At 65.5% G+C, this 177,203-nt stretch carries 159 protein-coding genes, 1 tRNA gene and 1 other RNA gene (1 of these 161 cut by a window edge); 82 read left to right on the plus strand and 79 right to left on the minus strand.

Annotated elements, in window-relative coordinates:
• The 6 genes from BMX43_RS11730 to BMX43_RS11755 form a co-directional block, all read right to left on the minus strand.
• A protein-coding gene (locus BMX43_RS11730) for a GGDEF domain-containing protein (protein ID WP_245749464.1) crosses the window boundary here: on the minus strand, positions 1-657 show its 5' portion. It extends 351 nt beyond the left edge of the window; the window shows 657 of its 1,008 coding nt (coding positions 1-657); the start codon lies at positions 655-657; its stop codon lies beyond the left edge, outside the window.
• Between the two features lie 2 nt (positions 658-659).
• The gene (locus tag BMX43_RS11735) at positions 660-1,256 is read right to left on the minus strand and encodes a heme NO-binding domain-containing protein (protein ID WP_091301576.1); all 597 of its coding nucleotides are present in this window, start codon (positions 1,254-1,256) and stop codon (positions 660-662) included.
• A 68-nt stretch (positions 1,257-1,324) separates the two neighbouring features.
• The gene (locus tag BMX43_RS11740) at positions 1,325-3,055 is read right to left on the minus strand and encodes a DUF4153 domain-containing protein (RefSeq protein WP_091301578.1); all 1,731 of its coding nucleotides are present in this window, start codon (positions 3,053-3,055) and stop codon (positions 1,325-1,327) included.
• An 80-nt stretch (positions 3,056-3,135) separates the two neighbouring features.
• Positions 3,136-4,704 carry a trimethylamine methyltransferase family protein gene (locus BMX43_RS11745; RefSeq protein ID WP_091301579.1) on the minus strand — a complete coding sequence of 523 codons (1,569 nt, stop codon included), beginning with the start codon at positions 4,702-4,704 and terminating at the stop codon, positions 3,136-3,138.
• A gap of 107 nt (positions 4,705-4,811) precedes the next feature.
• Positions 4,812-5,507 carry an HAD family hydrolase gene (locus tag BMX43_RS11750; RefSeq protein ID WP_091301581.1) on the minus strand — a complete coding sequence of 232 codons (696 nt, stop codon included), beginning with the start codon at positions 5,505-5,507 and terminating at the stop codon, positions 4,812-4,814.
• 68 nt (positions 5,508-5,575) lie between these two features.
• The gene (locus tag BMX43_RS11755) at positions 5,576-5,857 is read right to left on the minus strand and encodes a DUF3572 domain-containing protein (RefSeq protein WP_091301583.1); all 282 of its coding nucleotides are present in this window, start codon (positions 5,855-5,857) and stop codon (positions 5,576-5,578) included.
• Between the two features lie 130 nt (positions 5,858-5,987).
• Between BMX43_RS11755 and BMX43_RS11760 the strand changes: the two genes are divergently transcribed.
• Positions 5,988-7,385, plus strand: a complete 1,398-nt coding sequence (locus tag BMX43_RS11760; protein WP_091301585.1) for a diguanylate cyclase — start codon at positions 5,988-5,990, stop codon at positions 7,383-7,385.
• A gap of 4 nt (positions 7,386-7,389) precedes the next feature.
• Here the strand turns inward: BMX43_RS11760 and BMX43_RS11765 are convergent, their stop codons facing one another.
• The 4 genes from BMX43_RS11765 to BMX43_RS11780 form a co-directional block, all read right to left on the minus strand.
• Complete coding sequence (locus BMX43_RS11765; protein WP_091301587.1) at positions 7,390-7,875, minus strand: periplasmic heavy metal sensor; 486 nt, start codon at positions 7,873-7,875, stop codon at positions 7,390-7,392.
• Between the two features lie 3 nt (positions 7,876-7,878).
• Positions 7,879-8,241, minus strand: a complete 363-nt coding sequence (locus tag BMX43_RS11770) for a hypothetical protein (protein ID WP_091301589.1) — start codon at positions 8,239-8,241, stop codon at positions 7,879-7,881.
• A gap of 22 nt (positions 8,242-8,263) precedes the next feature.
• On the minus strand, positions 8,264-8,869 hold the full coding sequence (locus BMX43_RS11775) for an RNA polymerase sigma factor (protein WP_091301591.1): 606 nt from the start codon (positions 8,867-8,869) through the stop codon (positions 8,264-8,266).
• Between the two features lie 118 nt (positions 8,870-8,987).
• Positions 8,988-9,629, minus strand: a complete 642-nt coding sequence (locus BMX43_RS11780) for an EF-hand domain-containing protein (protein ID WP_217643959.1) — start codon at positions 9,627-9,629, stop codon at positions 8,988-8,990.
• Between the two features lie 216 nt (positions 9,630-9,845).
• On the opposite strand from BMX43_RS11780, the gene BMX43_RS11785 reads away from it, so the two are divergent.
• The gene (locus tag BMX43_RS11785; RefSeq protein WP_091301863.1) at positions 9,846-10,235 is read left to right on the plus strand and encodes a DUF983 domain-containing protein; all 390 of its coding nucleotides are present in this window, start codon (positions 9,846-9,848) and stop codon (positions 10,233-10,235) included.
• Positions 10,213-10,893: an NUDIX hydrolase gene (locus BMX43_RS11790; RefSeq protein ID WP_091301594.1), complete on the plus strand. Its 681-nt coding sequence runs from the start codon at positions 10,213-10,215 to the stop codon at positions 10,891-10,893. Before BMX43_RS11785 ends, BMX43_RS11790 begins: the two co-directional genes overlap by 23 nt.
• Here BMX43_RS11790 and BMX43_RS11795 read toward each other — a convergent pair.
• A complete protein-coding gene (locus tag BMX43_RS11795) occupies positions 10,880-11,782 on the minus strand; it encodes a fatty acid desaturase (RefSeq protein ID WP_091301596.1) in 903 nt (300 codons plus the stop codon). The genes BMX43_RS11790 and BMX43_RS11795 overlap by 14 nt on opposite strands.
• Before the next feature lie 109 nt (positions 11,783-11,891).
• Between BMX43_RS11795 and BMX43_RS11800 the strand changes: the two genes are divergently transcribed.
• Positions 11,892-12,746, plus strand: a complete 855-nt coding sequence (locus BMX43_RS11800; RefSeq protein WP_091301598.1) for a helix-turn-helix domain-containing protein — start codon at positions 11,892-11,894, stop codon at positions 12,744-12,746.
• Here BMX43_RS11800 and BMX43_RS11805 read toward each other — a convergent pair.
• The 3 genes from BMX43_RS11805 to BMX43_RS11815 form a co-directional block, all read right to left on the minus strand.
• Positions 12,734-13,252: a lipocalin family protein gene (locus tag BMX43_RS11805; protein WP_091301599.1), complete on the minus strand. Its 519-nt coding sequence runs from the start codon at positions 13,250-13,252 to the stop codon at positions 12,734-12,736. The two genes, BMX43_RS11800 and BMX43_RS11805, sit on opposite strands and share 13 nt — an antisense overlap.
• Positions 13,240-13,776 carry a hypothetical protein gene (locus tag BMX43_RS11810; protein ID WP_091301602.1) on the minus strand — a complete coding sequence of 179 codons (537 nt, stop codon included), beginning with the start codon at positions 13,774-13,776 and terminating at the stop codon, positions 13,240-13,242. The genes BMX43_RS11805 and BMX43_RS11810 overlap by 13 nt, the downstream gene beginning before the upstream one ends.
• 75 nt (positions 13,777-13,851) lie before the next feature.
• The gene (locus BMX43_RS11815; RefSeq protein ID WP_091301604.1) at positions 13,852-14,886 is read right to left on the minus strand and encodes an aldo/keto reductase; all 1,035 of its coding nucleotides are present in this window, start codon (positions 14,884-14,886) and stop codon (positions 13,852-13,854) included.
• Between the two features lie 147 nt (positions 14,887-15,033).
• Between BMX43_RS11815 and BMX43_RS11820 the strand changes: the two genes are divergently transcribed.
• The 3 genes from BMX43_RS11820 (at position 15,034) to BMX43_RS11830 (ending at position 19,331) form a co-directional block, all read left to right on the plus strand.
• Positions 15,034-15,786, plus strand: coding sequence for an SDR family NAD(P)-dependent oxidoreductase (locus tag BMX43_RS11820; RefSeq protein ID WP_091301605.1), 753 nt, complete (start codon positions 15,034-15,036; stop codon positions 15,784-15,786).
• 67 nt (positions 15,787-15,853) lie between these two features.
• On the plus strand, positions 15,854-17,572 hold the full coding sequence (gene metG / locus BMX43_RS11825) for a methionine--tRNA ligase (protein WP_091301607.1): 1,719 nt from the start codon (positions 15,854-15,856) through the stop codon (positions 17,570-17,572).
• A 361-nt stretch (positions 17,573-17,933) separates the two neighbouring features.
• Positions 17,934-19,331, plus strand: coding sequence for a DEAD/DEAH box helicase (locus BMX43_RS11830; protein ID WP_091301609.1), 1,398 nt, complete (start codon positions 17,934-17,936; stop codon positions 19,329-19,331).
• Positions 19,332-19,404: 73 nt separating this feature from the next.
• On the opposite strand, the gene BMX43_RS11835 is transcribed toward BMX43_RS11830, so the two are convergent.
• Positions 19,405-19,860: a hypothetical protein gene (locus BMX43_RS11835; protein ID WP_091301611.1), complete on the minus strand. Its 456-nt coding sequence runs from the start codon at positions 19,858-19,860 to the stop codon at positions 19,405-19,407.
• Positions 19,861-20,225: 365 nt separating this feature from the next.
• Here BMX43_RS11835 and BMX43_RS11840 point away from each other — a divergent pair, with 365 nt between their 5' ends.
• Positions 20,226-20,804: a thymidine kinase gene (locus BMX43_RS11840; protein WP_091301613.1), complete on the plus strand. Its 579-nt coding sequence runs from the start codon at positions 20,226-20,228 to the stop codon at positions 20,802-20,804.
• Positions 20,805-20,905: 101 nt separating this feature from the next.
• Here BMX43_RS11840 and BMX43_RS11845 read toward each other — a convergent pair whose 3' ends face one another.
• The gene (locus tag BMX43_RS11845) at positions 20,906-21,826 is read right to left on the minus strand and encodes a DMT family transporter (protein ID WP_091301615.1); all 921 of its coding nucleotides are present in this window, start codon (positions 21,824-21,826) and stop codon (positions 20,906-20,908) included.
• A gap of 99 nt (positions 21,827-21,925) precedes the next feature.
• On the opposite strand from BMX43_RS11845, the gene BMX43_RS11850 reads away from it, so the two are divergent.
• The 3 genes from BMX43_RS11850 (at position 21,926) to BMX43_RS11860 (ending at position 25,160) form a co-directional block, all read left to right on the plus strand.
• The gene (locus BMX43_RS11850) at positions 21,926-23,563 is read left to right on the plus strand and encodes an AMP-binding protein (protein ID WP_091301617.1); all 1,638 of its coding nucleotides are present in this window, start codon (positions 21,926-21,928) and stop codon (positions 23,561-23,563) included.
• Positions 23,560-24,054, plus strand: a complete 495-nt coding sequence (locus tag BMX43_RS11855) for a GNAT family N-acetyltransferase (RefSeq protein WP_091301619.1) — start codon at positions 23,560-23,562, stop codon at positions 24,052-24,054. Before BMX43_RS11850 ends, BMX43_RS11855 begins: the two co-directional genes overlap by 4 nt.
• 80 nt (positions 24,055-24,134) lie before the next feature.
• Positions 24,135-25,160 (plus strand): hypothetical protein, encoded by a 1,026-nt coding sequence (locus BMX43_RS11860; RefSeq protein WP_091301620.1) that lies wholly within the window; start codon positions 24,135-24,137, stop codon positions 25,158-25,160.
• 73 nt (positions 25,161-25,233) lie between these two features.
• Here BMX43_RS11860 and BMX43_RS11865 read toward each other — a convergent pair whose 3' ends face one another.
• From BMX43_RS11865 to BMX43_RS11890, 6 genes are all read right to left on the minus strand, one after another.
• A complete protein-coding gene (locus tag BMX43_RS11865) occupies positions 25,234-26,424 on the minus strand; it encodes an SPOR domain-containing protein (protein WP_175482101.1) in 1,191 nt (396 codons plus the stop codon).
• A gap of 191 nt (positions 26,425-26,615) precedes the next feature.
• Positions 26,616-27,260, minus strand: a complete 645-nt coding sequence (gene upp, locus BMX43_RS11870) for a uracil phosphoribosyltransferase (RefSeq protein WP_091301625.1) — start codon at positions 27,258-27,260, stop codon at positions 26,616-26,618.
• Positions 27,257-28,246, minus strand: a complete 990-nt coding sequence (locus BMX43_RS11875; protein ID WP_091301627.1) for an adenosine deaminase — start codon at positions 28,244-28,246, stop codon at positions 27,257-27,259. The genes upp and BMX43_RS11875 overlap by 4 nt, the downstream gene beginning before the upstream one ends.
• A complete protein-coding gene (locus BMX43_RS11880) occupies positions 28,243-29,439 on the minus strand; it encodes a phosphopentomutase (protein WP_091301629.1) in 1,197 nt (398 codons plus the stop codon). The genes BMX43_RS11875 and BMX43_RS11880 overlap by 4 nt, the downstream gene beginning before the upstream one ends.
• Positions 29,439-30,749, minus strand: a complete 1,311-nt coding sequence (locus BMX43_RS11885) for a thymidine phosphorylase (protein ID WP_091301631.1) — start codon at positions 30,747-30,749, stop codon at positions 29,439-29,441. The genes BMX43_RS11880 and BMX43_RS11885 overlap by 1 nt, the downstream gene beginning before the upstream one ends.
• Positions 30,746-31,138, minus strand: coding sequence for a cytidine deaminase (locus BMX43_RS11890; protein WP_091301633.1), 393 nt, complete (start codon positions 31,136-31,138; stop codon positions 30,746-30,748). Before BMX43_RS11890 ends, BMX43_RS11885 begins: the two co-directional genes overlap by 4 nt.
• 250 nt (positions 31,139-31,388) lie before the next feature.
• Between BMX43_RS11890 and BMX43_RS11895 the strand changes: the two genes are divergently transcribed.
• A complete protein-coding gene (locus BMX43_RS11895) occupies positions 31,389-33,668 on the plus strand; it encodes an NADP-dependent malic enzyme (protein WP_091301635.1) in 2,280 nt (759 codons plus the stop codon).
• A gap of 283 nt (positions 33,669-33,951) precedes the next feature.
• The gene (prpE, locus tag BMX43_RS11900) at positions 33,952-35,856 is read left to right on the plus strand and encodes a propionate-CoA ligase PrpE (protein WP_091301637.1); all 1,905 of its coding nucleotides are present in this window, start codon (positions 33,952-33,954) and stop codon (positions 35,854-35,856) included.
• Between the two features lie 90 nt (positions 35,857-35,946).
• Here prpE and BMX43_RS11905 read toward each other — a convergent pair whose 3' ends face one another.
• Positions 35,947-36,702, minus strand: coding sequence for an NAD kinase (locus tag BMX43_RS11905; protein WP_091301639.1), 756 nt, complete (start codon positions 36,700-36,702; stop codon positions 35,947-35,949).
• Between the two features lie 208 nt (positions 36,703-36,910).
• Between BMX43_RS11905 and glyA the strand changes: the two genes are divergently transcribed.
• The gene (gene glyA / locus BMX43_RS11910; protein ID WP_091301641.1) at positions 36,911-38,203 is read left to right on the plus strand and encodes a serine hydroxymethyltransferase; all 1,293 of its coding nucleotides are present in this window, start codon (positions 36,911-36,913) and stop codon (positions 38,201-38,203) included.
• Positions 38,204-38,304: 101 nt separating this feature from the next.
• Here glyA and BMX43_RS11915 read toward each other — a convergent pair whose 3' ends face one another.
• On the minus strand, positions 38,305-38,652 hold the full coding sequence (locus tag BMX43_RS11915) for a hypothetical protein (RefSeq protein WP_245749458.1): 348 nt from the start codon (positions 38,650-38,652) through the stop codon (positions 38,305-38,307).
• A 120-nt stretch (positions 38,653-38,772) separates the two neighbouring features.
• Here BMX43_RS11915 and BMX43_RS11920 point away from each other — a divergent pair, with 120 nt between their 5' ends.
• A complete protein-coding gene (locus BMX43_RS11920; protein WP_091301645.1) occupies positions 38,773-39,546 on the plus strand; it encodes an alpha/beta fold hydrolase in 774 nt (257 codons plus the stop codon).
• Between the two features lie 3 nt (positions 39,547-39,549).
• On the opposite strand, the gene BMX43_RS11925 is transcribed toward BMX43_RS11920, so the two are convergent.
• Entirely contained in the window at positions 39,550-40,038 is a 489-nt protein-coding gene (locus tag BMX43_RS11925; RefSeq protein WP_091301647.1) for a cytochrome b, read from the minus strand.
• An 8-nt stretch (positions 40,039-40,046) separates the two neighbouring features.
• Complete coding sequence (locus tag BMX43_RS11930; RefSeq protein WP_091301649.1) at positions 40,047-40,223, minus strand: CTP synthetase; 177 nt, start codon at positions 40,221-40,223, stop codon at positions 40,047-40,049.
• A 211-nt stretch (positions 40,224-40,434) separates the two neighbouring features.
• On the opposite strand from BMX43_RS11930, the gene menC reads away from it, so the two are divergent.
• Genes menC through BMX43_RS11945 form a run of 3 tightly spaced genes read left to right on the plus strand, consistent with a single transcriptional unit; the run spans position 40,435 to position 43,531 of the window.
• On the plus strand, positions 40,435-41,544 hold the full coding sequence (menC, locus tag BMX43_RS11935; RefSeq protein WP_245749459.1) for an o-succinylbenzoate synthase: 1,110 nt from the start codon (positions 40,435-40,437) through the stop codon (positions 41,542-41,544).
• Positions 41,541-42,257, plus strand: a complete 717-nt coding sequence (locus tag BMX43_RS11940) for a GNAT family N-acetyltransferase (RefSeq protein WP_091301653.1) — start codon at positions 41,541-41,543, stop codon at positions 42,255-42,257. The genes menC and BMX43_RS11940 overlap by 4 nt, the downstream gene beginning before the upstream one ends.
• On the plus strand, positions 42,257-43,531 hold the full coding sequence (locus BMX43_RS11945) for a glycerate kinase type-2 family protein (RefSeq protein ID WP_091301865.1): 1,275 nt from the start codon (positions 42,257-42,259) through the stop codon (positions 43,529-43,531). Before BMX43_RS11940 ends, BMX43_RS11945 begins: the two co-directional genes overlap by 1 nt.
• Before the next feature lie 7 nt (positions 43,532-43,538).
• On the opposite strand, the gene BMX43_RS11950 is transcribed toward BMX43_RS11945, so the two are convergent.
• Positions 43,539-44,528: an AraC family transcriptional regulator gene (locus BMX43_RS11950; RefSeq protein ID WP_091301654.1), complete on the minus strand. Its 990-nt coding sequence runs from the start codon at positions 44,526-44,528 to the stop codon at positions 43,539-43,541.
• Between the two features lie 129 nt (positions 44,529-44,657).
• Between BMX43_RS11950 and BMX43_RS11955 the strand changes: the two genes are divergently transcribed.
• The 5 genes from BMX43_RS11955 to BMX43_RS11975 all read left to right on the plus strand — a co-directional run bounded on the left by BMX43_RS11955 (position 44,658) and on the right by BMX43_RS11975 (position 49,415).
• Positions 44,658-45,425: a 3-hydroxyacyl-CoA dehydrogenase gene (locus tag BMX43_RS11955; RefSeq protein ID WP_091301655.1), complete on the plus strand. Its 768-nt coding sequence runs from the start codon at positions 44,658-44,660 to the stop codon at positions 45,423-45,425.
• A gap of 17 nt (positions 45,426-45,442) precedes the next feature.
• Positions 45,443-46,642 (plus strand): acetyl-CoA C-acyltransferase, encoded by a 1,200-nt coding sequence (locus BMX43_RS11960; protein WP_091301656.1) that lies wholly within the window; start codon positions 45,443-45,445, stop codon positions 46,640-46,642.
• Positions 46,642-47,769 (plus strand): acyl-CoA dehydrogenase family protein, encoded by a 1,128-nt coding sequence (locus tag BMX43_RS11965; protein ID WP_091301867.1) that lies wholly within the window; start codon positions 46,642-46,644, stop codon positions 47,767-47,769. Before BMX43_RS11960 ends, BMX43_RS11965 begins: the two co-directional genes overlap by 1 nt.
• A 10-nt stretch (positions 47,770-47,779) precedes the next feature.
• Complete coding sequence (locus BMX43_RS11970) at positions 47,780-48,931, plus strand: CaiB/BaiF CoA transferase family protein (RefSeq protein WP_091301658.1); 1,152 nt, start codon at positions 47,780-47,782, stop codon at positions 48,929-48,931.
• A gap of 76 nt (positions 48,932-49,007) precedes the next feature.
• Positions 49,008-49,415, plus strand: a complete 408-nt coding sequence (locus BMX43_RS11975) for a group III truncated hemoglobin (protein WP_091301660.1) — start codon at positions 49,008-49,010, stop codon at positions 49,413-49,415.
• On the opposite strand, the gene BMX43_RS11980 is transcribed toward BMX43_RS11975, so the two are convergent.
• The 3 genes from BMX43_RS11980 to BMX43_RS11990 all read right to left on the minus strand — a co-directional run bounded on the left by BMX43_RS11980 (position 49,389) and on the right by BMX43_RS11990 (position 54,630).
• The gene (locus BMX43_RS11980; RefSeq protein WP_091301662.1) at positions 49,389-52,127 is read right to left on the minus strand and encodes a DUF2339 domain-containing protein; all 2,739 of its coding nucleotides are present in this window, start codon (positions 52,125-52,127) and stop codon (positions 49,389-49,391) included. The two genes, BMX43_RS11975 and BMX43_RS11980, sit on opposite strands and share 27 nt — an antisense overlap.
• 86 nt (positions 52,128-52,213) lie before the next feature.
• Positions 52,214-53,224, minus strand: coding sequence for a YcjF family protein (locus BMX43_RS11985; protein ID WP_091301664.1), 1,011 nt, complete (start codon positions 53,222-53,224; stop codon positions 52,214-52,216).
• Positions 53,221-54,630, minus strand: coding sequence for a YcjX family GTP-binding protein (locus BMX43_RS11990; RefSeq protein WP_245749460.1), 1,410 nt, complete (start codon positions 54,628-54,630; stop codon positions 53,221-53,223). The genes BMX43_RS11985 and BMX43_RS11990 overlap by 4 nt, the downstream gene beginning before the upstream one ends.
• A 115-nt stretch (positions 54,631-54,745) precedes the next feature.
• On the opposite strand from BMX43_RS11990, the gene truA reads away from it, so the two are divergent.
• Positions 54,746-55,513, plus strand: coding sequence for a tRNA pseudouridine(38-40) synthase TruA (gene truA, locus BMX43_RS11995; RefSeq protein WP_091301666.1), 768 nt, complete (start codon positions 54,746-54,748; stop codon positions 55,511-55,513).
• Between the two features lie 68 nt (positions 55,514-55,581).
• Positions 55,582-55,872 carry a hypothetical protein gene (locus BMX43_RS12000; protein ID WP_091301668.1) on the plus strand — a complete coding sequence of 97 codons (291 nt, stop codon included), beginning with the start codon at positions 55,582-55,584 and terminating at the stop codon, positions 55,870-55,872.
• A 31-nt stretch (positions 55,873-55,903) separates the two neighbouring features.
• On the opposite strand, the gene BMX43_RS12005 is transcribed toward BMX43_RS12000, so the two are convergent.
• From BMX43_RS12005 to BMX43_RS12025, 5 genes are all read right to left on the minus strand, one after another.
• Positions 55,904-56,293, minus strand: coding sequence for a response regulator transcription factor (locus BMX43_RS12005; protein WP_091301670.1), 390 nt, complete (start codon positions 56,291-56,293; stop codon positions 55,904-55,906).
• A gap of 137 nt (positions 56,294-56,430) precedes the next feature.
• Entirely contained in the window at positions 56,431-58,221 is a 1,791-nt protein-coding gene (locus tag BMX43_RS12010) for an MFS transporter (RefSeq protein ID WP_217643960.1), read from the minus strand.
• A 195-nt stretch (positions 58,222-58,416) separates the two neighbouring features.
• Positions 58,417-59,103 (minus strand): adenylate kinase, encoded by a 687-nt coding sequence (locus BMX43_RS12015; protein ID WP_091301673.1) that lies wholly within the window; start codon positions 59,101-59,103, stop codon positions 58,417-58,419.
• A 5-nt stretch (positions 59,104-59,108) separates the two neighbouring features.
• The gene (gene acs / locus BMX43_RS12020) at positions 59,109-61,076 is read right to left on the minus strand and encodes an acetate--CoA ligase (protein ID WP_091301675.1); all 1,968 of its coding nucleotides are present in this window, start codon (positions 61,074-61,076) and stop codon (positions 59,109-59,111) included.
• 323 nt (positions 61,077-61,399) lie between these two features.
• Positions 61,400-63,064, minus strand: coding sequence for a SulP family inorganic anion transporter (locus BMX43_RS12025; RefSeq protein WP_091301676.1), 1,665 nt, complete (start codon positions 63,062-63,064; stop codon positions 61,400-61,402).
• Positions 63,065-63,141: 77 nt separating this feature from the next.
• Between BMX43_RS12025 and BMX43_RS12030 the strand changes: the two genes are divergently transcribed.
• On the plus strand, positions 63,142-63,642 hold the full coding sequence (locus BMX43_RS12030) for a pyridoxamine 5'-phosphate oxidase family protein (RefSeq protein WP_091301678.1): 501 nt from the start codon (positions 63,142-63,144) through the stop codon (positions 63,640-63,642).
• Positions 63,643-63,676: 34 nt separating this feature from the next.
• Here BMX43_RS12030 and BMX43_RS12035 read toward each other — a convergent pair whose 3' ends face one another.
• On the minus strand, positions 63,677-65,962 hold the full coding sequence (locus tag BMX43_RS12035; protein ID WP_091301680.1) for a glycosyl hydrolase family 28-related protein: 2,286 nt from the start codon (positions 65,960-65,962) through the stop codon (positions 63,677-63,679).
• Positions 65,963-66,184: 222 nt separating this feature from the next.
• On the opposite strand from BMX43_RS12035, the gene BMX43_RS12040 reads away from it, so the two are divergent.
• The gene (locus BMX43_RS12040; RefSeq protein WP_091301682.1) at positions 66,185-67,060 is read left to right on the plus strand and encodes a CHAD domain-containing protein; all 876 of its coding nucleotides are present in this window, start codon (positions 66,185-66,187) and stop codon (positions 67,058-67,060) included.
• Positions 67,061-67,135: 75 nt separating this feature from the next.
• Here BMX43_RS12040 and BMX43_RS12045 read toward each other — a convergent pair whose 3' ends face one another.
• Positions 67,136-68,728, minus strand: a complete 1,593-nt coding sequence (locus BMX43_RS12045; protein WP_091301871.1) for a lysine--tRNA ligase — start codon at positions 68,726-68,728, stop codon at positions 67,136-67,138.
• A gap of 138 nt (positions 68,729-68,866) precedes the next feature.
• Here BMX43_RS12045 and BMX43_RS12050 point away from each other — a divergent pair, with 138 nt between their 5' ends.
• Positions 68,867-69,289, plus strand: a complete 423-nt coding sequence (locus tag BMX43_RS12050; protein ID WP_091301684.1) for a tellurite resistance TerB family protein — start codon at positions 68,867-68,869, stop codon at positions 69,287-69,289.
• A 4-nt stretch (positions 69,290-69,293) separates the two neighbouring features.
• Here the strand turns inward: BMX43_RS12050 and dacB are convergent, their stop codons facing one another.
• Positions 69,294-70,757 (minus strand): D-alanyl-D-alanine carboxypeptidase/D-alanyl-D-alanine endopeptidase, encoded by a 1,464-nt coding sequence (dacB, locus tag BMX43_RS12055; protein WP_091301685.1) that lies wholly within the window; start codon positions 70,755-70,757, stop codon positions 69,294-69,296.
• A 95-nt stretch (positions 70,758-70,852) separates the two neighbouring features.
• Entirely contained in the window at positions 70,853-71,479 is a 627-nt protein-coding gene (locus BMX43_RS12060) for a nicotinate-nucleotide adenylyltransferase (protein ID WP_091301687.1), read from the minus strand.
• A gap of 223 nt (positions 71,480-71,702) precedes the next feature.
• Here BMX43_RS12060 and ettA point away from each other — a divergent pair, with 223 nt between their 5' ends.
• The gene (ettA, locus tag BMX43_RS12065; RefSeq protein ID WP_091301689.1) at positions 71,703-73,358 is read left to right on the plus strand and encodes an energy-dependent translational throttle protein EttA; all 1,656 of its coding nucleotides are present in this window, start codon (positions 71,703-71,705) and stop codon (positions 73,356-73,358) included.
• Between the two features lie 54 nt (positions 73,359-73,412).
• Here ettA and BMX43_RS12070 read toward each other — a convergent pair whose 3' ends face one another.
• A complete protein-coding gene (locus BMX43_RS12070; RefSeq protein ID WP_091301691.1) occupies positions 73,413-74,384 on the minus strand; it encodes a glycosyltransferase family 8 protein in 972 nt (323 codons plus the stop codon).
• A 241-nt stretch (positions 74,385-74,625) separates the two neighbouring features.
• Between BMX43_RS12070 and lepA the strand changes: the two genes are divergently transcribed.
• The 5 genes from lepA to BMX43_RS12090 all read left to right on the plus strand — a co-directional run bounded on the left by lepA (position 74,626) and on the right by BMX43_RS12090 (position 80,081).
• The gene (gene lepA, locus BMX43_RS12075; protein WP_091301693.1) at positions 74,626-76,425 is read left to right on the plus strand and encodes a translation elongation factor 4; all 1,800 of its coding nucleotides are present in this window, start codon (positions 74,626-74,628) and stop codon (positions 76,423-76,425) included.
• A gap of 64 nt (positions 76,426-76,489) precedes the next feature.
• Positions 76,490-77,236, plus strand: coding sequence for a hypothetical protein (locus tag BMX43_RS19520; protein WP_139201577.1), 747 nt, complete (start codon positions 76,490-76,492; stop codon positions 77,234-77,236).
• A gap of 263 nt (positions 77,237-77,499) precedes the next feature.
• Positions 77,500-78,297, plus strand: a complete 798-nt coding sequence (locus tag BMX43_RS12080) for a lytic murein transglycosylase (protein WP_281243128.1) — start codon at positions 77,500-77,502, stop codon at positions 78,295-78,297.
• 59 nt (positions 78,298-78,356) lie between these two features.
• A tRNA-Glu gene (locus tag BMX43_RS12085) sits at positions 78,357-78,431 on the plus strand.
• Positions 78,432-78,668: 237 nt separating this feature from the next.
• Positions 78,669-80,081 (plus strand): FAD-binding oxidoreductase, encoded by a 1,413-nt coding sequence (locus tag BMX43_RS12090; RefSeq protein WP_091301697.1) that lies wholly within the window; start codon positions 78,669-78,671, stop codon positions 80,079-80,081.
• A 133-nt stretch (positions 80,082-80,214) separates the two neighbouring features.
• On the opposite strand, the gene BMX43_RS12095 is transcribed toward BMX43_RS12090, so the two are convergent.
• The 3 genes from BMX43_RS12095 to BMX43_RS12105 all read right to left on the minus strand — a co-directional run bounded on the left by BMX43_RS12095 (position 80,215) and on the right by BMX43_RS12105 (position 83,396).
• The gene (locus tag BMX43_RS12095) at positions 80,215-80,895 is read right to left on the minus strand and encodes a fumarylacetoacetate hydrolase family protein (protein WP_091301699.1); all 681 of its coding nucleotides are present in this window, start codon (positions 80,893-80,895) and stop codon (positions 80,215-80,217) included.
• Positions 80,896-80,957: 62 nt separating this feature from the next.
• Positions 80,958-82,478 (minus strand): D-alanyl-D-alanine carboxypeptidase family protein, encoded by a 1,521-nt coding sequence (locus tag BMX43_RS12100; RefSeq protein WP_091301701.1) that lies wholly within the window; start codon positions 82,476-82,478, stop codon positions 80,958-80,960.
• Between the two features lie 216 nt (positions 82,479-82,694).
• On the minus strand, positions 82,695-83,396 hold the full coding sequence (locus tag BMX43_RS12105) for an HAD family hydrolase (protein WP_091301873.1): 702 nt from the start codon (positions 83,394-83,396) through the stop codon (positions 82,695-82,697).
• Between the two features lie 150 nt (positions 83,397-83,546).
• Here BMX43_RS12105 and clpS point away from each other — a divergent pair, with 150 nt between their 5' ends.
• The 3 genes from clpS to BMX43_RS12120 are packed head-to-tail and all read left to right on the plus strand — an operon-like array spanning position 83,547 to position 85,721.
• On the plus strand, positions 83,547-83,867 hold the full coding sequence (clpS, locus tag BMX43_RS12110; protein ID WP_175482103.1) for an ATP-dependent Clp protease adapter ClpS: 321 nt from the start codon (positions 83,547-83,549) through the stop codon (positions 83,865-83,867).
• Positions 83,868-83,909: 42 nt separating this feature from the next.
• Positions 83,910-84,896: a class I SAM-dependent methyltransferase gene (locus BMX43_RS12115; RefSeq protein ID WP_091301705.1), complete on the plus strand. Its 987-nt coding sequence runs from the start codon at positions 83,910-83,912 to the stop codon at positions 84,894-84,896.
• An 18-nt stretch (positions 84,897-84,914) separates the two neighbouring features.
• Positions 84,915-85,721, plus strand: a complete 807-nt coding sequence (locus BMX43_RS12120; protein ID WP_091301707.1) for an SDR family NAD(P)-dependent oxidoreductase — start codon at positions 84,915-84,917, stop codon at positions 85,719-85,721.
• A 2-nt stretch (positions 85,722-85,723) separates the two neighbouring features.
• Here the strand turns inward: BMX43_RS12120 and BMX43_RS12125 are convergent, their stop codons facing one another.
• Entirely contained in the window at positions 85,724-86,128 is a 405-nt protein-coding gene (locus BMX43_RS12125) for a hypothetical protein (protein WP_091301709.1), read from the minus strand.
• 100 nt (positions 86,129-86,228) lie between these two features.
• On the opposite strand from BMX43_RS12125, the gene hemF reads away from it, so the two are divergent.
• Positions 86,229-87,089 carry an oxygen-dependent coproporphyrinogen oxidase gene (gene hemF / locus BMX43_RS12130; protein WP_091301711.1) on the plus strand — a complete coding sequence of 287 codons (861 nt, stop codon included), beginning with the start codon at positions 86,229-86,231 and terminating at the stop codon, positions 87,087-87,089.
• A gap of 94 nt (positions 87,090-87,183) precedes the next feature.
• Positions 87,184-87,528 carry a hypothetical protein gene (locus tag BMX43_RS12135; protein ID WP_091301713.1) on the plus strand — a complete coding sequence of 115 codons (345 nt, stop codon included), beginning with the start codon at positions 87,184-87,186 and terminating at the stop codon, positions 87,526-87,528.
• Between the two features lie 3 nt (positions 87,529-87,531).
• Here BMX43_RS12135 and BMX43_RS12140 read toward each other — a convergent pair whose 3' ends face one another.
• On the minus strand, positions 87,532-88,734 hold the full coding sequence (locus BMX43_RS12140; protein ID WP_091301875.1) for an aminotransferase-like domain-containing protein: 1,203 nt from the start codon (positions 88,732-88,734) through the stop codon (positions 87,532-87,534).
• Between the two features lie 78 nt (positions 88,735-88,812).
• Positions 88,813-89,850: a uroporphyrinogen decarboxylase gene (gene hemE / locus BMX43_RS12145; RefSeq protein WP_091301715.1), complete on the minus strand. Its 1,038-nt coding sequence runs from the start codon at positions 89,848-89,850 to the stop codon at positions 88,813-88,815.
• 301 nt (positions 89,851-90,151) lie between these two features.
• Here hemE and hemC point away from each other — a divergent pair, with 301 nt between their 5' ends.
• A complete protein-coding gene (hemC, locus tag BMX43_RS12150) occupies positions 90,152-91,096 on the plus strand; it encodes a hydroxymethylbilane synthase (protein ID WP_091301717.1) in 945 nt (314 codons plus the stop codon).
• A gap of 177 nt (positions 91,097-91,273) precedes the next feature.
• Here the strand turns inward: hemC and ccoS are convergent, their stop codons facing one another.
• From ccoS to ccoG, 4 genes are read right to left on the minus strand one after another with little or no spacing between them, the layout of a single operon-like run.
• Positions 91,274-91,432, minus strand: a complete 159-nt coding sequence (gene ccoS, locus BMX43_RS12155; protein WP_091301719.1) for a cbb3-type cytochrome oxidase assembly protein CcoS — start codon at positions 91,430-91,432, stop codon at positions 91,274-91,276.
• A 2-nt stretch (positions 91,433-91,434) separates the two neighbouring features.
• A complete protein-coding gene (locus BMX43_RS12160) occupies positions 91,435-93,675 on the minus strand; it encodes a heavy metal translocating P-type ATPase (RefSeq protein ID WP_091301721.1) in 2,241 nt (746 codons plus the stop codon).
• 3 nt (positions 93,676-93,678) lie between these two features.
• Positions 93,679-94,134 (minus strand): FixH family protein, encoded by a 456-nt coding sequence (locus tag BMX43_RS12165; protein ID WP_091301723.1) that lies wholly within the window; start codon positions 94,132-94,134, stop codon positions 93,679-93,681.
• Positions 94,135-94,137: 3 nt separating this feature from the next.
• Positions 94,138-95,583: a cytochrome c oxidase accessory protein CcoG gene (ccoG, locus tag BMX43_RS12170; protein WP_091301725.1), complete on the minus strand. Its 1,446-nt coding sequence runs from the start codon at positions 95,581-95,583 to the stop codon at positions 94,138-94,140.
• 270 nt (positions 95,584-95,853) lie between these two features.
• Here ccoG and BMX43_RS12175 point away from each other — a divergent pair, with 270 nt between their 5' ends.
• Complete coding sequence (locus BMX43_RS12175; protein ID WP_091301727.1) at positions 95,854-96,540, plus strand: DUF2270 domain-containing protein; 687 nt, start codon at positions 95,854-95,856, stop codon at positions 96,538-96,540.
• A gap of 131 nt (positions 96,541-96,671) precedes the next feature.
• Here the strand turns inward: BMX43_RS12175 and BMX43_RS12180 are convergent, their stop codons facing one another.
• Complete coding sequence (locus BMX43_RS12180) at positions 96,672-97,559, minus strand: LysR family transcriptional regulator (protein WP_091301729.1); 888 nt, start codon at positions 97,557-97,559, stop codon at positions 96,672-96,674.
• 99 nt (positions 97,560-97,658) lie between these two features.
• On the opposite strand from BMX43_RS12180, the gene BMX43_RS19825 reads away from it, so the two are divergent.
• Positions 97,659-97,808 (plus strand): hypothetical protein, encoded by a 150-nt coding sequence (locus BMX43_RS19825; protein ID WP_175482104.1) that lies wholly within the window; start codon positions 97,659-97,661, stop codon positions 97,806-97,808.
• A 70-nt stretch (positions 97,809-97,878) separates the two neighbouring features.
• Here the strand turns inward: BMX43_RS19825 and ccoP are convergent, their stop codons facing one another.
• The 4 genes from ccoP to ccoN are packed head-to-tail and all read right to left on the minus strand — an operon-like array spanning position 97,879 to position 101,322.
• Positions 97,879-98,763, minus strand: a complete 885-nt coding sequence (ccoP, locus tag BMX43_RS12185) for a cytochrome-c oxidase, cbb3-type subunit III (protein WP_091301731.1) — start codon at positions 98,761-98,763, stop codon at positions 97,879-97,881.
• A 3-nt stretch (positions 98,764-98,766) separates the two neighbouring features.
• Positions 98,767-98,973, minus strand: coding sequence for a cbb3-type cytochrome c oxidase subunit 3 (locus tag BMX43_RS12190; RefSeq protein ID WP_091301733.1), 207 nt, complete (start codon positions 98,971-98,973; stop codon positions 98,767-98,769).
• A 10-nt stretch (positions 98,974-98,983) separates the two neighbouring features.
• Positions 98,984-99,709, minus strand: coding sequence for a cytochrome-c oxidase, cbb3-type subunit II (gene ccoO / locus BMX43_RS12195; protein ID WP_091301735.1), 726 nt, complete (start codon positions 99,707-99,709; stop codon positions 98,984-98,986).
• 14 nt (positions 99,710-99,723) lie between these two features.
• The gene (gene ccoN / locus BMX43_RS12200; RefSeq protein WP_091301737.1) at positions 99,724-101,322 is read right to left on the minus strand and encodes a cytochrome-c oxidase, cbb3-type subunit I; all 1,599 of its coding nucleotides are present in this window, start codon (positions 101,320-101,322) and stop codon (positions 99,724-99,726) included.
• A 204-nt stretch (positions 101,323-101,526) separates the two neighbouring features.
• Here ccoN and BMX43_RS12205 point away from each other — a divergent pair, with 204 nt between their 5' ends.
• Complete coding sequence (locus BMX43_RS12205; RefSeq protein WP_091301739.1) at positions 101,527-102,369, plus strand: universal stress protein; 843 nt, start codon at positions 101,527-101,529, stop codon at positions 102,367-102,369.
• A 205-nt stretch (positions 102,370-102,574) separates the two neighbouring features.
• Here BMX43_RS12205 and fnrL read toward each other — a convergent pair whose 3' ends face one another.
• A complete protein-coding gene (gene fnrL / locus BMX43_RS12210; RefSeq protein ID WP_091301741.1) occupies positions 102,575-103,321 on the minus strand; it encodes a transcriptional regulator FnrL in 747 nt (248 codons plus the stop codon).
• Positions 103,322-103,381: 60 nt separating this feature from the next.
• On the opposite strand from fnrL, the gene hemN reads away from it, so the two are divergent.
• Positions 103,382-104,737, plus strand: a complete 1,356-nt coding sequence (gene hemN, locus BMX43_RS12215) for an oxygen-independent coproporphyrinogen III oxidase (RefSeq protein ID WP_091301743.1) — start codon at positions 103,382-103,384, stop codon at positions 104,735-104,737.
• Positions 104,738-104,827: 90 nt separating this feature from the next.
• Here the strand turns inward: hemN and BMX43_RS12220 are convergent, their stop codons facing one another.
• The 6 genes from BMX43_RS12220 to BMX43_RS12245 form a co-directional block, all read right to left on the minus strand.
• Positions 104,828-106,057, minus strand: coding sequence for a glycosyltransferase family 4 protein (locus tag BMX43_RS12220; protein ID WP_091301745.1), 1,230 nt, complete (start codon positions 106,055-106,057; stop codon positions 104,828-104,830).
• Positions 106,058-106,067: 10 nt separating this feature from the next.
• Positions 106,068-107,651, minus strand: coding sequence for an ABC transporter ATP-binding protein (locus BMX43_RS12225; protein WP_091301747.1), 1,584 nt, complete (start codon positions 107,649-107,651; stop codon positions 106,068-106,070).
• The gene (locus tag BMX43_RS12230; RefSeq protein WP_091301749.1) at positions 107,648-108,754 is read right to left on the minus strand and encodes an ABC transporter permease; all 1,107 of its coding nucleotides are present in this window, start codon (positions 108,752-108,754) and stop codon (positions 107,648-107,650) included. The genes BMX43_RS12225 and BMX43_RS12230 overlap by 4 nt, the downstream gene beginning before the upstream one ends.
• Positions 108,755-108,757: 3 nt before the next feature.
• Positions 108,758-109,924 (minus strand): microcin C ABC transporter permease YejB, encoded by a 1,167-nt coding sequence (locus tag BMX43_RS12235; protein WP_091301751.1) that lies wholly within the window; start codon positions 109,922-109,924, stop codon positions 108,758-108,760.
• Positions 109,925-109,940: 16 nt separating this feature from the next.
• Positions 109,941-111,854 (minus strand): extracellular solute-binding protein, encoded by a 1,914-nt coding sequence (locus BMX43_RS12240; protein WP_091301753.1) that lies wholly within the window; start codon positions 111,852-111,854, stop codon positions 109,941-109,943.
• Between the two features lie 167 nt (positions 111,855-112,021).
• On the minus strand, positions 112,022-112,537 hold the full coding sequence (locus BMX43_RS12245) for a c-type cytochrome (protein ID WP_091301755.1): 516 nt from the start codon (positions 112,535-112,537) through the stop codon (positions 112,022-112,024).
• A gap of 121 nt (positions 112,538-112,658) precedes the next feature.
• Here BMX43_RS12245 and BMX43_RS12250 point away from each other — a divergent pair, with 121 nt between their 5' ends.
• Positions 112,659-113,492 carry a prephenate dehydratase gene (locus BMX43_RS12250; protein WP_091301877.1) on the plus strand — a complete coding sequence of 278 codons (834 nt, stop codon included), beginning with the start codon at positions 112,659-112,661 and terminating at the stop codon, positions 113,490-113,492.
• Between the two features lie 44 nt (positions 113,493-113,536).
• Here BMX43_RS12250 and BMX43_RS12255 read toward each other — a convergent pair whose 3' ends face one another.
• Together BMX43_RS12255 and nudC are read right to left on the minus strand one after the other, a co-directional pair.
• On the minus strand, positions 113,537-114,010 hold the full coding sequence (locus BMX43_RS12255; RefSeq protein ID WP_091301757.1) for an SRPBCC family protein: 474 nt from the start codon (positions 114,008-114,010) through the stop codon (positions 113,537-113,539).
• Between the two features lie 57 nt (positions 114,011-114,067).
• On the minus strand, positions 114,068-115,024 hold the full coding sequence (nudC, locus tag BMX43_RS12260) for an NAD(+) diphosphatase (protein ID WP_091301759.1): 957 nt from the start codon (positions 115,022-115,024) through the stop codon (positions 114,068-114,070).
• Positions 115,025-115,275: 251 nt separating this feature from the next.
• On the opposite strand from nudC, the gene BMX43_RS12265 reads away from it, so the two are divergent.
• The 4 genes from BMX43_RS12265 (at position 115,276) to ffs (ending at position 118,970) form a co-directional block, all read left to right on the plus strand.
• Positions 115,276-117,156: a bifunctional 2',3'-cyclic-nucleotide 2'-phosphodiesterase/3'-nucleotidase gene (locus tag BMX43_RS12265; protein WP_245749462.1), complete on the plus strand. Its 1,881-nt coding sequence runs from the start codon at positions 115,276-115,278 to the stop codon at positions 117,154-117,156.
• Between the two features lie 38 nt (positions 117,157-117,194).
• A complete protein-coding gene (locus BMX43_RS12270) occupies positions 117,195-117,821 on the plus strand; it encodes an HAD family hydrolase (RefSeq protein ID WP_139201578.1) in 627 nt (208 codons plus the stop codon).
• Positions 117,821-118,765 carry an alpha/beta hydrolase gene (locus BMX43_RS12275; protein WP_091301764.1) on the plus strand — a complete coding sequence of 315 codons (945 nt, stop codon included), beginning with the start codon at positions 117,821-117,823 and terminating at the stop codon, positions 118,763-118,765. The genes BMX43_RS12270 and BMX43_RS12275 overlap by 1 nt, the downstream gene beginning before the upstream one ends.
• Before the next feature lie 108 nt (positions 118,766-118,873).
• An RNA gene (gene ffs / locus BMX43_RS12280) (signal recognition particle sRNA small type) lies at positions 118,874-118,970 on the plus strand.
• A gap of 308 nt (positions 118,971-119,278) precedes the next feature.
• On the opposite strand, the gene BMX43_RS12285 is transcribed toward ffs, so the two are convergent.
• Positions 119,279-120,082, minus strand: a complete 804-nt coding sequence (locus tag BMX43_RS12285) for a c-type cytochrome (protein WP_091301767.1) — start codon at positions 120,080-120,082, stop codon at positions 119,279-119,281.
• A 277-nt stretch (positions 120,083-120,359) separates the two neighbouring features.
• Between BMX43_RS12285 and BMX43_RS12290 the strand changes: the two genes are divergently transcribed.
• On the plus strand, positions 120,360-120,947 hold the full coding sequence (locus BMX43_RS12290) for a helix-turn-helix transcriptional regulator (RefSeq protein WP_091301769.1): 588 nt from the start codon (positions 120,360-120,362) through the stop codon (positions 120,945-120,947).
• 37 nt (positions 120,948-120,984) lie between these two features.
• Here BMX43_RS12290 and rsgA read toward each other — a convergent pair whose 3' ends face one another.
• The 5 genes from rsgA to BMX43_RS12315 all read right to left on the minus strand — a co-directional run bounded on the left by rsgA (position 120,985) and on the right by BMX43_RS12315 (position 126,834).
• The gene (rsgA, locus tag BMX43_RS12295) at positions 120,985-122,019 is read right to left on the minus strand and encodes a ribosome small subunit-dependent GTPase A (RefSeq protein WP_091301771.1); all 1,035 of its coding nucleotides are present in this window, start codon (positions 122,017-122,019) and stop codon (positions 120,985-120,987) included.
• A gap of 99 nt (positions 122,020-122,118) precedes the next feature.
• Positions 122,119-123,054 carry a LysR substrate-binding domain-containing protein gene (locus tag BMX43_RS12300; protein ID WP_091301773.1) on the minus strand — a complete coding sequence of 312 codons (936 nt, stop codon included), beginning with the start codon at positions 123,052-123,054 and terminating at the stop codon, positions 122,119-122,121.
• Positions 123,055-123,061: 7 nt separating this feature from the next.
• Positions 123,062-124,408, minus strand: a complete 1,347-nt coding sequence (locus BMX43_RS12305; RefSeq protein ID WP_091301774.1) for an NAD(P)/FAD-dependent oxidoreductase — start codon at positions 124,406-124,408, stop codon at positions 123,062-123,064.
• Positions 124,409-124,415: 7 nt separating this feature from the next.
• Positions 124,416-125,915, minus strand: coding sequence for an aldehyde dehydrogenase (locus tag BMX43_RS12310; protein ID WP_091301777.1), 1,500 nt, complete (start codon positions 125,913-125,915; stop codon positions 124,416-124,418).
• A gap of 1 nt (position 125,916) precedes the next feature.
• Complete coding sequence (locus BMX43_RS12315; protein WP_091301779.1) at positions 125,917-126,834, minus strand: dihydrodipicolinate synthase family protein; 918 nt, start codon at positions 126,832-126,834, stop codon at positions 125,917-125,919.
• Positions 126,835-127,198: 364 nt separating this feature from the next.
• Here BMX43_RS12315 and BMX43_RS12320 point away from each other — a divergent pair, with 364 nt between their 5' ends.
• Positions 127,199-127,552: a cupin domain-containing protein gene (locus tag BMX43_RS12320; protein WP_091301782.1), complete on the plus strand. Its 354-nt coding sequence runs from the start codon at positions 127,199-127,201 to the stop codon at positions 127,550-127,552.
• 46 nt (positions 127,553-127,598) lie between these two features.
• On the opposite strand, the gene argE is transcribed toward BMX43_RS12320, so the two are convergent.
• On the minus strand, positions 127,599-128,792 hold the full coding sequence (argE, locus tag BMX43_RS12325; RefSeq protein ID WP_245749463.1) for an acetylornithine deacetylase: 1,194 nt from the start codon (positions 128,790-128,792) through the stop codon (positions 127,599-127,601).
• An 82-nt stretch (positions 128,793-128,874) separates the two neighbouring features.
• Here argE and BMX43_RS12330 point away from each other — a divergent pair, with 82 nt between their 5' ends.
• The 7 genes from BMX43_RS12330 (at position 128,875) to BMX43_RS12360 (ending at position 138,478) form a co-directional block, all read left to right on the plus strand.
• Positions 128,875-129,330 (plus strand): GNAT family N-acetyltransferase, encoded by a 456-nt coding sequence (locus BMX43_RS12330; protein WP_091301784.1) that lies wholly within the window; start codon positions 128,875-128,877, stop codon positions 129,328-129,330.
• 88 nt (positions 129,331-129,418) lie between these two features.
• Positions 129,419-131,455, plus strand: a complete 2,037-nt coding sequence (locus BMX43_RS12335) for a hydantoinase/oxoprolinase family protein (RefSeq protein ID WP_091301786.1) — start codon at positions 129,419-129,421, stop codon at positions 131,453-131,455.
• Position 131,456: 1 nt separating this feature from the next.
• Complete coding sequence (locus tag BMX43_RS12340) at positions 131,457-133,403, plus strand: hydantoinase B/oxoprolinase family protein (protein ID WP_091301788.1); 1,947 nt, start codon at positions 131,457-131,459, stop codon at positions 133,401-133,403.
• A gap of 38 nt (positions 133,404-133,441) precedes the next feature.
• Positions 133,442-134,305, plus strand: a complete 864-nt coding sequence (locus BMX43_RS12345; protein WP_091301790.1) for a LysR family transcriptional regulator — start codon at positions 133,442-133,444, stop codon at positions 134,303-134,305.
• Between the two features lie 184 nt (positions 134,306-134,489).
• Entirely contained in the window at positions 134,490-135,953 is a 1,464-nt protein-coding gene (locus tag BMX43_RS12350) for an aldehyde dehydrogenase family protein (RefSeq protein ID WP_091301792.1), read from the plus strand.
• A gap of 7 nt (positions 135,954-135,960) precedes the next feature.
• Complete coding sequence (locus tag BMX43_RS12355; RefSeq protein ID WP_091301794.1) at positions 135,961-136,992, plus strand: tartrate dehydrogenase; 1,032 nt, start codon at positions 135,961-135,963, stop codon at positions 136,990-136,992.
• A 10-nt stretch (positions 136,993-137,002) separates the two neighbouring features.
• On the plus strand, positions 137,003-138,478 hold the full coding sequence (locus BMX43_RS12360) for an NAD-dependent succinate-semialdehyde dehydrogenase (protein ID WP_425431803.1): 1,476 nt from the start codon (positions 137,003-137,005) through the stop codon (positions 138,476-138,478).
• A gap of 81 nt (positions 138,479-138,559) precedes the next feature.
• On the opposite strand, the gene BMX43_RS12365 is transcribed toward BMX43_RS12360, so the two are convergent.
• A complete protein-coding gene (locus BMX43_RS12365) occupies positions 138,560-139,837 on the minus strand; it encodes an NAD(P)/FAD-dependent oxidoreductase (RefSeq protein WP_091301796.1) in 1,278 nt (425 codons plus the stop codon).
• Between the two features lie 12 nt (positions 139,838-139,849).
• The gene (locus BMX43_RS12370) at positions 139,850-140,518 is read right to left on the minus strand and encodes a haloacid dehalogenase type II (protein WP_091301798.1); all 669 of its coding nucleotides are present in this window, start codon (positions 140,516-140,518) and stop codon (positions 139,850-139,852) included.
• A 327-nt stretch (positions 140,519-140,845) separates the two neighbouring features.
• Between BMX43_RS12370 and BMX43_RS12375 the strand changes: the two genes are divergently transcribed.
• The 8 genes from BMX43_RS12375 to BMX43_RS12410 all read left to right on the plus strand — a co-directional run bounded on the left by BMX43_RS12375 (position 140,846) and on the right by BMX43_RS12410 (position 150,137).
• Positions 140,846-141,673, plus strand: a complete 828-nt coding sequence (locus BMX43_RS12375) for a GNAT family N-acetyltransferase (RefSeq protein ID WP_091301801.1) — start codon at positions 140,846-140,848, stop codon at positions 141,671-141,673.
• Positions 141,674-141,693: 20 nt separating this feature from the next.
• Entirely contained in the window at positions 141,694-143,070 is a 1,377-nt protein-coding gene (locus BMX43_RS12380; protein ID WP_091301803.1) for an aspartate aminotransferase family protein, read from the plus strand.
• A complete protein-coding gene (locus BMX43_RS12385; protein WP_091301805.1) occupies positions 143,070-143,984 on the plus strand; it encodes a 2-hydroxyacid dehydrogenase in 915 nt (304 codons plus the stop codon). The genes BMX43_RS12380 and BMX43_RS12385 overlap by 1 nt, the downstream gene beginning before the upstream one ends.
• Before the next feature lie 228 nt (positions 143,985-144,212).
• Positions 144,213-144,929 (plus strand): HAD-IA family hydrolase, encoded by a 717-nt coding sequence (locus BMX43_RS12390; RefSeq protein ID WP_091301807.1) that lies wholly within the window; start codon positions 144,213-144,215, stop codon positions 144,927-144,929.
• A gap of 72 nt (positions 144,930-145,001) precedes the next feature.
• Positions 145,002-146,615, plus strand: coding sequence for an ABC transporter substrate-binding protein (locus tag BMX43_RS12395; RefSeq protein WP_091301809.1), 1,614 nt, complete (start codon positions 145,002-145,004; stop codon positions 146,613-146,615).
• Positions 146,616-146,680: 65 nt separating this feature from the next.
• Complete coding sequence (locus BMX43_RS12400) at positions 146,681-147,634, plus strand: ABC transporter permease (protein ID WP_091301811.1); 954 nt, start codon at positions 146,681-146,683, stop codon at positions 147,632-147,634.
• Complete coding sequence (locus tag BMX43_RS12405) at positions 147,634-148,491, plus strand: ABC transporter permease (protein WP_091301813.1); 858 nt, start codon at positions 147,634-147,636, stop codon at positions 148,489-148,491. The genes BMX43_RS12400 and BMX43_RS12405 overlap by 1 nt, the downstream gene beginning before the upstream one ends.
• Entirely contained in the window at positions 148,491-150,137 is a 1,647-nt protein-coding gene (locus BMX43_RS12410) for an ABC transporter ATP-binding protein (protein WP_091301884.1), read from the plus strand. Before BMX43_RS12405 ends, BMX43_RS12410 begins: the two co-directional genes overlap by 1 nt.
• 6 nt (positions 150,138-150,143) lie before the next feature.
• Here BMX43_RS12410 and BMX43_RS12415 read toward each other — a convergent pair whose 3' ends face one another.
• Complete coding sequence (locus BMX43_RS12415; protein ID WP_091301887.1) at positions 150,144-150,620, minus strand: Lrp/AsnC family transcriptional regulator; 477 nt, start codon at positions 150,618-150,620, stop codon at positions 150,144-150,146.
• A gap of 233 nt (positions 150,621-150,853) precedes the next feature.
• On the opposite strand from BMX43_RS12415, the gene BMX43_RS12420 reads away from it, so the two are divergent.
• Together BMX43_RS12420 and BMX43_RS12425 are read left to right on the plus strand one after the other, a co-directional pair.
• The gene (locus tag BMX43_RS12420) at positions 150,854-152,173 is read left to right on the plus strand and encodes an NAD(P)/FAD-dependent oxidoreductase (RefSeq protein WP_091301815.1); all 1,320 of its coding nucleotides are present in this window, start codon (positions 150,854-150,856) and stop codon (positions 152,171-152,173) included.
• Between the two features lie 22 nt (positions 152,174-152,195).
• Entirely contained in the window at positions 152,196-153,524 is a 1,329-nt protein-coding gene (locus BMX43_RS12425) for an NAD(P)/FAD-dependent oxidoreductase (RefSeq protein WP_091301817.1), read from the plus strand.
• Positions 153,525-153,533: 9 nt separating this feature from the next.
• Here the strand turns inward: BMX43_RS12425 and BMX43_RS12430 are convergent, their stop codons facing one another.
• On the minus strand, positions 153,534-154,400 hold the full coding sequence (locus BMX43_RS12430; protein ID WP_217643961.1) for a GNAT family N-acetyltransferase: 867 nt from the start codon (positions 154,398-154,400) through the stop codon (positions 153,534-153,536).
• Positions 154,401-154,699: 299 nt separating this feature from the next.
• Here BMX43_RS12430 and BMX43_RS12435 point away from each other — a divergent pair, with 299 nt between their 5' ends.
• From BMX43_RS12435 to BMX43_RS12445, 3 genes are all read left to right on the plus strand, one after another.
• Positions 154,700-154,993, plus strand: coding sequence for a hypothetical protein (locus tag BMX43_RS12435; RefSeq protein WP_091301819.1), 294 nt, complete (start codon positions 154,700-154,702; stop codon positions 154,991-154,993).
• 130 nt (positions 154,994-155,123) lie between these two features.
• Entirely contained in the window at positions 155,124-156,122 is a 999-nt protein-coding gene (locus tag BMX43_RS12440) for a permease (protein WP_091301821.1), read from the plus strand.
• Between the two features lie 11 nt (positions 156,123-156,133).
• Positions 156,134-156,361: a thioredoxin family protein gene (locus tag BMX43_RS12445; RefSeq protein ID WP_091301823.1), complete on the plus strand. Its 228-nt coding sequence runs from the start codon at positions 156,134-156,136 to the stop codon at positions 156,359-156,361.
• 78 nt (positions 156,362-156,439) lie between these two features.
• Here BMX43_RS12445 and BMX43_RS12450 read toward each other — a convergent pair whose 3' ends face one another.
• Together BMX43_RS12450 and BMX43_RS12455 are read right to left on the minus strand one after the other, a co-directional pair.
• Positions 156,440-157,477 (minus strand): zinc-dependent alcohol dehydrogenase family protein, encoded by a 1,038-nt coding sequence (locus BMX43_RS12450; RefSeq protein ID WP_091301825.1) that lies wholly within the window; start codon positions 157,475-157,477, stop codon positions 156,440-156,442.
• Between the two features lie 102 nt (positions 157,478-157,579).
• Entirely contained in the window at positions 157,580-159,346 is a 1,767-nt protein-coding gene (locus tag BMX43_RS12455) for a sigma-54-dependent Fis family transcriptional regulator (protein ID WP_091301827.1), read from the minus strand.
• Positions 159,347-159,704: 358 nt separating this feature from the next.
• Between BMX43_RS12455 and BMX43_RS12460 the strand changes: the two genes are divergently transcribed.
• The 5 genes from BMX43_RS12460 (at position 159,705) to BMX43_RS12480 (ending at position 167,459) form a co-directional block, all read left to right on the plus strand.
• Positions 159,705-161,639, plus strand: a complete 1,935-nt coding sequence (locus BMX43_RS12460; protein ID WP_091301829.1) for a hydantoinase/oxoprolinase family protein — start codon at positions 159,705-159,707, stop codon at positions 161,637-161,639.
• Between the two features lie 3 nt (positions 161,640-161,642).
• Positions 161,643-162,041: an acetone carboxylase subunit gamma gene (locus BMX43_RS12465; protein WP_175482105.1), complete on the plus strand. Its 399-nt coding sequence runs from the start codon at positions 161,643-161,645 to the stop codon at positions 162,039-162,041.
• Positions 162,042-162,144: 103 nt separating this feature from the next.
• Positions 162,145-164,301 carry a hydantoinase/oxoprolinase family protein gene (locus BMX43_RS12470; protein WP_091301831.1) on the plus strand — a complete coding sequence of 719 codons (2,157 nt, stop codon included), beginning with the start codon at positions 162,145-162,147 and terminating at the stop codon, positions 164,299-164,301.
• A 66-nt stretch (positions 164,302-164,367) separates the two neighbouring features.
• Positions 164,368-166,638 (plus strand): hydantoinase B/oxoprolinase family protein, encoded by a 2,271-nt coding sequence (locus BMX43_RS12475; RefSeq protein WP_091301833.1) that lies wholly within the window; start codon positions 164,368-164,370, stop codon positions 166,636-166,638.
• On the plus strand, positions 166,635-167,459 hold the full coding sequence (locus BMX43_RS12480; protein ID WP_091301835.1) for a hypothetical protein: 825 nt from the start codon (positions 166,635-166,637) through the stop codon (positions 167,457-167,459). The genes BMX43_RS12475 and BMX43_RS12480 overlap by 4 nt, the downstream gene beginning before the upstream one ends.
• A 29-nt stretch (positions 167,460-167,488) precedes the next feature.
• Here BMX43_RS12480 and BMX43_RS12485 read toward each other — a convergent pair whose 3' ends face one another.
• Positions 167,489-169,495: a sigma-54-dependent Fis family transcriptional regulator gene (locus BMX43_RS12485; protein ID WP_091301837.1), complete on the minus strand. Its 2,007-nt coding sequence runs from the start codon at positions 169,493-169,495 to the stop codon at positions 167,489-167,491.
• 448 nt (positions 169,496-169,943) lie between these two features.
• On the opposite strand from BMX43_RS12485, the gene BMX43_RS12490 reads away from it, so the two are divergent.
• Positions 169,944-171,176, plus strand: a complete 1,233-nt coding sequence (locus BMX43_RS12490) for a CobW family GTP-binding protein (protein WP_091301839.1) — start codon at positions 169,944-169,946, stop codon at positions 171,174-171,176.
• A 6-nt stretch (positions 171,177-171,182) separates the two neighbouring features.
• On the opposite strand, the gene BMX43_RS12495 is transcribed toward BMX43_RS12490, so the two are convergent.
• A complete protein-coding gene (locus tag BMX43_RS12495) occupies positions 171,183-171,788 on the minus strand; it encodes a LuxR family transcriptional regulator (RefSeq protein WP_217643962.1) in 606 nt (201 codons plus the stop codon).
• Positions 171,789-171,871: 83 nt separating this feature from the next.
• On the opposite strand from BMX43_RS12495, the gene BMX43_RS12500 reads away from it, so the two are divergent.
• The 5 genes from BMX43_RS12500 to BMX43_RS12520 all read left to right on the plus strand — a co-directional run.
• Positions 171,872-173,038 carry a thiolase domain-containing protein gene (locus BMX43_RS12500; protein ID WP_091301893.1) on the plus strand — a complete coding sequence of 389 codons (1,167 nt, stop codon included), beginning with the start codon at positions 171,872-171,874 and terminating at the stop codon, positions 173,036-173,038.
• Positions 173,039-173,064: 26 nt separating this feature from the next.
• Positions 173,065-174,567 (plus strand): class I adenylate-forming enzyme family protein, encoded by a 1,503-nt coding sequence (locus BMX43_RS12505; RefSeq protein WP_091301842.1) that lies wholly within the window; start codon positions 173,065-173,067, stop codon positions 174,565-174,567.
• Entirely contained in the window at positions 174,567-175,853 is a 1,287-nt protein-coding gene (locus BMX43_RS12510) for an RNA polymerase factor sigma-54 (protein WP_091301844.1), read from the plus strand. Before BMX43_RS12505 ends, BMX43_RS12510 begins: the two co-directional genes overlap by 1 nt.
• A gap of 23 nt (positions 175,854-175,876) precedes the next feature.
• Positions 175,877-176,584, plus strand: coding sequence for a CoA transferase subunit A (locus BMX43_RS12515; protein WP_091301846.1), 708 nt, complete (start codon positions 175,877-175,879; stop codon positions 176,582-176,584).
• A gap of 35 nt (positions 176,585-176,619) precedes the next feature.
• The coding region (locus BMX43_RS12520; RefSeq protein ID WP_091300242.1) for a 3-oxoacid CoA-transferase subunit B at positions 176,620-177,203 on the plus strand (584 nt) is incomplete at its 3' end.

Consider the following 177,203-nt stretch of genomic DNA (forward strand, 5'->3'; position numbering starts at 1 on the left):
GTCACCTGCGGCATGGCCCAGCGTGTCGTTCACCGCCTTGAAGAAATCGAGATCGAGATGCATTAGGGCAAAGCTGCCACCTCCATGCAAGGCGCGCTGCAACGCGAGATCCAGCGCACGGCGATTGCGCAGGCCGGTCAGCGTGTCGGTCAGTGCCTGTTCTTCTGCCGCGACCTTTGCCCCATGCAGGCGCAGGTTGAGGTCTTTCAGTTCCTGCATCACGGCCGATTTCGCCTCGACGACATATAGCAGTTCGATGGCCAGATCGGTCGGGGCGAAATCCGCATCGGTCAGGTCGTGCTCGCCCACGGCATCAATCAGGCCAATGCCGAATGACAGGTTCAGCACCATCCCTTGATTGCCAGCCAACGGTAGCGCCACCCCACGCAATCCGGTCGTCGGCAAATCCCGCGCGATCAGATAGATGCGCTGCCCAACCCGGGATCGCAAACTTGCCATACCCGTCAATCCAGAGGGGCGGCGTAGATCGAAAAGGGCAAAGAAATCGGCGCCAGGCAACGACCGCTGGCCGAACAGCTTCTGCATTGTCTGGCCACAGGCGATGATCCGCCCCGCCGGATCCAGCACGACATGCATGGGCATCAGCACGCCGAGCGCTGCGCTTTCCAGACAGACGGGGGGCACGCGGCGTTCCATCGTCAACCGACAGCCACCGCGCTGCGCGCAAGATCAAAGCGCCGCCCTTCACTGAACGCGGTTTCGGCAAGGATGATGGCAACAACCTCACCCCCTTCACAAAGTCCGCGATGTTCGACAAGGCTCAATACGCCATAGTCATCCGCCATGGCCCGCAACAGGCCCACTAAGACATGGCCGATCCCGGCCAGCGGCGAGCGACAGATCAGCGCAAATTCGGTCGGCGAATGATCGACCACTTCGAACACCGGCAGGTCGATATCCGGCAAGGCCAGCCGGGCACGACCCGGCAAATCCTCCAGAGAGTGCAGAAAATCGGCATAGGTAACCCCGCCAAAGCGCAACAGGCGGCGCACCGCCTGCGCATTACGATGCGACACAAGATAGGTGCCCAGATCCTCCAGCACAGAATCGCGCGAGCGGTTCAGCAAACGAGCGGCGGCGTCGATCACTGCATCGGTGAGGGTGGCATCATAGGTCAGCATGGTTTCGAAACTGTCGAACCCTAACCCCGCCTCACGGGCCGTTGCCGCCCAGATCGCAGCGCCATAGGTATCGCGCAGGAAGCACTGGATTGACCTGTTGATAAGACCGTGCATCGGAAAGCCCCTATGATTCCTGCATAGCCTAGGGGCTGAGCCTTAATAAAATCCTTAAGCGCCTCGCATCAGGGATGCAGCGCAAGATCGACGCCCTGCACCCGAAGCGCCTTCATCTCTACGGGTTCAAGCTGCGGCGGATCGGCGGCCTGCGCAGCCTGCATCCAGGCGATAGCCGCCTTGCCTTGCGGCAGCGATGCCGCCAACTCCGAAACCGACACCCGGGTCAGCCCTGCTTCGCCCTGCACGAACCCTTCGGCCTCCAGAAGATCCACCTCGTCACGCAGGATAACCACAGCCTCCTGCCCCGCGCGCCAAGGCCACAGATCGGCCACCAGCATCACGCAGCCCGGCGCGCCGTCCGGCATCTTGCGGCGGCAATGGTCAAGCCAGGTTTCCACCTCCTGTGGCCAGAGCGTGGCCAGAATTTCGTCCCGCACCGCTGTTGCCGTGCGTGGACGCAGGGGGATCAGCGCCGCAAGATCAGCCAGTTGGTTGGTGCTGACAGGCGTGGCTTCAGGCTGCCCACGCATCGCAAGGCGGTCTGCCAGCGGCTTTTGACCCGGATCCTTTGCAATAGCCTCAAGACGCGCAAGTACGGCTTCCCCAGCCTTGCCCCATTCCGCGAACGCATCAAGATCCAGTTGATCGGCAGGGATTTTTCCCGTCTCAAACCGGGTGATCTGGCTACGGGCGGCGATGCGCAGAGGGTCCAGCACCGGGGTCAGCAGCAGGGCGGCGGCCCCCATCAGCGCCAGCGCCATCCAGATATTGCCCTGCCGTATCCGCCGCTCCCAGCCCCGTCCCCGAAGAACAGCAGCGCCATAGACAAGACCGTAACCCAGACCGAGCACAGCCACCACTGCGGCGAAAACACGATCCGGCGTCCATCCATATTCCGCAACGCGCAACCAGACAGCCCAGGCTCCCAGCACAGCCGGGGCAATCACCAGCAAGGCCAGCATCTGGGCCGAACGCAGAATCACTGTACTGCGGCTTTGTTCCGCCGGCGATTGATCCAGCGCAGCGGTGACCAGCGTTGCGGCCATGGCAGCGATGGTCAGAAGCGTCACCGCCGCAGACAGGCTGGAAAACACACCGCTCAGCCCTTGCACCGGCAGAACCAGCAGGAAGAGCAACACCACGATCAACACCGCAGGCAACAAAAGCCGCAGCAGCCGCAACACGAGATAGGGCGAGACGACATCCGGCAACTCGTCCACCACCGCGATGCCAAGGCCCAGCACCGCGCCGGTGATGACCCATGCCAGCGGGGCAGAGGTGATCAGATTGCCCACAGGCTCCAGCCCGACCATGGACAGCAACAGATCAGACAGCAGGATCACCAACCAGACCACGCCAACGAACAGCCAGGCGGCGGCATAGCGCACAACGATCGTCCAAGCCTCGGTGAACAGCAACCGATAGTCACGCCAACTGCTGCGCTGCGCCGCGACAAGGAAAGGCAAGGGCACAAAGACAAGTACCAGAGCGGCGAGGATCGGGATCGGACTGTCGAACAGGTCGGTCGGCGCCTCGAACCGCTGGCTGGCCAGCAGCAGCAGCCCGGCCACCCCCAGCGCCACCAGCAACGCCGAAAGCGCCGCGCGTTTCAACGTCAATGGCCCAGCAATGCCCAGCAATGCCGTGAAAAACGTCAGTGCCCCCGCCGTCAGGCCCAGAGCCGCCTTGCCGCTCAGTATGTCACTGTCCAGCGCATGGGCCAGCCCGTAGAAAGACAGGCCCGCCGCCGCCCCGGTCAGCGCCATCGTGAACCGCTGCCGCATCTGTGCGTCCATGCGCCTTCTCCTTGCAGATCCTGCCTGCAAGTTAGCCGCTTGACCCGAGGGGGGCCAGAGGCAGATCGGCGCGCGGTTGGTCAGAAATCCGTCGGTGCCCCGCCCTCTTGCTTGCGGCGGGCGACAAAGCGGGTCAGGTCTTCCAGATGGTCACCATTGATCGGCGGCGCCTCGAATTCCGTGAGGATCTGCTTGTAAAGCCGGTGCGCGCGTTCCGATGTCCAGACCGCGCCATCCTGATGCCAGGCCTCGTAATTGCGCCAGTCGCTGACGAAGGGCGCGTAGAAGGCGGTGGAATAGCGGTCTTGCGTGTGCTGGCAGCCGAAGTAATGGCCGCCGGGGCCGACTTCCTTGATCGCATCAAAGGCCAGATCGTCATCGGCGGTGGCAAAGGTCTGTGCCTCGAAATACCGCTGGATCATCTGCAGCACTTCGCAATCCATCACGAATTTTTCGGGGCTGGCGATCAGCCCGCCCTCCAGCCAGCCAGCCGCGTGATACACCATATTTGTGCCCGACTGCACTGCCGCCCAAAGCGAATTGGAGGTTTCCCACATGGATTGCCCATCAGGCACATTGGCCGCGCAAACACCCGAGGACCGCAGCGGCACGCCGTAAAAGCGCACCAACTGCCCGGTCATCTGCGTAGCCCGCATATATTCCGGCGTGCCGAAGGCAGGCGCACCTGATTTCATATCGACGTTGGAGGTGAAGGTGCCAATCGCCACCGGGCAACCCGGCTTGATATATTGCAGCAGCGCAATGGCCGACAGCGCCTCGGCCAGGCTGAGCGCCACAGCACCTGCCATGGTCACCGGCGCCATGGCACCCGCCAGCGTGAAGGGCGTGACCACAACAGGCTGGCCACGCCGGGCCAGACGCATCGCCCCGTCCAGCATCGGGTAATCATGTTTCAGCGGGCTGACCGAGTTGATGTTGGTATACATGCGCGGCTGCGCCTCAAATTCCGCATGGCTGAGACCACCGGCAAGACGCGTCATCTCCATCACGTCTTCCACCCGCTCGGCCCCAAGCGAATAGGCGTGCACCACCTTGTCGGTCAGTGTCAGCTTTTCGAACAGGCAATCCAGATGCCGAACGCTGGGATGGATGTCGATCGGCTCCACCGGATAGCCGCCCGCAACGTGGATGCAGTTGAAATACTGCGTCAGCTTCATGAATTCCTTGAACGTCTCAAAATCGCCGGACCGTTTGCCGCGCTCCAGATCCCAGGCGTTTGGCGGGGACGAGACGTTCACGAAAACCATGTGGTTGCCACCCAGAATGATTTCGCGCTCCGGGTTGCGGGGGGTGATGGTAAAACTTGCTGGTGCATGGCCCAGCATCTCCATCACGAAAGCCTCGTCCATCTTCACATTGGTGCCCGAAACCTTGCAGCCCGCCTGTTTCAGGATCGTGCAGGCCTCGGGGTTCAGCATCTCGATGCCGATCTCCTGCAGGATGCGCATGGCAGTGCGATGGATGCGCTGCACACCTTCGGCATCCAGCGGTTCCACCGGCTTGTCGGGGTTCACCGGGATGCGCCACGGCATCTGGCTGATGGCGGCGGCGCCCGACCGTGCCTTATTGCCGGCATGGCCGCCCGAACGTGAACCGGCGCGGCGTTTGCTGGCTTGATCATCGCTCATGCTGTCTCTCCGGTCCTTGGGCAGGCTGGGCCTGAGGATGGCGGAAAGCAGATTGTTACGCAGACAATACCCGCGACGCGCCCATGTCGTTTTCAGGCATTCACGCCTCAGGCGGGCACGAAAGCATCCAGCCAGTCCGGCAGGGCGCCGATATCGGGCAGCACGACATCGGCGTGGGGCGCCAGCTCGTCGCGCGTGGCGATCCCGGTCAGCACCGCGATGCAGATCATGCCCGCCGCGCGCCCGGCCTCCATATCGTGGCGACTGTCGCCGATCATCGCCACCCGGCCCGGCATCAGCCCGGTCAACCGCGCAAAAGCCGCAAGCTGCCCCGGTGCCGGCTTGCCTCCGAAGCCCGAATCATAGCCCGCCACGAAATCGAACAGCTCCAGCACGCCATGATTGCGCAGATGCGCCCGTGCCGGGGCCTCGGTGTCATTGGTGGCCAGCCCGATCTTCAGCCCGCGGGCTTGCAACCGCTGGAACAGCGGCAGCAGCGGCACGGCTTCTGCCATGGCGGCGCCAACCGCCAGCGCATTCATCCGGGCCACCAGCGGTTCTTTCGCCATGCCGGGCAGCAGCGGCAAAAGATCATCGGCGATTTCCGGGGCGGTGCAGCCGATCACAGGGCTTTCAGCGCCAAAATCGTCCCGGTCCAGATCGAAATGGATCGCCTCGGCCAGCATCCGTCGATGCGCTTCGTTCGTCGCCAGCTCATCCAGCAAATGATGCACCCAGCGCGCCCAACTGCGTCGGAAATCGAACAGCGTGCCATCCTTGTCGAAAATCAGTCCCTGGATCATGCCATCATCCCCTGTTCGCGCGGCGGGCAGGATAGGCCTTCACACGGGCTTGGCAAGGGGCGCCCGGTTCAGGTCCAGTGTGGCCCGGCGCCGCCGGGCAGCAACAGGCGCGCCTGCATCGGCACCTCGTAGCGCAGCCCCTGTGCATCGCAGAACCCCATCACCATACTGTCATCGGTCAATAGGAAATCGAGCACGGCCCCCAGAAATTCCGCCTCGGCGGCAAGGGTCGGCAAATCCCCCGGCGCGGCCCCGGTCGCGCCGAGGAATTGCGGAAGCAACTCTTCTTGCCCCAGCAGCCAGCCCAAAGCCTGCAAGGCCAAGGTTTCGGCGTTTTCCCGCTTATTCATCTGTGCTGTCCCAATATCGCTGTATCTTCCGCACTTCCTGGCGGGAAGCTTAACGGATGGAAAGCATTTCTTAACCAAATCGGGTCATGCTGCACAGGAACAGGAGAACACAACTCGGGCGGAAAAGGGTATGGTCGGAAAGATCCTCATCGTGGATGATGTGGCGACCAACCGCATCGTGCTCAAGGTCAAACTGGGTGAGGCCTGCTATCAGGCGCTGCTTGCGGCGGATGGGAAAAGCTGCCTTGCACTGGCGGCGGAAGAGCGGCCTGACCTGATCCTGCTGGACCTCTCGCTGACAGGGCGCTTGCAGGGCCTGACCGCACTCGACACCCTGACCGCGCTGCGGGCCTCGCCACGGACAGCGGATATTCCCGTTCTCGCCCTTGGCAGCGCCGACCAGTCGGGCCTCGGCCTCGCCGCTCTGCGGGGCGGTGCAGACGACGTTATGACGAAACCGCTGCCCGACGCCCTGCTGATGGCCCGCATCCGCAACCTGTTGCGCAGCCGGGAAACACGGGCCGAACTGGGCGAACGTGGGGCCACGCTGCGTGAGATCGGGCTGGCGGAGGCGGCAGCACCGTTCGTGACTCCCGGCACAGTAGCCTTGGTGGCCGATCGACCCGAAGTCGCGCTCAGGTGGCGCTCGCAACTCTGCCCCAGCCTGCAAGACCAACTCGTGCCACTGTCACGCAGCGAAGCACTGGCCGAGACCCGTTCGGGGCCGGGGCCAGATGTTTTCCTGATCGACTCAGGGCTGGGCGGCCCCGGCGGCGGGCTGCGGCTGATGTCGGAATTACGGTCACACCCGGCGACGCGCCATGCGGCAATCTTGTTGCTGCAAACAGCCCCCTCACCGCAGGAACAGGCCATGGCTTATGACATGGGCGCCAACGACGTTCAGCCTGCGGACGTAGACCCTCAGGCGCTTGGCCTGCGCCTGACCCGCCTGATGGCACACAAGCGCGAGGCAGACCAACTGCGCAATGCGGTGCATGACGGCCTGCGCCTTGCGGTGATCGACCCGCTGACCGGCCTTTACAACCGACGCTATGCCCTGCCGCGGCTCAGCGCGATCGCCGAACGGACGTACGCCGGGGCCGGGTCTTTCGCGGTGATGGTCATAGACCTCGATCTGTTCAAAAACGTGAATGACCGCTGGGGCCATGCTGCAGGCGATGCCGTCCTTGTAGAAATCGCCCATCGGCTGACCGACAATCTGCGCGGTTCGGATCTGGTGGCACGGCTGGGCGGGGAAGAGTTTCTGGTGGCCTTGCCCGATGTAAGCCTGATCGAAGCGCGCGCCACAGCAGAGCGGCTGTGCCGGATGGTACAGGGCAAGCCGGTGCTGCTGCCGGATGGCACAAAGGTGCGGGTGACCGTCTCGATCGGTCTAACCGTGGGTCATCAGAGCGACATGGGCCATTTCGACGCCGTTGCCTCGTTGGTTGACCGGGCGGATCAGGCGCTGCTGGCGGCCAAGGCGGGTGGACGCAATCAGGTAATCCTCAGCCGCAATGCGGCCTGACCTCTCAGCGGTCGTCGCGGTGGCGCAGCAGGCTACGCTCCAGCCGGTCGGCAAAGGCGGCACGGTCTTGCGGGCTCATCGCAACGAAACGATCACGCATTAGAGCCTGCCCCATGGCAATTCGGGCCTCGATACGTACACTTTGCCGGGCCATGGCGGCATCCAGGGCGGCGGGATCGAAGGGTGTGGCGCGCAATGCCGCCAGTACAAGATCCAGATCGCCGCGCATCTCGGCGCGTTTAGCCTGCAGATCCGGGGTGCGCCGCAGAAAATCGCTGCGCAGTGCCGCGCGATCCGCATCGCTCAGCGCTTCGGTAAAGGCGCCGAAACCCAGGTCGCGCACAAGATCATGGCGCGGCGGCGGCCCCTTGAGGATCATCCCCCCTACCCCGCCAAGCACCAAAAGATTGAGCGCGAGCGAGGCAACGAGAAGGATCCGCATCCCCCGCGGGAAGCGGGCTTTTGGCGTCTGAAAAGTGGTGTCATCCATCGCTCAACCCTCTGACAGCCAGCCGTCGAGGCTGGGGATCAGTTCAACCGTTTCCAGCGTGGTGTCCGGCGACCAGAGCGCTCCGGTCACCTCTGACAGGATCGGCGGCTGGATCACCCCGATCATGAAGCCAGCGACGGCCGCCGATGCAAGCCCGGCCAAAGCTGTCGAACCACCAAGCAGCCCGCCCAGCCAGGCCCAGGGCCTGCGCGGCGCCGGGTGAAGGGCGCGGGAGGGCTGTACAACAGCGCGATCATCCTGCGCGGCATAGGCATCCTCCAGCACCCGCGCGAGCAGAGCGGAGGAGGCAGAGGCTGTCCGCCCCCGTGCTTCGGCGAAAAGCTCATCCATGTCCTGCGGCGTCATTTCACACCTCCAGCGGGGCGGCTCATGGCTCTGCCCCCTCATCTTCATATCCCAGCGCGGCACGTTGTCCGGCCAAGGCTGCGGCAAGGGCCCGCTTGCCCCGCGCCGTCAAACTTTCCACCGCCTCGATCCCGATGCCCATAATGGCGGCGATCTCGGGGTTGGGTAGCCCTTCGATATGGCGCAACACGACCGCCTGTCGCTGCCGATCCGGCAACTGTGCCAACCCGGCCTCCAGTGCCGCCATGCGATCCCGCTCCAGCATCCAGGCCAGAGCCCCGGGCGCCGTATCGGCCACCTCTGGCGCATCGTCCAGCGCCGCAGCGGGGCGCCGCATCCGGGCGCGCTGGCGGTCGGTCACGAGATTGGTGACCACGCGAAACAGCCAGGTGGTTACCTGCGCCTCGCCGCTGCGCCAGTCGGGCGCAATGCGCCAAAGCCGCAGCAACGCCTCTTGCGCCACATCCTCAGCCTCGCCCCTGTCGCCCAGCAACCGCGCCGCATAGCCCAGAACCCGCGGAGTCAGACGCAGCGTCAACGCACGCGCCGCCGCACGATCCCCGACAGCATAGCGCGCGAGGAGCGTTTCGTCTGACAGATCAGCAAGGTCATCAAGCGGCATGGACATCCTGAAAGAGCATTATCCCCGATTGGCGCCCCCGGCAAATGCGCAATCCGCTGGGGACGGCTGCACGTTTGCCGGGGACTGCGGACGCCTTTGCAGGCACCCGCTGTTCCGGTCGGGATCAGTTGTTGTCGCAACCGCCCTGCATCATGCCGGCGCCGTTGCCCATCTTCTGGCCCATGCCCTGACCCATCATGCCATGACCATCACCCATGCCGTGGCCCTTTTCAGACCCGCGGCCTTCGCCCTTACCCATCATTTGCTGCCCCATCCGATTCTGCGCCGCATCGAATTCGGCCCGGCTGACAGCGCCATCCCCGTCGGCATCCATCCGCTCAATCCCCCGCATGTTGCCTGCTGGCATTGCGAGAAGTTCGGCGGCGCTCAGCGCCTTGTCGCCATCGGCATCCATGGCCGCGATCATGTGATCGGCCCGCGCCGTGGCGCGCGCCTCGGCACCCTTCATCTGCATGGCAACCAGTTCATCGGCGCTGATCTTGCCATCGGCATTGGAGTCCAGCCCTTCGATCCGGGCCTTGCGCTGTGCCCCGAATTCCTCCGTGGTCACCTTGCCGTCCTTGTCGGCATCCAGCGCGTCGAAGTCAAAACCCGGTCCGGGGCCAACGCCGCCGCCCATCGGGCCACAATCCATTCCCATCATGCCGGTGCCGTCGCGCATCCGGTCCGCCAAGGCAGCTGACCCCACAGCGCCCAGCGTCAGGGTTGAAAGAGCAAGCACATATACGAGGGTGCGTTTTTGCATTGTCAGTCTCCAGTGTTCCAACGGCACGCCTCTGCATGGCGCCGTTATCCTGAAAACGCCCGCTGACGAACATTCCGTCGGCGAATTGCCATTTGTCCGAGCAAACGCTATCACCTCCGCGTGAAATGCGACTTTCCGGCGCATGTTATCCGCAGCCCTTCCCTCGTGATCCGGCTTGCCCTATCTTGATGCCCTTGCCGGAACGAGGAACCCGCGATGACCCAGACCGGACCGCTTGAAGATGACCGCCCGCTTCGTCCCGCGCTGCTGCGCGGCTGGCGGCGTCGCTGCCCGAATTGCGGGTCCGGACCATTGCTGCGCGGGTATCTGAAGGTGCGTGAAAGCTGCCCCGTCTGCGGCGAGGCGCTGCATCATCAGCGCGCCGATGACGGGCCGGCCTATATGACGATCCTGATCGTGGGCCATATCGTCGGGCCAATGGTGCTGTGGGCTTTCGTCAAATGGCGACCGGATCCTCTGGTGCTGACCGCCGTGTTTTCCGTGGCAACAGTGGCGCTGTCGCTCTGGTTGCTGCCCCGGCTGAAGGGGGCCTTTGTCGCCTTGCAATGGTCGCGCCGGATGCATGGGTTCGGCGCCGGTGAGTGACCTGCCCATCCGCCACGCCGCAACGGTGATCCTGACTCGCACAGGTGACAGCGGGCCTGAGGTCTTGATGGGCCAGCGCGGCGCCAGCGCCGCCTTCATGCCCTCGAAATACGTCTTTCCCGGTGGGGCGGTGGATACAACCGATGCCGATGTGCCGCTGGCCACCCCGCTGGACCCACTCGCAGCACGCATGTTGCAGGCCGCACCCGGCCCCCACGCCCTTGCCATCGCCGCCATCCGCGAGTTGTGGGAGGAAACCGGCCTCGCCCTTGGCCAGCCAGGCCCATGGCCCAGCCCTGTTCCCGAAGGCTGGGAAGGCTTTGCCGCCCGAGGATTATGCCCCAGCGCCGAAGGGTTGCGCTTCGTGTTCCGCGCCATCACCCCGCCTGGTCGCCCCCGCCGCTTTGATGCGCGGTTCTTTCTGGCCGATGCAGCGCAGGTGGCGGGCGACGCCGCCGATTTCTCGGCCGCCTGTGACGAGCTTTCGCACCTGCACTGGATCGCGCTGACCGAAGTGCGCCGCCTCGATCTGCCGTTCATCACCGAAGTCGTGCTGTCGGAAGTCTCGCTGCTTCTTGGTGGGGGCGATCAGCCGGGTGTGCCGTTTTTCGACAATTCCGGCACCACCCCCACCTTCCGCCGCATCACCGACGTTTGACCGGCCAGACCGGATGCGGCACCGGATCTTTTGCGCGCAACAGGTGGCGCCGAAAGATCTCGGCATAACTGCGATAGACGTAATGGTCATTTCGGCGCTGAAACTCGGCCCGATGCGCGCGGTAGAGCGCGGGCAGATCATACCACGGCACTTTCGGATGCGCATGATGCACGACATGCAGGTTGTTGTGCAGAAACAGCAGCGCCAGCGGCCCGCGATCCTCGACAATCGCGGTGCGCGCGCGCGGGGCCAGATGGGCGCGGTGTTCCAGATAGGTACGGATCTTCAGCACCGCATGTGCCAGATAGCTGGCCGCCAGATATTCCCCCCCCGACATCGGCGCCCACCAAAGCCAGCCGATCACCAGCGCCAGCCCCACCCCATGCAGCAGCCAGTCCCGGATCACCGCCCGATTGCCCTGCGCGATCAGCCCCGCCTCGGTCTTCAGCCACAGCACATTCCCCAGGATCGGCCCGATCACCATGCGCCCCAACAAGGTATTGTTGGCCATCAGCAGCCGCTGAAACCAGCGCGGCTGCCGCGCCCAGACCGCCGGGTCCATGTAATTCGACTCGGGGTCGTCATAGGGGTCCGTCAGGATCGGGTCGTGGTGATGGGCCAGATGGGTGTCTCGAAAGCGGCGATAGGGCACCGTCAGGCACAGCGCCGGAAACACCGCCGCCTCGTTCAGCCATGCCTTGCGGAACGGGTGGCCGTGCAAGGCTTCGTGCTGCAGCGAAGAAAACTGCACGATGGCCAGCGCAGTCAGTATGATGCCCAGCACTGGCGACACATGTAGTGCCGCTGTCGTGCCCAAGGCCCAGATCCCATAGGTTGCGATCAGAAGGCAGAGTGTGATCCATTCGATGGCGGGCAAGGGGCGGCGCATTGTGATCTTCCGAAGTTTTTTCCTCGATAGCACCAAGCCGCATCAGTTAGAATTCCCAGAATACGCATCGGAAAATCACTTTTGATGCGCTTTATCACAAGGCGTGACAATGATCGACAAACGTGCCCGCGCCAACCTGTTCCGCAGCCGCCTGGCCGAGGCCATGACCCAACGCCACATGACACAAAGCGCGTTGGCCCGTGCCACGGGGGCGGATCGCTCCACCATCTCGCAATTGTTGGCCGAGGGCACGCGGTTGCCCAATGCGCAACTGGCGGCGGATTGTGCGCAGGCGCTGGGGATCAGTGCCGACTGGCTGCTGGGCCTGACCGGGCGCCCCGAGCCGGTGGCCGATTTGCTGGCCACACAACTGACGATGACTGAAGCCCCGCGCGCGCTGTTCGACGAGGCGATCTTCGGCTGGCATCAGGAGGCGGCGGGGTACAAGATCCGCCATGTTCCGGCCAGCCTGCCCGACATGTTGAAAACCCGCGCGATGGTCGAATGGGAGTATCGCCCGCAACTGGGCCGCACTGCCGAACAGGCCTTTGGCGCGTTCGAGGATCAGCTGGACTGGATGCGCGGCGCCCGTTCGGATTATGAAATCGCCCTGCCCCTGCACGAGTTGGAGGCCTTCGCCACCGCTACCGGCTATTATGCGGGCCTGCCTGCCGAAACCCGGCTGGGCCAGATTGCCCGGCTGGAGGGGCTGGCTGACCAGCTTTACCCCGCGCTGCGCATCTATTTGTTCGACGCGCGCCGCGTGTTTTCTGCCCCGGTCACCGTGTTCGGCCCGCTGCTGGCGGTGGTATATCTGGGCCGCCATTACATCGCCTTCCGCGACAGCGCACGGGTAGAGGCAATCACCGCCCATTTCGACTGGCTGGTGCGCGAGGCAGCACTTGGCGCGCGGGAGTTCGGCAGCCATCTTCGCGGCTTGCGCGACAGGATTCAGAACAGCTGAAGCCGGCTCAGATCATAGCCGTTCCAATCGAGGATCGCGCGCGCGGCGCGCAGCCGGTCAGGCGGCAGGGCGCCACCCCGGTTGAGGATGAAACCCATCTCGCCCGTCGGTGTGCCAATGACCAGCGTGCGGTCATCCACATCGGCCCACAACACCCACCACGGCTGACCGATGCCATTGGCCTCGGCGCCCATCGGCACCATGCGGCCCGGCCCGGCCAGTTGTGCATGCCCCCGGAAGCGCTGCGGGGCGCCATTCAGACACAGCGCAGCCTCCAACGGGATCGTGCCAGCCGAAGGTGCGCCGAACTGCACCTGCCCCGACGCACAACCGCCTGGCTCGGCGGCGAAGGCTGCAACCTGCTGCCACCCTCCGGTCAGCCGGGCCGGATCCAGCACGGCATTGGAGTAAATCTGTGCGGATCGGTCGCGAAAGCTGGTGCGGCGGTCAGGTTCTTTCGCGCAGGCGGCCAGCAGGACAAGCGCCAGAACAATCAGTCGATACATAGGGTCACCTGCCGTCCATCGGCCTGAAGGATGTCATTGCAGCCAAACAGCGGGCGCACCGGCGCGCAACTGCGGGACCGGGCGAGGCAAAGCCCCTCGCAATCGCTTTGCTTGCGACAGGATTTCCCGGCGTCGCGGGTGCGGAACACGCAAGTCCGTGCCTGCCCCCCCCCCGCCGAGGCCCAAGAGCCGCCTTTGGCCTCACAGGCCAGTTGCGAGTCGGATTTGGGGGCCACAGGCGGCACGGAGGGGGCGAGTTGTGCCGGTGCGGCGCCCGGTTTGGCGGGTGGCGGCGTTTCCGCCTTGGGCTTTTCAGGGTTGGCTGTCTGTGCGACAACCGGGGCTCCGGTGAGCGGCGTGGTTTTACCCGGTGTGATCGGCGTCACTGTGATCGCCCCGCCCGAAATCGCGCCCTGCGCAGCGGTTAGCCCCGTATGAGGTGCGCTTTGCCCATCCGCCCAAGGCAGCGCCAGTTCGCAGCCCGCCAATCCCAACAACATCAGCAGTGCAATCGCCTTGCGCATCCGGCCCTGTCTCCGCCCTGTCCTGATCCTTCGCTGTCAGATGCCATCATCCGGCCCCCCGGCGCAAGTCACGCTTCAGAATGGCGCCGGATGGGCCCGGTGCAGCGCGTCGATCCGGGCCAGAACCTCGTCCGGCAGGGCAAGCTCTGCCGCCGCGATATTGGTCTTCAATTGCGCCATGGTGGTGGCGCCGATGATCGGGATCACCGGGAAAGGCCGCGCCCGCGTAAAAGCCAGCGCCATCTGGCAGGGGTCCAGCCCATATTCCAGTGCCAGCCCGATATAGGCTGATACGGCCGGAAAAACCCCGGCCGTCACCCGCCCGCCCAGTTCGGGGTTGCGCGCGCGCCGCGTGCCTTCGGGCACCACATCGCCCGCGTATTTTCCCGAAATCAGCCCCGTCGCCAGTGGCGAATAAGCCAGCAGCGGCATGTCCTCCATGGCTGAAAACTCGGCCCAGTCGGTATCAAACCAACGGCAGAGCAGCGAATATTCGTTCTGCACCGTGGCCATGCGCGGCAGCAGGTGCTCGTCCGCCAGCTGCAGCCATTGCGCCGCGCCCCAGACGGTTTCGTTCGACAGGCCGATGGCGCGGATCTTGCCCGCCTGCAGCGCCACCTCGGCGGCGCGGAGGATCTCCTCCATGCTGGCTAGTGCCTCGGCCCGGCCGGACGACGGCTTGTAGCCCCAGTTCTGGCGGAAATGATACGAGCCACGATTGGGCCAGTGGATCTGATACAGGTCGATGTAATCCGTCTTCAGCCGTGCCAGCGACGCATCCAGCGCCACCGTAAAACTCTCGGCCGTGATCGGCGCGCCGGGGCGGATGATCTGGCCCTTGCCGGCCACCTTGGACGCCAGCACCACCCGGTCGCGCCCGCCCTTGGCAAACCAGCTGCCGATGATCGCCTCGGTATCGCCCACCGTTTCGGCACTGACCGGGTTCACCGGATACATTTCTGCCGTGTCCCAGAACGTCACACCGTGATCGAGCGCATAGTCCATCTGCTCATGAGCCTCGGCTTCGGTGTTCTGGGTGCCCCAGGTCATCGTGCCAAGGCAATATTCGGAAACGGTCAGGCCCGAACGGCCCAGCGGAAGCTGTTTCATGCGAAAACTCCTGTTTGACCCAGAGCCTAGCGACCAGACGGGCGATGACAAGGGCTGACACTTGCGCCGCCCGTGCTTGATACAGGTCATGGCAGGCGCCGCCCCGCACTGCCAAATTTCAGGTGCAAACGGGAACAGGAGGCGGATATGCAAATTTCATTCGCAGGGAAGACCGCGCTGGTCACTGGCGCAGGGTCCGGGATTGGCGAGGCGATCGCCCTTGCCCTTGGACACGCGGGCGCCTTGGTTATCGTGGCAGATATCGACGTGCACAAGGCGGTCGAAGTGGCCGACCGGATCGTGGCTGCCAACGGGCAGGCGCAGCCCGGTGCAGGCGATGTATCGGACCCGGAGGTGGTGCAGCGCTTGGTGGCAGAGGCCTTGGCCGCAGGCGGCAAGCTGGATCTTCTGGTGAACAACGCCGGTATCAGCGGGCCACTGGTGCCGCTGGGCGAATACCCGCTGGACGGCTGGCGTCATGTGATGGGCGTAAATCTTGACGCGGTGTTTTACGGCCTGCGTTTTGCCATCCCCGAGATGCTGAAGACCGGCGGTGGCGCCATCGTCAACATGGCCTCGATCCTCGGCTCGGTCGGCCTTGCCAATGCCGGGGCTTATGTTGCGGCGAAACACGCCCTGCTGGGGCTGACCAAAACCGCCGCGCTGGAATATGCCGGCCGGAACATCCGGGTGAATGCCATCGGCCCCGGCTTCATCGACACCCCGTTGCTGGACAATCTGCCCCCTGGCGCGAAAGAGGCGCTGATTGCCGCGCATCCCGTAGGGCGGCTGGGTGTGGCAGAGGATGTCGCGGCACTGACGCTGTTCCTGCTGTCGGATCAGGCGCGGTTCATCAATGGCTCTTACCACCTCACCGATGGCGGCTACTGCGCGCAGTAGACCAAAGCCTCTTTCACCTGCCCCTCTCCGGCGCTAAACAGCCACGGCACGGCAGAGGGACAGGCGCATGGCACGGATTCTTATCACTTCGGCGATCCCCTATATCAACGGGATCAAGCATCTCGGAAACCTTGTCGGCTCTCAGCTTCCGGCTGATCTGTTTGCCCGTTACAACCGTGCCCGCGGCAACGAGGTGATGTTCATCTGCGCCACCGACGAACACGGCACCCCCGCCGAACTGGCCGCCGCCAAGGCGGGCAAGCAGGTGGAGCAATACTGCGCCGAAATGCACGAGGTTCAGGCCGAAATCGCGCGCGGCTTCCGGCTGTCCTTCGATCATTTCGGCCGGTCGTCCAGCCAGCGCAACCATCGGCTGACCCAGCATTTCGCGGGCAAACTGGCGGAAAACGGGCTGATCGCGGAAGTGTCGGAAAAGCAGGTCTATTCCATCGACGATGGCCGCTTTCTGCCCGACCGTTACATCACCGGCACCTGCCCGAATTGCGGCTACGAGGCCGCGCGTGGTGACCAGTGCGAAAACTGCACCAAGCAGCTTGACCCGACCGACCTGATCAACCCGCGCTCGTCGATCTCCGGCTCCACCAACCTTGAGGTGCGGGAGACCAAGCACCTGTATCTGAAGCAGCGCGCCTTGCGCGACAAGCTGGAGGCCTGGATCGACAGCAAGACCGACTGGCCGATCCTGACCACCTCGATCGCCAAGAAATGGCTGAACGATGGCGACGGCTTGCAGGATCGCGGCATCACCCGCGATCTGTATTGGGGCATCCCGGTGAAGAAGGGCGATGCGCCCTGGCCGGGGATGGAAGGAAAGGTCTTCTACGTCTGGTTCGATGCGCCCATCGAATATATCGCGGGCACCGCCGAATGGGCCGATGCCCATGGCAAACAGGATGCCGACTGGGAACGCTGGTGGCGCACCGACAAGGGTGCGGAGGATGTGACCTATTACCAGTTCATGGGCAAGGACAACGTGCCCTTCCACACCCTGTCCTTCCCCGCCACCATCCTAGGGTCGGGCGAGCCGTGGAAGATGGTCGATTACCTCAAGTCCTTCAACTACCTGAATTATGACGGCGGCCAGTTCTCCACCAGCCAGGGCCGTGGCGTGTTCATGGATCAGGCGTTGAGCATCCTGCCCGCCGATTACTGGCGCTGGTGGTTGCTGAGCCATGCGCCAGAAAGCGCCGATAGCGAATTCACCTGGGAGAATTTTCAGGCTTCGGTGAACAAGGATCTGGCCGATGTGCTGGGCAATCTTGTGAGCCGGGTGACCAAGTTCGCCAAGTCGAAATTCGGCGATGTGATTCCGGCAGGCGGCACTTTCGGCCCGCAGGAAACCGCGCTGATCGCCGATCTGGCCGCGCGCATCCGCGATTACGAAGGCTACATGGCCGCGATGGAGGTGCGCAAGGCGGCCTCGGAATTGCGGGCGATCTGGGTGATCGGCAACGAATATCTGCAATCTGCGGCGCCGTGGTCGGTGGTGAAGACCGACCCGGAACAGGCGCAGGCGATGATCCGGCTCAGCCTCAACTTGATCCGCGTCTATGCGATCCTGTCGCAGCCCTTCATCCCCGATGCCGCGCAGGCGATGATGGCCGCCATGGGCTCCAACGACTGGGGCTGGCCCGAGGATGTCAGCGCCGCGATGCGCACCCTGCCTGCAGGCCATGCCTTCACCGTGCCGGAAAACCTGTTCCGCAAAATCACCGATGAAGAGCGTGCCGACTGGCAGCAGAAATTCTCGGGTGTGCGGGCTTAACCGGCAAACCCAAACATGCCCGGATCGCCGCCCACCGCGGCGATCAGCGCCATCACATGCGCAAAACCTGCGTGAAGGCCCAAGCGGTGACAAGCGCGATCCAACGCGACGTAACAGCTACCCGGCCCGCCAGATATTTCTCTTGACTTTGCAGGTAAAAGCCCCCATTTGCCCCTCAACCGACGTCCCGTGCCGCGTGAGCACCATATGAGGGCGCGGGGACAGGTTCCCACCATCACGCAGGGGTTCCGCGGTGCCGACGGCACTCGGGAATCCGTTCCGAGGGCGAGGCGTCACCGCCCCCTCCTTCCGCCACAACGGCGGTTGCAGGCAGGCCGTTGGCCTGTCGGAAAGTTATGCTATGACGACCTTCGCTGACCTCGGCCTTTCGCCGAAAATCCTTTCCGCGCTGGAAAAAACCAATTTCACCGCGCCCACCCCGATTCAGGTTCAGGCCATTCCGCATGTGATGGAAGGGCGCGACCTGATGGGCCTCGCCCAGACCGGCACCGGCAAGACTGCCGCCTTTGGCCTGCCGCTGCTGCACCGCCTGCTGGACATCGGTCATCCGCCGGGACCGCGCAACGTGCGTGCGCTGGTTCTGGCGCCGACGCGCGAACTGGTGACGCAGATCCACGACAACTTCATGGTGTTCACCAAGGGCACCGCCGTCAAGCTGACCATGGTTGTCGGCGGTGCCTCGATCCACAAACAGTCGGAACGGCTGGCGAAAGGCACCGATGTGCTGATCGCCACGCCGGGCCGGTTGATCGACCTGCTGGAACGCGGCGATGTGAGCCTTGAGAAATGCGGCTATCTGGTGCTGGACGAGGCTGACCACATGCTGGACATGGGCTTCATCCATGCCCTGCGTCGCATCGCCAAACATATCCCGCTGAAGCGCCAGACCCTGCTGTTCTCGGCCACCATGCCGAAGGACATTGAGGAAATCGCCGACGCCTATCTGCGCAACCCGGTGCGCGTGCAGGTCGCCCCGCCCGGCAAGCCGGTCGAAAAGATCGTGCAGGGCGTGCATTACATCCCGCAGGGCGACAAGGCCCGCCTGCTGGAAACCTACATGAAAAAGCACCCGGGCGAGCCTGCCATCGTGTTCGGCCGCACCAAGCACGGGTCGGAAAAGCTGATGAAGCTGCTGGTCAGCTGGGGCTTCAACGCAGGCTCGATCCACGGCAACAAAAGCCAGAGCCAGCGGGATCGCACCCTGACCGAGTTCCGCACTGGCGCGCTGGATGTGCTGGTGGCCACTGACGTTGCCGCGCGCGGCATCGACATTCCGGGCGTGAAGCACATCTACAACTATGACATGCCGAACGTGCCGGAAAACTATGTCCACCGCATCGGCCGCACCGCGCGCGCCGGGGCCGAGGGCACGGCGGTCGCCTTCTGCGCCCCTGCCGAGATGGACGAACTGCAAGCGGTTGAGAAACTGCTGAAAAAGCCGATCCCGGTTCTGGGCGGTGCGCCTTGGGCCATGGATGTCGTCAAAGCGGCGGCGAAACCCGGCCAGAACCGCGGTCGCCCGCAGGGGGCCCGCCCGCAAGGCGCCAAGCCGGCGAGCGCCAAACCTGCCAGCGCAAAACCCTTCGCAGCCAAGCCGCAAGGCGCAAAGCCGCAGGGGGGCAAGCCGCAAGGCGCCGCCGCGCAGGCCGCGCGTGGCAATGCCGGAACTGGTGGCTTTGGTGCACCGAAAAAGCCGCAGGCCAACCGTCGACCGATGGCACGCACGGCCCAAGCCTGAACGAATGCCGGTATCCGCCCCGCGAGCAGGGCGGATACCATGGTCCCCGCCCTGCGCCCGGCGCAGGGCGGGGTCAGCCCTCCGCCTCTTCTTCGAGGTTAAGCTTCATGTCCAGCAACACCTGCTGGATTGCCAGCGTCTCTCGCAGCAGGCGCTTGGCTTCGTTGACCGAGATCTTTCCGTCACCGATTGCCTGATTGTATTCCGCCATCAACATGCCAAAGCGCTGCGCCAGCGTCACCACATCGGCGTTGATGCCGCCAGACTGCGCGTTGCGCCGCTCACCGTCATAGCTCAGCGTGATGCCGCGTAGATCTGCCAGTGCCGCCGTAATATGCGGAAACCGCGCCGCCGCTTCCAGCTCGGCCACCACATCAATTGGCATGAAGCGGTCACCATGCTCGTCCTGATCCGAATAGTAGCGACCAATGGTCGCCTTGGATTTTCCCGTCAAGGCGCAAGCGGCCTCGATCCCGACATCCTTGACCAGCGTTTCAGTGTGTTTCTTCAGATAAGTGGCAATGGACATCCCGCAACCCTGCACATCCCAGCCCTGCACCGGGGGAAAACCGTCTTTATTTTCCCATTAATAGCCTGTCAGGACTTTGTCATTCATAATCCAGTTCCGGGCAACCGGGACCTTAACGAGTGGTCGGCGCCCCAAGCGCCGGATCTGGGTGGGGGGTCCGCCGTATCTTGGCCAAACTGCGGTACCAACCGTGGGAACAGTGCTGCGGTGGGCCCGTCACCCGCAAACGGGCATGGCCAGCTGTGCCTCGCGTCCGAAGGGGCAAAACGGTAATGAGTAGTGACGCGTAAATTCTGTGCCGATATGTACGAGTCTGCGCAGCCCCGCTTGTGAAAAGCGGGGCTTTTGCGTTATCGCGGGGCATCATGGCCAAGCTCTATTTCCACTACTCGACAATGAACGCGGGCAAATCGACAGCCCTGCTGCAAGCTTCGCACAATTACCGCGAAGGCGGGATGCAGACCTTTCTGATCACCGCCCAGCTTGACACGCGCGCAGGCGAAGGACGCATCGCCAGCCGGATCGGTATCGGCGATGCTGCGGATACTTTCGCACCCGATGAAGACCTGTTCGCAAAGTTGCAGGCGCGGATAGCAAAAGGGCCGGTGGCCTGTGTCTTCATCGACGAGGCGCAATTCCTGACCAAAGCGCAGGTGTGGCAACTGGCCCGCGCGGTGGATGATCTGGGCGTGCCGGTGATGTGTTACGGGCTGCGCGTGGATTTTCAGGGCAACCTGTTCCCCGGCTCCGCCGCCCTTCTGGCTTGGGCCGACGAGATGCGCGAGGTGCGCACGATCTGTAACTGCGGGCGCAAGGCGACCATGGTCATCCGGCGCGGCCCCGACGGGCGCGCCTTGCGCGAAGGCGAACAGTTGCAGATCGGCGGGAACGAAACCTATGTCAGTCTGTGCCGCCGCCACTGGCGCGCGGCGGTCGGTGATTGATCCCCCGCCACGCGCCCCGCAGGGCGGCAGTCAGACTGCGCGTATTTTGGCCAGGATAAGAGTCTGGCCGTTCGCGGGGGCGTCCAAACGGCGCGTCGGGGTCAGCCCTGCTGCCGCGCGCGCAGCGCGATCATCGTGCCCGCAGCGGCGATCAGTAGCATGCCGAATGCCGCGACCGGGGTCAGATGTTCACCCCACAGCAACCAGCCCCACAGCGCCGAAGCGGGTAGAATCACATATTCAAAGACCGAAACGCGGCTGGCATCTGCCAGTTGGTAAGCCTTGATCATCATCCCCACCCCCAGCAACGAACCTGCCGCCTGCACGAAAGTCCAGAAATAGAAGCGGCTGGAGGCCAAGACCGGGCCGCGCTCCACAAAGCCTGCAGCCCCCTCAACCGCGTCTTGCGGGACAAGGCTGAACAAAAGCATCCCGATCACGCCAAGAATGCCAAGCGCGGCGAAAAAGCCGCCCAGAAGGGTTTCGGCGCTTTCCTCGGGGCACCATTCGCGGGTGGCAATATTACCCAGCGCGTAAAGCGCCCCGGCCAGCACCGGCAGCACGGCGGCAATGCTGGCCGCCCCCATCGCCTCGGGGCCGAGCACCAGCACCACGCCGACGAACCCCACCGCAACCGCCGCAATGCGCACCGGGCCGATGGGGTGGCCATAGGCGAAGCGCGAGATCAGCAGCACGAAGATCGGCGCAGTGAACAGCCCTGCCGCGACCTGTGCCACCGGCAGAAAGGCCAGTGCCCCGAAATAGATCAGCATCGCAACGCCATGGATGGCCGAACGCGCGACCACAGCCCGCAGATTGACCGGGCGCAACCGCAGCCGGAACGGCCGCATCAGCACCAGCAGGACGCCCCAGGCCATGACCGATCGCGTGGCGTGAAACTGCCAAAGCCCGCCCTCTGCCGCGATCACCCGCACAAAATTGTCGGTGAAGCCGATCACCATGGCATAGACCATCACCATCGCGGCGGCGGTGAGGGTGCGGTCCTGTGTCATCGGGGTCATGCGCAATTTCCTTTCGCGTGGCCCTTTTCAATCACCCGATCCCGCCGCAAACTGCGCGCCGGAAAGCGACATGTTTCGCTGCAATTCGGAGGGGATGGGATGGGGTGGCTTGTTGACGAAACCGGACTTGAGAAGAACAGGGCGAATTTTGAACCCCTGTCACCACTGTCGCATCTAAGGCGCGCCGCCGATATCCATGCCGACCGGACAGCGCTGGTGTGGAAGGGCATACGGCGCAGCTATGCCGATTATGCGCAGCGGGTCAGCCAGTTGGCCTCGGCGCTGGTGGGGCGCGGTATTGCACCCGGCGATGTGGTGGCGACGCTGCTGCCCAATATCCCGCAACAGGCCGAGGCGCATTTCGGCGTGCCCGCCTGTGGCGCGGTGATCAACACCATCAACACCCGTCTGGATGCCGATACGGTCGGCTATATCTTCGGCCATGCCGGGGCGAAGATCGTGCTGGTCGATACAGCCCTGATCTCGTTGGCAGAGGCGGCGATCAAAAAGATGCAGGGCCCGGCGCCGCAAATCGTCGAGGTGGCCGACCGCGAAGCGGGTTTCAGCCCGACTGGTCACTATCTGGAATATGAAGAACTGATGGCCGAGGGCGACCCGTCTTTCGACTGGATCCTGCCGCAGGACGAATGGGAAAGCCTGGCGATCAACTACACTTCGGGCACGACGGGGCGGCCCAAGGGTGTCGTCTCGCATCATCGTGGTGCCTATCTGGCAACGATGGCCAATGTGATCGCCTGGCGGATGCAGTTGTTCCCGGTCTATCTGACCATCGTGCCAATGTTCCACTGCAACGCCTGGTGCCACCCCTGGATGATTCCGATGATGGGCGGCACTGTGGTCTGCTGTCGCGACATCACGGCCAAGGCGATTTATGAGTCCATAGCCGACGAAGGGGTGACGCATTTCGGCGGCGCACCCATCGTGCTCAACACCCTGATCAACGCGAAAGACGAAGATCGCCGCAGCTTTGACCATGTGGTCGAGGTGTTCACCGCAGGCGCCCCGCCGCCCGCCGCCACGCTTGCCGCGATCGAGCCGTTGGGTTTCAACGTCACACAGGTTTACGGCCTGACCGAAACCTACGGCCCGTCCACCGAATGCCTGTGGAAACCCGAATGGGAGGGCAAGACCGGCGAGGATCGTGCGGCCTACAAGGCCCGCACCGGCGTGGCCATGGTCGCGCTGGAGGGGGCAGAGGTGCATGACACCCATGGTCAGCCCGTCGCCCGCGACGCGGCGCATCTGGGCGAAATCTCTTTGCGCGGCAATATGGTGATGAAGGGCTACTACAAGAACCCCGAAGCCACCGCCGAAGCGTTCAAGGGCGGCTGGTTCCGGTCCGGTGACATCGCGTTCCAGCACCCGGATGGCTATATCAAGATCACCGACCGCGCGAAGGACATCATCATTTCGGGCGGCGAGAATGTGTCCTCGGTCGAGGTGGAGGGCGCGTTGATGCACCATCCCGCCGTCAGCCTCTGTGCTGTGGTAGCCAAGCCGGACGAGAAATGGGGCGAAGTGCCCTGCGCCTTTGTCGAGCTGAAACCCGGTGCCGAGGCGACGGAGGATGAGCTGATCAAGTTCTGCCGTGCCCGTCTGGCAGGTTTCGCCACGCCCAAGGCAGTGGTGTTCTGCGATCTGCCCAAGACCTCGACCGGCAAGATCCAGAAATTCGAGCTGCGCGCCGTGGCCAAGCTGATGGCGCAGCAAGGATGACCCTGCGCGCAGAAACGCCGCAGGACGCGGCGGAAATCTCGGCGCTGACCAGCGCCGCCTTTGCCACGGAGGCCCATGCCAGCGGCACCGAGGCACAGATTGTGGAGCGGCTGCGCAAGGCTGATGCGCTGCTGCTGTCCATCGTCTGCGAGGAGGGCGGGCGGCTGGTCGGCCATATCGCCGCCTCGCCAGTGCTTGTCGGCGGGCAGCCGGGCTGGGCCGGGATCGGCCCGCTTTCCGTCTTGCCCGATCTGCAACGCAGCGGGATCGGCTCTGCCCTGATGACAGAGGCGCTGCGCCAGTTGCGAGCGCTGGGACAGGGCGGCGTCGTGCTGGTGGGCGATCCGGGCTATTACACTCGCTTCGGTTTTGTGGCCGATCCGGCGTTGCATGTGCGCGGCATACCAGCGGAATATGTGCTGTCACAACCCTTTGCCTCCCGGCGTTCCGGTGGGATCCGTTTTCATCCCGCCTTCGGTCTGGAAGGATAAGGGCCTTCCGGCGCGGGATGCGGTTGTGACCCCGATTCAGACAGGCTAAGCTTTCTGAAACGTGGCAAAAAAGGCCCTCAATGCGCAGCACGGCGCTGAAGAAATATCAGAAGCTGGAAAGCTCGGGTCTCTGGCGAGAGGCACCGGAACTGCAGCGCCGTGAGGTGGTTGTGGCCTTTGGCGAAGCATCGCTGACACTGTCTGATCCGCGCACCGAAACCGCACTGTCCCACTGGTCGCTTCCCGCCGTGGAACGGATCAATCCGGGTGAATTGCCCGCACTTTACGCCCCCGGACGCCAGGCGCTGGAAACGCTGGAACTGGAAGACCCCACGATGATCGCCGCGCTGGAAACCGTGCGCAGCGCCGTGGCGTCAGAGCGGCCTAAGCCGGGACGGCTGCGCGGGCAGTTGCTGTTGGGGGGCACTTTGCTGGTGGTGTTGCTGGCGGCGGCCTTCCTGCCAGGGGCACTGATCGAACATACGGCGACCATGGTACCCGCGGCAATGCGTCAGAACATCGGTCAGGTGGCGCTGAACGATCTGTCACGCGTGACAGGCGCCCCCTGCGCCGATCCCTCCGGGCAGGCGGCGTTGGACCGGCTGGCGATACGGCTGTTCGGCGAAGATCCGCCACAATTGCGCGTGCTGCCAGATGGCGCGGCGCTGGCCATGCATCTGCCCGGGCGCATCATCACGCTCAACCGCAGCCTGATCGAGCAAGAGAATGGGCCAGAGGTCGCCTCGGGCTTCGCACTGGCCGAGGCGGCGCGCGCGGCGGCCAGTGATCCGCTGGTGCCCCTATTGCGCCACGCCGGATTGCGGGCAACCTTCACCCTGCTGACCACCGGCCAACTGGACCCTGCGGCGATCGAAGGCTACGGCGCAGAATTGCTGTTGCAGCGCCCACTGACCCTTGCCGCCGAACCGCTGCTGGACCAGTTCGAGGCTGCAGGCGTGCCCGCGACCCCTTACGCCCGTGCGCTGGACCCGACAGGCGAAGCAACTCTGGCCCTGATCGAGGCGGATCCTTTCGCCAAAGGAACCCCTGGCCCCATTCTCGCAGATGGTGACTGGATCAGCCTTCAGGCAATCTGCGCGGAGTAAAGCCCCCCGGCAGGCAAGCTACCGGAGAATCAAGGTCCAGACTGCTCTGTGCGACCTGAAATTGGCTCGGGGCTTAACGCAGGAAGGCATCCCCGAACCCGGCAGAACGGGCAGCGCGCAGCGCAGCCTGAGCCTGTGAAGCATCCGCAAACGGGCCTGCCAGCACGATCTGTACCGGCTTTCCGCCCTGCTTCGCGCGCGCCGTTCCGGTCGGCAGACCTGCGGCGCGCAAACGTGCCCGCGCGCCATCTGCATTGGCGGGAACACCAAAGCTGCCAACCTGCACATAAATCTTGCCGCCCACTGCTGCGGCGGCCGCCTTGGGTTCGGAATGGGTTGAGATTTGCACCATCGGGCGCGGGGTCTTGGTGGAAATGACGACACGCTGGCCCGGCACAACCTGCTGCACCACCAGTTGAGCCGGAACTTCACGCGTCCAGACACGATCCTGCTCGCCCTGCCCTGTCACGGTGCCCTGCCCGCGATACGGATTCAGCCGGTCATCCTTCCAGGCAAGCTTGTAGCCTTTGGGCACGACAACCTCGGTCAGTTGCGCCTCGGGGGCGGGGGCGTAGGTGACAGCCGCCCCGCCCGCCACGCGCACAGGGGCAGCCCGCACAACAGCAGGTGCAGGCACAGAGGGCGCCTCTGCGCTGCGCCGCACAGCCTGCCCAGCCGGAGGATAAAGACCCGCACCGACGCGGGCACCTTCGCCCATTGCAACCGTTCCGTAGATCGGCGCGCGCACACCGTTCAGCGTGCCGTCGCCGCGCGTACACAAAACCGCAGTGCCCCCGTTCGACAGCGCCACCACTTTCGGCACCGGCGCGCTTTTGAAACAGCCGATCTTGCCGGCACCGATCTGCATCGGAACGAACACCGGATCGACGGGGCGCGGCGCAGCCGTATTCATCACCACCGCACGAGGTTGCGCCTGTGGCTGCACAACAGGGGCAGGCAAGGCGCGGGTAGAATAGCTGCTGTCGGCCGACATCACGGCCGCAGGAGGAGCCACGCGAATCTTTGGCGGGGTTTTCAGGCTGGCAACCGTGTCGATGGGTTTGCCCACCGCAGGGCTCGGGGCGGGTTGCGGGGCTTGGGCAACCACAGCAGGTGGGGCAACCTGCACCGGCTTGGCCATGGCCTGAAGGGTCGGCGGATAGCCGCACAGCGCCTTGCGGTTCGAGCTGACGCGCGGCACCCATGTCGTGCGCCCGCTCAGCCCCGCGCGCAGGAAAACACAGCCGCGGCTATCCACATACATTTGCCCCTTGAAGCCGGCGGGGGGAAGCTCGGCAGGACCACCGATCTGCGCCACCGTTTGCGCTTGCGCAACAGTTACCCCAGCGACGGCCGCGAAAACGGCAGCAGTGACAATCCTGCGAAACATATCTTCACCCCAAGTGCTTGAGCGAATCATGCGGCAGGATTGTCGCTGAGTAAAGAGGTAATCCCTTATTTAGTGCCGAACATGCGGTCCCCCGCATCTCCTAGCCCGGGGACAATATATCCATGGTCATTGAGGTGCGAATCCAACGAGGCCGTGACAATCGGCACGTCGGGATGCGCCTCTTTCATGCGCTGCACCCCTTCCGGTGCCGCCAGAAGGCACAGGAAGCGGATATTCTTTGCCCCCGATTGTTTCAACAGATCAATCGCCGCCGCACTGGAATTGCCGGTGGCCAGCATCGGGTCCACCACGATGCACATCCGCTCTTCAAGCTGATCCGGCACCTTGTAATAGTATTGGACCGGCTGCAGCGTTTCCGGGTCGCGATACAATCCGACAAAGCCCACCCGTGCTGCCGGGATCAGTTCCAGAATACCATCGAGCAGCCCGTTGCCCGCCCGCAGGATCGAGATCAGCGCCAGTTTCTTGCCGTCGATGCAGGGGGCATCCATCGGCTCCAGCGGCGTGTCGATCCGCGTGGTGGTCATCGGCAATTCGCGCGTCACCTCATAGGCCAGCAGCAGGCTGATTTCGCGCAGCAGCCGCCGGAACCCTGCGGTCGAGGTTTCCTTGTCGCGCATGATCGACAGCTTGTGCTGCACCAGCGGATGATTGACGATAGTCAGATGCGGCAGCGGTGCAGCGGTCATTGGGCAGTCTCCAGTTTCTTGGCAAGGGCTTGGCGGGTGTCAGCATCGCAAAAGGCGGCCTCCAGCGCGGTCCGGTTGAGCGTGGCGAACACGCCATCATCCCACTCGAACGCGTCGTGCAGCCGGTCCCATTCGCGGGCCATGGTGGTGTGGAAGAACGGCGGGTCATCGGTTGAAACCGTCACCTTCACGCCGCGATCATACAACTGGCCGATCGGGTGGCTGCGCCAGTCCGGGTAAAGGCCAAGTGCGATGTTGGAGCCGGGGCAAACCTCCAGCACGGTGCCGCGTTCCGCCAGTTCATCGACCAGCGCCAGGTCTTCGATGGCGCGCACCCCGTGCCCGATGCGCGTAGGGTTCAGCGCCTTGAGCGTGGCGCGAATATGCTCCGGCCCGCGCCATTCACCTGCATGGGCGGTGATGCCCAGCCCCGCCTCGCGGGCACAATCGAAGGCCCACAGAAAATCCTCGGGCTCGCAAACCTTCTCGTCGCCCGCAATGCCAAAGCCGGTGACGAAACGCCCGGCGGTTTCCGCCGCACAGCGCGCGGCCTCTTTCGCCTTGTCCGGGCCGAAATGGCGGATCGGGGTGACGATGGCGCGCAGGGTAATGCCAAGTTCAGCCTCGGCCTGTGCCGCCGCATCCTCGATGGCGGCCAGATAATCGCGCCATGCCACCAGATCGCGCCCGCCGCAAAAATCGGGGCTAAGGAAAGTTTCCGCATAGATCACGCCACTTGCGGCGCATTCTTCCAGCACGGCCAGCGTCAGGCGATGGTAATCCATCGGGCTTTGCAGCACCGAGGTCGCCGCCTCGTACACCTTCAGGAAATGCCAGAAGTCACGATAGGTGTAATGCCCCCGCTCGTCGAAAATGCCCGAGATGTCGACTTTCCTTTCCTGCGACAGCCCGCGAATGAAGGCGGGCGGCGCGGCCCCTTCCAGATGCAGATGCAGTTCCAGTTTCGGATGGGATTTCAGGCTCATAGGAAGCTCCGCCCCGGGCCTTGCGCCGGAATGTCCAGATGCGCGGCCAGACTGGTGGCCACATCGGTGAAGGCGCAAAGCCCGATCTCTCCCGCGCCCTTTCCTGCAATCAACACCGGCACCCGTTCGCGCGTGTGTTCGGTGCCGGGGAAGGTGGGATCGTTGCCATGATCGGCTGTAAACAGCGCCAGATCGCCCGGTTGCAGCCGCGCCAGAAACGCCCCGGCGCGCGCATCGAACCGTTCCAGCGCGCGGGCATAGCCCGACACGTCGCGCCGGTGGCCATACAGGCTGTCAAACTCGACGAAGTTCGCAAAGGTCAAGGAACCGGGCTCTGCCTCAGCCACAAGCCGGTCCAGATGATCGAAAAGTGCAGCGTCATCCTTGCCCTTGTGCAGACGAGAGATCCCCCGATGCGAGAAGATGTCACCGATCTTGCCAATGGCATGGGTCACACGCCCCGCCCCGGCGGCCCAATCCAGCAGGGTCGGCGCCGGGGGGGCGATGGCAAAATCGCGTCGGTTGGCGGTGCGGGCAAAACTGCCCGGCGCCCCCACGAAGGGCCGCGCGATCACCCGCCCGACCTTCATCGCATGAAGGCTGGGCGCCAGCGCCTGACACAGCGCAATCAACCGCTCCAGCCCGAAGGCCTCTTCATGCGCGGCGATCTGAAACACGCTGTCGGCCGAGGTGTAGCAGATCGGCCAGCCCGTGCGCAGATGCTCCGCCCCGAGCCGGTCGATGATCGCCGTGCCGCTGGCATGGCAATTGCCCAGAATGCCATCCGTCCCCGCAAGGGCGCAGACCCGCGCGACCAGATCGGGCGGGAAAGCAGGCTGCGTATCGGGGAAATAGGTCCAGTCCCATGGCACCGGCACGCCCGCCAGTTCCCAATGCCCAGATGGCGTATCCTTGCCCGGCGACACCTCGCTCGCCGCCCCCCAAAATCCGCGCGGTACCGCCGTCAGCCCCGGCACCTCGGCACCGCTGGCCAGACGGCACGCCGCCCCCAGCCCCAGCGCATCCAGATGCGGCAGCCGCAACGGGCCGCTGCGCCCGACCTCGGCCCGCCCCGCCGCACATGCGGCGGCGATATGGCCAAGCGTATTCGACCCCGCATCGCCAAAAGCGGCCGCATCCGGCGCACCGCCGATACCCACACTATCCATCACGATCAGAAAGGCGCGCGCCATCAGCCGATCCTTTTCCAGACCAGAGGCGGCTCTTCCGGGCAGATCTCGGCCAGTTCATAGGCCGCCACAACCGCCTGCGCGGCGGCATCGGCATCGGCTTCGCTGGCGGCATGGATGATGGCCAGCGGCACGCCCCGGTGCATTTCCTCGCCCAGCCCCGCCAGATCGGACAGGCCAACGGACGGGTTTACCCGGTCTCCGTCGCGCAACCGCCCGCCCCCCAGATGCACCACCGCCTGCCCCAGCGCAAAGCCGTCAATGGCAGAGACAAAGCCGTCCCGCGGCGCCAGCACTTCGCGCATCACCGGGGCCGAGGGCAGCCGGTCCGGCCAACGATCCACGAAATCCGCAGGCCCGCCCTGCGCGGCGACCATCCGCCCGAAATATTCGGCAGCCGCCCCGCTTTCCAGCGCCCGCTCGATCCGCGCCACCCCATCCAGCGCATCATCGGCCAGCCCACCCAGCGCCAAAGCCTCGCCACCCAGCGCCGCCGTCAGATCCCACAGCGCCGCATTGACCGACGTGCCGGTCAACGTCTCCATCACCTCGATCACCTCCAGCGCATTGCCCGCCGCCGTGGCCAGCGGCTGCGACATGTCGGTGATCAGCGCCGCCGTCATGCAGCCCGCCCCCTGCGCCGTCTTGACCAGCGCGCGCGCCAGGGCCTCGGCCTGATCCATCGTGCGCATGAAGGCGCCCGAGCCCATCTTCACATCCAGCACCAGCGCCTCCAGCCCCGCCGCCAGCTTTTTCGACAGAATGGAGGCGGTGATCAGGTCAATGCTTTCCACCGTCGAAGTCACATCGCGGATCGCGTAAAGCCGCCGATCGGCTGGGGCGATTTCGGCACTGGCGGCCACGATGGCGCAGCGGATATCCGTGATCTGCTGGCGCAACTGGTCTTCGCTCAGCGCGGTGTGAAAGCCGGGAATGGCCTCCAGCTTGTCGAGCGTGCCGCCGGTATGGCCCAGCCCCCGCCCCGAGATCATCGGCACATAGGCACCGCAGGCCGCCAGCGCCGGGGCCAGCATCAACGAGATGCAGTCGCCGATCCCCCCGGTGGAGTGTTTGTCCAGCACCGGGCCAGGCATGTCCCATTCCAGCACCTTGCCGGAATCGCGCATCCCCTCGGTCAACGCCACGCGCCCGGCTTCGCCGAGGCCCTTCAACACGACAGCCATGGCAAAGGCCCCGGCCTGCGCATCGGTCACAGCGCCAGAGGCCAGACCAGCCGCGAACCAGCGCAGTTCCTCCACCGACGGGCGGCCCCCATCGCGCAGCTTGGCGATGATTGTGCGAGCGTCGGTCATGTGCGTTCCATGTGGGCCGCCGAGAAGACACCGGGTAACAGCTCTGCCACCGTCATGGTCAGCGCCTTGCCATCCGTGGTGCAAAGCGTGACCTGCACGTCCTGCGCCGCGAATTCAGCAAGTTTCTGGCGGCAGCCACCACAGGGCGGCACCGGCGACGGGCTGTCGGCGATCACGCAAACCTCTGCGATCCGCGTTTCGCCCGCTGCAACCATGGCGGCAATGGCACCGGCTTCGGCGCAGGTGCCTTCGGGATAGGCGACGTTTTCGACATTGCAGCCGGAATAGACGGCGCCCGAGGCCGTACGGATCGCCGCCCCGACCTTGAAACGCGAATAGGGCGCGTAAGCGTTCTCACGAACCTTGGTAGCAGCGTCAAGCAAGGGCATCGGCAACACTCCGGGGATTTGACCAGTCAGTCGGGATTGTGCGGCAGGCCAAGGCGATCTGCAAGCGCCGCCCTTGCAACCAGAGCATCCCCGCCCTGCGCAACGTATCCGCCATTGTGTGCGAGGCCGCGTTGGCGCTAACTGTCACGGGGCGGAGGATCAGCAGCCTGTTGAAACAGCCGTTGGCGCAATCAGTCTTGCGTCAATCAAAAAGTAGTTTAAGGGTAAACCAAATTTCCCGGAGGGCCCGATGGAAGAGGCACGGCACGACAACGCGCGCCAGGCGGCGCTGGACTATCACCAGTTTCCCAAGCCCGGGAAGCTTGAAATCCGCGCGACCAAGCCGCTGGCCAACGGCCGCGACCTGAGCCGCGCCTACAGCCCTGGCGTGGCCGAGGCCTGCCTGGAGATCAAGGCGGATCCGGCCACGGCAAGCCTTTACACCGCACGCGCGAACCTCGTCGCGGTCGTCACCAACGGTACGGCGGTTCTGGGGCTGGGCAATATCGGCGCGCTGGCCTCCAAGCCGGTGATGGAGGGCAAGGCGGTTCTGTTCAAGAAATTCGCCAATATCGACTGTTTCGACATCGAGCTGAACGAGCCAGACCCCTACAAACTGGCCGACATCGTCTGCGCGCTGGAGCCGACCTTTGGGGCGATCAACCTTGAAGACATCAAGGCGCCGGATTGCTTTATCGTGGAAAAGCTGTGCCGCGAGCGGATGAACATCCCGGTCTTCCACGATGACCAGCACGGCACCGCCATCGTGGTGGGCGCTGCGGCGACCAATGCGCTGCATGTAGCCGGCAAGCGGTTCGACGAGATCAAGATCGTGTCCACCGGCGGTGGTGCTGCAGGCATCGCCTGCCTGAACATGCTGCTGAAACTGGGCGTGAAGCGCGAGAATGTCTGGCTCTGCGACATCCACGGTCTGGTTTACGAAGGCCGTGAACAGGATATGAACCCGCAGAAGGCCGCCTATGCCCAGCCTTCTGACAAGCGCATGCTGGCCGAGGTGATTGACGGCGCCGATCTGTTCCTTGGCCTGTCCGGCCCGGGTGTGCTGACGCCCGAAATGGTGGCCCGCATGGCGCCCAACCCCATCGTCTTTGCGCTGGCCAACCCGACGCCAGAAATCCTGCCCGACGAGGTGCGCAGGGTGGCGCCCGGCGCGATCATCGCCACAGGCCGCAGCGATTTTCCCAATCAGGTCAACAACGTCCTGTGTTTTCCCTTCATCTTCCGGGGCGCGCTGGATGTGGGGGCAACCCAGATCAATGACGAGATGCAGATCGCCTGCATCGACGGCATTGCGGCCTTGGCCCGCGCCACCACCAGCGCCGAGGCCGCCGCCGCCTATCGTGGCGAAACGCTCAGCTTCGGGCCCGATTACCTGATCCCCAAGCCCTTCGACCCGCGCCTGATCGGCGTTGTCGCCTCTGCCGTGGCCAAGGCCGCGATGGAAACCGGCGTCGCCACCCGCCCGATCAGCGATCTGGACGCCTACCGCGAACGGCTCAACGGCTCGGTGTTCAAATCGGCACTGATCATGCGCCCGGTGTTCGAAGCTGCACGCAAGGCCACACGCCGCATCATCTTTGCCGAGGGCGAAGATGAACGGGTGCTGCGCGCCGCGAATGCAATGCTGGAAGAAACCACCGACAAGCCGATCCTGATCGGGCGCCCCGATGTCATCGCCACACGCTGCGAACGCGCTGGCCTGCCGATCCGCCCCGAACGGGATTTCGAGATCGTGAACCCGGCAAGCGACGCCCGCTATCGCGATTACTGGGGCAGCTACCACGAGTTGATGGCCCGCCGTGGCGTGACACCCGATATTGCCCGCGCGATCCTGCGCACCAACAGCACCGCGATTGCGGCCATTGCCGTGCATCGCGGCGATGCCGACAGCATGATCTGCGGCGCCTTCGGGCAGTATCTGTGGCACCTGAACTATGTGACGCAGGTTCTGGCGCGGGACGGGCTCAGCCCCCATGGCGCGCTGAGCCTGATGATCATGGAAGACGGGCCGCTGTTCATCGCCGACACGCAGGTCAACCCGGTGCCCACCCCCGAACAGATCGCGGCCACCACGCTGGGCGCGGTGCGGCACGCCCGCCGCTTTGGCGTGGTGCCAAAGGTCGCGCTGTGTTCGCATTCCAACTTTGGCAATCTGGAATCCGACTCCGGGCGCCGGATGCGCGCCGCGATGGACCTGCTGGATGCCGAGACGCGCAGCTTCGTCTACGAAGGCGAAATGAGCATCGACGCCGCGCTCGACCCCGAGTTGCGCGCCCGCATCTTCCCCGGCTCACGGCTCGACAAACCCGCCAACATCCTGATCTTCGCCTATTCCGATGCGGCCAATGCGGCGCGCAACATGTTGCGGATGAAGGCGGGCGGGCTGGAGGTTGGGCCGATCCTGATGGGCATGGGCAACAAGGCCCATATCGTCACGCCCTCGATCACCTCGCGCGGACTGCTGAACATCTCGGCCCTCGCCGGGACACCGGTCGCACATTACGGCTGAACGCGCCCGAGAATCACCTGAAAGGCACCGCTGCGGCGGTGCCTTTTGCATTGCGGTGGAATCATTCCTGCCATGTGGCCCCTGCAAAGCAGGTCATCTTTGCAAACCCCGCCTTGCCGCAAGTATTTTATGGCATTTCCGTACAGTTTGCAAAAATTTGCGGGCAGACTTCCGCCAAATCTGCAAATATTTTCCTGCCCATCCGCTCCGCTATCGGTAACAGCGTTGCGCGAAGCCCCCCCGCTCGCGTAACAAATGCGCAATACCGAGGAGGAGGCATACAATGGCATACCGTGGCGCCTATGCAGAGATCTATGACGGCTGGAAGGCCGATCCCGAAGGTTTCTGGCTGAAAGCGGCAGGCGGGATCGACTGGGTGAAACCCCCGACCCGCGCGCTGAACGCCGACAACGCACCGCTTTACGAATGGTTCACCGATGCCGAGGTCAATGCCTGCTGGAACGCGGTAGACCGCCATGTTCTGGCCGGGCGCGGCGATCAACTGGCCATCATCCATGACAGCCCGGTTACCCATACCAAGCATGGCATCACATACAAGGAACTGCTGGACCGCGTTTCCAGCCTTGCCGGGGCGCTGAAAGCCAAGGGGATCGAAAAGGGCGACCGCGTCATCATCTACATGCCGATGGTCCCCGAGGCACTGGAGGCGATGCTGGCCTGTGCCCGTCTTGGCGCCATCCACTCGGTGGTGTTCGGCGGTTTTGCCGCGAACGAACTGGCAGTGCGGATCGACGACTGCAAGCCCAAGGCGATCATCGCCGCCTCCTGCGGGATCGAGCCGAACCGCGTCGTCCATTACAAGCCACTGCTGGATGGGGCTATCGAACTGTCTGCGCACAAGCCCGATTTCTGCGTGATCTTCCAGCGCGAACAAGAGGTTGCCAAGCTGATCGAAGGGCGCGATGTCGCCTGGCACACCTTCCAGTTCGGCGTTGAACCTGCGGATTGCGTGCCGGTTTCGGGCGATCACCCTGCCTATATCCTGTATACATCGGGCACCACCGGCGCCCCCAAAGGCGTGGTGCGCCCGACGGCAGGCCATCTGGTGGCACTGAACTGGTCCATGCGGGCAATTTACAACGTCGGTGTGGGCGACGTGTTCTGGGCTGCCTCGGATGTGGGTTGGGTCGTGGGCCACAGCTACATCACCTATGGGCCGCTGATCGCGGGCTGCACCACCATCGTGTTCGAGGGCAAGCCGGTGGGCACCCCCGATGCCGGCACCTTCTGGCGGGTGATTGCCGAGCATAAGGTGAAAAGCTTCTTCACCGCGCCGACTGCCCTGCGCGCCATCAAGCGCGACGACCCGGAAGGCAAACTGATCGAGGATTACAATCTGAAGGGTCTGCAGGCGCTGTATCTCGCCGGTGAACGTGCCGACCCCGACACCATCCAATGGGCACAGCGCCATCTGCAAGTGCCCGTGATCGACCACTGGTGGCAGACCGAAACCGGCTGGGCCATCGCGGCCAACCCGCTGGGGATCGAGGAACTGCCGGTGAAGATCGGCTCTCCCTCGGTCGCCATGCCGGGCTATGACGTGCAGGTGCTGGACGAAGGCGGTCACCCGGTTTCCGCCGGTACACTGGGGGCCATTGCGATCAAGCTGCCGCTGCCCCCCGGCACGCTGCCGACCCTGTGGAACGCCGATGAGCGGTTCAAGAAAAGCTATCTCACGCATTTCCCCGGCTATTACGAGACGGGCGACGCGGGCTATATGGACGAAGATGGCTATCTCTACATCATGGCACGCACCGATGACGTGATCAACGTCGCCGGTCACAGGCTCAGCACCGGCGCGATGGAAGAGGTTCTGGCGGGCCACAAGGACGTCGCCGAATGTGCCGTGATCGGCGTTTCGGATACGCTCAAGGGTCAGTCGCCCCTCGGTTTCCTCTGCCTTAACAAAGGCGCGGATCGCGATCCCGCCGATGTGGTGAAGGAATGTGTCACCCTGATGCGCGAAAAGATCGGCCCTGTGGCGGATTTCAAGCGCGCCATCGTGGTAGATCGCCTGCCGAAAACCCGTTCAGGCAAGATCCTGCGTGGCACCATGGTCAAGATCGCTGATGGCGAAGACTACAAGATGCCCGCCACGATCGACGATCCGGCGATCCTCGACGAGATCCGCGTGGCGCTGCAAAGCCTCGGCCTCGCCAAAGCCTGACAAGTTTAGATGCGCGTCCCCAGCGCGCATCCCTGCGCCTCCGTCGGTTTGACCGACGGGGGCGTTTTTTCATCCGCGCCCCGCCCGGATTTACATGAATTGCTCATGCGTCAGCCGTTCTTCCAGCCCATGGCCGGGATCGAACAGGATACGATGACGCACCGCAGGCTCTGACCGGATTTCAACGCTCAGCACATCGCGGAACGACCGGCTGTCGGCATCGGCCATGACCGGGCGCTTCGCCGCCTCCAGCACTTCGAACCGCACCACCGCCCCCATCGGCAACAAGGCCCCCCGCCAGCGGCGCGGGCGAAAGGCCGCCATCGCCGTCAAGGCCAGAACCTGCGAGCCGATCGGCAGAATCGGCCCATGCGCCGAATAGTTGTAAGCCGTCGATCCCGCAGGGGTGCAGAGCAACGCGCCATCGCAGACCAGTTCGGGCATCCGCTCGCGCCCATCCACCAGAATGCGCAGCTTCGCGGCCTGCGGCCCGGCGCGCAGCAGGCTGACCTCGTTGATCGCCAACGCGCGATATTCCCGCCCCGAGGCGGTGACGGCATGCATGGCCAGCGGGTTGATCACCTCTTCCTCGGCGACAGCAAGGCGGGCCACCAGCCCCTCTTCAGCATAGGAATTCATCAGAAAGCCGATGGTGCCGCAATTCATGCCGTAAACCGGCAGCCCCAGGCTCTGCGTCTCGTGCAGCGTCTGCAGCATGAACCCGTCGCCGCCCAAAGCCACGATCACATCCGCCTTGGCCAGCGGGGCATCGCCATAGCGTTCGGTGAGTGCGGCATAGGCGGCCTGTGCCGCGGGGGCATTGCTGGCCCGGAAGCCGATGCGCATGGGCCCTGTCCTTCGCTGTTCTTCGGCGTCAGTCTTGCGGCCCGAACCGGGCAAACTCAACCCCCAGCCCCGGCGGAACGTGAAAAAGTTTCCGATAGGCGACGCGGGTTTCGCGCAAATCGGGCCTTGCGTCGTTTTCTGCCCTTCCCTGTCGCAAGACGCATGGTCTAAAAGGCCGCGAACCCGCCCTTCCCTTCTGGAGACGCCCATGAGTGCCAGCCGCGACCCCGGTTTCTTCACCGAAACCCTCGCCACCCGTGACCCCGAACTGTTCGGCTCGATCACCTCGGAACTTGGCCGTCAACGCCACGAGATCGAACTGATCGCTTCGGAAAACATCGTCTCGCGCGCCGTGATGGAAGCGCAGGGGTCGGTGATGACCAACAAGTACGCCGAAGGCTATCCGGGCAAGCGCTACTATGGTGGCTGCGAGTTCGTGGACGTGGCGGAAAACCTTGCCATTTCGCGCGCCTGCCAGATGTTCGGCTGCTCTTTTGCCAACGTCCAGCCCAACTCCGGGTCGCAGGCCAACCAGGGCGTGTTCCAGGCGCTGATCAAGCCCGGCGACACCATTCTGGGCATGAACCTCGCCTCGGGCGGTCACCTGACCCATGGCGCAGCTCCGAACCAGTCGGGCAAATGGTTCAACGCCATCCAGTATGGCGTGCGCCAGCAGGATAACCTGATCGACTATGATCAGGTCGAAGCCCTTGCCATCGAACACCAGCCCAAGCTGATCATCGCGGGCGGTTCGGCGATTCCGCGCCAGATCGACTTTGCCAAGTTCCGCGCGATTGCCGACAAGGTGGGCGCTTACCTGATGGTGGACATGGCGCATTTCGCAGGCCTCGTGGCTGGCGGGCAGCATCCCTCGCCCTTCCCCTATGCCGATGTGGCGACCACCACGACGCATAAAACCCTGCGCGGCCCGCGTGGTGGCATGATCCTGACCAACAACGAAGAGATCGCCAAGAAGGTCAACTCGGCCATCTTCCCGGGCATCCAGGGCGGGCCGCTGATGCATGTGATCGCCGCCAAGGCCGTGGCCTTCGGCGAGGCGCTGCGCCCCGAATTCAAGGCCTACGCCGCGCAAGTGGTGGCCAATGCCCAGGCGCTGGCAGATCAGCTGATGAAGGGCGGGCTGGACATCGTGACCGGCGGCACCGACACCCATGTCATGCTGGTGGACCTGCGCCCGAAAAACGTGAAGGGCAATGCCACCGAAAAGGCTCTGGGCCGCGCCAACATCACCTGCAACAAGAACGGCATCCCGTTCGACCCGGAAAAGCCCACCGTCACCTCGGGCGTCCGTCTGGGCACCCCGGCAGGCACCACCCGCGGCTTCGGTGAGGCAGAGTTCCGCCAGATCGCCGACTGGATCGTCGAAGTGGTGGACGGTCTGGCCGCCAATGGCGAAGAGGGCAATGGCGAGGTTGAAGCCGCCGTCCGTGCCAAGGTCGAGGCGCTGTGCGAAAAGTTCCCGATCTACCCGACGCTGTGAGCCGGGCATTCTGACGACAAAGGCCCCGGAACAACCGGGGCCTTTTGCTTTGGCGGGCAGAGTTTTCTGCGAAAACTCTGCTCCCACCCCAGACGGAACGCTCAGATCAACCCGCGCCAGCGCATCACCAGAAACGCCCCGCCGGCCACCACGATCAGGGCAAAGGCGATCCGCGCGAGGGTGGATTGCACCAGCAGCAAACGGCGGCTGCCAGACCCGAGCGGGCCGAGATAGCGCAGACAAACGTCATAGGCCTCGGCCACCCGCGACTCGTCGATCTGCAGCAGCAACTTCGGATTCTGCGACATATGCGCCGCCTCGGCCAAAGCCTGCGCCGCAGCGCGCACCTTGCGCGGCAGTTTGCCACCGCCGCGTTTCAGCTTGTCGGCCAGCCCGGTGCCGCGCACGCGCAGGCGTTCTTCCATCAGGCCCGCAACGCGGTCTGCCATCTGTTGTATGGTGATTGCACCCATTGCCTGCCCGCCCGTTATTTTCCGGCAGACTACGCGTGCCCCCGGCCACGTTCAACACCTCTGGCGATTGCGGCGCCGGGCGTTTACATCTTTGCCATGCTGACCACGATCCGCCACCCCGCCCTCACCGCCTCTGCCCTGCCGCCCTTGCTGATCGTGCACGGGCTGTATGGGTCGGCGCGCAACTGGAACGTGATCGCCAAGCGCATGTCGGAACAGCGGGATGTGCTGGCCGTGGATATGCGCAACCATGGCGAAAGCCCGTGGTTTCCGACCCATTCCTACCCCGACATGGCCGCCGATCTCGCCGAGGTGATCCGCGCCCATGGCGGGCTGGCGGATGTCATGGGGCATTCGATGGGGGGCAAGGCGTCGATGATGCTGGCGCTGACCGAGCCTGCGCTGCTGCGCCGCCTTGTCGTGGCCGATATCGCGCCGGTGGCCTATGACCACGACCAGACGCAATATATCACCGCGATGCGGGCGATGGACCTGACCCACCTGTCCACCCGCGCCGAGGCGGATCGCAGGCTGGCCGCAACTGTGCCCGAGGCACCGTTACGCGCCTTTTTTCTACAATCGCTGGATCTGAAAGCCGAAGGCGGGCCGCGCTGGCGGCTGAACCTCGATGTGTTGCAGGCGGAAATGCCGAAGATCGTCGGCTGGCCCGCCCCCCAAGGGCAGTTTAACGGGCCGACCCTGTTTCTGGCTGGCAGCGAAAGCACTTATATCCGCCCGGAATACCGCGCGCGGATCCGACCGCTGTTTCCCAACGCCCGCTTTGCCAAACTGCCGGGCGCAGGGCATTGGCTACATGCCGACAAACCCCGCGAGTTTGAGCAGACGCTGCGGATCTTCCTCGACACCTGACCTTCAGTCGAGCGGGCGCTTCATCCGCATCAACAGGCCGTCCTTCAGCCAGATCTGATGATACAGCGCCGCCGCGACATGCAGGCCCACAAGAACCAGCAACAGGGTCGTCAGCACCTCGTGCACCTCGGCCATTGCCTCGATGCCACCAAACCACGCAACCCCACCAGTGATCGGCAGGACCACCATCAGCGCGTAAAGCCCGATATGCGTAAGATTTGCCACCAAACGCTGCAACGGCGGGTCGCCTACGGGCAGATCGGGCACACCCCGACCGAAGCGCAGAGCCAACCGCCATGCGGCCATAAGCAGCACGGCAACACCGCCCACCACATGCGCCAGAATCAGCGGATCAAAGGCAAAAGCCTCACCCCCCTCGACGGCGCGCCACGCCGCGCTGATCCCGTCTTCCAGCAAGAACTGGGCGGCAATCACCCCTGCCGCCAACCAATGCAGCGCGATCTGACCACGCGAATAGCCTTTCGGGGACATTCCGCGCCTCACTCGATCTGCTTCGCGACGAACCAGCTGACAGGTACTGCCGCAACGAACCCGATTGCGGCGGCGATCAGGATCGGTTGAAGCGTGTCTTGCCCCATGGTCAGCGCGGCGACGATCCCGACCCCCATCAAGCTGGTGGAAGCCATCGAGAAGATAATCAGCATCAGGCGGGTCATTATGCAACCTCATGGGGATATGCGCGTCCCTCTTGTGCACATTATCAACAGCACACAGCCCCGCATTGATCCGGATCAAACCGGCATCGAAAATGCGACTTCTCGCTGAACGCTGGCGATCTGCCTGATGAAGCGGCCATTCCGCCATCCGCACTTGACCGGATGCCGCGCCTCTCCGACAGTCCGCCGCACCCAAATGCACAGGATTGCCATGCCCCTACGGATTGACAGCGCCGAGCTTCGCCTTGTCCGGCTACCGCTCGTCACGCCCTTCACCATTTCCACCGGCACGATGACCGAAAAGCTGTTCCCGCTGCTGACGCTGCGCGCCGAAGGGCTGGAAGGCCATGCCGAAGGGGTGATGGACCCGCTGCCCGATTATCTGGGGGAATCGCTGCCCGGGTCGCTGGCCCTGCTGCGCGAGGTGTTGATCCCGGCGGTTCTGGGCAAACCGCTGGCCAACCCACAGGCGCTGGCGCCGGTTCTGGCGCCGTGGCGCGGGCATCGCATGGCGCTGGCCACGCTGGAAATGGCAGTCTGGGATCTGTGGGCCAAATCGCTGGGCCTGCCGCTGTGGTCGGTGCTGGGCGGCAACGGGCAGGCGGTGGAGGTGGGGGTGTCACTGGGCATCACCCCGCTGGACGAAACGCTGCGCCGGGTGGAAAGCCATCTCGCGCAGGGCTATCGCCGCATCAAGCTGAAGGTGAAACCGGGCCATGATCTGGCCATCGTGGCCGCGGTCCGGCAGGCCTTTCCACAGGCGCATCTGACGGTCGATGCAAATTCCTGCTATTCGCTGGCCGATACGGCGCTGTTGAAGCGGATGGATGCCTTTGATCTTGACTATATCGAACAACCGCTAGCCTGGAACGATATTCACGACCATGCAACGTTGCAAACCCGCATCGCCACGCCGATCTGTCTGGATGAAAGCATCCAGACAGCACAGGATTGCCGCAAGGCGCTACAGACCGATGCGGCGCGGGTGATCAACATCAAGGTCGGGCGCTCTGGCGGGTATATGGAAAGCCTGCGCATCCATGACCTGTGCGCCACGTTCAACGTGCCGGTCTGGTGCGGCGGGATGCTGGAAAGCGGGGTGGGCCGGGCGCATAACATCCACCTCTCCACCCTGCCGAACTTCACCAAACCGGGCGATGTCTCCTCGGCCAGCCGCTACTTCACCCGCGACATCACGGAACAGCAGTTGGAAACCGCCGCAGGTCGGATGCCAGTGCCCGAAGGTGAAGGGATCGGTGTCACGCTGGATCGCGGCTTCCTCGCCACCGTCTCCGACGTGCCCGAGGTGTTCCGGGCATGAGAGACATCCTGTTCCGTGACCTGTCCGGCATGGCAGAGTTTTCCGAGGCAGAGGCGCTGCAGCGTGCCGTCTGGGGCGAAGGCGACAAGGAAGACCCCGCCGACCTGATGATGGTGGTTCAGCATGAAGGCGGGCTGGCGGCAGGCGCGTTTCGCAACGGGCAGATGCTGGGCTATGTCTTCGCCTTCCCGACCGCCACACCGGGCGTGCAACATTCACACCGGCTGGCCGTGCGGGCCGAAGCGCGCGGGCTGGGGCTGGGGCTGCGGCTGAAATGGTATCAGCGCGACTGGTGCCTTGCGCGCGGTATTTCGCATGTTCGCTGGACCTATGATCCGCTGCGTCTGGCCAATGCCAGCCTGAACATCCACCGCCTTGGTGCCGAGGCGAACCACTATCTGCCCGATTACTATGGCGCGATGGAAGGGATCAACAAGGGTGCCCCTTCGGATCGGCTGATGGCGGACTGGTGGCTGAACAGCCCGCGCGTCGCGGCCTGCGCCGCCGGAAACACGCTTCCGGCTGATCCGGTGGAAACGCTTGAAATTCCAGAGGACTTCGGCGCCCTGCTGCAAGACGACCCGCATCTGGCCCATGCCTTGCGTCTGCACAGCCGTGCGGTGCTGCAGGCCGCCTTTGCGCGCGGGCTGAAGATTGCGGGCTTCGATCCGACAAAGCGCAGCTATCTGCTCTGCCCCGCCGACCCTGCATGATGCCGCAGGATAACGCACAGCCCCTGCTGCGTCGGCTGTTCCACCAGGCTGTGGCGGCGGCCGATCCGATGCGGATCGTGGCCGCCCATCTTCCGCCACGGCCTGCGGGGCGGGTGCTGGTGGTGGGCGCAGGTAAGGCCAGCGCCCGCATGGCCGAGGCGGTCGAGGCCGCATGGGGCCCCTGCGAAGGTCTTGTGATCACACGCTACGGCCATGCCCGCCCCTGCCGGGGGATCGCGATCGTCGAGGCTGCGCATCCGGTGCCCGATACGGCGGGCGAGGTTGCCACCCGGCGCCTGCTGGGCCTGCTGGCAGGCCTGAAGGCCGAGGATTTCGTGCTGGTGCTGATCTCGGGCGGGGCCTCTGCGTTGCTGGTTGCCCCCGTCGAAGGGGTGACGCTGGCCGAAAAACAGGCGGTCAATGCCGCGCTGCTGGCCTCTGGCGCGCCGATCGACCGGATGAACACCCTGCGCAAGCATCTGAGCCGGGTGAAGGGCGGGCAACTGGCTGCGGCAGCCTTCCCGGCCCGGGTGTTGTGCCTGATGATTTCAGATGTGCCGGGCGACGATCCGGCCTTCATCGGGTCCGGCCCAACGGTGGCCGATGCCTCTACCCCGGCCGAGGCGCAAGACGTGCTGGCCCATTGGAATCTGCAGGTGCCCGCCTCGGTTCACGCCGCGCTGGCGCGCCCGTCCGGTGTGATCGCCCCCGGCGACCCACGGCTGGCGCGGGTGGAAAACCGCATCATCGCCGCCCCCGCACAATCGCTGGCCGCCGCGGCCGAAGTGGCGCGCGCTGCGGGCTGCACAGTGCATCTGCTGGGCGACGCGCTGGAGGGCGAGGCGCGCGAAGTGGCCGCCGCGCAGGCCGCCGAGGCGCAACGGATCGCCGCGAGCCTGCGGCCACAGGAGGCCCCGGTGCTGCTGCTGTCCGGCGGGGAACTGACGGTCACGCGGCGCGGCACCGGCATTGGTGGGCCGAACGCAGAATTCTGCCTTGCCCTTGCGATGGCCCTGCAAGGCGCGCCGGGCATCCATGCGCTGGCCTGCGACACCGACGGCGTGGACGGCGCAGCCGAGGTGGCAGGGGCAGTGATCGGCCCCGACACCCTGCCCCGCGCCAAAGCACAAGGCCTTGATCCTGCAGCAACTCTTGCCGCAAACGATGCCCACAGTTTTTTCGCGGCGCTGGGGGATCAGGTGATCACTGGGCCGACGCTGACCAATGTGAACGACTTTCGCGCGATCCTGATCCTGCCCCCTGCCAAGCCCTGACCCACGCTTAGGCCGGGGCGGCATCTCGGAAGGCACCGGGGCTTTGCCCGGTCCATTTGCGAAAGGCCCGGTGAAAGGCGCTTGGCTCGCTGAAGCCCAGAGCGCCCGCAATATCGGCCACGCTGCGCGTCGTGCCGCGCAACATCTCTTGCGCCAGCCCGCTGCGGATCTCGTCGCGGATCGCGGCGAAACTTTGCCCCTCGGCGCGCAGACGCCGCCGCAGCGTGGCGGGGGACAGGCGCATCTGCACCGCCAGACTGTCGAAACCCGGCCAATCCGCCGGGGGCAGCGCCCTGAGCTGCGCATGAAGCCGCGCCGACAGGCCCTGATCGTGACGATAGCGCACCAGAATATTGGCGGGCGCCCCGCGCAGGAACTGCCGCAGCGCCGGTTCCGAACGGATCGTCGGCAAAGCAAGATAGCGCGCATCGAAAGCCAGACGGCTTTGCGGTTGGCTGAAATGCACCGGCGCCCCGAAGAACTGGTGATAATCGGCGCGGTGTTCAGGTGCCGGGCAGGAAAAATCAATCCGCCGCAACGGGATACGCCGCCCGACCAGCCAGCAGGCCAGCCCCATCAGGATCAGCCAATAAGTGCGATAGGCAAAGGCGCTGCGCGGGGTGCCCCGGTCGGTCAGCACGATCTCGGCCAGTCCCTCGCGCAGTTCCAGCGCGCCGGACGGATCGTCCAGCACGACACGCAGAAAGCGCAGCGCCCGGCGCAAGGCGCGCTCCAGCGTGCCTGCGTGCAGCACGGCGTGGCAGAGCAGGGTAAAGCTGCCCGGACGCATCGGGCGGGCGCCAAGGCCGAAGAATTCATCCTGCGCCGCCCGCGCCATGGCATGCCACAACTGCCCATATTGCGCGCTGGTGACGGGTTCCGTTGGCACGCCCGCCAGTCCCGCCTCGGCCAGCAGGGGGGCCGCGGCAATGCCCTGTTCGCGCATGCAGGCCAGCGCATCCGCGACAAAGCCGGGCGAGATCATCCGCCGTTCCATCCCCCGCCCCGCTTATGGTAAAACCGATCACGCAATTAGACCTGCAATGTCATTGTTTGCAACACGCGCCCCGCTACAGTCGCCGCAAATCCGCCGGGGGGGAGCCCGGCGGAACAGGAGGATCAGCGAATGGACATCAAGGACCGGGTGTTTCTTGTCACCGGGGCGGGCTCGGGGCTGGGCGCCGCTGTCGCGCGGATGGTGGTGGATCAGGGTGGCAAGGTGGTGCTGCTGGATGTGAACACTGCGGCGGGCGATGCGGTGGCACAAGATCTGGGGGAAGCGGCGCGTTTCATCACCACAGATGTGACCAGCGCCACCGAGGCCGAGGCGGCCATCGACACGGCGCTGGATCATTTTGGGCGGATCGACGGGTTGGTGAATTGTGCGGGGGTGGCGCCGGGGGAGAAGATCGTGGGGCGCGAGGGGCCGCATCGGTTGGACACATTCGCGCGGACGGTCTCGATCAACCTGATCGGCACCTTCAACATGCTGCGTCTGGCCGCCGATGCCATGTCGCGGCAAGAGGCCGGGCCGGGGGGCGAGCGGGGCGTGATTGTCAACACTGCGTCCATCGCGGCGTTTGACGGGCAGATCGGGCAGGCCGCCTATGCCGCCTCGAAAGGCGGGGTCGCGGCGCTGACCCTGCCCGCCGCGCGCGAGCTTTCTCGCTTTGGAATCAGGGTGGTAACCATCGCACCGGGGATCTTCGAGACGCCGATGATGAAGGGCCTGCCGCAAGAGGTGCAGGACAGTCTGGGCGCCGGGGTGCCGTTTCCGCCGCGGTTGGGCCAGCCCGCCGAATATGCGGCGCTGGTGCGCCATATCGTGGAAAACCAGATGTTGAACGGCGAAGTGATCCGGCTGGACGGCGCGCTGCGCATGGCCCCGCGCTGAGATCAGGGAGAGCAGATATGACCGAAGATTCCGCCAAAGATCCGATTGTCATCACCGGCACCGCCCGTACACCGATGGGCGGCTTTCAAGGCACCCTTTGTGCCGCGAATTCCAGCGCTTTGGGCGCTGCCGCCATCCGCGCCGCCGTGGCAGGGGCCGGGTTGGCGCCCGAGGCGGTGGAGGAGATTCTGATGGGTTGCGTGCTGCCTGCCGGTCAGGGGCAGGCCCCGGCGCGGCAGGCGGCGCTTGGCGCCGGGTTGCCGCTGGGCGCCGGGGCCACGACGATCAACAAGATGTGCGGATCGGGGATGAAGGCCGCGATGCTGGCGCATGACCTGATCCTTGCGGGCAGCGCCGGAATCGTTGTGGCGGGCGGGATGGAGAGCATGTCGAACGCCCCCTATCTGCTGCCCAAGGCGCGGGGCGGCTATCGGATGGGGCATGGGCAGGTGCTGGACCACATGTTCCTCGACGGGCTGGAAGACGCCTATGACAAGGGCCGCCTGATGGGCACCTTTGCCGAAGATTGTGCCGAAGCCTATCAGTTCAGCCGCGATGCGCAGGATGCCTATGCGATGACCTCGCTCAGCCGGGCGCAGGCGGCGATTGCCGGGGGGCGGTTTGTGGCAGAGATCGCGCCGGTCACCGTGGCGGCGGGTCGGGGCACCACGGTTGTCAGCATTGACGAACAGCCCGGCAATGCCCGGCCCGACAAGATCCCCACCCTGCGCCCGGCCTTCCGCGAAGGCGGCACGGTGACGGCGGCCAATTCATCGTCCATCTCGGACGGGGCGGCGGCGCTGGTGCTGATGCGCCGGTCCGAGGCAGAGCGGCGCGGGCTGACGCCGCGCGCGGTGCTGGTGGCCCATGCCACCCATGCCGACAAGCCCAACCTGTTCCCCACCGCCCCCATCGGCGCGATGCGCAAGCTGGCGGCGAAAACCGGCTGGGCGCTGGCCGATGTGGATCTGTTCGAGGTGAACGAAGCCTTTGCCGTGGTGGCCATGGCGGCGATGCGCGATCTGGATCTGCCGCATGACAAGGTGAACGTCCATGGCGGCGCTTGCGCGTTGGGCCACCCCATCGGCGCCTCGGGGGCGCGGGTGCTGGTGACGCTGCTGGCGGCGCTGGAAACCTATGGGCTGCGGCGCGGCATGGCCTCGCTGTGCATCGGCGGCGGCGAGGCGACCGCCGTTGCCATTGAAAGGATCGCATGATGCTGCTGACCGAAACGCAGGACCAGATCCGCGACATGGCCCGCGCCTTTGCCCGCGACCGGCTGGCGCCGGGGGCGGCGCAGCGGGATGCCGATCACGCCTTTCCCCGCGCCGAACTGGCGGAGATGGGGGCGCTTGGCCTGATGGGGATGCTGGTGCCCGAAGCCTATGGCGGGGCCGATACCGGCACCGTAGCCTATGCGCTGGCGCTGGAGGAGATCGCGGCGGCGGATGGGGCCTGTTCGACCATCCTGTCCGTCCATTCCTCGGTCGGCTGTGTGCCGATCCTGCGCTTTGGCAGCGAGGAGCAGAAGCAGCGCTTTCTGCCGCGCATGGCGGCGGGGGAATGGATCGGCGGCTTTGCCCTGACCGAACCGCAGGCCGGATCGGACGCCTCGGCGCTGAAAACCCGGGCGCGGCGGGATGGGGATGATTATGTGATTGACGGGGCGAAGCAATTCATCACCTCGGGTCAGAATGGCAATGTGGTGATCCTGTTTGCCGTCACCGATCCTGCAGCGGGCAAGAAGGGCATTTCGGCCTTCATCGTGCCGACCGATACGCCGGGTTACGAAGTGGTTTCGGTGGAGCGCAAGCTGGGCCAGCACAGTTCGGACACCTGCGCGCTGGCCTTCAACGGGATGCGGGTGCCCGCAGCCAACCGGCTGGGCGCCGAGGGCGACGGCTATCGCATCGCGCTGGCCAATCTGGAGGGCGGGCGCATCGGCATCGCGGCGCAGGCCATCGGCATGGCGCGCGCCGCCTACGAGGCCGCACTGGCCTATGCGCGCGAACGCGTCACCTTTGGCAAGCCGATCATCGAGCATCAGGCGGTGGCGTTCCGGCTGGCGGATATGGCGACGCAGATCGCGGTGGCCCGGCAGATGATGCTGCACGCCGCCACCCTGCGCGAGGCGGGCCAGCCCTGCCTGACCGAAGCCTCGATGGCGAAACTGTTCGCGTCGGAAATGGCCGAGGCGGTGTGTTCGGCGGCGATCCAGATCCATGGCGGCTATGGCTATCTGGCCGATTACCCGGTGGAGCGGATTTACCGCGACGTGCGGGTCTGCCAGATCTACGAGGGCACCAGCGATGTGCAGCGCCTTGTCATCGCGCGCAATCTGTGAGGGGCCAAAGATGACCGGCGCCCTTGCAGGCTTGCGCTTTGTCGAACTGGCCGGGCTTGGCCCTGCCCCTTTCGCCGCGATGATGCTGGCCGACCATGGGGCCGAGGTGATCCGCATCCATCCGCTGCGCCCCCGGCGCGGGATCCCGTCGATCGACACCGCCGCCGATGTGCTGGCGCGGGGGCGGGCGTCGATTGCCGTCGATCTGAAATCGACCGAGGGCAAGGCGCTGGTGCTGGATCTGGTGGCGGGGGCGGATGGGCTGATCGAAGGGTTTCGGCCGGGGGTGACCGAGCGGCTGGGGCTGGGCCCGCAGGACTGTCTGGCGCGCAACCCGCGGCTGGCTTACGGGCGGATGACCGGCTGGGGGCAGGACGGGCCGCTGGCTGACCGGGCCGGGCATGACCTGAACTATATCGCGCTGACCGGGGTGTTGCTGGCCACCGGGCCGGTGGATCGGCCGGTGCCGCCGCTGAACCTGCTGGGCGATTTCGGCGGGGGTGGCATGGTGCTGGCCTTCGGGATGCTGGCCGCCGTGCTGTCGGCCAAGGCGACCGGGCGGGGCCAGATCGTCGATGCGGCGATGACCGACGGGGCGGCGCTGCTGAGCACGATGATCCACGGGTTTCGGGCGGCGGGGGCGTGGAAGACGGCGCGCGAGCGCAATCTGCTGGATGGCGGGGCGTATTTCTATGGGCTGTACCGCTGTGCCGACGGGCGCTTTGTGGCGGTGGGGGCGATCGAGCCGCAGTTCCATGCGCTGCTGCTGCAGGGGCTGGGGCTGGACGCGGCAGGGTTCGATCAGGCGGACGAGCTGCGCTGGCTGGATGCCCGCAAGCGGATTGCGGCGGTGTTTGCCAGCCAGCCGCGCGCGCATTGGCAGTGGGTGTTCGAGGGCACGGATGCCTGCGTGACCCCGGTGCTGGATTGGGACGAGGCGCCGGACCATACGCATAACCGCGCCCGCGGCACGTTCATCGAGGTGGCGGGCGTGGTGCAGCCCGCCCCTGCCCCGCGGTTCAGCCAGACCCCCGCAGCGCCGCCCGGCCCGCCGCACCTGCCGCTGGCGGGGGCCGAGGCCTGTCTGGCGCGCTGGTCCATCGCGGCGGAGCGGATTGCGGATTTGCAGCAAAGGGGCGTGGTGCAGCATTGGGCGGAGTGAGGGGGCGCGACACTCGGCCCGCTTGCAAATACCGTGCGACAGGCCGATCAAGCAGGCCTTGCACCCGGAGCCTGCCATGACCGCCTTCCCGCCGCGCTTTTTCGTTACGCCCGACCAGATCGACGCCCAGGTGGCCGCCTTTTATGCGGCGGTGCGGGGGCATCCGGTGCTGGGGCCGGTGTTTGCCGGGCATGTGACGGATTGGCCCGCACATGAGGCGAAAATCGGCCGCTTCTGGCGCAATGCGATCCTGCGCGAAGGGGTTTATGACGGCTCGCCCATGTTGGCGCATCGGCAGGCGGGGGATGTGCGGGCCGAGCATTTTCCGATCTGGCTCGATCTGTTCGACGAGACGCTGCGCCGCACCCTGCCCGAGGATGCTGCGAGCGCCTGGTCGCATATGGCGCATCGCATCGGGCGGGCGCTGCGCATGGGGGTGGAGGAGGCGCGCCGCCCGTCAGGTGCCGCCCCCGCGCTGTTCTGACACCGCGCCTTTTGCCCAGCGGTTCAGCCAGGCCAGCGCCGCCAGCGACAGGCCCAACCCGGCAAAGCTGAGCACGCGGGTCAGCCCGGTCAGCCCCGAGGCATCCCACAGGAACACCTTTGCAACGGTCAGTGCGATCACCGCCATGGCGATGCGCTGCAACCCGTGCGACCGCCGCGCCAAGGCCTGCCACAGCAGGGCCGCGCCGGTGACCAGCAGCGCGAGGGTGTAGCTATACAGCTCGCCCTGCAGCACATCGGGCGCGCCCAGCCACGGCCCCCACCAGATATGGCGGATCGCCAGTGCGGCATAGAGCACAACCAGCGCCGTGCCGAGGCCAAGGAAGAGGCGGGCCAGCAGCCGGGGCAGCGCCAGTTTCCACGCCGCCGCGATCAGCACCAGCCCCGGCAGCCCATAGGCCAGCGCCAGCGAGTTCAGCAGCACCGGCCCCAGCACCAGATCGGTGGTGCTTTCCGGCCCCCAGGCGAACAGCGGGTTCATCGGCCCGACGGCCAGCGCGAAGGCCCCCGCCGCCAGCAGCCCGGCAAATCCGGCCAGCACCAGCCGGAACCGGCGCAGCACACCGCCAAGGCTGGCGCGGTGCAGTTGCGTCAACATCAGAATCAGCCAGGGCAAGGCGTTCAGCACGATGCCCCAGTGGCTCAGGCTCCAATCCGGGTCGGTGGAGGTGTTTTCGGGGATCAGCAGCCGTGACAGCAAGGCATTGGCGGTCAGCGCGGCAAAGGCAAAGCCCGCGCTTTCGGCCACGCCGTTCGCCACCACCCGCCCCGGTGGCAGCAGGCGCCGCGCGGCGAAGGCGGCCAGCGTGCTGCCGCCATAGGCCAGAACCACCGGCGCCAGCGGTGCCTGCAACGCCCAGTCCAGGCCGGGATCGGCGATCAGCCGGTAAGAGATCACCGCCATGCCCGCCTGCAGGAACCAGCCCATTTCCTGCAGGTTGAAGCGCCGGTCCAGCCCTGCCGCCACCAGCACCAGCACCGCCAGCGCCAGTGTCAGCGCGGCGGCCGAGGTCAGCAGGAACAGCGCCAGCGCGATCAGCGACAGGGCCGACAGCGTGGCCCAGGCGCTGCGCCGCCCCGGCGCGCCGTCGGCGCGGGCAAAGGCCAGCGCCAGCCCGACCATCAGCGCCGCCAGCGCAAGGACGTGCAGCGCCCAAGGATAGAGACCCAGCACCAGCGCGGGTTGCCAGATCAGCTCCAGCTCCAGCACCGCCAGCGGGGCGACAAGGATCGCGCCCAAGGCCAGCGGCAGCGCGAAGGCGCCGCCTTTCAGCGACCGCAGCGCGGCGGCGCCGGTCAGCAGCGTGGCCAGCCCCAGCAGGAGCGTCACGGTCAAGGGCGGCGCGGTTTCCGGCGGGCGCAGCAGGATGGCGGCATCGCGGAACTGCCAGACCAGATCTTCGGCCAGTGCCAGCTTGGCGAGGAAACCCAGCGCGGGCAGCAGGGCCAGATCGGCCAGCCCTTCGGCCTTTGACGCCCAGATCAGCAGCGCCAGCCCCAGACCGGCCAGCAGGGCAAAGCCCAGCATCGCCTCGCCCGTGGCGACGGGGGCCAGCGCCAGACCCACCACGCCCGCCAGCATCGTGCCCCCCGCCAGACGCACCGGGAAAACGGGCCAGATGCCAGACCGCTGCCACAGGGCCAGCAGGGTGCACGGCCCCTCGTGCTCCGGGATCAGGCGCAGCGGCGGCAGGACAATCGCCAACAGCGGCAGCGCCGCCAGTGTCAGCAGCCACCCCGCCTCAGATGCGCCCAGCGGCACCATCAGGGCGGGACCGACAAAGCCCAGCAGCAGCGCCAGAACCGAGACCCAGGCCCAGCGGCGGATCGCATCCACCGCCAGCCCGGCGGCGGCGACCAGCAGGTAATAGCCGTGCAGCCAATCGGGGGCGCTGCTGTCGCCCCCCACCAGAAACGGCGTCAGCCCGGCGCCGACAAGGCCGATCGCCACCAGAAACGGCCCATGCCGCCAGCCCAGCAATACCGCGCCCGCCGCCGTGGCCAGCAGCCCGGCAAAGGTCAGCCCCGGCCCATAGAGCGCATACATCAGCCGCCCGGCCACGATGCCCGCAAAGATCGCCACGATCCCGGCCCCGCTGAACACCGAGGGCAGATAGGCCGTCGCCTTGTCGGGCGTATCGCCCCAGCGTCGCCGCACCCATTCGCCAAAGGCGATGAGCGCCGCGCCGAACAGGATCGCCAGCGCGACCCGCGCCGGGGGCGGCAGCAAGCCGCGTTCCACCCCGTATTGCACGAAGAACACCCCGGCCAGCGCCAGCGACAGGGCCGAGACGACATAGACCCAGTTGTCGCGCAGCCAGCCCAGCAAGGCAACGATGCGGTCGCCGCGCAGCACCAGCGGCTGGTTCTGATCGGGGATGGGTGGGGGCTGGGGCGTCTCGGCGGGGGTGGGTGCTTCGCGCAGCGCCCGGTCCCAGGGGGAGGCGGCGGGGGTGGATTCCGGAAGGACGGGCGGGGCAGTTTCGACGGTGGCAGGCGCCCCGGTGGGCAGGGGGGCGGCGGGCAGGATTGTGGTGGGCAAGGTTGCGGCTGGCGCCGTGGCCAGCGCGGCGAGTTGCGTCTCCAACAGCGCGACCCGCGCGCGGAGGCGGTTGTGCCCGACCCAGAGCAGCACCACACCAATCGGTGCCACGATGACAACCAGACCCAGCAGAATCAGCAGTGCTTCCATGGCCTATGCCCCTGAAATTCCTGCCCCGATCTTGCCCGAGAAGGCCACCCCTGAACAGCCGGGACGTGTGGTTCAGGACGTGGGGCTCAGGATTGGGGGCTGCGATCCACCAGCCCGGCCAGCGCGCGGCTGACGAGGTTGGTGACCTTGGGGCGCGGCAAAGCCTCGAACGGCAGGGGGCGGCACAGTTCCATCGCGGCCAGCCCGACCCGGGCGGTCAGGGCGCCGTTCACCACGCCCTCGCCAAAGCGGCGGGACAGTTTCGACAGCACGCCGCCACCGGCAACCGAATGGATCAGGTCATCGGTCAGCGCCACGGCGCCGGTGGCCACCAGATAGGTGAACACCCGCCGCAACAGCCCCCAACTGGCAAAGCCGCCAGACCGCCCGCCATAGATTTCGGCGATGCGGCGGATCATGCGCAGATTGGCGAACAGCGCTGTCGCCACATCGGCCAGCGCCAGCGGCACCAGCGCCGTCACCACCGCCACCTGCCGCGCAGCCGCCTCGATCTCGCGCCGGGCGCGGGTGTCGAGATCGGCCAGCACTTCGCGTTCGGTCAGATCCAGCAGCGCATCGGCGTCGAACAGCTCGGCCCGTCGCGCGGCAAGCACGCGCAGGCCCGGGGCCGCCTCGGGGCGCGGGGCGTAGACGGCGGCGACGCCTTCGGAAATCCGCCGCGCCTCAGCCAGATCGGCGCTGGCGCGGGCGGTGATGGCGCGGTGGCGCAGCGTATCCAGCCGGGCCAGCCGCAGATAAGCGCCCCATTCGCGCAAGGCGAGGATCAGCGCCAGCCCGACGGCGACCACGGTCAGCGCCAGCGCGATACTGCCCAGCAGCGGGTTGCGGGTGAACAGCCCGGCCACGAAATCATAGGCCACCACCGACAGGGTGAAGGTGAACAGCGCACCAAAGGCCCAAAGCGCCGCCCGCAGCAGGGGCGAGGGTTTGGCCCGCGCCACCCGCGCCGCAGCGATCATCGCGCGGCCCTCGGGAGTTTCATCCGGCACGGGTGGGGCGGCGGCGGGATCGGCGCCCGCCTCTTCGCCCAGTTCGATCAGCAGCGGCGCGCGCAGGGGGGTTGGGTCATCGGTCACAGCCGGTCTCCGATCAGGAATTCGGCGGCGCGGTCCAGCCTGATATGCGGCGGCCCTTCGCCGGGTTTCAGCGCCATGCGGGCCGGGGCAAAGCTCATCAGTGCGAAATCGGCATCCAGCCAGCGCGCCGCCCCCTGCCGGGCGGGCGACAGCAGCCGTGACGGATCGGCGGGCAATTCACCCGGATACATCGCCGCCTGCTTGCCGGTGGACAGCAGGCGACCGCGCACGACATCCAGCATCTGCCCGTCACGCTCTACCCGGTCTTCCACCGTGGCGCGCAGGCCCGCGAGCGACAGCGCCGCCACCTCAGCGCCCGAAAACGCGGCGCGGTCGCGCGCCTCGCGGACCAGCGCCTCGGTGATCGCGGTCAGGGCGGCGTGCTGGCTGTGGTGCAGGTGATCGGCCTTGGTGGCGGCGAACAGCACCTTTTCCACCCGCTTGCCCAGCAGGATTTCGGTGAGGAAGCCATTGCGCCCGGGGCGGAAGGCCATGAGGATTTCGGCCATGGTCTGGCGCAGATCCTCCAGCGCCTGCGGCCCGGCATGGATGGCGCCCAGCACATCGACCAGCACCACCTGCCGGTCGATCCGGGCGAAATGGTCGCGGAAGAACGGCTTCACCACCTTGGCCTTATAGGCCTCGTAGCGCCGTTCCATCTCGTGCCAGAGGCTGTTGCGCGGGGTGCTGGCGGGCATTGGCAGAGGGGCGAAGGTCAAGACCGGGCTGCCCGCAAGCTCGCCCGGCAGCAGAAACCGGCCCGGCGTGCAATCGGACCAGCCTGCCGCGCGGGCCGCGTGCAGATAGGCGGTGAACGCCCCGGCCAGCATCTGCGCGCGCGGCTCGTCCAGCCGCAGCGAGCCGTCCTCGGCGCGGGCGATGGCCAGAAACTCGGCGCCTTCCGGCCGTTTGGCCATACGGGCCAAGCTGTCTTCGGCCCAGTCCGCATAGGATTTATCCAGCAGTGCCAGATCGAGCAGCCATTCGCCGGGGTAATCGACAATATCCAGATGCACGGTCTGCGTGCCCATCAGCCCGGACAACAGGCCGGTGGGCCGGACCCGGAACGACAGCCGCAGTTCCGACACGGCGCGCGTGCTGTCGGGCCAATGCGGCGCGTCGCCGGTCAGCGCGGCCAGATGGCCTTCGACATCGAAACGCGGCACGGTGTCATCGGGCTGGGGTTGCAGATAGGCGGCCTCGATCCGGCCTGCAGCGGAAAGCTGCGGCATCCGCCCGCGATCCAGCAGATTGGCGACCAGCCCGGTGATGAACACGGTCTTGCCCGCCCGCGACAGGCCGGTGACGCCAAGGCGCACCACCGTATCGGCAAAAGGCGCGCTGGCGGTGGATACCAGCCCTTCGAGACTGCGGCCCAGCCTGTCGGTGAAATCGCTGATCGCCAAGGCGTTTCCTTTCGTTACAGGCCCAAGATAGGCAGGGCGGCCCGCAGTTTACAGGGGGAGTTTGCGGGGTTCTGCAGCGGTGGACAGGGCGCTTCGGCTGCGCTAACCGAAGGGGATGCCCAGATATGCTTTGAAAATCGAATATGACGGCGGCCCGTTTGCGGGTTGGCAGCGGCAGGCGCAGGGTCAGGCCTCGGTGCAGGGCGCGGTGGAGGCGGCGCTGGCCAAGCTGGAGCCGGGGGCACATACCATCGCGGCGGCGGGGCGCACCGATGCCGGGGTGCATGCCACCGGGCAGGTGGCGACCTGCGATCTGGCGCGGGACTGGGAACCGTTCCGCCTGTCGGAGGCGTTGAATTTTCACCTTAAGCCCGCCCCGGTGGCGATCTTGCAGGCGGTGCGGGTGGCCGATGACTTTCACGCCCGGTTTTCGGCGGTGGAGCGGCGCTATACCTTCCGGCTGGTGCAGCGGCGGGCGCCGGTGACGCATGACAAGGGGCTGGTCTGGCAGGTGCTGAACCCGCTGGACGGGGCAGCGATGCGCGCCGGGGCGGCGCATCTGGTGGGGCATCACGATTTCACCACCTTCCGATCCTCGATCTGTCAGGCGGCCTCGCCGGTGAAGACGCTGGACGAGATCACGGTGGAGGAGATGCGCTACCCCGGAGGGACGGAGTTCCGCTTTCATCTGCGGGCGCGCAGTTTCCTGCACAATCAGGTCCGCTCCATCGTTGGCACGCTGGAGCGGGTGGGGGCAGGATCCTGGGCGCCCGAAGCGGTGAAGGACGCACTGGAGGCGCGGGCGCGGGCGGCCTGCGGCCCGGTCTGCCCGCCGCAGGGGCTTTACCTGACCGGGGTCGGCTATCCGGCGGACCCTTTCTGATCCCGCCCGGACTGGACCGGGGCGCCGCGACCGCGTAAGACAAAGCTGCACCGGAGGAGGAGCCCGCCATGACGATGACAGACCTTGCGCCCGTGGTCGCAGCCCAGCTGATGGACCCGTTTCGCATCGCGCTGATCCTCGGGCTGATCTACACCGCACAACGCAATGCCGCGGTGACCGGCTGGATTGTGCCTTTGCTGGCGGGGGTGGTGTTCGTGGCGGTGATCGCGCCGGCCACGGCGGTGAAAGTGGCGGGCACGCCCTTCATGGTGCAGGTGGCCACCGGGCTGGTGGCCAATACCATCATTCTGGGGATCGCGCTGGGGCTTTGGGCGATTTACCGGCGCGTGAAGGGCTGAGCAGGCCTTCACGCCTCGGGGCCGTTTCGCGTCAGGCCCGAGGCTCCAGCAGGCGGCGCACCTCGTTGCGCAACTCGCGCAGCTCAAACGGTTTGGTGATGAAACCGTCGGCCCCCACAGCCATGCCTCTTTGCCGTTCATTCGCGGCGCCGCGGGCGGTCATCATCAGGATTTTCACATCCGACAGCCCCGGATCGCGCCGCACATCGGCGCAGATGTCGTAGCCTGACACTTCGGGCAGCATCACATCCAGCAGCACCAGATCGGGATGGGTCGCGCGGATGCGCCCCAGCGCCTCTCCGCCATTGGCGATCCGGTCTGGCTCGTAGCCTTCGCGCATCATCAGGTAGTTCAGGGCGGTCGCGATATTGTCCTCGTCTTCCACCACGAGTACGCGGTGCCTGCGGGTCAGCAAGGTCATGCGGGCCTCCCCTCCAGCAATCCTCTGCGGTCGAAGAAGGCGGCGGCGCGCGTCGCCTCGTTCCACGGCAGTCGGCAGGCAGGTCGAGAGGGTGGCACGGCCGGGGCAAGATACCCCGGCCGGTCCGTCTGCGCGGATCAGTTATCCGCGAAGATGTCTTTCTTGTGGGTGCCGCCGGGCACGAGGATCGCACCGATCACCACGGTCGCACCGGCGATCACGATCGCATACCACAGGCCCGCATAGATGTTGCCGGACTGGGCCGAGATGGCGAAGGCGGTTGCGGGCAGCAGGCCACCGAACCAGCCGTTGCCGATGTGGTAAGGCAGAGACAGGCCGGAGTAGCGGATCCGGGTCGGGAACAGTTCGACCAGCATCGCGGCGATCGGGCCGTAAACCATCGTCACCAGCAGGATGAGGTAGGTCAGCGTCAGCACGACTTTGATCTTCTGCGCGGTGAAGATGTCGAAGAAGTTCGCGGCCTTGGCCACCGTCGGGTTGTTGTCGGCCACCAGCGGGTAGTTGGCCGCCAGAAGCGCGTCGTTCACGGCTTTCTCGAAGGTCGCCTTGGCCGCTTTCACTTCGTCCGCCGACAGCGTGCCCGCATCATAGGACGGGATCACGGTGTCACCGATCTTGACTTCGGCGATGGTGCCAGCCGGGGCCGGGATCGTTTCATAGTTCACCGAGGACTTGGCAAGCAGGGCCTTGGTGATGTCGCAGGACGAGGTGAACTTGGCAACACCGGTCGGGTTGAACTGGAACGAGCAGGTTTCCGGGTCGGCGGTCACAGAGACCTTGATCTGGTGTGCGGCATGCAGGGCCGGGTTGGCGGTGGCGGTCAGGAACTGGAACACCGGCTGGAAGGTCAGCGCGCCGATGAGGCAGCCCGCCAGGATGATCGGCTTGCGGCCGATCTTGTCGGACAGCGACCCGAAGAACAGGAAGCCGCCGGTGCCGAGGATCAGCGACCATGCCACGAAGACGTTGGCCGAGAAGCTGTCCACCTTCACGATGTTCTGGATGAAGAACAGCGCGTAGAACTGGCCCGAGTACCACACCACGGCTTGACCGGCGACGAGACCGAACAGGGCGATCAGCGCGATCTTGGCGTTTTTCCACTGGCCGAAAGCTTCTTTCAGCGGAGCTTTCGAGGTGGAGCCTTCTTCCTTCATCTTCTTGAAGGCCGGCGATTCATGCATCTGCAGACGGATATAGAGCGAGGTCAGCAGCAGGAACAGCGAGCCGAGGAACGGGATGCGCCAGCCCCACAGGTCGAAGGCCTTGATCATCTTGGGCGTGCCGTCGGCGTTCATCACCGCAGCGCCAGCCGCGTCGAGCACGGCGGTCGGTTCCCAGTTGCCGTTCACATAGCCCTGCACCATCAGGATCACGACGAGCGACAGCAGAAGGCCGAGCGTTGCCGTGGTCTGGATGAAGGCGGTGAAGTAGCCGCGCTGGTTGGCCGGCGCGTGTTCGGCCACATAGACCGCAGCACCACCATATTCGCCGCCGAGCGCCAGGCCCTGTGCCATGCGCAGCGCGATCAGGATGATCGGCGCGGCCACGCCCCAGGAGTTGTAGGAGGGCAGCAGACCCACGAGGAAGGTCGAGGCGCCCATGATCAGGATGGTGGCCAGGAAGGTGTACTTCCGGCCGATCAGGTCGCCCATGGCGCCGAACACCAGAGCGCCGAACGGGCGCACGATGAAACCGGCCGCGAAGGCGAGCAGGGCGAACACGTTGCGCGTTGCTTCCGGGAAGGCCGTGAAGAACTGCGCGCCGATGATCGTGGCGAGCGAGCCGTAGAGGTAGAAGTCATACCACTCGAAGATCGTCCCTGCGGAAGAAGCAAGAATAACCTTCTTCTCCTCCGAGGTCATGGGACGTGAGCGAACCGCTTTCACGTCCGTTGTGTTCATTGCCATCTGGCGTCCTCCATGTTTGTTCCGGCGCTGCGTCCGGTCCCCGATTTGAGCACACAATCCCCAGCCCCTACCGAGGCAAGCCCTCGGGGAGTCGTTCGGAGGGAAACCCTCTGTGTGGATCGTCTGCGCGCCACGCTGTCACGCGGCGCCTCCCCTTCACCCCGCCCGAACCTCTCCCCCGGGCGGGGACTCCCCTCAAGCCGATACGCGCTTGACGATACGGGCCAGTGTCTGACGGATGTCGGCAATCGCCCCCATCGCGTCGATCTTCTCCAGCACGCCCTTGCCATCGTAATAAGCGATCAGCGGCGCCGTCTGGGCGTGATAGGCATTCAGCCGCTCGCGCACCGTCTCGGCATTGTCGTCAGCCCGGCGCTTGAACTCCGTGCCGCCACATTTGTCGCAAGTGCCCGCGTGGGCGGGCCGCTTGAATTCGTCGTGATAGCCTTCGCCGCATTTGGCGCAGGTGTAACGGCCCGACACGCGGCCCACCATCGCCTCGTCATCCACTTCAAGGCTGATCGCGGCGGTTACCTTCTGGCCGTTTCCGGCCAGAAGCGTATCAAGTGCGGCAGCCTGCCCCGCCGTGCGGGGGAAACCGTCGAGGATGATGCCTTTGGCAACATCCGGCTCGGCCATGCGGTCCTTCAGGATCGCCAGCACGATGTCATCCGACACGAGCTGCCCGGCCTCCATCACCGCTTTGGCCTTCTTTCCGGCCTCGGTGCCCGCAGCCACGGCTGCGCGCAGCAGATCGCCGGTGGAAAGCTGAACCAGCCCAAAGTCTTCTTCCAGCATCCGGGCCTGTGTGCCCTTCCCGGCGCCCGGAGGCCCGAGAAGGATCAGAACGGCGGGGGTGGTGAGAGTGGTCGCGTCGGTCATCAGGCTCAGCCCCGGTTCATGCGGTTTTCGATAAGCTCGTCAACCACGCTCGGGTCAGCCAGCGTCGAGATGTCGCCCAGCGCGCCAAAGTCGTTCTCGGCGATCTTGCGCAGGATGCGGCGCATGATCTTGCCCGAACGGGTTTTCGGCAGACCCGGCGCCCATTGGATCAGATCGGGCGATGCAATCGGGCCGATCTCGGTGCGGACCCATTTCACCAGATCCTTGCGCAGATCCTCTGACGGCTCTTCGCCGTTCATCAGGGTAACATAGGCGTAGATGCCCTGCCCCTTGATGTCATGCGGATAGCCGACCACGGCAGCCTCGGCCACTTTGGCATGGGCGACGAGCGCTGATTCAACTTCGGCGGTGCCCATGCGGTGACCCGAGACGTTGATCACGTCATCGACGCGGCCGGTGATCCAGTAATAGCCGTCACGGTCGCGGCGGCAGCCGTCGCCGGTGAAGTAGTAGCCACGATACTGGGCGAAATAGGCTTCCTGGAAGCGGTCATGGTCGCCCCAGAGCGTGCGCATCTGCCCCGGCCAGCTGTCCGAGATGCACAGCACGCCTTCCGCCTCGGTTTCGTCCTGACGCTTGGCATTCGCCGGGTCCAGAATGACCGGCTTGACCCCGAAGAACGGCGTGGTGGCCGAGCCCGGCTTGGTGGGCGTGGCGCCCGGCAGCGGGGTGATCATGTGGCCGCCGGTTTCGGTCTGCCAGAAGGTATCGACGATCGGGCAGCGGCTTTTGCCGACATGCTTGTCATACCAGACCCAGGCTTCGGGGTTGATGGGTTCGCCCACCGAGCCCAGAACGCGCAGTTTGGACAGATCGTATTTCTCGACCCATTCCGCGCCCATGCCCATCAGGGACCGGATCGCGGTGGGGGCGGTGTAGAACTGCGTCACGCCATGCTTTTCGCAGACTTCCCAGAACCGGCCCGCATCCGGGTAGGTCGGCACGCCTTCGAACATGATGGTGGTCGCGCCATTGGCCAGCGGGCCATAGACGATATAGCTGTGCCCGGTGACCCAACCCACATCCGCGGTGCACCAGAACACGTCGCCATCCTGATAGTCGAACGTGTATTGATGCGTCATCGCGGCGTAGACGAGATAGCCGCCGGTGGTATGCACCACGCCCTTCGGCTTGCCGGTGGAGCCGGAGGTGTACAGGATGAACAGCGGATCTTCGGCATTCATCGGGCGCGGCGGGCATTCCGGCGACACCATGTCCATCATGGCCAGAACGTCCACATCGCGGCCCTGCACCCAGCTGATCTGGTCGCCGGTGTGCTTGACCACAAGGCAGCGCACCTTGTCGGAGCAGTGCAGCAGGGCAGCGTCGGTATTCGCCTTCAGCGGCGTGCGGCGGCCACCGCGCGGCGCGGTGTCGGCGGTGATCACCAGCTTGGCGCCGCAATCATTGATCCGGTTGGCCAGCGCGTCGGGCGAGAAACCGGCGAAAACGATGGAATGGATGGCACCGATCCGGGCGCAGGCCAGCATGGCATAGGCGGCTTCCGGGATCATCGGCAGATAGATCACCACGCGGTCACCGCGCATCACGCCCTGCGACAGCAGGACGTTGGCCATGCGGTTCACTTTTTCGGACAGCGTCTTGTAGGTGATGTGCAGCGCGGGGGTTTTCGGATCATCGGGTTCGAAGATGATCGCGGTCTGCAGCGCCCGGTCCTTCAGGTGGCGGTCGATGCAGTTCACCGAGGCGTTCAGCACGCCGTCTTCGAACCACTTGATCGAGACCTTGCCGAAGGTGAAATCGGTGTTTTTCACCTTGGTATAGGGCTTGATCCAGTCAAGGCGCTGGCCTTCGCGGCCCCAGAAGGCATCGGGGTCATTGATCGATTCCGAATACATGGCGCGGTATTTGGCCATGTCGGCATGGGTTTTGCCAAAATCGGCAGGCACCTCACGCACATCGGGCGCAAGTTCGGTGGATTGCTGGTTCATAGGTCTCTCCCCCTCAGCGAATTCTGAGCGCCCCGCATCTGATATGCGCGGCAGTCCGTCCCTGCCATCACTGTAAACGAAGTACACAAAAAAGCGTAACCCTTTTTTCTTATTGATTTTTTCTGTAAATAGTTGACCGATATTGCGACCGTTATGTAAATTTTCCGCGTGATCGCGTAAATTTGACATGGATTTTCAAGGTGGTAGGTCTTCACATTGCGCACAAGATCCCGGCACCGCGCCCACGCCGCGCTTTCTTTGCAGTCGCAGCATGATTTCACGCAGCGTCACCTCACCCCGGAAACCCGCCGCAGGCGATTCGTTCAGGACTGATTCGCCGCCCTGGACACGGAGGTGGCGAGCATCTCGCGTACGGCCTCCACATCCGGCAGATAGTGCACCCGAGGCTCGCGCAACCCCTGCGCCAACAGGACGCGGCGCAGCTCTGCCGTGGTGCCGGTGAACCAGAGCTGCCCCCCCATCCGCGCCACCTTGCGCGCCAGCAGATCGAAGCTGTGCGCACCAGAACTGTCGATCAGCGGCACGGCGGTAAAATCGACGACAAAGGCGCGCGGGCGGTCGGCGATGCGTTCCAGCGCGCCGCCAAGCTGGGCCGCGGCGCCAAAGAAGAACGGGCCGGACAGCCGGTAGACCACCAGATCGCCCTGATGCGGATCGGTCGGGTGTTCTTCTGCCGGGCGCACCATCGCGGCATCGGACATGCGCTTGATGAACACGATCCCGCCCAGCGCGAAGCCCACCACGATGCCTTCGGACAGATCGCGGAACACCACAAGCAGGAAGGTGGCCAGCACCACCACCGCATCCGCGCGCGAACTGCGGATCAGCGCCCAAAGCTCGTGCCGTTCGGCCATGTTCCAGGCGACGGCGGCCAGCAGCCCGGCCAGTGCCGCCAGCGGGATATAGGCGGCCAGCGGGGCGGCGATCAGCAAGAACAGCAGCAGGAACAGCGCGTGCAGCATCCCCGACACCGGCCCATGCGAGCCTGCGCGCACATTGGTTGCCGTGCGCGCGATGGTGCCGGTGACGCAGAACCCGCCGAACAGCCCCGCGCCGATATTGGCGATGCCCTGCGCCACCAGTTCGGCGTTGGAGCGGTGCTGCCGCCCGCTCATCCCATCCGCCACCACGGCGGACAGCAGCGACTCGATGGCGCCCAGCAGGGTAAAGCTGGCGGCCCAGGGCAGCGCGTCCAGCAGCGCCTGCGCATCCAGCGGCGGCAGGGCGGGCAGCGGCAGCACGCGCGGCAGCGCCCCGAAGCGGGTGCCGATGGTTTCAACCGGCAGGCCAAGGGCGGCAATCAGGCTCATCGCCGCCACCGCGATCAGCATCCCCGGCCAGCGGGGTGCGAAACGCTTCACCGCCTCGATCACCGCAATGGTGCCAAGGCTGATCGCCACCGCCGCTGGCGTGATGGTATCCGCCGCCGCCGCCAGCGCGCGCAGCTTTTCAACCAGCGGGCCGGGTTCGGGCGCGGCAAGGGTCAGGCCCAGCAGATCCTTGATCTGGCTGGCGAAAATGATCACCGCGATGCCCGAGGTAAAGGCAACTGTGACCGGATAGGGGATGTAACGGATATAGCTGCCCAGCCGCAGCGCACCGACCGCGATCAGCATCAGACCCGACAGAAGAGTGGCCAGAATCAGCCCCTCGATGCCGATCTGGGCGACACAGGCCGAGACAAGAACGATGAAGGCACCCGCTGGCCCCCCGATCTGATAGCGCGAGCCGCCCAGCATCGACACCAGAAACCCGCCGACGATCGCGGTGAACAGGCCACGCTCTGGCCCGACACCCGAGGCGATGGCAATAGCCATCGACAACGGCAGCGCCACGATGGCCACCGTCAGCCCCGCAATCGCGTCCTGTTGCAGGGCACGCGGGCCATAGCCTTCGCGCAGAACCGTCACGAGTTTCGGCAGAAACGGGCTTGCAGCTGCGTCGTCGCGGGGGGTTGTATGAGACATGCGGCGCCTGTAGCGATTATTGTTATTGCCGCCAGCAAACGCCTGCGCCCCTGCCCTGTCAACCGCCGCGAGGCCGCATGACCACCCGCCCAGACCCCGTTCAACCCGCCGATGCCGAAGCGCTGACCCTGGCGCGCGATCTGCTGCAGTCCGCGCGCCATGCTGCATTGGCGGTGATCGACCCCGAAACCGGCACGCCCGGCATCAGCCGCATCGCCTTTGGCCTTGATCCGCAGGGCTGCCCGCTGACGCTTGTATCCGCGCTGGCCGCACATCGCGCCGCCTTGGCCGCGCAGCCCGCTGCGGCGGTGATGGTGGGCGAGCCGGGGGAAAAGGGCGATCCGCTGACCCATCCGCGCCTGATGATCCGCGTCATGGCTGAATTTGTGGACCGCAGCGCGCCGGATCATGCGGCGATCCGCGACCATTGGCTGACCGATCATCCGAAGGCCAAGCTTTACGTCGATTTCGCCGATTTCAGCTTTGTGCGGCTGCGCCCGGTTTCGGCGCTGCTGAATGGCGGCTTTGCCCGGGCTTACCGGCTGTCGCCCGAAGATCTGGTCCCTGCGCCAAACTGAAACGGGCGCCTTTGGGGGCGCCCGTTCCAGCCACTTACGCCGGGGTATCGGATCGCAGGGTTACCTGCACCTTGCCCTTCAGCGGCTCTGGCCATTTCAGGGAGATTTTGTCCTCACCAGCGCCCTGCGCCACCTCGGCATAGGGCGTGGCATAGGTCACCGCATTGCCATTGTTGCGCAGCGGCCCCTCGGCCACGACCGAGGCCACCGTCAGCGCCTGCCCGCCGAAGGGCAGATAGGCGCCGCCATCCACCGTCCAGGTTGCCGCCGTGCTACTTTGGTTGTGCTCCAGCGTCAGCGGATTCATGGTGATCTGGGTGACACCGTTGAACGTGTTGCCGTCAAACACCACGTTGCGCGCGCGGCTGTGATCCAGACCCGCCTGCGAGGTATCCACCTTCTCCACCCGATCAATCGAGGTGTTGACGGTGCGGAACACATTGCCGGTGACCGACAACCCGTTAATGAAATGCCCCGGCCCGCGCGGCTTGATCACCAGCCAGCGGAAGGCGGGCGCCACATCGTTGACTGTGAAGATGCCGCCCGTCACCGTCAGAGCGCCGAAGCTGAATTCGCCATCGAATCCCGGCTCGGGGTCATGTTCATTCGTCCATTCGATCCAGCAATTGTCGATGTAATTGCCGGTGAAGATGGTTTTGCAGTTGGTGTTGGTGATCACCACCCCCGCCTGCCGCAACCCGTCGGTCTGATCATCGCCCTGAAAGAAGTGGTTGCCGATGAACATGTTGCCATTGCCCCCCATCACTGCGAAATGCGCGAAACGCACCACACGGTTGTCGCGCAGCTTCAGGTCGTTGGCGTTGGAATTCATGGCGATGGTCGTGCGGTTCTGCGCGGGCAGCTCCTGCTCGTTCGACAGGAACTGACACTGATCAACGATCATCCCCTGACAGCCAGAGCCTATCGAGGTGATGCCGCGATCCTTCGGCCCCGAGAAGACGCAATCTGCGATGCGGAAGGTCAACCCCGAGGTCGGCAGCAGGATCGCGCTGGCCCGGCCCGCGCAGTTGAAGTCGAGATCGGTCAGCTCGAACCGCGCCAGATAGTCGAAGCCCGAGAAGTCGAGCATGTATTTGTAGCGCCGGAACGTGAAGGTGCGCGTGCCCGCCGCCGCCCAGAGCGGCGCGCTCAACGTTACGGTGCCTGCACCGACATTCTTGGCGCGCACATAAACCTCGCGCCCGACCCCGGTGCCGCTGACCCGCGACCCGACCGGGATATTGGCGACATTGGCGACATTGGTGAGCGTGGTCGCGTTGTTGGTGCTGTAGGAGGCAATCGAGGTCACCTCGATGGTGTCCCAGGCCGCCGAATTGCCGGCATTGATCTGACCATTGGTCAGCACCCGGCGGCTTGACAGGCTGGTCAGACCAGACAGCGCGGCCACGTCAATCGGTGCCGAAAGCTGCACACTGCGGCCCGACAGGTCGAACACCACATGATCGGTGAAATAGAACAGCGTCTGCAGGCCGCGACGGAACCCCTCCAGCTCGCCACCAAAAGCGGCGGCATAGGTGTTCAGGTCATAGTTGCGCGTGCAGGTCAGCCGGGCGCCTGCGGGCATCGACACAGTGCCTTCAAACCGCACCGCATTGTCGAAGGTGAAACTGGAGGCGAGCCGATAGGTGCCATCCGACACCAGCACCGTGCGCCCGTTGGCCGCATCGTCCGCCGCCGCAAAAGCCGCACTGTCATCGGTCGAGCCATTGCCCAAGGCGCCATAGTCACGCACATCGACCACATCCAGCATCTTGCGGTGAAAAACCTCGGTCACATCCTCGATCACCAGATCGTCGATGCGCACCACCCCGCCATTCGCCCCGGTCAGATCCAGCCCGAAATGGCCATAGACCGGCTCGATCCCCCAGACCATATCCACACCCTGCCGGTTGCCCGACCCGATGATCGCGCTCACCGTCACCACCTGCCCATAGCTGGTCAGCGGGGTGGATGGCCCGGTCAGCGGCACGCTGACCGCCGCGCCATTGGCGCGCGCCGCGTAGGCGGCGATGCGCACAGACGGCAGGCTGCCCGCCACCGCCTTGATCCGCGCGGTGACCCGCAGATACAGGCCCGGCCGGATCGGCGTTTGCCCCATGTAACGCAGCCGCTGGGTGCTGTCGGTCTTCTGCAGTTCCAGACAGCCGCCGAAATCCTGATCGGCGGGCACCAGCGCCGCATTGGGCTGGCCCGCATAGGTGGCCGATCCCGGTGTGCCATCTGCGCGCGACCATTGCCCCAACCCCGCCGAAAACGGCGGCGGCATCAGCACCAGACCATCGGTAATCGCCATGTTCATCTGTGGGTTCCTCGCCTCGTTGCACCGTCGGCGCATCACGCGCCTTGTGCCCAGACGAGTAGCAACGCAAGATTAAGGCCTTCCCGGCCCGGCGCGCGCTGCCTTGCCCCGCCGCGCAACACCTTACGCGGGGGGCATGTGTCACATCGGCGTCATGGAACCGTTACGCATAAGGTATAGTGGGTCACGCGATCCCGGCAAGCCCGCCACACCGGAGCCCCCATGTCCTACCGTTTCGAGCTGCGCGATGTCTCCCTTACCGAGTCGCTGCGCCGCATCGCCCGCGCCGAACTCGCGCCCATCACCACCCATCTTGGCCAGCCCGATCTGGCGCCCGCCACGGTGCATGACATCCGCAAACGGGTAAAGAAAACCCGGGCACTGCTGCGGCTGGTGCGGCAGGGGATGCGGGATGTGCAGGCGGGCGAAAATGTGATCCTGCGCGATGCGGCGCGGGCGCTGGCCGGTCAGCGCGACGGCGCCGTGCGGCTGGCCACCTTCGACCGGCTGATGGCGGGTGAATCCGGCGCGGCCACCCTTGCGCTGCGCGCCCATCTTGCGGCCGAGGCGGCGATGCCCGCCCCGCCGCCGCCCGATCTGCACGCCGTCTTTGCCGATCTGGCGCTGCGGCTGGAAAGCTGGCAGGTCGAAGGCGGTGAGCGGCGCATCCTTGCCGCAGGCCTTGCCGAAACCCGCGCCCGTGCGCGCGAGGCGATGCGCACCGCCCGCGATGCCCCCACCGACGAGGCGCTGCATGACTGGCGCAAACGCGCCAAGGATCACTGGTATCAGGCCCGCCTGTTCGCCCCGGTCTGGCCCGAGATGATGCGCCCCGTGGTGACCGAGGCCGACCGTCTGGGCGAGGCGCTTGGCGATCACCATGATCTGGCGGTGCTGCTGGCCCATGTGGCCGCCCTGCCCGAGGATGTCGCCCGCCCCGAGGCGCGCGAGCTTCTGGCCGCTGCCGTGCGTGACGCCCAGACCGCCATCGAATCCTCGGCCTTCGCGCTTGGCGCCCGGCTGTTCGCGGGCAACCCCGAGGAAATGGCCGATCTCTGGCTCAAATGGTGGAAGATCTGGCGCGCCCAGATCGGCTGACGTTGCCAACCCGGCGCAACGCCTCCCCTCCCCCTGCAGGGGGAGGGTCAGAGAGGGGGTTTTGCCCCCTGAACGTCAGGAGACCAGTTCGCCCGCCAGCGCCCGGTCGATCAGCGCAATGGTTTCCGTCGCGCCATAAAGGGCGATGAACCCGCCGAAGCGCGGGCCGTCAGACGCGCCCAGCAGTACCTCATACAGGGCCTTGAACCAGTCGCGCAGCGGCTCGAACCCGTGATCCTTGCCGACGGCGAAGACCATGGATTGCAGCGCCTCGTCGTCCAGCCCGCCATCCCAGACCGCCAGCCGCGCCCGCAGATCCTCGATCGCCGCGCGCTCCATGTCGGAGGGCAGGCGGAAGCTGCGGGTCGGCGCGATTCTGTCGGCGAAATAGCGCACTGCAAAGCCCGCCGCCGCGTCCAGATCCGGGTTCGCCTCGGGCGAGGCATCGGGTGCATAGCGCTTGATGAAGCCCCACAGCCCCTTGGCATCCTTGGCCCCGGCCACCGAAGCAAGGTTGAGCAGCATCGAGAACGGCACCACCATATGGCTGGCCGGCGGGTTGCCGCCATGGATGTGCCAGACCGGGTTGTTCACCTGCTGATCCACATCCTGCGTCGGATAGGCGCGCAATTGCTGGTGATATTCATCCACCGCGCGCGGGATCACGTCGAAATGCATCCGCTTGGCCGTTTTCGGCTTCTGATACATGAAATAGCTCAGGCTTTCGGCGGAGGCATAGGTCAGCCATTCGTCGATGGTCAGCCCGTTGCCCTTGGATTTGGAGATTTTCTGGCCAGTTTCATCCAGGAACAGCTCGTAGGTCATATGCTCCGGCTTCCGCCCGCCCAGCACTTCGCAGATCCCGTCATAGATCGGCGTGTTGGTCGAATGGTCCTTGCCATACATCTCGAAATCGACACCCAGCGCGGCCCAGCGCGCGCCGAAATCAGGCTTCCATTGCAGCTTCACATGGCCGCCCGTCACCGGCAGCGTCCATTCCCGCCCGTCTTCGTCGTCAAAGGTGATGGTGTGGTTCACCGGATCGACGTTCTTCATCGGCACATACAGCACCCGCCCGGTTTCCGGGTGGATCGGCAGGAAGCAGCTATAGGTCTGCTGGCGCTCCTCGCGCAGCGATTTCAGCATGATCGCCATGATCGCGTCATAACGCTCGGTCGCCAGTTTCAGCGTGTCGTCGAACTGGCCGGAACGATAGAACTCGGTCGCCGAGATGAATTCGTATTCAAAGCCGAACGTATCCAGAAACCGGCGCAGCATGGCGTTGTTGTGGTGGCCGAAGCTGGCATATTCGCCAAACGGATCCGGCACCGAGGTCAGCGGCTTCTGGATATTGGCGTGCAGCATGTCCTGGTTCGGCACGTTTTCCGGCACCTTGCGCATGCCGTCCACATCATCCGAGAAACAGATCAGCCGCGTCGGAATGTCGCTGATCACCTCGAACGCGCGGCGGATCATCGTGGTGCGCGCCACTTCGCCGAAGGTGCCGATATGCGGCAACCCGCTGGGGCCATAGCCGGTTTCAAACAGCACATAGCCCTTTTCCGGCGCCTTCTTTTCATAGCGTTTGAGGATGCGGCGGGCCTCTTCGAAGGGCCAGGCTTTCGATTTCATTGCGGCGTCACGGAGCGAAGGGCTCGGGGCAGACATCGGCGCATCCTCAGGCATCATCGCGGGCCCCATGCCCGCCGAACCTCCGTCTCCTATTGCCGCCCCCTGCCCGCGTCAATATTCTAAGGGACCGCAGACCGCGTGACACCCGCCCTGCAATACCAAAGGAATGGACCCGTGCCCGACAGTCTCCCCTCTCTGACCCCGCAAGACGCGCTGGTGGCCGTGATGATCGCCGTCTCCGCCTCGGACGAGAACATGCGCACGGCAGAACTGGTCGCCATTCAGCGCACCGTCAACCATATGCCGATCTTCGCCGCCTATGATCTGGACCGCATGCGCCAGATCGCCCAGACGATCTTCGACCTGTTCGAGGAAGAAGACGGGCTGGATGCGCTGTTCGGCCTGATCCGCGACGGGCTGCCGGAGCGGCTGTATGAAACCGCCTATGCGCTGGCCTGCGATGTCGCCGCCGCCGATGGCACGCTACGCGAGATCGAGCTGCGCATGCTGGAGGAAATCCGCGACGAGCTGGCCATCGACCGGCTGCACGCAGCCGCCATCGAATGGGGCGCCCGGGTGCGCCACCTGACGCTGTAAGCGGTCAGGCGTAAAGCCCGGCCCAGCGCTCGATCAGTTGCGCCTGCAAATTGCGGGCGCGCTTCACCCAAGCCTCGCCGCCCGGCGGGCGTTCCCGCTCCACCTCTGCCAGCGCCGCGCGGCGCGGCACATCGGCGGACAGGATGGCGAAGGCCAGCCTGCGCCCGCCCGGCGGCAGGATATAGCCCGCCAGCGCCGAGGTGAAATTCAGCGTGCCGGTCTTGGCCACCACCTGCACCGGATGGCCGGGCTGCTTCTTGCCCTTGGCATCGCGCATCCCGTGGTTTTTCAGCAAACCCGGCAACGCGCTGTCGCGCAGGCCCACCAGCAGCCGCACCAGATCCCCCGCGCTGACCCGGGCCGCGCCGCCCAGCCCCGAATGGTCCACCACATGCGCCCCCAGCCCGTGGCGCAGCCGCGCCCATTCCTGCATCGCCCGGGCAGAGCCGCGCAGGCTGGCCGCCTGCGAGGCGTGCAGCCCGCTGACCTCGGCGGTCAGATTGGTGGAATGGAACAGCATGTCGCGCAGAATGGACTCCAGCGCCGGGCTGTCATGGCGGGCGAGTTCCGCCCCCACCGGCGCGGTCTCGGCCAGGATCGGGGCGGGCAGCGCAAGGCCCTGCGCGGCGCACAGCGTCTGGAACACCTCGCCCGCATATAGCCAGGGATGGCGCACCGGCAGCCAGCGCCCGCCGCCCTTGCCCATCGCCTCGTCGGCCACCGTCCAAAGCTCGGCATCCGCCCGGCCTTCGTAGGTGAACACCGGCAGCGACCGCCGCGCAACCTTGACCCGCGCCATGCGCACCGGCGGCACAAAGCGTTCGGCCCGGGCATCCATGCTCAGCGCCCAGTCCTTGCCTGCGCGCTTCCATTCAAAATACACGCGGTTGAAATTGAGGTTCAGCCCGCCCACCGCCGGGTTGTAGCCCACAAAATCCGGTTGTTCGGCGTCGATCCGCTCCAACGCGGGCAGCGCCCCGGTCCAGACCAGATAGCGCCCGGTCACACCCTTTACCCCGCGCGCCTGCAGCGCCGCCGCCAGATCGCCCAGCATGTCGGTGTCCAGCACCGGATCGCCGCCGCCTGCCAGCACCAGATCGCCCTGCACCACGCCACCGACCAACGGCCCCGTTGCCAGAACCCGCGTGGCAAAGCGATGCCCCGGCCCCAGCCGGTCCAGCGCGAAGCCCGCCGTCAGCACCTTCATCACGCTGGCGGGGGGCAAGGCCACATCCGGCGCAACGGCTTCCAGCACCTCGCCCGTCTCGGCATCGGCCAGCACGAAGCCCACCGCCCCGCCCAGCTTTGCCGCCGCGACCAACGGTTCTGCCCCGCCCACTGCAGGGAGGGCGGCAGCGCCCGCGCCCCGCCGCCGTGGCAAAGGCGAAGTGGCAGGCGCCTCGGCCCCCGCAGGCAGCGAAACCCCTGCCAACAGCCCCGCCAGAACCCAGCGCCGCGTCACCGTCATGACAGACTCACCCTTTGACCTTCATCTTGGCGAAAATATCCTCGGGGGGGAACGGGCGAAAGCCCGTTCGGGGGGCAGACAGCCCCCCTGCCCGTTCACCGCCGCGTGACCACCGGGCCGCGCTGCCCCCATTCGCCCCGCGCCCGGATCGCACTGGACGACAGCGCCTTCATCGGCATGTCGGCAAAGGCCCAGGCGGGGGCCGTCCGCCAGCCCAGCCGCCCCGCCGCCCCCTGCGACAGCTGATCCCCGGCATAGATCCGCGCCGCCCGCCCCATGCGCGCCCGCAGGCCCGATCCGGGCCGGGCCAGCACGCCCACCGGCACATGGTCCAGAATCCATTCCCAGCGATCCCAGCGGTGGAACTGCGCCAGATTGTCGGCCCCCATCAGCCAGACGAAGCGCACCCCCGGATAGCGCGCCTGCAGCCCCTTCAGCGTGGCGGCAGTGAAGCGCGTGCCCATCCGCGCCTCCAGATCGGTGATCTTCACCCGCGGATGCCGCATGATGCCGCGCGCCTGTGCCAGCCGCACCGCCATCGGCGCGGGCTGACGCGCCTTCAGCGGATTGCCCGGACTGACCAGCCACCAGACCTGATCCAGCCCGAACCGCCGCATCGCCTCCAGCGTGATATGCACATGGCCTTCATGCGCCGGATCAAACGACCCACCCAGAAGCCCGATCACCATGCCACGCGATGCCATCGGAAAGCCCTGCCGCATCACATCATCCCGCTCAGACCTGCGTGCCATACCCCGCGCAAGCCGCCGCCACAGGGGCAGCCGGGGCAGCGCAAAGGCACGGGGTCGCAGGTGTCATCGGGCAGTCCGTCGGGTCCAGGCCGCAGCAAACAGGCAATCTGTCCGACATCCCACCCCCACGTTGCCCTTGTCCAGCACTTTCGTTACAAGACGCGCCAACCGCACACACGCCCGAGGGAAGATCATGGCCAGCTATCAATACGTCTATCACATGGATGGCGTCTCCAAGACCTATCCGGGTGGCAAGAAATGCTTTGAAAATATCCAGCTGAACTTCCTGCCCGGGGTGAAGATCGGGGTCGTCGGCGTGAACGGCGCCGGGAAATCCACCCTGCTGAAGATCATGGCCGGCATCGACAAGGATTTCAAAGGCGAGGCCTGGGCCGCCAAGGGCGCCAAGGTCGGCTATCTGGCGCAGGAACCGCAACTGGACCCGACGCTGGATGTGAAGGGCAACGTGATGCTTGGCGTGGCCGAACAGCAGGCCGTGCTGGACCGTTACAACGAACTCGCCATGAACTATTCGGACGAGACCGCCGACGAGATGGCCCAGTTGCAGGACCGGATCGACGCCGAAAACCTGTGGGAGTTGGAGGCGACCGTCGGCGTCGCGATGGACGCGCTGCGCTGCCCGCCCGATGATGCCGATGTGGAAACCCTGTCGGGCGGCGAACGCCGCCGCGTGGCGCTGTGCAAGCTGCTGCTGGAAAAGCCCGACATGCTGCTGCTGGACGAACCGACCAACCACCTCGACGCCGAATCCATCGCCTGGCTGCAAAAGCACCTGATCGCCTACAAGGGCACCATCCTGATCGTCACCCACGACCGCTATTTCCTGGACGACATCACCGGCTGGATCCTGGAACTGGATCGCGGCCGCGGCATCCCCTACGAGGGCAACTACTCCGCCTGGCTGGACCAGAAGGCCAAGCGGATGCAGCAGGAAGCCCGCGAAGACAAATCCAAGCAGAAGGCGCTGGAAAAGGAACTGGAATGGATCCGGTCTGGCGCCAAGGCCCGGCAGGCCAAGGGCAAGGCCCGGATCGCGCGCTACAACGAAATGGCGGGGCAGACCGTCATGGAACGCGCCACCACCGCGCAGATCATCATCCCCAACGGCGAGCGTCTGGGCAACAAGGTGATCGAGGTCGAAGGCCTGAAGAAGCACATGGGCGACAAGCTGCTGATCGAGAACCTGTCGTTCACCATCCCGCCGGGGGCGATCGTCGGGGTGATCGGGCCGAACGGCGCCGGGAAATCGACGCTGTTCAAGATGATCACCGGGCAGGAAAAGCCCGATGAGGGCACCATCACCCTGGGCAATACCGTGCATCTGGCCTATGTGGACCAGTCGCGCGATGCGCTGGACCCGAACAAGAACGTCTGGGAAGAAATCTCGGGCGGGTCGGAAATCATCCAGTTGGGTGACATGCAGATGAACAGCCGCGTCTATACCGGCGCGTTCAACTTCAAGGGCACCGACCAGCAGAAGAAAGTGGGCCTGCTGTCGGGCGGCGAACGCAACCGCGTGCACATGGCGAAACTGCTGCGCTCGGGGGGCAACGTGCTGCTGCTCGACGAACCGACCAACGATCTGGACGTGGAAACCCTGCAGGCGCTGGAATCCGCGATCGAGGATTTCGCGGGCTGCGCCATCATCATCAGCCACGACCGCTTCTTCCTCGACCGGCTGTGCACGCATATGCTTGCCTTTGAAGGTGACGCGCATGTGGAATGGTTTGAAGGCAACTTCGCGGCCTACGAGGAAGACAAGATCCGTCGCCTTGGCCCGGATGCGCTTGAACCCAAGCGGGTCAAGTACAAGCGGTTTTCGCGATAAGCGACAGGAAGGGGGCCAACCGGCCCCCTTTGCTTTTGCGCCGGCCTGAACCGCTCAGGCTTGCGCCTTGGGCCATCCGATGCGGCGGTGCAGACGGGTGCAATTGCGCGACAGGGCCTGCCGCAACAGCAGGCGCAGCGTTTCCGGCAGCGCGACCAACGGGTTTTGCCAGCCCAGCCGCAATGCCTCGGCCTGCCATGCGGCGGCAAGCTTGCCGGTATAGGCGCGCTGCCAAGGCTTGGCGACGGTAAAATGGCAGATGCCGCGCAGGGCCCGCATCGCGGCCGCGTCTGCCGCACCCTGGCTTGGCGGCGCCAGACGCGGCACGATACCGAGATTGGAGATCTGGATGTTCCAGCGCGGGTCAAGTTGCCCCCACCGCGCTGCAACCGCGATGTTCAGCGCATCCTGATCAGGGAAGCTGAGCGTCTGGCTGTGGTGATCCAGAAAGGCGAAGGCACGCTCTGATACAGCTTCGGCACGCCAGACGGGCAGATTGATCAGCAGCACGCCCGAATTGAAATACAGGCAATCGTCAGACTGGCCCCGTTCGGCCAAGGCCTTGCGCAACGCGCGCCCGTGTGATCCGTCAGAAAAATTCTGCACTGCCCAAAGCGGCAATCCGGCCATGTCGAAATCCCACAGCGGCGCCAGATCGTCGGTGACAAGGATGTCACTGTCAAGATACAGCACCCGCTGCTGATGGGCGCCGACAAACTCCGGGGTCAGCAGGCGCAGATAGGATGAGGGCGAATAGATCCCGCTGTTGAGCCCGGCCAGCCGCTCCATCGACGGGGTAACAAAGAGGATTGTCGCCTTCGGATGGGCACGTCGCAGGGTGGCGACGATCCGGTCCCTGTTCTGATTGCCCAGCCCGCCATCCGCGATGATCACCTCGACCGCACGATCACGGTTCAGGTGGCGCAGCGCGGAATGCAGGGTCACCGCCAGCGGCAGGGCATAGGTGGCATCTGCGCCTGCTACGAGGCACAGCGGTTCGGGCGGGGCGACGGTGGGTCTGATCATGGAAAGCGGCCTCTGTCTGGCGTGGCGGGTGCTTTGCCGCGTCGCCAAGAAGGTAACCCGGGTGGATGGCACCACAATGGCGAAATCACGGCGTCGGCGCGGTTTGCGCGGCCCTGCGCCGACGCCGCCCCTTCCCCAAAGGCGCCGCGCCGTCTAGAAGCGGGCGGAACCGGCAGACGCCACCACGCTCTGCTGCGAAACCCATTGCCTTAAGGCCAAATCGCGCTCATATCACCGCACCATGACCCAGCTCGATCTCATCCGCAATTTCTCCATCGTGGCGCATATCGACCACGGTAAATCCACGCTTGCCGACCGGCTCATCCAGATGACCGGGACGGTGGCCGACCGTGACATGAAGGCGCAGATGCTCGACTCGATGGATATCGAGCGGGAGCGCGGCATCACGATCAAGGCCAACACCGTGCGGATCGAATATCCGGCGAAGGATGGCAAGACCTACATCCTGAACCTGATCGACACGCCCGGCCATGTGGACTTCGCTTATGAGGTCAGCCGCTCGATGCGCGCCGTGGAAGGCTCGCTTCTGGTGGTGGACGCCTCGCAGGGGGTCGAAGCGCAGACGCTGGCCAATGTGTATCAGGCGATTGATGCCGGGCATGACATCGTGCCGGTGCTGAACAAGATTGACCTGCCTGCCGCCGAACCCGACCGGGTGAAGGCGCAGATCGAGGATGTGATCGGCATCGACGCCTCGGACGCGATTCCGATTTCGGCGAAATCGGGGCTGGGCATCGCGGATGTGCTGGAAGCCATCGTGACCCGCCTGCCGCCGCCGAAGGGCGACCGGGACGCGCCGCTGAAAGCCATGCTGGTGGACAGCTGGTATGACGCCTATCTGGGCGTGGTCGTGATGATCCGCGTGATGGACGGGGTGATCCGCAAGGGCGACCGCGTGCGCATGATGCAGACCAATGCGGTTTACGGCATCGACAAGCTGGCAGTGCTGAAACCGCAGATGGTGGATATTGCCGAACTTGGCCCGGGCGAGATCGGCATTTTCACCGCCTCGATCAAGCAGGTGCGCGATACGCGGGTGGGTGACACGATCACGCATGAGCGCAAGGGCTGCGAGACCGCCCTGCCCGGCTTCAAACCCGCGCAGCCGGTGGTGTTCTGCGGCTTGTTCCCGGTGGATGCCAATGATTTCGAACCGCTGCGCGATGCGATCGAAAAGCTGGCACTGAACGACGCCTCGTTCAGCTATGAGATGGAAACCTCGGCCGCGCTTGGCTTCGGCTTCCGCTGCGGCTTCCTTGGCCTGCTGCATCTTGAGGTGATCCGCGACCGGCTGGAACGCGAATATGATCTGGACCTGATCACCACCGCGCCGTCCGTGGTGTTCAAGCTGCATATGAAGGATGGCGAGGTGCGCGACCTGCACAACCCCGCCGACATGCCCGATCTGACCTATATCGACCATATCGAAGAGCCGCGCATCAAGGCCACGATCATGGTGCCCGACGAATATCTGGGCGATATCCTGAAACTGTGCCAGGATCGCCGGGGGATTCAGCTCGACCTGTCTTATGCCGGTAGCCGCGCGATGGTGGTCTATGACCTGCCGCTGGCCGAAGTGGTGTTCGATTTCTACGACCGGCTGAAATCGGTGACCAAGGGCTATGCCAGCTTCGACTATACGATCTCGGAATACCGCGAGGATTTCCTGGTGAAGATGTCGATCCTGGTGAACGAAGAGCCGGTGGACGCGCTGTCGATGATGGTGCACCGCGACCGCGCCGAAGCCCGGGGCCGCGCGATGGTGGAAAAGCTGAAAGAGCTGATCCCGCGTCACATGTTCAAGATCCCGATTCAGGCCGCCATCGGCGCCCGCGTGATTGCCCGCGAAACGCTGAGCGCGATGCGCAAGGACGTGACGGCCAAATGCTATGGCGGCGACGCCACCCGGAAGAAGAAGCTGCTGGAGAAGCAGAAGGCCGGGAAGAAGCGGATGCGCCAGTTCGGCAAGGTGGAGATTCCGCAGGAAGCGTTTATTTCGGCGTTGAAGATGGATAGTTGAGGGGATGGGCGCATTCTTAATGAAGTCGTGCCAACACGACCATCATATAAGCAGAAGTGATTACTTGCGATTTGGTACGCTTGATTACTTCAGAAATTGCGCGCATTATGAAATTGGAGACCGGTCTGAAGCTGAGCTTTCGACTCGCTTGATCGTAGACACACACACTAAATATCCCGCACAAGCCTTGCAAAGACTCTGGAAGGGAGCTATTGCCTTTGGCAATGGCAATCAGGCATTAGGATTAACTCGAGATTTTGGTTTCCAAATCAATTATATCGATTCTGGACCCATTCGCAACGGAAGCGTGACTTTTAAAAAGTGTGACGCATTGTATCAAACGCAAGGCTCTGATGCATATATTTTTTGCATGACTCGCGTTGAAGCTGCCAACTGCCCGCCACTCCTTGGTTACCCTGATCAATGGAAGATGCCCCTTTCAAAAGTAAAGAAATTTGCACAAATCGCAGAGTCTTACTTTAATGAGTCTTTTAGATTAAACCCAACACCATTCATACCAGAGGGGGAGTCCAAGGCCCTGTATGACGGCGCGGCATTTAAAGTTGCGTATGGCGACATTAAATACAGGAACCGCTTCATTGAACTTAGAAACCCAAGCGTTAAAGCTGTCTGTGACTTTGCCAGAGATATAGTGAATTCCGATCTAATCAAACCCATAGATTACTCGCACCAAAGAGAGTTTAGATATTGCCTGCGGCTTATAAAAAATTGCAGGATACTACCTTTGAATCGCAACAAAGATTATATGGACTTACCAGCCGATCTATTTAGAACGACAGCCCTCATTTAAGTTATCGCAACCCTGATGCCGCACACCACTCTTTGCGGTGCGATCTATTTTATGAACATCACGCACGAGTTTGAGCAGCACGTAGAATGAGATGCGACTCGCCAAAATCTTGCGATGTTGGTGGAGCATTGACTTACTGCTCGGTATGAGCGGACGGCAGTGTCCCCCACCGCATCGTGACCCGCTCCCCCCTTCCCCCCGCTTGCGTCACACCGGAATCCCCTTAGACTGCCGCTCAAACAGTCACAGGAGCTTTTCAAGTGATCCTTTTCAAGGCGGCCGCTGCGGCCCTTGCCCTGCCCTTCCTCGCCGTCACGGCACAGGCCGCCCCCTGCAGCGATACAGGCGGGAATTACGAAGCGTGGAAGCCCGTCATGGCGCAAGAGGCGCAGGCGGCAGGCGTGGGGCAGCGCGGGATTGCGGCGCTGATGGGCTCGTCCTATGCCCAGCGGACGATTGCGGCGGACCGCAACCAGAAAAGCTTCAAGTATACGCTCGACAAGTTCCTGCAGGTGCGCGGCGCCGATACCATCGTGGCGCAGGGGCGCAAGCGCAAGGCGCAGAACCCGAACCTCTATGCCGGGCTGGAGGCGCGCTATGGCGTGCCCGCCGGCGTGCTGCTGGCGATCCACGGGATGGAAACGGCCTTCGGCGGCTTCATGGGCGACAGCAATGTCGTCAGCTCCATCGCCACGCTGGCCTATGACTGCCGCCGGTCGGACTATTTCACCCCGCATCTGATTGCCGCGCTGATGCTGGTGGATCAGGGGGTCATCACGGCGGCCAGTGTGGGCGCCAAGCACGGCGAGGTGGGGCATACGCAGTTCCTGCCGGGCAATGTGCTGCGCTATGGCGTGGATGGCGACGGCGACGGGCGGGTGGATCTGACGAAACAGGCCGATGCGCTGGCCTCGACCGCGAATTTCTTTGCGCAGAAGGGCTGGCAACCGGGCCAAGGCTATCAGCCGGGTGAGCCGAATTACCCGGTGCTGCAAGAGTGGAATGCAGCCACAGTCTACCAGCAGGCGATTGCCCTGATGGGCGCGAAAATCGACCGCTGATCTGCGTTTTCCCTCTTGCGCAGCCCGGGCGGCTGACATATCCAGCCGCCACTGACTGTGGCCCGTTCGTCTATCGGTTAGGACACCAGGTTTTCAACCTGGGAAGAGGGGTTCGACTCCCCTACGGGCTGCCACCTTGCTCCTTGCAAGCCACTGCTATTCGACAAGTTTCCCCACATTTACACACAACCCGGCAAAATCGGTGATCAGGCTTGCCAGCCAAGCGGACCGGCTGCCATACCCCTTTGAACGGCGTGCCGTCTCGCTGTAATATCCGCCTGCCCGGCGCCTCTTGACGCCGGATCGAAAGCGATCCCCCAATGTGCCGCGCCCGCTTCGACAAGGCCTGTTGCCCGGACCGGAGGAATGTCATGTCCCAAGACCTGCTTGCCGCCCTGACCGAGTTGCTCGGCCCCGCCCATGTGCTGACCGGCGCCGACCGCGCCGCCTATCTGCCCGACTGGACAGGCCATTACACCGCCGACCCGCTGGCCGTTCTGCGCCCCGCCGATACGGCGCAGATCGCGGCCACGGTGAAACTCGCCGCCGCGCATGGCGTGCCGGTCGTCCCCGTGTCAGGCCGCACCGGGCTGGTGGGCGGGGCGATGACCCAAGGCGGGCTGATGCTGTCGGTCGAGCGGCTGAACCGCATCCGCGACATCCGCCCCGCTGCCCGGGTGGCGGTGGTGGAGGCGGGGGTCATCCTCTCCTCCCTGCACGACGCGGCCGAGGCGGCAGACCTGTCTTTCCCGCTCTGGTTCGGGGCACGCGGCTCGGCGATGATCGGCGGCGCGCTGTCCACCAATGCGGGCGGGTCGAACGTGCTGCGCTATGGCTCCACCCGCGCGCTGTGTCTGGGGCTGGAGGTTGTACTGGCCGATGGCCGGGTGCTGGATCTGATGAGCGCGCTGCACAAGGACAATTCCGGCTATGATCTGAAAGACCTGTTCATCGGCGCCGAGGGCACGCTGGGCATCATCACCGCCGCGGTGGTGAAACTGGTGCCCCGCCCGCGCGCTTATGCGACCGCCACGCTGGCCGCGCGCAGCCTGCCGGATGCGCTGACCCTGCTCAACCGCCTGCAAAGCGCTTCGGGCGGCATGGTGGAGGCGTTCGAGTTCATGCCCGACACCTATATGCGCCGCCTGACCGAGGCCCGCCCGGATGTGGGCGAACCCTTCGCCACGCGCCATGCGGTCAATATCCTTGTCGAACTGGGCGCCACCGCGCCGCGCGATGCCACCCCTGGCCCGGACGGTGCCATCCCCCTCACCACCCTGCTGGAAGACACGCTGGCGCAGATGATGGAAGAGGGCCTGATCCTTGAGGCGCAGGTCGCACAATCCGAAAGCCAGCGCCGCGCCATGTGGCAACGCCGTGAACTGGCCGCCGAGATCACCTTTGCCCGCAGCCCGGTCATCGACACCGATGTGGCGCTGCCGCTGGATGCCGTGGCGCCGTTCCTCGAGGCGTTCCATGCCCGTCTGCCCGGTCTTGACCCGCAGGCGGAAACCCTGTCGGTGGCGCATCTGGGCGATGGCAATATCCACCTCTCCATCTTCCCCGGCTCCGATGATGCTGCCCATGCCGACCGGATCGTCGCGGCGGTGGAGGAGGAGGTGCAGCGTCTGGGCGGCACCTTCTCGGCGGAACATGGGGTGGGCTTGTCGAAGAAACCTTCGATGGCGCGGCGCAAGAACCCGGTCGCCCTTGCTGTCATGGCACAGATCAAGCAGGCGCTGGACCCGCAAAACCTGATGAACCCCGGCAAGATCCTGTCCTGAGGCCTTCTTCTTTGCCCAAATACCCAAATCCCGCCCGCACCGTCGCGCGCGGCCCGGGATCGCGCCGCCGGCGCCGCATACCATGGCAATGCCTTTGCGGGGGGCTCGATGCCCCCGGCAAAGGCGCCTCGTTTCAGGTCACGATCACGGCGGCGGGGGGCAAGCCATCAATCTCCACCCCGCAGGTTTCGCCCCGCAGGATGAGGCCAACGCCTGCGGGCGTGCCGGTCATCACCAGATCGCCGGGCGCCAGGGTCACCAGTCGCGACAGCGCGGCGATGATGGCCGCCACCGGCCAGATCATCGTCGCCAGCGGCGCCTGCTGGCGCAGCGCATCGCCCACCCGGCAGCGGATCTCGCCTTGCGGCACCGCAGCGCCGGGGCGGATCGCCCCCACCACCGCCGACGCGTCAAAACCCTTTGCCATGTCCCAAGGGCGCCGGGCCGCCTTGGCCGCCGCCTGCAGATCGCGGCGGGTCAGGTCATTGCCCGCCGCATAGCCGAATACATGATCCAGCGCCGCGGCCTCAGCAATCTCGGCACCGCCGGTGCCGATGGCGATCACCAGTTCCGCCTCGTGATGCAGGTCCGCCGTGGCGGGCGGATAGGCGATCACCGCGCCGTGCTGCACCAGCGCATCGGCGGGTTTGGTGAAGAAGAACGGCGGTTCGGCCTGCGGATCGCCGCCCATTTCCCGCGCATGTTCGGCATAGTTGCGTCCGACGCAGAAGATGCGCCGCACCGGGAACCGCGCCTCCGTGCCCAGAACAGGCAGGCTGGGTCGCGGGGCGGGGGCAAAGATGTAGTCCGTCATATGAAAACCTCCGGTTCAGGCTACCCTGACCGGAGGTCATGCGCGGCGCAAGGGCGTGGCGCTTACGGCCCGATGGTGAAGCACTGGGTGCCGCGGGCCTGCAGGCGGCGACAGGCCAGATCGGCCTGATCCTGGCTCAGCCCGAAGAAATTCGCGTCATAGCCACGGCTGGTCTGCACCACCTTGCGCAGCCCCTCGTTCAGGGTGGCGCTTTCCGACAGCATGGTCTTCATCAGCGCCCGTTCCGCCGCATTGCGATTGGCATAGCGCCCGATATTGACCCCCCAATGCCGCCCGCCTGCCGTGGAAATGCGGGTCACCACCTCGGGCGCGGTCGGCACCGGCTCGGCTTCGGCCACAGCCACCGCATCGGCGGGTGTGGCGGTATGGATCACCGTGGGCACATGTTCCGGTTCTGCCGCAGGCAGCGCGACAGGCGCCGGGGCCGCAGAGGCGGCCAGCGACATCACGCTTTCCTCTGCCACCGCCGCCGCTTTCGGCGCGGGGGCAGAGCTGGCAACCTGCGTCGCAATCATTTCGGCCAGCGGATCGGCGCCGGTGTTCGACACGGCCACCTGCACCGCTTCGACCACGGGGGCGACGGTGGCCCCCTCCGGGCGGGCGCGGGGCCGCAGCGATTTCGCGACGGAACCCGCAACACGCAGCGTTTTGGCGCCAACGGCACCTGCCTCCCCGGCCCCCGCTTCAGGCGCGGCGGTCGGCGCGACAGCGGCGATCAGCTCGGGTTCGGCGGGTTCTTCCGCCATTACCGGCGGGGCGGGCTGTTTGGTCTTGGTGCCGGGTTTCACCGAGGCGAAGCCCAGATCCAGCAATTCCGCCACCTTGGCATTGCGCTGCGCGGTGGAGGTGCCGCCGAACACGGTGGCAATGATGCGCACGCCCTTCCGTTCCGCTGAAGCCGTCAGGTTGAAGCCTGCCGCATTGGTGAAGCCGGTCTTGATACCGTCGGCGCCCTTGTACATGTCAAGGAACTTGCGGTTGGTCGAGGCCACGTCGGCCACTCCGGCATCGGTTTCACGGCGTGAGAAGATGTTGTAATACTGCGGAAAATCGTAGAACAGCCGCCGTCCCAGCGTAGACATGTCACGCGCGGTGGACATGTGACCCTTGCGGGTCAGTCCATTGGCATTCTCGAAAGTCGAATTTTTCATGCCAATGGATTTCGCGGTGCGGGTCATCCGCTTGGCAAAATTCGCCTCGGACCCGCCGATGGCCTCGCCGATGGCGGTTGCCGCATCATTGGCCGATTTGATCGCCGCCGCGCGAATCAGGTGGCGCAACGCGATCTTCTGCCCCGGTTTCAGACCCAGCCGCGAGGGCGGTTCTGCCGCAGCATGTTTCGACACGGTGACCATGGTATCCAGGCTGATCTCGCCCCGCTCAATCGCCTGAAAGGCGATGTACAGCGTCATCATCTTGGTCAGCGAGGCCGGATGCAGCCGCGTATCGGCGTTCTTTTCATAGATTGTCTCGCCGGTGCGGGCATCCATGACATAGGCTGCATAGGGTGCCGCCTCCGAGGAGGCCGGGGCCAGACAGGCCACCACCACGAGGGCGACCATGAGCGTAAAACTGCGGATATGCTGCACAAGACGCGAAGACACGTCGCTTCCCCTTGCCTTGATGTTTCTGCCTCGACCAAGCCCTCGTATCGGGGCCTTTCCAAAACGCTAACACAGGGGGGCCAAGGCGAAAACCCCTAAATTTCAGGCATACTTACGGCGTGTTCTTCGCGCATCGCGCATGATGTGGTGGCGACCTGCCCCTGCCCCACCACATCATGGGGAAATCTGCGCCAGAAGCGCCGAAAGCCCCGCCAGATCCGGCAGCGCGAAGAACCGCGCATGGCCCTGCGGCGGGTCGGCCCGTTCCAGGGCCCAGGTGAGCGTATGGGGCACATGCACCCCGAACCCGCCGGTGGCGAGCACCGGCAGCACATCGGATTTCAGCGAATTGCCGATCATCATCGCACGTTCCGGCGCCACGCCATGGCGGGCGAACAGCCGCGCGTAAACCTCGGGCGTCTTGTCCGACACGATTTCGACCCCGTGGAACAGATCGCCCAAGCCCGATTGCGCCAGTTTGCGCTCCTGATCCAGCAGGTCACCCTTGGTGATCAGCACCACGCGATGCGCCTCGGCGGCGCGTTCGACCGCCGCGCGGGCATGGGGCAGCAGTTCGATCGGATGCGCCAGCATCTCGCGCCCGGCGGCGACCAGTTCGGCGATCACCGCAGCGGGCACGCGGCCTTCCGTCACCTCGATCGCGGTTTCGATCATCGACAGCACGAAGCCCTTCACGCCAAAACCGTAAGCGCCGATATTGCGCCGCTCTGCTGCCAGAAGCCGCTCATGCAGGTGGTCGGGTTCGGCGAAATCGGCCAGCAGCGTCTCGAACCGCTGCTGGGTCAGGCGAAAGAACGCCTCGTTCTGCCAGAGTGTGTCATCGGCATCGAAGCCGATCAGGGAAAGCGTGGTCATGCCCGCAATCTTGCCGCGCCGCGCCCGCGCCGCAAGCAAAAAGCCGCCCCCCTTTCCTCGCAGCCACTTTGCGCTATAATTCGCCTTCTGACTGTAACCGATTCCACCTGAACCTACCGGAGCGCCGCATTGCCCCTTCGCCCAGTCCTCATGTCCGACGATGGCAATGGGAACGGATCGGACCCCACGATCCTGACAAAGACGCGTACCCGCTCGCAGCGGCCGCCGCTCTACAAGGTCATGCTGCTGAACGACGATTATACGCCGATGGAATTCGTCGTGCATATTCTGGAACGGTTTTTCGGCCTCAACCACGCGCAAGCGTTCGAGATCATGCTCACCGTGCACAAGAAGGGGCTGGCCGTCGTCGGCGTGTTCTCCTTCGAGGTGGCGGAAACCAAAGTTGCGCAAGTCATGGATTTTGCCCGTCGGCATCAGCACCCGCTGCAATGCACGATGGAAAAGGAATGACCCGCGCCTGACGAGAGAGGAAAGGGCCCGCAAGGGCCGCTCATGCGTTCCACCCGCCTTGACCTTGCGCTGCATACCGGCGCCGTCACCCTGCCCGACAGCGGCAGCCTTGTCATTTTCCGTCCGCGCGCGGGCGATGATCTGTCAGCCTTGCCGAAGGAGCGGCTGCTGATCGTGACCGGCTTCAAACCCGATTTCGACCATTTCGCTGCGCGCGGCTATCGCTGTGCCACGGCGCCTGAGGCCGGGCATACCGGCGCGCTGGTCTGTCTGCCGCGTGCCAAGGCCGAAGCGCGGGCGCTGCTGGCCGCAGCCTGTGCCGCCCTGCCCCCCGGCGCGCCGGTGATTGTAGACGGGCAAAAGACCGACGGGGTGGATTCGCTTTACAAGGAATTGCGCGGCATCGTCGCGGTCAGTGACTCGCTGACCAAGGCGCATGGCCGCATCTTCACCTTCCCCGCCGGGCCGGAACTGGCCGGTTGGGCGGGGGCACCGCAACAGATTGAAGGCGGTTTCGTCACCGCGCCGGGCGTGTTTTCCGCCGATGGGCCGGACCGGGGTTCGGCGCTGCTGGCCGGGGTGCTGCCCGCAAAGCTGCCGTCGCGAGTGGTGGATCTGGGGGCGGGTTGGGGTTTCCTGTCCCACCACATCTTGCAGCGTGAGGGTGTGAAGGAGCTGCATCTGGTGGAGGCCGAGGCCGCCGCGCTGGATTGCGCGCGGATCAACATCACCGATCCGCGCGCCCATTTCCATTGGGCCGATGCCACCACATGGCAGGTGCCGCATCTGGCGGGGGCCGTGGTCTGCAACCCGCCGTTCCACACCACGCGCGACGCTGATCCGATGCTGGGGGCGGCCTTTCTGAAAGCGGCGGCGAAGATGCTGGCGCCGGATGGCACGCTGTGGCTGGTTGCCAATCGCCACCTGCCCTATGACCCGGTGCTGAAAGCCACCTTCCGCGAGATCGAGGATGTGGGGGGCGACAATGCCTTCCGCCTGATCCGCGCCAGCTATCCCATGCGCCGCTGAGGCAGAAAAGGGTTTCCCATGTCGCTTTCCATTCAGGGCAAGACCGCCATCGTCACCGGTGCCGCCAATGGCATCGGGCTCGCCATTGCGCGTCATTTCGTGGACAAGGGGGCGAATGTGATGTTCGCCGATATGGACGAGCCCCGGCTGGTCGCCGAAGTGGGCGAAGAGGCGCGGGCCGAGGGGCCGGTGCGGATGTTCGCGGGCGATCTGCGGCAGAAACTGGCGATCACCAACCTGCTGTCGGCCACCATCGACGCATTCGAGCGCGTGGATATTCTGGTCAATGCCAGTCGCCAGATCGCGCTGTCAGACCCGCTGTGCATTGATGCGGATGCGGTGGAAGAGATGCTGCAGCAGAACCTGATGTGCAGCCTGCGGCTGAGCCAGCTGACGGCCAAGCGCATGATTTCACAGGCCGAACGCGGCGGCGGCGCGGGGTCTGCGGGGGCGATCATCAACCTGTCGTCGATCGCCGCCACCCGGACGCGGGCCGATCTTCTGGGCTATTCCATCGCCTGTGCGGCGCTGGATCAGATGACGCGATCCATGGCGGTGGCGCTGGCGCCCAAGGGGATCCGGGTGAATGCCGTCAGCTTTGGCAGCGTGCTGAGCGCCAGCCTGCAGGCGCAGTTGAAAGAGGCGCCGGGGCACCGCGAGACCATCATCGCGGGCACGCCGCTGGGCCGGATCGCGGCGGCGACGGAACTGGTGGAGACGGTGCAATACCTCGCCTCCGACGCCGCGTCCTTCATGACGGGGCAGATTGTCACACTGGATGGCGGGCGCAGCCTGCTGGATGTGGTCAGCGCACCAAGCCACTGATCTTATTCAGGGAATTGCGTCTTGCACTGGGCAACCGCCGGGCTGGCCGCCCGGATCAGCGCGGCGCGCCTGTCGCGCAACTGCGCCAGTTTCACGGCCTCGGCGCCCAGATCTATCGCGACGGGGCGGGTTCGGGTCACCGGCTCGCGTTCCCAGCACATATGCGGCGGCAGCGGCTTGTGCCCCTTGGCCGGCAGGGACGGCTGCAGGGGCTGGCGGTGGCAGATCTGCCAGTCCAGCTCGTAAGCGGTATATTCTTCAAGGGCATAGCCGCGGGCCAGATTGCCTTCGGCCTCTGCGATCAGGGTTTCGACCACGCGCTGGTCGCGGGTGACCTTGGCGATGCATTGTTCCTGCGGCGTGCCGCAGGCGGCGAGAAAGGGCAGCAGCAGGATAAGGCGTTTCATGGAATCGCTCCGATTTTCCGGCACTTATGCCGGGTCAAAGCCATTCTGGCACCGGACGGGCGAAGTTGCTAGAAGGAAGCAGCAACAGAAGGGCCCGACCATGACCGAGGATTTCGACCCGCAGAAAACCCGCGCCGCCGCATGGTTCCGCAGCCTGCGCGACGAGATCGTGGCGGCGTTCGAGGGGCTGGAAACCGGCTTTGGCGGCGCCAATCCGGGCCGGTTCGAGGTGACGCCGACCACCCGCGAAAGTGGCGGCGGCGGGCTGATGAGCGTGATGCGCGGCGGTCAAGTGTTTGAAAAGGTTGGGGTCAATATCTCTACCGTGTTCGGCACGCTGGGGGATCGGGCGCAAAAGGCGATGGCGGCGCGTGGGGTGCCGGGCATGGCGGACGACCCGCGCTTCTGGGCCAGCGGCATCAGCCTTGTGGCCCATATGCAGAACCCGCATACCCCGGCGGTGCATATGAACACCCGGATGTTCTGGACGCCGCATGCCTGGTGGTTCGGCGGCGGCGCTGATCTGAACCCCTGCATCGAATATGCCGAGGATACCGCACATTTCCACGCCGCGCTGCAAGCGGCATGTGACGCGCATGACCCTGATTACTATGGAAAATTCAAGGCTTGGGCTGACGAGTATTTCTTCGTGCCGCATCGCGGGCGGGCGCGGGGCGTGGGCGGGATTTTCTACGACGACCTCAATACCGGCGATTGGGACGCCGATTTCGTCTTTACCCAGGATGTGGGCCGCGCCTTCCTGAAGGCCTTTCTGCCGGTGACCGAACGCCGCCTTGGCACGCCCGCGACCGAAGACGACCGCGAGGTGCAGTTGCGCCATCGCGGGCTCTATGCCGAATACAATCTGGTCTATGACCGGGGCACCAAATTCGGGCTGGAGACCGGGCACAATGCCGAGGCCGTGCTGATGAGCCTGCCGCCCGTGGCGAAGTGGTATTGAACCAAAACCGGGGCCAAAAAACGGGGGTGACAGGCGTGCACCGGGGCGGCACCCCCTGTACACCCCCTGTGCTGCCTTTTTTCAGGAGGGACGGATGAGCGATCTGGTGGTGAAGGCGGCCTATGCGACGGTTGCCGAGGAAGACGGCGCGCGGTTCGTCGGCTTTGTCGATGCGCGGGATGCGGGCTATGCGCTGTTCCGCCAACCGCTGGCGGGCGGGCCGGTGTGGTTCGAGGTGAACGACGAAGACTTCGGCGCCGAGGATGCGGTGGCGGCGGCGCAGGTCGGGCCGGGCGGGCTGGAGATCACGCTGCGCCCCGGCGTCGCCGGGCGCTTTGCCTATGCGCAAAGCGTGGCGGTGCGGCTGAAGAATTGCGATGGCGCCGAGTTTGCGCTCGACGCCCTGAGTGCGATGCTGGGGCCGGTGTTGAAGCGCTGAGGGTCAGCGCAGCAACCGGCCCAGCCGCTTGATGCCCTCGTCAATCGCGGCCTCGTCGGCGCAGGAGAAGCTGAGCCGCAGGGTATTGCCGTTCGATCCATCGGCAAAGAAGGCGCGGCCCGGCACGAAGGCCACCCGCTCGGTCGCCAGAGACCGGGCGAGCAGGTCGGCGGCATCCATGCCTTCGGGCAGGGTCAGCCAGACGAACATGCCACCTTCCGGCTGCGTCCAGCGCACGCCGTCGGGCATTTCGCGCGCCAGCGCCGCCAGCATGTGATCGCGCCGGGCGCTGTAGACCTCGCGCAGTTTGGCGACATGGGCATCGAACCCGGCGCGGGCGACCTTTTCGGTGACGATCTGGTTGGTGGTGGCGGAATGCAGGTCGGCGGCCTGTTTCATCAGCACGAGGCGCGAGATCACCTCTTTGGCGCCGCAGATCCAGCCGACGCGCAGGCCGGGGGCGAGGGATTTCGAGAACGATCCGCAATAGAGCGTGCGGCACGCCTCGATATTGCCCTTGCGGGCGATTTCCAGCGCGAGGATCGGCGGGATCGCTTCGCCATCGAAACGCAGGGTCTGATAGGCGGCATCCTCGATCACCGCGATGTCGAGCTGTTCGGCCAGATCCAGCACCGCTTCCCGCGCGGCGCGGGCCAATGTTTCGCCTGTGGGATTGGCGAAATCGACCGAGAGATAGGCGAACTTCACCCGGCCCCCGGCGGCGGCGGCAGCCTCGGCAAAGCTGTCGGCGCTGCGGTTGCCCAGGGGATCAAGCCGGTCATAGCGCGGCTCATAGGCGTTGAAGGCGCCCAGCGCGCCCAGATAGGTGGGCCAGCCGACCAGCGCGGTATCATTGGGCGACAGCATCAGCTTGCCCAGATAATCCAGCGCCTGCTGCGAGCCGGAGGTGATGAGGATGTTGTCGGCGCCGCAGGGAATGCCGATCTTGCCCATTTCCTCGGCGATCCAGTCGCGCAGCGGGCGATAGCCTTCGGACACAGAATATTGCAGCGCGGCCGCCGCCTGCCCATCGGCCAGCGCTTCGGCAAAGGCATCGCGGAACGCCTGCACCGGAAACAGCGCCGGGTCGGGGATGCCGCCCGCGAAAGAGATGATGTCCGGCTGATCGAGCAGCTTCAGCAGCTCCCGGATCTCTGACGCCTTCATGCGCGTGTTGCGCGTGGCGAGCACTTCTGTCCACTGCATCCCCAGCCCCTCCTGTCGGCCAAATCGCGCCAGACCCTGCATCCGGACGCGATTTAAGTCAACAGGCCTGACCTGATTTCAGGGGCGGCTGGCGCGCACCGTCTCGATCATCAGCGTCACGTTTTCGGGATCGGCATCGGGGGTGATGCCATGGCCGAGGTTGAAGATATGCGGGCCGCCGCGGAACGCCTCGACCACGGCGCGGGTTTCGCGCACCAGCGCCTCGCCGCCGGTGACCATGTGATGGGGAGCAAGGTTGCCCTGCACGCAGCCATCGACCTGCACATGCGCTGCCGCCCAGGCGGGGCTGACCGAGTTGTCAATCGCCACGCAATCGGCGCCGGTGGCCTTGGCGAAACCGATATAGCCTTGCCCCGCCTCGCGCGGGAAGGCGATGATCGGCAGGCCGGGGTGGCGGGCCTTGAGTTCGGCGATGATGCGGGCGGTGGGTTTCACCGCGAAATCGGTGAAATCCTCGCCCTTCAGGCTGCCCGCCCAACTGTCGAACAGCTTCACCACCTCGGCCCCGGCTTTCACCTGTTCCGACAGATAGTCGATGGTCGCCTCGGTGATCAGGTCGATCAGCGCGGCAAAGGTGGCGCGGTCGGCGGCCTTGAGCGCATGGGCCGGGCCCTGATCCTTGGTGCCGCGCCCGGCAATCATGTAGGTGGCAACGGTCCACGGCGCGCCGGCAAAGCCGATCAGCGTGGTCTCGCGCGGCAGGTCGCGCGCCAGCAGGCGGACGGTTTCATAGATCGGCGCCAGCCGGTCATGGATCGCGGTGGCGGGTTTCAGCGCGGCCAGATCGGCGGGGCTGGTGATGGTGGACAGGCGCGGGCCCTCGCCGGTTTCGAACCACAGATCGGCGCCCAGCGCCTGGCAGATCAGCAGGATATCGGCAAACAGGATCGCCGCGTCAAAGCCATAGCGGCGGATCGGCTGCAACGTGACCTCGGCCGCCAGTTCGGAATTGTAGCACAGCGACAGGAAATCCCCGGCCTGCGCCCGGGTGGCGCGGTATTCCGGCAGATAGCGCCCGGCCTGACGCATCATCCAGATCGGCGGGGTCGGCAGGGTTTCGCCCTTGAGCGCGCGGAGGATCAGTTTGTCGGTCATGGGCGTCCCTTTCCAGTTGCCCCTGACTTGACCGGAGCGCGCGATAAGTCAAGCGCGGCAGGGTGTCGCCGCGCCCGGCCCGCCCCCCGGGGGCTTTGCCCCGCCAACCAGCGGTTCTTGAACCGATGGCGAACCGCAGGCTGACCCCCAGGACAGTTTCAAACAGAAAATGGCAGGCGCCTTTTTGCATTTTCTGTTCTGAAATATCCTGGGGGAGTCGGGCCGCAGGCCCGGCGGGGGCAAAGCCCCCTGCGACGCCTGACCCGTTGCAAGGCGGGCCGGGCTTGGCTAAGCACGTCGCATGACCCATGCCCTTCCCTCCCCCGCTGAACCGCTCAAGATCGGCACCCGAGGCTCGCCTCTGGCGCTGGCGCAGGCCTACGAGACCCGCAGCCGCCTGCGCGCGGCCTTCGATCTGCCGGACGCGGCGTTCGAGATCGTGGTGATCAAGACCACCGGCGACCGCGTGCTGGACCGGCCGCTGAAAGAGATCGGCGGCAAGGGGCTGTTCACCAAAGAGATCGAAGAGGCGCTGGGGGCGGGCGCCATCGACATCGCGGTGCATTCGATGAAGGACATGCCGGTGGCGCAGCCGGACGGCCTGCTGCTGGATTGCTATCTGCCGCGCGAGGATGTGCGCGATGCCTTCGTCTCGCCCGGGGTGGCGCGGCTGGCGGATCTGCCGCAGGGCGCGGTGGTTGGCTCGTCCAGCCTGCGGCGGCGGGCGCAACTGGCGCATCGGCGCCCGGACCTGCGGCTGGTGGAGTTTCGCGGCAATGTGCAGACGCGGATGAAAAAGCTGGAGGACGGCGTGGCGGTGGCGACCTTCCTTGCCATGGCCGGGCTGAACCGGCTGGGCATGGCGGCGGTGGCGCGGTCGGCCATCGCGCCGGAGGAGATGCTGCCCGCCGTGGCGCAGGGCGCCATCGGGATCGAACGGCGCGCGGCGGATGGGCGGGCGGCGATGCTGCTGGCGGCGATCCATGACGGGCCGACCGGGCATCGGCTGGCGGCAGAGCGCGCCTATCTGGCGGCGCTGGACGGATCGTGCGAGACGCCGATTGCCGGGCTGGCGGTGCTGGAGGGCGATGCGATCTGGCTGCGCGGCGAGATCCTGCGCCCCGACGGGTCCGAAGTGATTGCGGGCGAGGCGCGCGGCGCGATTGCCGACGCGGCCGATCTGGGCCGCGATCTGGCGGCACGGCTGCTGGCACAGGCGCCCAAAGGGTTTTTCGACTGGCGTTAAGGCAAGGCAGGGGGCTTTCTGCCCCCTCTTGGCCTTTGGCCAATTCACCCCCGAGGATATTTAGAAACAGAAAATGTAGAAAAGGCGCGCGTCCGCTATATTTTCTGTATCTAAATATCCTCGGGGGGAGCGCCGCAGGCGCGTGGGGGGCAGACAGCCCCCCGGCGACGGGTCGGTTCAGGGCTTCGGCTTGTCGTCGTAATCGGTGGTCAGGATGCGGTTGGCATCGCCCTGCGGATCGTCGAACTGGCCCTTTTTCAGCGCCCAGAAGAAGGCCACGAGGCCGACGCCGCCCAGAAACAGCGAAACCGGGATGAGGATGGTCAGGATTTCCATGACTATTTCAGCCGCAGCGCGTTCAGCGAGACGCTGATCGAGGAGAGCGACATGGCCAGCGCGGCGGCCAGCGGTGTGGCCATGCCTGCCAGCGCCAAGGGCACGGCGACCACGTTATAGGCGGCGGACATGGCGAAATTCTCCTTGATGCGGCGGGTCGATTGCGTGGCGATGCGCAGGGCGTCGGCGATCGGGGCCATATCCTGCCCCAGCAGCACGATGTCAGAGGCGGTGCGCGCCGCGTCCAGCGCCGAGGCGGGCGAGATCGAGACATGTGCCCCGGCCAGTGCCGCGGTGTCGTTCAGCCCGTCGCCCACCATCAGCACACGGCGGCCCTGCGCCGAGAGATCGGCGACCAGCGCGGCCTTTTCGGCGGGCAGCGCGCCTGCCGTCCAGTCGGCAATCCCCAGACGCGTGGCGAGATCAGCCACCGCCCCTTCGGTATCGCCCGAGATCAGCCGCACCTGCTTGCCCTGCTTTTGCAGCGCGGTCACCAGATCGGCGGCGCCGGGGCGCAGGCGGTCGGTGAAGGTGAAGGCGCGGGGTTTGCCCTCACCGAGGCAAAGATAGGTGGCGGTGACCGCCAGCGGGTCGGCCTTGCACCAACCGGCGCGGCCCAGCCGCACGGTCTGGCCGCGCCAGACGCCTTCGACCCCGTATCCCGGCACTTCGCGCAGATCGGTGACCGGGGCGGGGTGCAGGCCTGCGGCGCGGGCGCCTTGTGACAGCGCCATGGCCAGTGGATGCGACGAGGCGGCGGCCAAGGCCATGGCGACCTCGGCGGCCTGCCTTGGGTGGGCGGCGAGGTTGGTCAGTTCGGGCGTGCCCAGCGTCAGGGTGCCGGTCTTGTCGAACACCACGGTGTCCACCTCGGCCAGACGTTCCAGCGCGGTGCCGTGCTTGATCAGCAGGCCCTTGCGGAACAGGCGGCCCGAGGCGGCGGTGACAACGGCAGGCACCGCGAGGCCAAGGGCGCAGGGGCAGGTGATGATCAGCACTGCCGCCGAAATGTTGATGGCAAAGCGCAGGTCGCCGCCGGTTTTCCACATCCAGAAGCCAAAGGCGCTGAACGACAGGATATGCACCAAGGGCGAGTAAAGCCGTGCCGCGCGTTCGGCGAGACTGGTGTAGCGGGTCTTGGCGCTTTCGGCGATGGCGACCAGATCGGCCATGCGATGCAGGCTCGAATCGCGCCCGGCGGCGGTGACGCGCAGGGTCAGCGGGCCGGTGAGGTTCACCTCGCCCGCGCTGACGGGGGTATCTGGCCCGGCCCAGGCGGGCAGGCTTTCGCCGGTGAGCAGCGAGCGGTCAATCTCCGAAGTGCCGTCAGTCACGATGCCGTCCACCGGCATCCGCCCGCCGGGGCGGACGCGCACCAGATCGCCCACGGCGAGTTCGGAAATCGGCACCACGGTTTCTTCTCCGTCGCGCAGCAGGGTGGCGCGCGGCACCTCCAGCGCGGCGAGTTCTTCGGCGGCAGAACGGGCGACGGCGCGGGTGCGGTGATCGAGATAGCGGCCCGCCAGAAGGAAGAAGCTGAGCATCACCGCTGCGTCGAAATAGGCGTGATGGCCGGAATTCATCGTCTCATACAGCGAGATCGACGAGGCGAGGATCAGCGCCAGCGAGATCGGCACATCCATGCCCAGCCGACCCACGCGCAGCGAGGCCCAGGCGGATTTGAAGAAGGGTTGCCCGGCAAAGACCACGGTCGGCAAGGCGATGGCGCCGGAAATCCAGTGGAACAGATCGCGCGTCGCGTCCCCTGCCCCGGACCAGACGGCAACCGAGAGCAGCATGACGTTCATCATCGAAAACCCGGCAACGCCCAGCCGCATCAGCAGGTCGCGGCCCTGCTTGTCGGTTTCGGTGGCGGACAGCAGACCTGCGTCCAGTTCATACGCCTCATACCCCACGCCTTTCAGCGCGTCGATCAGGGTGGCGGCTTCGACCGTCGGATCGGCCTCGACCGAGACGCGCTTCATCGTCAGGTTGACACGGGCCGAGCGGACGCCGGGCAGCCGCGCCAACCCGGATTCGACGGTGGAGATACAGGCGGCGCAATGGGCGGCGGGGATCGAGAGCATGAGGCGTGCCTCATGCGGGGCAGAGAGTTCGGCCAGCCGTTCGGCCGAAGGCGCCACGGCGCAGGCCGGGCAGGCCGAGGGTCCGACATGGCCGTAATCAACCGCCGCTTCGGGGAAGGGTTGCGGGGACAGGGGCAGACGCTCGGCCACGGACATGGGTCAGCCCTTCACGAACAGATCAAGGCGCTGCTGGAACAGCGTGCCGTCTTCGGCGCGGGCGGTGACATGCAGCATCCATTTGCCGGGCGCCAGTTGTACCGGCGCGGTATAGACCCCGGCCTCGCGCACGAATTGCGGCGTGCGGTCATCCGACGCCTCGGTGCTGCGCCCGACCAGAACCGACAGATCGCGGACGGCGACGGGTTGGCCCGCAGCATCGGTGAAGGCAAGTTGCAGCCCGGTTTGCGGTGCGTAATCGGGGCGCAGCGTCCAGCCCAATGCCTCTTGCGCCTTACGCTCCTTGTCGAAGGTTTGCGAGGCGACGTAGGAATTTGCCACCTCCAGCCCCGGAAAGGTGCTGATGGCCTTGTAGGCCATCAGAACATTCACTGCGATGATGATTGCAAAGGCCCCGGTCGTGAAGACAAGCACCTTGCGGCCGGTGATTTCGCCCATGGTTCAGTCGCCTTTCCCGTTGAACACGGTGTCATGGTGGACCCGTGTCGCGCCATTGTCATCCGCCACCCAAAGCCGGATCCCGGTGCGGTCTTCTTTCGCGGCATGGCTGTCGGCCGGAGCCTCCAGATAGACGCGGGTCGAGAGGGTTTCGTTGGCCGGCACGCTGATCACGTTATCATCGCTGTCTTCGATGCGCAGCGCCAGATCGGGGGTGCCGTGATCGTCTTCGGCGGTGACGGTGATCTTGAAATCGCGCGCCTCGCCCAGCTTGTTGCGCAGCCGGATGTCATAGGTGTTGCGGATCGAGCCGTCGGACAGGGTGACGAACAGCGGGTTGCGGATCGGCGTCACGTTGATGTCGATGTCAGAGCGCATGAACAGCGCCACGACCAGCGCGATGCCCACCCCGGCCCAGAGCGTGGTGTACAGGATGGTGCGCGGGCGGAAGACGTGTTTCCACACCGATTTCGGTGCCTTGCCGGCCCGTTCGGCGGTCTCATCGGTCAGCGCCATATAGCCGATCAGGTCGCGCGGGCGGCCGATCTTGTCCATCGTGTCGTTGCAGGCGTCGATGCACAGCCCGCAGGTGATGCAGGCGAGTTGCTGGCCGTTGCGGATGTCGATGCCCATCGGGCAGACATTGACGCAGGCCATGCAATCAATGCAGTCGCCCTGCCCTTCGGCCACCTGCCCCTTGTGCAGCTTGCCGCGCGGCTCGCCCCGCCATTCACGATAGCCGATGGTCAGCGTGTCTTCGTCCATCATCGCGGCCTGAATGCGCGGCCAGGGGCAGGCATAGATGCAGACCTGTTCGCGGAAGAAGCCGCCGAACAGGAAGGTGGTCGCGGTCAGCACGCCGATGGTGGTGTAGGCGATGGGATGGGCATTGCCGGTCAGCAGGTCGCGCAGCAGCGCAGGGGCATCGGTGAAGTAGAACACCCAGGCGCCGCCGGTGGCCGCGCCGATCAGCAGCCAGAGCGCCCATTTCACCATCCGTTTGCGGAACTTCTCGAAATCCCATTTCTGGCGGTGCAGGCGCAGACGGGCGTTGCGGTCGCCCTCGACCCAGCGTTCGACCAGAATCATCAGATCGGTCCACACCGTTTGCGGGCAGGCATAGCCGCACCAGACCCGGCCTGCGGCAGAGGTGAACAGGAACAGACCAAGCCCCGCCATGATCAGCAGGCCCGCCACGAAGTAGAACTCGTGCGGCCAGATCTCGATCATGAAGAAGAAGAAGCGCCGGTTGGCCATGTCGATCAGCACCGCCTGATCGGGCAGGGCCGGGCCGCGATCCCAGCGAATCCAGGGGGCGAGGTAGTAGACCCCCAGCATCAGGGCCATGAGCCACCATTTGAGCGTGCGGAACGCCCCCTTCACCCGACGGGGGAAGATGGGTTCGCGCGCGGCGTAAAGCGAGTGGGGTTCGGTATCTGGGCTTGTCACGGATGGACTCCGGCTGGCGAATTCTAATTCACATGTCTGGGGCTGGTATCGGGCTTGAGCGGGGCCCGCGCCTTGACCTGCATCAAAATCGCATCCCCGATACACCTAAGCGATGCGGCATATCGCGCGACAGGACAGAGGACCGGTGCGACCTGCGCCCGATCATACAGGAAACGGTGAAAAAAGTCGCATCCGGGCTTTGACCGGGGGCAATGCGGCTGACATCCTGCGGGGAAAGGCCGCAGCAGACGGCCGGATCAGGGAGGGGACATGACCGACAAGCGCAAATCCTGCGCCGCCGAGGAATTCAGCGCCGCTGAAATCGGGGCGCTGGCGCATCTTTACCGGGGCGAGGTCTATCGTTCGACCGTGTGGCGCACCCGGCTGGACACCACGACCAACTGGTCGGTGGTCACGCTGGGGGTGGCGCTGTCGATCACCTACAGCTCTGCCGGGGCCTCGCCCTTGCCGCTGGTGCTGGTGGGGGTGCTGATCCTGTTCTTTCTGGCGCTGGAAGCCCGGCGCTATCGCTATTTCAACGTCTGGCGGGCGCGGTCGCGCTGGATCGAGACGCATTTCTATGTGCCGATGCTGATCGACGGCGATCTGCACACCGAAGACGACTGGCAGCGCGTGCTGGCCGAGGATTACAGCAAGCCGCAATACCATGTCAGCTATATGGTGGCGGTGGCGCGGCGGGTGCGCAGCAATTACATGTGGATCCTGTTGATCCAGTCGCTGGCCTATTGTGGCAAGCTGATGGTGCATCCGGTGCCGGTGGCCAGTCTGGATGATTTCGTGACGCGGGCGGACATCGGGCCGATCCCGGGCGAGGTGATTCTGGCGCTGGGGGCGGTGTATATTGTGACCTGGGCCGGGCTGGCGATCTGGGTCACGCGCAAGGATGCGCAGCGCAGCCGCATTCGCGGTGGCGGGCGCGGATCGTCGATGGGGTAAGGGGGGGAAAGGAAGGCATCGCCGCCCCCAGGAAACGCGCGAACAGGATGGGGCAGCGATGCCTTGTGTCCCGGTTTGGGCCTGGACCTCTTGTTTATGGCGGCAGGGGCGGGGCTGCGCCTTGACCTGAATCAAGTGGCGCGCTTTCCCCCTGCGGCAGCCTGACGCAGCAGCCACTGGCAGAAGGCCCGCAGCGCCGGGCGCAGCGGGCCGGGGCGGGTGACCATGAAATAGCCCTCGCGGTCCTGATCCTGTTGCAAGAGGCGCAGGCGGCCTGCGGCCAGATCGGCCTCGACAAAGGCGCGGGCGATCACCGCCACCCCCTGCCCGTCGCGCGCGGCATCCAGCATCAGGTTGCCGGGCAGCGACACCATGCCGACGCCATGGCGCCGGGTCAGGCCATGCGCCTCCAGAAAGGCGGTGGCCTCGGTGGTGCCCAGTTCCTGCAACCACGGCAGGCTGGCCAGATGCGCCACATCCAGCGGCGCGCCGGGCGGCACCAGCGACGGTGCGGCGACGATGGCGATGGGGGTGCTGAGCAGCAGCACCGCCTCCAGCCCCGGCCAGTCGCCATTGCCATAGCGCAGGGCGATGTCGGCCTCGCGCCCGATCTCGCGCAGGTCCGAGGCCGGGTCGATCATCAGGTCGATGCCGGGGTGGCGGGCGCGGAAATCCGGCAGGCGCGGCATCAGCCAGCCCGAGGCGAAGGCGGGCGTGGTGGTGATGCGCAGCGGGCGGGTTTCATCGGCGCCGGTCAGTTCGGCCAGCGTGGCGGCGATCTGGCCAAAGCCCGCCTCCAGCACCTCGGCCAGACGGCGGCCATCGGCGGTCAGGGTCAGGCGCCGGCCACCGCGATCCACCAGCGACAGGCCCAGATGCGCCTCCAGCGTGCGGATCTGCTGGCCGATCGCGGCATGGGTGACGCCGATCCGCGCCCCGGCCTGTTCCAGCGAGGCGGCGGCGGCGAAGGCCGAAAAAGCGCGCAGCGCCGAAAGCGGGGGAAAGCCGCGCCAGTCCATCCTGAAACCTGTGCTTACATGAGGCAAGAATCGCTGAGTCGCAGGTTGCGCCGATTTGCGCGATATTCAAGGCATGAAGTGAGATTGAAGGAGACTGTCATGTTAGGGATTATTGCACAAAGCCTGCTGGTTGCCGCACGGCTGCATCCGCAGCAGGAGCGCGAGCGGATTGTGGAGCAGCGGCGGCAGGAAGAGGAAAACCTGTGGCGCGAACGGCATGGCGCGCAGGCCGATCCGCGCGGGCGCTGAGCGTGGCGGGCACAGAAAAAGGCCCCCGGATGGTCCGGGGGCCTTTCGTGTTTTCAGGGTCGGCTGCGGCTTACTCGCCGCCGCCCAGACCGTGGACATAAACCGCCACGGCGCGGATCTGGTCTTCCGACAGGCGGGCGTTCCAGTTCGGCATCACGCCGAACCGCGCCTTGGTGACGGTTTCGGTGATCGTCGCCCGGTCGCCACCATAGAGCCAGACCGCATCGGTCAGCTTCGGTGCGCCCTGCGCCCGATCGCCCGAGCCGTCTTCCATATGGCAGGCGGCGCAGTTGTCGGTGAACACCGTGGCCCCCGCCGCCGCCAGCGTGGCGTCATGCTCTTGCCCCGAGATCTGCAGGACATATTCGACCACTTCGCCGATCTGCGCCGGTTCCAGCAGCCCGTCGGTGCCGAAGGCCGGCATCTGCGAGTAGCGGGCGTCGGCATCGGTGGTGTTGCGAATCCCGTGGGTGATCGTGGTGTGGATCGCCTCGATATCGCCGCCCCAGAGCCAGTCATCGTCCAGCAGGTTCGGATAGCCGCCCGCCTGACCCGCCGCCCCTGCCCCATGGCACTGGGCGCAGAAGGTCTTGAACGTGGCCGCCCCTGCCGATTTGGCATAGCCGTCCAGTTCCGGGTCTGCGGTGATCTGCGTCAGGTCGGTGGCGACGAGTTTGGCCTTCATCGGGCCATTCGCATCGTCGAACCGCTTGATTTCGGCTGCCACGGCCAGACGGGTGTCGCCTGCAACCTCGGTGCCCCACAGGCCTTGCGTCGCCGAAGAGACCAGCGGCCAGGCCGGGTAGAAGAAGGTGTAGCCGATCCCCCAGATGATGCAGAGATAGAAGGTATACAGCCACCAGCGCGGCATCGGGTTGTCATATTCCCGGATGCCATCCCACTCGTGACCCGTGGTCGGAACTTCACCCGGCTTTTTCACTTGCTTGGCGCACATGGTTTACGCCTCCTTGATTTTGCGGCTGGCCGATCCCGCAACGTCGGGCGCGGGGCGCTTTTCGTTGCGGAAGATCGAGGTGGCGGCTTCTTCCTGAACCTTGCGGCTGCCGGGGCGGAAGGCATAAAGCACAACCCCCACGAACAGCGCCGTCATCAGGATCAGCATCCAGCTATCGGCAAAGTGGCGCAGGAAAGAATAGGTATCCATTGCCCCCTCCTTAACGGTTCGGGTCGGGAATGAAGGTCGAGAAATCGACCATCGTGCCCAGCACCTGAAGGTAGGAAATCAGCGCATCCATTTCGGTCAGCGCGGGCTGGCCGTCAAAGTTGCGCACCTGCGCCTTGGGATAGCGGGCCAGCAGGCCCTCGGTATCGGCATTCGGATCGGCCTGAGCGGCGAAATCTTCGGCGGCAGAGGCCATCATCTCGTCGCTGTAGGGCACGCCGACCAGACGGTTGGCCCCCATCGAATCGCCGATATAGCGGGCGTCGATTTCGTTATCCATCAGGAAGGCATATTTCGGCATCACCGATTCCGGCACCACGGACTGCGGGCTGATCAGGTGCTGAACATGCCATTCATCCGAATAGCGACCGCCCAGACGGGCCAGATCCGGCCCGGTGCGTTTGGACCCCCACTGGAACGGGTGGTCATACATCGATTCCGCCGCCAGCGAGTAATGGCCATAGCGTTCGACCTCGTCCCGCATCGGACGGATCATCTGGCTGTGGCAGACATAGCAGCCTTCACGGATGTAGATTTCGCGCCCGGCGAGTTCGAGCGGGCTGTAGGGGCGGACCCCTTCAACCTTCTCGATGGTGTTTTCGAGATAGAACAGCGGCACGATCTGCACCAGACCGCCGATGGTCACCACCAGAAAGGAGAGGACCAGCAGCAGCGTGGCATGGGTTTCGATTGCCTTGTGTTTGTCGAGGAAAGCCATTGTTTTCCCTCCTCTCATTCAGCCGGGACAGCCGAACCGGCGGAAACCTTGGCAGGTTGCGCGCGGACGGTCATCCACAGGTTGTAGCACATGATCAATGCGCCGGTGAGGAACATCACGCCACCCAGACCACGCACCACATACATCGGGAACTTGGCGGCCACGGTATCGGCGAAGGCGTTCACGAGGAAGCCGTTGGCATCCACTTCACGCCACATCAGGCCTTCCATGATGCCGGTCACCCACATCGACGAGGCGTAGAGCACGATGCCGATGGTGGCGAGCCAGAAGTGCCAGGACACCAGCTTCAGCGAGTAAAGGCCATCGCGGTTCCACAGGCGCGGCGTCAGGAAATACAGCGCGCCGAAGGTGATCATGCCGTTCCAGCCAAGCGCGCCGGAGTGGACGTGACCGATGGTCCAGTCGGTATAGTGGCTCAGCGAGTTCACCGCCTTGATCGACATCATCGGGCCTTCGAAGGTGGACATGCCGTAGAAGCCGACCGACACCACCATCATGCGGATGACCGGATCGGTGCGCAGCTTGTCCCAGGCGCCCGAAAGCGTCATCAGACCGTTGATCATGCCACCCCAGGAGGGCATCCACAGCATGATCGAGAACACCATGCCCAGCGTCGAAGCCCATTCCGGCAGCGCGGTATAGTGCAGGTGGTGCGGACCGGCCCAGATATACAGGAAGATCAGCGCCCAGAAGTGGATGATCGACAGCTTGTAGCTGAACACCGGGCGTTCGGCCTGTTTCGGCACGAAGTAGTACATCATGCCCAGGAAGCCGGCGGTCAGGAAGAAGCCCACGGCGTTGTGGCCATACCACCATTGCGTCATCGCATCCTGCACGCCCGAGAACAGCGAGACGGATTTCGACGAGAACACGCTGACCGGAATCGCGAGGTTGTTCACAAGGTGCAGCATCGCCACGGTGACGATCATCGACAGCAGGAACCAGTTCGCCACATAGATATGCGGCTCTTTGCGCATGATCAGCGTGCCGAGGAAGGTCAGCAGGAAGGCCACCCAGACCACGGTGATCCAGATGTCGATATACCAGACGGTTTCGGCATATTCCTTGCCCTGTGTGCCACCCAGCACATAGGAGGTTGCGGCGAGCACGATCATCAGCTGCCAGCCCCAGAACACGAACCAGCCCAGACCACCGCCCCAGAGCCGCGTTGCGCAGGTGCGCTGCACGATGTGGAAGGCCGACATGATCAGCGCATTGCCCCCGAAGGCGAAGATCACCGCCGAGGTATGCAGCGGACGCAGGCGCCCGAAGTTCAGGATGCCTTCGACGCCGGGAATGTTCAGCGACGGGAAGGCGAGCTGGAAGGCGATCACCACCCCCACGAGGAAACCGACAACGCCCCAGAAGGCCGTTGCGATCACGCCGGCGCGCACGACGCCGTCGTTATATTCAGCGGTAGAGGCTTTCGCCGGTTCATCCGTGTGGCGGAGCACCCAAAGAAAGGTGATGCCAGCCGCAAGCATGACGACGATTGCGTTCACCATATAGGCCAGATCATGCGCGTAATTGGCGGCGATCGCGGCACAGACCGCAATCACGCCAAGCACGATCAACTTAACGTAATCCCACATTTTGCGTCCCTTCGTCCTGGCCTGATGCGACTCGTGAGAGAGCCGCTCAGGCGCTTTTTGACAGTCTCGCTTTCGCAGAAGCGTGGCCCGGTGGCCTTGATCCATGTCAAGCAATGGGACGCCGGGAATTGATCGAGGTCAATGCGGCAAGTTGAGCCGCAGAGATATGTTTGCGCTATACTCAAAGCAGCGGAGGATTCTGCCATGGCTTACAAGACGCTGAGCACTGTCGTCACTTCGGCCGCCGAGGCCGCCGCCACCGTCGCGGCGGCGGGGCGGCTTGCGGTCGCCCTGGATGCGCATCTTGATATTCTGGCACTGGGCATCGACCGGACCCAGGTCGGCTATTCCTATGTCGGGGGCAGCGGGGTGCTGCTGCAGGTCGCCATGGAACGCGCCGAAGAGGAAGCCCGCGAGACCGAGGCTGCCGTGCGCGCCGCCGCTGCGGAGCAGCCCTTCGATCTGCGCTGGAGCGTGGAGGGCGCGGTAAGCCAGATCGGCGCCCTGACCGAACTGGTGGCGCGCCGGGCGCGCTTTGCCGATCTGGTGGTGCTGCCCAAACCCTATGGCAAGGGCCGAAGCACCGAGGCCGAGGCCGTGGTGGAAGCCGCGATGTTCGAGGGGCAGACGCCGGTTCTGGTGCTGCCCGGCACCGAGGCCCCTGCCCTGCCCAGCCGCATTGTCATCGGCTGGAACCAGAGCCGCGAGGCGATGGTGGCGGTGCGCGCCGCCCTGCCCTTCCTGCAGGCGGCGCAGATGGTCAATATCGCGGTGATCGACCCGCCGCAGCACGGGCCGGAACGCTCGGACCCCGGCGGGATGCTGTGCCAGATGCTGGTGCGCCACGGGGTGAAGGCCGAAGTATCGGTGCTGGCCCGGTCGATGCCGCGCATTTCCGACGTGCTGGCGCGGCATATGCGCGATGTGAATGGCGAGATGCTGGTGATGGGGGCTTACGGCCATTCGCGCTTCCGCGAGGCGATTCTGGGTGGTGCCACCCGCAACATGCTGGAACAGGCGGAAACCCCGGTCTTCCTCGCCCATTGATCTGTCATCCTGCGGAGCGCGGCCCTTGCGGGCCGCGCCCTGCTTTTGCCTCGGCGCCCGCCCTGACGGGCGCGCGCCTCAAAGGCCTCCGGCGGGGATATTTTGGGCCAAGATGAAGTTGGCCGCTTCCTTTATCCTGAAAAATATCCCGGGGGAGTCGCGCGGAAGGCGCGGCGGGGTCAGCGCCCCCCCCTGCGACGGGTCGTCAGCCGGGCATCCCGCCATCGCTGTCATCGCCCGCCTCTTCCAGCAGGCGGTCGAAATCGGGGATGGTGACGTGGCGTTTGCCATCCAGCACGATCACCCCGTCGCGTTTCAGCGCCGAGATCTGGCGGCTGACGGTTTCCAGCGTCAGGCCCAGATAATCGGCCATTTCCTCGCGCGTCAGCGGCAGATCGAACACCAGCGCGCCCTTGGGCGCCTTCAGCCGCAGTGTGGCGTCGCGTCGTGCGATGATGGCGATCAGCGAGGCGATCTTTTCGCGCGCGGTCTTGCGGCCCAGCAGCAGCATCCATTCGCGTGCGGCATCAAGCTCGTCCAGCGTCATCTCGAGCAGGCGCTGGCCGATATGGGGCGTGGCGAGCATCAGGTCTTCAAAGGGCTTCTTGCGGAAACAGCACATCACCAGATCGGTGGTCGCCGTCACATCATAGGCGGCGGTGGTGCGGCCGGGGCGGCCCAGAAAATCGGATGGCAGCAGCAGACCCACCATCTGGCGGCGCCCGTCTTCCATCGTCTGGGTCAGCGTGGCGATCCCGGTGACCACCGAGGCCACGAAATCCATCCGGTCGCCCGACCAGATCACCGTCTGGCCCGCCTGATAGGAGCGATAGTATTTCATCTGCTCCAGCGCTGTCAGCTCGTCCGCTTCGCAGCGGGCACAGACCGCGCGATGGCGGATCGGGCAATCGCCGCAGTCGTGATGGGCGATCTGCATCTCCTGCATCGGCATTGGCGCTTCCTGTTTGATCTGGGTCAAGGCTTTGCGTGCTGTCCTTGGTAAGTTACGCGGATGGACACTGAATCGCAACTCACGCGGCTCGGTCTTTTTGATGCGCGTGTGCCACGGTATACAAGTTACCCCACGGCACCACATTTCGGAAGCACCGTAAGCCCTTCTCTTTTCGCAGGCTGGATCGAAGCGATTCCGGCGGGTGCCGCCATTTCGCTGTATCTGCATGTGCCGTTCTGTCGCCGCTTGTGCTGGTTCTGTGCCTGCCGCACGCAGGGCACATCCAGCGATGCGCCGGTTCTGGCCTATGTCGAGACGCTGAAAGCCGAGATCGCACTGCTGAAGCGGCATCTGGCGCCGGGGGTGCGGCTGAGCCGGCTGCATTGGGGCGGCGGCACGCCGACGCTGCTGGGGCCGGACATGATCCGCGATCTGGCGGCCACAGTGTTTGACGCGGTGCCGCTGGCCGAGGGGGCCGAGTTCTCGGTCGAGATCGACCCGGACGAGGTGGATGGCGCGCGACTGGATGCGCTGGCCGCATCGGGAATGAACCGCGCCTCGATCGGGGTGCAGGATTTCGACCCGGAGATCCAGCGCACCATCGGGCGGATTCAGCCCTATGAGCTGACGCGGCAGGTGGCCGAGATGATTCGCGAGCGGGGGGTGAAAAGCCTGAACGCGGATATTCTGTATGGGCTGCCGCATCAGACACAGGCGCGGATTTCCGACAGCGTGCAGAAATTGCTGAGCCTGTCGCCCGACCGGGTGGCGCTGTATGGCTATGCCCATGTGCCGTGGATGAGCCGACGCCAGCAGATGATCCCGTCGGACACGATTCCGACCCCGCAGGAGCGGCTGCGCCTGTTCGAGACGGCGGCGCAGTTGTTTGAATGGGATGGCTATCAGGCGGTGGGCATCGACCATTTCGCGCGGCCCGAGGATGGCTTGGCAGTGGCGGCGCGCAGCGGCCACCTGCGGCGCAACTTTCAGGGCTATACCGACGATACGGCGCCGATTCTGGTGGGGCTGGGCGCATCGAGCATTTCGCGCTTTCCGCAGGGCTATGCGCAGAATGTCTCGGGCACTTCGGATTACACCAAGGCGGTGCGGGCCGGGCAGTTCACCACCCATCGCGGCCATGTGTTCAGTGCCGAGGACAAGCTGCGCGGGCGCATCATCGAGGCACTGATGTGTGACTTCCGGGTGAACCGGGCCGAGATGTTGCGCGATTTCGGCGCGACAGAGGCGGGGCTGGAGGCGATGTTCGCCCGCGTACAGGCGCAGTTCGGTCCCATGGTGCAGGTGACGCCCGAGGCGCTGGTGATCCCGCCGGTGGCGCGACCGCTGACCCGGATGATCGCGCGGGCGTTTGATGCCTATGACCAGACAAAGGCCCAGCACTCCGCCGCGATCTGACCGGCGCATCTGAGGCTTGCGGGGCGTGGCCGAGGAGGGCCGCGCCCCGTTTCATTTGCGGATTGGGCCCCTGCCCTGTCAGGCCCCCTGTCAGGCCCGGCTCGGGCCGAAACCTTCCACCCAGTCGATCATGCGGGGCAGGCAGACGGTTTCAAGGTCATAGCCTTTCAGAATCGTCTCGCGCGCCTTCACCCGCAGATCGGCAAAGCGGCCCGGCGAGGCGAGGCCGCGGGTGATCATCTTGCCCCAGCCCTCGACATCGAAGAAATCCACCAGACGGCCATTCACCCCATCCTCGATCAGTTCCTGCACCGGGGCGGTGCGCGACCCGATGACGAAACAGCCCGCCGCCATCGCCTCCAGCATCGACCAGCTCAGCACGAAGGGATAGGTGAGATAGGCGTGGACGCGGCTGACCTGCATCAGGCTGACGAAGGTCGGGTAAGGCACCTTGCCGAGGAAATGGATGCGGCCAAGATCCAGCCGGTCGCGCACCTGCGACAGGAACAGCTCTTTCCAGCTTTGGCCTGCGGCGGGTTTGCGGCCATAGCTGACATCATCGCCGCCGACGATCACCACCTGCGCCTCGGGCCGTTCGGCCAGCACATGCGGCAGGGCGCGGATGAAGGTGTGATAGCCGCGATAGGGTTCGAGATTGCGGTTCACGAAGGTCAGCACCTCGTCGCCCGCCTTCAGCACCCGCCCGTTCGGCAGGGTGACGGTGGCGGCGGGATCGGGTTTCATCACCTGCGTGTTCACCCCGTCGAAGATCACCTCGATCCGCTCGCGCAGCACGGGCGGGTAAGTGCTGGCCTGCCAGCGGGTGGGCGACAGGCCCGCATCGGCATGGACCAGCGCCTGCCCCAGATGGGCGGCACGGCCCTGCGAGATCATCACCTGATCGAAAGACGGCTTGTCGAATTCGGGATCGAAGCCGACATCGGCGCCGCGGCCCTTGTAGTAGAATTCGGCATAGACCAGCATCTTCGCCTCGGGCCAGACTTCCTTGAGGAACAGCGTCTCGCCCCAGCCGGAATGGCCGAAGATCACATCGGGGATATAGCCCTTTTCACGCAGTTGCAGCGCAGCGCGGGCGACGGTCACGCCCCGGTCGCTCATCTGCGTGTAGTTGCGGCCAAGGCGGCAGGCGGCGGGATCGGGGGCGGTGGCGGTGTGCTTGTATTTCACCACCGGAATGGCCGAGGCCCGCGTGTTGGTGGCATCGGTCAGGGCCAGGCAGTCATGGCCGCGCGCCTGCAAGGCCGGGGCCAGATGCAGGAACTGGCCGGGAAAGTTCTGGTGAACGAACAGGATTTTCATCAAGGGCCTTTCAGCCGCCAAATGCTGCGGCCATCAGGGTTTTCGTGTAATCGGTCTGCGGCGCGTCAAAGATCGCGCGGCTGTCGCCCGCCTCGACCACATCGCCGTTCCGCATCACCATCACCTTGTGCGACAGTGCACGCACCACACGCAAGTCATGGCTGATGAACAGATAGGCGAGGCCGTATTTGCGTTGCAGATCGCGCAACAGATCGACGATCTGCACCTGCACCGTCATGTCCAGCGCCGAGGTGGGTTCGTCCAGCACCACGAATTTCGGGCGCAGGATCATGGCGCGGGCAATGGCGATGCGCTGGCGCTGGCCGCCGGAAAATTCGTGCGGGTAGCGGCCCATCGCGGCGGGGTCCAACCCCACCTCGGCCATGATCTCGGCCACCATCTGCCGCCGGTCCCGGCCCGGTTCGACGCCATGCACACCCAGACCTTCGGCGATGATCTGTTCCACCGTCATGCGGGGCGACAGGCTGCCGTAAGGGTCTTGGAACACGATCTGCATGTCGCGGCGCAGGGCGCGCAGTTCGGCGCCGCCGGTGGCCGTGATCGGGCGGCCCAGATAGGCGATGCCACCCTCAGACGGGATCAGCCGCAGCAGCGCCAGCCCCAGCGTGGTCTTGCCCGAGCCGCTTTCGCCCACGATGCCCAGCGTTTCCCCGGCGCGGATCGACAGGCTGGCATCGTTCACCGCCTTCACATGGCCGCTGACCCGGCGCATCAGCCCGCTATGGATGGGGAACCAGACCTTCAGATGATCGGCGCGCAGGATTTCCGGCGCGGCAGCGGGCACCGGATCGGGCAGGCCCTTGGCCTCGGCCGCCAGCAGTTTGCGGGTATAGGGGTGCTGCGGGTTGGCGAAGATGTCCGCCGCCGGGCCTTGTTCGACGATCTCGCCGCCCTGCATCACGCAGACACGATCCGCGATGCGACGCACGATGCCAAGGTCATGGGTGATGAACAGCAGGCTCAACCCCTCGCGCGCTTTCAGGTCGGCCAGCAGATCAAGGATCTGCGCCTGAATGGTGACATCCAGCGCGGTGGTGGGTTCATCGGCGATCAGCAGTTCGGGGCCATTGGCCAGCGCCATGGCGATCATCACCCGCTGACGCTGCCCGCCTGACAGTTGGTGCGGATAGGCGGTCAGGCGGCTTTCGGCATCGCGGATGCCGACCTTGTTCAACAGATCGAGGATGCGGGCGCGCGCCGCCGCCCCTTTCAGCCCCTGATGCAGGGCAAGGCTTTCGCCCAACTGCCGTTCGATGGTGTGCAGCGGGTTGAGCGAGGTCATCGGCTCTTGAAAGATGAAGCTGATGTCATTGCCCCGGATGCGGCGCAGCGCGGGTTCCGGCGCGCCGATCATCTGGGTGCCGCTATAGGTGACAGAGCCGCTGATCTGCGCGGAATCGGGCAGCAGCGCCACGGTGGACAGCGCGGTGACCGATTTGCCCGAGCCGCTTTCGCCCACCAGCGCCACGGTTTCGCCCTTGCCCACGGTGAAGCTGACATTCTTCACCGCATGGATCTCGCGCCCGTCCTGCCGGAAGCGGATGTTCAGGTTTTCGACGGCGAGGACGCTCATTGAAAGGTTTTCCTCGGGTCGAAGGCATCGCGCACGCCTTCAAAGATGAAGACCAGCAGCGACAGCATCAGGGCGAAGGTGAAGAAGGCGGTGAAGGCCAGCCAGGGCGCTTGCAGGTTCTGCTTGGCCTGTTGGGTCAGCTCGCCCAGCGAGGGCGCCGAGGCGGGCAGGCCGAAGCCGAGAAAATCCAGCGCGGCCAGGCTGCCGATGGCGCCGGTGACCAGAAAGGGCATCATGGTCAGCGTAGCGACCATGGCATTGGGCAGCACATGGCGGAACATGATGACGCGATCCTTCACCCCCAAGGCGCGGGCGGCGCGGACATATTCAAAGTTGCGCGCCCGCAGGAATTCGGCCCGCACCACGCCGATCAGCGAGGTCCAGCCGAACACCACCATCAGCGCGATCAGCATCCAGAAGCTCATCTGCCAGATCGCACCGACGATGATGATGACGTAAAGCGTGGGCGTGGCACCCCAGATCTCGATCACGCGCTGGAACACCAGATCCACCCAGCCGCCGAAATAGCCCTGCACCGCCCCCGCCGCGATGCCGATCACGCTTGTCAGCGCCGTGACGATCAGCGCGAAGGCGACCGACAGGCGGAAGCCATAGATCACCCGCGCCAGCACGTCGCGCGCGGTGTCATCGGTGCCCAGCCAGTGTCTGGCATCGGGGGCCGACGGTGCCGCGCCGCCAATGTCGTTGATCGTGGTGAAACTGTAGGGGATCGGCGCCCAGACGATCCAGCCGGGGGTGATGGGCTGGCCTGCGACGCTGCCGGTTTGCGCCTCGGCCAGCACGCCTTCCGGGTCATCCCAGCAGGCCTCGGACCCTTGGGCGACGATCAGGCATTGCACCTCGGGGTCGCGATAGGTCGCCTCGGTCTGGAAATCGCCCCCGAAGGCGGTTTCGGGATAGAATTTCAGGAAGGGCGTGTAAAACTCGCCCTTGTGGCTGACCAGAAGGGGTTTGTCATTGGCCAGAAGCTCGGCAAACAGGGTCACGCCGAACAGCAGGGCGAAGATCATCAAGGACCAATAGGCGCGGCGATTGGCCTTGAAATTGCGCCAGCGGCGCTGGTTGAGCGGGGAAAGTGCCATGGATCAGCCCCTCCGCTCGAAATCAATGCGGGGATCGACCCAGACATACATCAGATCCGACAGGATGCCGACGGCCAGCCCCATCAGGCCAAAGATGAACAGCGTGCCGAACAGCACCGGATAATCGCGCGCCACCGCCGCCTCGAACCCCAGCCGGCCCAGACCGTCGAGCGAGAAGATGGTTTCGATGATCAGCGACGAGCCGAAGAAGACGCTGATGAAGATCGCCGGGAAGCCTGCGATGACGATCAGCATGGCATTGCGGAACACATGGCCATAGAGCACGCGCGATTCCGACAGGCCCTTGGCGCGGGCGGTCATCACATATTGCTTGCGGATTTCATCAAGAAAGCTGTTCTTGGTCAGCAGCGTCAGCGTGGCAAAGCTGGAAATGGTGGAGGCGATGACCGGCAGCGCCATGTGCCACGCGTAATCCAGCGCCTTGGCGGGCAGGCTCAGGCTCTCCCAATTGTCCGAGGTCAGGCCGCGCAGGGGGAACCACTGGTAGTATGACCCACCCGCGAACACCACCAGCAGCACGATGGCGAACAAAAAGCCGGGGATGGCATAGCCCACGATGATCGCGGCAGAGGTCCATGTATCGAAGGAAGACCCGTCCTTCACCGCCTTGCGGATGCCCAGCGGGATGGAAATCAGATACGCGATCAGCGTCGACCACAGGCCGAGGCTGATCGACACCGGCATCTTTTCCAGCACCAGATCGACCACGCCGATCGACCGGAAATAGCTTTCGCCAAAATCGAAGCGCAGGTAGTTGCCCATCATGATGCCGAACCGTTCCAGCAGCGGAATGGGTTCCTTGTGACATTCGGGCGATTTGGTGGTGGCGGGGCCGGTATAGCCCGGCGCGCAGACGATACGGGCAAAGCCGAACTGCGCCTCCAGATCATCAATGAAATCGGGGGGCAACCCGCGCCCGCCGATATAGCCCGAATCGCCGCCCGCCTCGCCCGCCTGCTCGGCCCCGGCCCCGGCATCGCCGCCGCTGCCGGAAATCGAGGAAAACGCATCGCCCGAACCTTCCAGCCGCGCCAGCACCTGTTCGACCGGGCCACCGGGCACGAATTGCGTAAGGGTGAAGTTGATCAGCATGATCCCGAACAGCGTCGGGATCATCAGCAGGATCCGGCGGAGGATGTAAGCTCCCATAGGAGTATTCTGGCCCTTATTTCAACGCGCCCGCAGCCTTGAGCGCAGCGGCCTTTTCGGGGTTATACCACCAGAAATCCATCTCTCCCAGCGCATAGGGGGGCAGGGTTTCGGGGTGTTCATACATGTCGAAATAGGCAACCGTGTGGGTGTTCTTGAACCATTGCGGCACCCAGAACCGCTGCGCGCGCAGCACGCGGTCCAGCGCCATGGTGGCCACGGTCAGCTCGTCCTTGGTCTTGGCGGCCAGAACCACCTCGGTCAGCTTGTCCACCGCCGGGTTCTTCAGCCCCATCAGGTTGAAGGCCGACACATCGGCGGTTTCCGACCCGTAATATTGCTTGAGTTCCGAGCCCGAGAAATAGCCCGACCGCGCATTGCCGACGATCATGTCGAAATCATAGGCGGGCGGGCGGGTGCGGCTTTCCATCTGCGCCTGATCGACATGGGTGTTCACCGCATCGACGCCCAGCGCGCGCAGGTTTTCGACATAGGGGTTGATCACGCGGTCAAAGGCCGGATCGTCGTTCAGGATCGACAGTTTCAGAACCTCGCCCTTGGCATTGCGGCGCAGCCCGTCCGGGCCGACGGCCCAACCGGCCTCGTCCAGCAGGGCCGAGGCTTTGCGCAGATTGCCGCGATCCAGTTGCCGGTCGCCCGACACCGGGGCCATCACGGGGTCGTCGGTCAGGATGCTGGCGGGCAGCAGCCCCTCGTCCACCAGCGGTTTCAGGATCGCCTGTTCTTCCGCCGAGGGCGCGCCGGTGGCGGCCAGCCACGAGTTTTCCCAGACCGAATTGATCCGGGCATACAGCCCGTAGAACAGCGTCTTGTTCGACCATTCGAAGTTGAACATCAGGCCCATCGCCTCGCGCACCTTCGGATCTTGCAGATGCGGGCGGCGCAGGTTGAACAGGAAGCCCTGCCCCGAGGCCTTGGTGCCATTGGGCAGTTCGGCCTTCACCACATGCCCCGCGCCAACCGCCGGGAAGTCATAGGAGGTGGACCATTGCTTGGCCGAGTTTTCGTTGCGGAAGGTATAGGCGCCGGATTTGAACGCCTCGAACGCCGCCGAGCCATCGGCGAAATATTCAAGGCGCAGCGTGTCGAAATTCGCCGTGCCCTTCATCAGCGGCAGATCCTTGCCCCAGTAATCAGGGTTGCGCTTGAAGACGAGCGTGCGGCCCGTCTCCATCCGGTCGAACATATAGGGGCCGGAGCCGATATAGGGCGTGAGGAAACTTTCTTCGAGGTCCAGCTTGTCGCGGTCGAACTGCGCTTTCGACAGCACCGGCAGACCGCCGACATCGGCGGGCAGATCGCGGGTCGGGATGCCGGGCTTGAAGGTGAATTTCACCTTGTGCGGCCCAAGGATTTCGACGCCTTCCACCTGCTGACCAAAGACAGTGCGGAAATCGGTCAGGCCCTTTTCCAGAAAGGTGTGGAAGGAAAAGGCCACATCCTCGGCGGTCAGCGGTGTGCCGTCCGAGAATGTCGCTTCTGGGCGCAGGTTGAAGATCACCCAAGAGCGGTCTTCGGGATATTCCAGCGTTTCGCACAGCAGGCAGTAGGCGGCGCCAATCTCGTCGGCGGTGCCCGCAAGGAGGGTTTCCAGCATGATCGACGACAGCGCCCCGGCCCGGCCCTTGACCGAGAAGGGGTTCATCGAATCAAAGCCGCCCATCGTCCATTCGCTGATCTCGCCGCCCTTGGGGGCATCGGGGTTGACGTAATCCAGATGCTTGAAATCGGCAGGGTATTTCAGATCGCCGAAGGTGGAGATGCCGTGGGCCACGATGACCTTTTCTTCGGCGCGCGCCAGCGTGGCGCCAAGCCCCAGCGCCAGCAGCGCCATCCCCGCCCCGAGCCATGGCCGGACCCCGGCCTGACGGGAAAGGCGGGCGGTCTGCGCGCGGGCGGTTCGGGTCATGCGGGGCTCCTGTGCCTGGGCCGGTTTGCTGCGGCTTTGGGCAGGGAGAGTAGCGGAAAATCCCGCCCTCTCAAGGCGCGAATGCGTGAAAGCGGCGGGGCGGGGCGCACAAAAGCAAAGGGCCGCCCCTTGGGGCGGCCCTGAAATCGGATCCGGCGCTGGCAGAATTATTGCAGCGTCGAGAGATACTTGATGACATTGGCCCGGTCTTCGACCTTGGGCAGACCGGCGAAGGACATCTTGGTGCCCGGCGCATAGCCTTTCGGGCTGGTCAGGAAAGCGTCCAGCTTGGCGGGTTCCCAGCTTTCGGCAGCCATGGCAACCAGCGCATCGGAATAGCCGAAGCCCGCGCTCGACGCTTTGGCGCGGCCCACGACACCGTTCAGGTGCGGGCCGGTGGCATCGGCGCCGTCCAGCTTGTGGCAGGCCTTGCACTTGGCAAACACCTTTTCGCCTGCGGCGGCATCGGCCGAGGCATAGACTTCATCGAAGCTCGGGCCGGCTTCGGCGGTGGCTTCCGTCGCGGCGCCTTCCACCGGAATCACATAGGCCTGCGTTTCTTCGCCGCCATGGCCGCCTTCCATGGAATACAGGCCATCTGCGGCCCAGTTACCCAGAAGGAACACCAGAAGCGACCCGCAGACCGCGCCCAGCACCTTCGTTGATGTCATCGTGTCGAACATGTCGCGTCCTACTTTGGCTTGTCGCTGTGGGGGCTTCTATCCGCTTCCCCCCTCATGTTTCAAGGTGTAGTAGCGCCTCAGACTGCGCAAATGCGGCGAAATGACCACGGAGTGTGACATCATGGCAGGGCGGATCTCGTTTCAGGGCGAACTCGGCTCCTATTCTCATCAGGCCTGCCGTCAGGCGCGGCCGGGAATGGATGTGCTGCCGTGCCGCACCTTCGAGGATGCAATCGAGGCTTGCCGCGCCGGTGAGGCCGATCTGGCGATGCTGCCGGTGGAAAATTCGACCTATGGCCGGGTGGCCGACATCCATTCGCTGCTGCCCGGATCGGGGCTGCGCATCGTGGACGAGGCCTTTGTGCGGGTGCATATCAACCTGCTGGCGCTGCCGGGCACGCCGATCGGCGAGGTGACGCAGGCCATGAGCCATACGGTGCTGCTGGGCCAGTGCCGCAAATTCCTGAAAGAGCACAACCTGCGCGCCGTGGCGGGGGCCGATACCGCCGGGTCTGCCAAGATCGTGGCCGAGAAAGGCGAGCGGTCGATGGGCGCGCTGGCCTCGGAACTCGCGGGCGAGATCTACGGGCTGGACGTGCTGGCCCGCCATATCGAGGATCAGGCGAACAACACCACCCGCTTCCTTGTGATGTCGCGCGAAATCGACATGGCCCGGCGCGGCCCGGGCAAGATGATGACCACCTTCACCTTCCGGGTGCGCAACATTCCGGCGGCGCTGTACAAGGCGCTGGGGGGCTTTGCCACCAATGGCATCAACATGACCAAGCTGGAAAGCTATATGGTGGGCGGCAGCTTCACCGCGACCGAGTTCTATGCCGATATCGAGGGCCATCCCGAGGATGCCAATGTCGCGCTGGCACTGGAAGAGCTGCGCTATTTCACCAGCACCCATGACATTCTGGGCGTCTATCCCGCCGACCCCAGCCGTCACTGAACGCCCCCTGCCCCGCTGGCCAGCCCCGGTCAGGTTGACCCCGCTCAGCGCCGCGGCGCGGCGCGGTGGCGTTCTTCGATCTCGTGGCAGATCTGGGCGATGCGCGTTTCAAACTTGCGCTCCACCTTGCCCTTGGCCAGTTTCATCGACTGCAGCAACAGCCGCGACGCCAGCGTGCGCGGCTTCACTTCGGTTGCGAAGGAAACCCGGGTGCGGCGGGCCGAAAGCTCCACAAAATCAAGGCTGAAGCTGCCTTCAAAAGCACTGGTGGAATAGGTGAAGGCCAGGATATTGGGCGCTTCGATCTGTGAAAGCTTGACGGTCACACGGCGCGGCTTGCCGCGATAGTCGAACCCCACCACCCAAGCCATGCCCGGCCCCGGCGTGCTCAGCCGGTCAACCCGCGTTACCTCGGCCCCGCGCCGCAGCACGGCGCGTTCCCAGGCGTCGGTATCGGCGAAGGCCTGGAACACGGTGGCCAGCGGCGCCTCGATGTCTTCACGCGTCGAAAGTTTCATGCCCCGCCCTGTTTTTCCATAGGCTTGCCGCCCTGTTTTCGCTGCCTGTTCATCCCCTCAATCCAGCCGATCCGCAAGCCAGTTTGCAAGCAGGAAATGGGCAATCGCGCCCTTGCGGGCCGGTTTCACCCGGGGGTGTTCGCCCGCCATCGCGGCCAGAACCTCTTCGCGGCTGAGCCAGAGCGCGTCTTCCAGCTCCGCCGGATCGAGGGTGATCGTGTCATCCAGCGCCTCGGCGGCGCAGCCCAGCATCAGCGAGGCCGGGAAGGGCCAGGGCTGGCTGGCCAGATAGCGCACGGCGCCAAGGCGGATGCCCGCCTCCTCCATCACCTCGCGGCGCACGGCGGCTTCGATGGTTTCACCCGGTTCGATGAACCCGGCAAGGCAGGAATACATCCCTTCGGGCCAGCCGGGCGAGCGGCCCAGCAGCACACGGTTGCCCCGGGTGACCAGCATGATGACCACCGGGTCGGTGCGCGGAAAATGCTGGGCGCCGCAGGCCGGGCAAGTGCGCTGCCAGCCCGCCTGCGCCACCTCCGACCGCGCGCCACAGGTGGCGCAGAAGCCATGGCTGCGATGCCAGTGCAGGATGGCGCGGGCGGTGGCGGCCAGTTCGGCCTCGCGGGGGGACAGAAGGGTCATGCAGGCGCGCAACTCGGCAAACACCCAATCGCCGGGCAAGGCGGGGTGGGTCTGTTGCGAGGAATCGAGGAACCCCTGCTCCACCGCCTCGGCCCCGGCTTCGGGGCTCCAGTCCGATATATCCTGCGCAAAGCGCGGGGTCGTGCCGTCCAGCCCCAGAAACACTGGCGCAGCTACCGCATGGGCCAGCGCCGGATGCGCTGCGGGCAGCCAGCCCAGCCCCGCATCGCCCGCCAGCAGCGGCTTGCCCCGCCAGACCGGCAGCACGCGGCCTTCGGCCAGCAGCCGCGCCTGCGCTGCGGCATCACCGCGCAGCGCCGCCGCCCGGTCCAGCCCCGACCCGCCGAAAGTTACCGTTTCCGCATGGCGCATGACATCCCTCCGCCTCTGGTGGTGCAAGCTGTGCCATGGGCGGCAAGTGGTTGCAAATGCTCAGATGATCGACGATGAATTGCGCTGCGGCTCGCAAAGCGCCCCCGGGCGGCCCCGGCCCCTGCCAGGGCTGTGGCCCGGTCGCTGCAGCGGCAGGGATACGAGGCTAAAGTCGATATGGAATCTCCGCCTCTGGTTGTATCCTGTACCAACTGGCGCCTGTTGCGCCCTGCCTGACAGAGGTGCCCCGATTGACGTCCCGCCCCTCCCGCCGCCCCGCGATCCGCAGCACGCTGCGATTGCTGGCCACGACCGACGTGCATGTGCATCTGCTGGGCTATGACTACTTCACCGACCGGCCCAGCACCGGGATCGGGCTGGCGCACACGGCGGCGCTGATCGCGCAGGCGCGGGCCGAGGTGCCGAATGTGCTGCTGTTCGACAATGGCGATTTTCTGCAGGGCAATCCGCTGGGCGATTACATCATGCAGTCGGGCGCATTGCAGGCCGGGCGGGTGCATCCGGCGGTGCAGGCGATGAACCGGCTGGGCTATGACGCGGCAACACTGGGCAATCACGAATTCAACTATGGGCTGGACCCGCTGCTGCTGTCGCTGGGCGGGGCCGGGTTTCCCATCGTTTCCGCCAATGTGGCGCGGCGGCTGGGCGCCAGCCCGACCGAGGATGACACGCTGCTGCCGCCCTTCGTGCTGCTGAAGCGCACCTTGCTGGATGACGCGGGCGGGCGCCACCCGATCACCATCGGCGTGATCGGCTTTGCCCCGCCGCAGATCGTGGACTGGGACCGGCTGCTGCTGGCGGGCGCCCTGCACACCCGTGGCATCGCCGAAACGGCGGCGGTCCTCGTGCCCCGGATGCGGGCCTTGGGCGCCGATCTGGTGGTGGCCCTGTCCCATTCCGGCATCGGCGCGCTGGATCTGGACCCGGGCGCCGAGAATGCCACCACTGCATTGGCCACCGTGCCGGGCATTGATGCGATCATCGCCGGGCACAGCCATCTCGTCTTCCCGTCGGATGCTTTCGCGGGGCTGGCGGGAATCGACGTGGCGGCGGGCCGGATCATGGGCACGCCTGCGGTGATGCCGGGCTTCAACGGCTCGCATCTGGGGGTGATCGACCTTGACCTCGCGCAGGGGCCGGACGGCTGGCAGGTGCGCGGCGCACAGGTCGCGGCACGTCCCGTGCAGGGTGCGGCGGCCTTGCCCCCCGCGCCCGAAGTGCTGCGCGCCGTCAACCCCGATCACGCCGCAACGCTGGCCTATGCCCGCCGCCCGGTGGGCGCCAGCGCCGCGCCGCTGCACAGCTATTTCGTGGCGGTGGCCGCCAATCTGCCGCTGCGCGTGGTGGCACAGGCGCAGGCCGATCATGTGCGCCACCAGTTGCAGGGCCGCCCCGAGGCGCAGCTTCCCGTCCTGTCCGCCGTATCCCCCTTCCGGGCTGGCGGGCGCGGCGGGCCGGGCAATTACATCGACATTCCGGCCGGGCCGCTGGCCCTGCGCAATGTGGCAGAGCTGTATCTTTTTCCCAACACCATCGCCGCGCTACGCCTGACCGGGGCCGAATTGCAGGACTGGCTGGAAAACGCCATGGGTCTCTATCGGCAGATCACCCCCGGCCTGCCCGACCAGCCGCTGATCGACGACGATTTCCCCAGCTACAACCATGACCGGATTCTGGGGGTCAGCTTCGCCGTCGATCTGACCCAACCCGCCCGCTATGATCGCTTCGGCGCACTGGCCGATCCCGGGGCACAGCGAGTGCGCGACCTGCGCTTTGCGGGGCAGCCGATCGACCCGGCGGCGGAATTCGTGCTGGCCACCAACAGCTATCGCGCGGCGGGCTGCGGCGGCTATCACGCGGCCCGGGCCGACCGGCTGATCGACGTGGGCCGCGCCACCATCCGTGACATTCTGCTGCGCTGCGTGGCCGATCAGCCGCCCATCGTCTCCGACAGGACCAGCAGCTTTCACCTGCTGCCGGTGCCCGGCGCCAGCGTGCTGTTCGACACCGGGCCGGGCGCGCAGGCCCATCTGGCCGACATCGCGCATTTCGCCCCCGAACCGCTGGGACTGACCGAGGCCGGTTTCCTGCGCTTCCGTCTGCATCTGTGATCCGCTATGCGAAGGCAACCCGCAGACAGGAGACGGCCATGTTCGACGCAGTGATCTTCGATCTCGACGGCACCTTGATCGACACGGAAAGCCTGGCGATCCGGGCCGGACTGGCCGCCTTTGCCGCGCTGGACCAGCCGCAGGACGAGGCGCTGTTTCTGGCGATGATCGGCAAGGACCAGGCGACGGGCGACGCCCTGCTGCGCGCCAGCTTCCCCGATCTGGATCTGGCCCGGCTGACGCAATTGTGGCGCGACGGGTTCGAGGCGGAACTGGCGCAGGGCGTGCCGCTGAAACCCGGCGCGATGGATTTGCTGGACCGGATCACCCTACCCCGCGCGCTCTGCACCTCGTCGCAGCGGGCCAGTGCACGGCGCAAGCTGGCGCTGGCCGGGTTGGCCGATAGCTTTGCGCAGATCGTGACGCGCGAGGATGTGACCGCGCCGAAACCCCATCCCGAACCCTATCTGCTGATGGCCGAACGGCTGGGCGTGGCCCCCGCCCGCTGTCTGGTGTTTGAAGACAGCGAAACCGGCGCAGAGGCCGCGATGGCGGCGGGCTGCGTGGTGGTGCAGGTGCCCGATCTGCTGCCGACCGAAGGGCGCTTTGCCCATCACGTCGCGCCCTCGCTGATCGAGGGCGCGCGGCTGGCGGGGCTGCTGTGATGCGCGGGGTCTGGCCGCGCCGCCTGCTGAGCGGGCTTGTCGTTCTGGCACTGCTGGCGGTGCTGGGGTCCACCTGGTTCGCGCATCGGCTGCTGGTCGAGGTGCTGTCCGGTCGTGCCTTCGCCACCGCACCCGAGGGGATCACCGATCCGCTGACCCTTGGCTATCGCGGCGATCCGATGCAGGCCTTCGGTCTGCCGTTCGAAACGCTGATGGTGGAAACCCCGCTCGGCCCCGCACCCGCCTGGTATGTGCCGGGCACGCCGGGCGCCACGCGGGCAGCCGTGGTGGTGCATGGCATCGGCGGCGCGCGCGAGGATGGGTATCTCTACCTGCCCGAACTGCACGCGGCGGGCCTGCCCGTGCTGCTGATCAGCTATCGCAACGATGCGGGCGCCCCGGCCGCCCCGGACGGGCTGCGCGCCTTCGGCCTGACCGAATGGGCGGATCTGGAAGCCGCAGTGGCCCTGCTGGAGACGCGCGGGATCGACCAGGTGGTGCTGGTCGCGGCTTCGATGGGCGGCGGCATCGCCGGGCAATTCCTCGCCCGGTCGGATTATGCCGATCTGGTCGAGGCGCTGGTGCTGGATGCCCCCGCGCTGGATGCCCCCGCCGTGCTGCGCCATGTAACCGACCTGCTGGGCCTGCCGCTGCGCAGCCTTGGCGCGCCGCTGGCCGTGCCCGCCTTCGGGCTGACCCATGGGGTCAATCTGGCGCAGGCGCGGGTGACAGAGGTGCTGGCGCAGTTCGAAGGGCCGATCCTGCTGTTCCACGGCACGCGCGACCGGATCGTGCCCCCGGCCACCAGTCTCGCCCTGCTGGAAGCGCGGCAGGGCCAGACCACCGTGCTGCTGACCCCCGGCGACCATCTGCAAAGCCGCGCCACCGCGCCGGAACGTTTCACCACACTGCTGTCCGGCTTCCTGTCCGCCCTGCCGCGCTGAGATGCCCCCCTGTTGCGGGGGTGTCTCGGCCGCCCCGGCGTACAGATCACACCGCCCGCCGATCACAAGGGCTTGCAAAACCCCCGCACCTGCCCTATCTCCCCGCTTGAGAGGTTGGCGCGGGCGAGCGCCTCGCCAACCCGGTCAGGTCCGGAAGGAAGCAGCCGTAACGAGCCCCGCTTGGGTCGTTGTCCAGCCTCTCACCCCACCACCATAAGCGATTGACGAAAAATCCCCTTGATATCAAGGGCTTGTCGCCCCTGAGCGCGCTGCGGTGTTGCGTCCGCTCTACGTCAGGTTCTCGGCATGTCCGACCTGTCCCGCCTCCCGGCGGCAACCACCGCTGCAGGCTGCGCAAGCCGGGGTGCTGGCGCTGTTTTGGAAACGGAACCGCCAGACCGGCACAGGCGGTTCCCCGGCCGGGCACATGGCAAGAGACCACTCAGACCATCCGCAGCGCGGGCGCTTTTGGCGGCGACGCGATCCGCCGCCAAATCCGGGCCGCGCGCCTCCTCACTCGGCAGGCGGATCCAGTGGCAATGTCGCCGCATAGGACAGAACATCAATCGCGTCCGACAGCGGGAAGGCACGCAGGTTGATCATCTGGACCCCGGTATGTGCGCTGAGGATCTTGTGCATCACCTCGTCGGGCAACTCTCTGGCCTCGGTTCCCACATAGTTGTGAGCCCCGTCTTCGCCCCAGTCGATCAGGCGCCCGTCAAACCCGTGACAGGCCGCGCAGGTGGTCTGGAAGATCTCACGCCCACGCTCCACATTGCCGGTGTTGACGGTCCGCGTCTCGTAATCGAGGAAGGATCGCATATCGACCTGCCCCCGGCTGACAAAGGCCGCCACGCGCAACATTTCTGCGTCGGAAATCATCTCGGTCGAATAGGGGTGGTTTGCATCGCGCAGGGTCATCGCGATCTCTTCCACCGGCTTTCCGATGGCGCCGTTGATCCCCTTGATCCCGGTGAAATGGCTTCCCTTGGCATAGATGCCATCCTTGCCCAGATAGTCCCAGCCATGGCATTCCTTGCACCGCCAGGTTCCGGCGCCGGTTTGCTCGGTGTTCAGGCCTGTCGGATAGGCCGGGTTGGTGCCCTCTGGCTCGTCCCGGTCCAGCGCGCTCCACCAGTTGTCGTAGATCCGCCCCCCGGCAGCCAAGGTCCAGGCTTCCGATGGCACTTCCGGCGCGCCATGGATAAAATCCTGCGCCTCGGGCTTGTGGTCATAGTCGTCATCCCCGTCGGCAAGCACCGCACCGGAAAACGCAAAAGCCAATGCGCTTGCGGCGGCCAAGACGAATCGCTGCATGGTATTCTCCTCCCCTGATACCCGAGCGCCTTCGGAGTCCGGGGGGGCTGGCAAAGATCCCGCACCGGAGCCCTGCGCCGTCCATGTCGCGAAACCAGAAGGCTCCCTGATTTCGCAGAAAAAAGTAAACGAGCGACGGTCAAAACAGACAATAGTCCACAGAGGCATTGACGTGGCGCAAAGCGACAACTTGCACTTTGGTTTACGCAAATAGCATTGGCGGCTGATGCCTTCTGGGTGCGGTCGCCCCACCTTCACGATCCGGGAGTGTAGCGCCATGATTTCTGCCCCCCTCCGCACCGCAGGAACCGGCCTGATACGCAGCCTGTGGTCCTCGATCCGGGGGGCTGCCCTGATCCAGTTGGTCTGTGCCCTGGTCTTCGGCACCGACATCGCCATCGAGCTGCACAACGATCTTCTGGACGACCGGGGGCTGACGATGTGGCAAATCGCCCATCTCGTTACGGAAACCGCCGCCGTGGGCCTTCTGCTGCTGGGGTTCCATCTGTCGCAGCGCGAGCTGCGCGGCCTCGGTCACGCAGAAGCCCTGCAACGCGACAGGCTGGATCTCCTGCGCGGGCATTTTGACGATATCCTCGTCCAGAAGTTCGCGGCCTGGGGTCTGTCCAAAGCGGAAAGTGACATCGCGCTCCTGTCATTGCGCGGCCTGAAGATTTCCGAAATCGCGCAACTGCGCAAAACCAAGGAAGGCACGATCAAGGCACAGTTGAGCGCCATTTTCCACAAGGCCGGGATCGGCACTCGCACCGAGCTTCTGGGCCTGTTCATGGACGAGTTTCTGGATTTCGGCGCCACACAGAATGACACGCGCCCGCGTCGGGGCGCTCAGCGCAGCCCGGAGTGACGCAGGTCAGGCCCCCGTCAGCCGCGCGCCCCGGCCCTCAGCGCCGCTTGCTGCGCTGCGGGGCAGACTTGTTGCCGCGCGGGCCGGTTTGAACCGGGGTGTTGGCGCGGTTTTCCGCGTCCAGTTTGCGCCAGCGTTCCAGACGCTCGGCCGACAGGGTGCCCGCCGCCACCGCCGCCTGCACGGCACAGCCCGGCTCATGCGCATGGGTGCAATCGCGGAACCGGCAGGCCGGGGCCAGTTCGGTGATCTCGGCAAACAGCACGTCCAGACCGGCCGCAACGTCGCTCACATGCAGCGTCCGCATCCCCGGCGTGTCGATCACCCAGCCGCCGCCCGCAATGGCATGCAGCGACCGGGCGGTCGTCGTATGGCGCCCCTTGGCGTCATGTTCCCGGATGCCGCCGGTCGGCTGCGCCTGATCCGGCGCCTTGTCGGCCAGCGTGTTCAGCAGCGTCGATTTGCCGACGCCCGAAGACCCGACCAGCGCAACCGTCTGGCCCGGGCCGCACCAGGGCGCAAGGGCAAGGGCCGCATCCGGGGCCTTGGCATTCAGCAGCACAACGGCAAGGCCACGCTGCAAGGCCGCGACCTCGGCGCGATAGGTTTCGGCATCGGCCACCTGATCAATCTTCGTCAGAACGGCCACCGGGTTGGCCCCGGCCTCGTTCGCCAGCGCCAGATAGCGTTCCAGCCGCGCCAGATTGAAATCCTCGTTGCACGAGGTCACGATGAACAGCGTATCCACATTGGCCGCAATCAGTTGCGGGATATGGGCGCTTTCCGTCCGGCGGCGCAGCACGGTCCTCCGGTCCAGCCTGCGAACGGTCATCCGGGTTTCGGGATCCATCAGAACCCAGTCGCCGACCGCGAAATCCATTGTGCCGCCGCCCTGCAAACCCAGCCGGATCTGCGCGCCGCTGCCGGTTTCCGCCATCAGCCGTGATCGGTGCACGACGGCGATGCGAACCGGAACAAGGCCGGCATCGGCAGGTTCGATCTGCTCGGCAAAGAACGGCGACCAGCCAAGGCTGGCCAGCGCGGCAGAAGGCATCTGAAAGGCCGGTGTCATGCCCCATACATGACTGCCGCCCGTGGAAGATGCAACATTTGCTCTGACCTTGGCCCGCGATCCCCCCGGAAATCGGACCGCCTGCGCGACATGCCCCCTTCAGGTGCCCAGCGCGGCCAGCAGATGCTCCACAAACCGCGCAACGGCGGGCCGTTCCAGCGCCGCCGTCTGACATTTCAGAAAGTTCCCCCGCCCCGCCGTCAGCGTCGCCGGATGCGCCGGAACCAGCCGCCCCGCCGCAAGGTCGGCGCGGATCATGTGCTGCCAGCCCAGCATGACACCCTCGCCCGCCAGCGCCGCCCCGATCAGCAGCGACACCTTGTTGGTGGACAGGCTCGATGCCGCCTTCTGCCAGCGGCTGCCCTGCGCACGGAACCATTCCTCCCAGCCCAAGGGTTGCCAGCCGATGGCCTCCGCGCTCCAATGCCGGTCGTGCAGATGCAGCAGATTGGCGCGGTTCAGGCTTTCCGCCTCGGCAAAGGGCCCATGCTGCGCCAGATAGGCCGGGCTGCACACCGGCTGCGCCACCTCGGGGAACAGGTAATGCAGCACCTCACCCACCTCGCAGCGCTCGTTCCCGCACAGCAGCGCCAGATCGACGCCGGAGTAATTGCGCAGCGTATCATCCTCGTCCGAGGCGAGGATCACGAAGCCGACCTCGGGATGATCGGCGCGAAAGCTGTCGATCAGCGGTTTCAGCCAGAACCCCGCCATGCCGTCGGTGGCCGAAACCGTCACCACCTGCGGCGCGGTATCAGGCTGCAACAGCGCCACGCCCGCGCTGATCGTATCCAGCCCCGCCCCCACCGCACCAAACAGATCGGCCCCGGCGCGGGTCAGGTCCAGCGCATTGTGGCGGCGGATGAACAGTTCCACCTCCAGCGCCTTTTCCAGCAGGCGGATCTGTTGGCTGACGGCGCCCTGCGTGATGTTCAACTCGCGCGCCGCAAGGGTGAACGACAGATGCTTGGCCGCCACCTCGAAGGTGGCCAGCGCGCCCAGCGAGGGCAGATGTCTGCGGCGAACTGGTCTCATGCCCCTGTCACTCCGCCCTTGCCTGCCATTCCTTCCAGCGAAGATAGAGGTTCGCGCCAATCGTGTCGAACGGATGTGGCGGCAGGCGGGCCGGTTCGGCCTCGGCGGTGAAAAACCCGGTGATGGCACTGGTCTGGCCGCAGGCCAGCTCCGCCGCGCCGATGCCGGTCAGCGTGCCGCGCGCCGTGCCCAGCCCGTTCTGCACGCAGGCCGAAAACAGCCCCGGCTCCAGCTCGCGCATCACCGACACCGCGTTTTTCGACAGGCACAGATGCCCCGACCACGCATGTTCAAACGGCAACCCGGCCAGTTGCGGAAAGCGCGCCTCGAATTTCTGCCGCATCTTGCGCGTCACGCGGGCCAGATCGGCGGCGCTGGTCTGCATGTCGGGCCGGTAATAGCCGCCCTGCCGGATCACGATCCGGTTGCCGCCCTGCGCAGTGGAAATCCGCCGCACCGTGCTGCCCATCGGATCGGCGGGCGTGGCGCCCCAGCAGTCCTGCCCGCCCAGCGCGCGCAACGCCTCGGCCGGGATTTCGGCGGTCATGCAGGCATTCAGCAGGATATGCATCAGCCGCCCCTGCTTGAAGCCAAAGCTTTCCAGATGGCCGTTATTCGCCAGAATCACCTTCGCCGCGGTGATCGCCCCGCCCGCGCCCAGCAACCGCCAGCCCGCGCCCACCGCCTCGAACCGGGTCACCGGGCTTTGTTCCAGAATCGTCACGCCCTCCCGCTCCAGCCCCTCGGCCAGCCCGCGCACATAGCCCGCCGGTTGCAGCATCGCCGTGCCCGGCGTGAACAACCCGCCCTGATAATAGCCGCTGCCGGTGATCTGCCGCATCACCTGCGCATCCAGCATCTCATGCGGTTCCTTCAGCGCCGCCAGATGCGCGGCATAGCTGACATTCGCCGCCATGCCGACACCCGACCCCGCCGCGTTGATCTTGCCCGACCGCTGAAAATACCCCGCCGGGATCGCATAATCGCGCACGGCGGCTTCCGCGAAATCAATCGCATGACGGTTCAGCCGGGTCAGCACCCGGTCGCGCGCCTCACCCGCCCCGGCATAGTCGGAGGAGGTGAGTTCATGCGGCAGATCAATCATGAAGCCCGAATTGCGCCCCGCCGCCCCTTCGGCCACACGGCCCGCATCCAGCACGATCACCCGCGCGTCCGGCGCGATCTGGCGCAGCCGCCGTGCCGCCGACAGGCCCGCAAACCCCGCGCCAATGATGGCCACATCGCAGCCCATCTCGCCCCGCAGCGCCGCACGCGGCGCCGCCGGGGGCAGGATCGCGGCCCAGCCCGCCGGGCCGGTATGGACAGGAAGACGGCGAACGGAACGCAGGCTCATTGCACCCTCACGCAATCGCGCTGTCGCTGGTATCGGTCAGGTCCAGCCAGATGGTTTTCAACTGGGTATATTGATCATGGGCATGGATGGAATTGTCCCGCCCGCCAAAGCCCGATTGCTTGTAGCCGCCGAAAGGCGTGGTGATGTCGCCCTCGCCAAAGCTGTTCACCGTCACCGTGCCCGCCCGCAGCATCCGCGCCCCGCGCAGCGCCCGCTTGCCATTGGCGGTGAAGATGGATGCAGCAAGGCCATAATCGGTATCATTCGCCACCGCGATTGCCTGTTCAAAGCTGGTGACCGGCACCACCGTCAGGATCGGGCCAAAGATTTCCTCGGTCGCCAGACGCGAGCCCTGCGCCGCCTCGACAATCGTCGGCTCGATGAACCCTTCGGCCACCACCTTGCCGCCCATCAGCACGGTATCGGCCAGTTCAAGATAGGCCGCCACCTTGGCGAAATGCGCCTTGGACACCAGCGCCCCCACCCGCACTTCCGGGTTCAGCGGATCACCCACAACCCATTCGCGGGCGTGCTGCGCCACCTTCTCCAGCAGCCGGTCCTTCACGCCGGTCTGCACGATCAGACGCGACGCCGCCGAACAGTTCTGCCCCATGTTCCAGAAGGCGCCGTTCACCACATGCGCCGCCACGGCATCCAGATCCTCGGCATCATCCAGCACGATGCAGGGGTTCTTGCCGCCCAGTTCCAGCACCACCTCTTTTAGGTTGCTGTCGGCGGAATAGTGCAGAAAGCGCCGCCCGGTCACGGTCGATCCGGTAAACGACACCATATCGACATCCGGGTGCCGCCCCAGCGGCTCGCCCACCTCGGCGCCAGATCCGGTGACCACGTTCAAAACCCCGCGCGGTAGCCCGGCGTCCGAGGCCAGTTCCGCCAGCCGCAGCGCGGTCAGGCTGGTTTCCGCTGCAGGTTTCACCACCACCGAACAGCCCGCCGCCAGCGCCGGGCCGATCTTCCACGCCAGCATCAGCAGCGGGAAGTTCCACGGCAGCACCAGCCCCACCACACCCACCGGCTCGCGCACCACCAAAGCGATATGGTCGTTGGAGGCGGGGGCGACCTGATCATAGATCTTGTCGATCAACTCGCCATGCCATTGGATGACATGGGCGGTTTCCGGCACATCCACGGTTTCGCAATCATAGATCGTCTTGCCGCTATCAAGGCTTTCCATCACCGCCAACTCGCGGGCATTGCGCTCGATCAGCTTGGCCAACCGCACCAGCACATCCTTGCGCGCGCCGGGCGGCAACCGCGACCAGCGGCCGTCCTCGAAGGCTTCGCGCGCCTTGGCCACCGCCAGACCCACATCGGCCGCGCCACAGGCCGCCACCGTGCCCAGCACCGTGCCGGTGGCCGGGTTCACTGTCTCGAAGGTCGCGCCCGAAATCGCCGGGCGATAGCCGCCGTCGATATAGGCATTCTGCGGCAGGTCCAGCGACGCGGCGATGGCGCGGTATTCCTCATGCGTCAGAAGATCGGTCATCTCAATTCCCTTCCCGGATCGCGGCAATCGTGGTTTTCAGCGTGCGGATCACCTGTTCCAGCGCGCGCTTTTCGTCCTTGTTCAGCCCTTTCAGCGGCGGGCGCAGCGGCCCGGCCTTCAGGCCCGTCGTCTCGATGCCATGCTTGATGCACTGGATGAACTTGCCGCCCTGCTCCAGCACCCGCATCAGCGGCAGCATGGCCGACATGATGCGCCGCCCCTTGGCGAAATCGCCCTGCAACACGCAGGTTTCATACAGATAGATGTGTTCTTCCGGCAGGAAGTTGGATCCGGCGCAGATCCAGCTTCGCGCGCCCCAGGCAAAGAACTCCAGCGCCTGATCGTCCATGCCGCAGGACATCTGGATATGCGGGTAATCGCGCGCCAGCAGATGCACCCGGTTGATATCGCCCGAGCTTTCCTTGATGCCGATCACGTTCTTCGACCGGCCCACCCGGTCCAGAAACTCCACCCCCATCTCCACCCCCATCCGGCCCGGATAGTTGTAGAGGATGATCGGCAGATCCGCCGCACGGTCGATCGCCAGCGCGTTCAGCGCGTTTTCCCGTTCCGTCGGCACCGAATAGGGCGGCGTGCCCAGCAGGATGCCATCCGCCCCCATCGCCTTGGCGCCCGAGGCCAGCGCCAGCGAATCCGGCGTGCGCAGCGCCCCGGTGCCGATGAACACCGGCAGGCGGCCCTTCGCGCGCTCCACCACGAACCGCGCGATCTGCAGCCGTTCTTCCACCGTTTCGGCATAATTCTCGCCGGTGGACCCGCCCGAGATCAACCCGTGAACCCCCGCCGTGGCCAGCCGGTCCACCAGTTCCGCCAAAGCGTCGAAATCCACGCCGAGATCAGCGTGAAACGGCGTGATGACCGGGGTATAGATGCCTTCCAGCCGATAGCGGACTGTCATGGTCGAGGCCCTCTCTTGCGATGTGCCGCCCGACCAGATGCCCGTCTGCCCCGGTCAGGCGCGGGGCACAGCCGCCCCATGGGCCAAGGGGTAATCCCGCAGGGCCCCGTCCCGCAAACGAGATTGCTTTGCGGCTTGGCATTAGCTGAACTGATGCCAATGCAGTGCCTGCCCCAAAAACCTGCAAGGCCGCCGCCGCATCCCGATCCGTCGCCCGGCGGCCCCCGGCCGCGCGGGCGCCCCACCCCGGCGCATTTTCCGCCGCCTGCCTTGCCCAATTCGGCACGATCCGCTGCCCGCCCCGCGCCTGCGGCACCCCCGCCTGCGCCCTGCCCCTATCCTGTCCCCGGAAAAGGAGACCGCCATGACCCTGCTGAAAACCCTCGACCCCAACCCGAGTTTCGCGCCCACCCACGCCCTGCCCGCCCCCGACCGCCTGATCGAAGGCACGCCCGAATTTTCCACCTGGGCGATGGACGAGGCGCGCGATGGCAAGATCAAGTCCGGCGTCTGGCAGGCCACGCCGGGCCTGACCCATTCGATCAAGGGCGAAACCTTCGAATTCTGCCATATCCTCGAAGGCGTTGTGGAAATCACCGAAAACGGCCAACCGCCCGTCACCTATCGCGCGGGCGACAGCTTCGTGATGAAGCCCGGTTTCGTCGGCACCTGGCGCACAATCGAAACCGTGCGCAAGATCTACGTCGTCGCCTATTGATCCGTATGGCGGGCCAAGCCCGCCATTCAGAACACGCGCGGCGGGGTCAGCCCGCCGCCACCTGCCCCAACCCGCGCAGCATGGCGCAGCAGGCTGCCAGTTCCGCCACCGTCACAAACTCGTCCGGTCGATGCGCCCGGTTGATCGAGCCCGGCCCGCAGATGATCGACGGCACGCCCGCCGCATGAAACAGCCCCGCCTCGGTGCCATAGCTCACCGATTGCAGCGCCGCTTTGCCGGTCAGCCGCTCCAGCAGTTCCGCCAGACCGCGATCCTCGGGCGGCGGCAGCGCCGGATAGCTGCTCAGCTCGTGATGCGACACCCGCACCCCTTGCAACCCCTCCAGCCGCGCCAGCACCTGCGCGGTAATATCCTGCGGCGCCTGCCCCGGCACCGACCGCACCTCCATCTGGATGGCACAACGGTCAGGAATGATGTTCACCGCAGCGCCCCCCCGCACCACACCGGCCACCACCGTCGAATGTGCCGGGGCAAACCGCGCATCAAACGGCCCCTCGGATGCCAGCCGCACCGCCAGATCGCGGATGAACAGCAGCACTTCCGCCGCCGGATAGATCGCATTCACCCCCAGATCGGGCTGCGAGCTATGCGCCGCCCGCCCCTCGATCACCAGTTCCACCGCCTGCTTGCCCTTGTGCGACAGCACCGGCACCATGTCCGACGGCTCGCCCACGATGCAGCCCAGGGGCGGCGCACACAGATCGGGCAGCCGCGCGATCAGATGCCCCACGCCCCGGCAGCCGATTTCTTCATCATAGGAAAACGCCAGATGGATGGGCCGCCGCAGATCCATCGCCAGAAATTCCGGCACCATGGCGATCATGCAGGCCAGATAGCCCTTCATGTCGGTGGCGCCGCGCCCATACAGCCGCCCGCCCTCGGCCCGCAGCCGGAACGGATCGCTGGCCCAGACCTGCCCCTCTGCCGGCACCACATCCATATGGCCCGACAGCACATAGCCCGGCACATCGCGCGGCCCGATAGTGGCGAACAGGTTCACCCGGTCGCCCTCCGGCCCCGGCAGCACCGTGCACTCCACCCCCAACCGCGCCAGATGCGCCCGGATGCACCCGGCCATCCGCGCATTGGAAACACCGGGCAGATCGGCAAGGGCAACAAGATCGGCAAGGATCGCTTCGGGCGTCATGTCAGGCTCCAGCAGGCTTTCGCCCATCATCCCCATGCGCCCCCGCAGATCCTGCCGAACCACCCTGCCCACCCGCAATTCCCTGCCGATCCGCCGCCCTTGCCGGACGACGCGCCCCGCCGCCCTGTGCCATAGTCACGGGAAGGAGACCGCCATGTTCCACACCATCCCCCCCGCAAGCTGGACCCGCGCCGACGGCTACACCCTCAGCACAGAGCGCAGCCGGATCGACATTGAAACCGTCGCACGCTTCCTCGCCGAACAGGCCTATTGGTCCACCGGCCTGCCCCGCCCGGTGCTGGAACGCGCACTGGACGGATCCCTGCCGATGGGCCTTTATGCCCCCGATGGCACGATGGCAGGCTTTGCCCGGCTCGTGACGGATTACGCCGTCTTCGCCTATCTGCGCGATGTCTTCGTGCTGCCCGCCCATCGCGGGCGCGGCCTGGCACAGTGGCTGGCGCTGACCATCCGCAGCCACCCCGAACTCGCCACGGTGACAAGCTGGATGCTGGCCACGCGCGACGCCCATGCCGTCTATGCCAAAGCGGGCTACGCCCCCGCCCCGCATCCCGAATACTACATGACCGTGCCGAAACCCGCCCCATAACCCCGGGTTATGGGCACCCGGCGCGCGACGATTGGCCCCCGCCCGCCCCTGCCGCGATACTGACCGCAGCAACAGAAGGGGGCACATCATGGGCTACAGGATCGGCGTCGATGTCGGGGGGTCGTTCACCGATTTCGCGGTGCTGGATGATGACGGCGCGCTGACCACGCTGAAAGTGTTCTCCCGCCCCGATGCCCCGGGGGCCGAAATCACCACCGGGCTGGACCGTCTGGCGCAGGATCACGGCATCGACCCGGCCGAGGTCCGCTATTTCACCCATGGCACCACCGTCGGCATCAATACGGTGATCCAGCGCAACGGCCCGGATCTGGCGCTGTTCACCACCCGCAACTTTGAAGACGTGCTGGAAATTGCCCGCCTCAAGATCCCGCAGATCCACAACCTGTATTCCAGACGCCCCGCGCCGCTGATCCCGCGCGACCGGGTGTTCGGCATCGCCGAACGCATGGGCGCCGATGGCACCCCGCTGCTGGCCCCGGCCCGGGCCGATGTGGCGCAGATGCTGGCGCAGGCACAGGCCAAGGGCGCCCAAGGCATCGTGCTCGCCTTCCTGCACGCCTATCGCAACCCCGCGCATGAACAGGCGGTGGCCGCGATGATCGCCGAACTGGCGCCCGGCCTGCCGGTCGTCACCTCCTCGGGCACCTGGCCAGTGATCCGCGAATATGAACGCAGCATCACCGCCGTGATCTCCGGCTATGTCCAGCCCCGCGTCGCCCACTACCTCGATCGCTTCGAATCCGCGCTGAAGGACAAGGGTGTCACCGTTCCCGCCCATATCACCAAATCCAATGGCGGGGTGATGGGCATCGCGCAGGCCCGCGCCGAATGTGTGCAGATGATCCTGTCCGGCACCGCCTCGGGCGTGATCGGCGCGGGCTGGCTGGCGCGGGAATGTGGCTTTCCCAAAGTGCTCAGCCTCGACATCGGCGGCACCTCCGCCGATGTCGCGGTGATCCTCGACGGCGTGCCGCAATATGGCACGGGCGAGGTGATCGGCGATTTCCAGATCCACATCCCCTCGGTCGCCGTCAGTTCGGTGGGTCAGGGCGGCGGTTCGGTCGCCGCCGTCGATGCCAGCGGAATCCTGACCGTCGGGCCGGAAAGCGCAGGCTCCACCCCCGGCCCGGCCTGCTATGGGCGGGGCGGCGTGAAACCCACGATCACCGATGCCATGGCCGTTTGCAATCTGATCGGCCACGGCGCCTTGGGCTATGGCGCGGTGCGGGTCGCGCAGGACGCCGCCCGCAGCGCCATCGCGCCGCTTGCCGCGCAACTGGGCGCCAGCGTTGAAGAAACCGCCGCCAGCGTCATCGAAATCGCGGTATCCGCGATGTATGCCGAGGTGTCCGGCCTGATCTCGCGCTTCGGCATCGACCCGCGCGAATTTCACCTGTTCGCCTTCGGCGGCGCCGGGGCCATGCTCGCCTGTTTCCTTGCGCGGGAACTGGATATGAAAGGCGTCGTCGTGCCCCCCACCCCCGGCGTGGTGTCCGCCCTTGGCGGATTGATCGCCGACCTGCGCAACGATTTCATCCGCACCCTGTTTCTGGATCTGACAGAAGACGGCGCCCGCGCCCTCGCCGCCCCCCTGGCCGAACTGGAGGAAACCGGTCGCGCCTGGCTCGCCGCGCAGGGCCATGCCGACGAAGCGCAGATCACCGTCAGCGCCGACATGCGCTATCTCGGCCAATCCTACGAGATCGAAACCCCGTTGCACCCCGCATGGCTGCACACCGCCAACCGCGCCGCCATCGCCGCCGCCTTCCACGCCGAACATGACCGCCTGTTCGGCCATGCCAGCCCTGAGGCCCCGGTGCAGATCGTCAACCTGCGCCTTGTCGCCTCTGCCCCCACCCCCAAACCCCGCCTGCGCCGCCCCGCCCCCGCCACCGGCCCCGCCCTGCCCAGCGGCAGCGTCACCGGCTGGTTCGACGGCCAGCCGCACGCGACCCCGCTTTACCCCCGCGCCAGCCTGCACCCCGGCCACCGGCTCCGCGCGCCCGCCATCGTCACGCAAGACGATACCACCACCGTCATCCCCCCCGGCTTCGCGCTGGAGGTCGATCCCTTCGGCAATCTCGTCCTGACGCGGGAGCTTTGACATGACCACCATCTCCCCCCGCAGCCTGCAAGTGCTGGCCAATTTCTGCGGCGCCGCCGCCGATGCCATGGCCTTCACCCTGATGCGCACCGCCCATTCGGCTTTCGTGAAGGAAACCGAAGATTTCTCCTGCCAGATCGTCACCCGCGACGGGCTCGCCTTTGCCAACCCCCGACAGTTCGGCGCGCCCTGGTATTCCGGCATCGACTATGGCCCGCTGCTCGCCTGCATCCCCAGCTATACCGAAGGCGACATCTGCATCACCAACGACCCCGAGGCGGGTCACGTCGCCACCCACACCCCCGACATCCACATCTGGAAGCCGGTGTTCTTTGACGGCGAACTGGCCTGTTTCGTCGTGGGCCATATTCACAACACCGATGTCGGCGGCGCCGTGCCCGCCAGCCTGTCGCGCAGCCTGACCGAAATCGCGCAAGAGGGCCTGCGCATCCCGCCGATCAAACTGGTGGAAAACGGCGTGCAGAACCCGTTCGTGGCGCAACTGATCCGCGCCAATGTGCGGATGCCCGATCAGAACCTTGGCGACCTCGCCGCCCAGATCGCCTCGGTCAATATCGGCGAACGCAAGATGCACGGCATCATCCGCCGCTTCGGCCTGCCCACCTTCCTTGCCGGCGTCGAAGCGATCCTCGATCATGCCGAGGCGCAGACCCGCCGCATCCTGTCCACCATCCCCGATGGCCGCTATGCCTTCGCCGATTACGCGGATGAGGACAGCCCGGCAGGCCTGCCCGCCCGCATCGCCCTGACGCTGGACATCAAGGGCGATGAAATCACGCTGGATTATACCGGGTCGGACCCGCAACTGGGCTCGTCGCTCAACATGCCCACCGGCGGGCGCGAACGCCACCCGCTGGTCATGGTCGGCCTGACCTATGTGCTGTTCACGCTGGACCCGACGCTCTGGCTCAACGCGGGCACGCTGCGCCCGGCCCGCGCCATCCTGCCCGAAGGCACCATGGTCAACTCCGCCCCCGGCGCCGCCATCGGGATGCGCTCGCTCACCTGCGCCATGACGCAGATCGTGACGGTCGGCGCCTTCGCGCAGGCCCTGCCCGGCCGCATCCCCGCCGCCGCCCCCGGTGGCAATGCCATCATGAACATCAAGACCGCCGCGCGGAATGGCCGGCCCATCATGGCCTCCATCGGCCCGGTCGGCGGCGGCGGCGGCGCCACCCCCTTTGCCGATGGCAGCGACGGCGCGGGGGGCGCCACCGGCTTTCTGCGCAACACCCCGATCGAGATCACCGAGGCCGAGGTGCCGATCCGCTTTCTGCGCTATGGCCTTGCCCCCGATACCGGCGCGCCCGGCTTCTGGCGCGGCGGGCTGTCGGCGGTGATGGAGTTTCAGGTTTCCGCCCCCGAAACCGTGGTCACCGCCCGCAACCGCAACCGTTCCGTCATGGGCGCCTGGGGCCTGATGGGCGCGGGCGAGCCCTGCATTTCGCGCTTCGTGAAAAACCCCGATACCGATCAGGCCATTGAACTGGGCAACACCGATCTGGTGCAGTGCGCCCCCGGCGATGTGATCCGCGTCACCGGCCCCGGTGCGGGCGGCTGGGGCGACCCGTTCACCCGGCCCGCCGCCCTTGTGGCGCAGGATGTGCAGCGCGGCGCCGTCAGCCCGCAGGCCGCCGCCCGCGATTACGGCGTGGTGATCCGGGACGGCGTGGTGGAGGCCACCGCCACCGCTGCCCTGCGCAGCGCCCCGCGCCCCGCGCCCGAACCCTATGCCTTCAGCACCGGCCGCCGCGCCTTTGAACAGGTCTGGACGGCCGAGCGTTACGCCCATCTCACCGCCTTCCTTGCCGCCCAACCCGTCGGCTGGCGCTTCTTCCTGAAGCACCGGGTCTTTGCGGCGGTGGCGGCGGGCGAAACCGATCTGCCCGCCCTGTTCACCCGGCTGCGCGCCACCTACGCGCTCTGACCCTTGCGCTGGCCGCCCAGATATGGCCCGCTGGCGGGATGAACGCCCGCCAGCTTGAACTCTTCCGCACCATCCTGCGCGACGGCACCTTGACCGCCGCCGCCGCCAGCCTGAACATTTCGCAGCCCGCCGCCTCGAAACAGTTGCAGCATCTGGAAGACCAGTTGGGCTACAAGCTGTTTGAACGCATCGCAGGCCGCCTTGTCCCCACGCCCGAGGCGCATCTGCTGGCCGATGACGCCAACCGCGTGTTCCGCGAGATCGAGGTGTTGCGCGATCTGGCGCGCCGGGTGGGCGAACGCAAGCTGGGCCTGTTGCGCATCGGTGCCAGCCTGCCGGTGGTCTGGTCGATCCTGCCGCCCGCGCTGCTGGCCTTCCGCGCCGCGCATCCGTCGGTGAAGATCCACCTCCACAGCCTCCCCGCGCGCGAGATTGCCGAGGCGCTGCGCGTGGGCGACATCGACCTTGGCCTGACCCTCTCGCCCCTGCTCGCCCCCACGCTGCGCTGCGAGGCGCTGGCGCCGGTCGCCCTCGCCGTGCTGCTGCCCGCGGCGCATCCGCTGGCGGCGCAGGACACACTCACCCCCGCCGATCTGGCGCCCTATCCGCTGATCTCTTACGGCAGCCACGCCACCATCGGCCCGGCGCTGGACGATGCCTTCCGCGAGGCCGGGCTGACCCGCGATGTCGCCCTGCAAGTCGCCTCCTCCGTCGCCGCCGCCCCCCTGGTCGCCGCCGGTCTGGGGGTGGCGCTGGTCGATGGGCTGGCCGATTTCCCCGGCCTGATCCGCCGCCCCTTCCGCCCCCGCATCACCATGAGCCTCAGCGCCTCGACCGACAGTGCCCGCCCGGTCTCCCGGCTTGCGCGCCCGTTTCTGGCCGCCCTGCGCGCCCGGATCTGACCGCAAAAACGCCCGCCCCCCGGTGTACAGGGGGTGTACGCAAAGCCGACGGTTGCGGACCACAGGGAATTGCGCCCGGCGCCGGACAAACAGAATATTCCACTGCGCCATCCCGGCCCCCGATGCAATCTGCGGCCCCCCCTCCGCTAAGCTGCTGCCAAGCCCAGCCCCGCCGGAGAATCCCATGAGCCTGTCTTTCGATCCCAATGCGCTGGAATTGCCGCATGGCCATTTCATCGGCGGCACCTACCGCCCCGCCACCGATTGCATGACCCTGCACCGCCCCTCGGATGGTCTGGGCTATGCGGGCCTGCCCATCGCCGGGGCCGATCTGGTGGACGAGGCGGTCTGCGCTGCAAAATCTGCCCTGAAATCATCAGGTTGGGGATCATGTCAACCGCGCGACCGCACCCGCGCCCTGCATCGCTGGGCCGATCTGATCGAGGCCGATGCCGAACATCTGGCACAGTTGGAGGCCGTCGCCTCCACCCGGCTCATCAGCCAACTGGTCGCGGGCGACATCGCGGTCACCGCCGAACAGATCCGCTTTTTCGCCGAAATGGCCGATAAGGAAGGCAGCGATCTGGTGCCGACGCGCGGCGATCAACTCGGCATGATCGTCAGCGAACCCTACGGGGTGGTGGGGGCGATCACCCCGTGGAACTTCCCGATCTCCATGGCCGGATGGAAGCTTGGTCCCGCATTGGCGGCAGGAAATGCCGTTGTGCTGAAACCCTCGGAAATGACCCCCTTCGCCACCCTGCGCATGGCCGAATTGTCGGTGCAGGCGGGGATTCCGGCGGGCGTGGTGAACGTGGTTCTGGGCGACGGCCCGACCACCGGAAACGCCCTGACCGGCCATCCCGGCATCGGCAAGATCAGCTTCACCGGATCAACCGCCGCAGGCGCGGCCATCATGGAAAACATAGCAAGATCAGGCATCAAGCCCATGACGCTGGAACTGGGCGGCAAAAGCCCGCAGCTGGTGTTCGCCGATGCCGACCTGACGCTGGCCGCCGATTGCATCGCCCGCAACATCCTGTTCAACGCCGGTCAGGCCTGTGTCGCAGGCAGCCGCGTGCTGGTGGATGCCCGCGTGGCCGAAGCCTTCACCGCAGCCCTGGCCGACCGGCTGAAACCCGGCCGGATCGGCCCCACCTGGGACGCCGCCACAGAATATTCTCCTGTCATCTCCGCCCGCCAGATCGCCCGCATCGAGAGCCTTGTGAACGCCGCAATTTCCGAAGGCGCCGAGGTTGTCACCGGCGCCAGCCGACTGGATCATCCCGGCTATTTCTACGCCCCCACCCTGCTGACAGGCGTCAGCCAGACCAACACCGCCGTCACCGAAGAAATCTTCGGCCCGGTGCTGACCCTGCAGACCTTCACCACCGAGGAAGAGGCCCTCACCCTAGCCGATCACCCCACATATGGTTTGGCGGCCGGCATCTTCACCCAAGATCTGTCACGCGCCATGCGGGTGATGAAACGGCTGGAGGCCGGGACGATCTGGATCAACCGCTATGGCCGCTCGCGCGATCACATCCTGCCGACGGGGGGCTACAAATCCTCGGGCATCGGCAAGGATCTGGGCCGCGACGCCTATCACGCCAACCGCCGCACCAAAAGCGTGCTGATCGACCTGTGAGGCAGACATGACCTATCGTATCGCCCTGATTCCCGGGGATGGCATCGGCCTTCCCGTGACCGAAGCCGCCATGGAGGTGGCGCAGAAAGCCGCGCCAAGCCTGCTGGAATGTATAACATTTCCATGGTCTTGCGAGTATTATCTGGAAACAGGCCGCATGATGCCCGAAGACGGGATCGAAACCCTGCGCAGTTTTGATGCCATTTTTCTGGGCGCCGTGGGCTGGCCCGCCAAGGTGCCCGACGCGGTGTCGCTGCATGGCCTGCTGCTGCCGATCCGCAAGGCATTTGTGCAATATGCCAATATCCGCCCGCATCGCCTGCTGCCCGGCGTGGAAGGCCCGCTGCGCAAGCAAGGCTTTGATATTCTTTGCATCCGCGAAAACACCGAAGGCGAATATTCCGGTGCCGGGGGCCGGGTGCATGTCGGCACAGCCGATGAGGTGGCGGTGGAAACCTCGGTCTTTACCCGGGTGGGGGTGGAGCGCATCCTGCGCTTTGGCTTTGAACAGGCCCGCAAGCGGCGCGGCAAACTGGCCTCGGTGACCAAATCCAATGCGCAGAAATATTCGATGGTGTTCTGGGACGAGATCACCGACCTGATCGCCGCCGAATACCCGGATGTGGAGGTCAGCCACTACCACGTCGATGCGATCTGCGCCCGGATGGTGATGGCACCGGAAACGCTGGATGTTGTGGTGGCATCGAACCTGTTCGGCGACATCTTGACCGATCTGGGCGCCGCCATTCAGGGCGGGCTGGGCTTTGCGGCCTCGGCCAATATCAACCCCGCGCGCAGCGCGCCGTCGATGTTTGAGCCCGTGCATGGCTCTGCCCCCGATATTGCCCATCTCGGCGTGGCCAACCCCATCGCCGCGATCTGGTCTGCTGCAATGATGCTGGATCATCTGGGCGCGGCAGATGCCGCCGCGCGGATCATGGCGGCCGTAGAGGCGACCACCGCGCAGGGCATCGGCACCGTGCCGGGGCAGGACCGGACCGCAACGATCACACAGGCCGTTCTGGCCGCGCTGGACTGAGGATTTCATCATGGATACAATGATTTACCCAAGCCTTCCGGGGCTGAAGGATGCGGGTCTGTTCCGGCAGGCGGCACTGATCGGCGGGCAATGGCTGCCTGCGGCCAACGGCAAGACCGTGGCGGTGACCAATCCGGCAACCGGCGCGGTCATTGGCACGGTGCCCGATGCTTCGGGGGCGGAAACCGCCGCCGCGATTGCCGCCGCCGATACGGCTTTTCAGGGCTGGCGCAAGCTGCCCCATGCCACGCGGGCCGCCGCGCTGGAGCGCTGGTTCGCGCTGATGGAGGAAAACGCCGAGGATCTGGCGCTGATCCTGACGCTGGAACAGGGCAAACCGCTGGCCGAGGCGAAAGGCGAGATCGCCTATGGCGCCAGTTTCGTGAAATGGTTCGCCGAAGAGGCCCGTCGCATCGACGGATCGGTGATCCCCGCCCCGGCGGGCGACCGGCAAATCGTGGTACTGAAAGAGCCGGTGGGCGTTTCGGCCATCGTGACCCCGTGGAACTTTCCCAACGCGATGATCACCCGCAAGGTGGCCCCGGCGCTGGCGGCGGGCTGCACCGTGGTTATCAAACCTTCGGAATTCACACCTTTTTCAGCGCTCGCACTCGGGGTTCTGGCCGAACGGGCGGGGATTCCGGCGGGGGTGATCAATATCGTCACCGGGATGCCTGCCGAGATCGGGGCAGAGCTGACCGCCAATCCGGTGGTGCGCAAACTGTCCTTCACCGGATCGACGCGGGTGGGGTCGCTGCTGATGGCGCAATGCGCGCCGACGGTGAAGCGACTGTCGCTGGAGCTGGGCGGCAATGCGCCGTTCATCGTGTTTGACGATGCCGATCTGGAGGCGGCGGTTGAGGGGGCGATTGCCTCGAAATTCCGCAACGGCGGGCAAACCTGCGTCTGTTCCAACCGGATTCTGGTGCAGGCCGGGGTCTATGATGCCTTTGCCGCAAAGCTGGGCGCGAAGGTTTCGGCAATGAAGGTGGGGCCGGGTCTGGAGCCGGGGGTGGAAATCGGGCCGATGATCAACGCCCCCGCCATCGACAAGATCGCCCGCCATGTGGCGGATGCGGTGGCGAAGGGGGCAAAGGTGCTGGCCCGTGCCGAGGTGCCGGAAGGCGGGCAGTTTGCGGCGCCGATGGTGCTGACCGGCGCGACCGAGGCGATGGAGCTGGCGCAGGAAGAAACCTTTGGCCCGGTGGCACCGCTGTTCCGCTTCGAGACCGAGGAAGAGGCGGTGCGGCTGGCCAATGCCACGCCCTTCGGCCTTGCCGCCTATTTCTACACCGAAAGCCACCGCCGCGCCTGGCGGGTGGGGCAGGCGCTGGAATTCGGCATGGTGGGGCTGAACACCGGCAGCATTTCGACCACGGTTTCCCCCTTTGGCGGGGTCAAGCAATCCGGGTTGGGGCGTGAGGGCGCGCGGGTCGGGATCGAGGAATATCTGGAAACCAAGGCGTTTCACATGGCCGGGCTGTAAGAAAGAAGGGGGGCGCTGCCCCCCTCGCCCGGTCCGGGCTCACCCCTCGGGATATTTAGACCAAGATGAAAGGGCCGGGTGCTATTGCACCCGGTCCAGCAGTTTGTAGTAGGTACCGACCAGCGGCAGGAACCAGGGCTGACCGAAATGTCCGGGCACCGCATTCCACGGAATATCCGCCCAGGGATTGCAGTCGATGCGGCCCGTCATCAGATCGGCCATGATCTCGCCCATATGGGTGGCGATCTGGGCGCCATGGCCGGAATAGCCCATGGAGTAATAGACCCCATCCGCCTGCCCCGCGCGGGGGAAGCGGTCCTTGGTCATATCGACCAGCCCACCCCAGCAATAATCGACCTCGACCTTGGCGAGTTGCGGAAAGATGCCCGCCAGCGCGGCCTGCAGGATGGCACCGCTTTTGGCATCCGACTGCTGATCGGAGCGGGCTGAGAAGCGGGCGCGACCGCCGAAGATAAGCCGGTTGTCGGGCGACAGGCGGAAGTAATTGCCGATATTGAGCGAAGTGACGCAGGTGCGGTTGCCGGGCATGGTGGCCGCGACCTCTGCCGGGCTGAGCGGGCGGGTGGCGAGCAGGAAGCTGCCCACCGGCACGATGCGGCGGCGGAAATAGCCGAAAGCGCCGGTGGTATAGGCGCCGGTGGCCAGAAACACCTTGTCGGCACGAATGGTGCCTTGCGGCGTTGTCAGATCCCAGCCCTTGCCATTGGGGCGGCGGGCAGTGACGGGGGCGTTTTCATGGATCACCGCGCCATGCCGTGCGGCGGCCTCGGCCAGACCCACCACAAAGCGGCCCATGTGCATCATGGCGCTTTTGCGTTGCAGCATGGCCCCATGGAACGCGTCAGAGCCCACCTCGCCCGCTAGATCGGCCTTGGACAGCATCGCGGTATCGGGATCCACCTCGCGGTGGATCGCGTCAAAATTGCGGGCGATGCTGTCGTAATGCGCCGGTTTGGAGGCGAGCTTCAGCTTGCCCGCGCGGCGGAAATCGCAAGCGATGCCTTCTTCGGCGATGAGGCGCTCGATGGTTTCGATACCCTGATCGAAGGCGCGATACATCGCCTTGGCCCGCTCGGCACCAAACAGGCCCTTGGCGTGCAGGAAGCTGTGGGCGATGCCGTTGTTCAGATGCCCGCCATTGCGCCCCGAGGCGCCGAAGCCGACCGTCCTTGCCTCCAGCACCACGACGCGGCGGCCCTGCTGCGCCAGTTTGCGCGCCGCCCCAAGCCCAGTGAAGCCCGCACCGATCACCGCCACGTCATAGTGACCGGAAACCGGCCCCGCCGTACCGCCAGTGAAGGCGGGGGCGGTGTCTTGCCAGTAGGAGTTGAACTGCATCGCCCTGCCCCCTTACAGCCCGAACACGCCGGGCAGGCCGCCGATATCGGTGATTTCCGTGTATTCGTAGAACGGGTTGGCGGGTTCGTGCTTGCGGTTCACCCAGACCTTGGACTTGATCCCAAGATCATAAGCCGTCATCAGATCATAGCGGAAGGACGAGGAGACATGGGTGATGTCTTCCGGCCCGCAGCCCAGCGCATCGAACATGTATTCAAAACCGTTCATCTGCGGCTTGTAGCTGCCGGTTTGTTCGGCGGTGATGACCTTGTAGAATGGCGCGCCCAGCTTTTCGACATTCGACATGATCTGGCAGTTCATCGCGTTGGACAGGATGACCAGCGGAATGTCTTTAGCCACCTTGGCAAGGCCTGCGGGCACATCCGGGTGCGGCCCCCAGGTGGGCACCTCGTTATAGATCTGCAGCGCGTCTTCGTCGCGGAAGACTACGCCGTTCCGCTTGCAGGTGCGTTCCAGCGCATTGTGCACGACCTCGGCATAGGGCTTCCAGGCGCCCAGAACCTCGTCCAGCCGGTAGGCCGCGAAGTTCTTGATGAACGTGGCCATCTTCGGCTCGTCCAGCATGTCGCCATAGATGCGGCGGGCGGCACCAGCCATGTCGAAATTGGTCAGCGTGCCGTAGCAATCGAACGTGATGTATTTCGGACGGAAGGGGGTCATTGCGGTTCCTCGGATCTGGTGGAGAGGTGGGGCGGCATCAGGAAGGCCGTTGACCGCAGTTTATGCCGGGCAGGCCACGCCCCCCCGCCGCAATGCGGCCCGGCCATAGCAGAAAACACCGTATCCGGGCAGGCGGGCGGCACAGAGTTGCGGCAGCCTCAGCCCAGGGACAGCGGACCAGGCGACGGGCGCTGCCGGGGCGTGGCACATCCTGCGGTGTGCCGGGGGCGGAACGGCGGAAGATTGTGCGGCGGGAGCTTCTGCCGATGCACCTGCGCCGGGGCAGCCCCTAATCTGGAGGCACGCTTGAGCTTTCAGCAGGTAGCCATGACCGACACACTCACCTTCGACCGATTCACCCCCGCCCATCTGGAGGGCGCACTGCGCCTGTCGCGTGAGGCGGGCTGGCCGCACCGGATGGAAGACTGGCGGCTGGTGCTGCAGATCAGCCAGGGCGTGGTGGCCCTGGACGGGGGCGATGTGGTCGGCACCGCGCTGGCCACGCCTTTTGGCCCGGTCGCCATGGCCAATATGATCATCGTCGATGCGCGGATGCGCGGGCGAGGCCTCGGGCGCCGCCTGATGGACCGGATGATGGCCGGGGTGGATGTACCGGAATGGCGTCTGGTGGCCACGGTCGAGGGCAAGCCACTGTATGAAAAGCTGGGCTTCCGTGAAACGGGCCACATTCTGCAACATCAGGGCATCGTTGGACGCCATGCGATGCCCGACGGGGTGGAATGGGCCAGCCCCGCCGATCTGCCTGCCATCGCGGCACTGGACAAGCAGGCGACCGGGGCGGATCGTGGCACGTTGATCGCCCGGCTGATGACCGAAGGGCGGATCGCGGTGATCCGCACGGGCGCCACGCTGACGGGATTTGCCGCCCTGCGCGCCTTTGGCCGCGGCGAGGTGATCGGCCCGGTGATCGCCGACTCTCTGGATGCGGCGCAGCGCTTGCTGTCTTTCTTCTTTGCCCAACGCGCCGGGGCCTTCCTGCGCGTCGATACCACGGCGGCGGCGGGGCTGGCGCCCTGGCTGACCGCGCAGGGGCTGGCCTCTGTCGGCGGCGGCGTTGCCATGCGTCGCGGCGATGCAACAGCCGCGCCCCCTTCTGCCACCGTCTTTGCGCTGGCCGCGCAGGCGCTCGGCTGACCCTTTCCCCGGAGATCAAAATGCTTAGCAATTCCCTCATCGAACTTGATCGCGCCCACCTGATTCACCCCGTCGCCTCGTGGCGCGGGCATGAGAAGGCCGGGGTGCGGATGCTGACCTCGGCCAAAGGCGCCACGGTCACCGATGCCAATGGCAAGACCCTGATTGACGGCTTTGCCGGCCTGTGGTGCGTCAATGCCGGTTATGGGCAAGAAACGGTGATCGAGGCTGCTACCCGGCAATTGCGCGAACTGCCCTATGCCACCGGCTATTTCGGGTTGGGGTCGGAACCGCCGATCCGGCTGGCGGCGCGGCTGGCCGATCTCGCGCCGGGCGATCTGAAACATGTCTATTTCACCCTTGGCGGCTCGGATGCGGTGGATAGCACTGTGCGGTTCGCACGCTATTACTGGACGGCCCGGGGTCTGCCGCAGAAGGATCAGTTCATCTCGCTGGAACAGGGCTATCACGGCTCGTCCACTGTGGGGGCCGGGCTGACAGCGCTGCCGGTGTTCCATGCGGGCTTCGGCCTGCCGATGGACTGGCAGCACAAGATTCCGTCGCATTATACCTATCGCAACCCGGTGGGCAGCGACCCGGCGGCGATCATCGCCGCATCGGTGGCGCAACTGCGCGCCAAGGTGCAGGAGATTGGCGGGGCAGAGCGGGTTGCGGCATTTTATGCCGAACCGATTCAGGGGTCGGGTGGCGTGCTGGTGCCGCCGGCGGGCTGGATGAAGGCGATGCGGGATGTCTGCACCGAGCTGGATATCCTGTTCATCGCGGATGAGGTCATCACCGGCTTTGGCCGCACCGGCCCGCTGTTTGCCTGCGCCGAAGATGGCATCGTGCCGGATATGATGACCTGCGCCAAGGGCCTGACCTCGGGCTATGTGCCGATGGGGGCGGTGTTCCTGTCGGACCGGCTGTATCAGGTGATCGCGGATCATGCGGGGGCGGCAGCCGTCGGGCATGGCTTCACCTATTCGGCGCATCCGGTCAGCGCCGCCGTGGGGCTGGCGGTGCTGGATCTGTATGAGGGCGGGCTGCTGGAAAATGGCCGCAAGATGGGTGCGCGGTTGCAGGCCGGGCTGGCCGGGCTGGCCGATCATCCGCTGGTGGGCGACGTGCGCGGGCGCGGGATGCTGGCGGCGGTGGAGCTGGTGACCGACAAGGCACTGAAGACCCCCCTGCCCGCTGCGGCGCTGCCTTCGCAGCGGATCTTTGACCGGGCTTGGGAGAACGGGCTGGTCATCCGGGCTTTCGGCAATGGCGTGCTGGGCTATGCCCCGCCGCTGTGCTGCACCGAGGCCGAGATCGACGGGATTGTAGAGCGCACGCGCCTGACGCTGGACCAGACGCTGGAAGATGCCGATGTGCGGGCTGCGCTGCGCTGATGACGGTTCTGTATCTGTCTGATCCGGCGCGCGGCGCCGTGTTTCAGGCGGCCTTTGCTGCCGCCCTGCCCGACATGCCGTTCCATGTCGGGCAGGCCCCCGATCCGAAGGCGGTGCGCTATCTGGTGACATGGACGGCGCCCGACGATCTGGCGGCGCGGTTCCCCAACCTGCGGCTGATCTTTTCGGTGGGCGCCGGGGTCGATCAGTTCGATCTGGCGGCGCTGCCGCCGCATGTGGGCGTGGTGCGGATGCTGGAACCCGGGATTCCGCAGCAGATGCAGGAATATGTCACGCTGGCGACGCTGGCGCTGCATCGCGATCTGCCGGCCTATCTGGGCCAGCAGCGCGCCGGGGTCTGGCAGGCGGGCAAGAACCTGCCCGCAGAAGAGCGGCGCGTGGGCGTGATGGGGCTGGGGCAACTGGGTCAGGCGGCGCTGGCGGCGCTGCGCCCCTTCGGCTTTCCGCTGGCGGGGTGGAGCCGCAAGGCGCGGCAGATCGAAGGGGTGGCGTGCTTCACCGATCTGGATGCATTTCTGGCCCGCACCGATCTGCTGATCTGCCTGCTGCCGCTGACGGCAGAGACCGAGGGCATCCTGAATGCCGGGCTGTTTGCCCGGCTGCCCCGGGGCGCGCGGCTGGTTCACGCCGGGCGCGGGCGGCAACTGGATCATGCTGCGCTTCTGGATGCGCTGGATTCGGGTCAGGTTGCCGGTGCCGTGCTGGACGTGACCGCGCCAGAACCCCTGCCCGCCAACCATCCGCTCTGGGCGCATCCGCGCGTGATCCTGACCCCGCATATCGCCTGCCAGACCCGGCCCGGTGATGGCGCGCGCCATGTGATCGCGGCAATCCGCGCCGATCTGGCAGGGCAGCCGGTCGCGGGGCTGATCGACCGGATACGGGGCTATTGAGCCGATTCCGCTGCATGGCGGTGATTCAGCACATTCTGCCGTGTGCCCGGATTTTTCGGCGTTTTGCCCCCGCAAAACTGGCCAAGAATGACCCAAGGACAAGACGGATTTCCTCCATGCTTGTCACAGAAGCCCGCAGCACAAGCCGGGCCAAGCCGATGGCAGAAAATTCTGCCGCACCACGGGGAATACGCCCGCCAAGGCGGGCAGGATCACAGGGATCACGCGATGCCAGCAAAACCGCTGACTTCTTTTCGCTATCTGAGCTTCGATGTCGTCGGCACGCTGATCGACTTCGAGGCCGGGCTTGTGGCCGGGCTGCGCGAAATCGCCGCTGAAGATGGCGTGGATATTGATGGCGAGGCAGCCCTGACGCTGTATCGCACCGCTCGCTATACGACGGATGCGCTGCGCTTTCCCGATGATCTGGCGCGGGTCTATGGGGCGATTGCCCCTGCGCTGGGGCTGCGCCCCGATCCGGCGCTGGGGGCGCGGCTGCGCGCCTCCGTCGCGGGGTGGAAACCCTTTGCCGACAGCGTGGCAGCGATGGCGCAGCTGCGCCAGCACTACCGGCTGATCGCCATGACCAACGCGCAACGCTGGGCCTTCGCGCATTTTGACACCGCCTTGGACCACCCGTTCCACGCGGCCTTCACCACCGATGATACAGGCACGGAAAAGCCCGATCCCGCGTTTTTCCATCAGGTGTTCGCCTTTGTCGAAACCGAGGGCGCCAGCCGTGATGACATTCTGCATGTGGCGCAAAGCCAATACCATGACATCGGCATTTCCCGCGCCTTGGGCATGACCAATTGCTGGATCGAACGGCGCCATGCCGTGCCGGGCTATGGCGGCACCATCGCCCCGGCAGAGTTCACGCCCCCCGACTACCATTTCACCTCGATGGCGGCGTTGGCCGATGCCGTCGCGATGGAATTTGTCTGAAACCGCCCGGCCCGCAGTTGCGGGCACAGGGCATAACACCGCGCTTCGGCGCATCAACAGGGAACGGAAGACATGACCAACAAAAGTGTCACGAACTGGACCAGCCGCGATGACGCGATGGTTGAAAACGCGATGCGCCGCGGGGCAACCCGCCGCGATCTGCTGCGCATGTTCATGGCGGGCGGTGTGAGCCTTGCGGCGGGTGGCACGATCCTCGGCCGCGCCTCGGCCGCGCTGGCCGCAACCCCGGTGCGCGGTGGCCATTTCAAGGCGGCGGGCTGGTCCGCCTCCACCGCCGATACGCTGGACCCGGCAAAAGCCTCGCTGTCCACCGATTACGTCCGCTGCTGTTCCGTCTACAACCGGCTGACCTTCCTTGATGAAACCGGCACCGTGAACATGGAACTGGCCGACAGCATCGACACCAGCGATGCCAAGGTCTGGACCATCAAGCTGAAATCCGGCGTCACCTTCCACAATGGCAAGTCGCTGACCGCCGCCGATGTGGTCTATTCACTGAACCGCCATCTGGATGAGAATATTGGCTCGAAGGTCAACTCGATCGCCAAGCAGATGGTGGAAATCAAGGCCGTCGATCCGCTGACCGTGCAGATCACGCTGGTTGCCGCCAATGCCGACCTGCCGACCATCCTGTCGATGCACCATTTCATGATCATCGCCGAGGGCACCACCGATTTCTCGACCGCCAACGGCACCGGCGCCTTCAAGGTCGAAGTGTTCGAGCCCGGCGTGAAATCCATCATGGTGCGTAACGAGAACTACTTCAAATCCGGCGGCGCCCATCTGGACAGCTTTGAATATTTCGCCATTTCCGACGACAGCGCCCGCGTGAACGCGCTGCTGTCGGGCGACATTCATCTGGCCGCCTCGATCAAGCCGCAGTCGATCCGCCTGGTGGAAAGCCAGTCGGGCTTCGATCTGTCCACCACCACCTCGGGCAACTATACCAACCTGAACATGCGCCTTGACATGTCGCCGGGCGACAAGGCGGGCTTCATCGAAGGTGTGAAATGTCTGCTGAACCGCGAACTGATCCAGAAATCGGTGGCGCGTGGTCTGGCCGAGATTGCCAATGACCAGCCGATCTCGCCGATGAGCCCCTATTACAACGCGGAACTGAAACCGCGCGCCTATGACCCGGAAAAAGCAAAGTCGCTGTTCGAAAAGGCCGGGCTGCTGGGCCAATCCATCCCGGTCGTGGCGTCGGAAGCGGCCACCTCTTCGATTGAAATGGCGACGCTGCTGCAGCAATCGGGCGCTGAGATCGGCATGAAGTTCGACATCCAGCGCGTGCCGTCGGATGGCTACTGGTCCAACTATTGGCTGGTGGCGCCGATCCATTTCGGCAATATCAACCCACGCCCGACGCCGGACATCCTGTTCTCGCTGCTCTATGATACCAATGCACCGTGGAACGAGAGCCAGTACAAATCGAAGAAATTCGACTCGATGCTGGTCGAGGCTCGGGGCGAGCTGGATTTCGCCAAGCGCAAGACGATCTATGACGAGATGCAGGTGATGGTGTCGAATGAAGCCGGCACCGCGATCCCGGTCTTCCTGTCGAATGTCGATGCGAAATCGAGCAAGCTGCAAGGCCTGAAAGCCAACCCGCTGGGTGGCCAGATGGGCTATGCGATGGCCGAATACGTCTGGCTTGAAGCCTGATTACAACCCCCTGGGGTGCCGGGGCCAACCCCGGCACCCCCATTTATTTGCGAAGGGCCCCCCAGATGAATATGCAGATTTCCCGATTGGTTCTCGGCAGGCTGGGGGTGGCCTTTGTCACCCTGCTGATTGTCTCTTTCGTCGTGTTTGCCGCCACCCAGATGCTGCCGGGCGATGTGGTGCAGATCCTGCTGGGTCAGGCCGCCACGCCCGAGGCTGTGGCCGCGCTGCGCGAGGCCATGCACCTGAACGACCCGGCGATCCTGCGCTATGGCCACTGGCTGATCGGGCTGGCGCAAGGCGAACTGGGCAATTCCTATGCCAATGACATGCCGGTGGCCGATCTGATCGGCGGGCGGCTGGCCAATACGCTGATGCTGGCCGCCGTGACCGCCGCTGTTGCCGTGCCGCTGGCGCTGTTTCTGGGCATCACCACGGCCATGTATCGCGGGTCGGTCTATGACCGGATCATCACCATGGGCATCGTCGCGGTGATTTCGGTGCCCGAGTTCATGATCGCCACGCTGGCGGTGCTGACTTTCGCGGTCTGGCTGAAATGGCTGCCCGCACTGTCTTTCGCCAACGAGGTGACCAGCGTGACCGAGATGCTGCGGGTGTTTGCCATGCCGGTCATCACCCTGTGCTGTGTGATTTCGGCGCAGATGATCCGCATGACGCGGGCCGCCGTGATCGACGCGCTGAAGATGCCCTATGTGGAAATGGCGCTGCTGAAGGGCGCCTCGCGCCGCCGGATGGTGCTGCGCCATGCGCTGCCAAATGCGATTGGCCCCATCGTCAACGCGGTCGCCCTGTCGCTGTCCTATCTGCTGGGCGGGGTGATCATCGTCGAGACGATCTTCAACTATCCCGGCATTGCCAAGCTGATGGTCGATGCCGTGTCCACCCGCGACCTGCCGCTGATCCAGACCTGCGCAATGATCTTCTGCCTTGGTTACCTGCTGCTGATCACACTGGCGGATATCATCGCGATCCTGTCCAACCCGAAGCTGCGAAAGTGATGGCGCCCATGTTCTCCAAAGGCTTTTTGCCCACCCCCCGCCACTTCGGCTATCACATGAACACGGTCGGGATCTGTGCCGCCGCCATGGTCTGTTTCTGGGCCGTCGTCGCGGTGATCGGCCCGATGCTGAGCCCCTATCCACCGGGCGAGATTGTCGATTTCGATTATTACGGCCCGATGTCTTCCACCCTGTGGATGGGATCGGATTATCTGGGACGCGACATCTTTTCGCGCATCCTGATGGGCGCGCGCTATACCGTGGGTATCTCGCTGGCGGCCGTGTGTCTGGCCTGTTTTTCCGGCGTGGTGCTGGGGATGACGGCGGCCGTGGTCGGGGGCTGGCTGGATACCGGGCTGAGCCGGTTGCTGGATGCGCTGAACTCGATCCCGTCCAAGCTGTTCGGGCTGGTGATGGTGGCAGCCATCGGATCGTCGATCCCGGTGCTGATCGTGCTGCTGGGGGTGATCTATACGCCCGGTGCCTTCCGCTTTGCCCGGGCCCTGGCGGTGAACATCAACACCATGGATTACGTCACCGTGGCCCGCGCGCGGGGCGAGCGGACGGGATACCTGATCGCGCAGGAAATCCTGCCCAATATCACCGGGCCGGTTCTGGCCGATCTGGGGTTGCGCTTCGTCTTCATCGTGCTGCTGCTGTCGGGCCTGTCGTTCCTCGGCCTTGGCGTGCAGCCGCCCAATGCCGACTGGGGCAGCCTTGTGCGCGAAAACATCGGCGGCCTGCCCTTCGGTGCGCCAGCGGTGCTGATGCCCTGCCTTGCCATCGCCAGCCTGACCATTAGCGTCAACCTGCTGATCGACAACCTGCCCGTGAAGATCCGCGACCGGAGTGAATGATGATGAACCTTGTCGAAATCCGTGATCTGAAGGTGCAGGCGCGCAGCGATGCGGGCCGGAAGATCGAGATCATCAAAGGCGTTAGCTTCGATATTGCCGAGGGCGAGATCGTGGCGCTGATCGGCGAAAGCGGATCGGGCAAGACCACCATCGCGCTGACGCTGATGGGCCATACCCGCCCGGGCTGCACCATCACCGGCGGCGAAGTGCGGCTGGCGGGGCGCGATCTGGTGGCGATGCCGGAGGCGGGCCGCCAGATGCTGCGCGGCACCGATGTGGCCTATGTGCCGCAAAGCGCCGCCGCCGCCTTCAACCCGTCGCAGCGGTTGATGGATCAGGTGATCGAGGTCGCGCAGATCCACAGGCTGATGACACCGGATGCCGCCCGCGCCAAGGCGGTGGACCTGTTCCGCGCGCTGGCCCTGCCCGACCCGGAAACCATCGGTGCGCGCTATCCGCATCAGGTATCGGGCGGGCAATTGCAGCGGCTGTCGGCGGCCATGGCGCTGATCGGCGGGCCGAAGCTGGTGATCTTTGACGAACCCACCACCGCGCTGGACGTGACAACGCAGATCGAGGTGCTGCGCGCCTTCAAATCGGTGATGAAGCTGGGCGGCATGGGCGGGGTTTATGTCAGCCACGATCTGGCCGTGGTGGCCCAGATCGCCGACCGCATCGTGGTGCTGAAAGGCGGCGAGGTGCAGGAGGAAGGCCCGGTCGAGCAGATCCTGCACCATGCGCGCCACCCCTATACCCGCGAATTGCTGGCGGCGTTCGAGCCGGTTCCCTATGCCTCGGCCGCACGGTCCGATACCATGGCAGCCAAGCGCCCAATCCTGGAGGTCCGGAATGTGGTGGCGGGCTATGGCCCGCTGGGCCGCGATGGCCAACCCGCCAAACTGGCGCTGCGCAATGTGTCCTGCCGGTTGGAGCGGGGGCAAAACCTTGGCGTGATCGGCGAAAGCGGATCCGGCAAATCCACATTGGCACGGGCGATTGCCGGGTTGCTGCCGCCGGTTTCGGGCGAAGTGCTGCTGGATGCCCATCCGTTGGCCCCCGAGGCGCGGCTGCGCGACAAGGAGGAACTGCGCCGCCTGCAGATCGTGTTCCAACTCGCCGATACGGCGCTGAACCCGCAGCGTTCGGTCGGGGATATTCTGGGCCGCCCGCTGACGTTCTACCATGGTCAGAAAGGGGCGGAGCGCGAGGCACGGATTGACGCCTTGCTGGATATGGTCCGCCTGCCGCGCGCCATGAAGCACCGGCTTCCGGGCGAGCTTTCGGGCGGGCAGAAGCAGCGCGTCAACCTGGCCCGCGCCCTGGCCGCCAAACCCGAAGTCATTCTGTGCGACGAGATCACCTCGGCGCTGGATACCGTGGTGGCGGCGGCGGTGATCGAATTGCTGAAGGAACTGCAGCGCGAATTGCATCTGTCTTACGTCTTCATCAGCCATGATCTGTCTACCGTGCAGGCGATCTGCGACGATGTGATGGTGATGTATAACGGCGCAGTGGTGGAACGGCTGCCTGCCGACAAGCTGCACGGCGGCGCGCAACACCCTTATTCGAAACTGCTGTTTTCCTCGGTGCCGAAGCTGGATACCGGCTGGCTGGACAGCGTGCCGCCACGGGTGGCGGCACGATAGGCGCCGTCACATCGGGAAGATGCTTTTCAGCGGCAGGTGGGCTTTGATGAAGGGCGATTTCATCACCACGAAGCTGAAATACTTGTCGATGCCGATATCGCTGTCGGTCAGCCGTTCCATGATCGTCTGATAATCGCCGATCCCGCCGGTGACGAATTTCAGAAGGTAGTCGTAACCACCGGAAATCAGGTGACATTCGATCACCTCCTCCACCTTCTCGACCGCCTGCTGGAAGCGGGCGAAATCAATCTGGCGGTGGTTCTTCAGGGTGACTTCGGTAAAGACGGTGATCGTCTGCCCCAGTTTCGCAATGTCGATCTGGGCGGAATAGCCGGTGATATAGCCCGCCTGTTGCAGCTTTTTCACCCGCATCAGGCAAGGGCTGGGCGACAGATGCACCAGATCGGCCAGTTCCACATTGGTGATGCGGCCATTCTTCTGCAATTCATGCAGGATGCGGATGTCGATCCGGTCAAGCTTCACGATGCACCCCCTGTTCCGCGGCACCGCCCTGCTCCGCACATCTCAAGTATAGGCAGGATCTGCCGGAAAATCAATGTCACCGGCAGATCCTGCACCTGGCCGTTTTACAAAAGTCTTGCAGTATAACGATCTGGCAAGCGGGGCATCGTCAGCAGGATATGCCGCAACATGGACATCAGCGGCAGACGCCCCCGCACTTCCGGCCCTAGACTGAGGCAAAAGGAGGCCCCCTCATGCCCGCACCCTTGCTTCATGTTGCCACCAGCCAGACCCTGCCGCAGGCGGCGGATGTCGTCGTGATCGGCGGCGGGATCGTGGGGATTTGCACCGCCTATTATCTGGCAAAGCGCGGGGTGAAGGTGGCGCTTGTGGAAAAGGGCCGGATCGGTGCCGAACAATCCAGCCGCAACTGGGGCTGGTGCCGCCAGCAGAACCGCGATACCCGCGAATTGCCGATGGCCACCAAAAGTCTGACCCTGTGGGAGTCGATGGCGGTCGAGACAGGGCTGGACGTGGGCTTCCGCCGCTGCGGCCTGCATTACCTGTCGAATGACGAGGCCGAACTGGCGGGCTGGGCACGCTGGCGCGATTTCGCGCGGGGCGAAGGGGTTGTGACGCAGATGCTGTCGGCGGCAGAGGCGGCGGAACGCGGCCGCGCCACCGGCAAGGCGTGGAAAGGCGGGGTGTTTTCGCCCAGTGACGGCATTGCCGACCCGGAACGCGCGGCGCCAATGATCGCGCTGGGGACCGAACGGTTCGGCGGCAGCGTGCATCAGGGCTGCGCCGCCCGCGGGCTGGAGCTGGAGGGCGGGCGCGTCGCAGGCGTGGTGACCGAGGCCGGGGTGATCCGCACGCGGGTCGTGGTGATGGCGGGTGGGGCCTGGGCGTCGTCGTTCTGCCGCCAGTTGGGAATCCGCTTTCCGCAAGCCTCGGTCCGTGCGTCGATCCTTGCGGTGGGGCCGGGTGCCGATCTGCCCGATGCGCTGCACACCGCGCAGGTCAGCAGCACAAGGCGCGGTGATGGCGGCTATACGCTGGCAATTTCGGGCCGGGCGCGGGTGGATGTGACACCACAGCAGATGCGCTTTGCCACCAGCTTTTTGCCGATGTTCTTCAAGCGGCGCAAATCTCTGACCCCCGGCGGGCTGGAGGGGGTGCGCGCCGGGCATGAAACGCTGCGCCGCTGGCGGCTGGATGCCCCCACCCCCATGGAGCGCAACCGCATCCTTGATCCACGCCCCGATCAAAGCCAAATCACCGAAACCCTGCGCCGGGCGCGGGCGCTGTTTCCGACGCTGGCAGATGTGCCGGTCACCGCCGCCTGGGCCGGCTATATCGACAGCACCCCGGATGGGGTGCCCGCGATCGGGGAAACCAACATCCCCGGCTTCATTCTGGCGGCTGGGTTCAGCGGCCATGGCTTTGGCATCGGGCCGGGCGCAGGTCATCTGATCGCCGATCTGATCACCGGGGCCGCCCCGATCCTTGATCCCAAACCCTATCACCCCGCGCGGTTCGAACAATCGTCCTGGGGCAAAGTCGCGGATTTCTGATCCTGCGCTGAAAGGAACTGCCATGTCTCCGCCCGTCCGCGCTGTGACCAGCGACGCAACCCTGCCCCGCCACGCGCAAGTCGTGGTGATCGGTGGCGGCATTTCCGGCGTGGCCGCCGCCTGGGAACTGGCGCGGCGCGGCACGTCGGTCGCGCTACTGGAAAAGGGCGTGATCGGCGGCGAGCAATCCAGCCGCAACTGGGGCTGGTGCCGCCAGCAGAACCGCGATGAACGCGAACTGCCGCTGGCCATTCTGGCCCTGCGCATGTGGGAGACGCTGGCGACAGAGGCAGGGGCCGATGCGGGCTTTCGCCGCTGTGGTCTGATCTATACCTCGAACAGTGACGCCGATCTCGCCGCATGGGAGACCTGGGGCCGGATGGCGCACGGCTATGGGGTGGACAGCCGGATGATTTCCGGGGCCGAGGCCGCCGCTTTGCTGCCGCATCACGCGCAGGCGTGGAAAGGTGGCGTCCACTCCCCCACCGATGGCCGGGCCGAACCGGCGCTGACCGTGCCGGTGATGGCCGAAGCCGCACGGCGTGCAGGCGCCTCGCTGCATCAGGGCTGCGCCGCGCGCGAGATCGAATTCAGCGCGGGCCGCGTGTCCGGCGTGCTGACCGAGGCCGGGCGGATCGGCTGCAATGCGGTGCTGGTGGCGGGGGGCGCCTGGGCCGGGATGCTGCTGCGGCATCATGGGATGCCCTTTTTGCAGGCGTCGATCCAATCCACCTCTTTCGCCACCGAACCGGGGCCAGAGCTGCTGTCCGGGGGGCACTCCATGCCGGACCTGACGCTGCGGCGGCGGGTGGATGGCGGCTATACCGTAGGGCTGAGCGGGTTCGGCAAGCTGCATGTGGCGCCGATGGGAATGCTGCAGGCGCGGCCCTTCTGGCCGACCTTCGTGAAGCGCCGGGCCAAGCTGCGCTTTCATCTGGGCAGCAGTTTCTTCACCGGGCCAGATTCGCTGCAACGCTGGGGCGCGGATGGTCCCTCGCCGTTCGAGCGTATCCGGGTACTGGACCCGAAGCCCGATGCCGCCCTGCTACGGCGCGGGCTGGCAGAGATGGCAAAGGCCTATCCGGGGCTGGCCGAACTGCGCATCGCCCATGCCTGGGGCGGGATGGTGGATTGTACGCCGGATGCCATTCCGGTGATCGGGCCAGTGCTGTCGCGGCCCGGGGTCTATATCTCAGCCGGGCATACCGGGCATGGCTTCGGCATCGGGCCTGCGGCGGGGCGGCTGGTGGCGGATCTGATCCGCGGCGATACGCCTTCCGTCGATCCACGGCCCTTCCGGTACGAGCGGATGATCGACGGCAGCGATCTGGGCAGCATGGGGATGATGTAGGCGCGGGATTTACCCCAGCGCCTGATTGACCAGCCCGAAAGTGAAGGCCGGCCCGGTGGCCTGCGGTACCGGGCCCAGGCCCATGCGCGTGACGGTATCGTAATGACGGATGCCCGAACCGATCAAGAACTGGCGGAAGGGGCCATCGGGCTGGCGCGTATCGACGCGCAGAAAACTGCCCTCCATCGCCTCGGCATGAGGGGCGACAAGGGCAATCGCATCCTCTTCGCTTTCTGCAACGATGGGGCCGACCACATGCCCCCGCCCGAACTTGCGGCACAGGGCAAAGCCCGTTACCCGGCCATCACGTTCGACCACCGTGCCTGTGGAAAGCGGCAGCAGCCGGTCCAGCACATCGGGCCGCGCTATCCCCATGGCGATACTGTCCAGCCCATGGATCGCCGCAACATCCTGTGCTGTCATTGGGCGGGCATGGCGCGGACCGGGGGCCACCGCACCCACGATCCCGTTATGCTGATACACCGGGCTCAGCGGCATGAAGCCCAGCGAGATATACAATCTGTAGGCGGGTCGCGTCGCGTTCAGCACCTTGCCGCGTGCGCCCACCGTGTTCAGAATATGCCCCATCAGCCAGCGCCCCGCGCCGTTTTCCTGCAGCCGGGGCGAGGTGATGACCATGCCGATGGCGGCAAATTCGTCGCCCAGTGGAAACCACATGGCCGAACCAATGACCCGCCCGATCTCATCCCGGGCAACGATGCCTTCGCCCAGCCCGATCACCAGCGCCCAATCCTCGGGGCGGTGCGGCCAGCCGACGCCAATGGAAAGCTCGTGCAGTTTCGGCACGTCGTCCAGCGTCATGGGGGCTGCGACAAGCTCGTAGGATTCCAGCAGTTTCGTGGGTGCAGGCGGCACTGGCACTCTCCCCCTTCGGACCGATTTCCATATCCTGCACAGCTTACGGGCGAAGTGCGAGCATTTGCTGCGTGTTTTCATGGCTTTGTAGCAGAAACTGCGGGCATGCGGATCGCTGCAGGGCCAACCGGGCGGTTGCGCGGTGCCCGAAATCACTCCCCCTTTGCGCGCAAGGTAACGTGCCATGCCTTTCGCCTTTTCGCATCTTGCAGGCTTTTACGAGCATGGCCACCGGCAAGAGTTGAATTTGTTCTTATTTTGTTCTATATTGAAACTATACCCAGCAAGGGAGAATCGCCATGGAAAGCACGACCTTTGCCCTGCCCGTCACCCCGCGCCAGATTGCCTATGCGCGGTCGCTCGCCCTTCGGAACCAGACACTTCTGCCGTGGGAGGTGCAGCAGGATCGCCGCGCGCTGAGCACCTGGATCGAGGCGCAGGCGCAGATGAAACCCGTGACGGGGGATGCCCGGCCCAGCTCGAAACAGGTGGCATTTGCCGAACGGCTGGCCCGCATCAAGCGCCGGGCCGTGCCGGACGAATGTTTTCGGGACAAGGGCCTCATGTCGCGGTGGATCGACAACAACCGCTAAATACGCCCGGTCTGTCACAGATCAAGGCGCGGGCAGCGGATCCTGCCAAGGTATGGCCAGTCTGCAGGTTTTACCGGGGGGCTTTGATGTCAGTGGGAAAAGCAATCGCTGAACGGCAGGGGCGGTTGGCATGAACGTTATCGGTTGGATGAACGATCAACTGCTGCGGATGCAGTGGCTGTCGGATCTGGTGACGGCGGGGGTTTCGGCGGTGGGGCTGGACCCGGCCAGCCGGATCGGCGGCTCGGTGCAGTTCTTCGTCTATGACGTGATCAAGATCTTCATCCTGCTGTCGGTGCTGATCTTCGTGATTTCCTATCTGCAAAGCTATTTCCCGCCAGAACGCACGCGGCGCCTGCTGGGCGGGCGGTCGGGGATCGGGGCGAATGTGCTTGGTGCGCTGCTGGGCACGATCACGCCCTTCTGTTCCTGCTCGTCCATTCCGCTGTTCATCGGCTTCACCGCCGCCGGGCTGCCGCTGGGGGTGACCTTCTCGTTTCTCATCTCGTCGCCGCTGGTGGACATGGCCTCGGTCATTCTGCTGGCCTCGATCTTCAGCTGGCCTGTCGCGCTGGCCTATGTCGGGCTGGGGTTGCTGGTGGCGGTGATCGGGGGCACGGTAATCGGGCGGCTGGGGCTGGAAGGTCAGGTGGCAGAGTTCGTGCGGACTGTTCCGGTATCAAACGCCTTCGACCATCTGACCCGCCGCGAACGGCTGGCCTATGCCCGCGATCAGGTGACCGAGATTGCCAGCCGCGTCTGGCCCTATGTGCTGGCGGGCGTGGGCATTGGTGCCGCAATCCACAACTGGATCCCGGAAAGTGCAATCACAGCCCTGCTGGGGCAGGACAAATGGTGGGCCGTGCCGGTGGCCACGCTGGTCGGCATCCCGATCTATGCGGATATCTTCGGCACATTGCCGATTGCCGAGGCGCTGGTGGCCAAGGGCGTGGGGCTGGGCACCGTTCTGGCCTTCATGATGGCGGTCACCGCACTATCCCTGCCCTCGCTTGTCATGCTGCACCGGGTGGTGAAACTGCCACTGCTGGCCACCTTCACCGGTGTCGTGACGCTGGGCATCCTTGGCATCGGTTTCACCTTCAACCTGCTTGCAGGCTGGTTCATCTGAAAGGACAGGACATGATCATCAAGATACTCGGCTCTGGCTGCCGCAAATGTGTGACGCTGGGCGAGAATGCGAAAGCCGCCGCCGCAGCCGCAGGGATCGCGGCCGAAATCGTCAAGGTGACAGACATCGCCGAGATCGCGGCCCATGGCGTGATGTCCACACCGGGGCTGGTGGTGGATGGCAAGCTGCTGTCCACCGGCAAGGTGCTGAGCGCGGAAGAAATCGGGCGCCTGCTGTAAAGGACGGCCGGGCGCGGATGCACCCGACCGCCACAGGTATGCGGCGGCCCCGGGGGATGGACAGCCGCCGCAGAACCCTCAGGCCGAAAGGATGACTTTCAGCGCCTTTTCGCGGGCAGCGTTACCAAACACGTCATAGGCGGCCATGATGTCATCCAGCGCGAAACGGTGGGTGATCAGGCGGGCCGGGTCGATCTTGCCGGACTGGACGGTTTTCATCAGCATCGGCGTGGTGTTGGTGTTCACCAGCCCCATCGAGATGTTGATGTTCTGGATCCAGAGGTTTTCCAGATGCAGCTCGACCGGGGCGCCATGCACGCCGACATTGGCGATGCGCCCGCCCGCGGCCACGATCTGCTGGCACACGTCAAAGGTTGCGGGCACGCCCACCGCCTCGATGGCCACATCGACGCCAACCCCGTCGGTCAGCGCGCGGATGCGTTCGACCGCGTTCCCTTCGGACACATCGACCGTGTCGGTCGCCCCGAACTGCCGCGCCACCGCAAGGCGGTTGCCGTCCGTGTCGGCCATGATGATGCGCGCGGGCGAATAGAACTGCGCCGTCAGCAGCGCCGCCATGCCGATCGGGCCTGCACCCACGATTGCCACCGTATCGCCCGGGCCGACCTGCCCGGCCAGCACGCCGATTTCCAGCCCGGTGGGCAGGATGTCGGAAAGCATCACCAGTGCCTCTTCATCCGAACCGGCGGGGATCGGGTGCAGCGAGTTGTCACCATGCGGGATGCGCACATATTCGGCCTGCGTGCCGTCGATCAGGTGGCCCAACTGCCAGCCGCCATCGGCGCAATGCGAATAAAGCTGGCGCTTGCAGTTGGCGCAACTGCCGCAAGAGGTGATGCAGGAAATCAGCACGGAATCGCCCGGCTTGAAGCTGCGCACCGCCGCCCCCACCGTTTCGACCACGCCAACGCCCTCATGGCCCAGCGTCCGGTCCTTGGCGACCGTGGGCACATCACCCTTGAGGATATGCAGATCGGTGCCACAGATCGTGGTGCGGGTGATGCGCACGATCACGTCGGTGGGTTTCTGGATCTGCGGCATCGGCTTTTCGACCCAGGCGCGTTTGCCCGGACCCTGATAGACCAGTGCTTTCATGGAATGCTCCTCCCGTCTTGTCTTCCGCGCGCAGAATGCCAAGCGAGCGGGCGGGCGACGTGTCCGATTTTGGGACAGTGACGTCGGACAGACCCGGACGGATCAGCGGCGGCGGATACCATAGCTGTCAAGCTTGAGATAAAGCGTGGACCGCGCGATCCCCAGCCGCCGCGCGGCCTCGGCCAGATTGCCGCCGGTTTCGTCGATCATCTGCAGAACGTCGGCGCGCGCGCGGTCGCGCAGAGCGGATTCCCGCAACGGCGGGCGGGGCTGCGTCATTTCGGGCGGCAGGTCGGGTAGATCGATCAGGCGGCTACTGGACAGGGCCGACAGCGACAGCACCACATTGCGCAACTCATGCAGATTGCCGGGCCAATCATACGCCTCCAGCACACGCTGCGCGGCGGGGGTAAAGCGCAGCGGCGACCGCCGCGAGCCTTCCACCGCCTGCCCGGCGAAACGGCGCAGCAAAGGCAGGATTTCGGCGCGGCGGTCCCGCAGCGGCGGCAGGCGCAGCACCGCCCCGGCAAGCCGATAGAACAGATCGCGGCGCAACTGCCCGGCATCGCGCGCCGCAGCCAGATCAGGGGTAGACAGCGCGATCAGGCGCACCGGCGCCACACCATTGCCCGCGAGCGCCTTCAGGCGGCGCAGCAACAAGGGCTGGGCCTCGGGCGGGGTTTCGGCCGGCTCGATCAGAACCAACGTGCCACCTGCAATCGGCCAGTCGTCCGCCGCCGTTTCGGCCAGCGCCGAACATTCCACCAGTGACACCGGGCCTTCGGGCGCGACGGAACCGGCCAAAGCCCGGGCCAGAGTCTCTTTCCCCGTGCCGGTTTCGCCCTGCACCAGCAGCGGCACCCGCGCTTCCAGCAGCATCCGCCCCTGCGCACAAAGCGGTGCCAGCAGGGCCGAGGTGGCGGCCAGCGCGTCCAGATCATCGCCCCGGCCCGCAAGCGCAGGCCGCTCTGCCCCCTGCCGCCGCAGCGGTGCGCGCGGCAGGCGCAGCACTACACCCAATGCGGCATCGCCCCGGCGCAGGATCTGGGCCTCGGCGCCCGGAACAGCCTCAGCCAATGCGTCAAGGTCGGGGGCATCGGGCTGTCGCGCCAAGGCCCGGATCAGGCCGGGCAACCCGGCACGGCCCGCCAGATCGGCGCCGCTGATACGCTGGCCGAAGCGATCAAACAGGATGAAATCGCCCGCAACCCGCTGCAATAAAAGCGTTTCCAGCAGCCATGCCCGCTCTTGCGCCAGATCCTGCCCCAGCGTCTGCACGATCTGCCCCGCCACCGCCAGCGACAGCGCGGCAGCATGAGGCTGGGCTTCCGCACTGGGGCCGGTGATGTCCAGTACCCCGATCAGCGCCCCGGTCACCGGGTGGCGCAAAGGTGTGGCGGCACAGTTCCATTTCTGGATGCCCTCGCAGAAATGCTCCGCCCCACGAATTTCCACCGGCTGGCCGGTATGGATCGCCGTGCCGATGGCATTGGTGCCGATCGCCGCCTCGTCCCAGCAGCCGCCCAGCAACAGCCGGTCGTCGCGGGCACGCTCGATCACCGCCGGGCAACCGTCCGCCTCCAGCACCACGCCTTGCGGGTCGCACAACACCATGAGCGCGCGCGACGCCCGCATCAGCGCAAGGTTGCGCGCCAGATGATCGCGCGCTGCGCCCAGCACGTCGCGGTTGGCCTGATGCAGCCCGGCGAAGGCATCGCCTGAAACCAGCGGTGCCCGGGTACGGCTTGCCAGATCGTCCTGCCGCGCGGCCCGCTGCCACGAGGCCAGCACCACATCGCGCAGCCCTTCGGGTGCCCGGCCCATGGCGCGGAACTGCTCCCAATCCTCTTTGCGGGTGATGCCTGTCATGCCGCTCTCCGCCCTGACCTGCAAAGTAGATCACCGCCTCGCCTGCCTGTCAAACCTTGCGATACGGCGGCGGGTGCCGTCCGGCCTTGGCCCTTGCGCCGCGTTCGACAATCGGACGCTGCGCACCGCCGCCGCGGTACCCCGTAGTGACGAAAAAGAAATATATTAAATTAAAACAACAAGATAAAACATTTCCTCACCCCATCCCACCCGAAGGAAAGAAACCTGCTTCTCCCAGGGGCAGGATCACCGGCCCGGCGAAAAAGGAGAGGAGCCTGTTCGCCGCGCGGGTCGGGCCCCGGCGTCACACCGTCAGGGCAGGATCACTGCGCAACAAGGATGGGAGGAGAAATGCACAATGGCATTTCAGATCAATATTGATAACGGGGGAACGCTGACCGACGTGTGCATCATGTCGGATGGCGGCGTTCAGAAGACCAAGGTTCTGACCACACCCTACGACCTGTCGAAATGCTTTTTCGAGGGGCTGCAGAAGGCCTCGGAAGTGGTCTATGGCGCGGCGGATGTGAAGCGGTTGCTCGAAGAAGTGGATCTGATCCGCTATTCGACCACGCAGGGCACCAATGCGATCTGCGAACGCAAGGGGCCGAAGCTGGGTCTGGTGCTCGACACCGCCTCGAACGCGCTGCCTGCCGCGCTGCGCGCCCATGACCCCGAGGTGTATGACGCGCTGGTGGGGGGGCGGGTGGCTTTCATCGACACCGCAACGCTGAGTTCCGACGCGGCCGAGGTCGATGTGGTCAAGGTGATCAACCAGTTGACCGCGACCGGCGCCAACCGTCTGGTCGTGTGCTTTGGCGGCAACGATTTTCACGCCGCCGAAGACCGCGTGAAGAAGATCGCGCTGCGCAAATATCCGCGCCACCTGCTGGGCGCCGTGCCGGTGCTTTATGCGTCGGACCTGACATCAGACCGCGACCCGGATCGCCGGGCCTGGTCGGCGCTGATCAACTCGTTCCTGCATCCGTCGATGGAGGCGTTTCTGTATAACGCCGAAAACCGGCTGCGCGCTTATCGCACCAAGAACCCGCTGCTGATCTTCCGCAATGATGGCGATGCCTCGCGCGTGGCCAAGACCGTGGCGATCAAGACCTATTCCTCGGGTCCGCGCGGCGGGATGGAGGGGGTGAAGACCTTCTCGGCGCTGTATGGCTTCCGCGACACCGTGTCGATCGACGTGGGCGGCACCACGACCGACATCGGCCAATGCACCGAAGGCCGCGTTGCCGAAATCCGCCGCGGCCATGTGGAGGGGATCAGCGTTTCCTTCCCGCTGTGCGAGATCATCAGCGCGGGGGCGGGCGGCAGCTCGATCTTCCGGGTGGTGGATGGCAAGATCACCATCGGCCCCGAAAGCGTGGGGGCCCTGCCCGGCCCGGCCTGTTTCGGGCGCGGCGGCAAGGAAGCCACGATCACCGATGCCAGCCTGCTGTCGGGACTGTTCGATCCGGTTTCCTACTTTGGCGGCGGCATGGGGCTGGACATGGCCCGCGCCGAAGCGGCGGTGATGGCGAACATCGCCGGTCCGCTGGGCGTGGATCTGGACACCGCGCTGAACGCCATGTCGGATGCGTTCGAGGCGAAGGTGGCGGAAGAACTGCACCGTTTCACCACCATTTCCTCTGACACGGTGATGATGGCGTTCGGCGGTGCTGGCCCGCTGAATGCCTGTGGCGTGGCCGAAAAGGCGGGCATCCGCCGGGTGGCGGTTCCGGCCATGGCGGCAGTGTTCTCGGCCTATGGCATCGGATCTTGCGACGTGTCGCAGCGCTATGCCGTCAGCCTTGACGGGCGCGATGATGTCAGCCTGCAGGCGGCCATCGCCACGCTGACCACCAAGGCCACCCGCGACATGTTTGCCGAAGGGTTCGAGCCGGGCAGCTATGCCATTGCCACCCAACTGGTGGCACAGACGGCCACGGGCGAAGTGTCGCATCCGCTGACCGAAGGCGCAGGCTTCCCGGCCGCACTGGCCGATGCCCGCGCGGTTGAACTGGAACTGAGCGCGATCAAGAGCCTGCGTCAGGGCGAGACCCGCCATGTCGGGATCAGCCGCAGATCGGCGGCCAAGGCGGCGGGTCAGCGCAAGGTGCTGGTGCCGGGCCAGGGCCGGATCGACCTGCCGGTCTATCAACTTGGCCAGATGGGCGCGGGCGATTTCGCCAAGGGCCCGGCGATCCTTGAGGAAGACTATTTCACCTGCCGGGTGCCTGCCGGCTGGGGCTTTGTCGTCAGCGATGCGGGCGACGTGATTCTGGACCGGGAGGCCTGAGACATGAAGATTCCGATGACCGAATACCTGCGAATCGACCTTGAAACCGAAAAGTGGGAATGCCGCGTCTGCGATCACGAAATCGCCCCGGCAGAAGGGAACTACAAGGAAGGGCTGCTGGTCCATAACCGCGACCCGCGCGAGATCCACCCGCCGATCCTGGACCCGGAGCGCTATCGCTTCACCTTCAGCCCCGACCCGGAATGGGTACGGATTCTGGAGTTCTGCTGCCCGAAATGCGGCACGCAGGTCGAAACCGAATATGCGATCCCCGGCCACCCGCCGCTGTGGGACATGCAGGTCGATCTGCCCGCGCTGAAGGCCCAATGGGCCGCCCGTGGCACCGAGGCGCTGCCCGATGCCGGGCCGGCGGTGATACCGGGCCGCGGCCACAGCCACTGAGATCCGCACCCGCGCCACGACCGGCGCGGGCCGCATATCCGACAGGGGACGGCGCCGCGTCGAGGAGGCGCCGCCGCACCCCCGCAGCACAAAGGGAGCGAGAATGAAACGTGTATCCGTTGATATCGGCGGCACCTTCACCGACTGTTTCGTCGTCTGGGGCCAGCAATATATCGAGACCAAGGCCCTGACCACGCATCACAATCTGGCCATGGGATTCAACGAGGCGTTGGGCAAGGCCTGCAAGACGCTGGGGCTGGAACTGGAGGAAATCCTGGGCGAGGTGGACAGCGTGCGCTATGCCACCACGCTGGGCACCAACGCGCTGATCGAACACAAGGGCCCGAAGATCGGGATGCTGGTTACCGCAGGCTATGAGGCCACCGTGCCGCTGAGCCGCGCGCGCGGCTATGGCGAGGGGCTGGACAACATGGGCCAGCAAGACATGCCCAACGCCCAGCGCCCCGACCCGCTGGTTGAACCGCACATGATTTACGGCGTGCGCGAACGGCTGGATTTCCAGGGCAATCTGGTGATGCCGCTGGATGAAGAAGACGTGCGCCGCCAGTTGCGCGGTCTGGTGGACCGCGGCGCGCAGATCATCGTGGTGGCGCTGGTCAATTCGGTGGTGAACCCGGCCCATGAACAGCGCATCGAAGAGATCGTGCTGGAGGAATACCCGTCGCATCTGCTGGGCGCCATTCCGGTGATCCTGTCGCATCAGGTGGCGGGGCGGAAGGGCGAATATGTCCGGGCCACCTCGGCCATCGTGGACGGCTATCTGCATTCCACCATGTATCACGCCCTGTCGGCGCTGGAACAGAACCTGCGCGCGCATAAATACGAAAAGCCGATGCTGGTCATCCATAATTCGGGCGGCATGGCGCAGTTGAATTCCACCGACGCGCTGCAAACCATCCATTCTGGCCCGGTGTCCGGCATCGGCGCGTCGGAACATCTGTCGCTGCAGGCCGCACTGGGCAATGTGGTGGCAACCGACATGGGCGGCACCAGCTATGACATCGGCATCGTGGTGGAAGGCGGCATCAAGCATTACGACTTCAACCCGGTGATCGACCGCTGGCTGGTGTCGGTGCCCATGGTGCACCTTGTCACGCTGGGCGCGGGCGGCGGCTCCATCGCCTCGTATGACCGGATGTACAAGACGGTGAAATGCGGCCCGGAAAGCGCGGGTTCCGACCCCGGCCCGGCCTGCTATGACCGCGGCGGGATGCGGCCCACGGTGACCGATGCCGACCTGCTGCTGGGCTATCTGGACGCGGAAAACTACGCGGGCGGGTCCATCCCGCTGAACCCGCGCCGGGCCAAGGCCGCGATCGAGGACGCGCTGTGCGACGAACTGGATTGCAGCGTGATCGAGGCGGCCAAACTGGTGCGCGAAAAGGTCGATGACAACATGGCCAACGGGTTGTTCACCGAACTGCGCGCCCGTGGTTATGACCCGAAAGATTTCACCATGCTGGCCTATGGCGGCAACGGCCCGCTGCATTGCTGCGGCATCGCGCAGAACCTGTCGATCGACAAGATTCTGGCGCCGCCGCTGTCTTCGGTGTTCTCGGCGGTGGGGGCGGGCAACATGCACCAGCTGCATATCCACGAACAATCGCTGTATATGGTGCTTTACGACAGCAACACCCGCCACATCTTTGACGACTACGACCGTTTCAACGCGATTGTGGCTGAACTGAAAGAGAAGGGCACGCAGGATCTGCTGCGTCAGGGCGTGCCGCTGGACCAGATCCGCCATGATCTGGAACTGGACATGCGCTATGGCAACCAGTTGGTGCAGACCACCGCCGTGATCCCCGCGCATGAGGTGCACGGGCCGGGCGATGTGCTGGCGATCATTTCGCAATTCTCGAACGATTACGGCAAGCGGTTCGGCGAAGGCAGCCAGGCGCCCGAGGCCGGCATCCGCATCAACACCATCCGTGTGGCCGCCTATGCCAAGCACGAGACGGTGCAGTTCGAGGACATCAAGCCGCTGCCCAAACCTGCCCGCAAGGCGCCGCCCGCGCCGCAGAGCCACCGGACCTGCCACTTCGTCGGCCATGACGGCGCCTTTGAAACCCCGGTCTGGGCGCGCAGCGCCATCGAGCCGGGGGTCGAGATCGAAGGCCCCGCCATCGTCGCCTCCGAGGTCACGACCTTCCTCGTGAACCCCGGCTGGACCTATGTCGCCGCCAAACAGGGCGCCTCGTGGTTCCTGCGCAATGAAGCGCCGGTCACCCGTCACTGAACCCAACGGCCCCCCGGCGCGGAGGAGCGCCGGGGCAGGCCCGGAACCCGACAGGAGGAGAATTCCATGAACGAGATGACCATCCGGGGCAAACTGCCCTCTGCCGAAGAAATCACCCTCATCAAGAAATTCCTTGATGACACCACGCTGTTCCTCGGCCCCGACCCCGAGATCATGCAGAACCACGACATCATGCCGCGCACCGCGATTGAAGATGCGGCCATCGCGCAGGTCAGCGATGCCCATACCGTGGCCAAGATCCGCGACCGCATTCAGGCGGGCTGCGACGAAGGCTATGAGATGGTCGAACAGATGGGCGCCGCCCCCGGTGCCAAATGGGGCGACGTGATCACCGGCGTCTATTCGGCCTCGGGCGATCTGGCCATCGCCTCGGCCGGGGGGGTGCTGATCTTCTCGGCCCTCGTCCACCACCCGATCAAGTTCATCATCAAGAACTGGATGAACGACCCCACCGTGGGCGTCAAGGAAGGCGACGGCTTCATCCACAACGACAGCCGCTATGGCAACGTGCACAACACCGACCAGTCGATGATCATTCCGATCTTCCACAAGGGCAAGCTGGTGTGCTGGGTCGCCTCGACCGTGCATGAAGGCGAGAATGGCGCCATTGAACCGGGCGGGATGCCCTCGATGGCCGAAAGCCCCAGCGACGAGGGGCTGAAAATGTCGCCCTTCAAGGTGGTGGAAAACTATCAGATCAAGCGCGACATCCTGACCTTCCTGCAGAATTCGGTCCGCGAACCGAAGCTGCAATATGAAGACATGAAGGTGAAGCTGTTCGCCTGCCTGCGCATCAAGCAGCGCATCGAGGAAACGCTGAATTCCGACGGGCCCGAGGCGCTGATGGCCACCCTGCGGCTGACCATGGAAAACGTGCGCGCCGAGGTGAAGCGCCGCATTTCCGAATGGCCCGACATGACGGTGCGCACCTATATCATCCAGGATTCGACGCTGCGCGAAAACTGCGTGGTCAAGATCAACTGCAAGCTGACCAAGACCGGCGACCGGCTGATCTTCGATTTCCGGGGGTCTTCGCCCGAATTCACCAACCGGGCCACCAATACCATCGTGGCGGGGCTGAAGGGGATGCTGGCGCAGGTGTTCCTGTGCTATGTCTGGCCCGACCTGCCGCGCGGTCAGGCGGCTTTCGCGCCGATCGAGGTGATCACCGATCCCCATTCGATCGTGAACTGTTCCTATGACGCGCCCAACTCGCAATCGCTGATGTCGATCTTCACCGGCTTCACGGCGGGGCAGCACGCGGTGGCGAAGTTCCTGTATTCCTGCCCGGAAAAGTTCACCAAGGTCCATGCGCCGACCTTCAACATGATCAACACCTTCATCTGGGGTGGGGTCAGCCAGCATGGCGAAACGCTGGGCAACCTGTGCGCCGACCTGAACGGCATGGGCGCGGGCGCCACGGCCAACCGTGACGGCGAACATGCGCTGGCCCCGATCTTTGCTACCATGGCCGATATCGGCGAACAGGAGCTGAACGAGGAAGAGGTGCCCTTCCTGCAACTGGTGTCCAAGAAGATGACGCGCGACGCCATCGCGCCAGGCAAGTATCGCGGCGGCCAGGGCTATACGATGATGGTCGCCACCAAGGACAGCGAACAGTGGGGCTTCATGACCACCGCGCAGGGCGCCAAGATCCCGCCGATTCAGGGCCTGTTCGGCGGCTATGCCTGCGGCACCTATCCGCTGTCCAAGGTCAAGAACGTCGATGTCTATGACGTGCTGATGAACCAGCCCGAAAAGTTCCGCCATTCGATCGAAGAGATCATGAACGAACAACCCTTTGAAGAGGCAAGCTATTCCACCCATCACATGGGCATGGGGTTCGAAATCTCGAAGCGGGGCGAGTTGTTCATGATCAGCCAGGGCGCCGGGGCGGGGTATGGCGACCTGCTGGAACGCGATCCGGTCAGTGTGATCAAGGACATCGAAGAAGGGCTGATGTCGCCCGAGGTGGCCGCGCGGCTTTACAAGGTCGTGTTCGACCCGAAAACCCTGGCCATCGACTTTGATGCGACCGAGGCCGCCCGCGCGGCGGAACGTCAGGCCCGCATTGCCCGTTCGGTGCCTTATGCCGAGTTCATCAAGGGCTGGAACCAGCCCAAACCCCCGGCGCATCTGCAATATTTCGGCTGCTGGGGCGATGATGTGGGCACGCTTTACATGGGCTCTGCCGATGTGACGCGCCGGGGCGATCAGCCGCGCCCGAATTACATGATGCACCCGAAAGACGTGCGGATTGCCGAACTCGAGGCCCGTCTGGAGGCGGTGGGTGCCATGGGGAACGAGAAGAAATGAGCCAAAGTCTCGCAGAGGATCTGCCCGGGGGTTCGGGCACGAAGACGCTGCGGGTCTGGCTGAAGTCGTCGGGCTATGCCCGGCGGCTTTTGCTGGGCGAGGCGGGCAACCCCTGGGCCGAGGGCGCAGCGAAGTATCTGTCGTTCTTCAGCCAGGCGCGGGGCTTGCTGCGCGCCGATGTGGCGGTGGTGGAACTGGACGCGCTGTTTGGCGCCTGGTTGCAGCGACACCCAGCCCTTGCGGCCGAGATGGGTGCCAAGAAACGCGCCACCTGGCCGCTGCGCCGGATGCTGGAAGAGGAAGGCCCGCGCCGCCTGCTGGATGAAGTGGCCGAGGCGGTGGGGGCAAACCTGCAGGGTCAGGTGCCGATGGTGCTGGCCCTGCCCGCCCCCGGCGTCTGGCTCGCCGAGGCGCAGCGTCTGGCCGGACGCGACCCCGAACCGCTGGACGCCGACGCGGTGGAGGATGCGGCGATGTACATGGCCGATTTCCTGCGCAGTGTGGCGGGGCGCCCGGTGGGTGGCCTGCTGCTGGAAGAAGGCACCACCCCCGGCCCGGCGGATCGCTACAAGCCGGTGCTGAACGCGGCGCGGCATTACCGCTGGGCTGTGGTGGGGCGTGGCGTCGCCTCCGAACATGCGGGCCTGTTCGATGCGGTGATCGGCACCGACCCGCAGGCGCAGGGGCAGGATGTCAGCGCCGCATTGTTTGGCGGCGGCGATCTGCCGGCCCTGACGGCAGGGCAGTTCTACTTTGCCGAAATCCCGGTGGCCCATCCGCCCGAAGCGGTGCTGGACGCCTTGGCCCGGCTGCGCGGATGATATGGGCGGCGCCCCCTGCGGGGCGCCGGTCAGCCCTGCGCCGCGCGCAGGATCGCCACGCTTTCCTTCAGCCCGAACCTGTCGAGCTTGGTGTAAAGCGTGCTTTTGGCGATGCCCAGATCGCGAGCGACCGTAGTCAGGTTGCCCTGATGCGCCCGAACTGCCTGCATGATCGCCTCGCGCTCGGCCAGTTCCAGCGGGCTGATCCCGGCATCGGCCGGGCGCAGATCATCGGCAGGGGGTGGCACTGCATCGCACAGATCGGGCGGCAGATGCGCGACCTGCAGCACATCGCCCTCGCAGATCAGCAGCGCCCCTTCCAGAACATTGCGCAACTCGCGGATATTGCCCGGCCAGTCGTGCCGCTCCAGTACGTCCAGCACGCCGTCCCCGATCTTCGGCGCCTCTACCCCATAGCGCAGCGCGATCTGCGCCAGCAGATGTTCGGCCAGCAGCCCCAGATCCGCGATCCGCTCGCGCAGCGCCGGAAGCTGCAGCACCGTCACCGCAATGCGATAGAACAGGTCCATGCGGAACCGCCCCTCCTGCACCTCGGCCTTCAGATCACGGTTGGTCGCGGCGATCAGCCGGAAACGCACCTTGCGCGGGCGGGTTTCCCCGATGCGATACACTTCGCCGGTTTCCAGCACGCGCAGCAGATGCGGTTGCAGATCCAGCGGCATCTCGCCGATCTCGTCCAGAAACAGCGTGCCGCCATCCGCCGCTTCCAGCTTGCCGATCATGCCGCCGCGCCGGGCGCCGGTAAAGGCGCCCTCGGCATAGCCGAACAGCTCGCTTGTCAGCAATTCGCGCGAAAATCCCCCACAATTCACCGCCATCAGCGGCCCTTTCGGGTCGCGGCCCATCTCGTGGAAGGCATGGGCGAAGGCATCCTTGCCCACCCCGGTTTCCCCCAGCAACAGCACCGGCGCCGGGCTGCGCGCCAGTTGCCGTGCACGCTGCACCGCCGCCTGATAGCGCGGGGCCTGCCCGATCAGCCGGCTGAACGCATCGGTATTGCCATGCAGCGCCACCGGCGCCTCGCGCAGCGCAGCCCGGCGCAAGGGCGCGCTGTGATCCGGCAATACCAGGATCGAGCCAAGCCGCTCGTCCCCGACGAGAACCGGCTCGATCCAGTTCTGGTCGATCCAGTCGGGCATCTTTTCCGGCTCCAGCCGCCCCGCGCGCCACGGCAGCGTCAGATCGCGGATCGCCTGCGCCGGGTCTTGCCGCAGCTTGGCCAGCCGCGTCATCAGATCGGCGGCCCGGTCATTGGCCTTGACCGCGCGCCCGTGCCGGTCGAACACGATCAGCCCGTCGCGCCCCGCCTTGCCCAGCCGTTCCAGATAGTGATCCAGCAGGCGATAGCGCAGGTTCATCTCGCGCCGCGCCAGCCGGTTCTCGATCCGGCCCGCCGCCGCCACCGCCAGTGCAAGGCTGTGGCGGCTATAGCTGTCGCTGAGCCCCGAAATGTCGATGGCGCCCAGCACGCTCTGGTTCATCGGATCGCGGATGACACTGGCCGAACAGGACCAGCGCTTGATGCCGGAACAGAAATGTTCCGCCGAATGGATCTGGATCGGCTGGCCGATCTCCAGCGCCGTGCCGATGGCATTGGTGCCGCAGACGGCCTCACTCCAGCTTGCGCCGGGCATCAGATGGATGTTTTCGGCCGGATCGCGCAGCGAACTGTCGCCCTCCACCGTCAGCACCACGCCCGCCGCATCGGTCAGCACCATCACCGTGCCGGTTTCCGACAGGAACTCTCGCGCCGAGGCCATGACCGTGGCGCTGGCCTCCACCAGCTCGGCGCTGCTTTCCAGCACGCCATGCAGCGCATCGTCCCGCATCGGTGGCGGCGCCTGATCGCGCGCCGGATCGACAGCACCATGACAGCGCCGCCAGGAATCGTCGATCAGACGGCGCAGCGCATCCGAGCCCGGCTCGCCACCGTCCAGAAAACGTTCCCAGGATGTCATCACCTGCCGGTCATTCTCGGGACGCGAGAATGTCTGGCGCAAGGCTGTTCCGGGCATTGCGGCTCCCCCCATATGTGCGGTGCTGCGGCTGGACAGCATCGCTCCGGCACCCCCTCCCCAGGACGGCATCCGGCGCGATCCGTGTGTTGCCGCGGCAGCACCCGCACCTTTTTCCCTTGTCACAGTTTAACATTCTTTGCCGGTTCAGCCATGTGTTTTGCGGATAGGGCAAATACGCAGCCCGCCAGACCACAGGGTGCCCCCCCGGCAAGCCGCGCCGCGCCGGGACGCCGGGCACGGGTACAGCCGGTGGGGGGCAACCGCGCCACAAGTCCCCGGTCCGCGCCTCTGGCATCGGGCGGCCGGAAACCGGACGCCCCACCCTACCCCAGCGTCCGGTTTTCGGACGGCCCCTTTCCTGCCCCCGGCGCAAGCCCCTGTTCCGCCCGGCGCGCGCCCTTGGAAAGAAACCTGCTTCTCCCTGGGGCACAGATGGAGGACACCGATGCCCGCAGCCACACCGCCCGCCGCCCTGACCCATGCTCTTGCCCGCCAGAACGCCCCCGGACGGGTGCCCGTTACCCTGCTGACCGGCTTTCTGGGCGCGGGCAAGACCACGCTGCTCAACCGTCTGATAGCCTCGGCGGACATGGCGACAGCGGCGGTGTTCATCAATGAATTCGGCGAAGTGGGTATAGATCACCATCTGGTGGAGCGAATCGATGATGCGCTGGTGATCCTTGATTCGGGCTGCCTTTGCTGCACCGTGCAGGGCGACCTGATCGCCGAGTTGAAGCGCCTGCATGACCGCATGGCACGGCGCGACATCCCGCCCGTGTCGCGTGTGGTGATCGAGACGACGGGCCTTGCCGATCCGGCGCCCGTCGTGCGCGCCCTGATGGAGGATCGGTTCGTGGCGGCCCGCTTCCGCTGTGACGGCATCGTGACCGTGGTCGATTGCGCCCATGCCGAGGCAGAGCTGGCCCGCCACCGCGAGGCGCGGGTGCAGGTCAGCATGGCCGACCGGATCGTGCTGTCGAAAACCGATCAGGCAGACCGCGCCGGACGCGCGGCACTGGACCGGCGGCTGGCCGGGCTGAACCCCGCCGCTCCGCGCCTGTCCACCGACGAAGCCGCCGCCATGCCAGAGCGGCTGTTCGGCGGTGGGGTCTATGCGACGGAAGAGCCGCCGCAGGATCTGGGCGGCTGGCTGGGGGATGTGGTCTGGGACGCTGCGCCCCCTGCCCCGCTGCACGGCCCCCATACGGGTCGCGTGCGCAGTTTCACCGTGCCGCTGGGCGGGCCTGTGCCATGGCGCGGCTTTGCCCTGCGGATCGGCGAGATTCTGAGCCGTTGGGAAGGCCCGCTGCTGCGTCTGAAAGGCATCGTTGCGGTCGAAGGGATCACGCTGCCGACCGCCATCCAATGCGTGCAGGCCACCGCCTATGCCCCGGTGCGGCTGGACGCCTGGCCCAACGCCGGGCCACTGGCGACACGGCAAGGCGCGCTGGTCTTCATCGGCGAGGATCTGGGCGCGGCAGATGAGGCGGCGATCCGCGCCCTGCTGGCCGATCTGCCCGCCGACCGCCCGGCGCTGCGTCAGGCTGCGGCGTTGCCCGGCTTGCCCACCCGGACCTGGCTGTCGGAACGGATGCCCCTCGCGCAACGCCTGCCGCTGGTGGCCGAAGCCTTTCTCGTGCAGCCGCGCTTTCTGGGGGACATGCAGCGCAGGGCCTGACCCCGCTCAGGACACCACGATGATCTTGGAGACAAGCTCGGCCGTGTTGCGCGCGCCGAGCTTCTTCATCAGCCGGGCGCGATGCACCTCGACCGTGCGATGCGAGATGCCCAGTTCCAGCGCGATTTCCTTGCAGGTGCGCCCGTTCACCACATGGCGCGCGATTTCCTGTTCCCGCGCGGTCAGGTCCACCGAACGTTCGCCACGATCTTCGGCCCGCTCGAACGCCCAGATCGTCAGGGCGAACGGGTCTTGCGGCGTCAGCGTCACGCCACGCGCCCGCATCCAGCAGATCGTGCCGTCGGCAATCTGCATGAAACGCTGATCCTCATATCCGGGGTGGCTGGCCAGCCATTTTTCGGCCCGCGCGCCGATCAGGCTGAAATCGGCCTGACTGGAATAGAGCAACCGGGCCGACTGCCCCACCATCGCCGCCGCATCATAGCCGAACAGGCGCTGCGCCGCGTCATTGGCCTGCACGATCTGCCGATGCGCAAGGATCAGTTGCGCGATCGGAGAGGACTGAAAGCCGCGTTCGGCAAGGCTGGGGGCGGGTTGGGTCATGCGGGCAGTATAGCGCGGCGGGCGGTGCTGCGGGATACGTATCCGCATACGTAGTATCACGGATACGTAGTCCTACGGATAGCCCGGCCCCGCCCCATTGCGGCAGGATGCGCGCAAATGAGGAGGACAGCATGACCGGCATTCATATCGTGGGCAGCGGCCACACGGCCTTTGGCCGTTTCGATGCGCGCAGTCTGGAAGACCTGATCGTCGAGGCAACGCGGGAAGCGCTGGCCGAAGCCGGGCTGACCGGCGCCGATATCGACGCTGTCTATCTGGCGCATTTCAACGCGGGCATGGCCAGCGACGGCTTTGCGTCTTCGCTGGTGCATCAGGCCGATGACGGGCTGCGCTTCAAGCCTGCCACGCGGGTCGAAAACGCCTGCGCCTCGGGATCTGGTGCACTTCACGCCGGGATGAACGCGATCCGCGCCGGGCAGGCCAAACGCGTGCTGGTGGTGGGTGTCGAGAAGATGACCCATCGCAGCACGGCCGAGGTGACGGCGGCCTTGGGCAGCGCCGGGTATCAGGGCGATCCGGCCGAGGCCGGGCTCAGCTTTCCGCAGGTCTTTGCGCTGGCGGCCCGCGCCTATGCCGAACGCTACAGCGACCCGATGGAAGCCATGGCGCGGATCGCGGCCAAGAACCACGCCAATGCGCTGGCCAATCCGCTGGCCCAGATGCGCCGCGAGATGAGTTTCGAGGCCTGCAATACAGTGACCGAGAAGAACCCGCTGATCGCGCCGCCGCTGCGCCTGTCGGATTGTTCGCTGATTTCCGACGGCGCGGCGGCGGTGGTGCTGAGCGCCGATCCGGCGGCCCATGCCCGCAGCGCCCATATCCGCGCGGCGGTGCATCTGTCGGATTTCCTGCCGATGTCGCGCCGTGACCTGCTGGCGTTCGAGGGGCCGAAACGCGCTGTGGCGCAGGCCTATGCGCAGGCGGGCGTCACCGTGGCCGATATCGGCTTTGCCGAGGTGCATGACTGTTTCACCATCGCCGAACTGCTGATGTACGAGGCGCTTGGCCTGTGCGCCCCCGGCACGGGCGCGTCTGTGCTGGAGGATGGCAGCGTCTATCGTGGCGGGCGGCTGCCGGTGAACCTGTCGGGCGGGCTGAAGGCCAAGGGCCACCCGGTGGGCGCAACCGGCGTGTCGATGCACGCGCTGGCCTTCCGGCAATTGACCGGCACGGCAGGCGACATCCAGACCCCCGATCCGCGTCTGGGGGTGGTGGTCAATATGGGTGGCGCCGCGGTGGCCAACTATGCCACCGTGATGGAGACGGGGCGCGGCTGACCCAGGCGCGCTGCGGGGAGGAGAGGATGAACCTGGCCAACTGGCTTGCGGCAACCGCCCGGAGGTTGCCCGATGCGCCCGCGATCTTCGCTGGCGAACGGCTGCACGCCACCTATGGCGGCTTTGCCGCCCGCGCCGCCAGTTTGGCCGCCGACCTGCAATCCCGCTTCGGGCTGCAGATGGGCGACCGCGTGGCGCTGTTTCTGCGCAACGGGCCGGACTATCTGGAGCTTCTCTATGCGATCTGGTGGTTTGGCGGCGTGGCAGTGCCGGTGAATGCCAAGCTCCACCCCGACGAGTTGAGCTGGATCCTGTCGGACAGCGGCGCGCGGTTGGTGATCTGCGATACGCCGCAACCGGCCCCCACCGGCTGCACCGCGCTGGTGCTGGCCGATCTGGCGCCCTGCGCGGCAGACGGCGCCGCCCCGCCCGCCGATCTGCCGCCCGAGGCGCTGGCCTGGCTGTTCTACACCTCTGGCACCACTGGACGACCCAAGGGCGTGATGCTCAGCCACGACAACCTGCGCGCCATGGCGCTCAGCTATGCGCTGGATGTAGACAGACCCGCCGCCGACCAGACCGCGCTTTATGCGGCGCCGATGTCGCATGGCGCCGGGCTTTACAACCTGATCTTCGTGCGGCTGGGCGCACAGCATGTGATCCCAGCCTCGGGCGGGTTCGATCCGGCCGAGATCGAAACTCTGGCCGCGCGGTTTGACAATCTGGTGATGTTCGCCGCCCCCACGATGATCAAGCGCATGACCGACCACGCCCGCCAGTCGGGTTTTGACGGCAGCGGCATCCGCACCCTGATTTATGGCGGTGGGCCGATGTATGCGCAGGGTCTGGCCGAGGCGCGGGCGCAATTCGGCGACCGTTTCGCGCAGATCTACGGGCAAGGCGAAAGCCCGATGACGATCACCGCGCTGCACCGCGACATGCTGGCCGACCATAGCCAACCCAATGCCGCCGCCCGCCACGCCTCGGTCGGTGTGGCGATGAGCGTGGTGGAGGTGCGGGTGGCCGATGCGGCGGGCCAGCCGCTGCCCGCCGGCGTGCCGGGCGAAATCCTCGTGCGCGGGGCGACGGTGATGCGCGGCTACTGGAACGCCCCCGAAGCCACCGCCTGCGCCCTGCAAGACGGCTGGCTGCGCACCGGCGACATCGGCAGCTTCGATGCCGACGGCTTTCTGACGCTGACCGACCGCTGCAAGGATTTGATCATCTCGGGCGGCTCCAACATCTACCCGCGCGAGGTGGAAGAGGTGCTGGCGCGGCACCCCGCGGTCAGCGAGGTTGCGGTGATCGGCGCCCCCGATGCGGAATGGGGCGAGAGTGTCGTGGCCTTCATCGTCGCCCGCCCCGATCACAGCCCCGACCCACAGGAGTTGGCCGACTGGTGCCGCGCCCGTATCGCCGCCTTCAAGAAGCCCCGCCGCGTCATCTTCTGCACCGATCTGCCGAAGAACAGCTATGGCAAGGTGTTGAAAACCGAATTGCGCGCGCGACTGCGCGCCGGGGGGGCGTGATGGGCAATGCGATGGGCCTGCATCTGGTACAAAAGCCCGCACAGCGGATGACCCAGATCCTGCAACAGGCAATCAACCTGCTGCACCTGAGCAATGCCGACCTGAGTGGGCTGCTGATCGAAGAGGCCGCGCGCAACCCCGCCCTGCGGCTGACGCTGCCACTGCCGGACGAACTGCCCGCCCCACGCCGAATCTGGCGCGCGCCCGCCGTGCTGGCCGGGGCCGAGCCGTTCAACGCCGATGCCTTCGCCGCGCAGGCGACAGGGCTTTATGGCCATGTCACCACCCAGATCGGTCTGCTGTTTTCCGACCCGCAGGATCGCCAGATCGCCATGGTCTTTGCCGAGGCGCTGGAACCCTCAGGCTGGCTGGGCGACAGCGTGACCGATCTCGCCCGCGCCGCCCGCTGCAGCCACGACACGGCCGAACGCGTGCTGCTGGTGCTGCAAACCATGGAACCAACAGGGCTTTTCGCCCGATCCCTGTCGGAATGTCTGGGCCTGCAACTGGCGGACCGGGGCGCGCTGGATGCGCCGATGCAGCGGCTGCTGGACAACCTGCCCGCATTGGGGCGCGGTGACACCGTGGCGCTGATGCAGCGCTGCGGCGTCGATGCCCCCACCCTGGGGCGGATGGTGGCGCTGCTGCGCAGCCTCGACCCCAAGCCCGGCACCCAGTTCGACACCAGCCCAGACCTGCGCCGCGCCCCAGATCTGGTACTGTCGCGCGATGCGCAGGGCGGGTGGCAAGTGGCCCTGAACCGGGCCAGCACGCCCGAAATCCGCGTGGATGATCTGGCCCCGGCCAGCAAGGAGGCGCGCACCACCGCGCACTGGCTGGAGCGGACCCTGTCGCGGCGCAACCAGATCATCCTGCGCGTGGCCGCCCACGCGGTTGCCCATCAGCAGGCGTTCCTCGATCATGGTCCCGTCCATCTGCGCCCGCTGACCTGCGGCGCGGTGGCCGCCGCGCTTGGGCTGCACGAAACCACGGTCGGGCGCATTCGCAGCGGGCTGTTGATCCAGACCCCGCAGCGCGTCCTGCCCCTGCGCGCCCTCTTCGGTCGCGGCCGGGTGGCCCAGCCCGGCAAGGCCACATTGGCGGGCGAGGCGGTGGCGGCACTGATCGGCACGATGATCGCCGCCGAAGACCCGGCCTGCCCGTTGTCCGATGACCAGTTGGTCCAGGCGCTGGCCGCGCGCGGCGTCACGGTTTCGCGGCGCACCCTGACCAACTGGCGCAACCGGGCCGGCCACCCCGGCGCCGCACACCGCAAGCGGCCCTGATGGCCGACAGAAACGGAGTATCCATGAAAAAGATCTACGGCAGTGCATCGGAGGCCCTGGATGGCCTTTTGTTTGACGGCATGACGATGGCGGCCGGGGGGTTCGGGCTGTGCGGCATCCCGGAGCTGCTGATTGCGGCGATCCGTGATGCGGGCACGAAAGACATCACCATCGCATCGAACAATTGCGGGGTGGATGATTTCGGGCTGGGGATCTTGCTGAAGACCCGGCAGATCAAGAAGATGATCTCCTCCTATGTCGGCGAGAATGCCGAATTCATGCGCCAGTATCTGAGCGGCGAGCTGGAGCTGGAGTTCAACCCGCAGGGCACGCTGGCCGAGCGGATGCGGGCGGGGGGGGCCGGGATCGCGGGCTTCTACACCCGTACCGGCGTCGGCACGGTGATTGCCGAGGGCAAGGAGACAAAGGTCTTCAACGGGCAAGAGCATATCCTCGAGACCGGGCTGGTGATGGATCTGGCGATCGTCAAGGCCTGGAAGGCCGACCCGTCGGGCAACCTGGTGTTCCGCAAGACGGCGCGCAATTTCAACGCCCCGGCAGCGACCTGCGGCAAGATCTGCGTGGCCGAGGTGGAGGAGATCGTGCCGCTGGGCGCGCTGGACCCCGACGCGATCCATCTGCCGGGTATCTATGTGCACCGCATCGTGCAGGGCCCGCATGAAAAACGCATCGAACAGCGGACCACCCGCAAACGCGAACCGGCCCTGTAAGGCCGATCATCGCAAGCAGGAACAGGAGAAAGACCATGTGGGACCGCAATCAGATGGCGGCACGCGCCGCGCAAGAGCTTCAGGATGGATGGTATGTCAACCTCGGCATCGGGATTCCGACGCTGGTGTCGAACTATATCCCCGAAGGTGTTAACGTAACCTTGCAGTCGGAAAACGGCATGCTGGGCATGGGCCCCTTCCCTTACGAGGGCGAGGAAGACCCCGATCTGATCAACGCCGGCAAGCAGACGATCACCGAACTGCCGCAGACCGCCTATTTCGACAGCGCCCAGAGCTTCGCAATGATCCGCGGCGGCAAGATCGCCATGGCGATCCTCGGCGCGATGGAGGTCTCGGAAACCGGCGATCTGGCGAACTGGATGATCCCGGGCAAACTGGTCAAGGGCATGGGCGGCGCGATGGACCTTGTGGCGGGCGTGGGCCGCGTGGTGGTGGTGATGGATCACACCTCGAAACACGGTGAAAGCAAGGTGCTGCACGCCTGCACCCTGCCGCTGACCGGCCGCGCGGTGGTGGACCGCATCATCACCAACCTCGGCGTGCTGGATGTGGTGGAGGGCGGACTGAAGATCGTCGAACTGGCAGATGGCGTCACCGA

Source organism: Gemmobacter aquatilis (genome assembly GCF_900110025.1).
GTDB classification, from domain to species: Bacteria; Pseudomonadota; Alphaproteobacteria; order Rhodobacterales; family Rhodobacteraceae; genus Gemmobacter; species Gemmobacter aquatilis.

Excerpts from the sequence above, each read along its gene's own strand:
- BMX43_RS11775 (WP_091301591.1), bottom strand. The coding sequence starts at position 8,869 with ATGTCCATGCCGCTTGATGACCTTGCTGATCTGTCAGACGAAACGCTC.
- BMX43_RS12070 (WP_091301691.1), bottom strand. The coding sequence starts at position 74,384 with ATGATCAGACCCACCGTCGCCCCGCCCGAACCGCTGTGCCTCGTAGCA.
- BMX43_RS12450 (WP_091301825.1), bottom strand. The coding sequence starts at position 157,477 with ATGAAAGCACTGGTCTATCAGGGTCCGGGCAAACGCGCCTGGGTCGAA.
- BMX43_RS11905 (WP_091301639.1), bottom strand. The coding sequence starts at position 36,702 with ATGCGCATCGGCTTCCGGGCCAGCAATGCCCCCGCGGCACAGGCCGCC.
- BMX43_RS11945 (WP_091301865.1), top strand. The coding sequence starts at position 42,257 with ATGCCGCAGGATAACGCACAGCCCCTGCTGCGTCGGCTGTTCCACCAG.
- BMX43_RS12435 (WP_091301819.1), top strand. The coding sequence starts at position 154,700 with ATGGAAAGCACGACCTTTGCCCTGCCCGTCACCCCGCGCCAGATTGCC.
- metG (WP_091301607.1), top strand. The coding sequence starts at position 15,854 with ATGGCACGGATTCTTATCACTTCGGCGATCCCCTATATCAACGGGATC.
- BMX43_RS11785 (WP_091301863.1), top strand. The coding sequence starts at position 9,846 with ATGACCCAGACCGGACCGCTTGAAGATGACCGCCCGCTTCGTCCCGCG.
- BMX43_RS11965 (WP_091301867.1), top strand. The coding sequence starts at position 46,642 with ATGCTGCTGACCGAAACGCAGGACCAGATCCGCGACATGGCCCGCGCC.
- BMX43_RS11780 (WP_217643959.1), bottom strand. The coding sequence starts at position 9,629 with ATGCAAAAACGCACCCTCGTATATGTGCTTGCTCTTTCAACCCTGACG.
- BMX43_RS12245 (WP_091301755.1), bottom strand. The coding sequence starts at position 112,537 with ATGTTCGACACGATGACATCAACGAAGGTGCTGGGCGCGGTCTGCGGG.
- BMX43_RS12515 (WP_091301846.1), top strand. The coding sequence starts at position 175,877 with ATGAAAAAGATCTACGGCAGTGCATCGGAGGCCCTGGATGGCCTTTTG.
- dacB (WP_091301685.1), bottom strand. The coding sequence starts at position 70,757 with ATGACGGTGACGCGGCGCTGGGTTCTGGCGGGGCTGTTGGCAGGGGTT.
- BMX43_RS11940 (WP_091301653.1), top strand. The coding sequence starts at position 41,541 with ATGAGAGACATCCTGTTCCGTGACCTGTCCGGCATGGCAGAGTTTTCC.
- BMX43_RS12040 (WP_091301682.1), top strand. The coding sequence starts at position 66,185 with ATGTCCTACCGTTTCGAGCTGCGCGATGTCTCCCTTACCGAGTCGCTG.
- BMX43_RS11760 (WP_091301585.1), top strand. The coding sequence starts at position 5,988 with ATGGTCGGAAAGATCCTCATCGTGGATGATGTGGCGACCAACCGCATC.
- BMX43_RS11845 (WP_091301615.1), bottom strand. The coding sequence starts at position 21,826 with ATGACCCCGATGACACAGGACCGCACCCTCACCGCCGCCGCGATGGTG.
- BMX43_RS11895 (WP_091301635.1), top strand. The coding sequence starts at position 31,389 with ATGGAAGAGGCACGGCACGACAACGCGCGCCAGGCGGCGCTGGACTAT.
- BMX43_RS12160 (WP_091301721.1), bottom strand. The coding sequence starts at position 93,675 with ATGTCCGTGGCCGAGCGTCTGCCCCTGTCCCCGCAACCCTTCCCCGAA.
- BMX43_RS12420 (WP_091301815.1), top strand. The coding sequence starts at position 150,854 with ATGCCCGCACCCTTGCTTCATGTTGCCACCAGCCAGACCCTGCCGCAG.
- BMX43_RS11840 (WP_091301613.1), top strand. The coding sequence starts at position 20,226 with ATGGCCAAGCTCTATTTCCACTACTCGACAATGAACGCGGGCAAATCG.
- clpS (WP_175482103.1), top strand. The coding sequence starts at position 83,547 with ATGTCCGACGATGGCAATGGGAACGGATCGGACCCCACGATCCTGACA.
- BMX43_RS12030 (WP_091301678.1), top strand. The coding sequence starts at position 63,142 with ATGACCACCCGCCCAGACCCCGTTCAACCCGCCGATGCCGAAGCGCTG.
- BMX43_RS12010 (WP_217643960.1), bottom strand. The coding sequence starts at position 58,221 with ATGGCAATGAACACAACGGACGTGAAAGCGGTTCGCTCACGTCCCATG.
- BMX43_RS11960 (WP_091301656.1), top strand. The coding sequence starts at position 45,443 with ATGACCGAAGATTCCGCCAAAGATCCGATTGTCATCACCGGCACCGCC.
- BMX43_RS12290 (WP_091301769.1), top strand. The coding sequence starts at position 120,360 with ATGATTTCTGCCCCCCTCCGCACCGCAGGAACCGGCCTGATACGCAGC.
- BMX43_RS11755 (WP_091301583.1), bottom strand. The coding sequence starts at position 5,857 with ATGAATAAGCGGGAAAACGCCGAAACCTTGGCCTTGCAGGCTTTGGGC.
- lepA (WP_091301693.1), top strand. The coding sequence starts at position 74,626 with ATGACCCAGCTCGATCTCATCCGCAATTTCTCCATCGTGGCGCATATC.
- truA (WP_091301666.1), top strand. The coding sequence starts at position 54,746 with ATGCCCAGATATGCTTTGAAAATCGAATATGACGGCGGCCCGTTTGCG.
- BMX43_RS12135 (WP_091301713.1), top strand. The coding sequence starts at position 87,184 with ATGAGCGATCTGGTGGTGAAGGCGGCCTATGCGACGGTTGCCGAGGAA.
- prpE (WP_091301637.1), top strand. The coding sequence starts at position 33,952 with ATGGCATACCGTGGCGCCTATGCAGAGATCTATGACGGCTGGAAGGCC.
- BMX43_RS12000 (WP_091301668.1), top strand. The coding sequence starts at position 55,582 with ATGACGATGACAGACCTTGCGCCCGTGGTCGCAGCCCAGCTGATGGAC.
- BMX43_RS12330 (WP_091301784.1), top strand. The coding sequence starts at position 128,875 with ATGTTCCACACCATCCCCCCCGCAAGCTGGACCCGCGCCGACGGCTAC.
- BMX43_RS12410 (WP_091301884.1), top strand. The coding sequence starts at position 148,491 with ATGATGAACCTTGTCGAAATCCGTGATCTGAAGGTGCAGGCGCGCAGC.
- BMX43_RS11975 (WP_091301660.1), top strand. The coding sequence starts at position 49,008 with ATGACCGCCTTCCCGCCGCGCTTTTTCGTTACGCCCGACCAGATCGAC.
- BMX43_RS11865 (WP_175482101.1), bottom strand. The coding sequence starts at position 26,424 with ATGTATGTGGATAGCCGCGGCTGTGTTTTCCTGCGCGCGGGGCTGAGC.
- BMX43_RS11820 (WP_091301605.1), top strand. The coding sequence starts at position 15,034 with ATGCAAATTTCATTCGCAGGGAAGACCGCGCTGGTCACTGGCGCAGGG.
- nudC (WP_091301759.1), bottom strand. The coding sequence starts at position 115,024 with ATGCGCCATGCGGAAACGGTAACTTTCGGCGGGTCGGGGCTGGACCGG.
- BMX43_RS11815 (WP_091301604.1), bottom strand. The coding sequence starts at position 14,886 with ATGAAACAGCTTCCGCTGGGCCGTTCGGGCCTGACCGTTTCCGAATAT.
- BMX43_RS11770 (WP_091301589.1), bottom strand. The coding sequence starts at position 8,241 with ATGACGCCGCAGGACATGGATGAGCTTTTCGCCGAAGCACGGGGGCGG.
- BMX43_RS12255 (WP_091301757.1), bottom strand. The coding sequence starts at position 114,010 with ATGAAACTTTCGACGCGTGAAGACATCGAGGCGCCGCTGGCCACCGTG.
- hemF (WP_091301711.1), top strand. The coding sequence starts at position 86,229 with ATGACCGAGGATTTCGACCCGCAGAAAACCCGCGCCGCCGCATGGTTC.
- BMX43_RS12490 (WP_091301839.1), top strand. The coding sequence starts at position 169,944 with ATGCCCGCAGCCACACCGCCCGCCGCCCTGACCCATGCTCTTGCCCGC.
- BMX43_RS12470 (WP_091301831.1), top strand. The coding sequence starts at position 162,145 with ATGAAACGTGTATCCGTTGATATCGGCGGCACCTTCACCGACTGTTTC.
- hemE (WP_091301715.1), bottom strand. The coding sequence starts at position 89,850 with ATGACCGACAAACTGATCCTCCGCGCGCTCAAGGGCGAAACCCTGCCG.
- BMX43_RS12495 (WP_217643962.1), bottom strand. The coding sequence starts at position 171,788 with ATGCGGATACGTATCCCGCAGCACCGCCCGCCGCGCTATACTGCCCGC.
- BMX43_RS12315 (WP_091301779.1), bottom strand. The coding sequence starts at position 126,834 with ATGACAGTCCGCTATCGGCTGGAAGGCATCTATACCCCGGTCATCACG.
- BMX43_RS12095 (WP_091301699.1), bottom strand. The coding sequence starts at position 80,895 with ATGACGGACTACATCTTTGCCCCCGCCCCGCGACCCAGCCTGCCTGTT.
- BMX43_RS11800 (WP_091301598.1), top strand. The coding sequence starts at position 11,892 with ATGATCGACAAACGTGCCCGCGCCAACCTGTTCCGCAGCCGCCTGGCC.
- BMX43_RS12335 (WP_091301786.1), top strand. The coding sequence starts at position 129,419 with ATGGGCTACAGGATCGGCGTCGATGTCGGGGGGTCGTTCACCGATTTC.
- BMX43_RS12125 (WP_091301709.1), bottom strand. The coding sequence starts at position 86,128 with ATGAAACGCCTTATCCTGCTGCTGCCCTTTCTCGCCGCCTGCGGCACG.
- BMX43_RS11930 (WP_091301649.1), bottom strand. The coding sequence starts at position 40,223 with ATGACCCGCCTGATGCTGATTATCTTCTCGATGGCTTCCACCAGCTTG.
- menC (WP_245749459.1), top strand. The coding sequence starts at position 40,435 with ATGCCCCTACGGATTGACAGCGCCGAGCTTCGCCTTGTCCGGCTACCG.
- BMX43_RS11880 (WP_091301629.1), bottom strand. The coding sequence starts at position 29,439 with ATGGCGCGCGCCTTTCTGATCGTGATGGATAGTGTGGGTATCGGCGGT.
- BMX43_RS11950 (WP_091301654.1), bottom strand. The coding sequence starts at position 44,528 with ATGGAACGGCGGATGATCTCGCCCGGCTTTGTCGCGGATGCGCTGGCC.
- BMX43_RS12385 (WP_091301805.1), top strand. The coding sequence starts at position 143,070 with ATGACGGTTCTGTATCTGTCTGATCCGGCGCGCGGCGCCGTGTTTCAG.
- BMX43_RS12300 (WP_091301773.1), bottom strand. The coding sequence starts at position 123,054 with ATGAGACCAGTTCGCCGCAGACATCTGCCCTCGCTGGGCGCGCTGGCC.
- BMX43_RS11955 (WP_091301655.1), top strand. The coding sequence starts at position 44,658 with ATGGACATCAAGGACCGGGTGTTTCTTGTCACCGGGGCGGGCTCGGGG.
- BMX43_RS12365 (WP_091301796.1), bottom strand. The coding sequence starts at position 139,837 with ATGCAGTTCAACTCCTACTGGCAAGACACCGCCCCCGCCTTCACTGGC.
- BMX43_RS11805 (WP_091301599.1), bottom strand. The coding sequence starts at position 13,252 with ATGTATCGACTGATTGTTCTGGCGCTTGTCCTGCTGGCCGCCTGCGCG.
- BMX43_RS12250 (WP_091301877.1), top strand. The coding sequence starts at position 112,659 with ATGGCAGGGCGGATCTCGTTTCAGGGCGAACTCGGCTCCTATTCTCAT.
- BMX43_RS12440 (WP_091301821.1), top strand. The coding sequence starts at position 155,124 with ATGAACGTTATCGGTTGGATGAACGATCAACTGCTGCGGATGCAGTGG.
- ccoS (WP_091301719.1), bottom strand. The coding sequence starts at position 91,432 with ATGGAAATCCTGACCATCCTCATCCCGGTTTCGCTGTTTCTGGGCGGC.
- BMX43_RS11925 (WP_091301647.1), bottom strand. The coding sequence starts at position 40,038 with ATGTCCCCGAAAGGCTATTCGCGTGGTCAGATCGCGCTGCATTGGTTG.
- rsgA (WP_091301771.1), bottom strand. The coding sequence starts at position 122,019 with ATGACACCGGCCTTTCAGATGCCTTCTGCCGCGCTGGCCAGCCTTGGC.
- BMX43_RS12015 (WP_091301673.1), bottom strand. The coding sequence starts at position 59,103 with ATGACCGACGCGACCACTCTCACCACCCCCGCCGTTCTGATCCTTCTC.
- BMX43_RS12355 (WP_091301794.1), top strand. The coding sequence starts at position 135,961 with ATGACCTATCGTATCGCCCTGATTCCCGGGGATGGCATCGGCCTTCCC.
- hemN (WP_091301743.1), top strand. The coding sequence starts at position 103,382 with ATGGACACTGAATCGCAACTCACGCGGCTCGGTCTTTTTGATGCGCGT.
- BMX43_RS11850 (WP_091301617.1), top strand. The coding sequence starts at position 21,926 with ATGGGGTGGCTTGTTGACGAAACCGGACTTGAGAAGAACAGGGCGAAT.
- BMX43_RS11855 (WP_091301619.1), top strand. The coding sequence starts at position 23,560 with ATGACCCTGCGCGCAGAAACGCCGCAGGACGCGGCGGAAATCTCGGCG.
- BMX43_RS12115 (WP_091301705.1), top strand. The coding sequence starts at position 83,910 with ATGCGTTCCACCCGCCTTGACCTTGCGCTGCATACCGGCGCCGTCACC.
- BMX43_RS12505 (WP_091301842.1), top strand. The coding sequence starts at position 173,065 with ATGAACCTGGCCAACTGGCTTGCGGCAACCGCCCGGAGGTTGCCCGAT.
- BMX43_RS11890 (WP_091301633.1), bottom strand. The coding sequence starts at position 31,138 with ATGCCCTTGCTTGACGCTGCTACCAAGGTTCGTGAGAACGCTTACGCG.
- BMX43_RS12105 (WP_091301873.1), bottom strand. The coding sequence starts at position 83,396 with ATGACCACGCTTTCCCTGATCGGCTTCGATGCCGATGACACACTCTGG.
- BMX43_RS12275 (WP_091301764.1), top strand. The coding sequence starts at position 117,821 with ATGCGCGGGGTCTGGCCGCGCCGCCTGCTGAGCGGGCTTGTCGTTCTG.
- BMX43_RS11915 (WP_245749458.1), bottom strand. The coding sequence starts at position 38,652 with ATGGCAGACCGCGTTGCGGGCCTGATGGAAGAACGCCTGCGCGTGCGC.
- BMX43_RS12370 (WP_091301798.1), bottom strand. The coding sequence starts at position 140,518 with ATGACCCCCTTCCGTCCGAAATACATCACGTTCGATTGCTACGGCACG.
- BMX43_RS11790 (WP_091301594.1), top strand. The coding sequence starts at position 10,213 with ATGGGTTCGGCGCCGGTGAGTGACCTGCCCATCCGCCACGCCGCAACG.
- BMX43_RS11765 (WP_091301587.1), bottom strand. The coding sequence starts at position 7,875 with ATGGATGACACCACTTTTCAGACGCCAAAAGCCCGCTTCCCGCGGGGG.
- ccoO (WP_091301735.1), bottom strand. The coding sequence starts at position 99,709 with ATGGCTTTCCTCGACAAACACAAGGCAATCGAAACCCATGCCACGCTG.
- hemC (WP_091301717.1), top strand. The coding sequence starts at position 90,152 with ATGACCCATGCCCTTCCCTCCCCCGCTGAACCGCTCAAGATCGGCACC.
- BMX43_RS12345 (WP_091301790.1), top strand. The coding sequence starts at position 133,442 with ATGAACGCCCGCCAGCTTGAACTCTTCCGCACCATCCTGCGCGACGGC.
- BMX43_RS12165 (WP_091301723.1), bottom strand. The coding sequence starts at position 94,134 with ATGGGCGAAATCACCGGCCGCAAGGTGCTTGTCTTCACGACCGGGGCC.
- BMX43_RS11795 (WP_091301596.1), bottom strand. The coding sequence starts at position 11,782 with ATGCGCCGCCCCTTGCCCGCCATCGAATGGATCACACTCTGCCTTCTG.
- BMX43_RS19825 (WP_175482104.1), top strand. The coding sequence starts at position 97,659 with ATGTTAGGGATTATTGCACAAAGCCTGCTGGTTGCCGCACGGCTGCAT.
- BMX43_RS11835 (WP_091301611.1), bottom strand. The coding sequence starts at position 19,860 with ATGTCCATTGCCACTTATCTGAAGAAACACACTGAAACGCTGGTCAAG.
- BMX43_RS12180 (WP_091301729.1), bottom strand. The coding sequence starts at position 97,559 with ATGGACTGGCGCGGCTTTCCCCCGCTTTCGGCGCTGCGCGCTTTTTCG.
- BMX43_RS12305 (WP_091301774.1), bottom strand. The coding sequence starts at position 124,408 with ATGAGCCTGCGTTCCGTTCGCCGTCTTCCTGTCCATACCGGCCCGGCG.
- BMX43_RS12270 (WP_139201578.1), top strand. The coding sequence starts at position 117,195 with ATGTTCGACGCAGTGATCTTCGATCTCGACGGCACCTTGATCGACACG.
- BMX43_RS12240 (WP_091301753.1), bottom strand. The coding sequence starts at position 111,854 with ATGACCCGAACCGCCCGCGCGCAGACCGCCCGCCTTTCCCGTCAGGCC.
- BMX43_RS12120 (WP_091301707.1), top strand. The coding sequence starts at position 84,915 with ATGTCGCTTTCCATTCAGGGCAAGACCGCCATCGTCACCGGTGCCGCC.
- BMX43_RS12480 (WP_091301835.1), top strand. The coding sequence starts at position 166,635 with ATGAGCCAAAGTCTCGCAGAGGATCTGCCCGGGGGTTCGGGCACGAAG.
- BMX43_RS11970 (WP_091301658.1), top strand. The coding sequence starts at position 47,780 with ATGACCGGCGCCCTTGCAGGCTTGCGCTTTGTCGAACTGGCCGGGCTT.
- BMX43_RS12465 (WP_175482105.1), top strand. The coding sequence starts at position 161,643 with ATGAAGATTCCGATGACCGAATACCTGCGAATCGACCTTGAAACCGAA.
- BMX43_RS12100 (WP_091301701.1), bottom strand. The coding sequence starts at position 82,478 with ATGGTCGCCCTCGTGGTGGTGGCCTGTCTGGCCCCGGCCTCCTCGGAG.
- BMX43_RS12320 (WP_091301782.1), top strand. The coding sequence starts at position 127,199 with ATGACCCTGCTGAAAACCCTCGACCCCAACCCGAGTTTCGCGCCCACC.
- BMX43_RS12140 (WP_091301875.1), bottom strand. The coding sequence starts at position 88,734 with ATGCAGTGGACAGAAGTGCTCGCCACGCGCAACACGCGCATGAAGGCG.
- BMX43_RS12090 (WP_091301697.1), top strand. The coding sequence starts at position 78,669 with ATGTCCCAAGACCTGCTTGCCGCCCTGACCGAGTTGCTCGGCCCCGCC.
- fnrL (WP_091301741.1), bottom strand. The coding sequence starts at position 103,321 with ATGCCGATGCAGGAGATGCAGATCGCCCATCACGACTGCGGCGATTGC.
- BMX43_RS11860 (WP_091301620.1), top strand. The coding sequence starts at position 24,135 with ATGCGCAGCACGGCGCTGAAGAAATATCAGAAGCTGGAAAGCTCGGGT.
- ettA (WP_091301689.1), top strand. The coding sequence starts at position 71,703 with ATGGCCAGCTATCAATACGTCTATCACATGGATGGCGTCTCCAAGACC.
- BMX43_RS11735 (WP_091301576.1), bottom strand. The coding sequence starts at position 1,256 with ATGCACGGTCTTATCAACAGGTCAATCCAGTGCTTCCTGCGCGATACC.
- BMX43_RS12485 (WP_091301837.1), bottom strand. The coding sequence starts at position 169,495 with ATGCCCGGAACAGCCTTGCGCCAGACATTCTCGCGTCCCGAGAATGAC.
- BMX43_RS12510 (WP_091301844.1), top strand. The coding sequence starts at position 174,567 with ATGGGCAATGCGATGGGCCTGCATCTGGTACAAAAGCCCGCACAGCGG.
- BMX43_RS12350 (WP_091301792.1), top strand. The coding sequence starts at position 134,490 with ATGAGCCTGTCTTTCGATCCCAATGCGCTGGAATTGCCGCATGGCCAT.
- glyA (WP_091301641.1), top strand. The coding sequence starts at position 36,911 with ATGAGTGCCAGCCGCGACCCCGGTTTCTTCACCGAAACCCTCGCCACC.
- BMX43_RS12045 (WP_091301871.1), bottom strand. The coding sequence starts at position 68,728 with ATGTCTGCCCCGAGCCCTTCGCTCCGTGACGCCGCAATGAAATCGAAA.
- BMX43_RS12500 (WP_091301893.1), top strand. The coding sequence starts at position 171,872 with ATGACCGGCATTCATATCGTGGGCAGCGGCCACACGGCCTTTGGCCGT.
- BMX43_RS12060 (WP_091301687.1), bottom strand. The coding sequence starts at position 71,479 with ATGCGGCAGGGCTTTCCGATGGCATCGCGTGGCATGGTGATCGGGCTT.
- BMX43_RS12225 (WP_091301747.1), bottom strand. The coding sequence starts at position 107,651 with ATGAGCGTCCTCGCCGTCGAAAACCTGAACATCCGCTTCCGGCAGGAC.
- BMX43_RS12285 (WP_091301767.1), bottom strand. The coding sequence starts at position 120,082 with ATGCAGCGATTCGTCTTGGCCGCCGCAAGCGCATTGGCTTTTGCGTTT.
- BMX43_RS12455 (WP_091301827.1), bottom strand. The coding sequence starts at position 159,346 with ATGACAGGCATCACCCGCAAAGAGGATTGGGAGCAGTTCCGCGCCATG.
- BMX43_RS12035 (WP_091301680.1), bottom strand. The coding sequence starts at position 65,962 with ATGAACATGGCGATTACCGATGGTCTGGTGCTGATGCCGCCGCCGTTT.
- BMX43_RS12230 (WP_091301749.1), bottom strand. The coding sequence starts at position 108,754 with ATGGCACTTTCCCCGCTCAACCAGCGCCGCTGGCGCAATTTCAAGGCC.
- acs (WP_091301675.1), bottom strand. The coding sequence starts at position 61,076 with ATGAACCAGCAATCCACCGAACTTGCGCCCGATGTGCGTGAGGTGCCT.
- BMX43_RS12310 (WP_091301777.1), bottom strand. The coding sequence starts at position 125,915 with ATGACCGATCTTCTGACGCATGAGGAATACCGCGCCATCGCCGCGTCG.
- BMX43_RS11920 (WP_091301645.1), top strand. The coding sequence starts at position 38,773 with ATGCTGACCACGATCCGCCACCCCGCCCTCACCGCCTCTGCCCTGCCG.
- BMX43_RS12025 (WP_091301676.1), bottom strand. The coding sequence starts at position 63,064 with ATGTCTCATACAACCCCCCGCGACGACGCAGCTGCAAGCCCGTTTCTG.
- BMX43_RS11740 (WP_091301578.1), bottom strand. The coding sequence starts at position 3,055 with ATGGACGCACAGATGCGGCAGCGGTTCACGATGGCGCTGACCGGGGCG.
- BMX43_RS12375 (WP_091301801.1), top strand. The coding sequence starts at position 140,846 with ATGACCGACACACTCACCTTCGACCGATTCACCCCCGCCCATCTGGAG.
- BMX43_RS12400 (WP_091301811.1), top strand. The coding sequence starts at position 146,681 with ATGAATATGCAGATTTCCCGATTGGTTCTCGGCAGGCTGGGGGTGGCC.
- BMX43_RS11885 (WP_091301631.1), bottom strand. The coding sequence starts at position 30,749 with ATGACCGACGCTCGCACAATCATCGCCAAGCTGCGCGATGGGGGCCGC.
- BMX43_RS12445 (WP_091301823.1), top strand. The coding sequence starts at position 156,134 with ATGATCATCAAGATACTCGGCTCTGGCTGCCGCAAATGTGTGACGCTG.
- upp (WP_091301625.1), bottom strand. The coding sequence starts at position 27,260 with ATGACCGCTGCACCGCTGCCGCATCTGACTATCGTCAATCATCCGCTG.
- BMX43_RS12395 (WP_091301809.1), top strand. The coding sequence starts at position 145,002 with ATGACCAACAAAAGTGTCACGAACTGGACCAGCCGCGATGACGCGATG.
- BMX43_RS11750 (WP_091301581.1), bottom strand. The coding sequence starts at position 5,507 with ATGATCCAGGGACTGATTTTCGACAAGGATGGCACGCTGTTCGATTTC.
- BMX43_RS12235 (WP_091301751.1), bottom strand. The coding sequence starts at position 109,924 with ATGGGAGCTTACATCCTCCGCCGGATCCTGCTGATGATCCCGACGCTG.
- BMX43_RS11875 (WP_091301627.1), bottom strand. The coding sequence starts at position 28,246 with ATGAGCCTGAAATCCCATCCGAAACTGGAACTGCATCTGCATCTGGAA.
- BMX43_RS12205 (WP_091301739.1), top strand. The coding sequence starts at position 101,527 with ATGGCTTACAAGACGCTGAGCACTGTCGTCACTTCGGCCGCCGAGGCC.
- BMX43_RS11810 (WP_091301602.1), bottom strand. The coding sequence starts at position 13,776 with ATGCGCAAGGCGATTGCACTGCTGATGTTGTTGGGATTGGCGGGCTGC.
- BMX43_RS12340 (WP_091301788.1), top strand. The coding sequence starts at position 131,457 with ATGACCACCATCTCCCCCCGCAGCCTGCAAGTGCTGGCCAATTTCTGC.
- ccoP (WP_091301731.1), bottom strand. The coding sequence starts at position 98,763 with ATGTGCGCCAAGCAAGTGAAAAAGCCGGGTGAAGTTCCGACCACGGGT.
- BMX43_RS11830 (WP_091301609.1), top strand. The coding sequence starts at position 17,934 with ATGACGACCTTCGCTGACCTCGGCCTTTCGCCGAAAATCCTTTCCGCG.
- BMX43_RS12220 (WP_091301745.1), bottom strand. The coding sequence starts at position 106,057 with ATGAAAATCCTGTTCGTTCACCAGAACTTTCCCGGCCAGTTCCTGCAT.
- BMX43_RS12360 (WP_425431803.1), top strand. The coding sequence starts at position 137,003 with ATGGATACAATGATTTACCCAAGCCTTCCGGGGCTGAAGGATGCGGGT.
- BMX43_RS12005 (WP_091301670.1), bottom strand. The coding sequence starts at position 56,293 with ATGACCTTGCTGACCCGCAGGCACCGCGTACTCGTGGTGGAAGACGAG.
- BMX43_RS12475 (WP_091301833.1), top strand. The coding sequence starts at position 164,368 with ATGAACGAGATGACCATCCGGGGCAAACTGCCCTCTGCCGAAGAAATC.
- BMX43_RS12405 (WP_091301813.1), top strand. The coding sequence starts at position 147,634 with ATGGCGCCCATGTTCTCCAAAGGCTTTTTGCCCACCCCCCGCCACTTC.
- BMX43_RS12390 (WP_091301807.1), top strand. The coding sequence starts at position 144,213 with ATGCCAGCAAAACCGCTGACTTCTTTTCGCTATCTGAGCTTCGATGTC.
- BMX43_RS12175 (WP_091301727.1), top strand. The coding sequence starts at position 95,854 with ATGACCGACAAGCGCAAATCCTGCGCCGCCGAGGAATTCAGCGCCGCT.
- ccoN (WP_091301737.1), bottom strand. The coding sequence starts at position 101,322 with ATGTGGGATTACGTTAAGTTGATCGTGCTTGGCGTGATTGCGGTCTGT.
- BMX43_RS12425 (WP_091301817.1), top strand. The coding sequence starts at position 152,196 with ATGTCTCCGCCCGTCCGCGCTGTGACCAGCGACGCAACCCTGCCCCGC.
- BMX43_RS12380 (WP_091301803.1), top strand. The coding sequence starts at position 141,694 with ATGCTTAGCAATTCCCTCATCGAACTTGATCGCGCCCACCTGATTCAC.
- BMX43_RS11980 (WP_091301662.1), bottom strand. The coding sequence starts at position 52,127 with ATGGAAGCACTGCTGATTCTGCTGGGTCTGGTTGTCATCGTGGCACCG.
- BMX43_RS12460 (WP_091301829.1), top strand. The coding sequence starts at position 159,705 with ATGGCATTTCAGATCAATATTGATAACGGGGGAACGCTGACCGACGTG.
- BMX43_RS11745 (WP_091301579.1), bottom strand. The coding sequence starts at position 4,704 with ATGAGCGATGATCAAGCCAGCAAACGCCGCGCCGGTTCACGTTCGGGC.
- BMX43_RS12190 (WP_091301733.1), bottom strand. The coding sequence starts at position 98,973 with ATGGATACCTATTCTTTCCTGCGCCACTTTGCCGATAGCTGGATGCTG.